At 44.3% G+C, this 170,742-nt stretch carries 146 protein-coding genes and 3 tRNA genes; 80 read left to right on the top strand and 69 right to left on the bottom strand.

Annotated elements, in window-relative coordinates; genetic code table 11:
- Nucleotides 1–181 precede the first annotated feature (181 nt).
- The 4 genes from IP485_RS10835 (at nucleotide 182) to IP485_RS10820 (ending at nucleotide 2,181) form a co-directional block, all read left to right on the top strand.
- Nucleotides 182–529, top strand: coding sequence for a hypothetical protein (locus IP485_RS10835; RefSeq protein ID WP_198327233.1), 348 nt, complete (start codon nucleotides 182–184; stop codon nucleotides 527–529).
- A 103-nt stretch (nucleotides 530–632) separates the two neighbouring features.
- Nucleotides 633–1,283: a glutathione S-transferase family protein gene (locus tag IP485_RS10830; RefSeq protein ID WP_198327232.1), complete on the top strand. Its 651-nt coding sequence runs from the start codon at nucleotides 633–635 to the stop codon at nucleotides 1,281–1,283.
- Between the two features lie 8 nt (nucleotides 1,284–1,291).
- Nucleotides 1,292–1,396 (top strand): hypothetical protein, encoded by a 105-nt coding sequence (locus tag IP485_RS13990; protein WP_198327231.1) that lies wholly within the window; start codon nucleotides 1,292–1,294, stop codon nucleotides 1,394–1,396.
- Nucleotides 1,397–1,524: 128 nt separating this feature from the next.
- Nucleotides 1,525–2,181 carry a hypothetical protein gene (locus IP485_RS10820; protein ID WP_198327230.1) on the top strand — a complete coding sequence of 219 codons (657 nt, stop codon included), beginning with the start codon at nucleotides 1,525–1,527 and terminating at the stop codon, nucleotides 2,179–2,181.
- 6 nt (nucleotides 2,182–2,187) lie between these two features.
- Here the strand turns inward: IP485_RS10820 and IP485_RS10815 are convergent, their stop codons facing one another.
- Nucleotides 2,188–2,448: a DUF1289 domain-containing protein gene (locus IP485_RS10815; RefSeq protein ID WP_198327229.1), complete on the bottom strand. Its 261-nt coding sequence runs from the start codon at nucleotides 2,446–2,448 to the stop codon at nucleotides 2,188–2,190.
- 188 nt (nucleotides 2,449–2,636) lie between these two features.
- Here IP485_RS10815 and IP485_RS10810 point away from each other — a divergent pair, with 188 nt between their 5' ends.
- The 3 genes from IP485_RS10810 (at nucleotide 2,637) to IP485_RS10800 (ending at nucleotide 6,150) form a co-directional block, all read left to right on the top strand.
- Entirely contained in the window at nucleotides 2,637–3,269 is a 633-nt protein-coding gene (locus tag IP485_RS10810) for a YqiA/YcfP family alpha/beta fold hydrolase (protein WP_198327228.1), read from the top strand.
- A 110-nt stretch (nucleotides 3,270–3,379) separates the two neighbouring features.
- Nucleotides 3,380–5,266, top strand: coding sequence for a DNA topoisomerase IV subunit B (parE, locus tag IP485_RS10805; RefSeq protein ID WP_198327227.1), 1,887 nt, complete (start codon nucleotides 3,380–3,382; stop codon nucleotides 5,264–5,266).
- A gap of 188 nt (nucleotides 5,267–5,454) precedes the next feature.
- Nucleotides 5,455–6,150: a lysophospholipid acyltransferase family protein gene (locus IP485_RS10800; RefSeq protein ID WP_227686519.1), complete on the top strand. Its 696-nt coding sequence runs from the start codon at nucleotides 5,455–5,457 to the stop codon at nucleotides 6,148–6,150.
- 171 nt (nucleotides 6,151–6,321) lie between these two features.
- Here IP485_RS10800 and IP485_RS10795 read toward each other — a convergent pair whose 3' ends face one another.
- On the bottom strand, nucleotides 6,322–7,104 hold the full coding sequence (locus IP485_RS10795; protein WP_198327226.1) for an SDR family NAD(P)-dependent oxidoreductase: 783 nt from the start codon (nucleotides 7,102–7,104) through the stop codon (nucleotides 6,322–6,324).
- A 286-nt stretch (nucleotides 7,105–7,390) separates the two neighbouring features.
- On the opposite strand from IP485_RS10795, the gene IP485_RS10790 reads away from it, so the two are divergent.
- Nucleotides 7,391–8,818 (top strand): hypothetical protein, encoded by a 1,428-nt coding sequence (locus IP485_RS10790; RefSeq protein WP_198327225.1) that lies wholly within the window; start codon nucleotides 7,391–7,393, stop codon nucleotides 8,816–8,818.
- Between the two features lie 132 nt (nucleotides 8,819–8,950).
- On the opposite strand, the gene IP485_RS10785 is transcribed toward IP485_RS10790, so the two are convergent.
- Nucleotides 8,951–10,615, bottom strand: a complete 1,665-nt coding sequence (locus tag IP485_RS10785) for a mechanosensitive ion channel (protein ID WP_198327224.1) — start codon at nucleotides 10,613–10,615, stop codon at nucleotides 8,951–8,953.
- A gap of 495 nt (nucleotides 10,616–11,110) precedes the next feature.
- Between IP485_RS10785 and IP485_RS10780 the strand changes: the two genes are divergently transcribed.
- Nucleotides 11,111–11,842 carry an FKBP-type peptidyl-prolyl cis-trans isomerase gene (locus tag IP485_RS10780; RefSeq protein WP_194365076.1) on the top strand — a complete coding sequence of 244 codons (732 nt, stop codon included), beginning with the start codon at nucleotides 11,111–11,113 and terminating at the stop codon, nucleotides 11,840–11,842.
- 127 nt (nucleotides 11,843–11,969) lie between these two features.
- On the opposite strand, the gene argA is transcribed toward IP485_RS10780, so the two are convergent.
- On the bottom strand, nucleotides 11,970–13,292 hold the full coding sequence (gene argA, locus IP485_RS10775) for an amino-acid N-acetyltransferase (protein ID WP_197177490.1): 1,323 nt from the start codon (nucleotides 13,290–13,292) through the stop codon (nucleotides 11,970–11,972).
- 495 nt (nucleotides 13,293–13,787) lie between these two features.
- On the opposite strand from argA, the gene IP485_RS10770 reads away from it, so the two are divergent.
- On the top strand, nucleotides 13,788–14,375 hold the full coding sequence (locus IP485_RS10770) for a hypothetical protein (protein WP_198327223.1): 588 nt from the start codon (nucleotides 13,788–13,790) through the stop codon (nucleotides 14,373–14,375).
- 173 nt (nucleotides 14,376–14,548) lie between these two features.
- Here the strand turns inward: IP485_RS10770 and IP485_RS10765 are convergent, their stop codons facing one another.
- Entirely contained in the window at nucleotides 14,549–15,568 is a 1,020-nt protein-coding gene (locus IP485_RS10765; protein ID WP_198327222.1) for a patatin-like phospholipase family protein, read from the bottom strand.
- 408 nt (nucleotides 15,569–15,976) lie between these two features.
- On the opposite strand from IP485_RS10765, the gene recG reads away from it, so the two are divergent.
- The 9 genes from recG to IP485_RS10720 all read left to right on the top strand — a co-directional run bounded on the left by recG (nucleotide 15,977) and on the right by IP485_RS10720 (nucleotide 29,003).
- A complete protein-coding gene (recG, locus tag IP485_RS10760) occupies nucleotides 15,977–18,328 on the top strand; it encodes an ATP-dependent DNA helicase RecG (RefSeq protein ID WP_198327221.1) in 2,352 nt (783 codons plus the stop codon).
- Nucleotides 18,329–18,603: 275 nt separating this feature from the next.
- A complete protein-coding gene (locus tag IP485_RS10755; protein WP_198327220.1) occupies nucleotides 18,604–19,917 on the top strand; it encodes an efflux RND transporter periplasmic adaptor subunit in 1,314 nt (437 codons plus the stop codon).
- Nucleotides 19,914–23,018 (top strand): efflux RND transporter permease subunit, encoded by a 3,105-nt coding sequence (locus IP485_RS10750; RefSeq protein WP_198327219.1) that lies wholly within the window; start codon nucleotides 19,914–19,916, stop codon nucleotides 23,016–23,018. Before IP485_RS10755 ends, IP485_RS10750 begins: the two co-directional genes overlap by 4 nt.
- 163 nt (nucleotides 23,019–23,181) lie before the next feature.
- Nucleotides 23,182–23,796 (top strand): YceI family protein, encoded by a 615-nt coding sequence (locus tag IP485_RS10745; RefSeq protein WP_320159134.1) that lies wholly within the window; start codon nucleotides 23,182–23,184, stop codon nucleotides 23,794–23,796.
- A gap of 285 nt (nucleotides 23,797–24,081) precedes the next feature.
- Nucleotides 24,082–25,083: an NADPH-dependent aldehyde reductase Ahr gene (ahr, locus tag IP485_RS10740; RefSeq protein ID WP_198327218.1), complete on the top strand. Its 1,002-nt coding sequence runs from the start codon at nucleotides 24,082–24,084 to the stop codon at nucleotides 25,081–25,083.
- Nucleotides 25,084–25,409: 326 nt separating this feature from the next.
- Nucleotides 25,410–26,432: a DUF1852 domain-containing protein gene (locus tag IP485_RS10735; protein WP_198327217.1), complete on the top strand. Its 1,023-nt coding sequence runs from the start codon at nucleotides 25,410–25,412 to the stop codon at nucleotides 26,430–26,432.
- A 38-nt stretch (nucleotides 26,433–26,470) separates the two neighbouring features.
- Nucleotides 26,471–27,499, top strand: a complete 1,029-nt coding sequence (locus tag IP485_RS10730; protein ID WP_198327216.1) for a methionine synthase — start codon at nucleotides 26,471–26,473, stop codon at nucleotides 27,497–27,499.
- A gap of 39 nt (nucleotides 27,500–27,538) precedes the next feature.
- The gene (locus tag IP485_RS10725) at nucleotides 27,539–28,054 is read left to right on the top strand and encodes a flavin reductase (RefSeq protein WP_198327215.1); all 516 of its coding nucleotides are present in this window, start codon (nucleotides 27,539–27,541) and stop codon (nucleotides 28,052–28,054) included.
- A 133-nt stretch (nucleotides 28,055–28,187) separates the two neighbouring features.
- The gene (locus tag IP485_RS10720; RefSeq protein ID WP_198327214.1) at nucleotides 28,188–29,003 is read left to right on the top strand and encodes a sulfite exporter TauE/SafE family protein; all 816 of its coding nucleotides are present in this window, start codon (nucleotides 28,188–28,190) and stop codon (nucleotides 29,001–29,003) included.
- A gap of 285 nt (nucleotides 29,004–29,288) precedes the next feature.
- On the opposite strand, the gene IP485_RS10715 is transcribed toward IP485_RS10720, so the two are convergent.
- The 10 genes from IP485_RS10715 to hisF all read right to left on the bottom strand — a co-directional run bounded on the left by IP485_RS10715 (nucleotide 29,289) and on the right by hisF (nucleotide 40,231).
- Nucleotides 29,289–30,317: a tetratricopeptide repeat protein gene (locus tag IP485_RS10715; RefSeq protein WP_198327213.1), complete on the bottom strand. Its 1,029-nt coding sequence runs from the start codon at nucleotides 30,315–30,317 to the stop codon at nucleotides 29,289–29,291.
- A 610-nt stretch (nucleotides 30,318–30,927) separates the two neighbouring features.
- Nucleotides 30,928–31,686 carry a tRNA pseudouridine(65) synthase TruC gene (gene truC, locus IP485_RS10710; protein WP_198327212.1) on the bottom strand — a complete coding sequence of 253 codons (759 nt, stop codon included), beginning with the start codon at nucleotides 31,684–31,686 and terminating at the stop codon, nucleotides 30,928–30,930.
- Between the two features lie 219 nt (nucleotides 31,687–31,905).
- Entirely contained in the window at nucleotides 31,906–33,750 is a 1,845-nt protein-coding gene (gene glmS / locus IP485_RS10705) for a glutamine--fructose-6-phosphate transaminase (isomerizing) (protein ID WP_198327211.1), read from the bottom strand.
- 122 nt (nucleotides 33,751–33,872) lie between these two features.
- On the bottom strand, nucleotides 33,873–34,244 hold the full coding sequence (locus IP485_RS10700; protein ID WP_198327210.1) for a hypothetical protein: 372 nt from the start codon (nucleotides 34,242–34,244) through the stop codon (nucleotides 33,873–33,875).
- Nucleotides 34,245–34,356: 112 nt separating this feature from the next.
- The gene (gene glmU, locus IP485_RS10695; RefSeq protein ID WP_198327209.1) at nucleotides 34,357–35,733 is read right to left on the bottom strand and encodes a bifunctional UDP-N-acetylglucosamine diphosphorylase/glucosamine-1-phosphate N-acetyltransferase GlmU; all 1,377 of its coding nucleotides are present in this window, start codon (nucleotides 35,731–35,733) and stop codon (nucleotides 34,357–34,359) included.
- A gap of 271 nt (nucleotides 35,734–36,004) precedes the next feature.
- Nucleotides 36,005–36,586, bottom strand: coding sequence for a phosphatidylglycerophosphatase A (locus IP485_RS10690; RefSeq protein WP_198327208.1), 582 nt, complete (start codon nucleotides 36,584–36,586; stop codon nucleotides 36,005–36,007).
- Nucleotides 36,587–36,589: 3 nt separating this feature from the next.
- Nucleotides 36,590–37,621: a thiamine-phosphate kinase gene (gene thiL / locus IP485_RS10685; protein ID WP_198327207.1), complete on the bottom strand. Its 1,032-nt coding sequence runs from the start codon at nucleotides 37,619–37,621 to the stop codon at nucleotides 36,590–36,592.
- 2 nt (nucleotides 37,622–37,623) lie between these two features.
- Nucleotides 37,624–38,472 (bottom strand): transcription antitermination factor NusB, encoded by an 849-nt coding sequence (nusB, locus tag IP485_RS10680; protein WP_198327206.1) that lies wholly within the window; start codon nucleotides 38,470–38,472, stop codon nucleotides 37,624–37,626.
- Between the two features lie 270 nt (nucleotides 38,473–38,742).
- Nucleotides 38,743–39,264, bottom strand: a complete 522-nt coding sequence (gene ribE, locus IP485_RS10675) for a 6,7-dimethyl-8-ribityllumazine synthase (RefSeq protein WP_198327205.1) — start codon at nucleotides 39,262–39,264, stop codon at nucleotides 38,743–38,745.
- Nucleotides 39,265–39,448: 184 nt separating this feature from the next.
- Nucleotides 39,449–40,231 carry an imidazole glycerol phosphate synthase subunit HisF gene (hisF, locus tag IP485_RS10670; RefSeq protein ID WP_198327204.1) on the bottom strand — a complete coding sequence of 261 codons (783 nt, stop codon included), beginning with the start codon at nucleotides 40,229–40,231 and terminating at the stop codon, nucleotides 39,449–39,451.
- Between the two features lie 190 nt (nucleotides 40,232–40,421).
- Between hisF and IP485_RS10665 the strand changes: the two genes are divergently transcribed.
- Genes IP485_RS10665 through IP485_RS10655 form a run of 3 tightly spaced genes read left to right on the top strand, consistent with a single transcriptional unit; the run spans nucleotide 40,422 to nucleotide 42,953 of the window.
- Nucleotides 40,422–41,588 (top strand): homoserine kinase, encoded by a 1,167-nt coding sequence (locus tag IP485_RS10665; RefSeq protein ID WP_198327203.1) that lies wholly within the window; start codon nucleotides 40,422–40,424, stop codon nucleotides 41,586–41,588.
- A 60-nt stretch (nucleotides 41,589–41,648) separates the two neighbouring features.
- Nucleotides 41,649–41,990 (top strand): hypothetical protein, encoded by a 342-nt coding sequence (locus IP485_RS13790; protein ID WP_227686518.1) that lies wholly within the window; start codon nucleotides 41,649–41,651, stop codon nucleotides 41,988–41,990.
- Nucleotides 41,991–42,953: a class II glutamine amidotransferase gene (locus tag IP485_RS10655; RefSeq protein ID WP_198327202.1), complete on the top strand. Its 963-nt coding sequence runs from the start codon at nucleotides 41,991–41,993 to the stop codon at nucleotides 42,951–42,953.
- An 8-nt stretch (nucleotides 42,954–42,961) separates the two neighbouring features.
- Here the strand turns inward: IP485_RS10655 and IP485_RS10650 are convergent, their stop codons facing one another.
- Both IP485_RS10650 and IP485_RS10645 read right to left on the bottom strand, forming a co-directional pair.
- The gene (locus IP485_RS10650) at nucleotides 42,962–43,540 is read right to left on the bottom strand and encodes a YchJ family protein (protein WP_198327201.1); all 579 of its coding nucleotides are present in this window, start codon (nucleotides 43,538–43,540) and stop codon (nucleotides 42,962–42,964) included.
- Nucleotides 43,541–43,599: 59 nt separating this feature from the next.
- Nucleotides 43,600–44,316, bottom strand: a complete 717-nt coding sequence (locus IP485_RS10645; protein ID WP_198327200.1) for a metal-dependent hydrolase — start codon at nucleotides 44,314–44,316, stop codon at nucleotides 43,600–43,602.
- Between the two features lie 127 nt (nucleotides 44,317–44,443).
- Between IP485_RS10645 and IP485_RS10640 the strand changes: the two genes are divergently transcribed.
- Both IP485_RS10640 and acnA read left to right on the top strand, forming a co-directional pair.
- Nucleotides 44,444–45,520, top strand: a complete 1,077-nt coding sequence (locus tag IP485_RS10640; protein WP_198327199.1) for a DUF3025 domain-containing protein — start codon at nucleotides 44,444–44,446, stop codon at nucleotides 45,518–45,520.
- Nucleotides 45,521–45,823: 303 nt separating this feature from the next.
- Nucleotides 45,824–48,652, top strand: coding sequence for an aconitate hydratase AcnA (acnA, locus tag IP485_RS10635; RefSeq protein WP_198327198.1), 2,829 nt, complete (start codon nucleotides 45,824–45,826; stop codon nucleotides 48,650–48,652).
- 114 nt (nucleotides 48,653–48,766) lie between these two features.
- Here acnA and IP485_RS10630 read toward each other — a convergent pair whose 3' ends face one another.
- From IP485_RS10630 to gltX, 6 genes are all read right to left on the bottom strand, one after another.
- Nucleotides 48,767–49,225, bottom strand: coding sequence for a hypothetical protein (locus IP485_RS10630; RefSeq protein WP_198327197.1), 459 nt, complete (start codon nucleotides 49,223–49,225; stop codon nucleotides 48,767–48,769).
- Nucleotides 49,226–49,257: 32 nt separating this feature from the next.
- The gene (locus IP485_RS10625; RefSeq protein WP_198327196.1) at nucleotides 49,258–49,911 is read right to left on the bottom strand and encodes a LysE family translocator; all 654 of its coding nucleotides are present in this window, start codon (nucleotides 49,909–49,911) and stop codon (nucleotides 49,258–49,260) included.
- A gap of 271 nt (nucleotides 49,912–50,182) precedes the next feature.
- Nucleotides 50,183–50,258, bottom strand: a tRNA-Glu gene (locus tag IP485_RS10620).
- Between the two features lie 159 nt (nucleotides 50,259–50,417).
- Nucleotides 50,418–50,493 (bottom strand) — tRNA-Ala (locus IP485_RS10615).
- 122 nt (nucleotides 50,494–50,615) lie between these two features.
- Complete coding sequence (locus tag IP485_RS10610) at nucleotides 50,616–50,981, bottom strand: hypothetical protein (RefSeq protein WP_198327195.1); 366 nt, start codon at nucleotides 50,979–50,981, stop codon at nucleotides 50,616–50,618.
- Between the two features lie 157 nt (nucleotides 50,982–51,138).
- Entirely contained in the window at nucleotides 51,139–52,665 is a 1,527-nt protein-coding gene (gene gltX, locus IP485_RS10605; RefSeq protein ID WP_198327194.1) for a glutamate--tRNA ligase, read from the bottom strand.
- 326 nt (nucleotides 52,666–52,991) lie between these two features.
- Here gltX and rsmH point away from each other — a divergent pair, with 326 nt between their 5' ends.
- From rsmH to IP485_RS10565, 8 genes are all read left to right on the top strand, one after another.
- Nucleotides 52,992–54,098 (top strand): 16S rRNA (cytosine(1402)-N(4))-methyltransferase RsmH, encoded by a 1,107-nt coding sequence (gene rsmH / locus IP485_RS10600; protein WP_320159133.1) that lies wholly within the window; start codon nucleotides 52,992–52,994, stop codon nucleotides 54,096–54,098.
- Between the two features lie 353 nt (nucleotides 54,099–54,451).
- Nucleotides 54,452–54,949, top strand: a complete 498-nt coding sequence (locus tag IP485_RS10595) for a cell division protein FtsL (RefSeq protein WP_197177520.1) — start codon at nucleotides 54,452–54,454, stop codon at nucleotides 54,947–54,949.
- Nucleotides 54,946–57,036 (top strand): peptidoglycan D,D-transpeptidase FtsI family protein, encoded by a 2,091-nt coding sequence (locus IP485_RS10590; RefSeq protein ID WP_198327193.1) that lies wholly within the window; start codon nucleotides 54,946–54,948, stop codon nucleotides 57,034–57,036. The genes IP485_RS10595 and IP485_RS10590 overlap by 4 nt, the downstream gene beginning before the upstream one ends.
- Before the next feature lie 73 nt (nucleotides 57,037–57,109).
- On the top strand, nucleotides 57,110–58,795 hold the full coding sequence (locus IP485_RS10585; protein ID WP_198327192.1) for a UDP-N-acetylmuramoyl-L-alanyl-D-glutamate--2,6-diaminopimelate ligase: 1,686 nt from the start codon (nucleotides 57,110–57,112) through the stop codon (nucleotides 58,793–58,795).
- 82 nt (nucleotides 58,796–58,877) lie between these two features.
- Nucleotides 58,878–60,329: a UDP-N-acetylmuramoyl-tripeptide--D-alanyl-D-alanine ligase gene (locus tag IP485_RS10580; RefSeq protein ID WP_198327191.1), complete on the top strand. Its 1,452-nt coding sequence runs from the start codon at nucleotides 58,878–58,880 to the stop codon at nucleotides 60,327–60,329.
- 3 nt (nucleotides 60,330–60,332) lie between these two features.
- Nucleotides 60,333–61,451, top strand: a complete 1,119-nt coding sequence (gene mraY, locus IP485_RS10575) for a phospho-N-acetylmuramoyl-pentapeptide-transferase (RefSeq protein WP_197177524.1) — start codon at nucleotides 60,333–60,335, stop codon at nucleotides 61,449–61,451.
- Nucleotides 61,452–61,603: 152 nt separating this feature from the next.
- Nucleotides 61,604–62,560: a putative RNA methyltransferase gene (locus IP485_RS10570; RefSeq protein ID WP_198327190.1), complete on the top strand. Its 957-nt coding sequence runs from the start codon at nucleotides 61,604–61,606 to the stop codon at nucleotides 62,558–62,560.
- A gap of 205 nt (nucleotides 62,561–62,765) precedes the next feature.
- Nucleotides 62,766–63,062, top strand: coding sequence for a hypothetical protein (locus tag IP485_RS10565; protein WP_198327189.1), 297 nt, complete (start codon nucleotides 62,766–62,768; stop codon nucleotides 63,060–63,062).
- A 324-nt stretch (nucleotides 63,063–63,386) separates the two neighbouring features.
- On the opposite strand, the gene IP485_RS10560 is transcribed toward IP485_RS10565, so the two are convergent.
- Nucleotides 63,387–63,477: transfer RNA gene (locus IP485_RS10560), tRNA-Ser, on the bottom strand.
- 115 nt (nucleotides 63,478–63,592) lie between these two features.
- Between IP485_RS10560 and IP485_RS10555 the strand changes: the two genes are divergently transcribed.
- From IP485_RS10555 to IP485_RS10545, 3 genes are all read left to right on the top strand, one after another.
- Nucleotides 63,593–64,489 (top strand): DNA/RNA non-specific endonuclease, encoded by an 897-nt coding sequence (locus IP485_RS10555; protein WP_198327188.1) that lies wholly within the window; start codon nucleotides 63,593–63,595, stop codon nucleotides 64,487–64,489.
- Between the two features lie 71 nt (nucleotides 64,490–64,560).
- The gene (locus tag IP485_RS10550) at nucleotides 64,561–64,824 is read left to right on the top strand and encodes a hypothetical protein (protein WP_198327187.1); all 264 of its coding nucleotides are present in this window, start codon (nucleotides 64,561–64,563) and stop codon (nucleotides 64,822–64,824) included.
- 257 nt (nucleotides 64,825–65,081) lie between these two features.
- On the top strand, nucleotides 65,082–65,465 hold the full coding sequence (locus tag IP485_RS10545; protein WP_197177529.1) for a DUF2147 domain-containing protein: 384 nt from the start codon (nucleotides 65,082–65,084) through the stop codon (nucleotides 65,463–65,465).
- 452 nt (nucleotides 65,466–65,917) lie between these two features.
- On the opposite strand, the gene IP485_RS10540 is transcribed toward IP485_RS10545, so the two are convergent.
- From IP485_RS10540 to IP485_RS10525, 4 genes are all read right to left on the bottom strand, one after another.
- Complete coding sequence (locus tag IP485_RS10540) at nucleotides 65,918–67,180, bottom strand: ammonium transporter (protein WP_194365032.1); 1,263 nt, start codon at nucleotides 67,178–67,180, stop codon at nucleotides 65,918–65,920.
- 106 nt (nucleotides 67,181–67,286) lie between these two features.
- Entirely contained in the window at nucleotides 67,287–67,625 is a 339-nt protein-coding gene (locus IP485_RS10535; protein ID WP_010197981.1) for a P-II family nitrogen regulator, read from the bottom strand.
- Between the two features lie 526 nt (nucleotides 67,626–68,151).
- Nucleotides 68,152–69,006, bottom strand: coding sequence for a universal stress protein (locus tag IP485_RS10530; RefSeq protein ID WP_198327186.1), 855 nt, complete (start codon nucleotides 69,004–69,006; stop codon nucleotides 68,152–68,154).
- A gap of 172 nt (nucleotides 69,007–69,178) precedes the next feature.
- The gene (locus IP485_RS10525; protein WP_198327185.1) at nucleotides 69,179–70,678 is read right to left on the bottom strand and encodes a SulP family inorganic anion transporter; all 1,500 of its coding nucleotides are present in this window, start codon (nucleotides 70,676–70,678) and stop codon (nucleotides 69,179–69,181) included.
- Nucleotides 70,679–71,365: 687 nt separating this feature from the next.
- Here IP485_RS10525 and murD point away from each other — a divergent pair.
- Nucleotides 71,366–72,778 (top strand): UDP-N-acetylmuramoyl-L-alanine--D-glutamate ligase, encoded by a 1,413-nt coding sequence (gene murD, locus IP485_RS10520; protein WP_198327184.1) that lies wholly within the window; start codon nucleotides 71,366–71,368, stop codon nucleotides 72,776–72,778.
- 439 nt (nucleotides 72,779–73,217) lie between these two features.
- Nucleotides 73,218–74,414 carry a putative peptidoglycan glycosyltransferase FtsW gene (locus tag IP485_RS10515; RefSeq protein ID WP_197177533.1) on the top strand — a complete coding sequence of 399 codons (1,197 nt, stop codon included), beginning with the start codon at nucleotides 73,218–73,220 and terminating at the stop codon, nucleotides 74,412–74,414.
- A gap of 145 nt (nucleotides 74,415–74,559) precedes the next feature.
- Here the strand turns inward: IP485_RS10515 and gluQRS are convergent, their stop codons facing one another.
- The 6 genes from gluQRS to IP485_RS10485 all read right to left on the bottom strand — a co-directional run bounded on the left by gluQRS (nucleotide 74,560) and on the right by IP485_RS10485 (nucleotide 80,162).
- On the bottom strand, nucleotides 74,560–75,531 hold the full coding sequence (gene gluQRS, locus IP485_RS10510) for a tRNA glutamyl-Q(34) synthetase GluQRS (RefSeq protein WP_198327183.1): 972 nt from the start codon (nucleotides 75,529–75,531) through the stop codon (nucleotides 74,560–74,562).
- Between the two features lie 256 nt (nucleotides 75,532–75,787).
- Nucleotides 75,788–76,225 carry an RNA polymerase-binding protein DksA gene (gene dksA, locus IP485_RS10505; protein ID WP_194365026.1) on the bottom strand — a complete coding sequence of 146 codons (438 nt, stop codon included), beginning with the start codon at nucleotides 76,223–76,225 and terminating at the stop codon, nucleotides 75,788–75,790.
- A 488-nt stretch (nucleotides 76,226–76,713) separates the two neighbouring features.
- Nucleotides 76,714–77,550 (bottom strand): metallophosphoesterase, encoded by an 837-nt coding sequence (locus IP485_RS10500; protein WP_198327182.1) that lies wholly within the window; start codon nucleotides 77,548–77,550, stop codon nucleotides 76,714–76,716.
- A gap of 261 nt (nucleotides 77,551–77,811) precedes the next feature.
- The gene (locus IP485_RS10495) at nucleotides 77,812–78,630 is read right to left on the bottom strand and encodes a metal ABC transporter permease (protein ID WP_194365024.1); all 819 of its coding nucleotides are present in this window, start codon (nucleotides 78,628–78,630) and stop codon (nucleotides 77,812–77,814) included.
- 98 nt (nucleotides 78,631–78,728) lie between these two features.
- Nucleotides 78,729–79,532 carry a metal ABC transporter ATP-binding protein gene (locus tag IP485_RS10490; RefSeq protein WP_198327181.1) on the bottom strand — a complete coding sequence of 268 codons (804 nt, stop codon included), beginning with the start codon at nucleotides 79,530–79,532 and terminating at the stop codon, nucleotides 78,729–78,731.
- A gap of 102 nt (nucleotides 79,533–79,634) precedes the next feature.
- Nucleotides 79,635–80,162 carry a Fur family transcriptional regulator gene (locus IP485_RS10485; RefSeq protein WP_198327180.1) on the bottom strand — a complete coding sequence of 176 codons (528 nt, stop codon included), beginning with the start codon at nucleotides 80,160–80,162 and terminating at the stop codon, nucleotides 79,635–79,637.
- 201 nt (nucleotides 80,163–80,363) lie between these two features.
- Between IP485_RS10485 and IP485_RS10480 the strand changes: the two genes are divergently transcribed.
- From IP485_RS10480 to IP485_RS10420, 13 genes are all read left to right on the top strand, one after another.
- Entirely contained in the window at nucleotides 80,364–81,245 is an 882-nt protein-coding gene (locus tag IP485_RS10480; protein WP_198327179.1) for a metal ABC transporter solute-binding protein, Zn/Mn family, read from the top strand.
- 281 nt (nucleotides 81,246–81,526) lie between these two features.
- Entirely contained in the window at nucleotides 81,527–81,925 is a 399-nt protein-coding gene (locus IP485_RS10475) for an ATP synthase subunit I (RefSeq protein WP_198327178.1), read from the top strand.
- A gap of 713 nt (nucleotides 81,926–82,638) precedes the next feature.
- Nucleotides 82,639–83,505: a F0F1 ATP synthase subunit A gene (gene atpB, locus IP485_RS10470; protein WP_198327177.1), complete on the top strand. Its 867-nt coding sequence runs from the start codon at nucleotides 82,639–82,641 to the stop codon at nucleotides 83,503–83,505.
- Between the two features lie 33 nt (nucleotides 83,506–83,538).
- Nucleotides 83,539–83,787 (top strand): F0F1 ATP synthase subunit C, encoded by a 249-nt coding sequence (atpE, locus tag IP485_RS10465; protein WP_010197960.1) that lies wholly within the window; start codon nucleotides 83,539–83,541, stop codon nucleotides 83,785–83,787.
- Nucleotides 83,788–83,904: 117 nt separating this feature from the next.
- Entirely contained in the window at nucleotides 83,905–84,375 is a 471-nt protein-coding gene (locus IP485_RS10460) for a F0F1 ATP synthase subunit B (protein ID WP_194365018.1), read from the top strand.
- 13 nt (nucleotides 84,376–84,388) lie between these two features.
- Nucleotides 84,389–85,012, top strand: a complete 624-nt coding sequence (locus IP485_RS10455; RefSeq protein ID WP_198327176.1) for a F0F1 ATP synthase subunit delta — start codon at nucleotides 84,389–84,391, stop codon at nucleotides 85,010–85,012.
- Between the two features lie 93 nt (nucleotides 85,013–85,105).
- A complete protein-coding gene (gene atpA / locus IP485_RS10450) occupies nucleotides 85,106–86,650 on the top strand; it encodes a F0F1 ATP synthase subunit alpha (protein WP_194365016.1) in 1,545 nt (514 codons plus the stop codon).
- 224 nt (nucleotides 86,651–86,874) lie between these two features.
- Nucleotides 86,875–87,756, top strand: a complete 882-nt coding sequence (gene atpG / locus IP485_RS10445; protein ID WP_194365015.1) for a F0F1 ATP synthase subunit gamma — start codon at nucleotides 86,875–86,877, stop codon at nucleotides 87,754–87,756.
- A 38-nt stretch (nucleotides 87,757–87,794) separates the two neighbouring features.
- On the top strand, nucleotides 87,795–89,228 hold the full coding sequence (gene atpD, locus IP485_RS10440; RefSeq protein WP_194365014.1) for a F0F1 ATP synthase subunit beta: 1,434 nt from the start codon (nucleotides 87,795–87,797) through the stop codon (nucleotides 89,226–89,228).
- A 104-nt stretch (nucleotides 89,229–89,332) separates the two neighbouring features.
- The gene (locus IP485_RS10435) at nucleotides 89,333–89,749 is read left to right on the top strand and encodes a F0F1 ATP synthase subunit epsilon (RefSeq protein ID WP_194365013.1); all 417 of its coding nucleotides are present in this window, start codon (nucleotides 89,333–89,335) and stop codon (nucleotides 89,747–89,749) included.
- A gap of 704 nt (nucleotides 89,750–90,453) precedes the next feature.
- Entirely contained in the window at nucleotides 90,454–91,170 is a 717-nt protein-coding gene (locus tag IP485_RS10430; protein WP_021812806.1) for a response regulator, read from the top strand.
- Nucleotides 91,171–91,482: 312 nt separating this feature from the next.
- Nucleotides 91,483–93,171: an ATP-binding protein gene (locus tag IP485_RS10425; protein WP_198327175.1), complete on the top strand. Its 1,689-nt coding sequence runs from the start codon at nucleotides 91,483–91,485 to the stop codon at nucleotides 93,169–93,171.
- A gap of 60 nt (nucleotides 93,172–93,231) precedes the next feature.
- Nucleotides 93,232–93,411, top strand: a complete 180-nt coding sequence (locus IP485_RS10420; RefSeq protein ID WP_198327174.1) for a hypothetical protein — start codon at nucleotides 93,232–93,234, stop codon at nucleotides 93,409–93,411.
- A gap of 93 nt (nucleotides 93,412–93,504) precedes the next feature.
- Here IP485_RS10420 and IP485_RS10415 read toward each other — a convergent pair whose 3' ends face one another.
- Complete coding sequence (locus tag IP485_RS10415; protein ID WP_198327173.1) at nucleotides 93,505–94,998, bottom strand: ATP-binding protein; 1,494 nt, start codon at nucleotides 94,996–94,998, stop codon at nucleotides 93,505–93,507.
- Nucleotides 94,999–95,445: 447 nt separating this feature from the next.
- Between IP485_RS10415 and rpsP the strand changes: the two genes are divergently transcribed.
- The 4 genes from rpsP (at nucleotide 95,446) to rplS (ending at nucleotide 97,881) form a co-directional block, all read left to right on the top strand.
- The gene (gene rpsP / locus IP485_RS10410; RefSeq protein ID WP_010197931.1) at nucleotides 95,446–95,715 is read left to right on the top strand and encodes a 30S ribosomal protein S16; all 270 of its coding nucleotides are present in this window, start codon (nucleotides 95,446–95,448) and stop codon (nucleotides 95,713–95,715) included.
- A 165-nt stretch (nucleotides 95,716–95,880) separates the two neighbouring features.
- Nucleotides 95,881–96,414: a ribosome maturation factor RimM gene (gene rimM / locus IP485_RS10405; protein ID WP_198327172.1), complete on the top strand. Its 534-nt coding sequence runs from the start codon at nucleotides 95,881–95,883 to the stop codon at nucleotides 96,412–96,414.
- 77 nt (nucleotides 96,415–96,491) lie between these two features.
- A complete protein-coding gene (trmD, locus tag IP485_RS10400; RefSeq protein ID WP_198327171.1) occupies nucleotides 96,492–97,256 on the top strand; it encodes a tRNA (guanosine(37)-N1)-methyltransferase TrmD in 765 nt (254 codons plus the stop codon).
- Nucleotides 97,257–97,458: 202 nt separating this feature from the next.
- On the top strand, nucleotides 97,459–97,881 hold the full coding sequence (gene rplS, locus IP485_RS10395) for a 50S ribosomal protein L19 (protein ID WP_197177547.1): 423 nt from the start codon (nucleotides 97,459–97,461) through the stop codon (nucleotides 97,879–97,881).
- Nucleotides 97,882–98,114: 233 nt separating this feature from the next.
- Here the strand turns inward: rplS and IP485_RS10390 are convergent, their stop codons facing one another.
- Nucleotides 98,115–98,672, bottom strand: coding sequence for a DUF4442 domain-containing protein (locus tag IP485_RS10390; protein ID WP_198327170.1), 558 nt, complete (start codon nucleotides 98,670–98,672; stop codon nucleotides 98,115–98,117).
- Between the two features lie 518 nt (nucleotides 98,673–99,190).
- Between IP485_RS10390 and IP485_RS10385 the strand changes: the two genes are divergently transcribed.
- Together IP485_RS10385 and uvrC are read left to right on the top strand one after the other, a co-directional pair.
- The gene (locus IP485_RS10385; protein WP_198327169.1) at nucleotides 99,191–100,717 is read left to right on the top strand and encodes a DUF3360 family protein; all 1,527 of its coding nucleotides are present in this window, start codon (nucleotides 99,191–99,193) and stop codon (nucleotides 100,715–100,717) included.
- Between the two features lie 153 nt (nucleotides 100,718–100,870).
- Nucleotides 100,871–102,715, top strand: a complete 1,845-nt coding sequence (gene uvrC, locus IP485_RS10380) for an excinuclease ABC subunit UvrC (protein WP_198327239.1) — start codon at nucleotides 100,871–100,873, stop codon at nucleotides 102,713–102,715.
- Between the two features lie 142 nt (nucleotides 102,716–102,857).
- Here uvrC and IP485_RS10375 read toward each other — a convergent pair whose 3' ends face one another.
- The 8 genes from IP485_RS10375 to urtA form a co-directional block, all read right to left on the bottom strand.
- Nucleotides 102,858–103,430 (bottom strand): dihydrofolate reductase, encoded by a 573-nt coding sequence (locus IP485_RS10375; RefSeq protein ID WP_198327168.1) that lies wholly within the window; start codon nucleotides 103,428–103,430, stop codon nucleotides 102,858–102,860.
- Nucleotides 103,431–103,494: 64 nt separating this feature from the next.
- Nucleotides 103,495–104,355 carry a thymidylate synthase gene (locus IP485_RS10370; RefSeq protein ID WP_198327167.1) on the bottom strand — a complete coding sequence of 287 codons (861 nt, stop codon included), beginning with the start codon at nucleotides 104,353–104,355 and terminating at the stop codon, nucleotides 103,495–103,497.
- Between the two features lie 33 nt (nucleotides 104,356–104,388).
- On the bottom strand, nucleotides 104,389–105,273 hold the full coding sequence (gene lgt, locus IP485_RS10365) for a prolipoprotein diacylglyceryl transferase (RefSeq protein ID WP_198327166.1): 885 nt from the start codon (nucleotides 105,271–105,273) through the stop codon (nucleotides 104,389–104,391).
- 308 nt (nucleotides 105,274–105,581) lie between these two features.
- Entirely contained in the window at nucleotides 105,582–106,280 is a 699-nt protein-coding gene (urtE, locus tag IP485_RS10360) for an urea ABC transporter ATP-binding subunit UrtE (protein ID WP_198327165.1), read from the bottom strand.
- Between the two features lie 85 nt (nucleotides 106,281–106,365).
- The gene (gene urtD / locus IP485_RS10355) at nucleotides 106,366–107,178 is read right to left on the bottom strand and encodes an urea ABC transporter ATP-binding protein UrtD (RefSeq protein ID WP_413787031.1); all 813 of its coding nucleotides are present in this window, start codon (nucleotides 107,176–107,178) and stop codon (nucleotides 106,366–106,368) included.
- Between the two features lie 32 nt (nucleotides 107,179–107,210).
- Nucleotides 107,211–108,281: an urea ABC transporter permease subunit UrtC gene (urtC, locus tag IP485_RS10350; protein WP_198327163.1), complete on the bottom strand. Its 1,071-nt coding sequence runs from the start codon at nucleotides 108,279–108,281 to the stop codon at nucleotides 107,211–107,213.
- Between the two features lie 10 nt (nucleotides 108,282–108,291).
- Complete coding sequence (gene urtB, locus IP485_RS10345) at nucleotides 108,292–110,130, bottom strand: urea ABC transporter permease subunit UrtB (protein ID WP_227686517.1); 1,839 nt, start codon at nucleotides 110,128–110,130, stop codon at nucleotides 108,292–108,294.
- Nucleotides 110,131–110,346: 216 nt separating this feature from the next.
- Nucleotides 110,347–111,651: an urea ABC transporter substrate-binding protein gene (gene urtA, locus IP485_RS10340; protein ID WP_198327237.1), complete on the bottom strand. Its 1,305-nt coding sequence runs from the start codon at nucleotides 111,649–111,651 to the stop codon at nucleotides 110,347–110,349.
- A gap of 459 nt (nucleotides 111,652–112,110) precedes the next feature.
- On the opposite strand from urtA, the gene IP485_RS10335 reads away from it, so the two are divergent.
- Together IP485_RS10335 and IP485_RS10330 are read left to right on the top strand one after the other, a co-directional pair.
- Nucleotides 112,111–113,763, top strand: a complete 1,653-nt coding sequence (locus IP485_RS10335; protein ID WP_198327162.1) for a DUF4139 domain-containing protein — start codon at nucleotides 112,111–112,113, stop codon at nucleotides 113,761–113,763.
- Between the two features lie 141 nt (nucleotides 113,764–113,904).
- Nucleotides 113,905–114,726 (top strand): NRDE family protein, encoded by an 822-nt coding sequence (locus tag IP485_RS10330; RefSeq protein WP_198327161.1) that lies wholly within the window; start codon nucleotides 113,905–113,907, stop codon nucleotides 114,724–114,726.
- Between the two features lie 123 nt (nucleotides 114,727–114,849).
- Here IP485_RS10330 and IP485_RS10325 read toward each other — a convergent pair whose 3' ends face one another.
- Complete coding sequence (locus IP485_RS10325; protein ID WP_198327160.1) at nucleotides 114,850–115,368, bottom strand: RNA pyrophosphohydrolase; 519 nt, start codon at nucleotides 115,366–115,368, stop codon at nucleotides 114,850–114,852.
- 622 nt (nucleotides 115,369–115,990) lie between these two features.
- Between IP485_RS10325 and IP485_RS10320 the strand changes: the two genes are divergently transcribed.
- Together IP485_RS10320 and IP485_RS10315 are read left to right on the top strand one after the other, a co-directional pair.
- Nucleotides 115,991–116,404, top strand: a complete 414-nt coding sequence (locus IP485_RS10320; RefSeq protein WP_194364993.1) for an OsmC family protein — start codon at nucleotides 115,991–115,993, stop codon at nucleotides 116,402–116,404.
- 14 nt (nucleotides 116,405–116,418) lie between these two features.
- Nucleotides 116,419–116,844: an MAPEG family protein gene (locus IP485_RS10315; protein WP_194364992.1), complete on the top strand. Its 426-nt coding sequence runs from the start codon at nucleotides 116,419–116,421 to the stop codon at nucleotides 116,842–116,844.
- Between the two features lie 52 nt (nucleotides 116,845–116,896).
- Here the strand turns inward: IP485_RS10315 and IP485_RS10310 are convergent, their stop codons facing one another.
- The 7 genes from IP485_RS10310 to IP485_RS10280 all read right to left on the bottom strand — a co-directional run bounded on the left by IP485_RS10310 (nucleotide 116,897) and on the right by IP485_RS10280 (nucleotide 123,325).
- Nucleotides 116,897–117,922, bottom strand: coding sequence for a tRNA dihydrouridine synthase (locus IP485_RS10310; protein ID WP_198327159.1), 1,026 nt, complete (start codon nucleotides 117,920–117,922; stop codon nucleotides 116,897–116,899).
- Between the two features lie 89 nt (nucleotides 117,923–118,011).
- The gene (locus IP485_RS10305; RefSeq protein WP_198327158.1) at nucleotides 118,012–119,511 is read right to left on the bottom strand and encodes a UvrD-helicase domain-containing protein; all 1,500 of its coding nucleotides are present in this window, start codon (nucleotides 119,509–119,511) and stop codon (nucleotides 118,012–118,014) included.
- 268 nt (nucleotides 119,512–119,779) lie between these two features.
- On the bottom strand, nucleotides 119,780–120,679 hold the full coding sequence (gene tatC / locus IP485_RS10300; protein ID WP_198327157.1) for a twin-arginine translocase subunit TatC: 900 nt from the start codon (nucleotides 120,677–120,679) through the stop codon (nucleotides 119,780–119,782).
- Nucleotides 120,679–121,386 carry a Sec-independent protein translocase protein TatB gene (tatB, locus tag IP485_RS10295; protein ID WP_198327156.1) on the bottom strand — a complete coding sequence of 236 codons (708 nt, stop codon included), beginning with the start codon at nucleotides 121,384–121,386 and terminating at the stop codon, nucleotides 120,679–120,681. The genes tatC and tatB overlap by 1 nt, the downstream gene beginning before the upstream one ends.
- A gap of 26 nt (nucleotides 121,387–121,412) precedes the next feature.
- Complete coding sequence (tatA, locus tag IP485_RS10290; RefSeq protein ID WP_194364987.1) at nucleotides 121,413–121,655, bottom strand: Sec-independent protein translocase subunit TatA; 243 nt, start codon at nucleotides 121,653–121,655, stop codon at nucleotides 121,413–121,415.
- Between the two features lie 194 nt (nucleotides 121,656–121,849).
- On the bottom strand, nucleotides 121,850–122,686 hold the full coding sequence (gene hisI, locus IP485_RS10285) for a phosphoribosyl-AMP cyclohydrolase (RefSeq protein ID WP_198327155.1): 837 nt from the start codon (nucleotides 122,684–122,686) through the stop codon (nucleotides 121,850–121,852).
- 195 nt (nucleotides 122,687–122,881) lie between these two features.
- Nucleotides 122,882–123,325, bottom strand: a complete 444-nt coding sequence (locus tag IP485_RS10280) for a thioesterase family protein (protein ID WP_194364985.1) — start codon at nucleotides 123,323–123,325, stop codon at nucleotides 122,882–122,884.
- Between the two features lie 495 nt (nucleotides 123,326–123,820).
- On the opposite strand from IP485_RS10280, the gene rpmI reads away from it, so the two are divergent.
- The 5 genes from rpmI (at nucleotide 123,821) to IP485_RS10255 (ending at nucleotide 128,993) form a co-directional block, all read left to right on the top strand.
- Nucleotides 123,821–124,018 (top strand): 50S ribosomal protein L35, encoded by a 198-nt coding sequence (gene rpmI, locus IP485_RS10275; protein WP_010197866.1) that lies wholly within the window; start codon nucleotides 123,821–123,823, stop codon nucleotides 124,016–124,018.
- A gap of 150 nt (nucleotides 124,019–124,168) precedes the next feature.
- Nucleotides 124,169–124,525 carry a 50S ribosomal protein L20 gene (gene rplT / locus IP485_RS10270; RefSeq protein WP_011281252.1) on the top strand — a complete coding sequence of 119 codons (357 nt, stop codon included), beginning with the start codon at nucleotides 124,169–124,171 and terminating at the stop codon, nucleotides 124,523–124,525.
- A 285-nt stretch (nucleotides 124,526–124,810) separates the two neighbouring features.
- Complete coding sequence (gene pheS, locus IP485_RS10265) at nucleotides 124,811–125,866, top strand: phenylalanine--tRNA ligase subunit alpha (RefSeq protein ID WP_198327154.1); 1,056 nt, start codon at nucleotides 124,811–124,813, stop codon at nucleotides 125,864–125,866.
- A gap of 187 nt (nucleotides 125,867–126,053) precedes the next feature.
- The gene (pheT, locus tag IP485_RS10260) at nucleotides 126,054–128,459 is read left to right on the top strand and encodes a phenylalanine--tRNA ligase subunit beta (protein WP_198327153.1); all 2,406 of its coding nucleotides are present in this window, start codon (nucleotides 126,054–126,056) and stop codon (nucleotides 128,457–128,459) included.
- Between the two features lie 234 nt (nucleotides 128,460–128,693).
- Nucleotides 128,694–128,993, top strand: coding sequence for an integration host factor subunit alpha (locus tag IP485_RS10255; protein ID WP_194364982.1), 300 nt, complete (start codon nucleotides 128,694–128,696; stop codon nucleotides 128,991–128,993).
- Between the two features lie 229 nt (nucleotides 128,994–129,222).
- Here IP485_RS10255 and IP485_RS10250 read toward each other — a convergent pair whose 3' ends face one another.
- Nucleotides 129,223–129,579 carry a hypothetical protein gene (locus tag IP485_RS10250; RefSeq protein ID WP_198327152.1) on the bottom strand — a complete coding sequence of 119 codons (357 nt, stop codon included), beginning with the start codon at nucleotides 129,577–129,579 and terminating at the stop codon, nucleotides 129,223–129,225.
- Between the two features lie 583 nt (nucleotides 129,580–130,162).
- Between IP485_RS10250 and IP485_RS10245 the strand changes: the two genes are divergently transcribed.
- Nucleotides 130,163–131,053 (top strand): neutral zinc metallopeptidase, encoded by an 891-nt coding sequence (locus tag IP485_RS10245; RefSeq protein ID WP_198327151.1) that lies wholly within the window; start codon nucleotides 130,163–130,165, stop codon nucleotides 131,051–131,053.
- Between the two features lie 144 nt (nucleotides 131,054–131,197).
- Here the strand turns inward: IP485_RS10245 and IP485_RS10240 are convergent, their stop codons facing one another.
- The 3 genes from IP485_RS10240 to trxA all read right to left on the bottom strand — a co-directional run bounded on the left by IP485_RS10240 (nucleotide 131,198) and on the right by trxA (nucleotide 133,873).
- The gene (locus tag IP485_RS10240) at nucleotides 131,198–131,437 is read right to left on the bottom strand and encodes a hypothetical protein (protein ID WP_194364979.1); all 240 of its coding nucleotides are present in this window, start codon (nucleotides 131,435–131,437) and stop codon (nucleotides 131,198–131,200) included.
- 321 nt (nucleotides 131,438–131,758) lie between these two features.
- The gene (gene rho / locus IP485_RS10235; RefSeq protein WP_055125334.1) at nucleotides 131,759–133,027 is read right to left on the bottom strand and encodes a transcription termination factor Rho; all 1,269 of its coding nucleotides are present in this window, start codon (nucleotides 133,025–133,027) and stop codon (nucleotides 131,759–131,761) included.
- Nucleotides 133,028–133,546: 519 nt separating this feature from the next.
- Nucleotides 133,547–133,873, bottom strand: coding sequence for a thioredoxin (gene trxA, locus IP485_RS10230; protein WP_198327150.1), 327 nt, complete (start codon nucleotides 133,871–133,873; stop codon nucleotides 133,547–133,549).
- Between the two features lie 363 nt (nucleotides 133,874–134,236).
- Here trxA and IP485_RS10225 point away from each other — a divergent pair, with 363 nt between their 5' ends.
- Nucleotides 134,237–134,950 (top strand): RluA family pseudouridine synthase, encoded by a 714-nt coding sequence (locus IP485_RS10225; RefSeq protein ID WP_198327149.1) that lies wholly within the window; start codon nucleotides 134,237–134,239, stop codon nucleotides 134,948–134,950.
- A gap of 201 nt (nucleotides 134,951–135,151) precedes the next feature.
- Nucleotides 135,152–136,777 (top strand): flavin-containing monooxygenase, encoded by a 1,626-nt coding sequence (locus IP485_RS10220; protein ID WP_198327148.1) that lies wholly within the window; start codon nucleotides 135,152–135,154, stop codon nucleotides 136,775–136,777.
- A 24-nt stretch (nucleotides 136,778–136,801) separates the two neighbouring features.
- Here IP485_RS10220 and IP485_RS10215 read toward each other — a convergent pair whose 3' ends face one another.
- Nucleotides 136,802–137,749 carry a D-2-hydroxyacid dehydrogenase gene (locus IP485_RS10215; RefSeq protein WP_198327147.1) on the bottom strand — a complete coding sequence of 316 codons (948 nt, stop codon included), beginning with the start codon at nucleotides 137,747–137,749 and terminating at the stop codon, nucleotides 136,802–136,804.
- Nucleotides 137,750–138,217: 468 nt separating this feature from the next.
- Between IP485_RS10215 and rapA the strand changes: the two genes are divergently transcribed.
- Together rapA and IP485_RS10205 are read left to right on the top strand one after the other, a co-directional pair.
- A complete protein-coding gene (gene rapA / locus IP485_RS10210; RefSeq protein ID WP_198327146.1) occupies nucleotides 138,218–141,106 on the top strand; it encodes an RNA polymerase-associated protein RapA in 2,889 nt (962 codons plus the stop codon).
- 387 nt (nucleotides 141,107–141,493) lie between these two features.
- Nucleotides 141,494–142,396, top strand: a complete 903-nt coding sequence (locus IP485_RS10205) for an acyl-CoA thioesterase (protein WP_194364973.1) — start codon at nucleotides 141,494–141,496, stop codon at nucleotides 142,394–142,396.
- Nucleotides 142,397–142,527: 131 nt separating this feature from the next.
- Here IP485_RS10205 and mutY read toward each other — a convergent pair whose 3' ends face one another.
- The 5 genes from mutY to IP485_RS10180 all read right to left on the bottom strand — a co-directional run bounded on the left by mutY (nucleotide 142,528) and on the right by IP485_RS10180 (nucleotide 150,068).
- Nucleotides 142,528–143,799: an A/G-specific adenine glycosylase gene (gene mutY / locus IP485_RS10200; RefSeq protein WP_198327145.1), complete on the bottom strand. Its 1,272-nt coding sequence runs from the start codon at nucleotides 143,797–143,799 to the stop codon at nucleotides 142,528–142,530.
- A 98-nt stretch (nucleotides 143,800–143,897) separates the two neighbouring features.
- The gene (locus IP485_RS10195; protein ID WP_198327144.1) at nucleotides 143,898–144,839 is read right to left on the bottom strand and encodes a GIY-YIG nuclease family protein; all 942 of its coding nucleotides are present in this window, start codon (nucleotides 144,837–144,839) and stop codon (nucleotides 143,898–143,900) included.
- Nucleotides 144,840–144,863: 24 nt separating this feature from the next.
- Nucleotides 144,864–145,820, bottom strand: coding sequence for a ribosome biogenesis GTPase YlqF (gene ylqF / locus IP485_RS10190; RefSeq protein ID WP_198327143.1), 957 nt, complete (start codon nucleotides 145,818–145,820; stop codon nucleotides 144,864–144,866).
- A 143-nt stretch (nucleotides 145,821–145,963) separates the two neighbouring features.
- Nucleotides 145,964–149,110, bottom strand: a complete 3,147-nt coding sequence (locus IP485_RS10185) for a DUF2339 domain-containing protein (RefSeq protein ID WP_198327236.1) — start codon at nucleotides 149,108–149,110, stop codon at nucleotides 145,964–145,966.
- Nucleotides 149,111–149,330: 220 nt separating this feature from the next.
- The gene (locus IP485_RS10180; protein WP_198327142.1) at nucleotides 149,331–150,068 is read right to left on the bottom strand and encodes a dienelactone hydrolase family protein; all 738 of its coding nucleotides are present in this window, start codon (nucleotides 150,066–150,068) and stop codon (nucleotides 149,331–149,333) included.
- A gap of 277 nt (nucleotides 150,069–150,345) precedes the next feature.
- Between IP485_RS10180 and IP485_RS10175 the strand changes: the two genes are divergently transcribed.
- Nucleotides 150,346–150,858: a YcgN family cysteine cluster protein gene (locus IP485_RS10175; RefSeq protein WP_198327235.1), complete on the top strand. Its 513-nt coding sequence runs from the start codon at nucleotides 150,346–150,348 to the stop codon at nucleotides 150,856–150,858.
- 59 nt (nucleotides 150,859–150,917) lie between these two features.
- Here IP485_RS10175 and IP485_RS10170 read toward each other — a convergent pair whose 3' ends face one another.
- On the bottom strand, nucleotides 150,918–152,243 hold the full coding sequence (locus IP485_RS10170; protein WP_198327141.1) for a DUF4105 domain-containing protein: 1,326 nt from the start codon (nucleotides 152,241–152,243) through the stop codon (nucleotides 150,918–150,920).
- A 273-nt stretch (nucleotides 152,244–152,516) separates the two neighbouring features.
- On the opposite strand from IP485_RS10170, the gene IP485_RS10165 reads away from it, so the two are divergent.
- The 5 genes from IP485_RS10165 to IP485_RS10145 all read left to right on the top strand — a co-directional run bounded on the left by IP485_RS10165 (nucleotide 152,517) and on the right by IP485_RS10145 (nucleotide 160,158).
- Nucleotides 152,517–153,416 carry a CBS domain-containing protein gene (locus IP485_RS10165; RefSeq protein WP_198327140.1) on the top strand — a complete coding sequence of 300 codons (900 nt, stop codon included), beginning with the start codon at nucleotides 152,517–152,519 and terminating at the stop codon, nucleotides 153,414–153,416.
- A 421-nt stretch (nucleotides 153,417–153,837) separates the two neighbouring features.
- Nucleotides 153,838–155,412 (top strand): apolipoprotein N-acyltransferase, encoded by a 1,575-nt coding sequence (gene lnt, locus IP485_RS10160; protein ID WP_198327139.1) that lies wholly within the window; start codon nucleotides 153,838–153,840, stop codon nucleotides 155,410–155,412.
- A 210-nt stretch (nucleotides 155,413–155,622) separates the two neighbouring features.
- The gene (locus IP485_RS10155) at nucleotides 155,623–156,057 is read left to right on the top strand and encodes a hypothetical protein (protein WP_198327138.1); all 435 of its coding nucleotides are present in this window, start codon (nucleotides 155,623–155,625) and stop codon (nucleotides 156,055–156,057) included.
- A 366-nt stretch (nucleotides 156,058–156,423) separates the two neighbouring features.
- Nucleotides 156,424–157,929, top strand: a complete 1,506-nt coding sequence (locus IP485_RS10150) for a peptide MFS transporter (RefSeq protein ID WP_227686520.1) — start codon at nucleotides 156,424–156,426, stop codon at nucleotides 157,927–157,929.
- 411 nt (nucleotides 157,930–158,340) lie between these two features.
- On the top strand, nucleotides 158,341–160,158 hold the full coding sequence (locus IP485_RS10145) for an aminopeptidase P family protein (RefSeq protein ID WP_198327136.1): 1,818 nt from the start codon (nucleotides 158,341–158,343) through the stop codon (nucleotides 160,156–160,158).
- Nucleotides 160,159–160,269: 111 nt separating this feature from the next.
- On the opposite strand, the gene IP485_RS10140 is transcribed toward IP485_RS10145, so the two are convergent.
- The 3 genes from IP485_RS10140 to IP485_RS10130 all read right to left on the bottom strand — a co-directional run bounded on the left by IP485_RS10140 (nucleotide 160,270) and on the right by IP485_RS10130 (nucleotide 164,112).
- Nucleotides 160,270–161,082: a hypothetical protein gene (locus IP485_RS10140; protein WP_198327135.1), complete on the bottom strand. Its 813-nt coding sequence runs from the start codon at nucleotides 161,080–161,082 to the stop codon at nucleotides 160,270–160,272.
- Nucleotides 161,083–161,212: 130 nt separating this feature from the next.
- Complete coding sequence (gene fabF, locus IP485_RS10135; protein ID WP_198327234.1) at nucleotides 161,213–162,532, bottom strand: beta-ketoacyl-ACP synthase II; 1,320 nt, start codon at nucleotides 162,530–162,532, stop codon at nucleotides 161,213–161,215.
- Between the two features lie 167 nt (nucleotides 162,533–162,699).
- The gene (locus IP485_RS10130) at nucleotides 162,700–164,112 is read right to left on the bottom strand and encodes an anhydro-N-acetylmuramic acid kinase (RefSeq protein ID WP_198327134.1); all 1,413 of its coding nucleotides are present in this window, start codon (nucleotides 164,110–164,112) and stop codon (nucleotides 162,700–162,702) included.
- Between the two features lie 143 nt (nucleotides 164,113–164,255).
- On the opposite strand from IP485_RS10130, the gene tyrS reads away from it, so the two are divergent.
- A complete protein-coding gene (tyrS, locus tag IP485_RS10125) occupies nucleotides 164,256–165,467 on the top strand; it encodes a tyrosine--tRNA ligase (RefSeq protein WP_198327133.1) in 1,212 nt (403 codons plus the stop codon).
- Between the two features lie 99 nt (nucleotides 165,468–165,566).
- Nucleotides 165,567–165,794, top strand: a complete 228-nt coding sequence (locus IP485_RS10120) for a DUF1653 domain-containing protein (protein ID WP_198327132.1) — start codon at nucleotides 165,567–165,569, stop codon at nucleotides 165,792–165,794.
- A gap of 85 nt (nucleotides 165,795–165,879) precedes the next feature.
- Here IP485_RS10120 and IP485_RS10115 read toward each other — a convergent pair whose 3' ends face one another.
- Nucleotides 165,880–166,851 carry an alpha/beta fold hydrolase gene (locus tag IP485_RS10115; protein WP_198327131.1) on the bottom strand — a complete coding sequence of 324 codons (972 nt, stop codon included), beginning with the start codon at nucleotides 166,849–166,851 and terminating at the stop codon, nucleotides 165,880–165,882.
- A gap of 204 nt (nucleotides 166,852–167,055) precedes the next feature.
- Between IP485_RS10115 and IP485_RS10110 the strand changes: the two genes are divergently transcribed.
- The gene (locus IP485_RS10110) at nucleotides 167,056–167,736 is read left to right on the top strand and encodes a hypothetical protein (RefSeq protein WP_198327130.1); all 681 of its coding nucleotides are present in this window, start codon (nucleotides 167,056–167,058) and stop codon (nucleotides 167,734–167,736) included.
- 69 nt (nucleotides 167,737–167,805) lie between these two features.
- On the opposite strand, the gene IP485_RS10105 is transcribed toward IP485_RS10110, so the two are convergent.
- The gene (locus IP485_RS10105) at nucleotides 167,806–168,555 is read right to left on the bottom strand and encodes an SDR family NAD(P)-dependent oxidoreductase (RefSeq protein WP_194364956.1); all 750 of its coding nucleotides are present in this window, start codon (nucleotides 168,553–168,555) and stop codon (nucleotides 167,806–167,808) included.
- Between the two features lie 73 nt (nucleotides 168,556–168,628).
- Nucleotides 168,629–169,288: a uracil phosphoribosyltransferase gene (upp, locus tag IP485_RS10100; protein ID WP_194364955.1), complete on the bottom strand. Its 660-nt coding sequence runs from the start codon at nucleotides 169,286–169,288 to the stop codon at nucleotides 168,629–168,631.
- Nucleotides 169,289–169,747: 459 nt separating this feature from the next.
- Between upp and IP485_RS10095 the strand changes: the two genes are divergently transcribed.
- Nucleotides 169,748–170,320, top strand: coding sequence for a DNA glycosylase (locus IP485_RS10095; protein ID WP_413787030.1), 573 nt, complete (start codon nucleotides 169,748–169,750; stop codon nucleotides 170,318–170,320).
- Nucleotides 170,321–170,742: the final 422 nt, after the last annotated feature.

Below are 170,742 nucleotides of genomic sequence, written 5' to 3'. Positions count from 1 at the left end.
AGAAGTGAAACATCGTTGCGCCAATGGTAGTGTGGATTCGTCCATGTGAGAGTAGGTCATCGTCAGCTCTCTATTCTAAAGTAAAAGCCCCCTTCGCGTTAGCGTAGGGGGCTTTTCTTTGGCTGCAAAAAAGTGCCAGTATGATATTATTTATCATTATTCTTACCTTTAGGGAACTATTATGGGCGTTTCACTTTACTATACAGCTGAGCGTATGACACTTTTAACTGAGCAGGAGCAAGAGGATATTACGCTTATAGTTGATAAGTATAATGACACCTTTGAGTATGCAGAAGAGGCGGAGTCTTTTGATCTTTATGCCTATGATGATAGTGAGTCAGAGGTCATATTAGCAGGCGCTACAAAAATGCCATCTAGCATGGATGTAGAGGTTTTGATGTATAGCATTAATCATTGGCTACAATGTTTGACTGAAATCCGATTGGCAGTCGCTGATGCAGAGTGGCATGTGCATTTGGACGATAGTGACGCAGTTTGGGTAGATGATAAGTGGCAGATGGAAGGCTAGTCCATCAAAATATTGTTATGATCATCATCAACTAATAAGATAAAAAATGGCTAACGACATGAGCCAACGTTAGATATTAGTCAACTCTAGAATGGAGTCTGTTTTGTTTAAACTTTACTATTATCCAAACAATGCGAGTTTAGCGCCACATTTTTTACTTCATCATGTGAAAGCGGATTATGAGTTAGTATTGGTTGAAAGAGAGGGTAACACTCACAAATCAGCTGACTATCTGAAGCTAAATCCTGCTGGGCGTATTCCAACGCTGGTTGATGACGAGCAGCCAATTTTTGAAAGCCCCGCCATTTGTATTCATATTTGTGAATCGTATCCAGAGTATGAGTTGATACCAGCAATTGGTGACCCTAAACGACCATTGTTTTTTCAGTGGCTCGCATTCTTAAACAACACATTACAAGCGGAACTGATAGTTCGTTATTATCCACATCGCCACACCAATGACGAGAGCAATATACCCAATATTATATCTGCTCAAGATGATCGTATTGGAGAGGCATTGTCTATCATAGACAATCAGCTTGATTCTAATGATTTCTTGCTTGGTGAAAAACTATCGGCATGTGACTATTTCTTATTTATGTTGGCGGAGTGGTCATTGGTATTAGAGAAATCACCGATGGACTATACTAACTTGGCAGTGTATCTAAAGCGATTAAGCGAAAACCCTAGTATAAAAGCAGTATGTAAATTTGAAGAGGTAGATCTGACTCCATTTAAAATAATGATAATCTAAATAGCCATATGCCAATGATTGGCATCTATAAGAGCATGCTATCAAAGTGGAGCAATATTGGTAAACCATGGAATCTAAGTGCCCAGAACATTAATGATATTTTGAGCATTTAACTTGTAAACTCTCAGAGTAAAATATTTAGTTAATTCAAGAATAGATTGTCTTTCTCTTTTATTTGTAATTATGAACAATTATTTTTTCTGTTTAAATTAAGACCAAATCCTACCAAAGAGTAATGTAGATGCTAGATAAAAAATTGACCATACTATTAATTTTTCTCACGTTGATATTTTTGGCTATCGGAATAACGACTGTAGATAGCATCGGCTACGGAAGTATGATTAACTCTTTGAGTGTAGGCTTTGTAGTCAGTTCGATTTTTTATTTTCTTGTAGTATACATGCCTGAATATAAACGTAGAAAAATGTTGCATGAATCACTTAAGAGTCAGTACTTGCAGTTCAAAATATCATGTATTAATACCTTTTTAATAATTAGCAATTCTCAAGAACATTCTGATAAAGAAGAACTTCTTAACCTAACTGAATTTCGACGTTATTTTAAAAAAGAAAATAAAAATGGAGAAAATCGTTGGGGTGCTGTAGCGAACTCTCTTCAGGACAGTGAATACTATCTTAGAGAGGTTATATACTATCTTCAAATGTTAAATGAAGAAATAAGGTATACGCGTAACTCTATAAACTTGAACGATCCCGAAGTATTTGAATTTCTTAATAGGCTTTCGCAGCTTATTGCGAGAATGGAGTCAACAGAAAGAGAGTATGATGATATAAAGTCGCTTTGTGGATTTCTTTGGTCTATTTTCACAGGGTGGGACTGGGCTAAAGGTTATAGTGAATCAGATATAATAAAAGATATTATAGGACGTGCTAAGTAAAATATATTAAAACAATTCACCCATCTCAATTTCTTCCTCAAAATCAAATCCCAACTGCTCACCTTTGCGTTGCCTCATCTGTTCGATGCGCAGCTTACGTCCAGAGACTAGTCGTAGCACCTCGCGACGCTGTTCAGTCGTCATGTCATGCCATAATTGACGTTCAGGTCGACTTCGTAGGCAACCAAAGCAATAGCCTTTTTTATTGCTTTGACAAATACCAATACATGGGTTGGCAATCTCTAACAGCTCAAACTGTTGGTTCATGGCTCCTCCATAATGACTGCTGTCATTTCCTTGACCTGCATAAAATTACGATGACAATATTATTATGTCGCAAATACTGACCAATAGTGTGCCACTTTATTATTATTATTTTTGTGCAACGGCTGCTATGCTTAGCTTTGATCGCCTATATAAGATAATCATAACAAAATTAATAAGTGAGATGATACGTGAACATTATTTATATTCATGGACTAGACAGTGATGCCAATTCTACTAAAGGATTACTGTTAGAAACATATTGTCAGCAGTATCACCCTGATATCAGCGTATATCGCCCTGATCTAAATAGCGCTCCGGAGCAAGTGTTTGAGCAGCTAGTCAAGTTGGTCACTCAATTAAATAGAGATGCTGAAACGGTATTGATAGGTAGCTCGTTAGGGGGCTACTTTTCTACCCTAGTGAGCAATCATACAGGCTGTGCGGCTTTACTGTTAAATCCCAGTACGCAGCCGCATATCACGTTGCAACGCTTTGCTAGTGAATCGTCTTCAACAGCTAGTGGGGAAGATAAAGCGTTAAACAATGAGATTCTACATACAACAGCGGGTGGTTGGGATATTACTCATGCAGATTTGCAATGGTTTGCAGCGCATCCTTTAGGATCAATTAATTACCCTGATAAAATGGCGGTCTTTATTAAAGAGGGTGATGAGCTTTTGAATCCGTACTTATCAAGAGATTTTTATAGAGGGCTTGATGCACGGGTGACTTTGCAAGAAGGTGGAGATCATAGGTTTAGTGATTTCGATGTGCAGCTGCCTATCGTCATTGATACGCTACAACGTTTGCTACAGCCTTAAATAGACGACATTATATGACGTGAGCGACTGAGTATTGACGTTACCGTCGCTATTTTTCGTTATAATGGTTTAATAGAATTAAACGCACATGAATAGTTAAGGATGCATTTGTGAGTCAATATAATGCGCAGTCGTTAGAAGTTTTAGAAGGACTTGAGCCAGTACGTCGTCGCCCTGGCATGTATACCGATACCACGCGCCCAAACCATTTGGCGCAAGAAGTCATTGATAACTCGGTTGATGAGGCATTGGCAGGTTATGCCAAAACCATCAAAGTACAGTTATATGCAGATGGGTCATTATCTGTCGAAGATGATGGCCGCGGTATGCCAACAGATATTCATCCTGAATTTAATCAGTCAGGCATTGAGATTATCCTGACCCGTTTGCATGCAGGTGGTAAGTTTTCGACCTCTAATTATGAGGTGTCGGGTGGTCTGCATGGCGTGGGTATCTCTGTCGTCAATGCGCTATCAACACGCGTTGACGTAACCGTATGGCGTGATAGTACACAGTTTGACATGGCGTTTGAAAATGGGGCACCAGTCACGCCGTTAACTGAAGCGGTCAGTTCAAATAAACGCAAACGCGGTACAAAAGTGCATTTTTGGGCAGATGGTAGCTTTTTTGATACGCCTAAGTTCAATGTCAAACAGCTCAAGCACACCTTAAAAGCGAAAGCCGTGTTAGCCGCAGGATTGACGATCGAATTTACCGATGATATCAATGATGAAAAGGTGATATGGCAGTTCACTGATGGTGTGGTTGAATATCTAAGCGAGCAATTAGATGGTCTTGAGACCTTGCCTGAAGCGCCGTTCTATTATAACTATGAGGCCAAAAGCGGCGAGCGAGCGGGTATTACGTTTGCACTGTCTTGGTTACCTGATGGCGGTACACCCATTCAAGAAAGTTACGTGAATCTAATTCCGACGGCTCAGGGTGGTACGCACGTCAATGGCCTCCGAACGGGCATCTTAGAAGCGTTGCGTGAGTTTTGTGATATTCATAATTTACTACCGCGTAGTGTAAAACTAACAGCAGAAGACGTGTGGGACGGGGTGAATTATATCCTGTCACTCAAGTTTTCTGAACCGCAGTTTTCTGGACAAACCAAGGAGCGTTTGTCTAGTCGCGAAGCTGCTGGAGCCGTACAGACTTTGGCAAAAGATGCTTTTAGTCTATGGCTAAATCAACATGCTGATATGGGCACGCAAATCGCAGAGCTAGCGATTAACAAAGCAGGACGTCGTCTAAAATCAGCCAAGAAAGTCGCGCGTAAAAAAATCACGCAAGGGCCAGCATTGCCGGGTAAATTGGCAGACTGTCGTGGGGATTTGCGTGATGGTGCAGAGCTGTTCCTAGTAGAGGGTGATTCTGCTGGCGGTAGTGCCAAGCAAGCACGTGATCGTCATTATCAGGCGATATTGCCTCTACGTGGTAAGATTCTCAATACATGGGAGGTGTCATCAGATACGGTACTGTCAAGCCAAGAGATTCATGATATCGCTATCGCTATCGGTGTCGATCCTGCTTCTGATGATTTGTCTGAGCTGCGCTATGATAAAGTCTGTATCTTAGCGGATGCGGATTCTGATGGTTTGCATATTGCGACGCTGATCTGTGCATTGTTTGTGAAGCATTTTCCTGCATTGGTCGATGCCGGTCATTTATTTGTCGCCATGCCACCATTGTACCGAGTTGATGTCGGTAAAGAGGTGCATTATGCGCTAGATGAGCCTGAGCTTGCACATATCTTAGCCAATGTGCCGGGCAATAAGAAAGCGCAAATCACCCGATTTAAAGGATTGGGTGAGATGAGTGCGGAGCAGTTACGTGAGACCACCATGAGCCGTGATACGCGTCGATTGGTACAGCTAGATATGGATGATATGGTATTGACCAACAGCGTAATGGATATGTTATTGGCTAAAAAACGTGCGGCCGATCGTAAGTCGTGGCTTGAGAGCAAAGGCGATTTGGCTGATATTTCATAAATACTATTCCATCAATAGTATTGCTTGAGCGATACTTTTTAAGGAACATATATGAATGGTTAGCGACAACTATCATTACTTATATTTATAGTTAAGTGATTGAAACCATAATAAAAGCACGCAAAATTCAGCCTAGCCACACAGGCTTAATGGTATTATGTCAGTACCTTTCATTATATTGTATTGTCATGATTCCAAAGCTTTTTAATCGTTCTAAGTCTGATGTGTCTAAAGCTGCTCGCTCAAAAGTGCTGCCAAATCTCAGCAGAAAACAGCTGGGCGACAATGTCCCTAGACGTGGCAACAAATTCTCGCCTATTATTGGCTCATGGATATTAAAAACAGCAGGATGGCGTACGGTTGGTGAGATTCCCAATATCTCACAAGCTGTGGTGTTGGCGCTGCCACATACCTCCAATATCGATGGCGTTTATGCAATTCCTAGCCTATTTGCGCTGGATTTAAAAATCAGTATCATGGCAAAGCACACGTTGTTTAAATTACCAGTATTGTCGCAGCTGTTGTATTGGATGGGAGTTATCCCAATCAATCGCACTGATAAAGGCTCGGTATTGCAGGCCAGTATTGATAAATTCAAAACGGGTCAGCCTTTATTTTTAGGATTAGCACCAGAAGGTACACGGCAATATACTGAAAGCTGGAAGACGGGCTTTTATTATTTAGCAGTCGGTGCTGGCGTGCCTATTTTGCCAGTTGCGATGGACTATAACACCAAAGAAATTCGCTTTATGCCACTGGTCTACCCAAGCGGTGATATCGAGGCAGACTTACCAAAAATCTATGCTCAATATCGCGGTGTGATACCACGCTATCCTGAGCGCTTGTCGCAGCCGCTACAAGATATTAATAATGCCGCTGAATAAATTGATGACAGAGTTATTGGTAATAAGGTTAGTAAATGTTGCCAATCAAGACAGTAGCACTAAATTTATATAGTTTGGTTATGGCAATAAAAAAGCCCCTAATATTAAATTATTAGGGGCTTTTTCTAACGATAAGACTTCTATATCTGTCGCCTTAAAAATCAGAAAATACTAAAACTGTGGTTGCCCGTTAGAGGCACTGACTCCGCCATCGACAGGCAAATTCACACCAGTAATCATATACGCGTCATCGCTTGCTAAGAAGGTAATCGCGGCAGCAATATCTTCTGGTGTCGCCAGTCGCCCAAGTGGACAACGGCTTAAAAACTTATCTCTCTTAGCATCATCATCTTGAATGGTAGTGGTCATATTGGTTTTTGTGACACTTGGATTCACGGCATTGACTCGCACACCATCAGCGCCATGATCTAGTGCCAGAGTACGTGTCAAATTAGTAACACCTGCTTTGGCGGCATTATAGGCAGCCATGTTCCAGTCACCGCCCATCCCTGAGAGTGATGAGACGTTGACGATATTACCTTTGGTTGCAATTAGGTGTGGCATGGCGGCTTGGCAGACATAAAAAGTACCGCTTAAATTGACGTCAAGCGCTGACTGCCAGTCTTCAGCAGAGAGGTCTGTGATTTTACCTTGCGTTGCTTTACCGGCATTATTGACCAAAATATCAATGTGTTCAAATTTTTCTATGACGCGTTTCATCATCTCCTGAACTTGGCTTTGTACGCTAATATCACAGGTGATAATGAAGTAGTTATCCGTGTGAATCCAAGTACGATCTTGTGGAAACTCTTTTGCTGTCTCCTCTAGTGTCTCAGCAGTGCGGCCGACCAAAACCACACTAGCACCTTCCTCTGCAAATCGAATGGCAGTGGCGCGGCCAATACCAGAGCCTGCACCCGTTACAATGACTGTTTTTTCTTTAAAACGCTTCATAATATTCAATCCTTGTTATTATATAATGATTTTGAAAAATGTGATAAATACGGATAGTTCGAGACATGCAGTCACGTGCACCTATTAACTTATAAATTGGCGCACAGGCAATACCGATTTGATATCATCATAACAAGTGATCGCTTTGAAAGCGACTGTCTCTGATAGTGCTTATGTAGCATAATTTTGCATCACTAACGTATTTGTAAAGCTCGATAATCATCTTGATACTATCATGAGCTGTCATTTGCGATATATACCCTACGACAATAAGAGGTTGGAACTTGTGTCCCATTCGATTACTACAACGCCCGACTGGGGCTATCTTACTACTGAGCTTAGCTGTTACTTACAATCAGATGTGATAGCAGTGACCTTGGCGGGTATGCAGACACTCGAGTATGAATACAATGCTCAGTATATCGCTCGTCAATATCAATATGAGTTACCACTTGGTACGTTACAGTTGTTGGAGCTGACACTATATTTGCCATTTGATACGGCGTCAGCTGACATCAATGCTGTCCGTATGATTGCGGTAAAGTCAGCACTTGCGTGGTATAAAGCGTCGCTGTCTCAGAACAAAGACAGTCATTCAGTAAGCTATGATGCTTTGGTTTTTGATATTCAGCTCGTAGGAGGCGGCAATAATGTTGCTCACGATAATAATGAGGTCAAAACACCCAATGTCCCGCAGCGACTGAACCATTACTTCGGTGCTCGTTACTTCCTAGAGGACTTAGTTGTAGACATCAATGAGAGCATGCAGCAGCTACAAGTATTTAGCTGGCAAGATTGGCACTCTATCGCGGCAGCAGTACAAACCCCTTGTGAGTTATGGCGTTTTTTAGCCTACCATTTAGAGCAGCTAAAGCAGTCGGCTACCAGCTATATACCAAGTTTTGAGTCAGAAGAGATGCTAGTCACGCAGTTTCTTCAAAGCCCTGACCTGTTTACCTCTGCTATCGAAGTAGACAATGCGTTGATCAAAAATGAAGCGCAGGATGAACCTAATTCAGCACTGATTGCCATGGCACTTGCTTATAAGAATCAAAGTAAAACAGCGCAGATGTATCATCGGCATATGGAGCAGGCAGCAACGCTATGGTCTCAGTTAAGTATGCAAATGATAGAGAGTTATGGTGAAAAGCAAAAAGCCAGTAATGAAGACCAGCTAGACATACCACTTTCTCGCTGGCAGCAGCAGTTATTAGATGAGTCTTTGTTTTCGCGTCATGAACTGGTTCGGACGCTGTATCGATATCCCAAACAGAACGAGGTGCTGCGAAATAAGGGCTACGTGGTACATCAGCACTCTTATGAAAGCCTGGGTCGGCATTATGTGATGATATTCTATGGTCAAGACTCAGCTGCTCAGCATAGTAAAGGCGCTATTCAGCCAAATCTGGCTAAAATCGCACAGGATGTGGCGACTCGGCTACCAATTATTGAGCTGCATCATGTGGTTGTACTTGGCATAGATTTCGTTACTGAGGGGACAGAATCCTTTATGGATATTGACCTGTGGATTCAGTCGGTAGACACCATGACGCAAAGAGAGCGACAGCTGACAAAGAAACTTCAGCAGTTAAAACAGACAAGCGCTCAAACGCCAGACCAGTCATCTAATCAAAAACTTGAAGCCCAGCGCCAAACCGAGAAACTGCCTCAAGTGCGCTTGAATCTGTCTATACCTGCTAAAAAAGATAATTGATAATCGATAGCTCTTTCAGTAGATAGGATATGACATCGAACATTAGAAAAGGGCATTACTATTACTTACGCACACAAAAAAAGACAGCCTAGGCTGTCTTTTTTATTGAGAAGAATAAGAGAGTGCTAAGACTTATTTATTGATATCGTCATTCAGACCGCTACCAGGCAATACGTCATCACTATTGTAGATGTCATTGGTATCGACACGAGGGGTATCGATGATATCTGTACGTAGCTCAGTCGTTGAAGTGCCAGTCGCAGCAGGCGTGTTTTCACGAACTGAATCGGCTACTTTTTCTTGAGTTGATGAGCTTGGCTGTAGCGCAGATTTCGCTTTTGCTTCAGTACGCTCATGATCCATCTTGTCCTGCATTTTACGTAGGAAGCGTGCAGCTGCTTCTTGACCACCAAGACCAAATGATAGAGCAAAGGCAACAGCTACTGCACCCAAAGTTAAGCCAAACGCTAGGTTAACGATAGAGTCTGCAATGCCCATGGCTTTTAGACCCATGGCTAATACTAAGCCCATGATCAATACGCGTACGATGTTTGCTAGGAACTGTGAACCTTGCTCAGAGCGCTCAACCACACCAGCGATGATGTTGGCAAGCCAGAAGCCGATGAACAGGATAATCGCACCTAGGATGATATTGGCACCAAATGCAATAAACATGGTGATAATCGCTGAGATAGGCTCGAAACCTAATAAGTCAGCAGCTGCAATAGCGGCAAATAGCATCGCAAAGAAGATGATCGCATGACCGACCAAATCAGATACTTTTTGAGTACCCATCGTGTCTTGCAGGCCAACTTTGGCTGGTAACTGATTAATTTGGGTGTTTTCGATCAGACCTTTGATGATGTTGGCAACCATACGTACCACATAAAAAGTCACTACCAAGATAGCCACTGCCATAAAGATATTTGGCAATGCTTCCATGATTTTGTTCAGCATATTGGTCGCAGGACGAGCAATAACTTCGACTTTTAGAGCATTCAACGCAGCAATGATGGTTGGAATAATAACCACTAAAAATGCGAGTGAACCTGCGATGTTAGGTAAGCTATTTTTTTCACTCAAGCCTGCTTTTGAGGCAAGCTCTTGAACATTAAAAGTAGAAACAAGGTTGGTCACGATGCCGCGAACCACTTTAGCAATGATATAACCGACGACGAATACGACGGCAGCGATCAAGATGTTTGGAATAAAGCTAAAGATTTTGTCGACCATATTGGTCAATGGCGCGAACAAACCATCAAGCTCTAGCTGACCAAGTACCATGGTCAAAACAACCAATAAGATGAACCAGTAAACCATATCAGCGATCGTGCTGCTCATAGGTTTTACGCCAGCCTGCGCACTTAAACGCTCATCCATAGAGGTTTTGGCTAAGGCTGCATTGATGGCAGTACGCACAACAGTAGCCACGACCCAACCAATCACACCAAGTGCGATAGCGCCGATAAGGTTAGGGATGAACGCCAATACTTGATTAATCATATTTGCAAATGGTGCTGAGATAGAGTTTAAATTTAATTGGCTAAGCGCGCCTGAAATAGCAATGATGAAGATAAACCAAAAAACGATCTTAGAGATAATACCCTCAAGATCGTAATTTTTACCAGTTGAAGAGTTCATGCGTTGATTCAGATTGACTTTAGACAGGACACCGCGTACCAATGCTGCGATACCCAGTGCGACTAGCCAACCAATGATAAATATCAAAATAGCACCAATGATAGAACCGATAGGCCCACCAAGATAACCGTTAAAAGACGTATACATTGGGTTCATCTTATCCTCCTTGAACATCATACAAAAGTCGCTAAAAATACCATAAGTACAGATAAAATTAGACAAAACAAATATATAGATGATTATTATAAATAGTATTCTTAAATTATGTTACATAAAGATATTATATTTTTAAATAGCGTTTGTCATCCAAAGCATCGGTATACTTTCTATTTTTTGAATATAGATTCGCGGTGATACTTATCTGTGCCTTACATGAGGTGTCTATTCCCTATATGACACCAATAAGAGACAATGGTTGATTATTTAACGCCCTAACTGATACAGCTTAGCTGATGTCACAGTATATTTAAAGATAGAAAGCTTAACCTGCCACTATATTTGTGTGATAACTTGTTATTATGACAGGTAATATTAACATAGACTGTACATTGGCCTGATAATTTCAGCTAAAACGTAGTTACCAAAACTAAGATTTGTTATTATAGAAGAATGTGACATCTCGCCACTATTCTTACAATTAGAGAGTACTTTATGAAAAAAATCACTACTTTAAGCGTTAGCGCTCTTGCGAGTGCTATGTTGTTAATGACAGGCTGTAGCACCAATAACGGCAGTCAAGAAGCGGCGGCTCAAAGCGTTTCTATCACTGAACAGAGCCCAGCAAGTGAAAAAGTAGGTTATAGCTTAGGGTTTATGATGGCAGAAGGTAATAAAGAAGCTGTCAAAGATCTTGACTTGAACACTTTTGAAAAAGGCTTCCGTGATGGTTACGAAGGCAAGGATTCAGCTTTGACTCAAGAGCAGATGCAAGAAGTATTGACGGCGTATCAAAAAGAGCAAGAAGAGCAGTTTGTAAAAGACATGGAAAAGAAAACCACAGAGAATAAAGCAGCTGGTACCGCATTCTTAGCAGAAAATGCTAAAAAAGAAGGCGTTAAAACGACTGCTTCTGGTCTACAGTACAAGGTCGTCACAGCAGGTACGGGTAAATCTCCAAAAGCAACTGACGTGGTTGAAGTAAACTACGAAGGTAAATTGATCGACGGTACGGTATTTGACAGCTCTTATGAGCGCGGTGAGCCAATCGAGTTCCCATTAAACCAAGTCATCGCTGGCTGGACGGAAGGTCTACAGTTGATGAAAGAGGGCGGCAAATACGAGTTCTATATCCCATCAGACATCGCTTATGGCGAAGCGGGTAATGCCGGTATCGAGCCAAACAGCACGCTTATCTTTACTGTTGAGCTGTTAAAAGTAAAATAAGACACGATTGGTATCCATAAATTAGGATGCTGATCAAAATAAAAAGCCCTCTGATATCAGAGGGCTTTTTTATGACTAAATATTTTAATAATTTAGACTAATATGAGCATCAGTCACTGCATATTTGCTACAGGTTTTTTTGGAAGACTTTAGAGTTGCGACCGTTATGATACTGCTCTTGACGTGACTCAGGCAGGGCGCTAGCGTCAACCTCAGCAAAGCCTTGCTCAACAAACCAATGTGCGGTACGCGTGGTCAATACAAACAGCTTATAAAGTCCATGACTGCGTGCTTGTTGCTCTAAGAACGCGAGCAAATCAGCGCCGCGACTGCCACTACGATACTCAGGACGTACGGCAACACAGGCGACTTCTGCTGACTCTGAATCTAGGGTATGTAGTGCAGCACAGCCCAGAATCATACCATCGCGTTCGATGACACTGTAATTATCAATCTCTTGCTCCAAGCGTTCGCGTGAACGACTGACCAATATGCCTTGCTCCTCTAGAGGCGATAGCAGCTCAATAAGCCCAACCACATCATCGATATTGGCACGGCGAATCTCTTCGTAAGGGTCATGACTGATGAGCGTACCAGAGCCGTCACGCGTGAACAGTTCTTCTAGCAACGCACCGTTTTTGGCGTATGAGATGATATGCGTGCGATGGACGCCTTGACGGCAAGCCAAACTTGCACAGTTTAAGAAATAGTTAATCTCGCAATTTAAGTCGCGGTCACGCAAGAAGCGATCAACCTCATTTGGAATCATCTCACGTAACAGACGATCATCATCATTGATGCCAGCCTCTTCACCCAAGAATATTAGCTTATCAGCACCCAAGGCGACGGCGGCATTTAGCGCAACATCTTCCGCTAATAAATTAAACACCTCGCCAGTTGCAGAATAGCCCATAGAGCCCAATACCACGATATGGTCATGAATCAAGTTATTTTTAATGGCTTCAACATCGATAGAGCGAACTTCACCCGTCATCTGATAATCAATACCCTCACGAATACCATAAGGACGAGCCGTGACAAAGTTACCTGAGATGGCATCGATACGTGAACCATACATTGGTGAGTTGGCAAGCCCCATCGACAGCTGTGCTTCAATTTGCAGACGAATGGCACCCACTGCTTGTAATATAGAAGGCATCGCTGCTCGCGGCGTGATACGAATGTCTTGATGCAGCGGAGAGTCAATACCCGCGTCTTTTAGGTTTTTTTCGATTTGCGGTCGGGCACCATGCACCAGTACCAGCTTGATACCCAAACTGTGTAGCAAGGCAAAATCATGAATCAGCGTACTGAAATTGGGATGATTGACCGCTTCACCGCCAAACATGATCACGAAAGTTTTGCCTCGATGCGTGTTAATGTATGGGGCAGAGTTACGGAACCAATGGACATATTCAGGGTTAATCTGGGGCATGGAGCTAGTAGTCATAATGGGAGCAGTAGTCGTTAGAATAAGAAAAAGGGCGCAGCAAAAAAATGCCTAACGCTAAAGATTTACCATAGCAAAAAACGCGGTTATGAGCTATCTTTTATTTCAGCTGTGTTTGGCGTTTTGTCACGTTGATTAATGATATACAGAACCTCAACACGGGGTTAATGTACGTACAAATGCTTTTTGCTATGCTAAATGCTATTGCTTTACAGACATTGAACGAAGATAATCAATAACAACAATCAATCTGACCCAACGAGCTGATTGAATATGCCAATTAACAGCAAGTAGCGATAGGCCAGTAGGTTGCTTATGTATTGTCTGTTATAAAGATTTAAAGCCATGCAATTAACGCGACATAAAATGGCTATGCTTGAATAACTATGTTGTACCTATACAGCCGTATCTTTTTATTATCAAACCAGTCATTGCAACAAATCAAGCTTTATCATCTGCGCTTTACCGATATACCAACCAGGGATTATGAAAATTATGAAAAAAAGTAACCAATTTGCTAGCCCGTTTAGTGCTTGGAGCGGCCATCGCTTATTTCACGTTGTCGCCGGTACGCTCATCGGTGCGATGGTTGTCACGCAAGCGTCAGCGATGCTGCCAACACCAGAGCAAGCAGTTGATAGTTCAATGGCAGTTCAGGCAAACACCACCAACAGTAATACCTCAAGCGCACAAGCCGTGAACAGTAAAATCACGGCATCGTTAGTCAGTGTCGATGCAAATGGTCAAGAAATTTTAGTCCCTGTTAATACCAATACTCGTCTGCAATCAGGCAATGTATTAGAGTATCAAGGCTATTTCACTAATACCAATGCAGACCGAGTACGTAAGATGACTGTCACCATGAGTATCCCAGATCAGGTTGAGCTGCTCAATACCGTTTCACCTGAGTTTCCGTATGGCAGTATCGATGGCAATAACTTTACTCGCATGCCACTGCGCACCAAAGTTGATAACCAATTACAAGATGTCGCGCTTAAGTACTATAAAGCGGTGCGTTGGGATCTCGAAGGGGTTGGCTTGAATGACACCGTTGCTGTCAAATATCGCGCGCGCGTCAAATAACACAATTGAATATTGATCCTGTGAGCTTGACGGAATAGTATTTATTCATGATTTGCTACACGATAAGGAGCACCTCAGTTTATGACTGTGGTGCTTTTTTGTGGCTGTCATTATGTTTATCTAATATTTGCATCTAATGCGTTGCAATGTGAGGTATTTCTCGCTGCATGTGCCTAAAGCGTGGCGTATTTTTGCTTAGATTTTTCTTGAATGAGCTGTTTGATGGCATTAATTTGTGGTGTGGTGGCTTGCGTACCAGCCTTTATGAGGGTACTACGCTGACTGCTATCTATTGCGCTAATATGACCAACATCGGGGTTAATAATAATATCAGCGCGATCGCGTTCAAGGCGCATGGATGACGAGCGACTGCCACTCGCGGTTGTCGCCATGATATTGGTTTCTAACAACCCCCAAAAGTCACTCAAAGCGCTTATAGTCGAGAGTTTATTAATGGGGCTAAGGTTACTACTAGTGCCATTGGTACGACTCTGAGCGGCAGTCACATCAACCGCAATGACAATATCAGCACCCAAATCGCGTGCGCTATCAACAGGCACTAAGCTAACGACACCACCATCGACATACTTTTTCCCAACCTTTTCCGGAATGCGCGGTGCGATAAAAATATTGGGCACGCTACATGATGCTTGCACAGCCAGTCCTGCATCACCCGTAGTAAAGACATATTTTTTTAAGCTGTGTTTTTCTGCGGCGACAGCAGCAAACGCAATCGGGAAGTCTTCTATCGCTTGTTTGCCAACTTTGTTATTGATAAAGTTTTTGAGTTTAATGCCCTCAATAAAACCTTGGTTAGACAAGGTAAAGTCAGTCAGTTGGCTATCTGTGGTCGTCAGTGCCAACCGCTCCAGTTCTGCTGGCGTGTAGCCACTGGCATACAAGCTGCCAATTAAGCTGCCGACACTGGTGCCAACCACTAAGGTTGGTTTGATGCCATTCGCTTCTAATGCCTTAATCACGCCAACATGAGCAAACCCTTTAGCACCGCCGCCGCCCAATACCAGTGCTACGCGCAGCGGTTCGACTTGAGTGTCTGAATCTGATGTCGATGCGCCAGTGGTAGGGGTTAATGTGCTACAAGCATTGATGTAAAATCCGAGCACGCTCAGCAGACTGATACGCAGTAATCTTGAGCGACGAAGGGGTAGTCGATACACAGCAGCAGCGAACATAAAAGCACCTTATAAAATAGTCATAATGTAGAGACAGCAAAATCATTATTGGTACGAGAGACATGCGTGGTTTGTCTTTAGGGTTTTTACAGCGGTATCATTGATTAAGATTTGTTGATAAAAGGCTTATTAAACAGCGTAGTATAAGCCACTATATTGTCCGCTATAATAAAGTGCGTCAGTATTTTAGAGCAAAGTACTCGTTGATGCTGATCGCCATTATGTGCGATATTGTCTATGCGCAATATTACCAAAACAATCGACAGGATGTATGGCTGAGTCAATATAAAAGAGAGTCGAGCCAGTCGAGTGTGGATTTTTCAATCATGCTGCAAATAAGGTCAATGTTGTCGCTATTTTATAGTGGACAGACCCCATACCAATTAAATAATTTTGTTAGGATCATTGATGCCAGTACCATTGCCCCCTTCTTCAACCAGTTCAGCTGCGCATTTGCGTCCTGATTTGCCACCGTCGGCATTAGATATGCAAGTGACCGCGTTGGCAGGTGTGGGTGCAAAAGTAGCAGAGCAATTGGCGCAACTGAATATCAAACGGATATTTGATTTGTTGCTACATTTGCCCCGTGATTATGAGGATCGCAGCCGTCTGGTCTCTATCGCAGAGGCGGAGCATGGGCAGTCGGCTTTGATTACCGGTCGGGTCGTCCATGTCGATATCAAGCGCAGCGGCATGACTGTGACGATCGATGATGATACTGGGACGATATCCTTGCGGTTTTTTAAGGTCTATCGCGGACTGGCCCAAACTATGAATTTGGGTACGCATTTACAGCTGTTCGGTGAAGTAAAAGTCAGTCGTTATGGCAAACAGATGCATCATCCTGAATATCAAATCATCACTGATACTGTAGTCACGACTGATACTGGGCTACAGCCCATCTATCCAAGTGTCAAAGGTTTACATCAGAATAAGCTACGGACTTTGATTAAACTGGCCTTACAGACGGTTCGTAGTCAGGGGCTACCGATGACGCTGTTTACGGCGCAAGACTTTGCGGTGGTAAATGATCTGCCATTAGTGCCTTTTGAGCCTACCAAACCTGTGATAGTGGAGCCTGACCATTCAGAAGATATCTTTTCGACACTGGCGCGTAGCATACCTGATCATCAGATAAGTAATGGCGTGTACAAACCCAGCCCTTCTACTTACAACGCAAGTAATGATACTCATCATGGTGCCCCCAGTACCGCCCATAGCAATGTCTACAGCTTGTCGATATTTGAAGCCTTAGTGTTGCTGCATACACCGCCTACTTATACCAATGCAAGTCAGCAACATAAATTGTTGACCCAGTTAAGCGCGCGTACTCACGCTGCCTGCCAGCGTTTGATTATAGAAGAGTTGACGGCACATCAGCTGAGTCTGCTATATCGACGTCAGCAATTACATCAGTATAAAGCCCCTAAATGTACGACTCAGAGCCCTCTGACCGATCAGCTACTGGCTGCGTTGCCATTTGATTTGACGGGTGCTCAAAAAAGAGTGATGCGTGACATTACTGCTGATATGGCGACTTCCATTCCCATGCTACGACTGGTACAAGGAGATGTGGGCGCTGGCAAAACGTTGGTTGCCGCCGGTGCTGCGGGCTATGCGTTGGATAGTGGCTGGCAAGTGGCAGTGATGGCACCGACTGAGATTTTGGCCGAGCAGCATTTATTGAACTTTAAACAATGGTTTGAGCCCTTAGGCATCGGTGTTGGCTGGCTCGCTGGTAAACAAACGGCCAAACAGCGCCGTGAAGCATTAGAGGCGGTGAGCGAAAATACGGTACAAATCGTCGTCGGTACCCATGCATTGTTTCAAGAGACAGTGCAATTTGCCAAATTGGGCTTAGTTATCATTGATGAGCAACATCGATTTGGCGTTGAGCAGCGCATGGCATTGACCAATAAAGGCGTGGCCAATAGTACCCCGCATCAGCTGATCATGACGGCGACTCCCATTCCGCGCACGCTGGCGATGAGTGTCTATGGTGATATGGATACGTCCATCATTGATGAGCTGCCGCCCGGACGCACGCCCATTACAACGGTGACCATCGATCGTAACCGCCGTGATGAGGTGATAGAGCGCATTGCGATTAATTGCGAGGCAGGCAGGCAGGCTTACTGGGTATGTTCACTGGTCGAAGCGTCTAGTGTATTAGATGCGCAGGCCGCTGAAGCCACCTATGAAGACCTCAATGAGCGTCTAGATATTCGTATCGGACTGGTACACGGCAAGATGAAATCTGCTGATAAGCAAGCCATCATGCAGGCGTTTAAGGCAGGCGATTTGGATTTACTTATTGCGACCACGGTCATCGAGGTTGGTGTCGATGTACCCAACGCCTCCTTGATGGTTATCGAAAATGCAGAGCGCTTGGGCCTGTCACAATTGCATCAACTGCGCGGGCGCGTCGGGCGCGGATCTACCAAAAGTTACTGTGTATTGCTGTACCAAAAGCCATTGTCAGAGACTGGTACTGAACGCCTAAATGTCTTGCGCGATAGCACTGATGGCTTTGTCATTGCTCAAAAAGATTTGGAGCTACGCGGGCCGGGAGAGCTGTTGGGTAAACGCCAAACCGGTAACGTTGGCTATTATTTGGCAGATCTGATCCGAGACGAGCAACTGTTTGCCATTGCTCAACGTTTAGCTAAGCATTTGATTGCAGATCCTGCGCGAAAAGCGGATGTCAGCCAGATGATACACCGCTGGATGCCTGAGGCAAGCCGTTATACTAATGCCTAAACGTATCATTGCCTAAAAGTGTCACTGCCTAGAAGCAGCCACACCTAAACAAAAGATGCCTAAAAGTAGTGATGCTTAAAAGCAATCATACCCAAAAATATGATTAAACAAAGATTGACTGGGCAGATAGGCATCATAATTGACGTCTAAGTCCAATGAGCTACAATGTGATTGAGTGCCATCAATATAAATCGTTGATATCTTATTGTTCTCACTTGTATTTTCAGCTCTTGCTTACCGCTTTTCACCAGTACGCTTATTTATAGAGACCGATTATGAGTGATCTTTCAGACCCCAACAATAAGTCAGATTTAGCCAGTCATGAGGAGACGTTAGCGAATAGCCAACTGCCGCCTTATCGTCAAGCAGAGGTCACTGATAAACCAACTGCCAAGATACCATTATGGCTATGGCCAGTATTGGCGGCTGTGTTATTTGCAGGCGTATTGTTGGGTAGATACTGGAATACTAGCGATGTGACCACAGATGACTCATCAGCCTCTAACGCTGTGGCAAGTGGCGAGGTGACGGACGACAATGCGAGCACTGAGCAAGCGGTACTCTCGGTAGAAACCGTCAGTCCAAGCCAAGATGACGTTGGCAATACGCTAAGTGCTGATGGCACAATCAGTGCCAAAGACACTGCGAATGTCAGTGCAAAAGTCAATGGCGTTGCGATAGAGCGCATATTGGTCGAAGAGGGGGATCGTGTCAAAGCGGGTCAAGTATTGGCCGTATTTGATACGGACGCGGTGGAGCAGCAAGTGTTGCAAGCGCAAGCAGATGTTGCAGAAGCTGAAGCCACGCTAGCGAACGCCAGTGCTGATGCCGCCCGTGTATTGCCATTGATAAGTATTGATGCCATCAGCAAACAAGAAGCGGATCGTTACCGCACCTCTGAGGTGCGAGCAAGAGCATCATTGCAGGCATCCAAAGCCCGCCTAAACAATCAACGTTTGACCTTGGAAAATGCAACCGTTGTCGCCCCTGTAAGCGGTATCATCAGTGAAAAAATGGTGGAAGTTGGGCAAGTAACAGGCGGTGAGCCACTGTTTACGATTATCAAAGACGGTGTCCTAGAGTGGCGGGCCGATATCGACCCGAAGCTGATTGGAGACATCAATATTGGCACTTCTGTGAAAGTTAGCCTGACAGGTGGTGACTCGGTGATGGGTCAGGTGCGCCGTATTGCACCGACCGCTGACAACAATCGCCAAATCACTATCTATGCAAGCTTAGCTGCCAACCCAAAAGTACGGGCCGGTATGTATCAAACGGGTGAGTTCCTATTAGGCAATACCAGCACCCAAATGATACCCAATAGCGCGATTGTCAGTAATGATGGCTATGACTATGTGATGCTGGTTACGCAAACAAGCGCTGCTCGCCAAGCGCAACAGACAGGCCGCATCAAGCAGCAACGTGTTACCTTAGGCGCACGTGTGGGCGATAGCGTAGCAGTGGTAGAGGCCTTACCTAATGACAGCCAAATCGTCAAACAAGGCGGTAGCTTTTTGAATGATGGAGATCTGGTGCGTATCGTTAATGGCGCAGGCCAAACGAGTACAGCAGCGCAGGCACAACCATGAGCCTAAACGTCTCGTCTTATTCGATTAAAAATCCGCTCGTGGCTATCTTATTGTTTGTGCTCCTGACATTGGGCGGCATCTACGGCTTTATGAAAATGAAGGTGCAGCAGTTTCCAGATATTGATCTGCCTGCTGTGGTGGTCACCGTGACACTACCAGGGGCTGCCCCCTCACAGCTCGAAAATGACATCGCCAAAAAAATTGAAAACAAGATCACCAGTATCGAAGGCGTCAGTCATATTCGCACCACCCTACAGACAGGTGCGGCAACGATAGCCACTGAATTTACATTAGAAAAAGACATTCAAGAAGCCGTCGACGATGTACGCTCGGCGGTTGGTGAAGTGCAAGGTGACCTGCCTGCTGCTGCCAATGATCCGATTATTACCAAGGTCTCTACAGCTGGGTTCCCAGTCGTGACTTACTCTGTCGCTGCCAAAAACATGAGCGTAGAAGACTTATCATGGTTTGTGGATGATACCGTTACCAAGCGTCTCTCTGACATACCTGGCGTCAGTACGGTGAGCCGTGTCGGCGGGCTACAACGTGAGATTACTGTTGCTGCTGATCCTATTTCTCTGAGTGGCTTGCAGTTTTCCATTTCGCAATTGTCGCAACAAATTGCTGGCATTCAGCAAGACAGCTCTGGCGGTGAGGCAGAAGTCGGGGACACCACCCAAACCATTCGTGTATTAGGTGCGGTTGAGCGTGCAAATGAGCTGAACAATCTACAAGTCGCTGTACCTGCAGGTGGTACGCAAGCGCTTGGGCGTATGGCAACCATCACCGATGGCCCAGCCGACCCCAACTCTATCGCCAAGCTCAATGATCAAACCGTGGTGGCGTTTAACATCACTCGCTCACGTGGTGCCAGTGAAGTTGAAGTGATGGAGCTGGTGGATCTAGAGCTTGCTAAGCTGACGGCAGACATCGGCAATATCAGTATCGAAAAAGTCTACGATCGGGCAACCCCTATCGCAGAAGACTATCAAGCCTCGCTACGAATGCTCATCGAAGGTGGACTGCTCGCGGTGGTGGTGGTGTTTCTCTTTTTACGTAATATTCGCGCGACCATCGTGGCGGCAGTGGCGTTGCCATTGTCCGTTATCCCAACCTTTTTGGGCATGTATCTGTTCGATTTTAGTTTAAATATTATCTCGCTGTTGGCGCTGTCATTAGTAATTGGCGTGCTGGTAGATGATGCGATTGTAGAAGTCGAAAACATCATACGTCATTTACGCATGGGTAAGACGCCTTATGAGGCGGCGATGGAAGCCGCCGATGAGATTGGCTTAGCCGTGGTTGCCACAACCTTTACTCTAATTGCGGTGTTTTTGCCGACGGCCTTTATGGGCGGGATTGTGGGACAGTTTTTCCGTCAATTTGGTTGGACAGCTGCACTGTCAATTTTTGCCTCACTGATGGTAGCGCGGTTAATTACGCCCATGATGGCGGCATACATACTGCGCCCAGAAAAAAAGCACGTCGAAAAACAGAGCGCGCTCATGACGCGTTACCTGCAAATAGTGACTTGGACACTGCGTCATCGTTGGCTGACGATGGGTGCGACAGTGGTACTGTTTGTAGCCTCTTTAGGGCTTATTAAATTATTGCCCACGGCATTTATCCCTGACAACGATATTGATCAAACACGTGTGTCCATTGAGCTGACGCCTGATGTGGCGCTCGCGGATACGGAGCGAGTGGCGGCGCTTGCCAGTGCGCGCATCTTGGCGATGCCTGAGGTGACCAATATTTTTTCTTCCGTGGGAGAGGCGCAGGCGTCGATGGGTGCGTCAGATGGTGGCGGTGGTAAAGCAGAAAATATCGCTGGGTTGGATATTGTGCTTGCACCGCGTGCAGAACGCGGCACCAAAAAAGAGATAGAACGCAAAATCAGCCAATTGATGACCGAAGTACCGGGTGCCCGCTTTACGGTTGGACTGTCGAGTGGCGGCGAGAGTGGTTATAATTTTTCTTTGACCAGTACCAATCCAGAGCTGCTTGAGCAGACTGCTCAAAAAATCATGACCGAGATTCGCGGTTTGCCAAGTGCAGGCGCGGTAACTAGTGATCGCAGCTTGCCGCGCCAAGAGCTGACAGTGACACCCGACAGATTGGCGATGGCGGATAAAGGCGTGACCACTGAGGGCATCGCTACTACGCTACGTGTCGCAACTGTGGGCGACTATGAACAGCGCCTGTCTAAGCTCAATTTAGACACGCGTCAGATTCCTATCGTGGTGCGTCTGCCAGATATTGCCAAACAGAACGTCAGTCAGCTAGAAGGACTGTATGTGCCAAGCACCATGCCAGCAGGGCAAGGGGTGCGTGTGGGTGAAGTGGCTGACTTGAGCTTTGGCACAGGGCCTGCCCAGATTAGTAGACTGGATCGGGAGCGTGCGATTAGTATCACGGTACAACCTGCCAATGGCGAGCTTGGTGACTTGGTGCAAGCGGTCAAAGCGGTGTCGAGCATGCAGCAATTGCCTGCTTCGATTACTATTATCGATCAAGGTCAAGCCGAAAACATGGCGGATCTCTTTAGTGGTTTTATCATTGCGATGTCGGTGGGCGTGGTCTGTATTTTGGGTGTACTGATTTTGCTATTTGGTCGTTTGCTGCAGCCGTTTACTATTTTGATGGCGTTGCCGCTATCGATCGGCGGTGCGTTTGTTGGTTTGGTCATTACCAATAGCAGTCTTTCGATGCCTTCTATGATTGGTTTTATTATGCTTATGGGGATTGCCACCAAGAACTCTATTTTGTTGGTCGATTATGCGCTCATTGCGCAGCGTCGCGGGCTGGCACGTTTTGAAGCGATAGTTGATGCTTGCCATAAGCGCGCGCGGCCTATTATGATGACCACCATTGCGATGGGTGCAGGTATGTTGCCACTGGTATTTGGTTGGGGTGATGCTGATCCTACCTTTAGACGACCGATGGCTGCTGCTGTTTTGGGTGGTCTGGTGACATCTACGCTACTGAGTCTGGTGGTGATACCTGTAGTGTATACATTGATGGATGATTTGTCAGGATGGTTTGCTAAGTGGCTTGTGCCAAGTGGTAAAGAGAAAGCAGTGACAGATAGTAAAATATAATTGAGTGTTTCTATCTAATCGCCAACCTAGCATTAACAGTCGCAACCGAATCAAAAATAGACAAGCCCATACTTATTGCTTAAGTATGGGCTTGTCGTCATTATATGAGTGCATAGTCATAAAGGATGTGATTAACCATTTACCACCGCCAAGGAGTGCCTTCATGAATCAACTATCTCTCTCGACAGTCATACTGTTCTCTCAAAATACTATAATGGCTTTATGCATCAGCCTATTGGGTATCGCCAGTAGTCAGGCAGTAACTTACGATATCGACCCCACCCATACCAATGTACGCTTTGCTATTGACCATTTTAATACCTCGACCAACACGGGCGGCTTTTATAACGTAACGGGACAGCTAGATTATGACCCAGCAGCTAAGACCGGCGATATCTCGCTCGTCATTCCTCTAAACAGCTTAAATACAGGTGACACCGCATTTGATATCGCTCTCAAAAGCGCAGATTTTTTTGATGTAGATCAGTTTCCATTGGCTCAATTTAAATCCACCAAATGGCATTTCTTGACTGAAGGGGATAAGACGAGTGTCAGTAAGGTCGATGGTATGTTGACACTGCATGGCAAAACCAATCCGATTACATTGACCGCCACCAAGTTCAACTGCTATCTAAATCCAATATTGAAAAAACCAGTCTGCGGTGGTGATTTTACAACGACTATTGATCGCACCAAATGGGGTATCAGCAAATATACGCTATTGGGTATCACCGAAAAAGTCCAACTGAACATTCAGATAGAAGCCGCAAAGCGTTAGTGCTATGCATTTTCTAAAGACTTACGAATGTTCAAGCAAGCATCGTCTCAGCAATGCTAGTTGACAGATTTGGATAAAATAGGTCTGACAGTAGTGTTGGTGATTCGTCGCTTTTTGGGTATCACGCTCGGTATTATGATAGTCTTAGCGCGTTCAAGTCGAACGGTCTACTTGTGAGTATTATTATCCTATTTTAGCCTCTAGACGCTCAGCCATTTAGGTTGGTTTGATAGGTTTTGATACTCAGTAAAGACCCTGAAACACTAAAAAAATAAGGAAGTAATGATGATTAACGCTTATGCAGCACAAGAAAAAGGCGGAAAATTCGCCCCTTACCAATATGAGCCTGGCACTCTAGGCGATCATGAAGTAGAAATCGAAGTACACAGCTGCGGCGTTTGCCACAGTGATTTGTCCATGTGGCAAAACGAATGGGGTATGACGCAATACCCGTTTGTGGGTGGTCATGAAGTGGCCGGTAAAGTACTGGCAAAAGGTAAGCATGTAAAACAGTTAGAGCTTGGCGATAAAGTGGGACTTGGCTGGCACAAAGGCTATTGCAACGTTTGTGATTTATGCATTGGCGGTGACCATAACCTATGTGCCGAGCAAGAAGGCACCATCATCGGCAATCATGGCGGCTTTGCTGATAAAGTACGTGCAAAAGACACCAGTGTGATAAAAATCCCAGAAGGCTTGGATTTTAATTCTGTAGGACCGTTACTGTGTGGCGGTATCACAGTATTTAACCCATTGATGCAGTACGATATCAAACCAATCTCAAAAGTGGCTGTGATCGGCATTGGTGGCTTGGGTCATTTGGCATTACAATTTGCTAATGCATGGGGCTGTGAAGTAACTGCATTCACCAGCGAATCAAAAATGGAAGAAGCCAAAGAGCTTGGCGCGCATCATTGCCTAAACTCAAGAGAAGATAGCGAAATCGAAAAAGCAGCAGGCTCATTCGATTTGATTATCTCGACTGTGAATGTAGACATGAATTGGGACGTGGTCATTAAGACCTTAAAGCCAAAAGGTCGATTACACTTTGTTGGTATATTAGAAGCGCCATTAGAAATTGCTGCGGCTCCGATGATTATGGCGCAAAACAGCTTGTCAGGCTCACCAGTTGGCTCGCCAGCGACGCTTCGTCAAATGCTAGACTTTGCAGCGCGTCACAAGATTCAGCCAGTGACTGAAACCTATAAAATGTCTGAGATAAACGAAGCATTCGAGCGACTAGAAAGCGGTAATGCGCGTTATCGAGTGGTCTTAGAAAGAGAGTAGAAGTCGCTAAAGGTTACTAACCCCTAAAGGCAGCCAGTTCTAATCATAGTAGTGATACGTCATTTTATAAATGGCGTATCACTACTATTTTTTTGTCTGATACAAATGCTTGATACCATCAAACAGAGCAACTTAGAAAAAGTACTTTGCTACCGATGCAACATAAGCTGTAATCGGAACCGCTGTCATTTAATTCTATTAACATGAATATTATTCATCTTTTATTAAAATAGTATCGTTTTTATTCATGTCTGAATTTAGGTATGATTCATCCCATACAAACATTTGGTTTATCTCAGATAACGAGAATAGGGTAGTGAATCACCATGAGCAAAAATTTTAGCTGTTCCATTTCGAGCATTCGTTTTGATGAAAACTATCATCCTGCAGACAGCACGCGTCTGACGACTAACTTTGCGAATTTGGCGCGTGGTGAACATCGTCAAGAGAACCTACGCAAAACGTTAAGAATGATCAATAACCGTTTTAATGCATTGGCGCATTGGGATAACCCAACCGCAGACCGTTATTCTGTTGAGGTTGACATCATCTCAGTTGATATGGATATTGCAGGTGATGGTGATACTTTTCCCGTTATCGAAACGCTCAAAACCACGATCGTCGATCATAAAGACAATAAGCGTATTGCAGGCATGATGGGCAACAGCTTCTCCTCTTATGTACGTGACTATGATTTTAGTATCGTGCTATCAGAGCATTTTAGTAAAAAACCAAACACGCCAACGCCAGAGAGTTTTGGCGATTTACATGGCAAGCTGTTCCAGTATGTATTGCAATCAGAGGCCTACACCGCCAACTTTAACAAAGCGCCTGTTATTTGCCTGAGTGTCTCAACCAGCAAAACCTATCACCGTACGGCCAACAAACACCCTGTATTGGGAGTTGAGTATAGACAGGATGACTATTCATTGACTGACGACTATTTTCATAAAATGGGTCTAACCGTACGCTATTTTATGCCTGCTGATAGTGCCGCACCGTTAGCGTTCTACTTTGCGGGTGATTTACTGAGTGATTACACGGATCTTGAGCTCATCAGCGCGATCAGTACCATGGAGACCTTCCAGAAAATCTACCGTCCTGAGATTTATAATGCCAACTCAAGCGCCGGTGATGTCTACCAGCCAAGCCTTAAGTACCAAGATTATTCACTGACGCAAATTGTGTATGATCGCGAAGAGCGCAGCCAAATGGCGGTGACGCAAGGTAAGTTCACTGAAGAGACGTTCATCAAGCCATACCAAGCGATACTTGAGAAATGGGCGGCAAACTATGACGTCACAGGCAAAACTGATCAAAAAGAATCAGTCAAAAAATACGCTGCCTAATTGCTAATCCCTACCTAAAATAAAGAAGACAAATTATCATGGATATATTACTACCAACCTCAACTGCTGGCAGCTTACCGAAACCTTCTTGGCTGGCTGAACCTGAAAAAATCTGGTCGCCTTGGGCATTAGAAGGTGAGCAGCTGATTGAAGCCAAACAGGACGCTCTGCGGTTGTCATTGCAAGAACAGCTACATGCAGGGATTGATATCGTCAGTGATGGCGAGCAGACCCGTCAGCATTTTGTGACCACCTTTATTGAACATCTCGACGGCGTGGATTTTGAGCAGCGCAAGACCGTTAAAATCCGTAATCGCTATGATGCGAGTGTACCGTCAGTGGTAGGTGCTGTGAGCCGTCAAAAACCAGTATTTATAGAAGACGCTAAGTTTTTACGTCAGCAGACGGATCAGCCAATCAAATGGGCGCTACCTGGGCCGATGACGATGATTGATACGCTATATGACGGTCATTATAAAAGCCGTGAGAAATTGGCTTGGGAATTTGCTAAAATTCTAAATCAAGAAGCGAAAGAATTAGAGGCTGCTGGCGTGGATATCATTCAATTCGATGAACCGGCCTTTAATGTGTTTTTTGATGACGTCAACGACTGGGGTATCGCCACATTAGAGCGTGCCATCGAAGGCCTTAAATGTGAGACAGCGGTACATATCTGTTATGGCTATGGTATCGAAGCCAATAATAATTGGAAGAAAACACTGGGCTCAGAGTGGCGTCAATATGAGCAAGCGTTTCCTAAATTGCAGCAGTCGAAAATTGATATTGTCTCACTTGAATGTCAGAACTCACGCGTACCCATGGATTTGATCGAACTCATTCGCGGCAAAAAAGTGATGATCGGTGCGATAGATGTAGCAACTAATGACATTGAAACCCCTGAGGCAGTGGCAGATACCTTACGTAAAGCGCTGCAGTTTGTCGATGCGGATAAGCTCTATCCTGCGACCAATTGCGGCATGGCACCGTTGTCTCGCCAAGTTGCACGAGGTAAGCTCGCCGCATTAAGTGCAGGTGCCAAAATCGTTCGTCAAGAACTAGCAGGCTAAGCGGATGACCAGTGATAATCCAAATGTAGGATTGGAATAATGATTAAAGATAGGATTGAAGCAACTGATTTTAGAGACGCCATGTCTTTGTTAACGACAGCGGTCAACGTGGTCACTACAGCAGGCGTTTCGGGCGTTCATGGGTTTACGGCGTCGGCTGTATGCAGTGTCACCGATACACCGCCAACTTTGCTCGTCTGTATGAATCAGACGTCACGCTCACATGCGTATTTTATTGAAAATAAAACACTGAGCGTCAATGTATTGGGCGCTCATCATGAATCGATTTCTAACACTTTTGCCTCAAAACTACAGTCAGTAGAGCGCTTTGAACAGGGTGCTTGGACTCAGCTAGTGACAGGCTCTCCTATTCTAGAAGATGCATTGGTCAGTTTTGACTGTGAGATTGAGCATGTTCAGGAGGTGGGGACGCACAGTGTTTTTATGTGCCGAGTGGTCGCTATCAAACAATCTGAGCAGCAAGATGGGTCAGAGGAGGGTCTGGTTTATTTTAACCGTGCTTATTCTCGAGTGGGTCAAGTGGACCTCGCTTAAGTCAATACTCTATAAAAGAGTGGTAGCGTTAACCTCATTTGAAGTATCACCTATACATCTGCGTTCGGTTGCCTTGTCTCTCTTTTAAACTGAATCAACTAGCTTCATCATCAATCTGAGAAGTAAATATTCCGTGGAACTCATCATTTTTTTAATCATAGGCGCTCTAGCAGGATTTGCGGCGGGGCTGTTTGGCGTGGGCGGTGGCACGATCATCGTACCGCTACTCTTTATCGTTTTTACTCAAATGGGTTACCCTGCTGACAATATCATGCATTTGGCGCTAGGAACCTCGCTTGCGACCATTATTGTGACGTCTATCAGCTCGCTAATGGCACATAATAAAAGAGACGCAGTTATGTGGCCTGTCTTTAAGAATCTAGTACCAGGCTTAGCGATAGGGTGTTTTTTGGGGGCAGGGATTGCAGGGCAGATATCAGGGTTATATCTTCAGCTCATCGTTGGCATATTTTTGTTGTGGGTTGCCTATAAAATGTTTGTGGGTGGCAAAAATAAAGCAGATAGCAGTGCCAGTAATACCAATGCAGTACTACCTTCAAAACCTAAGCAACTAGCAGCAGGTGGCGTTATTGGTATCGCTTCTGCCATCTTTGGGATTGGCGGCGGCAGCTTAACCGTACCTTATCTCACGCGTTATGGTGTGGTGATGCAAAAAGCAGTTGGCACGTCAGCGGCGTGTGGCCTACCCATTTCGATTGCAGGGGCATTAGGGTTTATGATTTTTGGGATGCAGGCGCAAGTCAATGTACCCAATACGATTGGCTTTGTCCACATTTATGCCTTTTTAGGTATCAGCATCATGAGCTTTTTTACCGCCAAGATAGGGGCAAAAGTCGCTCATATATTATCACCACAACTATTAAAAAAATGTTTTGCAGTACTGTTGACCGTAGTAGGGTGTTACTTCCTTTATAAAGGATTGTTCTAATTAGCTATATTGATGTATTTAAAATATAAGGGTCATAAATAGCATGGTAGTGCTTAATGCGGAGAATTGCGCTTAGTTTAGTGGGCTGTGTTAAGTAGTATACAAAAGCGTTTAACAGGGTGATGAGAATATTTGATTGGGATGTGCTTACAATAGATTGTTAGATTAATTCTAATAATCTAAGTACTCAGGTTTTAAAGGTGTCTTAAACTGATAAGCATTTTTTTGATGCTTATTCTATATGTATGAGCCACATCAAGATGTTTTCATACTAAATGAACGAGATCAGTAACCCGATTCATTTAATATTCGGTACTTATCGCACCCATTTTGATCACCACTATCACAAGCCTTACCAAACCATTCTTTTGCTTGAAACTTATCTTGACGAACGCCTTTCCCATCTTGGTAAAGTAAACCAAGATGATACTGGGCGGTGATATGACGCTGCTCAGCTGCCTTTTGGTACCAACTGATAGCCGTAGTCAAATCTTGAGGAACACCTTTGCCATCTTGGTAAAGTAAACCAAGATGATACTGAGAGATGGCATGACCTTGCTCAGCTGCCTTTTGGTACCAACTGATAGCTGTAGCCACATCTTGAGGAATACCTTTGCCATCCTGATACAGTAAACCAAGATGATACTGAGAGATGGCATGACCTTGCTCAGCTGCCTTTTGGTACCAACTTATAGCCGTAGCCATATCTTGAGGAACGCCTTTCCCATCTTGGTAAAGTAAACCAAGATGATACTGGGAGGTGATATGACGCTGCTCAGCTGCCTTTTGGTACCAACTTATAGCCGTAGTCAAATCTTGAGGAACGCCTTTCCCATCTTGGTAAAGTAAACCAAGATGATACTGAGAGATGGCATGACCTTGCTCAGCTGCCTTTTGGTACCAACTGATAGCCGTAGTCAAATCTTGAGGAACACCTTTGCCATCTTGGTAAAGTAAACCAAGATGATACTGAGAGATGGCATGACCTTGCTCAGCTGCCTTTTGGTACCAACTGATAGCCGTAGTCAAATCTTGAGGAACACCTTTGCCATCTTGGTAAAGTAAACCAAGATGATACTGAGAGATGGCATGACCTTGCTCAGCTGCCTTTTGGTACCAACTGATAGCTGTAGCCACATCTTGAGGAATACCTTTGCCATCCTGATACAGTAAACCAAGATGATACTGAGAGATGGCATGACCTTGCTCAGCTGCCTTTTGATACGATTTAGCAGCTATAGTCAGATTTTCACCAAGATAAGACCTTTTTCTTCTGTTGTAAAAGAAAAGCTTTTTTAAGTACTTAAAAACCATTGTTTATTCTTTAAAGGTAATATCATTGATATTGGAAAGAAAAATGCTAAATGAAGCTATCATCTTTAGTGGATTGTCATGTCATTTGGCCAATATTAAGTTACTACTAGCAGTTTTCTCAATATACGACTTAGATCTGCTTTTTCCAAAATAGCTGCCTATGTTAACAAATATCAAACGTAAAATGTATCTATTGAAATAGATAATTAGGAGGTTGGAATTATTCAAACTGTTGACAAAATGAGAGTTGCGTAACGTTTAGAATGTCATTGCCTTGCAAAAGGATTATGATCTTATCAATACCTCGCTCTATTAGCGTAGATAGAACACAATTGAAGGAACAAACACCAACCAGCTAAATATTTGCCATTTTGGTGTGAAACTCGTACTAGGAGCTGCTATAAGGAGTGGTTTAGCTGTTTCTGGCTTTTGTTTAATCTTTTAGCCATCAATAAGAGTCTTCAAAGAAAATATGGTTGCGAGAAATAAAACAGTTTGTCCAAAATAGGATACTCGAATTAACAAATCCTAGTTAGGGCACTAAGCCTTAAGATGTAAGGTTAATGTTTTCAATTCTCTGAAACGATAGTACCAGAGAACCTTACTCTGTCTAATATTCAGCGCTCTCTGCCCAAGAGAATTCTTCTAAGATGCGCATCCATTGGTCATCTAATCCTGCTTTTAGCAACAATGGCTCGCCAGTGACCGGATGGCTAAGCGCTAAAGTCTGAGCATGCAGCAGCATGCGTGTACAATCATAGTGAGTACGAAAAAATCGTGTGTGCCGTATATCACCATGGCTAGTATCGCCCACGATATGATGGAATACATGTCTCATGTGCCGACGCAGCTGATGCTTGCGCCCAGTCTCAGGTGTCAAGCGTACCAGACTATAGCGGCTAGTGGCGTGCTTTTTCGATACCGCAAATGGCAGCTCAACTTGTGCCAAGCTTTGCCAATGGGTCACCGCCTCTTGAGCAGGCTTGTCTAAATCGGCAAATTTATCGGCAATGGCATCAGGTTTAAAGCTAAGCGCATAATCAATGGTGCCTTGGTCTGGCATAAAGCCGCGTACCACAGCTAGATACTGCTTCGTCACGGTATGTGCCGTAAAGGCCTCGCCAAGGCTACGCGCTACGGCTGAGCTCTTGGCAAACAATAATACGCCAGATGTGGGCTTGTCTAACCGATGCACTGGAAACACATGGCACCCTACTGCATCACGAGTGAGCTGCATGGCAAAGCGCGTCTCGCCTTTGTCTAGCCAACTGCGATGCACCAATAATCCCGCTTCTTTATTTATCGCTACCAGATGCTCATCTTCATAAATAATCTCTATTTGGTCAGCGGTGTCGCTCTCGATATCCATGCTTTTAGTGCCCATATTTTAGATATTATTATTATATAAGTTATTGATATTTCTCTATGTCGTTAGACATAAAAAATCCTTCGCCATCTCATTAATACCAGATGACGAAGGACTTGGGGTGGCACAATATTACGATTGGTAGTTATTCAGTATGACGAGTAATTACTCAGTATGATACTTTATTACTCGCTCACACTCATAAGTACATGTTGGCAAAAATCATTCCACCGTGACGCTCTTGGCCAAATTGCGAGGCTGATCGACGTCAGTACCACGCATCACTGCGACATGATATGACAGCAGCTGTATAGGTACGCTGTAGACGATAGGGGCTAGCGCTTCACTCACATCAGGGACATAGACCACGTGTAGACGATCCTCTTCGACCATCTGACTGGACTCGCTTGCAAATACAAACAACTCTCCATGACGCGCGTGTACTTCTTGCATGTTGGCTTTGAGTTTGTCAAACATACTGTCTTTGGGTGCGAGCACCACGATTGGCATATCTTTATCAACCAATGCCAATGGTCCATGCTTGAGCTCACCTGCTGCATAGCCTTCAGCATGGATGTAAGAGATCTCTTTGAGTTTTAGTGCGCCCTCTAATGCGATTGGATACTGTAGACCACGTCCTAAGAACAAACAACTTTTCTTGTCTTCAAAGTGCTGGCTCATGGCCTTGATGGGCCCATCAAGATTTAGACTGGCGTGTAGTTGTCCAGGTAGCTGCTGTAGCTCACCGAGCAATGTACCCAAACGCTCATCAGTCATACGCTGCTGAGCGATACCAACTTTCAATATCAATAGCATCAGAGCCACTAGCTGAGTGGTAAAGGCTTTGGTCGATGCCACACCAATCTCAGGTCCTGCCAGTGTTGGCAAGAAAATATCCGTCTCGCGTACCAGTGATGAGGTCGGTACATTACATAGTGCCAAGCTCACCAAACCGGCTGGCAGGTGCTTTTGGATATCACGTAATGCAGATAGGGTATCGGCTGTTTCACCAGATTGAGAAATACAAATCACCAGTGAGTTATCTACCACCACAGGGTTACGATAGCGGAACTCGCTGGCCACTTCGACTGAACACGGAATACGAATCATACTTTCAAACCAGTATTTCGCGACCAGTCCCGAGTGATAACTGGTACCGCAAGCAATCACTTGCACATGACGGATACCTGACAGCTGAGACTCATGACGCTGCAAAAAGTCATCACGTAACTTGCTGGTTTCGCCATTGTCTACTGCCATCTCAAGCGTACGGGCGACGGCATCTGGTTGCTCATAAATTTCTTTGAGCATGTAGTGCTTAAACTCGCCTTTGTCCGCGCTATGCTGGGTGGCATCAATTTCATGTATTTGACGTTGTACTTCAACACCATCTGCAAAAACTTGAATGCTGCTGCGAGTCAGTTTAGCGATATCGCCTTCTTCTAGGTACATAAAGCGATTGGTCACTGGCAGCAATGCCAATTGATCTGAGGCGATAAAGTTCTCGCCAATACCCACACCGATGACGAGTGGTGAGCCTAGACGTACCGTAATGAGCTCATCTGGGTTGTCCACATGCACGATACCCAAAGCAAATGCGCCATGTAACATCGGGATGATGGTGCGAACGGCTTCTAATAAGTCAGGTGTTTGCTTATAGATATCATGAATCAGATGCGCCACGACTTCAGTATCTGTCTGCGAGGTAAATTCATAGCCTTTGGTTATCAATGCTTCTTTTAGCTCAGCATAGTTTTCGACGATACCATTGTGAACGACAGCAATTTTACCTGAAACATGGGGATGCGCATTGCGCTGCGCAGGCTCACCATGAGTGGCCCAGCGCGTGTGAGCAATACCGATATGCCCATCAAAAAACTCTGGATTGATAGCAATAGCATCAACCAGTGCCTGTACTTTACCGACTTGGCGCTCGCGATGTAGCTCACCATCACGGATGACTGTTAGACCAGCTGAGTCATAACCTCTATATTCTAGGCGCTTCAAACCTTCTAATAAAATATTAGCGATATTTCGCTCAGCAACTGCCCCTACGATTCCACACATGGCTATTCCTTAACTGATTATTTTTAATAATTGTTGTGTCTATTTTTAGATATCATCCACAAAACATATAAACCAAATCAATTTTTAGAATCAAATCAGTTTTTGTTTGAACGCATCTCTAGTCACTCTGAACCCTTGGTAAATTCAAATATTTCACCTTGAGTCGTTTTTACTTTCTCGTAGCCGTTTTTTGCTTTTAGAGACATCGCTGGGATATCGTTTACAGTGGCAGAGTCATCATCATTGATAAATATCCAAACTTCATTGCCATTGGGGTAAGTCATGATATAACGCTGATATGTTGACATTATGCCATTAGGCTTAGGGTTCATTCCAACGCCCCAATTAAAATGGCATTCACCTGAATATTTCAATACTTTTTTAGCATCAAAGTATTTGCACTCTGCATCATATTCTATAGTAGTGCTCGCTGATGCCACTGAAAATGACGTCAAGGTGGATAGCAGCAGCATAGCAGCGAATAGTCTTTTCATAGTCGGCACTCTCGAAGTATGCTTATTCAGATTGGGCAGTGGCATAAAAACTGTCGTACGGATTATATCTACTCAAATATGGCTGCAATGAAACTGACTATTAACGAATCTGCTATTTTTTAGTCGGTCGTTGAAAGTTGTCTTTTTGGGTTTGTCGTGCGCGGCCAAACGCTAATGCACTACTATCAACGTCTTTAGTAATCACAGAACCAGCAGCCACTGTAGCTGTATCGCCAATGGTCACTGGCGCAACTAGGCTGGCATTAGAGCCGATAAAGGCATTGTCTTCAATGATGGTTTGCGATTTATTGACGCCGTCATAGTTACAAGTAATGACGCCAGCACCGATATTTACACCTTTACCGACAGTTGCATCACCGACGTAACTGAGATGATTGACTTTACTGCCTTGACCAATAGTCGATTTTTTAATTTCTACGAAGTTACCAACTTTGCTGTTGTCAGACAGTACAGTCTCAGGACGCAAGTGTGCGAAAGGCCCGATATCGACACCCGCACCAATCTCAGCACGATCGATGACGCAGTAAGGCTTGATATGACAGGCATTACCGATATGAGCATTTTTGATGACACAGCCTGCTTCTATATAGACACTATCACCTAGAGAGCAATCGCCTTCAAATACCACACCGACATCCACGAACACATCTTGACCTGCGGTCAGCGTACCACGAATATCGACACGGGTAGGATCAGCAAATTGCACGCCTGCTTCTTGTAGATCAGCGACGAGCTTACGTTGCCAAGTACGTTCTAGACTTGCAAGCTGTTGACGGTTATTGACTCCTTCAATCTCAAAAGTATGCTCAGGTTCAATCGCTGCAATAGTAATACCATCAGCAACTGCCATTTTGACGATATCGGTGAGGTAATACTCTTTTTGAGCATTGTCGTTAGAGAGCTCAGGCAGGTACTTATGCAGTAGTGCATTGTCTACGCAATAAATACCGCTGTTAATCTCATTGATGCCTTGCTCATCAGCACTGGCATCTTTTTGTTCAACGATGGCTTCAATATTACCTGCTAGATCACGCTTAATACGGCCCAACCCAAATGGATTATCGACCGTCAGGGTCAACATCGACATACCATCAGTATTAGCCGTTTTTAAAGCCGCTAGTGTCTGGCAGCTTACTAATGGCACATCACCATATAGAATGAGGCTTTGTCCTGATGTTGGCAAATCAGACAGCGTTACTTTGACCGCATGCCCAGTCCCTAACTGCTCAGTTTGAGCCACCCAAGTGATAGAGGCTTGCGTGTATTGACTGCTGATCTCAGATTTTACTTGATCACCGCCGAAACCGTGTACGATGATGGTTTCATTGACCGTCAACTGATGGCAAGTATCTAATACATGACTCAGTAAAGACTTACCCGCTAGAGTCTGCAAAACTTTTGGCTTTGCAGACTGCATACGTGTGCCTTTACCGGCAGCCAGAATAATCACAGAAAGAGGAGATGTCATAATAGCCCTACAAATGTAACAAAATATAAGATTGGATTATAGCGCAAATGTTCATTCAAAAAAAAGTTTTGATATACAGGCATTTATAATGCAACCTGATAACAATACATCAATCATCTATGCAAGAGGGTAATATTCAAATAGCTAGCATAAGAGGTTATGTATAGTTGAGTTCAAATAATGTCGATACAAGGAAGCCGAGTACAAGCGATACATCAGTATGGTTAGCGAGGATGATGAGGTAGCGGATTTATATGGATTTGACTATAGCTTATAACAGCACACCAAACATAACCACTATCCATAACACTGCTGCCATGATACCTGCGATGATATCGTCAAGCATGATGCCTAACCCACCAGCAACTTTTTTATCAGCCCATCCAATCGGTGGCGGCTTAATAATATCAAAAAACCGAAACAGTATAAAAGCAATAACAATGGCAAAAATAGAAAGCTCTTGAGAGACATCTTGCCAAAAGTTTGTGGTCGCCACACCCATGTACGAGAAGGGTAGCAGGGTAATCCAAATACCAGACCACTCATCCCAGACGATATGCGGGTCATCATGACCCTGCATCAGCTCGGATGTGCGTCCACAGATCCAAATGCCAAAAATACAAGATAGGATTGTCAATATTAGGAAAGGTATAAAGCCCAAACTCATCAGTGGTATGGCGATGACTAATCCGCCAACGGTACCCCAAGTGCCGGGTGCACGGCGCGGTAGACCACTACCCAAACCAATACCTAACCAATAGATCATACGATCGAGCACACTGGCATTGTTAGGCAATGGTGGGCAGTCATTGGCTTTACTGATATCAGGCTTGGATAAATCATGATCAGTCATGGGCTAACCTGTAAAATGTTGGTAACCAGTAAGGTTGGGCCATGTGGCAAATGGCGCGTGCTGAGTTCGAGTGATTAGCTGATTTTGATAATACAGTTCAGGGTGCAGTGCTATAGATTTGTTGGCCTCTGTCGCTATGTCATCTGACAGTGCGATTACTTCACCGATACAGGTGACAGCTGTGTTGGTGATAGGGGGTTCAATATGTGCAGGCAACGTAAAAGCCAACTCGTAATCATCACCGCCTGCCAGTTGGCACAACAATCGTTCAGATAAATCAACCGTTGCCAGTGATTCGCTAGTAGGCAGATGCTCCATATTAATTCGCATACCAACATTACTTTGTTGACAGATATGACCTAGATCTTGATACAGACCATCAGAGATATCTATCATCGCCGTCGCACCAATTTTGGCAAGTGCTGCGCCTAGCGCGATACGCGGAGTCGGCATATGGAGTCGATGAGCCAGTTCTATACCTTGGGCGCTATCAGGATGCTGTAGAGCGTATGCCGCATCACCAAGCGTGCCTGACACGTAGAGCTTATCCCCAACTTGCGCACCTGTGCGATAGACTGCAGGCGTATCTGCCATGAGAAAACCTTGTGCGCTGATACTTAGGACCAAATGCTCACTGCGTGTGGTATCACCACCAATCAATGTCACGCCAAACAGCTGGCAGGCATAAAACAAACCTTTGGCAAATTCAGTGAGCCATTGCTCATTAGCAAGTTGTGGCGGCAGCGCTAATGCTAATAATATACTGTGCGGCGTGGCACCCATAGCCGCAATGTCTGAGACATTGACGGCCACCGTTTTATAACCAATCGAAAAAGCCAACTCGTCAACTTTTTGCCAATCGGCCGCGAAATGACGACCTTGAACCAAGGTATCAATGCAGCTCACTAAGCGTGACCCAGCTGGCAATGCCATCACAGCGGCATCATCACCGATACCTTTTTCGAGACCAGCAAGCGGCGAGTGTGCCGCTTGCATCTGCGAAAATATACGCTCAATCAGCTCAAACTCGTTCATGACTAGTCTTGGCTTTTTGCGTCGGTGTTGTCTTGTTTACTGGCCTTAAACTCGCTAATATTTGCATTGGCCTTGCTCGCGCTATTGCGTTTAACGGCGGTATTATTAGCACTGATGCGCGGTTTGTCTGACGCAGTTGACTCACTGTCGATTGGATTTTCGGCGGTAGTAACGTCTTCGATGCTATCAGCAAGTGCCGTCTCAGCTTGTTTAGCGGCTGCTTTTTGTGAGGTACGTACGTTGGCATTGGTGTCCGCTTGTACTTCAATGGCGCGCAGTTCAACGGCCATTTTATCCAGTACCGCATTGATCAATTTATGAGCATCTGTTGCGCCGAAATGATTGTTCAATTTCATCGCTTCATCAAGTACTACCTTGTATGGAATCTCCATACGGTTTTGTAGCTCATAGGCACCAATCAGCAAAATAGCGTGCTCAACAGTGTCCAGCTTATCAATATCGCGGTCAAGGTGCTGAGTAATCAGCGCATCCAATGCTTCAATTTGCTCTGGAATATCACGCATCATCTCGTGATAGTAGCCAATGTGCACGGTGTGCATCGCATTAGTGGCACGAGTACGGGCAGCGATATCATTTGGTGCATTGGCTTTCCAGCCAAGCTTGCCATCGACATCAAAGCGGCGGTCAGTCACAAGCCATTCGTACAGACCTTGCATCGCAAAGCGGCGTGCCTTACGAATAGCAGTATGACTGGTCTTATAAGAAGACTCACTCATATCAAAGGTTTGATCACCCGTACTGCTGCTCGCGATACGGGTAGCTTCCGCTTGCTGTTCATTGGTTTGTGCATTTTTTGCAGCGTTGATAGCCTGCTTGAGTTGGTCAGTCATAACGGATCAATACCTGAATTTTGAAATAGAATGTTAAATAGTGGTCGGCTGGCACGTCTTGCCAGTCAGTCTTGGATATCGAAGTTGTATAGCGAGGGCTACCGTAATAACCATAACCCCCTCATTAACTTTACAAACAATATTGCTGATAGGTGCTATTTGTTATTTAAGTAGCAATGCTTCTAGAGGTTACTAAAGCCGCTAGACAGTCAAATAGGGACTGTCTACAAATAGAAACTGTCTAGCGGTCAATAATAACGGTCAGTAAAATTAAGCATCAATGCTTTCGTCATCGATGTCTAGCTGTGAAAGAACCGCGATCATCTCTAGTACGACCATCGCAGCTTCAGAGCCTTTATTACCCGCTTTGGTACCAGAGCGTTCGATGGCTTGCTCGATGCTGTCAGTGGTCAATACACCATTGGCAACAGGAATATTATAATCCATCGCTACAGCACTCAAGCCTTTGGCAGATTCGCTAGCCACAAAATCAAAATGCGGCGTGCTACCACGGATGATGGCACCTAGAGCTACAATCGCGTCAAAGCGATCTGATTCAGCGGCACGCTGGGCGACCAATGGTAGCTCAAATGCGCCAGGCACACGAATGACAGTGATATTGCTACCCAATACGCCATGGCGAAGTAGGGCATCGATTGCACCGTCAACCAATGACTCAACGACAAAACCATTAAAACGGCCAACAACGATACCAATACGGGCATCAGCATTTTGATGTAGGTTACCGTCGATATGGGTGACATCATTGCGCTGCTGTTGTAAATTTGACATAAAAATCCTTTGCTCAATAGAGTATTCAATGAAATAGGGGAGTGAATAAGTCGCTAAATATCATGCTGCGTTCAAGTAATATGCTCGCCAATTATAGGGGCGATGCCGTGGTTAAATGAACGAAAATAAATGGTTAGCGCTATGATAGCATTTTTTTCTGGTTTATTTGTATTTTACGAGCGTGCTAAAGACGCATCTGTATCCCTTGCGCTGCCATATAGGTTTTGGCTTCTTGAACCGTATACTCACCAAAGTGAAAAATGCTGGCCGCAAGCACCGCATCGACGCCGCCCTCTAGTACACCTTCTGCTAAATGCTGTAGGCTACCGACACCGCCTGAGGCTATAACTGGTACATTGACACGGCTGGTAATTTGTTTCATGAGAGCTAAATCATAGCCTTTTTTGGTGCCATCACCGTCCATTGACGTGACCAAAAGTTCACCTGCACCGAGGTCCGCCATCTTAACGGCCCATGACACCGCATCAATCCCCGTGGGTTTACGTCCACCATGAGTGAAAATCTCCCAACGTGGTACTTTAATACCGTCGATGTCGATATCAGCGACGCGTTTGGCATCGATGGCAACGACGATACATTGGTTACCAAATTTCTGCGACGCTTCACCAACGAACTCAGGGGTAAACACGGCAGCTGAGTTAATCGCTACCTTATCCGCGCCAGCATTGAGCAAATTGCGAATATCGGCGATTTTACGCACGCCGCCGCCAACCGTTAACGGTACAAATACCGTTTCAGCCATGCGTTCAACAGTATGATAAGTGGTATCGCGCTCATCATTGGTCGCAGTAATATCTAAAAAAGTAATCTCATCAGCGCCTTGTTCATTGTAGCGTTTGGCGACTTCGACAGGATCGCCTGCGTCTTTGATATCGACAAATTGCACGCCTTTGACCACACGGCCATTGTCAACGTCCAAACAGGGGATGATACGCTTTGCTAACATAGGGTCTTTCACCTTATAATCAATTCATTCTATAGGCGCTAGTCTAGCAAAAACGCCCGTATATCAGGCAGTTTTTCACAAGATTATTACGCTTTTCGCCATAATATGAGCAGGCGCGGTACAATTGCTCTCATTACTATCTACATTTACCTTTTTTAACTTCTTATTCAATTGCTATAAGTGAGATGTCATGTCCGTCTATACCCAGTTAACCGATGATCAGTTTGCCGCCTTTTGCCAAAGCTTTGGCGTATCGTTTGCCCGTGCAATTCCGATCACCCAAGGAATAAAAAACTCAAACTGGTTTATTCAAACGACTGATGATGTAGATGGTACATACTCTTATGTGTTCACTTTATTTGAAGAGCGTCCACCCGCTGATATCGAAAAAATGGCGGTTATTCTGAATCAATTAAATGGCAAACTGCCAGTCGCCGCACCACTGGCTGTGACTGATGCAAACGTTACTGATGCTGATAAGAATAGTGACAAGTGCTATGTTATTCACTATGAAGGTAAGGCCATCACCTTAGTACCGTGCCTCGTAGGCTCACATCCTGAGCAAACCACACAAGCGATGTGTCATGATATTGGCGCGGCGCTAGCGTTGCTTCATGAGACGTTGCAAGCATTACAACCTGCTGAGCAGTACGGCGTGCCTTTGTACCCATGGGCGGATGTACGCGACCGTGAAATGCAGTTCATGCCGGGTGACGAAGCCAAATTGATGAGTGATATTTGGCAGTCTTATCGCGACTTACCACTGGCAACGTTACCAAACGGTCTGTGTCATTTGGATATGTTTGCTGATAATACCCTGTGGAATCTACAAAAAGGCGAAGCGCGTCTGACCGGTTTACTAGACTTCACCGAAGTCAGTGTCGAGCATTACGTGATGGATATTGCCATAACTATCAATGATTTTTGTACCACATGGGGCGTTGCCGAACAAGGCGAGTCGGTGAACTTTGACCGCAGCAAGATGGCGGCATTCTTACAAGGTTATGAGTCGGTACGTCCACTGAACAATGATGAAAATCGTGCGCTACCTGTCATGCTGGCAAAAGCGGCAGTGATTTTTTGGTTATTGCGTCTAAATGTGATTCATTACAACCGTACTGAAGGGCGTACGGGTGACAACATTATGGTCAAAAACCCTGACTTGATGAAACGCTTGGCAGCTTACCATTGGGCACATGTCGAAAAGTCACAAAACACCGTATTTGTACTATTAAACAAACCAGACAATCAGATAGTCGGCGTATTTAGCAGTATCACGCAAGCTGAGCAAGCGCAGGAAAAGTTAAACAGTAGTGAGTTTACAATCGAAGAATATACGCTAGATCAATTGTCGTAAACGTTGCTTATTCACTTATTCTAGTATCAATTTTAGTACCGAAACCTTAGAGGCGACCCCATGACCGATCAAGTTGATAACTGGCACAAACTGGCGCGCTTTGATACCAACATGCAAGGCGAGCTGCATGCCAATCTGCTACGTAATAACGGCATTACCGTATCGCTGCAGCCACTCAGTGCGATCCCTGGCATGAACTCTGGTATCGTACTCTGGGTAGAAAATTCAGATTTGCCCCAAGCACAGCGTATCCTCAAAGGTGTCGATACGGACAGCAGTGCTAGAGCTGACTTGCTCGCCAATATGAGCGATGCAGAGCTTGGCATCATGCCAGAAACGGATCTACATACCATGCAAGATGATAAACATGTCATACCAGACAATAAAGGCGGTGAACTGTAAATGTGTCAACTCTTAGGAATGAACTGTAATACTCCAACAGATATTGGCTTTAGCTTTGCAGGATTTCGCAAGCGCGGCGGGATGACTGATAGCCATGAAGATGGCTTTGGCATTGCATTTTTTGAGCGTAGTGAGTGTCCTGGCAGCGACAAGGCAAGTGATCCGTTCGCAAGCGATAGGTTTGCAAATGGTGAATCAAAGAGTGCGGTAAACAATGCCTCAACAGGGTTGCGTCTGTTTCATGACAACCGACCAAGCCATCTATCGCCAGTCGCCGACCTAGTCAATAATTATCCCATCAAAGCCATGAATGTCATCGCGCATATCCGTAAAGCGACGCAAGGGCAGAACTGCTTGGCAAATACGCATCCATTCGTCCGTGAAGTCTGGGGCGAGCAATGGGTATTCGCGCACAATGGTCAGATGAATAGCGAATTTATCAAACGCTGTCAGCGCTTGCAGGACAATGGCAATGCCGCGCATTGTCAGCCAGTCGGTACGACCGATTCTGAAATGGCGTTTTGCTATTTGATTAATCGTCTAAAGAGCAGTTTTAAATCATGCCCTGATGACAAAACCTTGTTTAATTTTTTGACCACGCAATGTCGTTATTTATCTGCCAATGGTCTATTTAATTGCTTAATATCCAATGGCAGGTGGCAATTGGCTTATGCGGGTAGCTTGTTGTTTTATCTCACACGCAAAGCCCCATTTGGCGAGGCAAAATTGGCTGATGATGATTTGGCGATTAACTTTGGTGATGTGACCACAGACACGGATAAAGTCACGATTTTAGTTACCGTGCCATTAACTGAAAATGAGAAATGGCAACAGTTAGCGGTAAATGAATGCTTAATCTTTCAAGATGGCGACGTCATTTATAAAGACAGCCCAAGCCAGCGTAAGTTTTTGACGGTTGATGAAGGCATTGCGATTGCTAGAGAAGTTGGGGCGAGTGTTTAGGGGTTAGACTACGATAGTAGATACATTCCACAACACCGCTTAAATTTCTCACCTGACCCACAAATGCACGGTTGCTTTTGCGTCACAGTCATCGCAACCGTCGGATCTAAGAAGTACCAGCGCGTATCATCATTTGCTTTGCTTTTTGCCTTTACGAAAGCAGAAAGTTCATGATGCGCCTGTACTTTTTCTGCTAAATCACCTGCATTTTTCTTAGTATTAAAATAAGCCTTAAACTCAACCTGCGCATGACGTTTACCAAGCTTGGGTATGTGTTCCACAATCTCTAGTCCTGCCCAGTCCGTTTCCTTTGCCCAACTCTCAATCGCATTAATATCAAGCAAGTTTTGCTGCGCACGCACTGTGGTCTTGACGATATACTCTGGCTTAACCAATACAAAGGCACTATAACGCGTACGCATGAGCCGCTCGGCTGTCTCCGCTTTTATACCACCTGCTTTATCTACTTCGCCATTATAAAAAGCATCATGATACGGCTGGCAGCAGTCTTGATAGGATATTGGAGCGTTTGCCGCCTCTGCTGTTGGTGTAATTTGGCACGGGCAAGTATGTAGGGAAGGTTGCATGTTTTACTCTAATTTTTATTTGGGCTTATTCGTTTAGGCTTAATGGTCTTATGATAAATTTATTGCAGCATGCTTTTTATTAACTCTGGCAATATACCAACCTTGAGCTGTGCCCATGCGGAAGGGTCGCTTAGTCGTGACCAAAACATCTCAAAAGGCGGCGCGACATATACCAGTAGTGCAAGGATAGTATATAGAAGCAAATACCACCATTTGTCTTTTGGCTGATAAAACTTCATCGCAGTACCCGATGAGCGTTTCATTTTCATATTGGACAAATTGACGCTATACAGCTCGTCCAATGATAAATGCACCATTGCACCACCAAATAAAAACAGACCATAAAACCAGCTGGTCGTTAGCGGTAGATGCAGACCATAATAGCTTAGGCACGTCAGACCCAATCCCAGTATCGCCATATAAGGTACAGAGTGTATGACGCCGCGATGCACCGTCATAGTAGTAAAGACATGAAAAACCACGTAACGCATAAAACTGTAGCCCGCCAGCCATAATGCTATCAATGCCAGTAAGCTCAGATCACTACGCCAATGCATGACCAAGCCAAAGGCAAAGATAAACGATGTGATATTAAAACCGAGCTTAATCGGTGTTGAGTTATCAGAATCCAAATCTGGCAGCAATCCACCGATAGTACCAAGCGCCACGCATACCAAAAACCCCGAATCATCAATCAATCCGGCTTTATAAACCGTCAGACTCATCGTACCGCTGACCATAAAAGCGACATTTAGGTGGGTATTAAAATTTGCCATAAAACTCATTCATCCATAGCGCTCAAAAAGCGTTTTCGAGCAGCGCATCTAGCAGTAAAAAAGCGCACCATGATACCATAGACCGTCCATACGTCTAATAGAGATAGCCCGCAAGAGAGAGCTCCTTATGCCTGCTAGTAATTCACCCGCCACACTTAATTTCGATACTCATATTAAGCAGCTACCTGTAGTAGAAGGTCAGCTCGATAACAGCTTTGCTGCCATTGATTGGCAAAAGCCTTGGCTGACGCATATCACTCAATTGAGTTATATCAGCAACACGATTGAGCGTCTTAGTCGCTCGAAACTGCAGAGAAATAGCTTGGATAATTTGGGTGACTCAGAAGATTTGGATAATGCGAAAAGCCTAGATACGTACGATATAAATGCTTCTGATATCAATACGCCCGACACGATTGCCAAAGTCTTAAAAACGGCGATAACGCAGCAGGCTGAACATTTGCAACAGCCGTTACCGCATACCAAACCTGCCCATGACCACGAATCTCAAACGCTACAATTCGTCTCTCAAAATGCATTGCCTGAAGGCAAAGCCTATGAGCATTTCATCGGCACAACTGGCAACATCCCGACGCGTGATAACTTGCATGATTTATTTAACGGCAGTATTTGGCTGACGTTTCCGAAGACTAAAGCTATGCTCAATTACTACCATATGCTAGAGATTGCAAAGCAGGGCATTAGTGAGCGTCGAGGGCGTGTGCGCGACACTATTACTGTCTTTGATGAAAATGGTGCAGTGCTAGTGACTTCTGATGCTAGTATCGGTAAGGCATTGGTTGATTTTGACTGGCAGGCAAGTTTGGTGAAGCCGCGCGCTAAATGGGACAACCCAGCACAACCAAATACAAGTGCTCAAGCCGCAGTCTATATCTTTGGGCATGCTCTGCTTGAGCAATTGGTGCATCCACGCAAACCCTTATGTGCCCACAGTATTGTCATTCACGTTGCACAAGAATTCTTTACATTATCGTTAGCTGAGCGCATAAGCTGCTTGGATGATAAAGTTGCCGAATACATGGACACATTATTATCAAATGATGATGTGAAACCGCGCCAGCTTGCGCCGTTACCGATCTTAGGGGTGCCACATTTTTGGACAGAAAATGCAGATACTGGCTTTTATGAAGACAGCTACGTGTTCCGCAGCGGTCGTCGCCAAAGTAATAATAAAAAACCATAAGAAGTAAGCAAGAATAAATTGCTAAAAAATAGCTTGCTAAACCTTTGTTACGTTTACGATTGTGCCACGATTCGACTACGTCTAGATGTTAACAAAGCCTTGTATGTTTGTTATGGTAAAAGGGTGTTTCCGTTAAACACTAGCGGTATGGTTATCTTTTTTGTGAACACGGATATGTATCAGACAGTTTTATAAAACTGGTCTATTAATGCAAGACAGATCAATCATTTATTGAGCCACCAGTTATACATAAACTTATAATAATTTATGTCTAGGATCTATAACAACGATAAGGAAGCTATCATGAGTGATATTTTTGATGTAAAAGACACCCTCTCAGTCGCTGGCAAAGAACATGCCTACTACAGCCTGCCAAAGCTGACCGAAACTTACGAGCATATCAAGACACTACCATTTTGTATGAAAGTGGTATTAGAAAACCTATTACGTAATGAAGACGGCGGTCAATCGGTTGGTAAGAACCACATTGAAGCCGTCGCCAACTGGGATGCAGGGGCTGAGGCGTCAAAAGAAATCGCATTTATGCCAGCGCGTGTGGTATTGCAGGATTTCACTGGTGTACCTTCAGTAGTCGATTTGGCTGCGATGCGTGATGCGGTGGTTGAGCTTGGCGGTAAGGCGGAACAGATCAACCCGTTTATCCCCAGCGAGCTGGTCGTCGATCACTCTGTACAGGTCGATGCTTATGGTCGCGAAGATGCGCTAGATCTGAATGAAAAGATTGAATTTAAGCGTAATAATGAGCGTTACGAGTTTTTGCATTGGGGCAAGCAAGCCTTTGAAAATTTCGTCGTGGTACCACCAGCGACAGGTATCGTGCATCAGGTCAATCTTGAGTATCTAGCCCGTGTTGTAATGGCAGCAGATGTTGACGGTGAGCTGATGGCTTATCCAGATACAGTTTTTGGTACAGACAGTCATACCACCATGATTAATGGTATTGGCGTACTTGGTTGGGGTGTGGGCGGTATCGAAGCTGAAGCTGCGATGCTAGGTCAACCGTCATCAATGCTGATTCCGCAAGTGGTCGGGTTTGAGCTGAAAGGCAAACTAACTGAAGGCGTTACTGCGACCGATTTGGTATTACGTGTCGTTGAGATGCTGCGTGCTCATGGCGTAGTGGGTAAGTTCGTCGAGTTTTACGGCGAAGGTTTACATAGTATGCCGCTAGCTGATCGTGCCACCATTGCCAACATGTCACCAGAGTATGGTGCGACTTGCGGTATCTTCCCTATTGACCAAATGGCAATTGATTATCTGCGCCTATCTGGTCGTGACGAAGGGCAGATCGAGTTGGTTGAAAAGTATGCCAAAGCCCAAGGCTTATGGCACGATGCTGATACTCCAGCGGCAATTTATTCAAGTAAATTAGAGCTGGATCTGTCGTCAGTACAGCCAGCACTTGCTGGACCAAACTTGCCACAGCAGCGTATCAATCTGTCTGATATGCATGAGAAGTTTGGCGAAACGCTAGAAAAAATGACCAAGGATCGCAAGTCAGAAGTAGAAGGCAAAGTACGCTTTGATCAAGAAGGCGGTGAGCAAGAGCAAGCTGAACACTTAGCCGCACAGCCAAAAATAGACGACGATCAAGATGATGGCTATCAGCCTGCCAATGGGGTTTTCTCTACTGTTAAGATTGATGAGACAGATCATAAGCTGCGTGATGGTTCAGTCGTGATTGCCGCGATTACCTCTTGTACCAATACCTCAAACCCAGCGGTCATGATTGGTGCAGGTCTAGTGGCCAAAAAAGCGGCGGCCAAAGGTCTAAAAGCTAAGCCTTGGGTCAAAACATCACTCGCACCGGGTTCTAAAGTCGTGACCGACTATTTAGAAAAAACCAAACTAATGGATGAGCTAGAAAAAACAGGCTTCTATCTAGTCGGTTATGGTTGTACGACTTGTATCGGTAACTCAGGGCCATTGCTTGAAAGCATCGAGAAGGGCATCGAAGAGAATGACTTGGTCGCTGCTGCCGTGTTATCAGGTAATCGTAATTTTGAAGGTCGTATTCACTCACATGTCAAAGCCAGTTACTTAGCGTCACCACCATTGGTTGTTGCTTATGCGCTGGCTGGTACGGTCGATATCGACTTGACGACTCATCCGCTCGGACAAGATCAAGACGGTAATGATGTGTTCTTAAAAGACATCTGGCCGACTTCAGAAGAGATTAACGAGCTGATTGCCAATAATATCGATGCGGATATGTTCCGCAAAAACTATGGCGAAGTGTTCGACGGCAGTGCTGCATGGAACGCGATTAGCTCAGCGGATAGCCAATTGTATCCATGGGATGAAGAGTCGACGTATATCAAAAACCCACCGTTTTTTGACGGGATGACCATGGAGCCAGAAGGTATCCCTGATATCGAAGGCGCACGTATCTTAGGTCTGTTTGGTGATTCAATCACCACCGATCATATCTCACCAGCGGGTAATATTGATCCAGACTCACCAGCAGGTAAGTACTTACAAGGGCGCGGTGTGATGCAAGCGGACTTCAACAGCTATGGCTCACGCCGTGGTAACGATGCAGTCATGACCCGTGGTACCTTTGCCAATATCCGTATCAAAAATACCATGATGGGCGGTAAAGAAGGCGGCTACACCTATTACTTCAGTGGTGATAAAGCAACGCTTCAAGATGGCGAAGAGATGGCCATTTATGATGCAGCGATGAAGTACAAAGAAGACAAGCGTCCGCTAGTTGTGCTTGGTGGGGCAGAGTACGGCTCAGGTTCTAGCCGTGACTGGGCAGCCAAAGGTACTATTTTGCTAGGCGTAAAAGCGGTATTGACCAGCTCGTTTGAGCGTATTCACCGTTCAAACCTCGTCGGTATGGGCGTGTTGCCATTGACGTTCAAAGATGGTCAAAATGCAGAAACCTATAAACTTGATGGTTCCGAAGTTCTTAGCATCACGGGTCTGGATAATGGTGAAAGTAAAACCGCCAAAGTCACTGCTACGCGTGCTGATGGGTCAAGCGAGACCTTTGAGGTAAATGTCGGTCTGCAAACGCCAAAAGAGCGCGAATATGTGCGTCATGGCGGTGTATTGCACTATGTACTACGTCAATTGGCTGCTGAGAGCAAAGAAGCAGGCTAGTAATTAGTTAAGCTTTATATGACAAAAAGCCCAATCCCCGTCAAAGTAGGGGGTTGGGCTTTTTTATTTGTGGAGCAAAAATAAAGCAAATATCTGAAAATCTATTTCACTACATTATCTGAAGTTCTCATTCCAGCTCTCCTTAAATATTTTATTCAAGAACGCTTCTTTATCGATGCTACCGTCATCGTTTAAGCAGGTCTTATCGACAAAGAGATAGTTCGTCCAACTGATATCGGGAGACAGTTCATTAATCTCATTTACTATGTCAATTTCACTAATATCAGAGAAATCTCTGATAACAAGGCTTTGAGCCAGCGCTAAAATGCGACTCTTTGTTTTATACTCGTAAGAATTTGGGTACTCAGAAATTTTATCAAAAAACGCCTCGTACTTTATACGGCCATCTTCGTGTGCATACTCATCACTCCAGAATATATAGTCACTCCAAAATGGATCGGGAGATGATTTATTTAGTTCAAGGTTTATTTCTATTTGTCTTGGCTCTGAGCATTCAGTGTTGAGTAACTCTTCAAGTAGCAAAGTAAATTTTTTCTTAGTATCATCATTCATTATTACATCCTCTACTATATATTCCAATGCTATCAAACCTTCTCAGTCAACAGCTTAATACCTAAGCCAAAAAATATCACACCGCTAATTTTGTTTAATAAGGTTTCTATAGACGGCTTTTCTCGTAGGCTCTTGCTAAAACGTGATGATAGCAGTGACAAACAAGAAAACCAGATAAAGCCAGTGACAGCAAAAGTGATTCCGAGCATCAAAAACGACAGCATGCCATAAGCATAGCTAGAGTCGATAAACTGGGGAAGGAAGGCTAGAAAAAATAGCGCGACCTTTGGATTGAATACATTGGTCAATACGCCTTGCTTATAAGTCTGCCAGCCTGCTTTGCTAGCCTTACCAGTAAGGTTTTGATTTTCAGCCAAACTGCTTGCTATCGAGTTTGAGTTTTTGCTCAGAAGCATCTTGAGTCCCAGATAGCATAAATAACCAGCACCAATATATTTAACGATCATAAATGCCATGGGCGAGCTGGCGAGTAACACGGACAATCCCAATGATGCCAATAACGTATGCACCAAAATACCTGAGGTGATGCCCAATACAGAATGAAATCCAGCGGTCTGTCCCTGTGAGACACTACGAGTAATAATATATATACTGTCAGTGCCAGGAGTCAGGTTTAATAAAATAGCGGCTAAGATAAACCCTAGATAATTCTCGATACCAAACATAGTAATCACTTCCCTTTAAGCACGCTAAGCCCCATCATTTATAGTAGGTGGCTGCACTTTATAAAAACGCTTGTCAGATCGATATTAAAGAGTATTAGATAGGTTGGCAATAGCGCTATTAACAATAAGCTGGTGACAATAGAATAGAGTATTTTGAGAAACAACAGACATAAAAAATCCCAGTCACCGTATGATGACTGGGATTTTTTATTGTTCGCTTATTAGTCTAATCTGATGCTGAGCAACAGTGCTAATAAGTGACGCCGAATAGTGGCGTCCCCAGGGGGATTCGAACCCCCGTTACCGCCGTGAAAGGGCAGTGTCCTAGGCCTCTAGACGATGGGGACGCATAGAGTGTTACAACCTAAAAGGTTACAACGGTACTTCACAATATCAGATTGCTTATCTATTAATAGAAAAAGCGTTGCCTAGGTGCTGATATCGTCCTACTAGCGAGTATTTAAGGTTACGTTTCTCAGTGGTACTGAGCGTTGCAATAAATAGTATGGTGGAGCTAAACGGAGTCGAACCGTTGACCCCTTGCATGCCATGCAAGTGCTCTACCAACTGAGCTATAGCCCCTCGCTAAGAGTGTGCGTATTTTATGTAAGAGCAACAGTCTTGTCAACCACTATTTTAAAAATAATGCATAAATATGCAAAAAAAAGTATTGAAAGTGATTTTAGCTGCTTGATAGGCCCAAATTATCGTGGATTTTGCTTGAGCGCGATCTCTTTAATGGCTTTATCAGTATAAAACTCCTCTTCGCTACCATCAGAAAAAATAATCGAACAGCATTCAGTTGGCAAATATTGACCGCCTTTTTCTCTGATTGTTCTGATACCTTTAAAACCAGTGATATCAAACTCGCTTAATTTATCTAGATTATTGTTGGTATAACCGCAGTAAGTGGTGTATATCCATTTCAAATCCTCAAAATCTTGACCCTTTGTCAGGGTAAGTTTTGCATCATAAAGCTCTTTTACGATGGCATCATAGTATTTCTGTGCTTCTTTGAGCGTGTTAAAGACATAATCTTTACTTTCTATTGTGACTGTTTTGGCGGCCATGTTTATTCCAGTTAAAAGGTTTGATAAAGGATATTTAATAGTCTAAGGGTAGTAATACCTACTAATAACGAAAAAGGGTCAGAACTGGCCTGACCCTTCTATATTCAAAAATTTCAGCTAATCGACTGTTTAGTAGATAAGTTATTCAGTAGCTAAACTATTCAGCCGCCAAAAAATCTGGTAACTCAGCCGCTTGCTTCTCAAGTTTTTTCAGTTTCTTTTTACCGAGACCACCCAGTACGTCAACCGCATGACGCAAGCGTGTCAACGTCATGTCAGCACCGATAATCGCCATAGAGTTCATGACTGGCGTTGATGACGTGCTACCAGCGATAGCGATAAAGAACGGCGCCATAAAGTCACGCATCTTGATATCGAGGTGAGCAGCCAGACCTTTTAGCGTGGCGTAGATGTTTTCTTCTGACCAAGTTGGCAGGACTTCTAACTGCCATAATGACAGCTGTAGCATATCCATGATTTGCTCAGGCGTGAGAGACTTATGCGTAAAGCTCTCAGCATTGATAGCAGGTAGATTCTGAAAGTAGAAGCCACTCCAATTCATCGCATCAGACAATAGCTCGATACGTGGTTGAATCGCCGCTGCGATAGCCGTTAGCTTGTCACTGTTGCTAGCCCAGTCGAGGATTTTGTTCTTTAGCTCTTCAGGGGTTAGGGCGCGTAGCCACTCTGCGTTTAACCAGTTTAGTTTTTCGATATCGAAGATAGGGCCGCCAAGTGACACACGTTGAATATCAAAGCTGGCAATCATTTCTTCTAAGGTAAACTGCTCAGCATCATTAGGCATCGAGTAACCCATACGACCGAGGTAGTTTAGCAACGTTTCAGGAAGTACGCCCGCATCACGATAGTAGGTGATAGAGGTTGGGTTTTTACGCTTAGACAGTTTTGATTTGTCTGGGTTACGCAATAATGGCATGTGGCAAAGGGTCGGCATCTCCCAACCAAAATATTCATAAAGCAACTGATGCTTAGGCGCAGAGTTCAACCACTCCTCACCACGCATCACATGACTGATATCCATTAAGTGGTCATCGACGACATTGGCTAAATGGTATGTTGGCATACCGTCTGTTTTTAGCAGTACTTGCATGTCGACTTGGGTCCAAGGAATCGCAACCGTGCCGCGCAGCATGTCATGTACTTGGCAGATACCTTCAGTTGGTACGCGCATACGAATCACATGCGGTTTGCCTTCCGCAACCAATTGCTCAGTAGTTTCTGGTGCAAGATGAGCACAGCGACCGTCATAACGTGGGGTCTCGCCATTGGCCATTTGCTCAGCACGCATCGCATCTAGCTCTTCGCTGGTACAAAAACAGCGAAACGCATGATCTTTTTCTATGAGCATCTCGGCGTGTTTGGTATAAATGTCGCTACGCTCGCTCTGACGATAAGGAGCATGTGGGCCACCGATATCTGGACCCTCGCTCCAATCTAGACCGACCCAACGCAGCGCGTCTAGAATCATTTGCTCTGATTGCTCGGTTGAGCGGGTTTGATCAGTGTCTTCGATACGCAAAATAAACTCGCCGCCATGCGCTTTAGCAAAGGCCAAGTTAAATAGGGCGATATAAGCCGTTCCTACGTGAGGAAAGCCAGTCGGTGAGGGTGCGATACGAGTACGGACTGGGCGTGTTGATGCTTGAGTCGATGTTTGGGTCATAGGAATCTCAGAATACGTTTGTTAATGAATGTGTTGGTTAATGAATTTAGCAGTGAAAGAGGGTAATAAAAAATCGCAATGACAAATATGCATGAAATATTTGAATAAAAAATACGGATGAAACAATAGTCGTCAAAGTAGAAAAATAGCGTAAAATATAGCGCTAGTATAACAGAGAGATGGGATATTTTTAATGAAAAGCCCTTCTAGCGCTTGACTACAGATATATCCTTGCGATAATAATGCTAAGCAAGGCATAACTTGTTTATTTTCATCTGATTTTTTACTATTACTGGCCAATATGGTCGCCATCTACTGAGTCGTTTGTGTCACTATTAAATAATAAGCCAGAAAATAAGCCACTATCTAACGTAAATCATCCTGAAACTGCTGACGATACCCACTCTGACGAATTAAGCTTCGTTCATGATGCCGTGCTTCTACCAGAAACCGTCGCTGCGGTGCTGGGCGTCAAATCCTTACCAAAGCAAACAGGCAATGATGCTCAAAACAGTGTCAATCAAAGCAATGACGATCAGAATAGCTTGAAGGTAAGTGGCATCTACGTTGATGCAACCTTTGGGCGCGGTGGACATAGCAGGCTACTATTAAGTCAGCTGGCCGATGATGCACAGCTGATTGTCTTTGACAAAGACCCGACAGCCATTAGCGTGGCTCAAGAGCTGGCAAGTACTGATAGCCGCGTGAAAGTGGTTCATGACAGCTTTGCGACGTTGACGGATAGCTTGGCAGCCATGGATATCGTGCAAGTTGACGGCTTGATGGCGGATTTGGGCATTTCATCACCGCAGATTGATGATGGCAGTCGGGGCTTTAGCTTTATGCGCGATGGGGCAGTGGACATGCGTATGGACACCAGTCGTGGCCAGTCGGTTGCTCAGTGGCTTGAGAAAGTCGATGACGAAACGCTAGCCAATGTGCTTTATGAGTTTGGTGAAGAGCGTCACAGCCGCCGTATTGCGCGTGCGATCAAGCAGATGGACAGCTACAAATCCACACTAGAGCTGGCAGAAGTGATTAAGGTTGCGCATCCTAACTGGCAGCGCGGCAAGCATCCAGCGACTCAGAGCTTTCAAGCAATGCGTATTTTTATTAATAATGAGCTTGGTGATGTTGATAGCTTTTTAGAACAAAGTCTCCCTATTATAAAGTCAGGCGGACAACTGGCCGTCATTAGTTTTCATTCGCTAGAAGATCGCCGTATCAAGCAGTTTTTGCAGCGTCATAGCAAAGGTCAGTATCCAGAAGACGAGAACCTGCCGATGCCGCCCAATCGTCCACGTTACTTTAGCAAGCCTAAGCGCGTTGGCCCAAGCAAAGCTGAAACCAGTCATAACCCGCGCTCGCGCAGTGCATGGCTACGTATGGCTACCCGTACCGATATAGTGTACGAACAGGCTGACAAAAAGTAGGTTTTAGCTACATCGCGCGAGCTATAGAAACTATGCAAAGGGTATAGGGTTGCTATTGTCTGTCTAAAGGGTGTGCAAATGTCTTAATCGCTACGCCACTGTTAAAAAGCTGTAAATATTGTCTGATAGTCTCAGCAATTGATTTTTGGTTGTGTGGCGGGTGATGGACTAATAAATCAATCACTTTTTAAGCGCCTGTTGCCATCTAAGCTTAAGCGAAGTAATGGCTTGTTTCATGCTGCCAAGCAGTAGATTTGGTTTTATTTTTATCGATGGTACTGCTGGGCAATGATACGTTCGTTGTTCACAAACCAGTATCTACTTTATCGTTTACGTTCATTTTTGAGATCGTCATGGCAATATCTGACAAACCTGCAAACCGCCGCGCTGCCGCAGCCTACAACACCGATATCGGCGAGCTATTCGTGCGCCGTTTTAATGTGGTGAGTATCTATGTGGCGGTGCTGGTGTTACTGGCAGCTGCGATTGTGTGGAGCGGTATCAAAACTGCCGAAGAAGTTCAGCAATATCATCAGGACTATAAAACCTTGCAAGACATGAAAAAACAAGAGCGTAAGCTACAAGTTGAGCACCAGCGCCTATTGATTGAGCAGCAGACCTTTAGTGCCACCCCGCAAATCGCCAGTCGTGCAGTGTCTGAATTGGGTATGTATTCACCAACACTCAAAGACAAGCTGATTATTCAGCCTGGTGTGGCGACCGCGTTGGTGCCCGTGGTTTCTGAGGACTCTGATGAGGATGCCTCTGAGGTCGTCGGACCACGCGCGTCTACCGATATATCTCCTGAAGAGCCTGCAACTGACACAGCGGCAGTGGAGGCAGGACAATGAGTGATAAAAAACCCAAATCCACCGCAAAAGATACCAGTAAAAAACCAGCCAGTGGCAAGGTAACTAAGCCTCTGCGCCGTGCCAGTGCGGCCAAATCTGGGCAAACGAGCGATAAACCTAATAAAGCCGCTAGTGATCGCAAAGCAAAACTGTTTGGTCGTATTAAAAAAACCGATGCCCAAGGCGCTTATACCAGTGTAAAAAACCGAAAAAGTAAAATGGTTTTTTCTAGTAAGGCCTCAGGTGCTTCTACTCTTGGTGGGTTTGAGCAAGACAAAAACCGTTTTCGTATGGTTTGGGGGCTGGCACTGGTTGTATTGGCGCTGTTGATTGGCCGTGCTTATTATATTCAAGTGGCCAACGCGCAGTTTTATCAAGACAAAGGTAATGAGCTGATTACCAGCGAGCGCACGCAAAAATCCTATCGCGGTATGATTACCGATCGCAACAATTTGCCGCTCGCGGTCAGTGCCCCACTTGCGACGGTGTCCTTTAGTCCGCACGACTACTCGCGTGAATACTACGAGCTAAAACGCATTATCCTTACCAACCCGAGCAGTCCACAATTACAAGCGCGTATGCAAAAACGCTTAGATAATATGGATCTGACGACTCTTGCAGTTGCGGCTAATATCTCAGTCGATGAATTAAAAAAAGTCACTGCCATCGATGACAGTATTGATGTGACGGATGAAAAGGCGGTTAAAGCCGCGCTACCATCTGGCGCAGGCTCGCATTATCTGCCCCTGCTAAATAAAGTGACTCCCGAGATTGCTCAAAGCGTTAGCTCGCTTGATTTTCCTGGTGTCAATGAAAAAAACTTCTTTCAGCGCTACTATCCGCAGCCACAGTCCAACGCACAGTTGCTAGGGTTTATGGGTCAAAACTCCAAAGATCCTGAAGGTAACTATGAGGGACGTGCGGGCATTGAACGTCAGTATGAAAAAGAGTTAGCAGGTGAGGATGGTAAGGTACTCGTTCTAAAAGATGCCAAGCAAAACAGTCTAAAAGAAATCAAGCAGATTAAGCCTGAAATACCTGGCAAAGATGTGGCCCTAACGATTGATTCGCGCTTGCAGTATCTGCTGTATAAAGAGCTAGAAAAAGCAGGCCGCTTACAAAAAGCACGCTGGTCAACGGGTATGATCGTTGATGTACAAACGGGTGAAGTCCTTGCGCTATCGACGTGGCCGGCATTTAATTCAAACAACCTCAATGAGATGACCGGTGAAAACCAACGTAACCGTGCATTGTTGGATGTTTTTGAACCGGGTTCAGTGATGAAGCCATTTACCGTTGCGGCCGCCTTAGACTCTGGTAAGTATACGCCGACAACTCTCATTGATACCAATCCTGGCTCCATTCGTGTGCGCGGCTACACCATTCGAGATCATAATAATCTGGGTATGATTAATCTGGCCACGCTATTACAGAAATCGAGTAACGTTGCTTCTACCAAGATTGCGCTATCACTGCCAGCCGATGCTATTAGTAATATGCAAAGGCAGTTTGGTTTTGGCTCAAAAACCCCTTTGCAGTTCCCAGGTGAAGGCAGCGGCCTAATCGTCACACCAAAAGAAAAAGAAACCTCACGCCGTGCCACAGTCAGTTATGGCTATGGTCTACAAGTGACGCTCGCGCAAGTGGCTCAGGCGTATTCAGCACTGGCAGCAGGCGGTGTGATGCATCCGTTGACCTTAATTAAGGGTGACAAATCGCAGCCAAGCAAACGTATCATGGCGCATGAGAAAGCCATGTCTATCGTACAGATGCTCGAGAGCGTCACGGAGCCTGGTGGTACTGCAAAAGATGCTGCCATTGATGGTTATCGCGTGGCAGGTAAAACAGGTACGTCGCGCCGTATCAACCCAAAAGGTGGCTACTATACCGATCAGTATCGCAATGTCTTTGCTGGTATGGCTCCGGCGTCCAATCCGAAACTGGTGGGTGTGATGCTTATTGAAGATCCGCGTGGTCAGATTTATGCTGGTCTCACGGTCGCACCAGTATTCCATAATGTGATGAAAGAAGCCTTGCGACTGTACAATGTGCCTTTGGATAAGCCATTAGAGACCAAACCGCAATAGGTGTGTGATTACTTTTGACTTCGAGTTTTGGCTCTTTGAGAGCCAAATTGTTTTAACTGTTTAGGACTTGCCCATGACCATGACGACCTCATTGCCAGATAATGCCTCTGTCACTTTACAGCAGCTGATAGACGTCAGCGCTGACCGTCACAGTAGGCTAGTACAGCAACTCACAGCGATGATGGCAGAGACGGTTCAGGCAGATCCAAATCAAATAACCGCCATTGCCGATATTCCTTTTCAGCAGTTTCGATTAGACAGTCGCCAATTATCAGCCAATGATGTGTTTGTCCTTTTAAAAAGCCAAACATCTGATGATCAAAAAAGTCGTGATTATCTATTACAAGCGGCTAAACATGCGGCCTTTATCCTCTCAGAAATAGATCCTACCTCATTATTTAGCACAGCGAACGAACCATCATCATCTACGCAGGCGACCGATAATGAGTCGGCCGATCTGCCGTGTCCTATCCTGTACGTTCCCAATGTGCGTGATTTTTTGGGTAGCTTGATTCAAGCGCGGCTTCAGTATCAGCAGCCAGTCACCTTACCAGCGGTCATAGCGGTGACAGGTACTAATGGCAAAACGACCATCAGTCAATTAGTCGCACAGTTGACCCAACTGACAGGCTTAAGTAGTGCGGTAATGGGTACGGCTGGTAACGGTCGGCTTGGCACGTTAGTTCAGGCCAGCCATACCACTGGAGATGCCTTGGCTGTACAGCAGTTCTTGTATCAAATGGGTACAGAAAAGGCTGAAATACTGGCACTAGAAGCCAGCTCGCATGGGTTAGATCAACAGCGGCTACAAGGCATGCCAGTCACCGTAGCGGTGTATACCAACTTGAGCCGCGACCATTTAGACTACCATGCTGATATGGCAGAATATGCGGCTGCCAAAGCCAAGCTATTTGATAAAGCACATTTTCCAGATTTGACTCATGCCATTATCAATATTGATGATGAGCATGCTCAGGTTATGCTGGATACGGCAAATGCTAGCGGTTTAACGGTTTGGACTTATACCTTAGATCCTGCAAAACCTGCCACTTTTGGCGCAGTGAGTGTCATGCCGAGTTTGCAAGGTGTCAAAATCACGCTACGTACTGACTTTGGTGATGGACAGACTGACACAGTTGATATTGTCAGCCCACTGTTAGGACGCTTTAACGTTGCCAATCTGCTTGCGGCTATCGCTGCGGCAGTAGCAATTGATACCAATACCAATGGTATCGATATGGCGCAGATTATGCGCGCTGTCCCGCAGCTACAAGGTGCGGTCGGGCGTATGCAGCGTGTACCATCCAATGATGGCTGTTTCATCGTTGATTATGCCCATACCCCAGATGCTCTCAGTCAAGTACTGTCAAGCCTAAAGACCCATTGTGATGGTCAGCTGTGGGCAGTGTTCGGTTGCGGTGGTGATCGTGATACAGGCAAACGCCCATTAATGGCGCAAGCAGGGCTAGCAGGTGCTGATCAAGTCATCTTAACCGCTGACAACCCACGTACCGAAGACCCCAATGTGATATTGCAAGACATGCAGGCTGGAATGAGTACAGAGCAATATCAACGCACCCATATCGAACCTGCACGCCAAAAAGCGATTGAGTATGCGGTGGCTCATGCCAGTCCAAATGATATCGTCGTGATCGCAGGTAAGGGTCACGAGACCTATCAAGAGATCAATCACGTTCGTTATGATTTTGATGACAGTGTTGTTTTACAGCAGGCATTAGCGCAAGCGGGTCGGGTGTAAAGTACTAGCTTTACTGAGGCTATAATCAAAAAATAAATCGTTAACTATAAAAATTAAGTCATCATCATATAAGGTAATCATTATGACAGCCGACAACGATAATTCTATCCAGTCGCAAGGCCTCTATGTCTGGCAAATGGACAATCTGCTTGCAGCGACCGCATCGCTCGATGGTCATTGGCAGCTACCGCAGACAGAGACTGCATTTGCAACTGATGCGCTAAGCAGCAAACGTATTGCCACTGATACGCGCACTATTAAGCCAGGTGATATATTTTTGGCATTAACGGGTGATAATTTTGACGGTCACGATTATATCGCGACTGCTATAGATAAAGGTGCTGTCGCTGCAATCGTCTCTCGTCCTATTTCCGCAGCGGAGGCAAATGATATTGCGCAGCTAGTGGTTAGTGACACTCGTCTGGCGTTAGGTCAATTGGCGTCTTATCGTCGTCAGCAGCATAAAGACTTGACTGTGATTGCCATTACTGGCTCTAGCGGCAAGACGACCTGCAAAGAAATGCTAGGCAGTATCTTTGGTAGACTGGCACCGACACTGATTACCCGTGGCAACCTAAACAACGATTTGGGCGTGCCAATGATGTTGCTTGAGTTGTCCGATCATCATCGCTATGCCATCTTAGAGTTAGGTGCTAACCATATTGGCGAGATTGCTTATACGGCTGAGATTGTACGTCCTGATGTAGCCTGTATCTTAAATATCGGTACAGCGCATCTAGGTGAGTTCGGTAGCCGTGAGGGTATTTGTCAGACCAAGGCTGAGATTTATCATACTTTGACTGACGCCCAATGTGCGATCGTGCCTGATAAGGATGATTTTACCAATGAGCTACGCCGCATTGCCGAACAGCATACTTCACATGTGATTGGATTTGGTAGCACTGATGTGAGTGCCAGCCACTTAGATGTTGAGCCTGAGCGTAGCGAGTTTAAGCTGCATATTGGCAATCAGGTTCATGATATTAGCCTGCCACTAGCAGGCGAGCATAATGTCAATAATGCTCTGGCCGCTGCTGCCTGCGCATTTGCACTCGATATTGCTGCGAGCGACATTGTCATCGGACTTGAAAACGCACGTCCTGCCAAAGGTCGTTTGAATAGCCAAATACTGGGTATGCATCGACTCATTGACGATACTTATAATGCTAACCCACACTCGGTACGCGCTGCCGCCAAAGTCTTGGCTGCGCAAACAGGTACGCAAGTGATGGTACTGGGTGATATCTTTGAGCTAGGAGAAGCGGCCGTCAGTGAGCATCAGAGCTTGGGCCGCGCTATCGCGACCACAGGTGTCAATGTGCTGCTCTGTGTGGGTGAATATGCCCCTTATACCGTGGCAGGCGCAAAAGAGATTTCTGGTATCAGCGCTCATGCCTTCGCAGATAAAGACAGCTTGTTAGCGTACTTGCAGTCATATTTGCAAGCGCAACAAGCCAAGCCTTGTACGGTGTTGTTCAAAGGCTCTCGTTCCATGGAAATGGAAACACTTATTCATGCGCTAGTAGAGGAGTAGGCGGTGTTAGTTTGGTTGTTCGGCTGGCTTGGCCAGTATTACTCGCCGTTTTCTGCGGTTTCTTCGTTGACGCTACGAGCACTGCTCGCGGTTGTTACCGCCCTTGCATTTAGTATGGCTTTAGGTGGACCTGTCATTCGACATCTGCGTTCGCTCAAATATGGTCAAGCGATTCGTAATGATGGGCCACAGTCACATTTGGCCAAAACGGGCACACCAACCATGGGCGGTGTCCTGATTCTCAGTGCCATTGGGATATCGACGCTATTGTGGGCCCGTCTGAACAATCCTTATGTCTGGATTTTGCTCGTTGTCATGGTTATTTTTGGGGCAGTAGGCTGGGCTGATGATTGGCTAAAGATTAAATATAAAGACCCAAAAGGCCTGATTGCGCGCAAAAAGTATTTTTGGCTATCGATGGGTGCGTTGTTCGTTGGAGTGTCTCTGTATTACATTGCCACGTTACAGCCAGACATCAACACCACGCGTGAGATGCAAGATCTGCTACTACCGATATTTAAAGACTGGATGATTCCATTTTCGGCAGTACCGTTTGGCATTGGGTTTATTATTTTCACATATTTTGTGATTAATGGTGCGTCTAACGCGGTCAATTTGACCGATGGTTTAGACGGTTTAGCGATACTGCCCGTGGTCTTAGTGGCCGCAGGTTTGGGTGCGATGGCTTACGTCTCAGGTGACGTACGTTTCGCAGACTATTTGCATGTGCCTTATATCGCCTATAACTCTGAAGTCATTATCGTCTGTGGCTCGATGGTTGGCGCCGGTCTTGGTTTCTTGTGGTTCAATGCGCACCCTGCCCAAGTGTTTATGGGTGATGTGGGCGCGCTTGCCCTTGGCGCGATGCTAGGAACGATTGCTGTCATGACACGCCAAGAGATTGCTTTTGCGATTATGGGCGGCTTGTTTGTCGCTGAAGCATTGTCGGTGATGTTGCAAGTGGGCTCATACAAACTGCGTAAAAAACGCGTTTTTCGTATGGCGCCATTACATCATCATTTCGAAGAGATTGGCTGGAAAGAAACACAAGTGGTGGCAAGATTTTGGATTATTGCCATCATTCTCGTTATTCTTGGACTGATGACTCTAAAGCTACGTTAATCGAACTCTCAGATAAATCAACACTGAATAGTTGCCTATAGTAATCAGAAATGTGATCAAAAAAGCCACCTCAATCATCATTGAGGTGGCTTTTTGTCGCTTAAAGTCTGCGAACTTTGTTAAAATGCGACTCATATTGCTATGAATTTGAGATGCCTGTGTCGTTATTTATATGTCCACTTTGCCAGTCACCACTACAGCCTGCCACTGATACATGGCGCTGTGATGGCAGCTTGCATCCTAAGCAAACCTCACACCCCTTTGATGTTGCCCGTCAAGGTTACGTCAATCTATTACCCGTCCAACAAAAAAAATCAAAAGCGCCGGGCGACAGCCAAGCGTCTATTAGCGCGCGCAAACGGTTTTTAAATAATGGTCATTATGCGCCGCTACAGCATCTCATTAGCCAAAAGATGGTGGCGTTACTGTCACCAAGTGAGCACGTCGCAGAGCCAACTGCTATGCAACATAGTAAGCCTGTCAATTGGCTCGATATCGGCTGCGGAGAGGGCTATTACACACAAGCAATGGCGCAACTGGGGTCAGAGGTGATAGATACGATCGTCGCCGCTGACATCAGCAAACCTGCACTAGTGGAGCTTGCCAAAGTGAGTAAAGCGTCAGAACATCTTTGGTATCAGAAAAATGCTGCTACCAAGAACACGATGATTTATCCTTTAGTCACTAGCGCCGCCAATTTACCGCTACGCGCCCATAGTGTCACGGGTATCAGCAGTATCTTTAGTCCTATTTTGCCCAAAGCCTTTGCTGATGTACTAACCGCTGACGGGTATTTAATCATTGCAAAGCCTGATGTGGGACATTTAGCCACCTTGCGTGACGCATTGTTTGATAGCGTGCGCGAGCATGATTCTGATAAGTTTTTGCAAGAGTTATCACCCTACTTTACCCTAATAGATACTCATCGTGTCAATGCAAACATGACATTGGCAGCGGACGATTTGGCTGATTTAATGACGATGACGCCCTATGCTTACCGAGCGCGTAGTGAAAAAAGACAGGCACTACTAGCAGCGGTAGATAACGTGTCATTTACTACCGAGGCAAAATTTGTGGTGTATGTTTTGCAAAAAATGGCTGATAAATAAAATATCGATTTTGACGGAAAACCTTCGGGGTATACCACTGTAACAATAGAAACCTTTCTTCAAGTTTCATAAATCTACTTAATACTAGAATCAGTTATCATTTTCTTTGTCGATACAGCGATACTTTATCGCGATATTTTATTTGATACTTCATAAGGTATCTTTAAGCATAATTCATCAACATGAATTAAATCGGGAAAAAATAATGAAAAAGATAATAGTAAGTTCGATTTTAGCCGCTACTGCTTGTTTTTCGATGGTTGGTCAAGCGAGTGCTGCACCCAGTTATGATCAACATCATAAAGCTCAAGTACAGCACCAAAAGCATGATGCTAAAGCAGATAGCAAGCATAAAAACGCCAAAAACAAGGCAAAAGTATCACATCAAAAAGCAAAAATAGTGGCTGCTAAGCACAAAGCCAAAGAAAAGCAACACGATAAATATCAGAGTAAGTATCAAGGTAAAAAGTACAGTAAAAACGATCATGAGCATCGCTCTTAAAAGTCTTATAGTCAAAGAAGTCTAAAATGGTTACAAGGCAGCCGACTGCAGATTGTACAAATAGTACCTCTAAGGAGGGTAACGCCGTAGCCGTTTAGTAGTTCTCATACTATACTTGATTATGTAGAAATGGCGCCTTGAATGGGCGTCATTTTTTTGCGTTATATGTTTAGATAGTACATATACTAAAAAATATAATTTGCAGACGGCAGTAAACAACAAAGCTGTTTTTTATGCTTTACTGTTAAAAAGTGCTTAGAGTATTTTAGAGAGGGTAGTGAGCTAGATAGAAAAACTGAGAGGTTTTGTTGGACTTAATAAGATTGGCGGTGAAGGAGGGATTCGAACCCTCGATACGCTATTAACGCATACACACTTTCCAGGCGTGCGGTTTCAGCCACTCACCCACTTCACCGTTTTTTTGACTGGCTCAGTATAGCCGATACTATTTAAAATGTCACCACTTACACCTTATCTTTCTTTATTTGCAAGCGCCTGCTAGGATAGCAAATATATAATGACGAGAATATATGGTTGAACGTTGCATGATAAGTTTGGGTAGTCTCAAAAGCAGTATTGTAATGACCGTGGTGACGGTTGCAGTCAGTATAGCCTCAGCACACGCTGACGATTTCACCCAGTGTAGCGGATCTTTTTATGGGGGTGTTTACCCTGAATTTACCAATACTAAGCTAAGTGATAACACGCAAGCACTGTGCATGGACGGCTTTGCTGTCATGTATTCAGGGGTATCGCGTACACCGCTATGGTCGGCAGAGTATTTAGATCGTAAACGCTTACAACAAGCGAAAGAAATTGATCGTGAGGACAGCTTTCATGAAGAGAGTAAACTGCCAACATCCGATCGTGCCTCACTATCTGATTATTCAGGCTCTGGTTATGATCGCGGACATTTAGCACCCAATGCAGACATGGCCAATCGCAGCCAACAGTATGACAGTTTTAGCCTAGCCAATATCGCGCCCCAGTCTCCCCGTAATAACCGTTATATTTGGCGAAACATCGAATCAGCAACGCGATATCTGACTCAGCAATACGGTGAGGTCTATACCATTACAGGGGTAGCATTTAAGGACAAAAAAACCAAACAGCTTGCTGGTCGTGTGCTGGTGCCGAGCCACTTTTTTAAGGCGGTATACATTCCTGCAACCAATCAGGCAGGGGTATATTACGCACCCAATGATGAGTCTGAGCGCATCGATATCATTAGTATTGACCAGTTAGCCGCTGAAACGGGTATTGATGTGTTACCAATGCTAGATACTCAGACCAAAAGACAAGCATTCGATTTGCCATTAAAGGCAGGCGAGCGCTTGGACACACCTGATGCACCAGTTGAAGAGCCTGCTTGGATGCTGTTTGTATGGGCTATTTTAGAATGGCTAGTGACGCAATTACAGGCATAAACTGGCAGTAAAATGCAAAAAGAGCATTATTTTGAAAAATATAAAATGTCACTGATAATAAGGATAATCAAATGATTGAGCCATTCGCTAACGACCATCAAAGCATGCAAATTGGTGACATTGTGATTGAAAACCAAAAAGACAAGATTACTATCTACGGCGATATCGATTTGGCTTTAGATGCATCAGGATATGCGCAAGCCCAGCAACTGCATGAGTTAACGGGCAAAATCATAGCAGCATTTGAAGAGAAGAGTCTTTATAGTAATAGTGAGGATAAGTCAAAAGAAAATGATGACCAATCCGGCAAATATATCGACAATCCTTTCATATAAGTCTTTGATATGGTTTTATTTTTTTAGAAATAATAAAGTCTAAAAAAATTACTAGGCAAAGTCTAAAAATTGCTTATAATGAGGTAAGACATCGCTTATGTCGCTCAGGTCTCTTAAAAATTACGAGCAGTTGCAGTCGTCGACTTTTCAAAAGTAGGAAACGGCAACAGTCGTGATAAAAGAGGTCAGCAAAGGATAAGCATAGGACATCAGAAACATAATGTTTCGAGCAATCATTGTATGAAGGGAGTCAATCTATGAAGTTATTTACAAAAACCGCTTTAGCAGTTGCTGGTATCAGCATGGCAACGATGGCATTTGCCGCTGATCCATTACACAATACCACTTGGCAGACCTTTGATGAAGGCCAACCAAAAGGTGTTGTAAAAATCACTGAGTCTAATGGTGTATTAACGGGTAAGTTAATCAGTGCTAATACATCTGCTGGTAAACAGTATGTTGGTAATACTATTATCAGAAACCTAAAGGCAGATGGCGGTGGTAAATATAGTGGTGGTACGATTACTGATCCTGCTAAAGGCAAAGACTATCGTATGACTGCAAATCTAAGTGGCAGCACATTGAAACTAAAAGGATATATTGGTCCGTTCTCACGTAGCCAAGAATGGAAAAAGAAATAAACCGATAGGTTGTTTTAAGTATTTGCTTGATACATAAAAATCCCGCATTACCGAAAGGTTTTGCGGGATTTTTTATTAGATTGGATATCGTCGGGTCAGTCCAATATGAAAAGGACACAGTAAAACAGGAATGGCTTTTTCGCAGTCTCTGCCTGCCCAGATATAGTAAGCTAGAAAATTTAGACCAGTTCCGTGTTATCAAATAGCATAGCCATTTCAAACTACTAGAGGTATTAATGCGTTAATCGATGATACATCCTAGTATCGAATGTATCGTTGAAGTTGTTTGATATTGATACGAGGCATCAGGTGTAGCAGTATTTCTTGGTTGTGTCTTAAAAAAGGGGAGGTTGTGCGCACTTAGATTATAACCAGCAAAACGAAAAACGCTGAAACTACAGTTGGTAGTATCAGCGCCATGAACATCAATATTTAGCTTATTTACATACAGCTTATCTAATAAACTCAGGGTAGGCTTCCATACCACACTCTGCAATATCACCACCTTCGTATTCATCTTCTTCAGAGATACGGATACCGATAACTAATTTGATGATAGACCAAACCACTAGGCTCGCAATGAATACCCAAGCAAAGATAGTCGCAGCACCCACAATCTGACCGATAAAGGTAGAGGCTGGGTTAGTGATTGGTACGATTAACAGACCAAATAAACCAACCACACCGTGAACGGAGATAGCACCAACCGGATCATCAATTTTGATTTTGTCTAAAGCTAAGATTGATAGCACTACGATGATACCAGCGATGAAACCAAAGAGAGTCGCTTGTAGCGCAGAAGGGGTTGATGGCTCCGCTGTAATGGCCACAAGGCCTGCTAGCGCACCATTTAAAAGCATGGTTAGATCGGCTTTGCCAAAGATAATACGTGCAAGTAGCAATGCACCAATTGCACCACCAGCCGCTGCTGCGTTGGTATTCAAAAAGACCATCGCGACAGAGTTGGCACTGGCGATATCACCCAACTTGAGCACTGAGCCGCCGTTAAAGCCAAACCAGCCCATCCATAAAATTAGTGTGCCAAGCGCCGCGAGAGGTAGATTGGCACCAGGAATTGCACGTATCTCACCATTTGGTCCGTATTTGCCTTTACGTGAGCCTAAGAGTAGCACACCCGCTAGAGCTGCAGCAGCACCTGCCATATGTACAATACCAGAGCCTGCAAAGTCAGAGAAGCCCATGTCACCTAGGTTATATAAGCCAAACACATCGTTGCCGCCCCATGTCCAACTGCCCTCTAATGGATAGATGACACCAGTCATAACCACTGCAAACAGTAAGAAAGCCCACAATTTCATACGCTCAGCAACCGCACCTGAGACGATAGACATACAGGTCGCGACAAACACCACTTGGAAGAAAAAGTCTGATGCAGCAGAATAAACAGAGTCACCGCCAAAGCCATTTTCAGCAGAAGCTGCCAATGCATCTTCGACCAAGGTATCACCGCCTGCGATGCCGCTCAAAAATAGGTCACCACCATACATAATGGCGTAGCCGCATATCATATACATAATACTAGCAGTGGCGAATAGCGCGATGTTTTTGGTTAAGATTTCGACCGTGTTTTTTGATCTGACCAGTCCAGCTTCTAACATAGTGAAGCCAGCTGCCATCCACATGACCAATGCACCACATATTAAAAAGTAAAACGTATCGAGCGCATATTGGAGCTCAAAGATTTGACTTTCCATGTAAATTCCCCCTTGAATTTATAATATAGATATCGGTATGACCGATAGATAAAATGCTGTAAGCGTCTACACCTGTGAGTCTATACTCATAGGTGTGTTTTCAAATTTAGATAGCGTCAGGTCCTGTTTCACCTGTACGAATACGAATGACTTGCTCAAGTGCTGTCACAAATATTTTACCGTCGCCAATTTTACCAGTGCTAGCGATACGCGTAATGGCTTCGATAGCAGGTTCAACCATCTCATCAATAACAGCCACTTCGACTTTTACTTTTGGTAAAAAGTCCACCACGTACTCTGCGCCGCGATAGAGCTCTGTATGGCCTTTTTGACGACCGAAACCTTTAACTTCAGTGACCGTAACACCTTTGACGCCAATGTCAGAAAGTGCTTCGCGTACATCGTCGAGCTTAAACGGTTTTAAGATCGCAGTGATTAGCTTCATAAAAAATTCCTTATTTGTGTGATGCTGCAGCTTGATAGAAGCACTATGGTGCATCATCGTCTCTCTGCCTTGCTTACCCTAAGTCATTCAAGAACTGTGCCAACCTACTCAAGGGGGGAAGGTAGAGTTAGACTTGTGAGTTCAAAAGTAACCGCAGTAATGACAGAAAATATAAGCTGTGATGACGCGATGGGAGTCATCGTTACCAACATAGTGAGAGTGCATCAATCTGTAGCGTTTGGTTATTGAAAACTTTATTATAACCAACTTTTTGAGTGCTTGGGGAGGCGATATCTTTATTTCATGTGATGATTTGCTAACCCAGTTTAGGTAACTAGCAGCAAGGCATCATAAAGACGCAAGGGCTTGGTAAACGTGTATCGATGGAAGATATCGTGAAATTACTAAAAGGAAGCAGAGACTCAGATCGAGACTATAATTATAATCTAATCACAATATAATCATGAAACTGACTGGTACTCTGCGTTTGAGGAGATAAAGGTACTGAGCCTTTGATAGAGTTTGCTTACGCTTTGGGGAAAAGCAAATATGGCGTCTTGGTACTGACCAATAGTTTTTTGGTATCACTGCCCTGTAGTAACTCACGTAGACGAGACTGACCAAACGCTCCTGTCATAAGTAAACCAATATCGTGCTGGTTTTGATAATAGTTCAAAGCAGCAGCGACATCACGGCAGTCCAACAATGTCTTTTTAGATTTGATACCGGCTTGTTTGAGCCTTGCGTAAGCTTCGCGCAGCGCATCACAATTATCAGAAGTTTCCTTGCCAACCATCACAATATGTACGGTTAGTGCGCGTACAAGCGACGTTTTGCACAGCCAGTTTAGTAATTTATGGCACGTTGGACTGTTGTCAAAAGCGAATAAAGCCGTTGTAGGGGGCAAAAATGGTGCATGTGTCACCAAAATGGGGCAGTGGCTGACCCTGATGAGTTGACTCAAGGTCGATTTGCACGTGACATGATGGCCAATAACAATCAATTGTGCTTCATCATCAACGTAATCGATGCTTTGATTCAGGTGCTCATGCCGATGCAATGTATAGGTTTTGAGCTTGCTGCGCTGTTGTTCACAATAAGTGGTCGCTTGGTGCAACAGCAATCTACCTTGCGCTTTTAACTCATAGTTACTCAAATGCTCGTTGGTTGTGAATTGCTCAAGCAAAGTATTTTCATCGTTAACATTGAGACAGCCAGAATAATTAACAGCGGATTTTTGCTGTAAGCTTGGGGAGGCATGCAATAGTCCAACAGGCGCCTGCAAACGAGTAGAGGCCCACATGCTAGCTTCCAACACGGCCTGAACATGATCAGGACAGTCCAAGCAAGCAATTACACTATCTGGTTTTAAATTACTCATAAAACGACCACGTCATATTGATAATAAAAAGTAACCACGCCAGTTAAAGAGTGAGCATAAATACCATACTCACTCTCTACTAGTTATGCAGCCATCTATTCATCTTTGGATTCATAAACCGTCAATTAGAGCATGCCTTGGCATCAGTTTGATACGGCAGACACACACAGTCTTAATCCAAGAGTCCGATATCTCGGCGATCATGGATAGAGAAGCGGTCAATCAACGTTCGGCTCGCATTATTCAGTCCCACCACTTTGACATCAATACCCTCACGTTGCAAGCGCATGACCAGTTTGTCTAACGTGTCAACGGCACTGATGTCCCAAAAATGCGCTTGGCTTACATCGATCTGAATACTATCTACCGCTTCTTTACTGTCAAAGCTACTCAAGAATTGCGTGGTAGAAGCAAAGAACACTTGGCCTTGGACATAATAATAACGGGTATTGGTACTATCCTCATACTCGCTAAATATGCTTAGGAATTGACCAATCTTATTGGCAAATGCTAAGGCAGACAGCAGGACACCGACACCAACGCCGTAAGCCAAATTATGTGTAAAGACGGTGGTTAAAACAGTCGCCAACATCACGATGTTAAATGACAGTGGGTGTGTTTTGAACTCGCGAATAGACTGCCAGTTAAACGTACCAATCGATACCATAATCATCACAGCGACCAGTGCGGCCATCGGAATCTGACTGACCCATTCGCTCAAAAACACCACCATAATGAGCAGCACAACGCCTGCCATCAATGTAGATAGACGTGTGCGTCCACCAGATTTGACGTTGATCATCGACTGACCAATCATCGCACAGCCCGCCATACCACCGAAAAACCCTGAAACTACATTGGCAATACCTTGACCGCGGCATTCTTTGTTTTTATCACTTGGCGTATCGGTCAATTCATCCACGATCGTTGCTGTCATCATCGATTCGAGTAGACCCACGATGGCTAGAGCAATAGAATAAGGCGCAATTATGAGTAAGGTCGTTAAGTTCAACGGGATATCAGGTAACAGAAACATTGGTAGCGAATCTGGCAAATCGCCCATGCTACCGACATTACGAATATCAAGATTCATGTACATCGCCACCGCCGTTAGGCCAACGATACAAATCAATGGCGATGGAATGATGCGACCAATTTTAGGAATCAGGGGAAAAAGATAGATAATCCCTAGACCCACTGCTGTCATGATATAAACCGTCATACCGACACGCTCAGTCATGGGGTTTAGCTCTGGTAACTGGGCCATAAATATCAAAATCGCCAGCGCATTCACAAAACCGATGACCACTGAGCGAGAGACGAAGCGCATCAAGTTGCCGAGCTTTAGGATGCCCATGACAACCTGAATAGCACCGCATAACAGAGTCGCGGCAAGCAGATACTGCAAGCCATGATCAGCGACCAAATCGACCATTACCAGAGCCATCGCCCCGGTCGCCGCCGAAATCATACCTGGACGACCACCGACAAAACTGATCACAACGGCAATACAAAACGAGGCATATAAGCCAACTTTTGGATCCACACCCGCGATAATAGAAAAGGCAATGGCCTCTGGAATAAGCGCTAGGGCGACGACCAAGCCTGACAAAACGTCACCGCGAACGTTGGAAAACCACTCGTCACGCAAGTTATCAATAAAAGATGTCATAAGTAAACTACATAGGGTTAGAGGCAAAAAAGTAATCATTACTCATTTATAAAATGATCGCGTTGCTAATAATAGCCATTCATTTTTCTTTTACATCAACATGCACTCAGTCATGTTGTTGTGTTGGATTATTGAAGATCATCAATAAAAGTATCTACGACGTTTTTTGGTATCAAAAATACGCTCATCCATAGTCAATACGATGATGAGGGCAATAAGGCTGCCTAAAAAACAAGGTTGAACAATAGGATGCTTAAAATAGGCTATTGGATAAATATACCTAATATAAGGCATAGAATCAGCAATCACTTGCTGTAGTAAGAACGTAATAACCAATCTGACAAACAATCACTATCGTCTGACAAACCATTATCACTGCACGAATTGTCGCCAAAGAGACGTGACAAAAGCGTGATAAATGTGACACCATGCTAAACTGATATGCTTGGGTGATTCGCCCTGCCACATACCAATTAAAGTCGCCATTATAGCACTAGCCACTCAATATAAAAACAGGCGCATAATAGCACACAGTCATAAAAAATCAGTATCGAAATCTGAACGATACCGTTATGATGCTTCTCATTTTTACAGTAGTGTTTGCTGCCTTTTTACAATCGGTTTGCTTGATACCTCTTTGCTTATCTTATCGCTCACATAACAGCTCATCTAATAAAAGGAATAGACATGACCGCCAACCTCGCAACAGAAACTTTACTTCATAGGGGCAACGGTCTACAGGTCGTGGTCGGATTAGGACAGTCTGGTCTATCGGTCGCGCGCTACCTCGCCAAACAAGGCTATCAAGTCGCCGTGACAGATGCACAAGTGATGCCTACATTCGCTGACCAACTGCCCGCTGAGATTGAGATTCGCCAATTTGGTGGCATTGATGCAGAGCTGTTGCAGCAAGCAGCACGTATCATTATCAGCCCAGGTATTTCTTTGAATACCGATGCAGTGGCAGCCGCCCGTCAAGCCAATATTCCAGTGGTCAGTGATATTCAATTATTCTGTGAAGCTTGCACTGTACCGATAGTTGCGATTACCGGCTCTAATGCTAAAAGCACAGTCACCACATTGGTTGGACAAATGGCAGTAGATGCAGGAGTCAACGTTGGCGTTGGTGGCAATATTGGTGTGCCCGCACTCACGTTACTAGAAAATACGGATATGGAGCTGGCAGTGCTAGAGTTGTCTAGCTTTCAACTAGAGACGGTCACCAACCTCAACGCAAAAATCGCGACCGTCCTTAATATGTCGCCTGATCACTTAGATCGCCATGGCGATATGCTCGGCTATCATCAAGCCAAACATCGTATCTTTCAAGGTGCCAAGTCAGTGGTCATCAACCGTGAAGATGCGCTCACCCGTCCATTGGTTGCAGACAACTTACCAAGGGTTAGCACAGGTATTCATGCGCCTGATAAAGGTCAATACGGTCTGATCATCGATACTGAAGGCCAGACTTATATTGCTCGCGGTACAGAAAGATTACTGTCGGCAGACAAACTGTTGATTAAAGGTCGTCATAATCTACTCAATGCCCAAGCTGCATTAGCGCTTGGTGAGCTGGCAGGACTGCCTCTCGATAGTATGCTAGAGACGTTGCAGCAGTTCACAGGTCTTGATCATCGCTGCCAGTATGTGGCAAACGTTGATGGGATCGACTATTTCAATGACTCTAAAGGCACCAATATTGGCTCGACCATGGCTGCCATTGAAGGGCTAGGGGCGGTCTATGCACCAAAAGATGGTAAGTTATTGTTGATCTTAGGTGGACAAGGTAAAGCGCAAGTGTTTGGTGAACTAACACCTTTTATTAATCGATACGTGAGCCAATTGCTATTGATTGGTGAAGATGCTCAGCAGATTGAACAGCATTTGCGCGCTGCTAAGCTGAGTGGTGATGTGGCGCTGCATCAATGTCAGACATTGGAAGCGGCGTTTGATACGATTCAGCAAGTGACAGTGAGCAGCCTATCGCAAGTACAAGCGGTGCTCTTGTCACCGGCCTGTGCCAGCTTTGACCAATATAGCGGCTATGCGGCGCGCGGTGAGCACTTCTCTCAGTTAGTGAACCAGCTAGGTACGATTTAGGGCGTGTCATCAATTAGCACATTAATGCATTTAGTGGCCTTAAAATGGCTAAATTTTGCTAAACATCGTCAGTAATTTTGTCAATATGTTCATATTAACGGCAATTTCTTCCTTGTTTAGCTACAATTTTTCTTATTTTAAGCCTCACAATCTAATTGATGACACGCTCTAGTTAGACAATGTAATCAGAAAGTGTAATCAAACAGTGGATTATCAGCCTATGATTTTAACAAGCCAGACTACCCAATAAACTTGCACATAAGCATTATTGGGCAGTAGACAGTATTTTGTGTATAAATGATTGTTTTGATTATATATTGCTGCTACTGTCAGTCATAATGGCTCTCATCCACTATTTGGCACAATTTAATTGATAATTTTTTAAACGGTGGCGTTTCATAGACGCCGTGTTTTTTCGTTTGTTAGTGTATATAAAATTATGGCGCTCCCTTCTTTTTTTCGTTCCTCGCCCAAAGCAAAGCAAGCCTCTGGTTCAGATGGCGTTCTTTCCATGCCGTCAGCGCGCGCAGTTTTATTATCGAGCGTCGGCTGTATGATGGTGCTCAGTTTGCTGATGGTGGCATCTGCTTCTATTCCTTTTGCACTCAGTCGCGGTATGACAGAGTTGTATTTTTTTAATAACCAATTGCTGTATATGACGATCGGCTTGATTGCGGCGATTATTCCTTACTATGGTGTCTCTCTCAAGAGACTATACAAGACAGAGACTCAGTTTGCCTTGTTAGGGGTGACAGGTCTGCTGCTTGTGGCCACACTGTTTAGTACGCCTATCAATGGATCTAAACGCTGGCTCATGCTAGGGAGTTTTAACTTTCAGGTCGCAGAATTGGCAAAGCTGGTCATGATTGTATTTGTGTCTGACTTTGTGGTGCGCCGCTCTTTTGAGGTGCGCAATGGCTTAGATGGCTTTTTACGAATCATGCTAGTGGTGGCGCTCATAACGATATTGTTATTGTCGCAGCCAGACTTTGGTTCTTTTGTCGTTATTCTAGGAACCCTCTTTGCTATCTTTTATATCGCAGGGGCGCCTTACAAGCATTTCTTGGCTTTGGCTGCTGCTGCCATCGGCGGGGCGGTATTGATGGTCACGACGGCAGAGTATCGACTGATACGGGTGATGTCGTTTATGGATCCTTTTGATGATGTACAGGATACCGACTATCAGCTGGCACGCAGTTTGATCGCTTTTGGTCGCGGGCAGTTCACAGGGGTGGGTTACGGTGAGAGTGTCCAAAAACTATCGCATCTGCCTGAAGCGCACACCGATTTTTTATTGGCCATTACCGGAGAAGAGTTGGGGTTTGTGGGTGTCAGTATGGTACTGATATTAGAGGCTCTGATCATTGGTAGTGCGATGCGCATTAGCTACAATGCCCTCAAGCGTCGTCAGATGCGGATGAGCTATACGGCCTTTGGTATTGGTGTGGTATTTATTGCACAAACGATTATTAATGCGGCGATGAATATGGGTGCGATTCCGACCAAGGGTTTGACCATGCCGTTCTTTAGCTATGGTGGCTCATCGATGTTGATTAGCCTCGTGATGGTTGCGCTATTGCTAAAAATATATAAAGAAAGCCCTGAGATAGAAAAAAGCCAGTGCCGTTATTATTAACAGGTTTGATATAAGTCTCAGTATAGATAAATGAGCATTGCCTAGGGTATGTTCTAGCATTGTTTAACCAAAAGCGTCACTAGCATTGGCGCTTTTTGCTATCTGGGTATGGCTCACTATGTTTTAATATCTATGAGTACATGTTCTAATCTGGCAAGTTTAGCTGCTGTTTACCTTGTAGCGGCTCATTACTCCATTGAGCAATGGCTTGTTTGAGCATATTCTCTGGCGTGTCCATATCGACGACTGCTTGCTGTAGTAGCGTCAATGCCTCAGCGATGAGCTGGCTTGGGTCTGATGTGTCAATTGGCTGTGCAAGATTCTGCTTAGAAAGCTTTTGACCGTCCGCATTATTGATGAGTGGCAGATGATACCAGTGATCGATAGCGGATAGGCCCGCGGCTTGCATAATGCTGATTTGTGCCGTTGTCATGGGCAAAATATCCAAACCACGCATAATATGAGTCACGTTTTGCAAACCGTCATCCAGACTGGCTGCCAGTATATAGTTGACCATGCCGTCTTGACGACGCGCCACCATGTCTCCTAACGTCTGCTGAGGATTGTCCCATTGCATCCCTTGAATACCATCATTAAAGCCAATCTGATAATCTGGCAGCTGTATGCGTAGTTTGTGCTGCTGTTTATCATGATTGGCTGCGACACATCGGCGCGGATAACGCTGTCTGTTCGGTAGTATTTGATTAGTGCTCTGTACTGAATTGACATCGTTATGAGTATTTTCTTGAGCTTTTTGTGCCCAATACTGCTCTAAGTCTTTGCGTGAGCACAGACAGCCATAAGTCAGCGGATATAATGAGGATGACAAGTAATCATTATAGATATCAAGACGTTCAGACTGATAAATCGCATCACCGTCCCAGTGCAAACCAAGCATTTCTAAGTCGATCAAAATCTGTTCAGTGAATTGTCTATCACAGCGCTCAGTATCCGTATCTTCGATACGTAGCAGCCACTTACCACCAAGCGATTTGATATGGCAAAAGCTAGCAAGTGCCGTCGTCAAAGAGCCAAGATGTAGCTCACCAGTTGGCGAAGGCGCAAAGCGGCCGACAGGAGGTGGCACTGAGGTTTGAGTTGGCGTATCAGTAGACATAGTTTTCAAAATAGGTGAGTATCGATAGGAATAATAAAGACAGAATAATAAAGATACTTGTCAAAAGATATCGCTTAAATGAGATTGTTTTGTTAGTAGCGATAAACACTGGGTCATAATGTGTTTGAGTTGAATGGCACAACACAGATTAAGAAATTGACCACCTATAATGCAACAAGCGACCCATCAGAGGGTCGCTTGCTTTTTAATATAAATTTTTTCTACCGACCTGAGAGGTACGTAAGAGAGTTCTGAATCAAGCGCCTTGGTTTTGGCGTTCTTTGATTTCAGACAAGGTCTTACAGTCGATGCACTGAGTCGCTGTTGGGCGAGCCTCTAGTCGACGTAAACCAATCTCTACGCCACAAGTTTCACAAAACCCATAGTCATCGTTTTCGATTTCTAACATGGATTTGTCAATTTTGCGAATAAGTTTGCGCTCGCGGTCACGCGTACGCAGTGCCAATGCAAACTCTTCTTCTTGAGTGGCACGGTCATTGATGTCTGGCATGGCGCTTGATTCATCTTGGATGTAGTTTTTGGTACGATCCGCTTCGCCAATCAATTGGCCTTTCCAGTCTAACAAAATAGCTTTGAAGTGCTCTAACTGCGCATCAGACATATATTCTTCGTCTTTGGCCGGCACATAAGGAGTGAACTTAACTTCACTCGGATTCGTGGTCGCGGTGCTCATATGGGTATCCTACTTTTCAAATTAATTCAATAAAACGACGTATCAAAAGACAAGACATTATCACTATTACAAACGCTATGATCTGTCCCTTTATCAAACGTTTTACCACTTGGTAATATAAGTAACACAGCGCATCAAATAATATGATTACCTTGATATGTCAATATCAATACATCAAAGGTTGAGTATATTGTAATGCAAATTTTCATCTAAATGGTACTGTCCAAACGATGCCTAAAACCACTAACTGTGAAAAACTGGCTTAAAATGATAGACCGTTTTAGCCATTATGCGATTGCAGAACATCAGATATTGGGCCGTCCTCACATCATTTCACAAGTTGTATCATTGTTTCTATTAATAATGAAGTTATTTTTTATATTGGCGGTATATTTTCTTCGCTAATTATTTTGTGCCTCAATAAAAAATATTATCTAAAGCTATGATATCTAAAGGATAGATTGCAATATTTGCTATAAATACGGGCATCAAGTATCCAGTCTTTCTACCCAGCTTGCAACCTCTCCATTGTTGGCTAATTGCAACCAACGGTAACCAGGTAGTCCACTTTCGTCGTAAGCGAATTCATTCACATTGGGCTTGAACTGATAACAAGTAGATGGCGTACTATAAACGGTAACACCTTGACGATAACGCACCTGTTCTTGGTGAGTATGGCCGCTGATGATAACTTGCAGATGTTCAAACGGTACCATATTCTGCCAAAAACTTTCGGTATTCTGTGCCATATGGGTGTCAATCCATGCAGAGTCTATCGATATAATATGATGATGTAGCGCAATCAGCGCAGGCTTGGAGCATGCAGTTAGTCTCTGACGCAACCACTCAATATCGATGGATCGTATCTCTCCTTCGACCTTGCCTGTGATAGAGGAGTCTATAAACAGCAGCTGCCAATGCTCAGACTCAATGGCATGGCGGTTCAGCAAACGTCGGTCAGCAGTCCGAGCAACCAACTCTCGCTGAAAAAACGGTAAGTCCATACCGTTTTCATCAGTCACATCATGATTGCCTGCGATACAGGCAAAAGGAATCTGGGTAGACTGCAACACCTCAAAAATGTGATCGTAGATATGAGTATCTACTCTATTGACCAAGTCGCCAGTCACAATAATCAAATCGCAGCGTATGTCTTCATTCAGCGCTTGCCGAAGCACGTTCTCAAAGCTGTGCTGACAAAAAGTCGAAGCGTTACTTTCATGACTGTCAGTGATGACAGGAGTGGACAAATGCAAATCTGTGATCTGTAAAATATTGAGCTGTGCATCTGGGGTACTTATTTGATTCGTAGGATAGCTTTGCATTGGGTCAGTCCCTTATCGAAACACAACAATGAATATTGTTAGTATGATTACGGATAAATGGGCCACTACTTTCAACGATACATTTATAAAGTATGACAGCTATTGGTATTAACTAACACAAATACATACAGTTAGTGAATGCCAATAGGGCTAAAGCACGTTTATAACATAAAGTGAATCAAAGCTCTAGTAATATTGGTGAAATAAAGTTTAATAAAAAGTTAACAAAGAACCGCCTTTATCTAGATGGTTAATGCAAAACTAACGGTTGGCTGACCGAAACGATATGTTTGTGAGCTTTGATAATATCAACGCAACGAAAAATAAAACCGCTAATATTAAGACGATAGAGAGACCTGTTTGAATATCCAACCAAATACTGCCCCACACACCAAGTGTGACACCAAGTTGGGCGATGATTAACGCCACAATGACCATTTGTTTGGGTGAAGTGACCCACAAACGCGCAGTTAGTGCTGGCAATACCAATAATCCACTGATTAAAAGACTACCGACGGCCTGAAGCGCAACGGCACAAAATCCTGCCAATATCCCCATAAAAAACAACCGCTGGCGTGTTGGGTTGATGCCCTGTATACGCGCCAATGCTTCATGAGTTGCCAGTTTGATTTGCGCCGGCCATATATAGCGTAGTAGACCTAGGCCCACCAGTACACTACCGCCCAGTAGAGGCAAATCACTCCAATCAAGCTCTAGTAAATTTCCGAATAAAAACCCCAGTACATTGGCTTGCTGGTCTGTCAGCTGTGTCAACGTTAATAAGCCTAAACACAATAACGACACCGCAACGACTGCCAGCACCGCATCAGCAGGCAAGCGCTCATCATCAATCAGTACCAGCCCTAATACTACTGTGATGCTGACTAACAAAACACCAATACCCATGGGCAACTGCCACCAAGCGGCTAGGGCGACACCAAGGAGCGTACCATGTGCTAAAGCATCAGCAAAAAAGGCCATACGTCGCCACAAGACCAAGCAGCCCAAGGGCGCTGACAATAGCGCTAAAATACTGCCAGCAATCCAAGCAGGAGCAATGATGGCTAACCAAGTGGTCATAATAGATATCCGTGAAAGTTTTATAAAAGCACAAAACGGTATTGCTCAGTGTCAAAACACTGCGATCAACACCGTTGTCATGTATGTGGTGTTATGGGCTATTGTTTAAGCTCGTTTGGGGTATGGTGCTGGCACGAATGTGGCTGATGCACATACGGCTGCTCGTAATAATGACCAAATAACTTTTTAAATTCGGTGCTAATGGCAAGCTCACTGGGTTGTCCTTCACAGCAAATATGCTTGTTGAGACAAATAACGCGGCGGCTGCCTTTCATTACCCAATGTAAATCATGTGATATGACCAGCATGGCACAACGCAAGAAGTCTGGCAGCTTATCAATAAACTGATAAAGCCAAACCTCTGTATCAGGGTCAAGCCCTTGCATGGGTTCATCTAGAATAAGTAAATTAGGTTTGTCCAACAAGGCTCGGGCCAATAAAACTCGCTGCGTCTCACCACCTGATAAATGCAGCATTTGACGTGATAGCAGGTGCGTCAATGATAAATTATCGAATATAAATTGGCGCTGCTCATTGGTTAAACGGTTTTTGTTGGCTTGCCCCAATAAGTCGCTGACTCGTAACGGCAATATTGGTGGTACCGAAAACCGCTGCGGCACATAGCCAAGTTGCAGTGGTTGATGGGCGGTAATATTGCCCTTGGTTGGATCAATCAAACCCAAAATGAGTTTGACCAGCGTCGACTTGCCAGCACCGTTAGGCCCCACAAGGCTCACTGTCTCATTGATAGCAAGTTCAATATTGATGTCTGAGATAATACGTTGCTGGCCAACATAGTAGCTGATATTACTTAAGCTCAGCAGCGGGCGAATATCGCTCGCAGTAGCATTGTCAGCAATAGAAGGCAGTGGCTGATTATGGGATAGGGTAGAGAGGCTCATAAGATGACAACTAATAGATAAAAGGGTAATACGGACGAACCATCAGTAACAGTGAGCATATCTTTATCAGTGCTTAATTTACTCATGGCCGGTATATGTGTGTTACTTGCAAACTTGGCAACGCCCACTCAATTCAATAACACTGCGTGCCACCGTAAAGCCTACGTCTTGCTCAGCAAAATTCATCATCTCTTGTACAGGTAAACTGCTGCACTCTTGCACCCGCTTGCATTGCTCACAGATTAAAAAGGCCGCCGTATGGTGCGCTCTTGGATGGCAGCAAGCAACATACGCATTGATTGAGGTCAGCTGATGAATCAAACCCTCTGCCAATAAAAACTCTAAACTGCGATAGACCGTTGGCGGCGCGACGTTTTTTTGCACTGAGTCACTGGTGTGATTGTCTGCGGTGGTTGAACGCGTTTGCTGCAACAGAGTAATCAAATCATAAGCGCCAATCGGCCTATTGGCTTCTAAAACCAGTTGATATATTTGCTGACGTAGAGACGTGAAGCGTGAGCCATTTAGACGGCATTGCTCTTTGGCCTCGGCCAAACGTTCTATCACATCGTGCGGCGTAAAGTCCTGCGCATCATGTAGATGTTCACAAACTGATGAGTGGCTAGACATGGTGCAGACTCCTAAAAATAAAATGGCTGTTTTATTATATTTTTTATTGTTATAGTATAACATACTAAAACGAAAAGCAGATAAGCCGTCTTAAGCTATCTGGTATCTATTCTGTTTTTATCAAATATTATGCTTTAGCACTATGATGACCACCACGGCCACCACTTATTTTTCCTCACTTATATAGCAAAGATACCAACTATGAACTCAGCTTCTAATCGTTTACTACGTCCAGTTATGAAAATAAAACGTCTACTCATTGCTAGCGCTGCGTTAGGAGTTTTGACGCTAAATGCTCAAGCCGCAACCGTAAGCGTGAGCAATTACCCAATGTTTTTACTCAGTGAGGCTGTCACTGAGGGGACGCCCTCAGCCAATAGAATTCTGCAAGCAGGTGATGTAGGGCACCATGGTAGTATCAGCCCAAGCGATATGAAGGCCATTAAAGACAGTAAATTTGTTGTTTGGTTTGGACCTCTATTAGAAAACAGCCTAGCGGGTAGTTTAGAGACTGCACCCAATGCTATCTCCCTGTTTGATTTTAAGGCCTTTAACCGTTATCCACTTCGTGATGTGAAAGGCGCGCCGATTGCAGGCACACTTGATCCACATATTTGGTTAGATCCTGAAAACGCTAAAGCCATTACCCGTGCGCTGGAGGTCATCCACAGTCACGCCAATCCGGAGTATACAAGCACTTACCAAGCCAATGTCAAAAAGTTTGCAGCACGTATGGATAAGGAGGTTGCTGACATCCAACAGCAAGCGTCACAAAAAAATCGTCCTTATTGGGCCTATCATGATGCTTACCAATACATTGAAAAAGCAATGAATATCACATTGGCAGGCAGTCTGAGTCCAGACCATCATATCTCGCCAAAAGCCAGTCAGCTACGGTGGTTGAATGAGCATCGTCCCTCTACACGAATGTGTATGATCAACCAGAGCGTTGCCTCTAAAGGACTACTTGCCAAGTTGCAACCACTTGAGACGACGGTTCAAGTCGAAGACATGAGTGCCAGTAAAGACTTCGTCGATGGCTGGCGCATGATGGCTCAACAAATATCTCAATGTATCTCATAAATCGCTTATCCAATCACCATCCTTCTAGGATTATTCGTCATCAGATTATTGCTTTGTCTTAAGTGTGTATGAAAGACCAAATGACACAATAATCCTAGTCAGACGCGTTAGGTGACTGATAAAAGGCATATTTTACTTGCTTAATATCCGCAGTCTACTTATAATAAGTGGCGTTTTATTTTGGTTAAAAGGTAATACCTGTAGAGTAAAAAGTCATTTACGGATAAAAGCATCTTAAGTATGTTATATTATCCCAATGCTGCAAGGCTATAGGAATACCGATGACCAAGCCTGCCAAACGCACGCAAAAAGATAAAATCGCCATTTATATAAAGCGTCAAGCATGGATATTATTTATCCTTATTATTATTGCTTGGATCGTTGATACTCTGTGGCTTAACGGTAAGCTTATTACTGCGAAAAGCGTCGCCATTGGTGCGCTACTGAGTTTTGTTACTCAAGCAGTGTTTGCTTTTTTTATCTTTTGGTACACTGGATATCGCGCGCGCCAACATATCGTTAGCCAGCTTTATCGAGGTCAAATGGCAAAATGGCTATTGACCGTGTTTGGTTTCGCACTAATTTTTATTACCGTACAACCCCTATCTGCGCCTGCGCTATTTATCGGTTTTATGGTAATGCAAATTAGTCACAGTTGGATGTTGTGGCATATACGCTAGTGTTAATAAAAATCACTATATGAATGGTTAGATATTTTGTTAATAGCACTGGCAAGTCACCCTGCCGTCCAACTTCTCTATGACTGGTTCGAAAAGTCGAAGTACAATAACTGTCTAAAAACAGTAATAGTGACTATAAAGATAGTGACCGTAAAGATTGCTTAATGAGCTTTGATGCTCAGCATATACTAATGTGGTGATAGGGTAGGGCAGATTTGGCCACCTATATCATAGACAATGAATTTGTCGTCATCTAATGGTATGTGCAGAGTTAGACATGCTGATATTGCAATGTTACTGAGCAGTTAACTTATTCATACAATGGATAAAAAAAACACAATTGACTTTACACGAATACAACGCTGCATTAGTATAGGCAGCTAAATATTTTGCTTATGGTTACCACATTGAGTGCTTGCCATCAAGAAATGGCAAATAAGCAGACACATATATAATAATTTTGCGTATAAAAATGCAAGGGCTATTACTGAATTATCATAAGCCCTTTTTTGATAGCTAAAATTTATCTCAAGCTATCAATTATTGCATATTAGTAATAGAACTATGGGTTGGATGTTGTTGGTTACATGAGTGTTTTGACACCGTTTGATTGCTGACCTAAAAGGGAGGCCATTGAATAGATCAAACCTCATCAGATGACAACCATATTTTTGGTAGTTGATTAAATCGTTGATTAATAAGAAGCTTACATTATGGCATCCGAGCAAACATCATCAGAATATATCTCTCACCACTTAACGAATTGGACGTACGGCTATTTGCCGGGCGAAGGCTGGAAAGTCGCCTATAATGCTGAAGAAGCAGGATTGATGGGCTTTAAAGCCATTCATCTTGACTCTATGCTATGGTCAGTTGGTCTGGGTATCTTATTTTGTACCATCTTTTGGATGGTTGCCAAAAAAGTCACTTCAGGTGTGCCAGGTAAAATGCAGGCAGCGGTTGAGATGATCGTTGAGTTTGTTGATAACAACGTTCGTGATTCTTACAGTGGTACATCAAAGCTGATTGCACCATTGGCGTTAACCATTTTTGTTTGGATTTTCCTGATGAATTTGATGGATTTGATACCCGTCGACTTTATTCCAGGAATTGCTGGCCAAGTTGGCGCTGCCATGGGTCACGATCCGCATCATGTTTTCTTTAAGATTGTTCCAACGACTGATCCCAATATCACGCTTGGCATGTCTTTCTCTGTCTTTGCGCTGATTATCTTTTATAGCATTAAAGAAAAAGGTTTGGGTGGCTTTATTGGTGAACTAACCCTTCATCCATTTGGTGCCAAAAACCCAATCGTACAAGCGATTTTAATCCCCATCAATTTTGTTTTAGAAGCAGTTACTCTAATAGCGAAGCCTGTATCACTTGGCCTACGTCTATTTGGTAACATGTATGCTGGGGAATTGATTTTCATACTGATTGCTCTAATGCCGTTTTGGATTCAATGGGCGTTATCGGTACCGTGGGCTATCTTCCACATCTTAGTTATTACACTTCAAGCGTTCGTATTCATGATGCTGACGATAGTTTATATGTCGCTTGCATCATCAACTGAACATTAATTAGACATTCAATAGGTAAATGAGGATACATCAATGGATCCAGTATTAGGTGGTTACACAGTTATCGCAGTAGCGCTACTTATCGGTCTTGGCGCACTTGGCACAGGTATTGGTTTTGCTATTCTAGGTGGTAAATTCCTAGAAGGCGTAGCACGTCAGCCAGAACTAGGCTCACAGCTACAAACTCGTATGTTCATCGTAGCAGGTCTTCTTGATGCTATTCCGATGATCGGTGTTGGTATTGCTATGCTATTGTTATTCGCTAACCCTCTAGCAGGTTAATCCGAAAGCTCAGTTCTAAATGTTTGGTATTCGGAGATTTTCTATCAAATATAGTCAAAATTTGACTACCAAACATGATCAATGAAACTGATTTTTCATTAACAAAGAGGTGATCACGTGAATATCAATTTTACCCTCGTCGGTCAAGCCATTGCTTTTGCAATATTTGTGATTTTTTGCATGAAATTCGTGTGGCCACCACTTATCGGTGCCATCAATGAGCGTCAGCGTAAAATCGCTGAAGGCTTAAATGCAGCAGAAAAAGCAAAAGCAGATTTGGCGACCGCGGAGCAAAATGTACAGCAGGAACTTGATCTTGCAAAGACCAAGGCTGCCGCTCTAATCGAGCAAGCGAATAAAAGTGCCAATCAGCTCGTCGAAGATGCAAAATCACAAGCCCAAGCGGAAGGTGAGCGCATTCGTCAACAAGCGCAAGCATCTATCGACCAAGAGATCAACCAAGCACGTGAATCATTGCGCGCCCAAGTTGCTGAACTGGCTGTACTTGGTGCAGAGAAGATTTTGCAAGACGAAGTCGATGTGCAAAAACATGCCAGTATGCTAGATCAACTGGCGGCGAAGCTGTAATTGTGAGGATATCATGGCTGACTTATCAACCTTAGCACGACCGTACGCTAAAGCCGCGTTTGACTATGCCAACGAAAACGGCGTAGTGACCGAGTGGGAAAACTTTCTGCTTGTTGCTAGCACTGTTGTCAATGACAAGTCGTTCAGTACTTGGTTAGACAATCCAGCTGTTTCTGCTGAGCATAAGTCAGCTGCTTTGGTCGATCTTTATGATACGCAAGTAGCTAGCGCTAATGATTCTGCTTTTAAGCAGTTATTAGGTGAGGCTCAAGAGGTAAACCTTGACAGCAACACCAGCTATCCAAAAGTATCAGTAGCACTTAGTAACTTCGTTAAACAGTTATCAGAACAAGAGCGTCTGGCGCTGCTTCCTGAAGTTTATGAGCATTATCGCCGTCACAAGGCAATAAGCTTAAAGCAGCTTGACGCATATGTGACTTCTGCTTATCCATTAACGGATGACCAACGTCAAATGATTAAAACACGTCTCGCCGCCTCGCTTAATGCCAGTGTGGTGATTCACGAATCAGTTGATCCAAGTCTATTGGCAGGCGCGACAATCAAAGTCGGTGACAAAGTCATTGATGATTCGATGCGTGGCAAGTTACAACAGTTAAAAACACAGCTAACTGCCTAATGCCATTCATCAACGCAGTCATATAAAGTCTGCGTGATAATAAGAGCATTTAAGTCAGTAGGCGAGTTATCATAAATTAAAGGAAACAAGGCAATGCAACAATTGAATCCAGCGGAAATCAGTAACCTGATTAAGCAGCGTATTCAAGACCTTGATGCGGGTGCAACTGCAAAGAATGAAGGCACGATTGTCAAAGTATCTGACGGTATCGTGCAGATTCATGGTCTTGAAGATGCCATGTACGGCGAAATGATTGAGTTTGAAGGCGAAGTCTACGGAATGGCTCTAAACTTAGAGCGTGATTCTGTTGGCGCGGTAGTACTTGGTGATTACCTAAAGCTGCAAGAAGGTCAAAAAGCCTATTGTACTGGTCGTATCCTTGAAGTACCAGTAGGTCCTGAGCTGCTAGGCCGTGTTGTTGACGCCTTGGGTAACCCTATTGATGGCAAAGGTCCTATCAATGCCAAAATGACTGATAAAGTCGAAAAAATTGCGCCAGGCGTTATTGATCGTCAGTCAGTTGATCAGCCAGTAATGACGGGTTATAAAGCCGTTGATACTATGATTCCAATTGGTCGTGGTCAGCGTGAGCTTATCATTGGTGACCGTCAGACTGGTAAAACAGCGATGGCTATCGATGCGATCATCGCACAGAAAGCCTCTGGCATTAAATGTGTATACGTAGCTATCGGTCAGAAACGCTCGACCATCGCTAACGTTGTACGTAAGCTTGAGCAAACTGGTGCCCTAGAATATACCACGGTTGTGGTTGCATCAGCGTCAGAGCCTGCAGCACTTCAGTACATCGCACCGTACTCAGGTTGTACGATGGGTGAATACTTCCGTGACCGCGGCGAAGATGCATTGATTGTATTTGATGACCTGTCAAAACAAGCCGTTGCTTATCGTCAAATCTCACTATTGCTACGTCGTCCGCCAGGTCGTGAAGCCTATCCTGGTGACGTATTCTATTTACATTCACGTTTACTTGAGCGTGCATCACGCGTAAACGCGGCTTATGTAGAAAAGTTCACTAACGGTGAAGTGGTTGGTAAAACAGGTTCTTTAACTGCATTACCAATTATTGAAACCCAAGCTGGTGACGTCTCTGCATTCGTACCAACTAACGTGATTTCAATCACTGATGGTCAGATCTTCTTAGAATCTAGCCTATTCAACTCAGGTATCCGTCCAGCAGTAAACGCTGGTATCTCGGTATCTCGTGTGGGCGGGGCAGCTCAGACTAAGATCATTAAGAAACTGTCTGGTGGTATTCGTACTGCTCTAGCTCAGTACCGTGAACTGGCAGCATTTGCTCAGTTTGCCTCAGATCTTGATGACGCGACTCGCGAACAGCTTGATCATGGTGAGCGCGTAACTGAATTGATGAAACAGAAGCAGTATCAGCCGATGTCAATCTCTGAGCAAGCCGCTGTTATCTATGCATCAAACGAAGGATTTTTGTCTGACGTTCCTGTCGAAAAAATCGGTTCTTTTGAAGAAGCATACTTGCGCTACATGCATGATGAGCAAAGTGAATTGATGCGTGAGATTGATGACACTGCGAACTATAATGATGATATCGCAGGTCGTTTAAAGTCAGCTCTTGAGACCTTTAAACAAAATCACAGTTATTAATTTAACGGGTTAAGCCGTAGTGGTTATGGCTGCTATTGATAGCCAATAAAGTGGCGTATTGTCTGAACAGATTTTGCCAAGACAAAGCGTCACTATTTTAACCATTACCGGTATTAGATCGCGTCATGCGCAAGATATAAAATGTTATTCTACTAGATTGATGTTTATATTCACTGATTGTCGCATGCGCCAATGCTTTTTAACCCTCTTATATTGGAATCATTATGGCAAGCTTAAAAGAGATACGTGCCAAAGTCACCAGTATTAAAAGCACCCAGAAAATCACTCGTGCAATGCAAATGGTAGCGGCAAGTAAAATGCGCCGTGCCCAAGAGCGCATGGAAGTGGGTCGCCCGTATGCTGATAGTATGCGCCGGGTTATTTCACATTTGGTGCATGCTTCATCAGACTACAAACATCCGTATATGGTATCGCGTCCAGTCAATAAGGTTGGCTATATCGTCATTACCTCTGACCGTGGCCTAGCGGGTGGTTTGAATATTAACCTATTCAAAGCCTTATCTAAAAGTATTCAAGAATATCAAGATCAGTCTGTACAAGCCGAGTTTGCAGTTATTGGTGCCAAAGGCGTCAGTTTCTTCAAAAACTTTGGTGGTAAAGTCACATCAGCTGTGACTGATTATGGCGACAAACCGACATTCGAGCAGTTGAATGCCCCTGTTCAAGCCATGCTTGAAGATTATAGTAACGGTAATATTGACCGTATCTATGTGGTATACAACCGATTTGTCAATGCCATGACTCAGAAGCCAACAGTCACTCAGTTGGTTCCTCTGCCAGAGGGATCGTTTGATGATGAAGACAGTGGCATACAGACAGAACTTAGCTGGGATTATATCTACGAGCCTGATATCAAAACATTGATTGATGAGTTGCTTGGTCGTTATATCGAGTCGATTGTTTATCAAGCGGTAATGGAAAACATTGCCTCTGAGCAGTCTTCACGTATGGTTGCGATGAAAGCCGCTACAGATAATGCCGGTGACCTTATTAACGATTTACAGTTGGTTTATAACAAGCTGCGTCAAGCGGCGATTACTCGAGAAATCTCGGAAATCGTTGGCGGTGCTGCTGCTGTTTCATAATTGACTACACCTATATATAGAAGTTCAAGGAGAACGCAATGAGTAGCGGTCGTATTGTACAGATTATTGGCGCGGTTCTTGACGTTGAGTTCAACCGTAACGAAGTTCCTCAGATTTATGATGCTTTGCAAGTAGATGGTACTGAAACCACCCTAGAAGTACAGCAACAGCTAGGTGACGGTATTGTACGTACTATTGCCATGGGTTCAACTGAAGGCCTAAAGCGTAACCTACCTGTTACGAACACTGGTGCACCAATTGCTGTGCCGGTTGGTATCGGCACACTAGGTCGCATCATGGATGTTCTTGGTCGTCCTATCGATGAAGAAGGTCCTGTAGAAGCTGACGAAAAATGGTCTATCCACCGTGAAGCGCCAAGCTACGCGGATCAGTCGAACAGCACTGAGCTGTTAGAAACTGGTATCAAAGTTATTGATCTACTTTGCCCGTTTGCAAAAGGTGGTAAAGTTGGTCTGTTTGGTGGTGCTGGTGTTGGTAAAACCGTTAACATGATGGAACTGATTAATAACATCGCTCTAAAACATGAAGGTTTGTCAGTATTTGCTGGTGTTGGTGAGCGTACTCGTGAAGGTAACGATTTCTATCACGAAATGCAAGAAGCTGGCGTTGTAAACACTGAAGACTTTAGCAAATCTAAAGTTGCGATGGTATACGGTCAGATGAATGAGCCACCGGGTAACCGTTTGCGTGTTGCACTATCTGGTTTGACCATGGCTGAATACTTCCGTGATACTAAAGATCCTGCTACTGGCAAAGGTCGTGACGTATTGCTGTTTGTTGATAACATCTATCGCTATACACTAGCTGGTACTGAAGTATCAGCATTGCTTGGTCGTATGCCATCAGCGGTTGGTTATCAGCCAACACTTGCTGAAGAGATGGGTATGCTACAAGAGCGTATTACTTCAACTCAGTCAGGTTCTATCACTTCAGTTCAAGCTGTTTATGTACCTGCGGATGATTTAACGGATCCATCACCAGCAACAACGTTTGCTCACTTGGATGCAACTGTTGTATTAAGCCGTGATATTGCCTCACAAGGTATCTATCCTGCGGTTGATCCACTAGATTCAACCTCACGTCAGCTAGATCCACTAGTTATCGGTGAAGAGCATTATAACGTTGCTCGTGGCGTGCAAGAAATTTTGCAGCGCTATCGTGAGTTGAAAGACATCATCGCTATCTTGGGTATGGATGAGTTATCAGAAGAAGATAAACTGGTTGTTTATCGTTCGCGTAAGATTCAGCGCTTCTTATCACAGCCATTCCACGTAGCTGAAGTCTTTACTGGTGCACCTGGTAAATACGTACCACTACGCGATACCATTGCTAGCTTTAAAGCAATCATCGCTGGCGAATACGATGACCTACCAGAACAAGCGTTCTATATGGCTGGTGGCATCGATGAAGTTGTTGCTAAAGCAGAAAAAATGAAATCTACTGCAGCGTAAGTTGTATTAGCATTTGCTAAAGGGCAAATAGTCTATAACAAGGCTGTTTGCCACTAAGTAACGCATCGCAGTTTTGATTGTGTTTTGATCGTGAGGAGTTAAGTATGGCAACGTTACAATGTCGCGTCGTAAGTGCTCGTGAAGAGTTATATTCAGGCGAAATTAGCATGTTAATAGCGACGGGTACCGAAGGCGAGATTGGTGTATTGCCAGGTCACACACCGCTTATTACTTTGTTAAAACCGGGTGCGATGCGAGTGCAAACGCCAGACGGTGAAGAAGAAGTGATTTATGTCTCAGGTGGCGTGCTAGAAGTACAGCCTAAGATGGTTACCGTATTGGCTGATACAGCAATGCGTGCACACAACTTGGACGAAAGCAAAATCGTCGAAGCGCGTAGAAAAGCGGAGCAGATGCTGGTTAACCAGTCTGATACTTTGCAAACCAATGCAGCTTTGGCCTCACTTGCTGAGTCAGTAGCACAACTGCAAACTATCCGTAAGTACAAAAACCGCGTATAGTTTGTTATCAGTAGCCTTTGCTATAAGTCATCAAAAAAACAGCCCACTATGGGCTGTTTTTTTTTGCCTATGCTTTGCTTTATTTTAATAGATGCTATAAGAAGATACAGTTGATTCAGTTTAAAAGACAGTCAAGTCAACCGAGTGCAGATGTATATGTAATATTTCAAGCGAGGTTAACGCTATAGCTCTTTTATAAAGGATTGACGATAGTCAGAAGTAATCGGTGAATAACATATAACACCAGCAATTTTTTAAGGGTTTGTCATCTACTATCTATGAGTCAACCAGTGCGATAGTATTTATCAAAAGTCACTGGTAACCATAATAATATATGGTTATATTAGACATGACGTACTACCTATATTAGACAGTTATGCAAGTATGATAACGGCACATTAATTATTTCTTTGAGCGATTTATAGGTATTTGTATATTAAGTCGTGAAAAGAAAAAATTCAGCTGGTTATCATGACGTTAAATGATATGATTTTTGGACGTAAACTAAAGTTTTAATCGAGGTAGTTTATAGGTTTTGTTACTGGTTATCAGCTATAGTATAGGAAGCTAACGGTTTAATAGTATACTATGCTACCAAGTTTGTAACAGCTATACGAACATCAATTGTGCCACTTTATGGTGCTATTAATTTTACCGCTCTTACTTTTACTGCTTTTAAATTAGATGTATTAGAGGATATAACAATGACAACGAATGAAGAAGACAACACCCCCCGAATCTTGATTGTTGAAGATGATGAGCGCCTGGCTATGTTGACCCAAGATTACTTGGTCAAAAATGGTCTAGAAGTGGCAATTGAAACTGATGGTAATCGCGCTATTCGCCGCATCGTCAATGAACAACCAGATTTGGTTGTGCTTGATGTGATGCTTCCTGGTAGTGATGGTTTGACAGTTTGCCGTGAGGTTCGTCCGCACTATCAGAATCCTATCCTGATGTTGACTGCTCGTACTGAAGATATGGATCAGGTGTTGGGTCTTGAGATGGGTGCTGATGACTATGTCGCCAAACCTGCTCAGCCTCGCGTACTACTTGCTCGTATCCGCGCTCTATTGCGTCGCTCAGAGAATGCACCATCAGAAGATGTGCCACAGCGTTTAGAGTTTGGTGAGTTGGTGATTGATAACGGTGGTCGTTCAGTGAATTTGGGTGATGAACTGGTTGATTTCACCAGTGCTGAATACGATTTGCTATGGCTGCTTGCTTCGAATGCAGGTCGTATCCTCTCTCGTGAAGATATTTTTGAGCGTCTACGCGGTATTGAATATGATGGTCAAGATCGCTCGATTGACGTACGTATTTCGCGTATTCGTCCAAAAATCGGTGATGATCCAGAAAATCCAAAACGTATCAAAACCGTACGTAGTAAAGGCTATCTATTTGTGAAGGAAGGCAACTAAAACGGCCTTGTCTGTATAATGAGTGATTACTAATCGCTATTTAAGAAAAACCAGCATTATTGCTGGTTTTTTTGTGGGTATATTTTAATTTTTAAACTTAATTAAGGCGTTATGTGGTTTAATTAACTCATTATTATGGCCTGATTATACATATTGTGATCTGTCTGAATCATCAAATGATGATGGCATGACAAATAAAACGTATGAATCAGGGTTTGTCTTTATTCAACAATGCTCGATATCAGTGATAGCGCATCACCCATATGCCCATGATATCAGTCGTTATTATTTATTAAGTTGGTCACGGCACGTATGTCATTAGTCTCTTCTTTAAAACACAGTATCTTTGTCCGTATTTACGCCGGACTGCTTATCGTCTGTTTGTGTGTGGCACTATTTGCTCAACTGTTGATGGATACGATCAATAAAGAGCGGGTACAGTCTTACCGAGAAAACATGGCAATGGGAGCGTTTCATTTGGTGAGCGAAGGTATCTCTCATCAAGAAAGTGAAGAGCAAAAAGCGTATTGGTTATCTGATGCCAGTAGTTTGTTTGGGGCGACTTTTAAAGTCGTGCCTATCGATGACGTAGAGTTTAATGCCAGTGAGTTGCGACGATTTAAAAACGACAATACGGTTGTGCGTTATACCAGCCAGCCGGTATATGCTGATGTTTATTACCGCTTGCCAGACAAAAAAAATGTATTAACAGCTAGGATATCGCAAGTTACGGAGCAGCAAGTGCGAGCGATTGCCGTATTTTTGCTAGATGATTTGTCTTATCATATGACATTGTCCGATAAGCGAGCACGTTTGTCTGAGCTTGAAAAGAAATTCTCTTTTCCTTTAGAGTTCAAAGCGGTCAATACATTGGATTTGGATTCAGATCAGTTATCACGCCTGCGCCGCGACGAAGTGGTTATCTCATTGCAAGATACCAACAGTAGTACGAGTAACTCGGCCATCAGAATTGTCGTGCCATCAGAGATCAATGATATGGCGATTTTGATTGGTCCTGTGCCCTTGTTCAATTGGTTTCCACTGAACTTAATTGTTAGTATGATTTTGATCAGTATGTTTTTGATCAGCCTAGGCGTATATGCACTGATTTTCCCGCTAGAGCGTAAGCTTCAGCTGATTCAGGTCGGTGTCAGTGAGGTGAGTAAAGGCAATCTTGATATTCAAGTACAGGTCATCGGACAAGACGAGATCGCGCGGTTGTCTGCGACTTTTAATGCAATGACGTCACATATTAAGCGTTTGATTGAGTCACAGCGAGAGCTGACGCGTGCTGTGTCACATGAGCTTCGTACACCCGTCGCCCGTATTCGGTTTGCCGTCGATATGCTTGCTGATACAGATGACGAAGACTCACGTTTTATGCAACGTGACTACATCGATGAAGATATTGAGTCGCTTAATGGGTTGATCGACGAGATGTTGACTTATGCCAAGCTCGAAGAAGGCTCACCAAAATTAGATCTGGAGCCAGTCAATCTTAAAGAGTTATTGGAGCAAATCGAGCGTGAGACCAATGCGCTTGGCAAGCCCATTAAAATTGTGGCCAATTTACCCAATGCAAAAGTAACGGCAGTTGCTGACCGTCGCTATTTACATCGAGTGATCCAAAATCTTGCGGGTAATGCATTACGCTATGCTGAAACGACGATTATTATTAGTGCTGGTATCAAAAAAGGCAATGCCTTTGTCAGCGTTGAAGATGATGGTCATGGTATCCCTGAAGCTGATCGCGAAAAAGTCTTTATACCATTTTCGCGCTTAGATGACAGCCGTACACGTGCCTCAGGTGGCTACGGTTTGGGACTGTCCATTGTATCGCGTATTGCTTTTTGGTTTAATGGTAGTATGAAAGTAGATGAAAGCCGAACACTTGGCGGTGCCAGATTCGTGATGACATGGCCAATTAAGCCGTTGACTCAGATTCTTGCTGCGGATGAATTGACGCAAGAAAAAAGCGAGCGTGATTTCGATACCAAATAACAGGTTGTATCGGTCGCGCTCACTAATTTTAGATGGATTTGAAGGATAGGAGAATAAAGGATGCCATACTTATTTGGCAGTTTGGTACTGTTAAATGCGGTTACGCTAGGATATTATCTATTTCTGCAGCAGCCTTCAGCGACCCAAACAGTGAAAACAGCCCAGCAAGAAATCACTCAGCCATTGGTGTTTACCAATAGTGCTGAGTATCTCCCGCCTATTATCGGTACTAGAGACTAGAGACTAGTGTATTGTTAAATGATATAGACACTGAGTTGTCTGCCACAATATCTATGAATTATCGACTTATTAATCGCTTTATTAACTACCTGATCATTCATGTTTGTCAGGTGCTACATGGCCTATGGCTATAGAGCTTGTCCCGGTTGTCTCATCTGTGTCCGCCGCCGCCGTTTCATCACCAGCTACTTTAGACAATAGAGGGATACGGACGCATACTTGTAGTCCGCCCTCAGGGTGGTTAACGGCTTCAACCGTACCATGATGTAACCGTGCAATACGGTCGACAATCGCTAGACCCAGTCCGCTACCTTGAGTGGTACGTGCGGTCTCTCCTCGCTCAAACGGTTGCATGATACGCTCCAATTGATCTTCTGCCACACCGTCACCGCAATCGCGGACACAGATTACCAGCTGTTCTTGAGCCTCGCTATTTGCAGCACACTCACTGACTACGTCACTATCTTCCTCTTCAACTGCTTCTGGAAACGTTGGTATGACGGTTGCAGATAGATAGATGGGTGGTTTGCCATAGCGATTGGCGTTATTTATTAGGTTAATGACCAGACGCTTGATAGACAATGGGCGTACTGGTACAACTTTGCGACATTCTGACTCGTACACAAACTGCATCGGTGCAAACTGCACTATGATTTCATTAAAGATGGTATCCAAATTGGTTAGGCTGACTGGTTCATCTGAGCCATCTTTCATAAATGAGATGAACTGCTCTAAAATTGCATCCATGTCTTCAACATCATAAATCAGCCCTTCACGGAAAAAATCATCTGGCAGCATCTCAGCAGTCAAGCGCATACGAGTTAGCGGTGTCCGCAAATCATGCGAAATACCGGCGAGCATGATAGTGCGCTCTTTTTGTGCTTGATTGAGCGTCGTAAATAACCGATTAAAAGCCATGTTAACTTGACGTATTTCAGTCGGGCCTTTTTGGGTAGGTAATGTTGTGGCATGACCCAAACGAATATAGTTGGTCGCTGCGCGCTGCAAATATCGCAATGGACGGTTTAACTGTCGTGCCAGTAAGACAATAGTCAGTAGCGATAAGATGGGCAGACCAATCAGGAACAATATCAACAATGTGGGGCTGTATTGTGAGTAGTAAACCACAGGCTCTCGAATCCAAAAACTTTTATCGCGGCTGTCTTGAACCCACAACTGCGGTGTCGGTTTGAATTTGAAATACACTTCTACAGGTCGACCGAGCTGTGCGGTAATCTGGGTCTGTAATACATCGGTGAAGACACTCACAAAGGCTTTGTCCGCGACTTCAGGAAACTCACTTGGGTTATTAACCACCACCACATGAGAATGTTGATAAATCCATTGACGCACATCAGGACGTCCTTCCCAGTCTTTATTGACGCTATTGATCAGTTGTAGCTCACTGGTCAAATAACGTGCATGGTTCTTAAGCTCCGGCAAATAGAGACTGCGCCAAAAAAATAGAATCGACAAACTCACACTGATAAAGACGATAAAAACGACCATCAATGTGGTGAGCCACGTATTGGAGTAGGAGCGCGGTAGCCAGTTTTTACGACGTGGTTTCGGGTTTAAAGTGGTCATATGAATCCATCAAGTTAGGAGTGCTGTTGTTTCATGCAGGTTAATGCGCCAGCAGTCGTACCAAAGTTAAGTAGATGGCGAGGATAGAATGCGAGAGTGGCACATTATAGAATAGCATAATCTAAAGTGAGTCCTCTTTTTGAAAATGGTGACAAAAGTAAGATAAATCGTAGTAGGGCAAGCAAAGCAAGACGGAGAATATTGAGATATTAGCAACTGCATCGACACAGCTTGGCAAAAATCCAACCATATCTTGGCAATTCTATGTGATGATGAGTCGCTCTATAAGTGGAATAATGAACGATTATTAATAATGTTGTTTTACATAGCCCGACATTTAAGCTATTGTTAATAAATAATTAAATATGCACAGTTTATGTTTTCAACAAATAAAGACTGTGATATAATTATGCCCTTTTTGGTATACCTGCGAAAGAGAGAATTCACATGGTTGTTATTCGTTTAGCACGGGGCGGTGCCAAGAAACGCCCATTTTATCAAGTAGTTGTTGCTGATCAACGCCGCGCGCGTGACGGTCGCTATATTGAAAACATCGGCTTTTTTAACCCACTCGCTAAAGAGTCTGAAGAAGCAGTACGTTTGAACATGGAAGCGTACAATGCGTGGATCGCTAAAGGTGCACAACCTTCAGATCGCGTTGCTTCATTAGCAAAAGCTTACAACAAGTCTGTAGCTCAAACTGAAGCAACTGCTTAAGTTTAGGTTATTACTGAGACGTTTATAGTCTGACTATGACCTTGCTCAGTAGACTTTAGAATACATAGCGTAACTGGTCTGACCAGGGTGCGCCATTAACTGTTTATCGCTTTTGACACAATTGTTTTTGCAATTGCTGTTTTAATCATTGTTAGGTTAGCTGCTATGTCATCTGTTCCAAACGCTAGTGCCCTTATGAAAATTGGTCAGCTCAAAAAGCCTTACGGCATCAAAGGTTGGCTTTGGGTATTCAGTGAGACGGATGACCGCACAGCGATATTCGATATGAAGCCGTGGTGGATGAAAACTGCCACTGGTATGAAACCTTTGACTGTAAAGGCATGGCGTGAGCAAGGAACAGGAATTGTGGCTCAGTTTGAGCAGGTTCCTGATCGTAATGTTGCTGAGACTATGAACGGTGTTACCGTTTGGGTCGAACAAAACATTCTGCCTGAAACAGCTGAAGACGAATATTATTGGTCGGATTTGGTCAGTCTGCGCGTGATGAACGAGCAGGGTGAATATCTAGGTAATATCACTGAAATGTTTGAGACTGGTGCCCACGCTATCATGCGTGTAGCGGCAAATTCAGACAGTTTAGATAATGAAGAGCGCCTGATTCCATGGCACAAGCAAACTGTTGTAGAGGTCAATATGGCCGAAAAAACAGTGCTGGTTACATGGCAAAGTGATTACTAATATAATATCTGGCTTTTTAGCCAAGTGTTATTGGTAGTCATACCGATTGTTTTAGCCACAATGCAAGTAGACATCAGATGTATTTTGCCGTAATTAGTATTTTCCCTGAAATGTTTGCCACCATCTGTGAGTTTGGAATCACGGGGCGGGCAGTCACTCAGGAGCAAGTTACGATTGAGTGCATTAATCCACGTGATTACACCACTGATAACTATCGCCGTATTGATGAGCGCCCCTATGGTGGCGGTCCTGGCATGGTGATGATGGCTGAGCCATTATCGAAAGCCATCGAGGATGCGCGCCTGCGGGCCAGTCAGCACGGCTGCCGTGTCGACAGCGAGCACTGTCCGGTGATTTATATGTCACCACAAGGACAGACGCTTAATGAGAGTGGCGTGGTCGATATGACCCATTACGATGGCATAATTTTATTGTGCGGTCGTTATGAAGGTATCGATGAGCGCTTACTGTCACAGTATGTCGATAGGGAAGTGTCGCTGGGTGATTATGTGTTGACTGGTGGCGAACTACCAGCAATGGTGCTGATGGATAGTGTGATACGTCGTCTGCCTGATATCATGGGTGATGACAAGTCAGCGGAGCAAGACTCGTTTGTCGATGGCTTGCTTGACTGCCCACACTATACTAAGCCACATGAGTTTGCGGGTATGGTGGTTCCTGAAGTCTTACTCTCAGGTCACCATGCCAATATCGCCAAGTGGCGTTTTAGTCAGCAAGTCAGTCGTACGCAAACGCGTCGTCCAGACTTGTGGCAAGCGTTCACACCGACGGTAGAGCAGGCGAAGTGGTTAAAGGCACTGGCAAAAGCAGAGAAAAAATAAATTATTAAATTTGATTTTTGATCAACAAGTTTGATAGACAGTTAAAAACAGAATTTTGAGCAATAATAAAACGAGTCATCACATAGTGGCCGTTGGTTATAACCCATTTACGTTGTGTCTCACTATAAAGAGATACGATTAATTATTACAAACAGGTGATATGCGTTAAGCCTCTATTATCTAATGTGAGGAGATAACTCTCATGAGCAACAAGCACCCATTGGTTCAGGTCATCGAAAACGCTCAATTGCTTGAGCGTCCAAGCTTTGCACCCGGCGATACCGTTGTAGTTCAAGTAAAAGTACGTGAAGGTGAGCGTGAGCGTTTACAGGCTTTTGAAGGCGTTGTAATTGCTAAGCGTAACCGCGGTCTAAACTCAGCGTTTACCGTACGTAAAATTTCAAGTGGCGTTGGTGTTGAGCGTGCATTCCAGTTGCATTCTCCAATCATCGATAGTATTGAAGTGAAACGTCGTGGTGCTGTTCGCCGTGCGAAACTATACTACTTACGTGAGCGTTCTGGTAAATCAGCACGTATCCGCGAAAAACTTGCTCCGCGTGCAGCTGCTCCAAAGAAAACTGACGCTGGCGTACCTAATGCAGTTGACACTGCACCTGGTATCTAAGTACAAGTTTGCCGTCTTGAATCAATCGTATCATTTTAGGGTTGATTCAAGATAAGGTAATAGTAGATACAAGCCCTTATTCATAGGTTTATCATATAAATAAGCGGGCCATACCAAAAAAGACAAAACCCCAATCTATGCGAATGCTGGATTGGGGTTTTTGTATGTAGGACCCTATATGGTTGTTGGGTATGTGTCACTACTGATTTGATATCAGCAGATACTAGAGGCTATTAATTATCCTGCGTTTCGACTCGGCTTACTTGTTCTTTAGACTTACTGTATTTTCGCAGCCTAATATATAGTGTCTTAGTGACGGTAGCGATGAGTTTTTGTTGATCATCAACGATATCGACTTTATATTCGCGAAATACGGCTTCACCGTCTTTTGCTAACTCCTGAATGGTAATCACTTCAGCGCTAGGTATCTTCATTCGCGCTATGACTTTACTGTTGCCAGGCGCCACAAAATCAATGTGTGAGCTTTTGTCCCATACCACATAATTGCTTCCCAATTGATGCATCAACATGAGCATGTAAAAAGGGTCGACCATCGAATACAGACTCCCTCCAAATTGAGTACCAACGATATTTTTGTTGAGTGCGTTAAGTCCCATGCTCACCACGCACAAACCTTGATCGAGACTGATGTAGTCGATCTTGATGCCAGCACCAATATATGGTGCGTAAGTATTTAGCCGCAGTTTTAATAAGTACGGTGTCAATAATGGTATCAGGCTCTGTTTGGCCCGACGCTTCAAGGTCTCAAGGTTGATAGGGAGTACGCTCATAAACTTATCCTGTTGCTTTTTCTTTATTTTCTAATGGTATCGATAGTACAGTCTTTGACTAGAAACTGTTGAAGTTAATGAATAAAAAACATTTATCATAGTTAAAAACCACTCAGCTCGCTAGCTTTAAAGCGTAACTGAAATAACACTTTAATGATGATTGGAAAGTAGGATTCGCTATTTATTACAACTATCTTCATTATTCAGCCATGTGATAGAAAATGCCCAGATATCAATGACTATTAAAAAAATGGTCATTTACGCTAATTCAAAGTTGATATTAGAGCTGTTTCTTCCTCATGGTTTTCTATTAAGTTCAAAGTCGTGCCAAATAGAAACTTTAATTTATACATTATAACGATACTCACAGTATCTTTAAATGGTTTTAGATTCGCATTTCACTACCTCATGACATACAATAGTTCGCAGTTTGTGACGGCCGTCTTGGTTTTTACAGAATAGAAAAGATCAAATCAAAATTTGATCCATCAAAGACTTAACAAACACAAGGAAATGTGATGAGTAATATTCAGACCCCTTCTTCTGGGTCTACGCCGCCGCCATCCAACCTATCTGATCATGAACAAGAATTACAAGGTAGCTATGCAGATTTGCATAAGCCCAGCGCGAGCTTTTCTAGCCGTGATGATTATCTCAATCATGAATTACAAATCATGCAGCCCAAACGCTGGCGCCCCAATTTACCGTTTCGTGATTATCGTTTTGAATACGAAGACACCATTCCAGCGATGGCCGCAACCATTGGTAAAGTTGTCATGGTGGGCGCCATTGCTGCAACATTTGCAGGGCCGCTTGGTTTGGGCGATGCGTTTGTTTTAGAAAACGTGCGTTATGAGCTACTGATCGTCTCCTTCTTTATTATTTTATTCTCAGGCTTTCTACTGCCCACTGCCAACCTTGCCGGTACTCACGGCCCACTAATCCCTTTGATTCCTATCGTGGTCGCTGCTGGCGGGCATCCGATGGCCTTTGGTTTGCTTATAGGTGCTTTTGGTCTAATCCTCGCCATTAGTAAAGGGGGGAGTCTGCTAGCAAATCTGACCAGTAAAGGCGTGTGCGGTGGCCTCTTGATTTACTTAGGGTTTATCGGTACCACCTCACAAGTCAAAAACCTTTTTGCTTGGGCAGAAGGGATTGGCATGTCGCACATTGCTTTCTTTATCATTCTCGCCACTATCCTGCTATATGCATTACTTGAGCACTGGCAAAAACGCTGGCTTGCTGTGCCGCTAAGCTGTTTGTTAGGTGGCGGACTTGCATTTGCATTGGGCGCTCCTTTTGAGTTTAAAACGGCACCAGGTTTACCAAACATGAATCCAATGTATTGGTGGGGCGAAAATACCGGTTGGATGCTAGGATTACCAACGGTTGAGAGCTTCATAGTGGTACTGCCGTTTGCTATTTTGGCCGTTGCTATGTGGTCACCAGATTTCTTGGGTCATCAGGTATTCCAAAAAATCAGCTATCCTAAGCGTACTGAAAAAGTGCTTATGGATATCGATGACACCATGACTAGCGCATCGTTTCGTCAGGTCGTCGGCTCTGTATTGGGCGGTGCTAACTTTGCGTCATCATGGGGCACCTATATTGTGCCTGCGGCGATTGCCAAACGTCCGATTCCTGCCGGTGCCTTATTGACGGCTCTATTCTGTATCATCGCAGGGGTTTGGGGCTATCCAATGGATTTGGCCATCTGGCAGCCAGTGATGTGTGTGGCCTTGATCGTTGGTGTGTTTATTCCACTGCTTGAAGCTGGCATGGAGATGACGCGCGAAGGTAAAACCACGCAGTCTGCTGCGATTGTGGTGTTTGCCTCTGCATTAGTGAATCCTGCCTTTGGTTGGTCACTCACGTTGTTGCTCGATAACTTGGGCTTGATTGGCTCGAAAGAACGCAGCGCCAATTTGACTAAAATGAGCCGCTGGATCATACCGGGTATTATGTTTGTGGTATTGACAGGCGTGATGGCTATCGTTGGTATGCTACCAGGCATCCCAGCATTAATGGTTAACTTCCGCCATTAGTAGTATGTTGCTGAATAAACGATCATAGAACGAACTAAGTCAGCGAAAGCTGGCTTTTTTATGGGTGATACTATGATAATAATTGGCTTGTAAAACAATGACTCCCGCCCCATAACTAGCAGTATTATAAGACTTTTAAGAGCAATGAATTCTATGGTTAATGTCTCAGAATCGAGCCCTATCGATGATAAAAAAGCCCGTCTTAAGCATTTAATTCAGCGCCTACCAAATTTGCCAGGCGTGTATAAAATGCTAGGAAAAAACGGTGATATATTATACGTTGGCAAAGCTAAATCACTTAAAAGCCGCGTAAACAGCTACTTCGCAAAGACGATCGATCATCCAAAGACACGAGCGTTAGTGGCGCGTATCCATGATATCGAAACCATTATCACGCGTAGTGAGACTGAAGCCCTGCTGCTTGAGCAAAACCTGATTAAAGAATATCGTCCTCCTTATAACGTGCTGCTACGGGATGATAAATCTTATCTCTATGTGTTTATCTCAGCCGACAAGCCTTATCCGAGACTGGCGTACGGTCGCGGCAAAGGCAATCATCAAAAAGGTCGATTCTTTGGACCGTTTCCCTCTGCGCATGCGGCAAAAGAGACACTGGTGCTGATGCAAAAAATGTTTCAAATGCGCCAATGTACCAATACTTTCTTCAATCAACGTAAGCGCCCATGTCTTGAGTATCAAATCAAACGCTGCCGTGCACCCTGTGTGGGCTTGGTGTCAGCAGAAGAATATGCAGAGGACGTCAACAATACCATTCGTTTTTTAAAGGGTGACTCTAGTGATATTCATACCACGCTGATTGAAAAAATGGAAGCATCAGCTGAAGAGTTAGATTTTGAGAAAGCAGTATTTTATCGCGATCAGCTTTCTATGCTGCGTGAAGTGCAGGCCAAGCAAGCTGTCTATACCGTACAAGGTGAGGCTGATGTGATTGCCATTGCCAGTCAGGCAGGCATGACGTGTGTCAACGTACTGACTGTCCGTGGCGGGCGCGTATTGGGTGGTAAGAACTATTTCCCTGATGTCGATAGCAGCGAATCGCTCGCGGATAATTTATCTGCTTTTATTACTTCTTTCTATTTTCAGGTGACGGATGATTTGCCCGCAGAAATCATGCTAACTCATGAGCTACCGGATCAGGTGGCGGTGAGCGAAGCATTGGCGACGCATTTTGGTAGCAAAGTCGTTATCAAAACTAATGTACGTGAACATCGTGCAGAGTGGCTGGATTTGGCAAAACTAAACACCAATAACGCGCTAAAAACCAAGCTCGGCGATTATTTAGAATTGCATGCGCGCTTTGGTGCATTAAAAGATGTATTGGCGGATGTTACTGATCGAACCATTGATCGGATTGAGTGTTTTGATATCTCACATACCATGGGTGAAGCGACCATTGGTAGCTGTGTGGTATTCGACCAAGGTGGCTCGCGTCGCCGTGATTATCGTCAGTATGCCATCCATGACATTGTAGGCGGTGATGACTATGCGGCGATGAAGCAAGTGCTAACACGGCGTTATAAAAAGCAGCCGTTGCCAGATTTGTTGCTTATTGATGGTGGTAAAGGTCAGCTTGGTATTGCCAAAGAAGTATTAACTGAGTTGGGTATTCTTGGTGATACTTTGCTCATCAGTGTGGCAAAAGGGGAAGGGCGCAAGGCTGGGCTTGAAGTATTGCACTTTATTGACCACGAGCCGCTAGATCTGCCAATGGATAGTAAAGCGCTGCATTTATTGATGCATATTCGTGATGAGGCACATCGTTTTGCGATCACGGCGCATCGTAAAAAGCGTGATAAGCGACGTTCATCTTCAGTATTAGAAGTGATACCCGGACTGGGTGAAAAGCGTCGTCGCGACCTGCTCAATCACTTTGGTGGTATGCAGCAGCTACTAGGCGCTTCGCAGCAGGAGCTGGCAGGCGTGCAAGGAATCGGACCAGTACTCGCAAAAACTGTTTATAAGGTTTTGCATGAGTAGTTTTTGAAATATTAGCTTCCATCAGTCTTTATACAGCTAGTTATCTATAGATAATGCTGTACATTGGCTCAATAAAAAGTGGGCTGTTCCAGATAGTTTTATTTATCTGGAACAGCCCACTTTTTTAATAAATAAGCGTCCGCTATTCAGCAGTGTTTACTTTATAAGTCACAAATTTAAAATCTAACGCACTCTTTTCATCATGCATCTGCTCAGACGTTTCTGCCACTTCAAATTCAATTGGCAACTCAGGATAAAACGCATCACCATCAGTAATGTCGGTGTCTACATGGGTCAGTTCAATACGGTCGGTATATATTAAGGCATCGCTAAAGACACGCTCGCCACCAATGACCCAAATCGTATCCAGATGCGCGCCATGTGCCAGACTGGCTGCTTGTGTCAAAGCATCGTCTAGGTTGTGTACCACGTAAGCATTGTCCTTTCCGACGAGGCCTTTTTGCTCAGCATAATCCAATTGGCTGCTGATAATGAAGCTAACGCGCTTTGGCAAAGGCTTACTGCCCATCGATTCAAACGTCTTACGACCCATAATGACGATGCCTTGTATACCACCATCCATTTGTTTGGTCGTCATCTTCTTAAAGTGCTGCAAGTCTGCTGAGATATGCCACGGCAGCTCATTATCCTTACCGATACAACGGTTGCTACTGATAGCAGCGATTTGGGCAACTTCGGTGTGGGCATAACTCATAATCTATCCTTTTTATTATCTTTTACAATTTTAAGCTTATTTAAATCAGTCAATCAGACCAATGCTATACCGCAACTTTCGCTTTGATAGCAGGATGCGACTCATAACCCTCAACATTAATATCTTCGTAATTGAAGGCAAAAATATCATTAACATCAGGGTTAAGCGTCAACGTTGGCAGTGTATGTAGCGAACGCGTCAACTGTAATTCAACTTGCTCACGGTGGTTTTGATAAATGTGGCAATCACCACCTGTCCAGATGAATTCACCGACTTCTAGACCACAAATTTGCGCGACCATATGGGTAAGCAGGGCATAACTGGCAATGTTAAACGGCACACCTAGAAATAAATCTGCTGAGCGCTGATAGAGCTGGCACGACAGTTTATTGTCCGCGACAAAGAATTGAAACATGGTATGACAAGGCGGTAAAGCAACTTGATCTGCTTCGGCAGGGTTCCAGCCAGACACAATCAAACGGCGTGAATTAGGATTGGTTTTTATTTGCTCGATAACCTGAGTGATTTGATCGACACCATCAGCATGGTAATTACCGTCTTCATCTTTGGTTGCGCCATAATTGCGCCATTGATGACCATAGACAGGACCCAAATCGCCAGCAGGTCGATTAAAGCGCGCCGTCTGCTCTGCAGTAGCCCATTCGTTCCAAATTCGTACGCCATTGGCTTGCAGGTAATCAACGTGAGTACTACCACTTAAAAACCAGAACAGCTCATAGGCGATGGATTTAAAATGGACTTTTTTGGTGGTTAATAGCGGAAACCCTGACGCTAAATCAAAACGCAGCTGCGCACCAAAGTGGCTAAGCGTACCAGTACCAGTACGATCGCCCTTTTCAGTACCTGTGGTTAAAACGTGTTTGAGCAAGTCTAAGTAGCCCTGCTCGTTATTGCTGTTAATCATAAAAATGCTCGTCGGTATTGTTTAATATACGGCTTAATAAGCAGCTTGCTTACCCCAGTCATAGATGCCGCGTTTGTAGGCATAGATTAATAAGATAAAGCCAATAATTATCATCGGGGCGCTTAGCATTTGCCCTTTGGTTATCCAGCCTAACAGGATAAATCCCTGGTCAACGTCTGGCTGACGGAAGAACTCGATGATGAAACGGCTGACACCATAACCTAACATAAAAATACCGGTCGCTGCCATACGAGGGCGTGGTTTTGATGAATACCACCATAAGAATAAGAACAGCAGTAAACCTTCAGCAAGCGCTTCATACAACTGCGAAGGATGGCGAGGCAGCAGATACTGACCATTGACTTCAGTCATCAGCTCTTGGAGTTCAGGGTTGGTCTGTAATTGCTGCATATCAGCAGCAGCTGCTTGCGGGAAGTACGTCAACCAATTATAACCACCGTCAGAGACACGGCCCCATAGCTCACCATTGATGTAGTTACCAATGCGGCCAAACAATAAACCCGTTGGTACACATGGCACGACAAAATCTAGTACTTGGAATGGTGTCTTTTTATACTTGCGAGCGAAATATAGCATGCCAAGCATTACGCCGATCAAGCCGCCATGGAACGACATGCCGCCTTCCCAGACTTTGAAAAGATAGGCAGGGTTTTGTAGCAATTCACCGAACTGATAAAACAAGACGTAGCCAACACGGCCGCCTAAAATGACGCCAAGCGCACCAAAGAATACCAAGTCGGACACCATGTCGGTGGTCCAGTTATCGCGTTTGGTGCTGCGATACCAAGCTAGGCCGTAGGCGGCAGCAAATGCCAGTAAATACATCAGCCCATACCAATGGACTTCAACAGGCCCAATGGCTAACGCTACAGGATCGTACTGAGGATGAATCATCATAAGGGCATCATAATATTGGTAATAAAGTGCTGACTATAATAGCAAATTTCATTCGTCGAGCATACACAATTGCTATGATGCCAAGCAGTTAGCATTGAGAAGTTGAACGGTCGATACAGTGCAGAGCACATAGGGTAGGAAGCAGGTAAGATGCTGAATGAAACAGGACAAATAGCTGTAATCGTGAAAAGGTTTCGTAACGGTATGCAGTCTTGGCAGCTAGCAGCTTAGGATAAAAACGCCATTTTTAGCATTATCCAGCGTTCACTACCAAGTGCTTATAAATAAATGCAGTTAAGTAAAAGCAGCTAAATAGCGACCAGATCTTGTACGTTGTTTTCGACCATCGTGTCACCTGCGCCTTGCGATACTACTTTGCCACGTGATAGCACCGTGTAATTATCAGCCAATTCTTCGGCGAACTCGTAAAATTGCTCAACCAGCACAATTGCCATGTCACCTTTGTCAGCCAAGTCACGTAGAACTCGGCCAATATCTTTGATGATAGAAGGCTGAATACCTTCAGTTGGTTCATCCAAAATCAATACGGTTGGTTCAGAGGCTAATGCACGTGCAATTGCCAATTGCTGCTGCTGACCACCAGACAAATCACCACCGCGTCGATGCTTCATCTCATCGAGTACCGGAAAGATATCATATAAGTGTTTGGGTACGTGCTTTGCCTTGCTGCGTGAAAACTTAGCCATACCAATCAAGATATTTTCTTCTACTGTTAGTGTCGAAAAAATATCGCGCCCTTGGGGTACATACGCCAATCCTGCTCGTACTCGCTGCTCGGATGACATCTTACTGATGTCTTTATCATTGAGCAAGATTTGTCCTGATTTAATGGGTAATATTCCCATCAAGCATTTGAGTAGGGTGGTTTTACCCACGCCGTTGCGGCCAAGTACTACGCTGCATTCGCCGATGGGCGCTGTAAGCGAGACGTCTCTTAAAATATGGCTGCCGCCGTAATATTGATTGATATCGTTAATGTGTAACATGGCTGTCTCCTAACATTTGAATCGTTTCCTAATCTCTAAATGGCATAGCAGTTTGTCAATATTATTATTTCAGCTATCAATTCAGCTATCGACCTAAATAGGACTCAATCACTGCTTCATTGGCTTGCACTTCTGCTAACGTGCCTTCGGCCAAAATTGCTCCTTGTGCCAATACGGTGACTTTTTCACTGATGGCATCGATAAAGGTCATGTCATGTTCGACCACAACCAAGGTATGGTTCTTTTTGAGGCGTAGACACAGCTCGGCGGTATGTTCAGTTTCGGCATCAGTCATACCGGCCACGGGCTCATCAAGCAAAATTAGCTTGGGGCTTTGCATTAACAGCATGCCAATCTCTAACCATTGCTTTTGCCCATGTGAGAGCAAACCAGCGGGCTTGTTGATCTTATCGGTCAGGCGAATTTGTTGTAGGGTCGCGTCGAGGGTATCGCGAGTATCGGCATTGAGTTTGTTGAACAAGCTCTTGACCACACGTTTGTCTTTCGGCGCAGCAAGTAACAAATTATCCATCACCGTAAAGTTCTCAAAGACAGTAGGTTTTTGGAATTTACGTCCGATACCAGCTTCGGCGATTTCTTCGGTGGATAAGTTAGCAAGGTTGTGCGTTTGACCAAAAAACACGCTGCCTTCGGTAGGACGAGTTTTACCCGTGATGACATCCATTAGCGTGGTTTTACCAGCGCCATTGGGGCCAATAATACAGCGTAGCTCACCTTCTTCGATATATAGCGATAAGTTATTGAGTGCTCGAAACGAATCAAACCAAACACTTAAATCTTCTAAATATAATGCAATGCCATGGCTAAAATCGACGCCTGATGGCTTTGGATGACTGCGGCCAGTACCGCCGTGAGTACTTCCATACTCATTAATAATTTGCTCAGTCGTTGACGGTTTATCATTTAGCATTATTGCTTCTCCTTTTTGAATCGATCGAACAAGCCCATAATGCCATTGGGTAAAAACAACGTCACGACGACGAACAGTCCACCTAATATCAATAGCCAAAACTCAGGGTAGGCGACCGTAAAGTAAGTTTTCACAGCATTGACCACACCAGTACCTAAAATCGCGCCAATTAAGCTTCCTCTACCACCAGTCGCTACCCAGACGGCTATCTCAATCGAGTTCACTGGGTTCATCTCGCTCGGATTGATAATGCCTACCTGCGGCACGTATAGCGCACCTGCAATACCAGCGATGACAGCTGACAATACCCAAGCGGATAGCTTGTACCATAACGTACGGTAGCCTAGATACTGCAAGCGATTTTCGCTATCACGAATGGCGCCAAGCACTCGCCCATAAGGCTGATTCATTAAATGACGCAAACCCATATAAGAGACTAACAATGCTAAGGCCGTGACAAAGCACAGCATTGAGCGAGTAGAGGCAGCGGTAATGTCGTAGCCTAAAAGGGTAGTAAAACCAGTAAAGCCGTTATTGCCACCGAAGCCTGTCTCATTACGGAAGAACAGCAAGGCTGCCGCGTAGACCATGGCTTGAGTGATGATAGAAAAATAAACGCCTTTGATCTTGGAGCGAAAGGCAAAGAAACCAAAGATAAAAGCAACCAAGCCAGGCACTAATACAACCAGTGCGACTGCCCACCAAAAGTTTTGCGTGCCCGCCCAGTACCATGGCATCTCGGTCCAGCTCAAAAATCGCATAAAATCAGGAAGCGCATCGCCTGCTGTCTCACGTGTTAGGTACATGCCAAACGCATAACCCCCTAAGGCAAAGTACAGGCCATGTCCCAAGCTCAAAATACCGGCATAGCCCCAGACGAGATCTAGTGCCAAAGCGACCATGGCTAAAGCCATTATTTTGCCAATCAGAGTAATCCAGTAGGCTGAAAGGTGAAAGGCTGATGTCTCCGGCATAAGATGTAGCCAAGGCAGTATCAGTAGTACGGCAAAACATAATCCAATTAAAACAGCACTACGCGGGGTATCAGACAGTAATTTGGTCAGTATCATAGGAATCTCCTTATTCGACAAAGCGGCCTTTGAGTGCAAATAAACCTTGTGGCCGTTTCTGAATAAACAGAATCACAAGAACCAACAATACAATCTTAGCCAGTACTGCACCGATACCAATCTCAAGTACCGTACCGCTGACTCCAAGTCCTAAGGCAGCCAATACTGCGCCCCATACTTGTCCGACACCGCCGACAACGACGACTAAAAAGGTATCAATAATATAGGTTTGACCCAGATCAGGACCCACGTTGCCTACTTGAGCAAGGGCACAGCCAGCCATACCAGCCAGCCCAGAGCCCAAACCAAATGCCATCATATCAATACGTGCAGAGGGGATACCGACAGCACGTGCCATTTGGCGATTTTGAGTGACAGCTCGTATAAACAAACCAAAGCGAGTTTTGTTAAGTAAGTAAACCAGTAGCGCTACGACGATGACCGTGAATACGATAATGGCAATACGGTTATAAGGTAGTACAAGGCTTGATGACACTTGATACGCGCCGCTCAACCATGCTACGTTACTGACTTCAACGTTCTGCGCACCAAAAATCATACGTACCAATTGCATCAAAATCAGACTGACACCGAATGTCGCCAATAATGTCTCTAGCTCACGACCATATAATGGGCGAATGACAATGCGCTCGATAATCATACCGATGACAGCGCTGACTAAAAAAGCGGCTGGAATAGCGGCAAGCAAATACCAACCTGCCATATCTGGCATATAAGCTTGAAAGAAGTTTTGCACCATATAAGTGGTATAGGCACCAATCATGATTAGCTCACCGTGCGCCATGTTAATCACGCCAAGCAAACCAAAGGTAATGGCGAGACCAAGCGCGGCGAGCAGTAAAATACTGGCAGTACTCATGCCAGTGAAAATATGACCCGTCCATGTGCTGATTTCGATACGGCGTGACACGCTAGATTCAGCATCGATAAGTGCAGCTTTAAGCGAGGCATCTAAGCCATCAGCCGCGAGAGCAGATTCAATATCGACCAAAACTTGTGGGTTATCACTATCTGCAAGTAGGTTCACAGCTGCGATTTGAGTGGGTAGGTCACCATTTTTGAAATCTATACGAGCCTGTAATGCGGTTAGCGCTTTTTTGACTTTAGCACTGTCTTCATTTGCCGCTGCTGCGGTAATAATGGCTGGATCTACTTGGTCAATGTTGTTGGCTAAAATATCAACTGCTTGTAGTCGCTGTGCAGGTTTGTCAGATGCTAGCTTGACCTTAGCTTGTCCAAAAATGAGCGCCGAGCGTAGGGCGTTGGTCAGGGTGATTTGTGATAAATCACTTGGCCAATCTGCCGTTTCTTTTTTATCAGGATAAGTAAATAACTGATCATCTTTATTCAGTAAATACGTTTGCCCACCGTTGCCTTGATAAAGCTCATCATTTGCAATGAATTCAACCAAGCTATCTAAACTTTCAACCGATCCAGGCCAGTCACTTAACATGGTTTGACGCTTACTAAAATCACCCGCTACAAATTGTTGAATGGCATCGCCTGAACTTGTAGAAGTTGCTGTTGAAATATTTGAGGTATCTGAGGTGCTGGCTTGAGGAGAAGTGGCTGCGTTGACAGGTGTGACCAAAGATTGCTCACTATGAATGGTATTCGTATCGTGGTCATGTACCTGACCATCATGATCCGCATATGCTGTGGTGGTGAAAGTTGTTATGCATAATGCCATCAATGCAAGTAACCGCAGAGGCGCATAAATTGAAAAATGAGCCGCCTGCTGCATGACTTCACTGACTGATGCTTTTGGACTATTACCAGGTTCGGATGATGTTCGCCCTGCAAATGGGCGTAAAATATGGCGCTGCATGTGCGGCTCCCTGTTTTTACAGACAACAAACCCTTAGCTTCTATTGCTTAGCGGACTAAGCAGTAGAAGTGTTGATAAGGTTTGGAGGTATTTAAAAGTTGAGAATAAGTGTTAAAAATAAATGTAGAGAGTAGGCGATGGGTCGTTTATTTATATCGTTTATCCAGCTGGCTACTCTCCATGCGCTTTTCAGTACCACTTTACTTAGGAGATGTTCTATTTAGGAATGTATTCGCTCCAAGGCTGCGCTTGAATAACCTCTGGCGTTTTAAAAATCGTATCAAACTGGCCATCGGCACGGATTTGACCAATCATGACTGGCTTCCATAGGTGATGGTTTTTATCATCCATTTTCAATGTGTAGCCAGAAGGCGCATCAAATGTCTGACCAGCCATGCTGATACGCACCTTATCGACATCGGTGGTACCCGCTTTTTCAACGGCTTGTTTCCACATGTTGATACCCACATAGGTAGCTTCCATTGGATCATTGGTCACGACTTTTTCAGCATTCGGTAGTTTTTGGTCTAATGCATATTGCTTATAGCGTTTGGTAAATTCGCTATTGGTTGGGTTTTTGATCGACATAAAGTAGTTCCATGCCGCCAAATGACCTTGTAGCAGGCTGGTATCGATACCGCGTAGCTCTTCTTCGCCGACTGAGAATGCCATGACTGGAATGTCTGACGCTTTGATGCCTTGGTTCGCCAGTTCACGATAGAACGGGACGTTTGAATCACCGTTGATGGTAGAAATTACCGCTGTCTTTTTGCCCGTTGAGAATTTTTTAACGTTAGATACGATGGTTTGATAATTGCTGAAGCCAAATGGTGTGTACTCTTCCATGATGTCTGCATCAGCCACGCCTTTCGATTTTAAAAAGGCCTTTAAAATCTGGTTGGTGGTACGTGGATAAACATAGTCAGTACCTAACAATACAAAACGCTCTGCACCGCCACCTTCTTCACTCATTAAGTACTCTACCGCTGGAATGGCTTGCTGATTTGGTGCCGCACCCGTGTAAAAAATATTTTCTGATTGCTCTTGTCCTTCATACTGGACTGGATAGAACATCAATCCGTTTAATTCTTCAACCACTGGCAGTACTGATTTGCGTGATACCGAGGTCCAACCACCAAAGATGACATCTACTTTATCTTGAGTGAGTAGCTGACGGGCTTTTTCGGCAAACAATGGCCAATCAGAAGCAGGGTCGACGACTACAGGTTCTAGCTGCTTGCCCAGTACACCACCATTGGCATTGATCTCATCAATGGTCATGAGTGCCGTGTCTTTTAGAGAAGTTTCAGAGATGGCCATGGTGCCAGATAGCGAATGTAAGATGCCCACTTTGATCGTGTCGCCATCAGCGGCAGGGGTAGTCGTTGTCTCTGTAGTGGTTTCGGCCGTTGTCTCTGTGGCTGTCGCGGTTTCGGCAGGTTTTTGACAGGCAGCGAGACTCAAGCTACCAACGACGGCAATCGCTAATAATGAAAAGCGTGATTTGATTTTGCCGTGCAGATGAGTGTCAACAAATTGAGGATTGGCTAAAGTTGGTAACGAAAACATGGACATCTCCTAATAAATACAAAAGATAAAATATTGCTCCTGAACACTTATTAAGAGTTCAAGTTCCGTGCCAAGTAAAAAAAGCCAATAATCGTGTAATAATTGAGCAATAATTAAGTATTGTTTAATATATTCATTAATTTAGTGCATGATTACTAATACATTGCACCATAACAGGGAAATGGATAAAAGTTTGGTGCAGCGTAAAATAGACGAATGATTGATAGACAGTCCGTTATTGCTAAAATGCTATAAAACGGCTACGGTATTGTTGGGAAGAGAAGTACTATTAGCCGCTAAATAATGTTTTTTAAGCAACATTGGCCTGATGCTATATATTGCCGCTTTTTTATTCACCAGCAGACCTTTGCGCTGATGCCATGATGGATTTTTATTTCTAAGGAATGATGTATGAACGCACGATTAGCACAGTGTTCTATCTCTATGGATAATGCAGGCTTACGAAAGCTGAGCAAACAGATGACTAAAACTGCGGCAATGCCACTTGTTTTTTTGAGCACTGCTGCCTTTGGATTGTCTAGCGCCCAAGCTGCGGTGAGCGTTGTGGAGAACGTGACTATTTATCAAGGGCTTGCCAGCGTGACACGGGCGCTGCCGATTACAGGTAGCGGTGAGCAAACCGTTGTATTTTCGTGCTTGTCACCTCAAATAGACAAAGAAAGTCTGAGCGTACAAGCGATGGACAGTGCCCGTGTTGGTGAAATCAGTATTGAGGAGCTAACAGGAGAGCAAGCAGCCCAGTGCCAATATCAAGGGGATGCTAAGGTGCAGACGCAGCAAAATACTTTAGCTAATATCAATGCTGAATTAGAAGCGGCCCGCTTAGCAAAAGCTTACTTGCAGAATTTGACCAAAGCCACGCAGGTCAATACAGATAGTACGATTGCCAATAACGCGCGTGATATAGAGTCTCAAGCGACCAGTATTAATCAAAGAATTTTAGAGATTCAGCAGCGGCAAGCGCGTGCGCAAGATGCACTGAATCAGCTGATGGCAGGTAGCGCGACATCAACCTTTAATAATGTGACACAGGTGAGTGTACGCACCGCCAGTCGCACGCCAAGTACCCTTAAATTGCACTACCAAGTGAGCGGTGCAGGTTGGGAGCCTGCGTATCAAGCGCGTTTAAATACAAATAGCGAGCAGTTAAGTATCACGGCCTCTGCGATCATCGCCCAGCAAACGGGCGAGAATTGGACAAACGTACCTGTGACACTCAGTACCGTGAACCCCAATCAGAGTACGACGGGACAACTGCCGTATGTGCAGCGTTTGTCATTATATGAAGAGAATCAAGATGCTAAGGTTAGGCGTGAGTCACCTATGATGGATGCCGCTCCTGTTATGATGGCAGAAACGGCTTACACCAAAGGAGCAGCAGCGCCTATGGCACCGCTACCGAATTTCACCGTCAGTAGCCAGAATAAAAATGGCATCATCGAGTATCGCTTACCGCAGCTGGTCAGTATTCCAAGTGATGGCAGACGAGTACGTACAGTGATTGGAGAGCAATCTGGTAGCAGTAAACTATGGATTCGCAGCACACCAAGCGTCGAGACGGCCGCCTACTGGTATGCATCAGCGCCATTTCTAACACCAGACTGGGTAGATGGTTCGCTACAGCTGTACCGTGATGACAACTATGTAGGTCAATCACGTTATAGCTACCAAATGCTAAAAGAGCAGGGGATTGGGTTTGGTAGCGATTCAAATATGATGGTCAAAGAGCTGACCAATGAAGACAAGCAAGGTGAAAAAGGTGTGCTAAACCGTACGCAAACCTTAACAACCACCAACGCCTATCAATTTACCAATCAGCATAATCGCGGTGTGCGTTTGCAAGTATTGGGCAGTGAGCCTATCAGTCGCGACGACAGTCTGAAGGTTACGGTCACTCATACGCCGCCTGTGACCGAGCGAGATTGGAATGACAATCAAGGCATAGTGGCATGGGAGTTTGACTTAGGCAGTAAACAGTCAAAAGTGATACGCTCGACGTCTCAAATCAGCTATCCTGCCAATAAACTATTGAGTGGTAACTGATAAGCAATGCCTAATGAGAGCGTGTTCTCGTTTTAAAAACGATGATAAAAATGAGCACACGTCTTGGCAAATAAGGTCACGACCGAAACCTGATTTGCTAAAAGCATTGGTATAACAGAAGATTATTATAAAAGGAGTGCTATGTGTATTGTCGCCATTGCTTGGCAGTTATTTGATGAGTTGCCATTGGTATTATTATCTAATCGTGATGAGTTTTTTGAGCGTCCAACGGATCGGCTGTATCAGTGGTCTGACCAGCCTATTTATGCCGGACGTGATCAACAAAGTGGCGGCACGTGGTTAGGGATTCATCAAGAAAAGAAGACAGGTTTTTTTGAGCAAAACGGACGCTGGGCAGCAGTTTTAAATTTTCGTGATGGTGTGCAGGCAGGGACAGATGAGCGTTCGCGTGGTGCACTCGTGACTGACTTTTTGACAAGTTCTATCAGCCCAATGGATTTTGCCCGCCAACTTAATTTACAAGCGTATGCAGGCTTTAATCTGATCGTTGGCGATACATCACAAGCCGTCATCGTCAATAATCGCGGTCATGCGCCAACGCCATTGTATGCAGGTTTGCATGTGCTTTCTAACGGTCAGCCAGAGGACAGTTGGTTTAAGACGGAAAGACTGCGAGGAAGGCTGCGCCAAGAGGTGTTACCACTCATTGCCGAGGACAGCCGCGACGACTACTGGCAGTCGGCCGCCTTTGATGTATTGTCTGATAGTACACCCGCACCATCAGAGGATTTGCCAAATACTGGCGTAGCGATTGATATCGAGCAAATGCTATCTTCTGTTTATATTGCCCCTTTCGCTTTTGCCAATAGGCAAGCCAACCAGCCCACTTATGGAACACGGACGCAAAGCATTCTGACGTTGCGCAAAGCTGAGAATCAAGACAGAGATACGCCTTCAACATTGGTGGCTCAACTGGTCAGTCGTGAATGTAACTCTGAGTGAAAGTGATGGTATCACTAGGGTAGAAAATTGATGTTGTCAAACGACAGCCAAAAAAATACCCAGGGTAATCACTAATGCTGCTAGCGATTATCGTGGGTATCTGTATTAATGATGGTAGCTGGTTTACATCAGCAAGTGATTGTCTTGTTCAGGGATAATCAGTTCTTGCCTTAAGGGAAGCTCGCGTACCAGTTCTTGCAAGGCACGGCGATAAACGCCTCGTTTAAAATGAATCACTTGTCCAAGTGGATACCAGTAGCTGACCCATTGCCAATGGTCAAATTCAGGCTTCCCTTCATCGAAGCGGATATGTTGTGTGTTTGGCTCATCTAAGCGCAGCAAAAACCATTTTTGTTTTTGCCCAATACATAAGGGTTGCTGACCGTGTCGCACGTAGCGTTTAGGCAGTCGATAACGCAACCAATCTTGCGTTACTGCCAATAATTCCACATGACGCGGATGTAAGCCGACCTCTTCCCAGAGCTCGCGATACATTGCATCCATCGGCGTCTCCCCACGGTCGATACCACCCTGCGGAAACTGCCAAGCGTTGTGACCAATACGTTTTGCCCACAGAACCTGCCCTTGTGTATTTGCCAAGATGATGCCGACGTTGGCGCGAAAGCCGTCTGCATCTATCATGACTAAACCTTTTTAATGTGTTTAAAAATAGCTTGTCTTGTGCTTATATTTTGACAGTAATCGTAGTTATTATAAGGTGATTGTTATCAATATAAGCTCAAAACGAGACTCATTACCGTCATTAAACCAAGAAACAAGCAAAATGTGTAACAGTATTTTGCTATAAAATGTTTCGTAAGTTTTACCTTTTAAAATCAATAGTTTATAAATAGACTTTTGTAGGTTTTAAGCGGGTTATATGGATAAGGTACAGCCGTAGACTAAATAGTAGAGAAATGCTCTATAACAGATTCTATTTAAAATCGACCCCCACATATCTGTATGCCGCTATGAATACGGCTTATATACTACTCATAAATGATAAAGACAGTATAAATGATAGCCATCGCACGGTAGTTGATTCCAAAGTGGGTCGACTGCAACACAGTAGCGCCATAAAATCTTGCTTTGGCCTGTGCTACACTAGCCCATCTATATGGATTTAAACGATGATTACTCTAAAAATAACAGTAGTGTAATCTCGCTTAAAATGTCATTTTATAGGCTTGAGTGTATCTCTCACACATTGAATCAACGATACAACAAACAAATAATATACCTATCAGAATAAGGACAAACAACCATGTCAGAATCAAAAGCAAGTGTCGTATGGCAAGAAAACAAAGCCTTTATGGGCGTGTCACCATCAGGACATAATGTACAGATCGATGCAGACAAAGAAAAAGGCGCCAGTCCAATGGAGCTGATTTTATTAGGGCTTGGCGGCTGTGCCAGCTATGATGTGATATCGATTTTAGAGAAATCTCGTCAAGAAGTGACCGATGTGCGTTGTGAATTGACGGCTCAGCGTGCTGAGACGATCCCAGCGGTCTATACCGATATTCATATGCATTTTGTCGTGACAGGTCAGGATATCAAAGATAAGCAGGTTGAAAAAGCCATCCATTTATCAGCAGAAAAATACTGCTCAGCCAGTCGTATGTTAGTAGCAGGTGGCGTTAACATTACTCATGATTTTGAAATCATAGCAGGCTAAGGGCTCATATAATAATGAATGCATTTTTTGAGTTGGTATCTAATACGTCAGCGTCCGCCATATGGGCAATGGTGGCAGCAAGTTTACTGCCATGGCTAGTATCCATCGTGGCAAAAGCATCTGGCGGTTTTAAAGTCAGAAATAATGCACATCCTCGCGATTTTTTTCAAAATGCGACAGGCGTGGCGGCACGTGCTAATGCCGCACAGCAAAACAGCTATGAAACCTTACCAATATTTTTGGCCGCCGTATTAACGGCGATGCTGTTCTTCGTACCGCAGTCAATCATCAATATATTGGCATGGTTATATGTGCTGATTCGGATTGGTTTTTGCGTGGCTTATATCACCAACTTATCGATGTTTCGTTCTATCCTTTGGGCGTTATCGATGGCTTGCTGTTTGATGCTGTTCTATTTAGCGATTCGAGTGAGTGTATAACACTAGAGCGTTAACTTTATACGCCCTAGATCAACCAAATATCAGCAGGTGATTATTGTTGTATGCTAGATTGTAGCGCACTGATAATCACCGCTTTATTTTTTTCTCGTTTGATACTGTCCCATAAAACTTTTGCTTCGCTATAGCCTTTGATGAGCATCGCGAGCCATTGCTTGTAACGACCCACCAATATCACCTCAGTTTTAGCCCGACCTTCCAAAAATTTTATCTGATGGCTGACCATTGCTTCCCACGATAACGTTGCCGCATTCAGCATGGCATCATCTGAACCGCAATCCACACGAGCAACCAAATCTGGACGGGTAACCGCGCCGCGACCTAACATTAGATGGGTTGTTTCTGCCTGCGCCATGCAATTATTTGCATGTTCCGCATTCCATATTTCACCATTGGCAATCACTGGAATATCAAGCGCGTTAAAGCTCTGGATTTTGTCCCAGTAGGCAGGTGGCTTATAGCCTTGAGTTTTGGTTCGTGCATGAATAGTGAGCCAATCAGCGCCACTAGAGGCAATTGCCTCACGAATATCATCCATGCGGCTGGTATCGGTGTAACCCAAACGAATCTTGGCAGATACAGGTATATGAGCAGGCACTGCTTGACGCACCGCGCTGATAATCTGATACATGGTTTCGGGTTCATCCAACAATACTGAACCACCACGATGGCTGTTTACCGTCTTAGCAGGGCAACCAAAATTGATATCAATAGCAGGTGCACCCAGCTCGGCAGCATAAGCGGCGTTGTCTGCCATCAGTTGCGCTTCGCTTCCTAAAAGTTGCAAATGAATCGGTGTGCCACAGGCAGTTTTGGCATCATGGCGCAGTTCTGGCACGTATTTATAAAACACATGCGCTGGCAAGACGTGTTGAGTGATGCGAATAAACTCACTAACTGACCAATCATAGGGACGGCCTAAATCTGCCGCAATCTGCGTTAAGATTTGCCGCATTAAAGGATCCGTTAAGCCTTCCATTGGCGCAAGTAAGCGGACGGGATTGGCAAATAACTGACGGATGGTATTTTGACGTGCTTGACGTTGCTGACTATTATTCATGCTTGTGGTTCACTGCTAGAGGGTCGTTATAAAAAAGATAGACTAGGAATTTAGAATGGCAAATACGAAAAGTGCCTAAGTTAGGAAAATTAAGTATTACCAAAAATCACTTTTTTGCCTGTCTGCAATCCTGATATCAAGTCTTTAATATGATGTATGTCCAAATTGCTCTGAGCACGCGTGCAAGCCACGTAGAGCAAACGCAACTCTTCTGGACTTATCTTGACTGCATTGGTGGTGACATCATAATAAAAATCATCGTCCAACTGCACCTTTCCCCATTCGAGCCCTTTGGCTTTGTGAGCGGTAGAGATGACATAGTCCGCATTTTCGATACTGGTTAAGCTGTTCACTGCTTGGCTTAATACATTGGTACCATGGTCATCGACCAACTTTACAAGTGTTTTGAGGTCGCTGCCTTCGTTGGTTTCGGCATACTCTTGCACGTCACCCCAGTTATAGAAGTAGGCCAGTTCAGGCACACCATAAGCCGACTTGCCATTTTTTAAATTTTCGGCGGCCTGACAGAATTTCAGCATACGGTCAGTGTCCGCTTGCAGCGCCACTCTATGACCGAGCTTAAGGCCAGTTAATAGCTGCGACATTGCAGCAGCATTAGTGCGACAGAGAATGGCGTCTTTTTTACTGTGCACCATGCCTTTGTCAGTAGAGGACTGCTTATTCGGGTTGCCTTTGAGCGGTACATCTTCTTGTAAGGCTTTTAATAAGGTATTGGCCACTTCTGCAATTGGCTCGCCAAAACGAAATGACTGCGTTAACAAGGTTTGCGGCAGCGGCAGTTTTTTCATGGCATTGACCGCACCGCGCCACTCGTAAATCTGCTGATGCGCATCACCCACATAGATGACCTGTCTCGGCTGCTGGGTCAAAATCCCCATCATCAATGGGTCGGCATCTTGGGCTTCATCGAACAAAATAAAATCTGCTGGAATACTTGGCTTAGACAATGCCCATAGCTTCAGGTAAATATCATGCCCAATGCCAGCAGGATGACGCGCATCTATCGACTGTAGCCAGCGCTGCTCGACGGCAGGGTAGAGCATCTCACGTAATTGCTCTGCATCAGAATCATCGAGCCAACTTGGGAAAATTATGTGTCTGGGGGCAGGGTAGCTGGCATGCGTACTACAAAAGTGACTCACTGCATCACTGACAAACCGCGACAATCGGGCTGGCGTGAGTGTGATGTATTTATTAACCCCATCCATTTGCCGACGGACTTGTACAGGTTGCAAGCCTAAATCATCACCCAGACGCTTGGGTGAAAAGCGCGGCAATGAGAGTTTTGCGGTGATGTCACGAGCCACATGACGATACGCAAGTGAGTGAAAAGTACGACATTCCACATGTGGTGGAAACTTTGAGCGAGCATCATTAGCAATCGTTTTGTTAAAGGCTAAATATAAGCCACGTCCACGCAGGCGCTCACCGATTAGCTTTAATGTCGTGGTTTTACCAGCACCCGCATAAGCCACCACTTTGAATGACTTGTGATCCATCGCCATATTGAGCGCATTCAATTGCTCATCAGTGGGATCGCTCATATAAGCTGGCATCGATGCGGACATAATAAAACTACCTAATACAAAAAATGATTAAAAACAAAGGGGGCAAAAAAAGCCACTGGATAAACAATGGCTTTTAAATAATAGCTTATAAAGGATAGTACTAAAACGTACTAACTAAAATATGATAATAAGCATAAGGCTTATTCGTGGGATAAGAGTCAAACAATATAAGAACTAGATTAAACCATGGACTTATGCAGGCCTAATCTTAGTAAGATACGCGCCAGTCAGTGGTGCTATTTTAATACAAATCATCGTGTTAAGGGCTTTATTTTTTATCGATCAATACTGATGCTAGAGCAGGGCTACGCTCTTCTTTGATCAGAATTTTCGATAAAAACAAACCAAGCTCAAACAACAACCACATCGGAATAGCCAGCATCAGCATCGATACGCCATCGGGAGGTGTAACGACTGCTGCCACGGCAAAGCAGCCCACAATAATATAGCGGCGTTTGTCTTCTAGACTCTGAATGGAGACAATGCCAGTCAATATCAATAGCAAAGTGACGACCGGAATCTCAAAGGTTAAGCCAAATACCATAAACAGTTTTAGCGCAAAGCTTAGATAACTGTCAATATCTGTCATCGGTAGGACGTTTTGCGGGGCAAACATAATAAAGAATTTCAGGACGCCTTTGAGCACAACAAAATATGAAAAGGCTACCCCTGCATAAAACAGAAAGATAGAGGATAGTAATACTGGAATCGCGATTTTCTTTTCTTTTTTATATAGACCAGGTGCTACAAACGACCAGATTTGATACAAAATATAAGGCATAGCAAAGAATGCAGCGACAAAGACCGTCAGACGTATCGGTGCCATAAAGTTAGAGGTAATGTCTGTCGCAATCATCGTCGAATTAGCAGGTAGTTGTGCGACCAAAGGGTCTGATAGTAGGTTGTAAAGCTCGCGCGAATAACCGACTAAAGCTAAAAATATCACCAATATCGCCACGCATATTTTGATCAAATGCCGACGTAACTCAATCAAGTGCTCAGTAATAGGCATGTCACCCAGTGAGCTTAAGACATCAGTAGAGGCTGTTTTTTCAGTAGACTCAGTGTTGCTGATAGGCTCGCTGTTTCCTAAAGCTTGCCCATTCCCGACCGTATCTGTACTAGTCAGTTTTTCTTGGCGGCTTTTTTTGCGTTTAAATAATCCCATCAGTTAGCCTCCTGATTCTTGACAGAAGACGGCATGCTTACTGGGCTGTTTAATAAAGTATCGGCTTTATAATTCGGCAGATAAGGTGGCATAGGTAGCCTGCGTGCTTTGTCATAAGTACCAAGTCTAAACCACATATTTTCCCAAGGACGTGTGACAATCGTTGGAGTGTCAGTCTTTGGAGTGGCAGCGGCTGGAGCGGCCGATACTTTACTATGCTCATCGCTCATGTTTGCATCATCGTTGATATCGGATGCTACCGTATCAGCCTCTAGGGTTTGATGACTGTCTGACATCGGAGTATTTTGCTCATCAGTCGCGTAGGCATAGTCAAATGCTTTTGGTTTGGCTGCTTGATGTGATTGCCGCGTACCATCACTGTCATGAGACTGCGAGTCATTTGATGTTTTTAGAGAATGGCTTTGTGAGTTTTCAAAGGCTTTCATATTGCCACGCATTTCAGCCATCTCACGCTTCATGTCGGCCTCAGTTTGGCGAATTTTGGCCAGCTCTTTTTGCATCTGTTGGCGCGTCTCTGCCAAGTCCAGCTCCGCCTCTATCTCAGACTGCAAAGTAGACACCGTACGTCGAATTTTGGCATACCACTGCCCAGCAGTACGCGCGGCTTGCGGTAGCTTTTCGGGGCCCAAGACAATCAAGGCAATCACCCCAAAAAGGAGTAGTTCAGAAAACCCAATATCAAACATAATGTTCCGGTATCACTGTCTAGATGCTATACATTGTGCTTATCATCAACCTTAGTGGTTGCTGGGCGCTCTTCGGTATGTGCCGTGCCATCATGGTCGAGAACCACCTGTTTTTTGGCATGCTCAGTATTTTCGTCTTTGACCGCTTCTTTAAAGCCTTTGACAGCGCCGCCCAAATCTTTGCCAGCATTTCTCAGTTTTGAGGTGCCAAATACGACAACCACAACGACCAATAGTATCAGCCAATGTGTAATAGAAAAACTACCCATAACGGTATCCTTGTGACTTGGTTTTCAGTCTTTATACGAGTGGAGTTTGTTCCATATAAGGATTATGAATGAAACAAACAGCATCAGCATATAATGCGAGATAAATCAGAGCTATATTATAACCTGCACTTATTACAAATTGGTGAAACCAACAGCCATCAAATACGATAGGCAGTTATTTTATCTCTCAAATGCTATCTGGACGCTTTTTCATCGATGCCTGATAACCCAAACCGTCTTCCTAACTCATTTAGGACAGCATCTGATTCGATATCAAACCATGCCAACCCAACCAAGGTATGGAACCAGACATCGGCCACTTCATAGATCAGCTCATGACGGGCGGCGTCATAATGCGCTTTGTTTTGCGCTTCATCACAATTTGCCAAATCTTTGGCAGCGATGATGCTCTCTGTACTCTCTTCACCCACTTTCTCGAGTATTTTATTCAAGCCCTTCGCATATAGGCTTGCCACATAAGAGCTGTCAGCATCAGCATGTTTTCGTTCTGCTAGTACGCTATCGAGTTGCTGAAGCACAGAACCTTTATGCGCGTGTGCTTGACGGTCATCATCACCAGAGTTCATCGCAGTATGTTCGGTATTAGACTGGGTGCTGGCAGGTTTGGGGGTGTCATAAATATCAGCAGGGTCTTTTAGTACCTTATCGACTGTGTGCCACTCAGGTGTCGCGCCAGACAGATCCAAACTCTGATAAAAACAAGATTCACGGCCAGTATGGCAGGCAATGCCACCTGCTTGGGTCACACTCAGTACGATCACATCGGCATCACAGTCTAAGCGAATATCATGTACCGTCTGCGTATGACCTGATGATTCGCCTTTATGCCATAGTTTGGCACGCGAGCGCGAAAAATAAACCGCGGTTTGGGTTTGTGCAGTGAGCGCTAGCGCTTCTACATTCATCCACGCCATCATCAAAATGCGACCTGATTGGTAATCTTGTGCAATTGCAGGAATCAAACCATCAGTGTTGAAATTTACGGCAGTCAGCCAAGCAGGTAAAGTCATAATGTATCAGTCATCTTATAAGTAGGAAGTAGAAAAGGGTAATGAGTGGTGAAGTAAATAGATATATGATTTTGATAAATATAGGGTGTGAGCGAGACGGTTGCCTTGATAAGGCAATGATAAAGGCCATAGTGCTACTAGAGCTGAATGATTAGTAGAGCAAACCTTCAAACATATCAGATATTAGCAAGTATTTTAAATCCTAAATAAATGCGGATACAGTGCTTCTTTGGTCGCATTATCAATGATAGTCACTTTGTTGAGATGAAAATCATAGTTGACGAAGTGTTGTTTGGCTTTTGCGACAGTCTCGCCCGTGTGCATGCGAGTGACTTTCATCACTATATTGCCGCCATTATCATACAACGGCTCAACGCCGACCTCAAACAAAAGCGCTTCACGCACCCGTATACGGGCAGTAATCTCCAACTGCAATGTATCAACGATCAGGCCTTGGTGATCTGCATTGACTTCTTTAATACCTTTGGCATATAAGAATCGCAGCCGCGCCTCAGACAGCAACGCTGTGAGTGATTCGATAGTGACATATTGATTCATGTCCGTTTCGGTATGACGCACACGCATTACTGCTTCGAAAACAAATAGATCATCATTAAACACCAGCGCCTGTTTTGACACATTGCCTCCTAGGTTAATGGTCGGCAGACATACTCTGCTTCACATAATGTGTGCTGGTCGTATTAAACTGATTACGAGGTTGTTGCCAAACTTAATAGCCATCAATCGCAATAGCTATCAAACTTAATAAAAGCTAAGCCCAATCACGGTAACTAAGCGCTTGGTTTTATCGGCACCCAAACCGTCTTATCGCTTAGTATCTACTTAATCACAGCTTAAGCATACATTCAATCTATTTGGTGGATTTTTGGCAAAAATATCTTCATTTATGCAAAATCTGATCAGATAGGATAGGGCGGTATTGCGCGTGCTTATTTGCCTTTGTTACCTAATGGCGTTGCACCGAAACTTTCCTTGGCAAAACAGCGTACTATCTGCTAAAATACGGCCTCCCACCTCGAGGCAAATAGAGGTTTAGTGCTTGTTTTTAAAGCCACTATTCGTTATGTACTATTTGACGACCAGGTTCTATCAAAGACAAAGAGGCAAATCATCATGAAAGTTAAGATGAAAACCAGAAGCGGTGCAGCTAAACGCTTCAAAAAAACAGCAAACGGCTTCAAGCGTAAGCAAGCAAACAAAAGCCATATCTTGACCAAGAAATCAGCTAAGCGTATTCGCCAGTTGCGCGGTCTTAAGATGGTGGACAAGTCTGACGAAGCAGCAGTTCGTCGTATGTGCCCATACATCTAATAGCCTGTCGTCATATGCATTTAATTAAGCGCTATTTAATTAATAGCCACTTAATTAAAAATATTTGACCTTGCAATCTGATAACGATGTCTACTATTCGATGACATCGTAATTCGTTTAATAATGATTAAAAATATCTTGGAGTAATTTATGGCCCGTGTAAAACGTGGTGTACAGGCGAATCGTCGTCACAAAAAAATCCTAAAACGCGCAAAAGGCTACTACGGTGCCCGTTCACGTGTTTACCGCGTAGCGGTACAAGCAGTGACCAAAGCTGGTCAATATGCTTATCGTGACCGTCGCAACAAAAAACGTACCTTCCGTCGTCTTTGGATTGCACGTATTAATGCTGGTGCACGCTTAAACGGTTTAAGCTATAGCCGCTTTATCAATGGCATGAAAAAAGCTAACATCGCAATCGATCGTCGCGTTCTAGCTGACATCGCTATGCATGATGCAGCGACTTTCACAGCATTGGTTGAAAAAGCAAAAGCGGAACTAGCATAAATATTAGCCTATCTAAATGAATAGCACTAATATTGATTAATAGTACGATATTAATAAAAGCTACCGCTGGTCGGTGGCTTTTTTTATATTAAATTATTTTATGCATATTCGACGTTGAGGTTTTATTAACATCAAAGCATGCTTATCATCGTCTAAATATTCAAGCCATTCTTATAAGCAGTCTTTGTATGAATTTTTATATGAACATAACTGAATAAATGGTTTGCAATATTTGGTCAAGTCCCTAAAATTAATGGTCTGTTTAAATCAGGAATAATGCGTCTTATGACTACCCCTGCTGCTATCAACGACTTGTCGGCGCTACCGACCTTATCCTCAGAGCTCAACGAGCTTAACGAAAATCAGCTCATTGAGTTTGCTAGTGCTGCTGAAGCATTAATTTCACAGATTAATGATGCGCGTGAGTTACAAGATTTGCGTGTGCAATTGACGGGTAAAAAGAGCCCGTTAACTGGCTGGTCAAAGCAGATGGGTAAGCTCAGTGCTGATGACAAAAAAACTTACGGTGGCTGGTTGCATCAAGTACGTAGCCGTATTCAGCAGGCATTGACTGATCAGCAGCAGCAGCTAGAAGTTGCTGAGCTGAACGCTAAGTTAGAAGCTGAAAGCATTGATATTACGCTGCCTGCTCGTGGTGGTCAAAAAGGTCATTTGCATCCAGTCACGATGATTACTCAGCGCATGCAGCAGTATTTTATTCAAGCAGGCTTCAATGTCGCAACCGGCCCTGAAGTCGAGAGCGATTACTATAATTTTGAAGCACTCAATATTCCGTCGCATCATCCAGCACGTGCGATGCATGATACATTCTATTTTGATGCGCATTACCTACTGCGTACGCATACCAGTCCTGTGCAGATTCGCACGATGGAAAAGAATGAGCCGCCTATTCGCATTATTTGCCCAGGTCGCGTCTATCGCAATGACTCAGATCAAACCCATTCGCCGATGTTTCATCAGTTAGAGGGGCTTATGGTTACTGAGTCGAGCACCTTCGCTGAGCTAAAAGGCCTGATTAGTGAGTTTTTAGAAGCATTTTTTGCCAAAGAACTGACTGTTCGTTTCCGCCCATCATTTTTTCCGTTTACTGAGCCTTCTGCAGAAGTAGATATCTTAGATGATAATGGCAAGTGGCTTGAGGTCATGGGCTGCGGTATGGTACATCCACAAGTACTGACCAATTGCGGCATTGATGCTGAAAAATACACTGGCTTTGCATTTGGCATGGGTATTGAGCGCTTTGCGATGCTTTATTATGGTATTGACGATTTACGTCTGTTTTTCCAAAATGACGTACGCTTCTTAAAGCAATTTGGCTAGAGTTTTCCTTATGCTTATATAGTCAGTTCAAGATAATTTAGATACAAGGAAGGCGAGTGAAAGTGCTACAAATTGTAGACTGAGCGAGCTTGACGCTGCATCTAGTTTATATAGGATTTATTATAGCAAGTGAATTCGCCAAGCGTTACTCCAACACTTTATTATAAAATTCTGATCCGAGATATTTATGAAAATTAGCGAACAGTGGCTACGTCAATGGGTGAACCCCACGAATACCAGCGAACAGTTGGCCGAACAGTTAACCATGGCAGGACTAGAGATTGATGATCGCTATGCAGTTGCTCGTGCCTTTAGTGGTGTGGTCATCGGTGAAGTTGTCAGCGTTGAGCAACATCCAGACGCGGACAAACTGCGAGTCACGCAGGTAAATATCGGTGAAGCTGAGCTGCTACAAATCGTATGCGGCGCACCTAATGTCACCGTTGGTATGAGAGTACCTGTTGCCACCGTTGGGGCAGTGCTGCCAAGCGATGATAAAAAAGGTTTTAAAATTAAAAACGGTAACCTACGTGGCGTGGCCTCTAACGGTATGCTGTGCGGTGCTTCTGAGATTGACTTAGTTGACGATATCGATGGCTTGCTTGAATTGCCAGCAGATGCACCAGTTGGTAAAGATATCCGTGAATACTTAGGCTTGGACAATCAGATATTAGATATTTCGATCACACCAAACCGTGGTGATTGCTTTAGTGTTCGTGGCATCGCGCGTGAGATATCTGTCATTAATGATTTATCTATGCAAATGCCAAGTATTCCTGACAATGTAGCAGTCAACGCTAACGGCGCAACGCCAGCCGTCACGGTAAGTGCCGTCGAAGCCTGTCCACGCTACTTATTACAATCGATTAGCAATATTGATCGTAGTATTGAGGCACCAAAGTGGATGCAAGATGCCCTCGTTCAATCAGGACTACGTTCACACAACTTCTTGGTTGATGTGACTAACTATGTATTGATGGAGCTGGGTCAGCCGCTACATGCTTTTGATGCAGATACTATCGTTGGTGATATCGTTGTTCGTCTGGCACAGCCTGCTGAGACCATTACTTTGCTCAATGAGCAAACCATTACTCTAACGGGTGATGAGCTTGTGATTGCTGATGATAAAGGCGCACTGGCACTGGCTGGTATCATGGGCGGTCAGCGTAGTAGTGTGACTGATAGTACGACCAATATTGTTGTAGAAAGTGCTTTCTTTGGTCAACTTGCTATCGCCGCTCGTGCACGCCGCTTTGGTTTACATACTGATGCATCGCAACGTTTTGAGCGTGGGGTAGATTTTGAGTTACCAGAAATCGCATTGGCACGTGCTTGTGATTTGATTATTAGCGTCACTGGTGGTCAAGCGGGTCCTATCGTGAAAGCTGAGAGTGCTGAGCATTTACCAGCACGTGCGCCAATTACTTTGCCAATCGCGAAAGTACGCGATGTTATTGGGATCGATATTGACCCAACAGAGATGGTGCGTATCTTAACCCAATTGGGTTTTGACGTAGAGCAGCAAGCCACCGAACTTGTTTGCAAGCCGCCGTCTTATCGCTTCGATATGAGTATCCGCGAGGATCTCATCGAAGAGATTGCTCGCATCTATGGCTATGACAATATTCCAAGCGTCCTGCCACATCTGCAAGTTAGCATGGATTATGATGATACCGCAGATTTGACTCATGAGATGAAGCTAGCATTGGTCGATACTGGTTATATGGAAGCGATCAGCTTTAGCTTTAGTGATGCCAAACTAGAAGCCTTACTCGATGATGAAGCACTGGGTGAAGTCTTGGCACTGGCCAATCCAATCTCTAGCGATTTGGCAGTGATGCGCCGCACTTTGTTATCGAGCTTATTACCTTGTGTACAATACAATCTGAATCGTCAACAACCACGTGTGCGTTTCTTTGAGACAGGTCTGAGCTTCGTCGGTCAGAGTATCAGCGAATTAGTACAGACCCCGAGCATTGCTTTGGTTGCTGTTGGTGATGTATGGGATGAGCAAGCTTATCAAAATCGTGCTTTAGATTTTTATGATCTAAAACACGACATCGAGCAGCTGTTACCAGCACAGATCGATAGCACCCGTATTCGCTACGAGCGTAGTGCATTGAGCTTTTTGCATCCGGGACAAAGCGCCAAATTATACATTGATGAGGTGTATGTGGGTTGGCTCGGTCAGTTGCATCCAAAGACGGCAAAACAATTAGATTTGCCAACGACATGGGTAGCGCAGCTATCACTTGCACCATTATTGGATATTACCCGTGAGCAGCACACCATCACTACGCTAAGTAAGTTCCCACAAGTACGCCGTGATATTGCTATCTTGGTAGACAGTGATATCAGTGCTCAAACATTAGAGTCAACGGTACGAGTCGCCGCTGGTCAGTTGCTCACTGACTTATGGCTGTTTGATGTCTATCAAGGCGACAAAGTACCTACCGGTCAGCGTTCATTAGCATTTGCACTTATTTGGCAAGACAAAGCACAAACGCTGTCTGATGATGCGGTAAAGGTTGCAACGGATAAAGTAGTACAAGCATTAACAGATAAACATTCAGCACAGCTACGCGACAGCTAATACTGTGTATCTGTAATACCCAATGCTCTGCAGTTTTCTTGTTTGGAGGACTGCAGAGCATTACTATTCGTAAAAATTATTATTCATAGAAATATGTTAAGTGGTTATTAATAAAGGATTTTCATATAGATTGTGCTAAAAGACAGTCAAAAAACCTTTATAATAGCCAGTCTTAATCCTCATACCGCTAAACCATGATATTCGACCATCACGACATAGCATAGGAGTCGTACTGTGAGCACCTTAACCAAATCTGACATGATTGAGCATTTAATGAGTCACCTAAACCTAACGCGCCAAGAAGGTCGCTGTCTGGTAGAGAACTTTTTCGATGAATTGTCAGAGAGTTTGATTGACGGCAAAGAGGTCAAGCTTTCAGGCTTTGGCAACTTTGAGCTTAAAGACAAAAATAGCCGTCCTGGCCGTAACCCAAAGACGGGCGAACCAGTGGCAGTATCTGCACGTAGAGTAGTGACTTTTAAAACGGGACAGAAGTTCCGTCAAAAGGTAGATGAGCGTCTGTTCGAGGCTTAATTGATGCTGGCATATTGATAAGATGGATGTCTTATGGGTTTTTACATACAACTCATAAGATATCTAGTACACGTTTATATATCGCTATTTCCTAGCTTATGGCTGTCTGCATAAGATAACGTAAAGTCAATCTCAGCAATTATCTCAAATGACACAAATTTTAGGCATAAAAAAAGAGAGCATAAGCTCTCTTTTTTACTATAGTAGGTCTATTGTATAAACAATAGAATTACTTAGCTTCTTCAACTACAACTTCGTCAGATGCTTCAACAGCAGCTGTATCAGTTTCGCTAGCTACGTCTACGCTAGTAGTAGTACCGTCTACAGGAACTTCAGCGTCCATTTCGTCAGTAGCAGTTGCAGCTTGTGCATCAGCGATATCAGCTTCAGCGCCGGCAACAGCAGCATCAGCGTCAGCAGTCATTTCGCCTTCAGCAGCAGCATCGTCAAGCTCTGCAGATGCGTCTTGCACTTCTTCTTGTGCGTCAGATAAATCTTCAGCAGCGTTTTCTTTGCTGCTGTCACAGGCAGTTAGGCCCATAGTTGCAGTCATGATACCAGCTAGAGCAAGTAATTTAAGTTTCATAAGGTTTTCTCCGGAAAAATGAAATGAGCAGTAGCAGCAACGACAAATTGAACTTCGAGATTCCTCAAAATTCAACTAGGATTAGTCACAGCTACTCAGCTTCCACGCATTCTATAGGTTTTCTATGTAAATAGAAATAGGCTGTACAATTAAGTAACAATAATATTGAAAATAATATTTTACTTTGTCTGTTTGATAGTATTTTTAATACAAAAAACGCAATTAATCGACGTATAATCAATGACATCGGCATATATGAGACCAATCATATAAGTATCCTTACGACATGTTATTTGGCTATTTGTGATACTCCTATAGGCAGAATCAGAGGTAAATAGTCCGATTAATGGTAAGTGAGTGAGTCAAAATATTAAGAGCTATTTTAAATATTCTAAAACAGCTTGCTTTTTCGATATTAGACCAATGTATCAAAACGAAAAGCTGTATTAAATACTTTATTAAGAAGCGTGTTACATTAAAAAGAGCATTCAATCAAAAAAAGCTCGACACCATATGGATATCACATAAAATTAATTAGGATCAATACGAATAGCAGGCTATCGTATGTTTGAGGAATTCAGTTATGAAATGGCAAGGCAGACAGGGCAGCTCTAACGTCCGCTCGAGTAAAGGCGGCGGTAAAGTATTGGGTGGGGGTATTGGCGGTATTATCATCGCAGGTATTTTATGGTTGGTATTTGGGGTCAACCCAATGACGGCGTTACAGACAGGACAAGCGGTTACAGGTGGCGGTAATAGTGGGACATCTACTGAACCTGCGACCAGTAACGATCGAGACACACAGTTCGTAAAAGTCGTATTGGCTGACACGGAGGCGGTCTGGCATCAAATATTTAATGAAGCAGGCAGCACTTATCAAGAGCCGTCATTGATTTTGTTCAATGGACAAGTCAGCTCGGCTTGTGGCAGTGCGAGTGCTGCCACAGGTCCTTTTTATTGTCCAGGGGATCAGACTGTTTATCTAGATACGTCCTTTTTTGTAGAAATGCGTCAAAAACTTGGTATTTCAGGCGATCAGCAAGGCTCTGGTGATCAAGAGAACCAAGGTAAAGCAGGTGATTTTGCGCAAGCTTATGTTATCGCGCATGAGGTTGGTCACCATGTACAGACGCTATTGGGTATCTCTCAACAGGTTAGTGAGGCCAGTAGACAAGTCTCGCGTTCAGAAGCCAATAAGTTGTCGGTATTGCAAGAATTACAGGCGGATTGTTTTGCTGGTGTATGGGCACAGCGCAATCAAGAACGTGTACAGTTTTTGGAAGCAGGTGATATTGATGAAGCTGTCAATGCAGCGGGTCAAATCGGTGATGATCGCTTAGCAAAAGCAGGCGGCGGGGCAGTCGTACCTGATAACTTTACCCATGGTACCAGCCAACAGCGTGTTGAATGGTTCACGCGTGGTCTAGAAAGTGGCAATGTACAGTCTTGTGATACCTTTAGCGGTGCGCTATAAGTATATTGTGACTGACTGACTGACTGATGATAAGAATATTTACTTTAGCCGACGAGCCAACACAAAAAAGCCTGCAATTGATTGCAGGCTTTTTTGTATTGGCTAAGGTTCTATCAAGGCAAGAGTAAACCTTGATAAGATCAATTAGCGAGTTTGGTCAAGAATATAAGCACCAGCACCACCTACAGCAGCACCACCAAGTGCGCCACGAGCGATATCTTTACTATCGCCATTGCTTTTAAGAACTGCACCAGCAGCTGCGCCAACAGCAGCACCTTTAGCAGTGTTGCTCAAACCACTGTTATAGCCATTAGTTGCACAGCCACCCATGATAAGAGCAGAACTAGTGATTGCCGTCATTGCGATTGTTTTAGCAAATTTCATATGATTACCTATAGATTCATCAAGTTTAAAATATTAGACCCTTAAAGTAAGGCATCTAGATTATTTTCAAGTTTATTCCTACCACCTATCATCATAATCGTTTACTGACTACAGGGTCGTAGTAAAAACGCTAATCTTTGCAAACAAGATGTAAGCGATGTTGCCACACTGTGTCATCGGTGGTACTTGTGGCTTGTATTGGATTATAAATTTCTTAATTATTAGACAATGAATATTTCACTCTTATAAATAAAAAAGACCACCTATTGGTGGTCTTTATATTGAATCAAAGCTAAATACGTCTGACAAACTAATCGAAAATTAGTTTTGTGATTTACGCTTCATTTGTTCAAAGAATTCGTCATTGGTTTTCGCTTCTTTTAAGCGATCCAACAAGAATTCAGTGGCTTGTACACCATCCATCGGTTGTAGCAATTTGCGTAGAATCCAAACTTTGCGCAATTTATCTTCATCCAATAGACGCTCTTCGCGGCGAGTGCCAGATTTTTTGATGTTAATTGCAGGGAAGACGCGTTTTTCAGCCAAATCGCGCTCAAGCGTAATTTCTTGGTTACCCGTTCCCTTGAACTCTTCAAAGATAACGCTGTCCATTTTACTACCAGTATCGATAAGCGCACTGGCAATAATCGTCAAGCTACCACCTTCTTCGACGTTACGAGCGGCACCGAAGAAGCGTTTTGGACGCTCAAGCGCATTGGCATCCAAGCCACCTGTTAAGACTTTGCCTGACGAGGGTATGACCGTGTTATAAGCACGTGCTAGACGAGTGATGGAGTCAAGTAAGATGACCACGTCTTGCTTGTGCTCAACCAAGCGCTTGGCTTTTTCGATGACCATCTCAGCCACTTGCACGTGACGCTGCGGCGGCTCATCAAAGGTAGAGGCAACCACTTCACCGCGTACGGTACGCACCATCTCAGTCACTTCTTCTGGGCGCTCATCGATCAATAGTACAATGAGATAACACTCAGGGTTGTTACGAGTAATCGACTGTGCGATGGTCTGTAGCAGCATCGTTTTACCCGCTTTTGGCGGTGCGACGATGATAGAGCGTTGACCTTTACCAATCGGAGCGATCAGGTCGATGATACGGCCAGTCAAGTCTTCGGTGGTGCCATTGCCCAGCTCGAGTTTTAAATGCTCAGTTGGGAATAGGGGTGTCAAGTTCTCAAAGATAAGCTTATGACGTGAACGATCTGGCGTATCAAAGTTAATCTCACCGACTTTTAATAGCGCAAAATAACGCTCAGAATCTTTGGGCGGACGAATCGTACCAGCGATACTGTCACCTGTCTTTAGGCTAAAGCGGCGAATTTGGCTAGGGCTGACGTAAATGTCATCAGGGCCTGCCAAATAAGAGCCTTCTGATGAACGCAAAAAGCCAAATCCATCCGGTAGAACCTCAAGGACGCCGTCACCATAGATGGCTTCACCGTTACGGGCATGGGTTTTTAGAATAGCAAAGATGATGTCTTGCTTACGGCTACGCGCCATATTATCAAGACCCATTTCTTTGGCGATAGCCAATAGCTCAGCGATTGATTTTTTCTTTAATTCAGTAAGATTCATAGATAGGTCATTAGCAATTGATCAGATGATAGATGCCATTAGCAGCACAAGTCAGGACAGTGATTAAAATAACGGTATTAGAATGATAGATGAGGTAGACAGCAGTGGAGTTTATGTAGTTTTGGTATTGCACGTTTGCTTATGTACGCGTTGCCATCATGCGAGGCAATGTCATAAGAAATAGAGAAAAAAAGGCTACATAAGGGTCTGCGTCAAAAACTCAATATCAGTAATTGCGTTCAGTCATTTTGTTCAGCAATGGTGTTTATAATGACGGTTGTGTTTTTGTTGATAAACACGAGGAGAATAGCGACAAGATACTTAGAAAAACAGTTGGTTTTCTCTTGTCAGCAGACTATACGGTCTTCACAATAGCGTTGTCAATAAATTTTGCCAAAAAAGTCATAGAATCAAGCTTTTTGCACAAAAAACAAGCAAAAAAGCCACTATCTTCATCAGATAATGGCTTTTTGATGGGTGCTACTTTACACGCAAAATAGTCTGTCGCGAAAAGCAGACTTATACATGCTTGTCCAATACTTTAGCCAATTCAGATTTTGGCTGAAGACCCATGACTGAGTCAACTTTTTCGCCATCTTTAAAGACAAATAGCGTTGGGATATTACGGATACCAAAACGGCTGGCCGCTTGTGGGTTGCTATCCACATCAACTTTGACAATTTTAACTTTGCCTTGGTACTCAGAGGCAAGATCTTCTAAAATAGGAGCAATGGCTTTACAAGGGCCACACCATGCTGCCCAAAAATCTACCAATACGGGCACATCTGACTCTAGTACGTCTTTGTCAAAGTCGGCATCGGTGGTATGTAAAATAAGGTCTGACATAATATTATCTCTCTTGTTTTATTATTTCTATTACCGCATAGCAACCTAAATATTGGTCTAGTAATAAGCTGATATGTGATTAAAGAATTGTTTGGAAGTGGCGAAAATGTGCCATTATATTAACATGTTTGTTCAATCTTGACAGATGCAGGCTGGTTAAATTGTTTAACAATTGCCATGAGTACAATAAATCAAAGCACTATATAGTCGATTCAATTTAAAAGTAGTACAAGGCAACCGAGTGTAGATGTCACTGTGATACTTCAAGCGAGGTTAACGATGTCATACTTTTATAGTGGAATAGTTATAATATCGCGATCAAAACCCTCACATCATACCCAATTTATATAAGTAGTTAATGTTATGTTTTTCACTGATGAAGCAGTCAACGCTCTAAATACCCAAGAAAATGCTTACCCCATTGAATTTTTTAGGGAGTTTGCCCAAGCGATTACAGTCTACGAAGATGACGATATTTGGGTGGTTGATAAGCCTGCAGGACTGCTGAGTGTCGATGGAAAAACGTTAAAGGTGAGTTTGCTTTCGCGCCTTGAGCGCGCCAATCCAGCTGTCAAATTGATTCATCGCCTAGATATGGATACCTCAGGGTTGCTAATTTTTGCAAAAAACGCCGCCGCGCAGACTCATATCAGTAAGCAATTCATTGAGCGTTTACCGCAAAAAAAATACCAAGCGCGTGTCTTTGGACAGTGGGAGCAGGTTGGCGCAACTGGCAAAATATCAGTGCCAGTACGCTACGAACCTGCGACCAAGCCGCGTCACATCGTCGATCACGATTGGTCAAAGCATGCACTGACGCTGTATGAAGTATTGGCCCATGAAACGTGTGATGGTCATACAGTCACAAGAGTGATGCTAAAGCCCGTCACAGGCCGTAGCCATCAGCTGCGTGTCCATATGGTACATGTCGATCATGTGATGATTGGTGATCCGATCTATGCTGAAGGTGCCGCATTAGAGATAGCACAAAGGCTCAACCTGCATGCACAGCAATTGCGTCTCAAGCATCCGGTATTGGGTGCTTGGATGGATTGGGAAAGCCCGTGTCCGTTCTAATGCCTTGCCAGTTTTAAAATGTGGCTCGCTGATGTATGTAATGTTGACTCAAGGGTTGTAAATAGTAGTGGCAAAGTTATGACCAATTACTGACTATAAGCACTGTATGAAGCAGGCAATGAATAGCAACTATCCACCGAACATTTTACAAAAAACACGCTCGCTATATAGCACCAGTCATGCAAACACAAGGATGAGAGTATGCTTGATATTACGACCACCGAACAGGCCATTAAAAATCGTTTTAGACGTAAAAGCCAAAAGTCGACCGCGCCAGCTGATTATGAAGTGATGATTATTGGTGCGGGCATCGCTGGTATTGGCATGGCGTGCCGTTTACAGCAGCAACAGCATAAAGACTTATTCGGTCATAAAAGCTCAAAACACCAAAAAAAGAAAAAATCGACCCATCAGCAAAAGAATCCGCAGCGCTTTGCTATATTCGAAAAACGTGCGGATTTGGGCGGGACCTGGGATTTATTCACATACCCTGGTATTCGCTCTGACTCTGATGCCTTGACGTTTGGCTACAATTTTCGACCGTGGTTAGATTACAGAATGTTGGCAAAAGGCAGTGATATCAAACGCTATATTGCAGATACGGCGCGTGAATTCAAAGTGACTGAGCACATTCGCTACCAGCATGAGGTGCAGCAGCTCTCATGGTCGAGTGACGATCAGCAGTGGTCAGCGACTATCAAAGACCATGCTAGCGGTGACATATTTATTAAGACCGCTAAGTTTGTGGTAGGTGCGACTGGCTACTATGACTATGAACAAGGGTATCGACCGACGTTTGATGCAGAAGAGGATTTTAAAGGTCGTATCGTCCATCCGCAGCATTGGGATAATCTAGAGTACCAAGACAAAAAAGTCGTCATTATTGGCAGCGGTGCCACTGCGATGACGTTACTACCTGCGCTAGTAGATGAAGACGCAGAACAATGCGCACGACATGTCACCATGCTCCAGCGTACGCCCACTTATGTAGCGAGCGTGCCGGGCGATGACTATGCGATTGACTGGTTATCAGGTAAATTTTCCCCTTTATCAAAAGCGCAGGCTTATAGCGTGCTGCGCACACGCAACGTCTTAATACAACAAGGGCTGTACAAAGTTGCCATTTATGCCCCAAAAGTGATGAAAGCCGTACTAAAAGGTGGGGTGAAAAAAGAGCTAAAAGGTAGCGGGATTGATATTAAGCACTTTTTGCCAGATTATAATCCGTGGGATCAACGCGTCTGCGCAGTACCAGACAGTGATATGTTCAAAGCCTTTCAGGGGAAACGTGCAGCGGTGGTGACAGACCAGATCAATCACTTTACCAAGACGGGTATCCTACTAAAATCTGGCCAACATATTGATGCAGATATCATCGTGACGGCGACGGGGCTAAAACTACAGATGTTAGGCGCCGCCGCTGTCTATATCGATGGTCAAGCGGTCGATATCGGGACTCGTATGACGTATAAAGCCGTCATGGTTGAAAATGTGCCCAACATGGCAGTGCTGTTCGGTTATACCAATGCCTCATGGACACTAAAAATCGATTTGGCGTGTCAGTATGTGCTCAGGTTACTCGGCTATATGCATCAGCATCGCTACCAAGTGGTACTACCACAAGCACAAACGGCGAAAGATAAAGCCCATGCACAGGCTGATACCGTCATGGGCTCGCTGTCATCAGGATATGTCAATCGTGCCAAAGACGCGCTGCCAAAGCAAGGCGATCGCTACCCTTGGCACGTGACCAATAACTATCTAAGCGACCGTATCATGCTGAAATATCGCAAAATAAAAGACGATTGGCTACGGTTTAGTCGTTAGCAGCTTATTGATTATTAACAGTCACTATGAATGGTGACTGTTAATAAAGTCAGCAACTTGCTTGCTTAGCATCACCCACAGAGTTTCTTGTGCGCTTTTGCTGCCCCAAGCGTTGTGCGGACTAAAGATGACGCGAGGGTGATTAGACATCGTCAATAAAGGGTCGTCGGCTGCGATGGGTTCTTGTTCGAACACGTCGCTGGCATAGCCTGTGATTTGCTCACTGTTGATCGCATCAGTCAATGCTTGGCTATCGACGATACCGCCGCGAGCGACATTGACGATGAGGGGTTGTTTCGTCATTTTTGCTAAGGTGTCTTTATTAATTAAATGCTCGGTTTGTTCGGTCAAAGGACAATGTAGACTTAGCACATCGGCCTGTGCCAGCACGTCATCAAATGCAGTATAGTCATCGCTGCGCGGCGCACGCCCCTGATGCTCCGCCCATAATACCGTCATTCCAAAGGCGCGGGCGATTTCGGTCACGCGTTTGCCAATCGTGCCGATACCAATGATGCCCAGTGTTTTGTCTTCCAAATCTATCAGCGGAATATCAAGCAGGCAAAAATTGCCGTTTGCCAGCCATGAACCATCAGCAACTTTTTGATGGTAATGGATGCCTGCGCGCATTGCGTTTAGCATGAGCATAAACGTATGCTCGGGCACGCTTTTTACTGCATAGCCTGCGACATTGTAGAGAGCGACATCATGTTCATGACAAGCATCATGATCGACGTTATTCATGCCTGTGGCAGTCAGTTGGATAAGCTTTAGCTTGGGTAGTTGGCTAATTACATCCGCACTGATTTGAACTTTATTAGTAATGATAATATCCGCGTCACGGCAGCGCTCAATGATGACAGCGGTGTCTTTAGGGGTATCGTCATAAGTGATGTAATCGCTGACGCCTGTTGGGGCAGGCAAGTCGATGCCCTCAGAGAATGTACCTTTATCTAAAAAAACAGCCTGCATGATTGCTCCTTATTTATTGTTGTCGTATCGATGATTGTCTAACGAATGGTTGTCTTATGAATGAGTATCGGCCTAATGTAGCACGTTGGTCTTTTTAAGCAAAAAGTAATCCACTGAATGTGTGAAAGGGTGATGCCAGCCACAGACCTATCTCAACACATTGATATTAGTTTGAAATTGAATGGATTATATTCACCCCGCAGCACCTCTCTAAAATACAGTGCCAAGTAAATACTGCCTAAATTCATATCACCCAAACGCATCAGGTATCAAAATTGGCCACTTGAAAAATTAACTTAACGCACTCATCTAGCCGCTAACGTTATATAATGGCTGCGCGTGGCGGCTGGGTTTTCTAAGAGTGCTTTTAATTTCGTTGATAATCTGCATCTCTAGTCCCCTAATCGCTATCATAAGCCACTATTGGTATCTAATTTTTTATTATCTGAGTACAAAAGACATCGCCTTATGACTATCTCTATTGCTTCATTGCACAGTACTGAATTCGCCGTTGGCCAACGTTATTTATCTGATACGGAGTCTGAGCTTGGCTTGGGCGTGGTCATCGATGTCGATGATCGATGTGTGCATATTTTATTCCCGCAAAGTGAAGAGACGCGCGTCTATGCCAAAAACTCTGCGCCGCTATCGCGCGTGGTGTTCAAGGTGGGTGACAGCATTTATGACCAAGATGGCAAAAGCTATGTCGTCAATGCCGTCGATGAAGTGATGGGTGTACTCAAATATGGCGTCGATGAGCACGAGCGCGGTATTATGGAGACGCGCCTTGCCGCTAATATCACGCTTGCCAAGCCGCTTGAACGCTTGCTTGCTGGTCGTATTGAGCGCGGTGATTGGTACGAGCTGCGTCAAGATATCTTGCGTATGCAGGCTGCGCTAGCAGGTCATCCTCTAAAAGGCATGATGGGGGCGCGTGTCGATATCATCGAGCATCAGCTATATATCGCACATGAAGTCGGTAAACGTATCGCGCCGCGCGTCTTACTCGCTGACGAAGTGGGTCTGGGTAAAACCATCGAAGCGGGCATGATTATCCATCAGCAGCTATTGACCGGTAAAGCTGAGCGAGTACTGATACTCGTGCCGGACAGCCTGCAATACCAATGGATGATTGAGCTACGTCGTCGTTTTAACCTGAACTTTGCGCTGTTTGATTTGGTGCGTACGGCTGCGATCAAAGAACACGATCCCGAGCAAAACGTCTTTGCCACTGAGCAATGTATCATCGCTGGTATGGACTTATTAATTGACCATCCTGATTTGTACGATCAAGCGATGGATGCTGGATTTGATCTGTTGGTCGTTGATGAGGCGCATCATCTGCATTGGGATGAGGCACAAGGTGGCAACGACAAATATGACCTAATCGCAGATTTCGCTGAAGAAACTCCTGGCGTGATGCTATTGACGGCGACACCTGAACAATTGGGCGCTCAAAGTCACTTTGCACGTTTGCGCTTGCTTGATCCAGATCGTTTTGATGATTTAGATGAGTTTATCGACGGACAAGCAGCATTTGCTGAAACCGCTGCTGTCGCTGGTGTGCTGATAGAAGATAAACCAGTCAGTGAAGGGCAAATCGCTGCTTTGAGTAGTTTGCTTGATATCAGTATTGATGAGTTAGCAGCCATTAACGATGACGAAAAACTGCGAACACATGCACTCAACGAACTATTAGACCGTCATGGTACGGGCCGTATTTTGTTCCGTAACACGCGTGAGAGTGTCAAAGGCTTCCATGGTCGTAGCAGCCAGCCGTATCCATTGCCATTACCTGAGGCGTGGGTAGGCAGCTATCAGACCACTGGTAAACTGCGTGAGCAGCTATGGGGCGAAGAGAATCAACCTGATGGCGGCTGGTTAGAAGACGATCCTCGCGTCTCTTGGTTGATTGATATCTTACGCGGTGAGCTCAAGCATCAAAAAGTACTGCTGATTGCCCGTAGTGGCGCGACAGTTGAGAGCTTAGAGGCCGTATTGCGTCTGCATGCTGGTATCAAAACTGCTATCTTTACTGAGCAAATGACCTTGCTTGAGCGTGACCAAGCGGCGGCATTCTTTGCTGATAGCGAAGGCGCGCAGATATTGCTGTGCTCAGAGATTGGTTCAGAAGGTCGTAACTTTCAGTTTGCAAGCCAGCTAATATTATGGGATCTGCCTGCCAACCCAGATACGCTAGAGCAGCGTATTGGTCGTCTAGATCGTATCGGTCAGACGCAACAAATCATGCTGCATGTGCCTTATGTACAAGGCACGGCGCAAGAGCGTCTGTATCAGTGGTATCACAATGCGCTGAATATGTTCAATCAGATTTCTCCAACAGCGCAGAGCGTGCAAGAGCAGTATATTCAAGACCTAAAGCCAATGCTAGAAGGTGCGGATACAGCGGACAATCGCAGTATCTTGAAAGGTATCATCGATGAAGCGCTACAAACGCGATTGGGACTAGAAGCACAATTGCAAGCTGGCCGTGATCGTCTGCTAGAGTACAACTCATGCCGTCCGCGTGTTGCTGGCCGTATCGCTGATGCTATGCGCGATTTTGATGGCAATAATTTGTTGCCGCATTTCATTGAGCGCTTTTTTGCCTCTGCCAATATTGATCACAATATCCAGCGCGATGGCTCTTGGGTCATCGCACCGATCGATAGCACTGAGATCAGTGATTATATCGATGGCTTGCCACTGGGTGACGAAGACGGCATGACGTTGACCTTTGAGCGCGATCAGGCGCTGCAGCGTGAAGATATTGAATTTATCACGCACGAGCATCCATTGATGCGCGCTATCTATGAGCTGGCAAGTACCAGCACCTTTGGTAACACTACGGTTGCTATGCTTAAGAGTGCTGCCGTCCCGCAAGGCATGGTACTGCTAGAAGTGAACTTTCGTGTAGAAGCGATCGCACCAAGACTGCTGAACTTGCCAGCGACATTGACCACGCAAAATATCCGTGTGTTTATCAGCGAGCAGGGCAGTGATTTATCCGCGCGTATCAGCGCTGAGATGATCATGCCGCACATTGAGCGCTTGGACAAAAACAGAGCTCGCCAAGTGATTAAAGTGCGCGGCGATGTGATTGAGCAGCGTTATTATGAAGCTGAAGACATCGCGCGTCAGCAAATCGCTGAAATTGGTGAGCAAGCGAGCGCACGTTTTAGTCAGCAGTGGTCACGCGAAATCAAACGCCTGAAACATCTACAAACTATCAATCCAAATGTACGCCCCGAAGAGATTGAGCGCTTAGAGCAATTAAAAGCGCAAGGTGAGCAAGCGCTTGGTAACTTATCGCTCGTACCGGACTCTATTCGCGTACTGGTGGCAGTCAAGCCCTAAGCACTGAGGCATCATCGTTTAAGCTTTTAAAAAAACGAGATGTTATTAGACATCTCGTTTTTTTGTGATTGGTACCGCCTTATAAATTAATTGCTCATCGTTTGTTGAACAAAAATAGCAACACAAGACTTATGAGTAGGCGGACAGTAGCTAGTCAAAGCCATCGATATTGGGTAAGATGTTTACCTTTTATACTTCTTTGACTATAGCGATAGCGCTGCTGGCTAGAGGGCGTGTCATCGCTTAGGTAATACGGCTTAAAAACCGTCTCTCTTGTATATTTTAGCAAGTGATCTCACATTATTTTAGATTCAAACACATCAGCTATCTGGCATTGATACTTTTAGGTGCCAAGCGTTTTTGATAAAAATAAGGAAACATATCGTCATGTCCAATAATTCGCAACTGATCGATGAGCTGCTGGCTACTATCGCACTTATTGAAGTTACCCCCGATGTCTTTGAGGGTAAAAGCCATGACTATGTGGGCAGTCGGATATTTGGTGGGCAAGTACTGGCACAAGCGATTATGGCAGCGGCGCATACATTAGATAAAGACAAGCCTTGTCACTCACTGCATGGTTATTTTTTGCGCGGCGGCGATATTAACCAACCAGTGATTTATCAGGTGCGTCGATTGCGCGATGGTCGTAGTCTGTCTGCACGTGAAGTGACTGCGATTCAGTACAAAGAAGTGCGTGGTAAGCCACCTGTTGAGCAAGTAATATTTTCGATGATTGCCTCATTTTCACCGATGGAGGAAGGGCTTGAGTATCAAGAAGATATGCCGGTCTATCCACCACCAGAAGATCTGCTGACTGAGCAAGATTTAAAAGAAGAAAATGTGGGCAAAGTACCAGAAGCACTAAAATCAAGGTTTATGCGTCGCCGTCATGTGGAGATCAAACCGGTCAAACCACGTAACCCGATCAGTCCAGAACCTATGAAACCAAAGCAGGCAAACTGGCTACGTATCCGCGAGTTGGGCAATCAACCGGTGGCTATTCAGCAGGCACTGCTAGCGTTCTCTTCTGATTTTTACTTAGTAGGTACAGGACTGATGTCACATGGTGTTAGCTTTATGACCAGTGGTCTACAAGCAGCGAGCATCGATCATTCAATGCATTTTCACCGTGATTTTGATTTGAACGAATGGATGTTGTACGACATGTGGAGTGACACGACATCCAATGCGAAAGGGCTGAACCACGGACAGTTTTGGCAAGATGGTAAGCTGGTTGCCACGGTGCAACAAGAAGGCCTGATGCGCTTACGTGTGCCGAAGTCTTAGCGCTAACTATATTATAAAGACTAAAAAAAAGCGACTCACTATTGATAGTGAGTCGCTTTTTTTATGGCATGCAAGACGAGCTTTGAGTAGTTGGTTCAAGCATGATTGGTGTGGAGATATAGCTTATAAGATTACTCTAAAATCTTAACCATCGCCCGTGGCAATCCAAGGGTTGCTTGAGCATCATCAGCGTTCAACCAGTTAATATTAATGTCGGCAGCCTGCAGTGCGTTGGTTATTTCGGCAGTTTGCTTAGTATTTAGAGTTACTGATTGCGGGGTCAAATACCAGTGAAAGTGCGTTAGTGAATGCTTAATAGGGGCTTCATCAAGCAAGGTCTTACTGATAGGTGCTGCTACTAATTTATTCTTTATCAGCCACTCATTTATAATCTGCTCAGCGGTGGTAAATTCTGCCTCATATACTTTTTCATTACTACGTACGTCATTTGTCATATCTGACGGTTTATCATCGCTAGCGTCTACTTTTTTCGCAGTGCTGCCACTCGCTTTACCCTCAATTTTTTCTACAAATTCCAATGGTAAGCTCCACAGTCCACCCCAGATACCATTGTCAGGACGCTGTAGCCATAGAATGTCGCCATTCGTATCTTTAACTAATAAGGCATTACTGAACTTACTGGGCTTGGGCTGTTTTCTTGCTTTGACAGGATAATCCGTTTCGCGTCCTTGCGCATGGGCTAGACAGTCTTCTTTCAATGGACATAACAGACAGGCAGGCTTGCTACGGGTGCATAAGGTTGCACCCATATCCATCATCGCTTGCGCAAATAGTCCTGAGTTCTCTGTAGGTGTCAAACGTTCCGCTAATGCCCACAGTTCTTTGGTCGTGGCAGACTTAGTAATGTCGCCGTCAATCGCTGCCCAACGCGTGATGACTCGTTTAACGTTACCATCGCAGATGACACCGTAATGGTGCAAGCCCATTGCCATGATTGCACCAGCAGTCGACGGCCCAACACCAGAAATGGCTTCCCATCCTGTGAGTGTCTGCGGAAATCCACCTGTTTCATCGATTACCTCGACCAACTGCTTGGCGCCTTTATGCAAGTTACGTGCGCGTGCATAGTAGCCAAGTCCTGCCCAATGCTCTGCTACGGTATCCCAGTCCGCTGCTGCTAAATCCTGCACTGTCGGAAACGATGCCATAAATCGCGCAAAGTAGGGCAGAACAGTGGTTACTTGTGTTTGCTGAAGCATCACTTCGGACAACCAAACAATATAAGGATTGGGTGTATCGGTTTGGTGCTGTTGCCAAGGCAAATCGTGGCGACCGTTTTCGGCAAACCAATCGAGTAGGCGTGGGGCGAAGGAGTTTAAGGAGGTTAGAGAGTGGCTAAAGTTAGTTTCAGAAGGTATAGAGTTGGCAGTTAGCTGGGTCATAGGCTCTTATATCAGTAAGATGTTGGTAAAACAGTGATAGAAAATCATTAAATTAAATATTATATGAAGTTTGATATGGCAGGTATAAAGCTTATTAGTTAACGATAAGTATCGCTTAGAGTTCGTCCGTTACAGTCTTTCCATTCTACCCAACCATTAGTAGGACGACCAGTGACTATTTGTGCTGCACCACTTGGTGTTTTAAACAATAGATCTTCTACCAACTTATAAGACTCATTATTATGTTCAACTAACTTATCATCGCTAAGCATTTCCTCTTTTTTATTAAGCGCCCATTGACTTAATGAAGGGGTGTGTTGCTTGCGTACCAAAGAACCTGCTAAGACTACAAAGCCATCATCATCATAAAAACCTTGAGCATTTGCATTCTTTACCTTGCAGTAAAAAAGTATAGGTTCTTTATTTAGACCAATAGCTTGCAATGAGAATGCTTCATTTTTCTTAGTAGGTTCGACAATAGTAAGAGGAACAGTTTTAGTTTGAGAGTTATCGACTGAGCTGATGCTAATCGATTCAAAAATAGGTTGACCTAAAGTAGATAATAAAACATCAAGAGTATAAAAAAGCTCTTCACAGTCAGCTTTTAACGGGTCAGGCGTATGCGGTCGATTACCGTTATTACCATTTTTAATTTCATAGCGTCCAACTTGAGTAGCAGTTGCTATAGCTTTGTGTTCCATATATAGCGCATGAGTTTGAGTCATTGAATTATTGGTTGAAAGCATGACAAAAGCCCGTGTCCAAAAGTCCTTATCGTCATGCTGATTAAGACGCCTTTTAAGGTCACCAGTTTGCCCAACATAAAGCAAAGGTTTTTCCGTGCTTTCTGTTTCACCAATCAAGAAATACAAGCCCACTTGATTAGCATCGGGCATCGCAAAAAAATCATTGATATGGATGCGTGGAATCTCAATAAGGCGCACGGTACGCGTAGTCATCTCTGCCAAGCGCAACCCACGAGGGTTGCCTTTTGGTAGATAGATTTGGATGGTTTTAGCAGAGGGTATTAATGGATTCATGGTAGCCGATATTTTTTATGAGATTTATTTACGATTCTTCCGCGTTTTCAAACGACGTAAGCGTTTCTCTTCTTCTTTGGCTTTTTTCTTTTCTTCAGCTGTGACACGTTGTTTAGCGACTACTATTTCTTCAGCTTCCGTCATGGCTGGGGTCTCAAGCGTAATACGTCCGATTTTAGCGCTACGTAGCTCGTTAACTAGAATCTCAGACATGCGGTACGTATCGACTTGATTGCCCGAACGTACACAGCCACGATTGCGTCCAGCGACTTCAAAAAACTGCCAATCAGTCTTTGGTAGTTCTTCAATTTTATAGCGGGTTTTTAGCAGCTCAGGATAAGCATGCATTAAGTATTCAGCGGTATAACTGGCCACATCCGCGAAGTCAAAAGCCGTATCACGAATACCACCAGTCGCTGCGAGACGATAGCCAGAGTTTTCATTTTCAACTTTTGGCCATAGCATACCAGGCGTGTCATAGAGCATAATGTCATCGTCCAGCTTAATCAGCTGCTGAGATTTAGTCACGGCAGGTTCATCACCGGTTCTTGCGACAGCGCGCCCTGCTAAGGTGTTAATCAATGTTGATTTACCAACGTTTGGAATACCCATAATCATGGCTTTGATTTGACGACCCGTACCGACTTTATTAGGAACGAGTTGTTTACAGATGGCGATGATGCGTTTTACGTCGTTGGCTTTTTCGGTATCGCAAGCAATGGCTCTGACACCGCTTTGTTGCTCGAGATAATCCATCCATATTTGGGTCAACTCTGGATCGGCAAGATCAGCTTTGTTCAGGATTTTGATAACAGGTTTTTCACCGCGTAGTGCTGCGACCATTGGGTTTTCACTACTATAAGGGATACGCGCATCGATGACCTCGATGACCAAATCCATCTGTGGCATGATTTCTTTGATTTCATTACGGGCTTTGTTCATATGCCCAGGGAACCACTGAATACTTGCTCTCTTATCCATCTGCTTTCATAACCTTTTATAAAAAATGCTAAAAGTAAAACAATCAACGTTTACTTTCTAATGGTGTCCAGTTTACTACAGAACCACATTGCTCACGCCACAATTTCACTTAACCATCATGTGAGGTCGTGATCAGGTTATGATTACGTCTTATCCGTTATTTCATCGTGCGAGGGTGGTAGTGGTGCCAAATAACCAATGAGCAGAATCAAACTACCTGCGCCAAGGAAGGAAATGACTCGCCAAATCGCTTCAGTCTGTGATAAATCGACTAAGACCAGTTTAAGCACGACGACACCCAATAGCCCGATACCCATAAACCAAAGCGCACGCTGCCAGTAGCGACTGGCCATAATAGTGGCGATTAATGCCAAAAGCGTCCACAACATGGTCAGTCCAGTTTGCACTTGCTCGCTTTGCCATGCGCCGCCTTGATAGTCATTCCATAGTGGAGTACCAATAAACGCATGAAGCGTTCTGATAAGTATGCTAGATATTAGCCAAAAGCCAATAAGCCCTAAAATAATCAATAAATTATGAGTGGTAAATACTTTCTGAATATTCTTTTGGATGACCGTGTTTTCTTGGTTTAGCTGCTCATTATGATACTGCTGATTCAGGTAATAAATACCAAAACCAACCAATAGTGCTAACCCTGAGGTAATGTCATATAGATTCAACAGTGGGAAATATGACATGTCCCAAATCACACCATCATAAGACCAATTGGTAATGATGACCCAACCTAGGACAATGGGCGCAAAGATGGCGGCGCAGCCCAATAATGCCTGCTGCCAATTAAACCAGTACAGAAATCCCTGTGTGGTAGTTTCAGTTGTCAGCTCAATTGACTGTTTGTCTGTCTGACGGTAGCTGCCATAACGATAACCACACCACAATCCTGCTAGTATTAAAATGGTTGGAATTAAAATAGCCATCACGCCAGCAGAGGCGGGCAGACCATAATGCGCCGCCGCCGCGATGACTAAAATGCCAGCGCCTAGCCAACTCGCACCATCATAGCGAGATAGATTGGCATCGTTGTGCCAGACCTTTAACCACAGTTGTCCAACCGTGAGCCAACCAATGAGTAAACTGGCAAACACCAGCCATTCTGCTGATGACCATAATAAATTCAGCTCAAACTTCTGCGGTAGTTGCAGTACTAGCATCAGATAAAACAGAAGTAGCAACCCATGACTCAGCTGTTTGGTTTCTGCCCATGGCTGATAGCGGTTGATACTCCAATAGATAGCAAGACTCACCAGTGTAGCCAATGCAATCGTCATCGTATCGAGCTGCCAAATCTCAAACCAGTGACTCAAATCAAGTATTAAGACTTGCAGCATCCATACCACAGCCGTCAAGGTCAAACACCATATCACTTTAGGACTGCGCCAAACGAGGCCAAACACTTTGCTTTGGCTATTGACCGAAGTCAGCCACTGCTGCGCGGCTTGGTCACTGATACCCAATGCACTGGCGTATGTCGTGATTGAGTCTGATGTGGTGTTTTTTTCTTTAGCCTGTGCTAAATGACTGTCTGAGTTTGCATTTAAGTCGGCATCCAAATGGTCGTTCAACATCGCTGGCGAGTTGCTAGCGCGCAAGATAAATACCGTGGCTAGATAAGCAATCGCTGAAATACTCAAGGCTAAAATCGGATAGTCATTGCTAGAGAATACGATGGTAGCCATCAACATGACGATACTGATGAGCTGCAATAACACACCGAATAATACCGACCACGCACGCAGTGAGCGTCGTCCAAACCACGCCAAGGCCAATCCTTGTACGGACCAGCCAAAGGCGATCCATTCTGCATCGAGTGCCAAAGGAATCACTAAGGCCAAAAATCCAAACCCTAATGCCAACATCCCTTCGGTGATTAAGGCATATCGCTGGTTACGTTGGATAAATAGCCAGCCTAAGCCAAGATAAACCGCGCCTAAAACGGCACTGACAATAGTCAAAGCATGAGGAATACCCTCTAATAGAGCAGAAAATAAGCCAAAAGCCAGTAGCGGTACTGAAAACAGTAAGCCGGTATCGATAGGGAATAAATACGTGCTATTGCCCACATGGACTTCGTTTAAATGCTCTATATTATCTGCGCTATCGGTATAGCTGAGATCTTCTTCATTGAGCGTGTTATAGGCAATGATTTGTTGTGCATAGCGAATTACGACAAAGAGATACAACATTAAATGTAGGGCAACCAGTAACACCAATGACCAGCGCTGTGTCTCAATGATGGCGGTTAAGTTCTCACTTATGCCCCAGTAGTAGGCCAAGCCAAAGGTCACACTCACACCGAATAAGTTCAATATTTTCCACGGGCGATAATGAGCGATGATGGCAATCGTGACATTCAATAATAGATAATAACTAAACAGTGCCACCAAGCTGCCAGTATCGTCACTGGTCAAAATAGGCGCAAAGAAACCGCCGGATAATGACAGTAAGGCTAAAGGAAAAGCGTTCTGACGGACGGCGAGCGCAATGGTAATAGCGGACAATATGCCAAGTCCGATAAAGCTCGGTAAATTTGGAATGATTTCATAAACACTATAAGCAAAAAAGGTGCTCAAATACGCAATGGCTAAGCCAGCGCCTTGTAAAGTAATCCCATAGGAGAAACGTTTTGCAGTCAGCTTTAATCCAAGCGCTGCCAATGCCAATCCTGCGATACCGACCGCTATGAGTTTTGATGCAATCGAAATCTCGATATAGTCACTCAGTAAGCGCAGCAGTAATACCACGCCGACTAGCAGTACCAACACGCCGACTCGAACTACTAAATTGCCACCAAAAAACCAGTTTTTAACAGAGTGAAATAGCGAGGTGACGATAGGGAGTGAGCGCTCATCCGGTTGAACAGCTGTGACGGGCGTTTTATTTTTGATTAAATTCGGATTATTTAAAGGTTTATTATTAGAAGTGCTGGATACAGGGGTTACTGTCAAGTTTGCTGTTAGGTTTGAGGTAGGAGGAACGGTTGGTGGTAATGGCGGCCACGCAGATATCGAGGTATCGGTTGCTGATTCTTCTGTATTGAAAGCTGAATTATCAGTAACGCGCTCTTCAGTAGCCTCATCACTAGTATAAATACGCTTGTTAGCCAAATGATGGTTACTATCTTTTTGCTGCTCAAGCTTGGTCTGTAGGTCGGTCACATCGCGGCGCAGTTGCCAAATTTTCCGATTGATCCGAGTGTATAGTCCGACTACAACGATTAACAAAATCGTAAAAGCCAGCCAACCCAATTGGGTTACCAATAGATATAACATCACCGTTACTCAATCCAGCATATAATAAAATGATAATGACGCGATTTACTCAGAAGTACAAGACTATCCTTGCGACTCTTATAAAAAGCCATTGATACTTATCTTGTATCAGAGAAAATAAAAGGGCCGCTTAAATAATAAGCGGCCTTTCTTCTTCTTTTATTTGCTATTTAACCTTTACAGTATACAGAGAGCTTTTACGCTTCTCCGTTATTGCAACTTATGCCAAGTTAGCTTTCATAAACTCAAGCATGTTTTCCCAGCTTTGTTTGGCAGCGGCTTCATTATAGCCAAGATCTACTTCGTTTTTGGCGGCACGCTCATCTGCATGCGGGTTAGTAAACCCATGCTTAGCGTTGTCATAGACATCGATAGTATAGTCAACATCGGCTGCGTCTAGCTCTGATTTTAGACCTTCGATGGCATCCATTGAAACCATTGAATCATCGCGGCCGTGGGCGACCAATACTTTGGCTGTGAAGTTTTTGTCTGCTGGTTGTTTTGGTGATGGGTTACCATGGAAGGTAGCAACTGCTTTTAACGGCATACCTTCGCGTGCCATGTCCAATACAATTTTACCACCGAAGCAATAACCAATCGCTGCTAAATTGTCACCATCCACAGCTAGTTGATCACTGAAGTCATTGAGAATCAAGCGGCAGCGTGCCATGAGCATATCTTGATCTTCGAGCACTTGCTCCATCCACATGTTGGCTTGCGCGGCATCGGTGGTCAATTTACCTTCACCATAGACATCCATCGCAACGGCAGCATAACCTGCTTCTGCCAAACGCTCAACGACTGATTTTGGATGATCGACCACGCCCCACCATTCTGGAGCCACTAAAATGCCTGGCACTGGCGTCTCATCTGATGCATTTTCTGGTAGCGCTACGTAGCTGATAAGCTGAACGTTATTTTCGGTAGTACTGATTAATTCAAAAGTCTTAATTGACATATTATTGTCCTTTTTTATGTTGTAAGTTTTATTTATTCGTCATTGTGAGGGTTCGTTTTTCTGACTGTTACTACCTTAACGCCCATATCAAGCAAAAACAGCTATAATACTGTAACGCTCTTTATCAAAATGCTACTGTGACGCTATGACTATAAATTTGTTAAACAAAAGTGATGATCAATCAGGCTTGTATTCGGCTCATGATTCTGATGGGGAGTCGTCGCCATCATTATCACCGTCAGTATCTCTATTTCCTGACAGTACTGATGCCAGTGCTATTGCCAGCGATAGCAATAGCACGGCTGATGTCGAGACACTACGCCCGCAGTTTTGGTCGCGATTTGCATTGGCAGAATTGAATCATAATGAATGGGAAGCGTTGTGCGATGGCTGCGGTAGTTGCTGCTTGATTAAATACATCGATGAAGATGAGAATGGCGACGTGGACGAAGAGCTGGTCGAATATACCGATGTGACTTGCCAGCTAATGGACTGTGCGACAGGATATTGTAGCCAATATGCAACGCGCCAAGAGCACGTGCCAGATTGTATTCAACTGACGATGGACAACTTACCCAACATGATGTGGCTACCATCGCACTGCGCTTATAAGCGTTTGTATAAAGGACAAAACTTGCCAAGTTGGCATTTGTTATTGACGGGGGATGCAGTGGTCACGCAGCAAAAAATGCGCGCTGTCAATGTCGGTGTGGCGGGGCGCTGTGTCTCTGAAACAGGCATGTCTGATGAAGAAATGGAAGATCGTGTGGTCAATTGGGTTAAGCCTTAGCCAACCTCCATCAATTCTGTGTAGCCGATAGATAATTCTCAATAGATGCCAAATGATGCTTAGTCAGAGGCATGAGCCATAGACTTAGCATTAGCATTAGCTTCCGCGCTATCTTGAGAGTCAGCCAATAGCGGTATCGGAATGCCTTGACGAATCTGCTGCGAGAATTCACGGCTATTGAGAGTGGCAGATTGATGCGCTTGATTGTCGAAACCTTTGGATTTTGGATTGATATGAGTGCGCTCGTACCATGTATCCATCGACCAAGGCTGATGGTCTTTTTCGGGCGCGGCATCCAACATGCCGACATCGTATAGATAGTTTGGTAACCAACCAGAGACCCAGATCCGATAATCCCAGGGCAACCGATCGCCACTGACGATACGTGCCATATAAAAGATGATATTGGTACAGTTGCTCGTCAATGTATTGTACCAAGCAGGTTTTTCATTTAGATCATCGGCTGCAGTCAGGTAAGATTCAAACAACGTCCGTACTTCATTCTGCTGTAAATTACTGATTGGGAAGAGATAAACTTGCTCGCCGCGCGCGTTGCTACGAGTATAAATAATATCGCGCTCTTCTGCGGCAATCAGGCTCAGCTCATAACGTCTAAAGAATCCAGCAAGCGCTGAGAACGATTCGCCATTTTCTTTACGAATCTCAAATGAGAAGGCAAGTGGTCTGTCATCTTCAAATCGAAAACTGACCAACGTATGAGCAATCAATGGCCCCATCCAATAAGAATTGGTCACATCGATGCCTGAAAGTTTGGACAAATCAATCGTACGCGTATTCCAGTGCTCAGTTGCCTCCTCGTCGGTCTGCCAATCAAAATCACGGACATTGGTCAAGGTAATCAAATCAGGGTTGGTCGCATCGCGTTCATAAGAGACTCGCTGATCGACCTCAGGCATCCAATCACGCTGTTGTTTGGGTTCGATAGAAAAGAACGACCCCACACCCAACAGCCAAATAGCTGCATATAAGCCAATGAGCCGTTTGGTTGCTACCTCTTTATGAGCAATCTGTTTGTTAGATGTCGATTGAGTAAGCAGTATTTTTTTGAGCGCGTTCCAACACCGCGTACTCACCAGCGCCGCCAATATCCCAATAATTGCGATGGTGGCCAGCCAAGTTACCGCCGAACGTATGCCATACTGGTACCAAATGGCCAACAGCAACCATATTGCTGATAGCACTAGCGTGACGGCGATAAAGAGTTGCAAAAGATGATGTCGCCACGTGGGTTCTGGCTGTTTGCTATCTGATGTTGTGTTCTCTACGTCATGGCTTGGTAGACTGCTATTTGGGACACGGCTGTGTTCAAGACGGCTGCGTGAGCGCGACGATAGTAAGCGAGAAAACAGAGAACGTAGCGACATAAGATTTGTTTTGATAAATAAAGGCTTTGACCATAGCAAAGTTTATAACACACTGACAATACAATTTGAGTGAATTTATCGTTGAATGTCGGGGAGCCTTGCGATAAAGTGAAGCTAATTTATACTGGCTTGTTGATTGCTTATTGACTATGTGACAGTCCCTGAATGAGGTTTTTCCTGTTTTATTTGGTATGTTTATCCCCATCTATATGCCAGTCGTTTGTTTAAACGTTATTTTAATTGCCATTCACTAAAGAGGTTAAATCACACCACATGTCTGACGACACTCCCAGCCCGAGTAGTTGGTCGATGCGCGGCTTAAAACGCTGGCTATCGACCGCTCCCGAAACCCGTGACGAATTGATTCGTCTGGTACAAGACTCGCGCCAGTTCCTAGAGCCTGATACGGTTGATATGCTAGAAGGCGTACTCGATCTACCAGCAACCCAAGTGCGCGAAATCATGACGCCACGCCCGCAAGTGATTGGTATCCATGAAAGTACCAGCCTTGCTGAAGTGATGGACATCATTCTTGAGACCACGCACTCACGCTACCCTGTTTTTGACAGTCAAGATGATGATGCCGTTATTGGCATATTATTGGCCAAAGACCTGATCCCTATCTTGGTTCATATGGTGCGTAACCAAGAAGACAGAATCGACAGTCAACGTCTAAAAGACTTGGTGCGTCAGCCACTCTATATCAGTGAGACTGCACGCTCTGATACCTTGCTGCGTTCATTACAGCGGACGCAAGTGCATATGGCAATCGTCGTTGATGAATTTGGTAATTTCGGCGGCGTGGTCACCATGGAAGATTTGTTAGAGGAAATCGTCGGTGATATTGTCGATGAGCATGATGATTTTGATGAAGACAGTGACATCAATAATATCGTTGCAGATCCTGATAAGCCCAATACATGGCGTGTTCAAGCCTCTACCGTGATTGAAGACTGTAATGACGAGCTTGGCAGTCGTTTCGATGACACCGATGTCGATACGATGGGCGGCTTAGTCATGCAAGCGCTCGGCTACGTAGGCGATCTAGAAGGCGAGAGCGTCTTGATAGACGACTGGCAGATCACTATCACTGATGTCGAAGGTCGATTCATCCAAAACCTAGAGCTGACCAAGACCAATGCTGATAAACAGGTATTGATAGGCAGTCATTGATTTGTTTATAGCAATTCACATGTCTTTTGATCAATAAACGGCTGTATAGTCAGAGAACTATCAAACTGCTACGGTGTTAGTCTTCTTAGATGTACTACTTTTACAATCTGCAGTCGACTGCCTTGTAGCAATTTTAAATTTCTTTGACTATATTAAGAAAACCTATCCGTAAGCTTTATAAAAAACACGATAATAAATCGTGTTTTTTGCGTTTTGCTGTCTGCTATTTTGTATGAGGTTTGGGCAACGCAAATTTACCCACTGATAAGCTTTGACTGGTATCATGGGTGGGTTTTGTTTGCGGTGCTGCATACAGCGTGATGCAGTCAGGTTTGTTTGAGTGTTGCCTCAATGCGAATCCGTGAACATATAAAACTATAAACCTATGAAATTTTAAAAAATATCGTTTTGGATTATTGCTATGCGTCTGTCTACTGTGGATTTACAAAAACGTCTGAACCCCGAAAAGCCTAAGGGTTTGCCCATGGGATTGACGGTGCTGATTGCGTTACTGGCAGGAGCTGCCTTTATATGGGCACTCGCGCCCTATGGGTTTTGGCCCGTTGCCCTGATATCTCCTGCTATTTTATACGCGTTGTTGATGCCTGATATGACAGGTCGGCGCGCTTTTATCATCGGACAGGCTTATGGTACAGGGCTTTGGTGCGTTGGTGCGTTTTGGTTGTATACCTCCATCCATGTCTATGGCGATACGTCTGTATGGCTGGCGCTGCTTATGATTGCGTTGATGGGCCTTGGCATGGGTTTGTTCCATGGGCTTTTGGCTTTGATTTTTAATCGCATGGTTGGCCGTCAGCCGTTGTCTTTTGCTGCGCTATGGATACTCCAAGAGTGGATGAAAACGTGGCTATTCACGGGTTTTCCTTGGTTATTCGTCGGTTATGCCTTTACTGAGCAGTATTGGCTGTCATCATTGGCACCAGTGGCGGGCGTTTTTGCGGTTTCTTTTGTGGCAGTATTATTAGCAGCAAGCGTGGTCGAGCTACTGCGTCGTCGCGGCGGTTATATGATTCCAGCAATGGCCTTTCTCGTTATTAGTAGCACATTGTGGCTGATCAATCCGCAATGGACTAAGCCAAAAGGCACGCCTGATCTGTCGGTGTCTCTGATTCAAGGTAATATTCCACAAGATCTAAAGTGGCTCACTGAATATCAGATAGAAACTTTGAAAATTTATGCCACGCTAACCCGTACTGAGTGGGGGCGCGATATTGTGCTGTGGCCTGAGTCATCGATCCCTATGTTTCAGACAGAAGCGGTCGGCTTTATCAATGAAATGGTAAAAATGGCTAAAGAAACTGACACGACATGGGTGACAGGTATTCCCTATAAAGACGAGGCGGCGTTTGATGCCAGTACGGATAAGTACGCACCATTTTATAATAGTGTGGTGGCACTAGGTGCACAGGCGGATGGCTTGTATAAAAAGCAGCGTCTGGTACCCTTTGGCGAGTACATCCCGTTTGAGGGCATGCTCGATATTTTGCCTAACCTAGCAGGTAGCCAAGACATCATGAGCTATAGTCGCGGCAGTGATCAGCAGTCACCACTGCATGTCCGCGGACACAATTTGGGCGCCGCTATTTGTTATGAGGTCGCCTATCCGGACACCACGCGCAAAAATGCGATAGGGACGGACTTTTTATTGACTATCTCAAACGATGCTTGGTTTGGCACCTCAGCAGGCCCATTACAACACTTGCAAATGGTACAGATGCGCGCGTTAGAGAATGGTCGCTGGTTTATGCGTGCGACCAATACGGGTGTGACGGCTATCATTGACCATAAAGGTCGTATCGTAGCGCGTGCGCCGCAGTTCGAGCGTACGGTATTGCGCGGTAATATACAGGCACGCGTCGGCAACACGCCATTCATGCGCTTTGGTAATTACCCTATCCTATTTATTATGGCGCTGCTGCTGGTATTAAGTTATCTGGGTAAGCGTCCAACCCCTCTGGTACGCAGTGGCAAATAATACGAATATTCTGCAGATACACAGAGCCAGTCAATGCAGATAGCCTATGATAGCGAGGTGATTTTAAAAATTACCGCCATCCATACTAAAAGTAGTTGGCAAAGTTTGTCGATAATAAACCCTTTAAATACTTAAGGGTTTTCACAAATCAGTACAAATTACGATATAATAGTTCGATATTTCAAATATTTTGCGCAAGGTGGATAAGGTATGTCAGAAGGTATCGTCAATAATAATCCAAAAAAAGAGCTGTTGTTCACTTTAGGTGGCATTGCCTTGTTCTTAGGTATTGTCTTACTTATTGGTGTTTCTGCATTTTTACGTCCAGCAGGACAGCATATTGTGGTTCAGACTCCCGAAGAATTAGCCGCTGCTGATGAAGCAGCAGTCGCAGCAGCAGAAACTGCTCCAGCTGATGCAGAAGTGGCAGAGACAGATGCTGCTGCACCTGATACAGCTGCTGATGCAACTGTCACACCAGCGGCAGATGCGGACAGTGCAGTCGTTACTGCAGAAGCCGGCACAGCGACCGCTTCTGGTACAGTGAGCCAAGCGGCCGTTGCTGATGCTGACTTGACCGCTGAGCAAGCAGATGGTGATTTAGATGCTGGCACTGCTGCTGATGACACAGCTGCCGCACAGTAATCTATCATTTAGATGATGGTTATTTAGACAGTCATACAATGGTGTTCTACTACTTAGTTAGTAGCATTATAAAGTCTTTATTAACAGTGCTATAAGTAAAGCAGTAGTGCTGCTGAGACGAAAAAGAAAAGCCCATTCTCAACTTTTGAGAATGGGCTTTTTTGTGGGTATTTGTGTAATTTTTGACCAATTTTTTCTTTACTTGATTATATCCAAGTGAAACAATGTTCCGCCTATATGACCGCCCGTCTGAATAAATGAGGGTTTGGTCATTACCAAAATAATCTTTAAAGGAATAAAGCTGTGAGTACACAATCAAAATCAGAAGCTAGTGCAGCTGATCTGCAAGCACTAGACAATGGCTTTATGGGACATCCTGCGCCATTACGCTCTTTATTTTTCACCGAGATGTGGGAGCGATTTTCTTATTATAGTATCCGCCCGCTATTGGTGCTATTTATGGTGGCGACAGTAAGCAGTGGCGGTTTTGGGTTTGATGAAGTCACGGCATCTGCTATCTATGGTATCTTTGCTGGTTCGTTGTATTTAGCAGCAGTACCAGGGGGCTGGCTGGCTGATAATTGGCTAGGTCAAGAGCGTGCACTGTGGTGGGGCAGTATAATCATTGCGCTTGGTCACTTATGTATCGCGCTCTCTGCTATGTTCGGTATGACCCTATTCTTTGTTGGTTTGATCTGTATTGTCTTGGGTTCAGGATTATTCAAAACCTGTATCTCAGTGATGGTCGGTGCGTTGTATCCCAAAGGCGACTCTCGCCGCGATGGTGGCTTCACCTTGTTCTATATGGGTATCAATATCGGCGCGCTATTGGCAGCACTGATCGTGGGTATTTTTAAAGAAAAAGGCATGTGGCACGTGGGCTTTGGTGTTGGCGGCTTGGGCATGCTAGTGTCGTTACTCATCTATCGCTTTGTGGCACAAAAGAATTTGACAAAATATGCGCGTGCTAAGGGCATCGTCGCGGATTGGGAAAATGCCAACGATCGCTACAAAAACATCGGTCGATGGGTCATGGCATTTGTTGCTACTTTAGTCGCTATAGTCATTTTAGTAGCGACAGGCATTGTGCCATTTGCACCTGAGATGGTTGCAGAGTATATGACATATCTGATTGCCGCTGTGGTTATACTATATTTTGCCGTGATGTTTATTTCACCGCGCCTCGATAAGACCGATAAATTGCGCCTGTTGATTTGCTTTATCTTAATCATTGGCTCGACGCTGTTCTGGTCAAGTTTTGAGCAGCAACCAACGTCTTTTAACTTGTTTGCCGATCGTTATACTGATCTCAATGTTTTAGGCTTTGATGTACCAAGTATTTGGTTTCAGTCATTGAACCCTTTATTCATTTTGATGTTAGCGCCTATCATTAGTATCGTTTGGGTCAAGCTTGGTAACCGAGGACTTGAGCCGAGCAGTATGGCAAAGTTTGCACTGGGTATGCTACTGGCTGCTGCAGGTTTTGCATTGATGATTTTTGCCTCAAAAAGCATCTTAGCGCCTGGTGCTGGCTTGGCATCGCCACTATGGTTGGTGGGTAGTTTGTTATTATTGACACTAGGTGAGTTAGCCTTAAGTCCAGTCGGTTTATCTGCTATGACCAAGCTTGCACCAGAGGGTATGCAAGGCCAAATGATGGGGCTTTTCTTTGCCTCTATCGCTATGGGTAACTTGGTTGCCGCCTTCTTCGGTGGTCATGTATCTGCCGACAAAATCGAAGGGTTACCAGGTCTGTTTACCACCATGACCATATTCTTGGTGGTGACCGCCGTATTATTATTGATACTGGCAAAACCCATCAACAAAATGCTCAAAGACAGCGAGCGCGAAAAACAATTGGCCAAGTCGTAAGAGAGGCTGGTGTACATTTGTGAATAACAACAGCACAAGTGACGTACGACGAGACGTGTTACCATCATCGGTAGCACGTCTTATTGTTTTACTTAGTGAGATATTTGGCACAAGCCATTGAAAGCTTACTATCTGCCCAAACATCTAATAATAGCTGACTGTCAACATAAGCAGTCGATGTGTGTTGACGGTAACGTTGCGTTCAATGACCTCAGTCACGTAATGCTAATTTTCTACTGTCAATAAGCAGAAGCTATTCTGCAAATTTAGACAGCTTGCTTGAATAGTTGACAATAATAAATGTCTAAATCGCTCGAATAAGACGACTATCCATAGTCGCCGCACAGTAATAATTTTCTAGATCTAACTTCTCTAAAATTAATTGCTCTACCTCTAATAAGGACACTTTTAATGAATAAACAAATCATTCATGATCGTATTGATAACTTACGTAACGCGTTGGTTGAGCAAGATTTGACCGCGATTATCGTACCCTCTGCCGATCCGCATTTATCTGAGTATCTTCCTGAATACTGGCAAGCCCGTCAGTGGTTATCTGGATTTACAGGCTCTGTCGGCACGCTGGTTGTGACGGCTGACTTTGCAGGCCTGTGGACAGATAGCCGTTATTGGGTACATGCTGCCGAACAGTTAGAGGGCACGGGTATTACGTTAGAAAAGCTAGCGCCAGGTCAGCCAAACCACATCGACTGGCTAGCCGATCATCTACAAGAAGGGGATAGCGTGGCAGTCGATGGCAATGTATTGTCTATCGCTGAGCAAGATCGCCTATTAAATGCGTTTGATGCCAACGACATTACTCTGATCACTGAGCGTGATGTACTGACAGCCGTTTGGACGGATCGTCCCGCACTACCAGCTGCTAAACTATATGTACATGATGAGCAATTCCTTGCCCAGTCAGCTGCTTCAAAGTTGGCTGCAGTGCGCATAGGTATGGCGGCGGCAGGCGCAACACATCATCTACTCTCTAGCCTAGATGATATCGCGTGGTTGACCAACTTGCGCGGTGCTGATGTTGACTATAATCCTGTGTTCTTATCACACCTGCTGATTGACGCTGATAAGGCGACACTGTTTATTAACAGCGATAAAGTCAGCGAAGAGATTGCAGCTAGTATAAAAGACAGCGGATTTAGCGTGGCTGACTATGATGCGGTACAAGAGGCACTGAGTGCACTGACGCCAGAAGATTTATTATTACTAGATCCAAGTAAAGTGGCAGTCGGTACGCTCTCAAAAATGGCAGATGATGTGGGCTTTATTGAGCAAATGGCGCCTAGTACATTGCTTAAGTCTATAAAGGCTGACTCAGATATCGAGCATGTACGTGAAGCGATGCGTCAAGATGGCGCTGCTTTGGCTGAGTTTTTTGCCACGTTTGAGCAGCGTCTAGCAGCAGGCGAGCGTCTAAGTGAGCTAGATGTCGATAGCATGCTGATTGATGTACGTAGTCGTCAGCCGCACTATGTCTCGCCAAGTTTCCCAACCATCGCAGGTTTTAATGAAAATGGTGCGTTGCCACATTATCGCGCCACGCCAGAAAACTTCAGCTATCTAGATGTGGCTGAGGGTGAAGGTGGATTGCTACTGATTGACTCAGGTGCTCAGTACCAAAATGGCACAACGGATATCACACGCGTGGTTGGCATCGGACAAATAACCGCTGAGCACAAGCGCGACTTTACTATTGTGTTGAAAGCGCATATTGCGCTAGCTCGTGCTCATTTCCCTGATGGCATTGCCTCACCATTAATCGATGCCATTTGCCGTGCGCCATTATGGCAAGCGCAAATGGATTATGGTCATGGTACAGGTCACGGCGTTGGTTATTTCTTAAACGTACATGAAGGCCCGCAAGTCATCGCTTATAGCGCGAGCACGCCAAAAGAGCGTGCGATGAAAGTCGGTATGATTTCGAGCAATGAGCCAGGTCTATACCGCGAAGGCAAATGGGGCATTCGTATCGAGAACTTGGTTGTCAATACAGCAGTAGCTAAGCCAATTGAGACTGAGTTTGGTGGTTTCTTAAACTTTGAAACCATCACTTACTGCCCAATCGATACACGTCTGATTGAGCCATCGTTGTTGGATCAAACAGAGAACGATTGGTTAAATAGCTATCATAGCCAAGTCTATGCAGAGCTAAAAGATCGCGTCGAAGGCGCAGCGCTTGAGTGGTTGACTGAGCGTACCAAAGCTATCTAGCACTGAACAAATAGCACTAAAAAGCCCCGTCAATGATTGACGGGGCTTTTTAGTGCTTACTACTTAACGGCTGCTTTTAAATATACGTCTAATATTGAAAAACAACCACTGTTAATGAATGTTTTTCTGAGCTGTCTCTTCAGTTGGTGAGTTACTCTGTTCGCTAAAATGCTGGGTCACCTCGGCACGTAGCCAAGACTTTAAGTTTTCAGACATTAGCATCATTTGCTCACTTAAATAATCATCCACCTGTGTTTCTAGTTCACGAATCAGCTGCTCATGCGTTGCATCGAGCTGAGTGTCTTTTAATACCAATTTAATCGCTGTACCAGCTTTATTATTGATATCTTTGATAGGCTCATCGCTGAGGACATGGATTTTTTCGCTGATGGTCTTGCTGTCAGCGTTTTCATTTTTAACACTGCTGAGGCTAACGTTACTCTCGCTACTTATTGTATTAGAAGCTGTCTTTTCGATATTTGTATCAGAGTTACGAGTAATTGTGATATTGGCAATGCCCTTATGCGAGCTGGCTTTATCTGCCTCAGTAGCGACGCTGTCTTTATTCGCACTATTTTTTTCGCTTGCTCGCTGCTCATTCTCTTCTTTTTCTTTTTGAGCCGCTTCGGCCTCTTTCTGTTGCGCTTCTTCTAATCGTTGTTTTTCAGCTTCGACTTGTTCTTGCTTGTCCGTAATGGCTGTGGCAATCGCTTGCTCTGCATGATAGTTGTCATACAGCTCATCTATATGAGTGTCTAGGTCATGGGTATTAAATTCAAAGCTTTCAAATGCGGTGTCTGATTTGAGTAAAGTAGTGATGTCCTTTAACTCTTGAGTAATGGCTGCGCGTACTGGCTCAGGCGCACACGTCCAGCGCTGATAAAACTGATGGGAAAATGAATAGCTTGACATGGTATCTTCCATAAATGTTCCAAAAATTACCCCTTATCATACGCAAGTATAATAAGGGGCTGCAAGTGGACAAACGTAGCAAATCTGACAACAACGTTACAACGCATTCATTACAATGCGCTGCGATGTAGACGGGTGGCTGTTATGGATTAACTGGCCAACGCGCAAATACCAAAGAACCATTGGTACCGCCAAAGCCAAAGCTATTGGACACCGCGTACTGCAAATTATCAACTTTACGTGATTGGTTGGCCACATAGTCGAGATTACAGTTGTCTTCGACATCGTCCAAATTGATCGTCGGCGGCACATGCTGATGCTGTAGAGCAAGTACGGTAAAGATAGCTTCAACCCCGCCCGCTGCACCCAGTAAATGCCCAGTCATCGATTTGGTCGAGCTGACCAAAATGCTGTCTTTGACTGGCGAAAACACTGTTTCGATCGCAATTGACTCAGCCACATCGCCAGCAGGGGTGCTAGTACCATGGGCGTTGACATAACCGACACTTGATGGCTCGATCCCAGCATCATTTAGGGCATTGCGCATGGCTTTTGCCGCGCCGCTACCGTCTTCCGGTGGCGCAGTGATATGGCTAGCATCATCGCTCATGCCAAATCCGACCAGCTCGGCCAATATGGTTGCACCGCGTGCTTTGGCATGGGCAAGACTTTCGAGTACCACCATCCCAGCACCGTCACCTAGTACAAAACCGTCACGGCCTTTATCGAATGGACGCGAGGCTTTGGTCGGTTCATCGTTGCGCGTCGAGAGTGCATGCATAGCACTGAACCCTGCAATGCCAAGTGGGCTAGAGCCTTTTTCACTACCGCCGGCTAGCATGACATCAGCATCACCGTATGCGATCAAACGCGCTGCAAGACCCATGGCATGGGTTGCAGTGGTACAAGCCGTAGAGGTCGCAAGGTTCGGACCTTTTAACGTGTGCTTAATGGCCACCAGTCCTGCGGCCATATTGACGATAGAGCCTGGGATGATAAAAGGGGAGACTCTACTCGCGCCTTTTTCATGTAGGGTATCGCGGCTATTTTCGATGGTTTGGATACCACCAATACCTGAACCCAAAATAATGCCAAAGCGATCTTGGTCGACGCCTTGTACAGGGGCATCTGCGGAACTGACTTCATCAATGAGTCCGGCGTTTTTTAATGCCATTGCGGAGGCTGCGATACCATAATGAATAAACTCATCATAGCGTCGCGCGTCTTTGGCATTCATATATTGTTTGGCATCGAAGTCTTTGACCACACCTGCAATTTGTGCGCGGTAACCTGTCGCATCAAAGTGGGAAATCGATGTGATTCCACTGTCACCATTGAGCAATTTAGACCATGAGCTCTCGACATCTAGACCCAGCGGTGTAATGGCACCCATACCTGTGACCACCACACGTGTATCATCAGAACGGTCATAATGTGGTGGCTTTTGACGGGGTTTGTGCATGGATGCGGCGGCCGCAGGATTGGTCGCGTTATCGGTCGCTTGGTCAGTCGGTGAACTACTGTGTTGGCTCATAAAATATATCCTGTACTTACGGGTCCTAAGAGGATGACGTTTTAAAAGTATTATAAAGCACGTAGGTGGACGTATGTAAACTAAAATCTAACTGGTCAGACAAAGCAAACTTGCCCCAATACCACGCCTTTACTCGCGCCAGTAACCGCTGGCAAGTTACCCGTCTCGCCCATCAATGTCTGTCTGGCCAGCCAAGCAAATGCCACTGCCTCCACCCATGTCGGTGCCAGTCCTAAAGTTTCTGTTGTCTCAACGGTGCAGTAGGGCAGGTGTGCTTGCAGTCGTGTCATCAGATAGTCATTCAATGCCCCGCCGCCGCAGACATAGACCGAGCTATTACTATCCTTATGAGCAAACATATTGATCTGTGTACTGGCACTGATAGCCGTCAGCTCAGTCAACGTCGTTTGTACATCAACCGCTGAATAAATGATGTCAGCATTGGCTTGTTCAAAAGCTTGTAATTCATCTTGTAACCATGCCAAATTAAAATCTTCGCGGCCAGTGCTTTTAGGATAAGGTTTTGCAAAAAAGGGATGCGCTAATAATTGAGTTAGTAGCGGCTCAATAATAGTGCCAGACTGTGCCCAAGCGCCACCTGCGTCATAAGCATGATCAGTATGCAACGAGGTCCATGCATCCAATAATAAGTTGGCAGGGCCGGTATCGTAGCCGACGACATTCTGCAATTTATCTTCTGACTTATTCTCTGCGCTATCAGCTGCCGCTGGCAAGACCGTTATATTCGCGATACCGCCCAAGTTTAGTAGTACACGAGTGCGGTTAGGTATTGCAAATAATGCTTGATGAAATGCCGGTACCAGTGGTGCGCCTTGACCACCGACTGCCATATCACGACGACGAAAATCATTGACCACGCTGATACCAGTACGCTCAGCAATGATATTGGCATCGACTAATTGCAATGTGAATCCCATCTGCGGACGATGACGCACGGTTTGTCCATGACAGCCAATCGCTAGTACTGACTCAGCATCAGTATTTGATTGCTGCAATAGGGTATTCACCACACTACTGGCAAACTCGCCATATTTGCGGCTTGCCCAGCCGAACCAGTCTAGCTCACTACTTGATTCGCAGTTTGGCTCATTTGTTAGGCCATCCGTTGCAGGTGTTAATGCTTGGATACCGTTGGGTTGACACAGTGCCAGTAATACCTCGCGCAGACGTGGCGGAAAATCTTGACTGTACGTCGCCAGAAGTTGCATCGGCGGTTGGGTGTTTTCTTCGTTACTCGTTTCAGGATTAAACTGACAAAGAACAGCATCCATACCATCCAAACTGGTACCTGACATCATGCCGATATATAAGCCATCATCAAAGCTCTCAAACACCGTTTGCTCAAGGGCATCGGTCAGGGTGGCGTAGTTCGAATTATCATAGGTCAAGTCATCAATATCGTTTGAACTGCTATCCAAACCATTATTCATAAGTAAGTCGGCAAGGGCATTATGGTCAGTATCAGCAATCGATGCGGGGTTGGTCATGGCAATTTACCTTAAAAAACGCTAGTATATCCGTCAAATTCTATCATTTTTTCTGACCTTTTGAGCTTCTAAACATCATCAGACGTCGAGCTTATAACCGTCATTCATAAAAATCCCAATAAAAGCGATATATAGAGAACACCATGACCGAAAAAACCTACACCCTAGAAGAACAATTGGCCCTTATCCAGCGCGGTACGCAAGAGATACTATCTGAAGACGACTTAGTGGCTAAGCTAAAACTGAATCGTCCACTGCGTATCAAGGCAGGCTTTGATCCTACCGCGCCTGATCTGCATTTGGGACACACAGTACTAATTAATAAGCTCAAGCATTTCCAAGACTTGGGTCACGAGATTTACTTTTTAATCGGCGACTACACTGCCAAGATTGGCGATCCTTCTGGTAAAAACAGCACGCGTCCACCATTGACCGATGAGCAAATCAAGGCCAATGCCACGACTTATGCTGAGCAAGTATTTAAAATCTTGGACAAAGAAAAGACTCGTGTGGTCTTTAACTCTGAATGGTTCAAGGACATGAGCGCCGCTGATATGATTCAGCTGGCCAGTCAGCAGACAGTTTCACGTATGCTAGAGCGTGATGATTTCTCTAAACGTTATGCCTCACAAACCCCAATTTCCATCCATGAATTCCTCTACCCACTGGTACAAGGCTATGATTCTATCGCGTTAAAAGCCGATGTCGAGCTTGGTGGTACCGATCAAACCTTTAACTTATTAATGGGTCGCACGTTGCAAGGCCGTTATGGCCAAGAGCAGCAAGTGTGTATCACGGTGCCGATTTTAGAAGGGTTAGACGGCGTTAATAAAATGTCTAAGTCGTTGAATAACTATGTCGCTATCTATGATGCGCCAGGTACCATGTATCAAAAAATCCTATCTATGCCAGACACCCTGATTCATCGCTATTTTGAATTTTTAAGCTTTAAGCCAATGGACGAAGTCGAAGGTTTATTGGCAGAGATGAAAGAAGGTCGTAACCCACAAGAAATCAAACGTATCTTAGCCGAAGAATTGATTGAGCGTTTCCATGATGCTGATGCGGCTGCTAATGCGCATAAGTCGGCAGGTAATGTGTTAGCTGATGGCGAGCTGCCAATCGACTTGCCAGAAGTCACGGTAGACCTAGAAGGTCAAGATGCACTGTTTATCACTCAGGTACTGAACCAATCCGGGCTTGCGAAAAACAGCTCATCGGCCAAAGACATGGTAAAACGTGGCGTGGTAAAAGTAGATGGCGACGTGGTTGATGCAGGCTTTAGCTTAACCTCAGGTCAGACAGTCGTTATCCAAGCAGGCAAAAAAGCCTATGCAAAAGTAACGGTTGGTTAGATAATCTATAAAAATGATTAAGAGCGAGGTCGGCAGTCATTGTCGACCTTTTTTATGAAGCGACAATTAGCAGCCATTTTTTAATATTAGGAATTTGCTATGACTAAAATCATCCCTCAAGGCATCTATCGCCATTATAAAGGCAGCCTGTATCAGGTATTGCATACAGCGCAGCATTCTGAGACTGAAGAATCATTAGTCGTTTACCGCTGCTTGTATGGTGAATACGGCGTGTGGGTTCGCCTATTAGCCATGTTTACTGAAACGGTCACCGTTGACGGTAAAGAAATACCACGATTTGAATTAATCAAAGACTTAGCTGATTAGTTTTGGTTTTCTGCAAACTGAAATAACAACTTATTGAACAAAGAAAAAGCGACTTTTGGAGTCGCTTTTTTTACGTCTGCTAAAACTAATGATTTTTTAGAAATTGCTTTAAGACATTATAAAAGGCCACGGGTGCATCCATTGGCACCGCATGGCCTGATTTTGGCAAGATAATGCTGTGCGCATTGGGCAGCATAGTCGCCAAACGCTGTTGCCACTCTGCACTATATAACTGCGAGCGCCCACCAATCAGTAAGGTAGTCGGAATATTGACCGTTGGCAACACATCGCGGTAATCGTAGGGCAGCGCAACATATGCAGATAGGCAACGCAGTTTATGTTGCCATGTAGCATGTTCCATTAATGAGATTTTGTGTGGTGCCCGATAACTGAGGGCTTTTATCAATAATTGCGAAGGTTTGCTACTGACAGACAGTAGAGAAAAAGAGCGCTCCATGTCCAATAGATTTACTTTCAATCGATAGGGCAGATGACGAAAATCATCCATTTGCCCGGCTTGCATATAAGGGGCCACGTCGGCAATCAACCGTGTAAATTGCGCAAACAATTCGGTTTGACGCGCACTAAATACACCGCCACCTTGCCAGTCTGGCTGATTGTGAATAATCGGTGCTTGATCAATGTTCAGATAATGACTCACGCGCTGAGTACCAAAGCGCTGAAAATATGCCCACATGACCAATGCTCCCATCGATATTGCGGCAACAGGAAAAGCCTCAATGCCAGTTTCTTTGCTCACGTATTCAAATACATCTTGGGTGTCTGTTGCATATTGCTCAATAAAATCAAACGTTGGTAACGTTAGATGGCTGGCCAACCCAAACCCTCTAAAATGCGGTAAGTAAAAGCAGTAATCCTGAATGAGCGGTAAAATAAACGGCAAAAATTGCCGCGCATCCATACCAAAAGCATGCAGCATCAGAACAGGTTTTCCTTTACCAATGACAGATACGGGCAGCATCGTCCCATCAGCTGTTTGGATAGTAAGGGTCTTTAGCTGGTAGGGAGTAGGCAAGGGTATAAGGTCTTTTTTCATAGAGTGACGTCGCTTTAGTTGTCAAGGTATCAGGGTTGATTGATCGAGATGTATCGTTGCAAAATTCGCTATACCGCTAAGAAAAGACTGCTATATTAAAGCAGTCATTTGACCATAGCACAGAATTTGACTCAGGGTAAAAGCCGTCGCAGTGGCACGTGACAACCGATGATAACGGACGATAGCTGATAAGGATATATGCACATGAGCAGTTCGACATTGCCATTACTCGATAGCAGCCTATATCCACAGGTGTGGCAGCAGCAGATATTTATCAGTCCGCAGGCGCTTTTGCTATCGATGTTGACGCTTAGTACTGACATCACAGCAGATACCAATGCTAGTGCTTTTGCTAAGAGGTTATTAGCAGATGAGGTCTATCAAGAGTGGATCAATACCACTGTATTTGGGCGTTATCTTCACCGTAACTTTATTGCGTTTTATCAGCAAACAGAAGACAGTTTTAACACAGATATGCCTGCAATATTTCGTCAAGAGTTGATGCGCCATACGCAGTATTTACCACTCAATCAAGTGTTGTTCTTTGCAGGAGACATGCCCAAAAGTGTGCGACAAATAAAGATACTAACCACCACTGTGAATCCAGCCACTGCAATAATCAATGCACAGACAATGTCCCAGAAACTGACTCAAAAACTGGCCACAAATAGCCCAAAGTTGTTCATCAACCAAATAACAGTCACTGGCAAACAAGTATCAGGATTTGCGATACGTCACAATAAACGTACGAGAGAGCGGCTACGTAATGAAGTGCTGATTTTGGATTTTCAGGATTTACGCTTGGTCCATGAGCAGACTATCAAAGACATAAAAAAAAGCAATATAGAGGACTCTATATTGCTTCGATCGTATGAGATACGCTGACAAGTTCGGTGTTGATAAGTGATATATCACTAACCAATATTGATACCATAACTAACAATTCAGTTAGTATTAATCTTGCTTGGCAATGGTCAAACCATTATAAGTCTGAGCAACAGGCATCACTTCTAGACGATTTACATTGATATGAGCAGGCGACTCAATCAACCACAACAAAATATCGCCGATATCCTCACCAGTCATGGTTTTAAAACCATCATAAACCTTGGCCGCCTTGTCATCATCGCCATGGTAGCGCACATTTGAAAACTCAGTGCCCGCGACATTACCAGGTTCAAGATTGGTCACACGTACTTGGGTGCCGATCAGATCCGCTCGTAAGTTTAAGCTGAACTGTTTGACAAACGCTTTGGTCGCGCCATAGACGTTACCACCAAAGTAAGGCCAACTACCAGCAATCGAGCCGACATTGATGACATAACCACTATCGCGAGCGACCATCGCTGGCAAGACCGCATGAGTCAATGCCATCAAGCCTTTAACGTTAGTATCAGTCATACGCATCCAATCATCAAGATTGCTACGTTGCGCAGGCTCTGTACCGAGTGCCAGTCCGGCATTATTGACCAAAACGTCGATTTGATTAAAACCGTCAGGCAATTCAGCAATAATTTGCGGAATAGACGCTGTATCACTCACATCCATAACGACGGGTAAAAAAGCCTCACCTAAGGTCTCTGCCAAGGCATTCAGTTTATCAAGGCGTCTGGCACAGCCGATTACTTGATGACCATTAGCGATCAAACGCTCTGCTAATGCTTTACCAAAACCTGCACTTGCGCCAGTAATCAATACGTTCATTGTGTGTCCTTATCAGTGATGTTGTCTGCTTTTGCCATAATCTTGATGACGGCTTTATTTACCCTAATGCGACTTATCTATTTGATAACTGCTTACCAAAAATCTTATCACCAGCATCACCCAAACCTGGAATGATATAACCATGCTCATCCAAGTGGCTGTCTAGTGCAGCGGTATAGATAGTCACGTCAGGATGCGCTTCATTTACCAAGCGTACGCCTTCAGGGGCAGCAACTAATACCAATGCTTTGATATTAGTACAGCCGTTTTTCTTTAGCATCTCGATGGTTGCGACCATTGAACCACCTGTGGCTAGCATTGGATCAATGATAAGAGCAGGGCGCTTATCCATATGGCTCACGAATTTCTCAAAAAACGGTACTGGCTGCAACGTTTCTTCATCACGCTGTAGACCGACCACAGAAATCTTAGCAGTAGGAATCAGATCGAGCACGCCATCTAGCATGCCAATACCTGCGCGCAAAATCGGTACGATAGTTGCTGTCTTACCGATGATTTGCTCACCAGTGATTTCACCACACCAGCCTTCCATAGGGAAAGTTTCAATTTCAAAATCGCGGCTTGCTTCATAAGCCATCAAGCGGGCAAGTTCTTTGGTCAGTGTACGAAATTTATAAGTACTACAGTCTTTTTCGCGCATGAGACTGAGTTTGTGACGGACTAGTGGATGATCGATTACCGTAATGTTTAAACCGCTATTTAAGTCACTCATAAGTATTCTCTTGGGTTCTAGTCTGATGCTTGCGCAGTCACTGCGCTTGCTATTAGTAAAAAAGATACAAACACTTACTGCATATCCACCCTATATATAACGCATCAATAGTAAAGTTAATGCTTAAGGTAGCCAAATGCTTCTATCACACTTTGGACATGATAGAAGTGAGTACCGTACGGCTTACTAGGCGCGATTCAGAAGTTATTAAAAATACATCTAAAGTCGCATTACCTTTTGAGCCGACTATATTTGACTATATAGACTGATTATAAATGTAGTAGCGTTTAGACCTGCTATGATACCAAAAAAACGACTTTTCTGATGAAGAATATCATGACTATACAACAATCCCCTGCCCAAAAACCTCTTGAAACCAGTCCAATATCCTCTGATGACAGTACATCAGAGATTGAAACGCATCCTTTCGAGCCTGTGTTACCACCCAATGCCACTATTATGATGATGGGCACCTTCCCACCGACTGCTGATAAATGGGCAATGAGTTTCCACTATCCCAATTTCTATAATGATATGTGGCGCATATATGGTCGCGTGTTTTTTGACGATGCAGATTATTTTAGAGTAGGGGATGAGAAGCATTTTGATCCAGAGCGTATCCGTGATTTTATGTTTGAGCGCGGTATCGCATCTTGTCCAACGGTCAAGCAGGCTATCCGCGAGACTGGCAATGCCTCTGACAAAAACTTAACCGTCGTGACGCCTGTTGATCTAGACAATATCTTGCTACAAGTACCAAAAGTGCAGACCTTGTTTACCACAGGAGGCAAAGCGACCGAAGTACTGCTCGGATTATTAGCTGAGCCAATTGCCAAATCAAAGTACCCAAAAACCAATGATAGTATGAACTATCCATATAAATGGCAAAGCGATGATTTAGAGTTGTTAGATAGGCAAGTAAACGACTTAACCTTATATAGACTGCCTTCAACCTCACGTGCTTATCCGTTATCCTTGGATAAGAAAGTGGCAGCTTATAAAGCGTTTTTTGAAAAAATGGGTAAGTTATAAGTCGTTATATAGAAAAGAGCGGTGCTGCAGTATTGGTCTATCAGTGAGATGGTAAGTATATGTTATTGCTAAAGTAGAAGCGGTTGTCTAAAGAAGTAGAAAGCCATAAGGGTTTTAGTAGCAACGTCTAAAATTCTAAACAGATAAATTAATCCCAACCCATTGAAAAGTATTGGTTATTAAGAAATACATCAAATAAACCCAAAAACCTTAGTTAAAGCAGTTGACACTAGGTGAGAACTCTATATAATACGCCCCACAGCAAAGGAAGCTAGGCAGTAAGTTAACAAACTTATTACTTAGATTACCGAGTTGAGACAATTTATAAAACAGCTTGACAATCCCAATCATTATGATAAGATAGTCGGCTCGCTAGATAGCTTGACCCGCGAGGGTTTGAGACTGAATAGCAAGAGATATAC

Origin of the sequence: Psychrobacter sp. NG27, assembly GCF_016106655.1 — a bacterium.
In the GTDB taxonomy this organism is placed as follows: domain Bacteria; phylum Pseudomonadota; class Gammaproteobacteria; order Pseudomonadales; family Moraxellaceae; genus Psychrobacter.
The sequence above is the reverse complement of the archived record's forward strand: the minus strand, read 5'-3'. Positions and strand labels throughout refer to the sequence as shown.

Bases quoted from the DNA above. Each gene is read 5' to 3' on its own strand.
- IP485_RS10455 (WP_198327176.1), top strand. From the start codon at position 84,389: ATGGCTGACTTATCAACCTTAGCACGACCGTACGCTAAAGCCGCGTTT.
- IP485_RS10415 (WP_198327173.1), bottom strand. From the start codon at position 94,998: ATGACCACTTTAAACCCGAAACCACGTCGTAAAAACTGGCTACCGCGC.
- IP485_RS10225 (WP_198327149.1), top strand. From the start codon at position 134,237: ATGTTTTTCACTGATGAAGCAGTCAACGCTCTAAATACCCAAGAAAAT.
- IP485_RS10765 (WP_198327222.1), bottom strand. From the start codon at position 15,568: ATGTTCGCTGCTGCTGTGTATCGACTACCCCTTCGTCGCTCAAGATTA.
- IP485_RS10155 (WP_198327138.1), top strand. From the start codon at position 155,623: ATGTCAGAAGGTATCGTCAATAATAATCCAAAAAAAGAGCTGTTGTTC.
- hisF (WP_198327204.1), bottom strand. From the start codon at position 40,231: ATGTTAGCAAAGCGTATCATCCCCTGTTTGGACGTTGACAATGGCCGT.
- IP485_RS10170 (WP_198327141.1), bottom strand. From the start codon at position 152,243: ATGTCGCTACGTTCTCTGTTTTCTCGCTTACTATCGTCGCGCTCACGC.
- IP485_RS10215 (WP_198327147.1), bottom strand. From the start codon at position 137,749: ATGCAGGCTGTTTTTTTAGATAAAGGTACATTCTCTGAGGGCATCGAC.
- IP485_RS10700 (WP_198327210.1), bottom strand. From the start codon at position 34,244: ATGAAAAGACTATTCGCTGCTATGCTGCTGCTATCCACCTTGACGTCA.
- IP485_RS10515 (WP_197177533.1), top strand. From the start codon at position 73,218: ATGGCGCTCCCTTCTTTTTTTCGTTCCTCGCCCAAAGCAAAGCAAGCC.
- IP485_RS10485 (WP_198327180.1), bottom strand. From the start codon at position 80,162: ATGTCTAGCCACTCATCAGTTTGTGAACATCTACATGATGCGCAGGAC.
- IP485_RS10715 (WP_198327213.1), bottom strand. From the start codon at position 30,317: ATGGTTTTTAAGTACTTAAAAAAGCTTTTCTTTTACAACAGAAGAAAA.
- IP485_RS10425 (WP_198327175.1), top strand. From the start codon at position 91,483: ATGTCATTAGTCTCTTCTTTAAAACACAGTATCTTTGTCCGTATTTAC.
- IP485_RS13990 (WP_198327231.1), top strand. From the start codon at position 1,292: ATGCCAATGATTGGCATCTATAAGAGCATGCTATCAAAGTGGAGCAAT.
- IP485_RS10145 (WP_198327136.1), top strand. From the start codon at position 158,341: ATGAATAAACAAATCATTCATGATCGTATTGATAACTTACGTAACGCG.
- IP485_RS10430 (WP_021812806.1), top strand. From the start codon at position 90,454: ATGACAACGAATGAAGAAGACAACACCCCCCGAATCTTGATTGTTGAA.
- IP485_RS10555 (WP_198327188.1), top strand. From the start codon at position 63,593: ATGGTTGAACGTTGCATGATAAGTTTGGGTAGTCTCAAAAGCAGTATT.
- IP485_RS10390 (WP_198327170.1), bottom strand. From the start codon at position 98,672: ATGAGCGTACTCCCTATCAACCTTGAGACCTTGAAGCGTCGGGCCAAA.
- ahr (WP_198327218.1), top strand. From the start codon at position 24,082: ATGATTAACGCTTATGCAGCACAAGAAAAAGGCGGAAAATTCGCCCCT.
- IP485_RS10785 (WP_198327224.1), bottom strand. From the start codon at position 10,615: ATGAACCCAATGTATACGTCTTTTAACGGTTATCTTGGTGGGCCTATC.
- IP485_RS10495 (WP_194365024.1), bottom strand. From the start codon at position 78,630: ATGACCACTTGGTTAGCCATCATTGCTCCTGCTTGGATTGCTGGCAGT.
- IP485_RS10315 (WP_194364992.1), top strand. From the start codon at position 116,419: ATGAATGCATTTTTTGAGTTGGTATCTAATACGTCAGCGTCCGCCATA.
- gluQRS (WP_198327183.1), bottom strand. From the start codon at position 75,531: ATGTCTACTGATACGCCAACTCAAACCTCAGTGCCACCTCCTGTCGGC.
- lgt (WP_198327166.1), bottom strand. From the start codon at position 105,273: ATGATGATTCATCCTCAGTACGATCCTGTAGCGTTAGCCATTGGGCCT.
- IP485_RS10550 (WP_198327187.1), top strand. From the start codon at position 64,561: ATGATTGAGCCATTCGCTAACGACCATCAAAGCATGCAAATTGGTGAC.
- fabF (WP_198327234.1), bottom strand. From the start codon at position 162,532: ATGCACAAACCCCGTCAAAAGCCACCACATTATGACCGTTCTGATGAT.
- rplS (WP_197177547.1), top strand. From the start codon at position 97,459: ATGAGCAACAAGCACCCATTGGTTCAGGTCATCGAAAACGCTCAATTG.
- IP485_RS10490 (WP_198327181.1), bottom strand. From the start codon at position 79,532: ATGAGCCTCTCTACCCTATCCCATAATCAGCCACTGCCTTCTATTGCT.
- urtB (WP_227686517.1), bottom strand. From the start codon at position 110,130: ATGCAGCGCCATATTTTACGCCCATTTGCAGGGCGAACATCATCCGAA.
- IP485_RS10820 (WP_198327230.1), top strand. From the start codon at position 1,525: ATGCTAGATAAAAAATTGACCATACTATTAATTTTTCTCACGTTGATA.
- IP485_RS10595 (WP_197177520.1), top strand. From the start codon at position 54,452: ATGGCAATATCTGACAAACCTGCAAACCGCCGCGCTGCCGCAGCCTAC.
- IP485_RS10245 (WP_198327151.1), top strand. From the start codon at position 130,163: ATGAAATGGCAAGGCAGACAGGGCAGCTCTAACGTCCGCTCGAGTAAA.
- IP485_RS10330 (WP_198327161.1), top strand. From the start codon at position 113,905: ATGTGTATTGTCGCCATTGCTTGGCAGTTATTTGATGAGTTGCCATTG.
- IP485_RS10565 (WP_198327189.1), top strand. From the start codon at position 62,766: ATGAAAAAGATAATAGTAAGTTCGATTTTAGCCGCTACTGCTTGTTTT.
- IP485_RS10540 (WP_194365032.1), bottom strand. From the start codon at position 67,180: ATGGAAAGTCAAATCTTTGAGCTCCAATATGCGCTCGATACGTTTTAC.
- tatC (WP_198327157.1), bottom strand. From the start codon at position 120,679: ATGGGATTATTTAAACGCAAAAAAAGCCGCCAAGAAAAACTGACTAGT.
- IP485_RS10140 (WP_198327135.1), bottom strand. From the start codon at position 161,082: ATGGAAGATACCATGTCAAGCTATTCATTTTCCCATCAGTTTTATCAG.
- ylqF (WP_198327143.1), bottom strand. From the start codon at position 145,820: ATGGATAAGAGAGCAAGTATTCAGTGGTTCCCTGGGCATATGAACAAA.
- IP485_RS10580 (WP_198327191.1), top strand. From the start codon at position 58,878: ATGACAGCCGACAACGATAATTCTATCCAGTCGCAAGGCCTCTATGTC.
- IP485_RS10205 (WP_194364973.1), top strand. From the start codon at position 141,494: ATGTCCAATAATTCGCAACTGATCGATGAGCTGCTGGCTACTATCGCA.
- uvrC (WP_198327239.1), top strand. From the start codon at position 100,871: ATGGTTAATGTCTCAGAATCGAGCCCTATCGATGATAAAAAAGCCCGT.
- IP485_RS10130 (WP_198327134.1), bottom strand. From the start codon at position 164,112: ATGACCAACCCCGCATCGATTGCTGATACTGACCATAATGCCCTTGCC.
- pheT (WP_198327153.1), top strand. From the start codon at position 126,054: ATGAAAATTAGCGAACAGTGGCTACGTCAATGGGTGAACCCCACGAAT.
- rpsP (WP_010197931.1), top strand. From the start codon at position 95,446: ATGGTTGTTATTCGTTTAGCACGGGGCGGTGCCAAGAAACGCCCATTT.
- argA (WP_197177490.1), bottom strand. From the start codon at position 13,292: ATGACTACTAGCTCCATGCCCCAGATTAACCCTGAATATGTCCATTGG.
- tyrS (WP_198327133.1), top strand. From the start codon at position 164,256: ATGACCGAAAAAACCTACACCCTAGAAGAACAATTGGCCCTTATCCAG.
- IP485_RS10165 (WP_198327140.1), top strand. From the start codon at position 152,517: ATGTCTGACGACACTCCCAGCCCGAGTAGTTGGTCGATGCGCGGCTTA.
- trmD (WP_198327171.1), top strand. From the start codon at position 96,492: ATGTATTTTGCCGTAATTAGTATTTTCCCTGAAATGTTTGCCACCATC.
- IP485_RS10480 (WP_198327179.1), top strand. From the start codon at position 80,364: ATGAACTCAGCTTCTAATCGTTTACTACGTCCAGTTATGAAAATAAAA.
- rapA (WP_198327146.1), top strand. From the start codon at position 138,218: ATGACTATCTCTATTGCTTCATTGCACAGTACTGAATTCGCCGTTGGC.
- IP485_RS10795 (WP_198327226.1), bottom strand. From the start codon at position 7,104: ATGAAGCGTTTTAAAGAAAAAACAGTCATTGTAACGGGTGCAGGCTCT.
- IP485_RS10570 (WP_198327190.1), top strand. From the start codon at position 61,604: ATGCCTGTGTCGTTATTTATATGTCCACTTTGCCAGTCACCACTACAG.
- IP485_RS10750 (WP_198327219.1), top strand. From the start codon at position 19,914: ATGAGCCTAAACGTCTCGTCTTATTCGATTAAAAATCCGCTCGTGGCT.
- tatB (WP_198327156.1), bottom strand. From the start codon at position 121,386: ATGTTTGATATTGGGTTTTCTGAACTACTCCTTTTTGGGGTGATTGCC.
- urtC (WP_198327163.1), bottom strand. From the start codon at position 108,281: ATGATACTGACCAAATTACTGTCTGATACCCCGCGTAGTGCTGTTTTA.
- IP485_RS10420 (WP_198327174.1), top strand. From the start codon at position 93,232: ATGCCATACTTATTTGGCAGTTTGGTACTGTTAAATGCGGTTACGCTA.
- rho (WP_055125334.1), bottom strand. From the start codon at position 133,027: ATGAATCTTACTGAATTAAAGAAAAAATCAATCGCTGAGCTATTGGCT.
- IP485_RS10525 (WP_198327185.1), bottom strand. From the start codon at position 70,678: ATGACATCTTTTATTGATAACTTGCGTGACGAGTGGTTTTCCAACGTT.
- IP485_RS10585 (WP_198327192.1), top strand. From the start codon at position 57,110: ATGACCATGACGACCTCATTGCCAGATAATGCCTCTGTCACTTTACAG.
- IP485_RS10500 (WP_198327182.1), bottom strand. From the start codon at position 77,550: ATGCAAAGCTATCCTACGAATCAAATAAGTACCCCAGATGCACAGCTC.
- glmS (WP_198327211.1), bottom strand. From the start codon at position 33,750: ATGTGTGGAATCGTAGGGGCAGTTGCTGAGCGAAATATCGCTAATATT.
- IP485_RS10640 (WP_198327199.1), top strand. From the start codon at position 44,444: ATGCCTGCTAGTAATTCACCCGCCACACTTAATTTCGATACTCATATT.
- IP485_RS10375 (WP_198327168.1), bottom strand. From the start codon at position 103,430: ATGAGTTATGCCCACACCGAAGTTGCCCAAATCGCTGCTATCAGTAGC.
- IP485_RS10650 (WP_198327201.1), bottom strand. From the start codon at position 43,540: ATGCAACCTTCCCTACATACTTGCCCGTGCCAAATTACACCAACAGCA.
- pheS (WP_198327154.1), top strand. From the start codon at position 124,811: ATGACTACCCCTGCTGCTATCAACGACTTGTCGGCGCTACCGACCTTA.
- IP485_RS10325 (WP_198327160.1), bottom strand. From the start codon at position 115,368: ATGATAGATGCAGACGGCTTTCGCGCCAACGTCGGCATCATCTTGGCA.
- recG (WP_198327221.1), top strand. From the start codon at position 15,977: ATGCCAGTACCATTGCCCCCTTCTTCAACCAGTTCAGCTGCGCATTTG.
- IP485_RS10180 (WP_198327142.1), bottom strand. From the start codon at position 150,068: ATGTCAATTAAGACTTTTGAATTAATCAGTACTACCGAAAATAACGTT.
- gltX (WP_198327194.1), bottom strand. From the start codon at position 52,665: ATGACCCAAACATCGACTCAAGCATCAACACGCCCAGTCCGTACTCGT.
- IP485_RS13790 (WP_227686518.1), top strand. From the start codon at position 41,649: ATGACCGATCAAGTTGATAACTGGCACAAACTGGCGCGCTTTGATACC.
- IP485_RS10305 (WP_198327158.1), bottom strand. From the start codon at position 119,511: ATGTCCGCATCGATGCCAGCTTATATGAGCGATCCCACTGATGAGCAA.
- IP485_RS10095 (WP_413787030.1), top strand. From the start codon at position 169,748: ATGATGATGGGCACCTTCCCACCGACTGCTGATAAATGGGCAATGAGT.
- IP485_RS10335 (WP_198327162.1), top strand. From the start codon at position 112,111: ATGAACGCACGATTAGCACAGTGTTCTATCTCTATGGATAATGCAGGC.
- IP485_RS10780 (WP_194365076.1), top strand. From the start codon at position 11,111: ATGAAAAAAATCACTACTTTAAGCGTTAGCGCTCTTGCGAGTGCTATG.
- IP485_RS10655 (WP_198327202.1), top strand. From the start codon at position 41,991: ATGTGTCAACTCTTAGGAATGAACTGTAATACTCCAACAGATATTGGC.
- IP485_RS10770 (WP_198327223.1), top strand. From the start codon at position 13,788: ATGAAAAAAAGTAACCAATTTGCTAGCCCGTTTAGTGCTTGGAGCGGC.
- atpA (WP_194365016.1), top strand. From the start codon at position 85,106: ATGCAACAATTGAATCCAGCGGAAATCAGTAACCTGATTAAGCAGCGT.
- lnt (WP_198327139.1), top strand. From the start codon at position 153,838: ATGCGTCTGTCTACTGTGGATTTACAAAAACGTCTGAACCCCGAAAAG.
- IP485_RS10725 (WP_198327215.1), top strand. From the start codon at position 27,539: ATGATTAAAGATAGGATTGAAGCAACTGATTTTAGAGACGCCATGTCT.
- IP485_RS10120 (WP_198327132.1), top strand. From the start codon at position 165,567: ATGACTAAAATCATCCCTCAAGGCATCTATCGCCATTATAAAGGCAGC.
- IP485_RS10385 (WP_198327169.1), top strand. From the start codon at position 99,191: ATGAGTAATATTCAGACCCCTTCTTCTGGGTCTACGCCGCCGCCATCC.
- IP485_RS10535 (WP_010197981.1), bottom strand. From the start codon at position 67,625: ATGAAGCTAATCACTGCGATCTTAAAACCGTTTAAGCTCGACGATGTA.
- IP485_RS10630 (WP_198327197.1), bottom strand. From the start codon at position 49,225: ATGAATGATGATACTAAGAAAAAATTTACTTTGCTACTTGAAGAGTTA.
- thiL (WP_198327207.1), bottom strand. From the start codon at position 37,621: ATGAACGAGTTTGAGCTGATTGAGCGTATATTTTCGCAGATGCAAGCG.
- IP485_RS10665 (WP_198327203.1), top strand. From the start codon at position 40,422: ATGTCCGTCTATACCCAGTTAACCGATGATCAGTTTGCCGCCTTTTGC.
- rimM (WP_198327172.1), top strand. From the start codon at position 95,881: ATGTCATCTGTTCCAAACGCTAGTGCCCTTATGAAAATTGGTCAGCTC.
- IP485_RS10435 (WP_194365013.1), top strand. From the start codon at position 89,333: ATGGCAACGTTACAATGTCGCGTCGTAAGTGCTCGTGAAGAGTTATAT.
- IP485_RS10835 (WP_198327233.1), top strand. From the start codon at position 182: ATGGGCGTTTCACTTTACTATACAGCTGAGCGTATGACACTTTTAACT.
- atpB (WP_198327177.1), top strand. From the start codon at position 82,639: ATGGCATCCGAGCAAACATCATCAGAATATATCTCTCACCACTTAACG.
- nusB (WP_198327206.1), bottom strand. From the start codon at position 38,472: ATGACTGACCAACTCAAGCAGGCTATCAACGCTGCAAAAAATGCACAA.
- IP485_RS10105 (WP_194364956.1), bottom strand. From the start codon at position 168,555: ATGAACGTATTGATTACTGGCGCAAGTGCAGGTTTTGGTAAAGCATTA.
- hisI (WP_198327155.1), bottom strand. From the start codon at position 122,686: ATGACTTTACCTGCTTGGCTGACTGCCGTAAATTTCAACACTGATGGT.
- rplT (WP_011281252.1), top strand. From the start codon at position 124,169: ATGGCCCGTGTAAAACGTGGTGTACAGGCGAATCGTCGTCACAAAAAA.
- IP485_RS10250 (WP_198327152.1), bottom strand. From the start codon at position 129,579: ATGAAACTTAAATTACTTGCTCTAGCTGGTATCATGACTGCAACTATG.
- IP485_RS10755 (WP_198327220.1), top strand. From the start codon at position 18,604: ATGAGTGATCTTTCAGACCCCAACAATAAGTCAGATTTAGCCAGTCAT.
- IP485_RS10645 (WP_198327200.1), bottom strand. From the start codon at position 44,316: ATGGCAAATTTTAATACCCACCTAAATGTCGCTTTTATGGTCAGCGGT.
- atpD (WP_194365014.1), top strand. From the start codon at position 87,795: ATGAGTAGCGGTCGTATTGTACAGATTATTGGCGCGGTTCTTGACGTT.
- truC (WP_198327212.1), bottom strand. From the start codon at position 31,686: ATGGATATCGAGAGCGACACCGCTGACCAAATAGAGATTATTTATGAA.
- IP485_RS10370 (WP_198327167.1), bottom strand. From the start codon at position 104,355: ATGATTAACAGCAATAACGAGCAGGGCTACTTAGACTTGCTCAAACAC.
- atpG (WP_194365015.1), top strand. From the start codon at position 86,875: ATGGCAAGCTTAAAAGAGATACGTGCCAAAGTCACCAGTATTAAAAGC.
- IP485_RS10800 (WP_227686519.1), top strand. From the start codon at position 5,455: ATGATTCCAAAGCTTTTTAATCGTTCTAAGTCTGATGTGTCTAAAGCT.
- IP485_RS10545 (WP_197177529.1), top strand. From the start codon at position 65,082: ATGAAGTTATTTACAAAAACCGCTTTAGCAGTTGCTGGTATCAGCATG.
- IP485_RS10185 (WP_198327236.1), bottom strand. From the start codon at position 149,110: ATGTTATATCTATTGGTAACCCAATTGGGTTGGCTGGCTTTTACGATT.
- IP485_RS10240 (WP_194364979.1), bottom strand. From the start codon at position 131,437: ATGAAATTTGCTAAAACAATCGCAATGACGGCAATCACTAGTTCTGCT.
- mutY (WP_198327145.1), bottom strand. From the start codon at position 143,799: ATGACCCAGCTAACTGCCAACTCTATACCTTCTGAAACTAACTTTAGC.
- atpE (WP_010197960.1), top strand. From the start codon at position 83,539: ATGGATCCAGTATTAGGTGGTTACACAGTTATCGCAGTAGCGCTACTT.
- IP485_RS10735 (WP_198327217.1), top strand. From the start codon at position 25,410: ATGAGCAAAAATTTTAGCTGTTCCATTTCGAGCATTCGTTTTGATGAA.
- tatA (WP_194364987.1), bottom strand. From the start codon at position 121,655: ATGGGTAGTTTTTCTATTACACATTGGCTGATACTATTGGTCGTTGTG.
- IP485_RS10310 (WP_198327159.1), bottom strand. From the start codon at position 117,922: ATGAATAATAGTCAGCAACGTCAAGCACGTCAAAATACCATCCGTCAG.
- IP485_RS10690 (WP_198327208.1), bottom strand. From the start codon at position 36,586: ATGACTGATCATGATTTATCCAAGCCTGATATCAGTAAAGCCAATGAC.
- IP485_RS10590 (WP_198327193.1), top strand. From the start codon at position 54,946: ATGAGTGATAAAAAACCCAAATCCACCGCAAAAGATACCAGTAAAAAA.
- murD (WP_198327184.1), top strand. From the start codon at position 71,366: ATGACCGCCAACCTCGCAACAGAAACTTTACTTCATAGGGGCAACGGT.
- dksA (WP_194365026.1), bottom strand. From the start codon at position 76,225: ATGAGCACCGCGACCACGAATCCGAGTGAAGTTAAGTTCACTCCTTAT.
- upp (WP_194364955.1), bottom strand. From the start codon at position 169,288: ATGAGTGACTTAAATAGCGGTTTAAACATTACGGTAATCGATCATCCA.
- urtE (WP_198327165.1), bottom strand. From the start codon at position 106,280: ATGTTACACATTAACGATATCAATCAATATTACGGCGGCAGCCATATT.
- IP485_RS10220 (WP_198327148.1), top strand. From the start codon at position 135,152: ATGCTTGATATTACGACCACCGAACAGGCCATTAAAAATCGTTTTAGA.
- IP485_RS10730 (WP_198327216.1), top strand. From the start codon at position 26,471: ATGGATATATTACTACCAACCTCAACTGCTGGCAGCTTACCGAAACCT.
- IP485_RS10625 (WP_198327196.1), bottom strand. From the start codon at position 49,911: ATGTTTGGTATCGAGAATTATCTAGGGTTTATCTTAGCCGCTATTTTA.
- IP485_RS10745 (WP_320159134.1), top strand. From the start codon at position 23,182: ATGAATCAACTATCTCTCTCGACAGTCATACTGTTCTCTCAAAATACT.
- ribE (WP_198327205.1), bottom strand. From the start codon at position 39,264: ATGTCAAATTTACAACAGCAGCGCAATGATGTCACCCATATCGACGGT.
- rpmI (WP_010197866.1), top strand. From the start codon at position 123,821: ATGAAAGTTAAGATGAAAACCAGAAGCGGTGCAGCTAAACGCTTCAAA.
- IP485_RS10150 (WP_227686520.1), top strand. From the start codon at position 156,424: ATGGGACATCCTGCGCCATTACGCTCTTTATTTTTCACCGAGATGTGG.
- IP485_RS10530 (WP_198327186.1), bottom strand. From the start codon at position 69,006: ATGAGTAATTTAAAACCAGATAGTGTAATTGCTTGCTTGGACTGTCCT.
- IP485_RS10115 (WP_198327131.1), bottom strand. From the start codon at position 166,851: ATGAAAAAAGACCTTATACCCTTGCCTACTCCCTACCAGCTAAAGACC.
- IP485_RS10475 (WP_198327178.1), top strand. From the start codon at position 81,527: ATGACCAAGCCTGCCAAACGCACGCAAAAAGATAAAATCGCCATTTAT.
- IP485_RS10320 (WP_194364993.1), top strand. From the start codon at position 115,991: ATGTCAGAATCAAAAGCAAGTGTCGTATGGCAAGAAAACAAAGCCTTT.
- IP485_RS10110 (WP_198327130.1), top strand. From the start codon at position 167,056: ATGAGCAGTTCGACATTGCCATTACTCGATAGCAGCCTATATCCACAG.
- glmU (WP_198327209.1), bottom strand. From the start codon at position 35,733: ATGACATCTCCTCTTTCTGTGATTATTCTGGCTGCCGGTAAAGGCACA.
- IP485_RS10815 (WP_198327229.1), bottom strand. From the start codon at position 2,448: ATGAACCAACAGTTTGAGCTGTTAGAGATTGCCAACCCATGTATTGGT.
- trxA (WP_198327150.1), bottom strand. From the start codon at position 133,873: ATGTCAGACCTTATTTTACATACCACCGATGCCGACTTTGACAAAGAC.
- IP485_RS10610 (WP_198327195.1), bottom strand. From the start codon at position 50,981: ATGGCCGCCAAAACAGTCACAATAGAAAGTAAAGATTATGTCTTTAAC.
- acnA (WP_198327198.1), top strand. From the start codon at position 45,824: ATGAGTGATATTTTTGATGTAAAAGACACCCTCTCAGTCGCTGGCAAA.
- IP485_RS10195 (WP_198327144.1), bottom strand. From the start codon at position 144,839: ATGAATCCATTAATACCCTCTGCTAAAACCATCCAAATCTATCTACCA.